We start from the raw sequence: 230,686 nt of genomic DNA on the forward strand, positions 1-230,686 counted from the left end.
AGCTCGGTAGCTCGGTAGCTCGGTAGCTCGGTAGCTCGGTAGCCTATCGCCCGTATTCCCCGCGATCGGGAGGAGACCAAGCCTAGTTCTTTAACCCCACATCATCGGCTTCTCGTCGTGTGACTCCGCTTTTTCTTGTCAAAGCAGGGGTTCGTGAAAACCACTTCACCTGTGCCTTTCGGCGTTGTTGGGGCTGATCTGTGGGTTAAAGGATCACCGCGCGAATGCCGTAAGAAATCACGCCGATCACTGAGAGCCCAAGACACCAGAGCAAAATGAACCAGCCGATCCGCTTGGCAAAGGGCAGGGGGCTGTCTCCCTCTTGCCTTTCAGGCTTGTGGTTTGACCCGGCCATTAGTGATAGCCCTCCGTGGATTTTGTTTTGCCGCGAAAGACCCAATACGCATAGGCGGTGTACGCGAGGATCATGGGGATCAAGACAACGGCACCGACCAGCAGGAATTTCAAACTGCTGTCAGGTGCTGCAGCCTCCCAAATGGAGATCCGTTGAGGGACCACATAGGGGTATATGTTGATCCCCAATCCGATGTAGGTGACCAGAAAAAGGCCCAAGGTGGACAGGAAGCCCAGTGCATGGTGGTGGTCATAGCTGATGCCACGCCAAAGCAGATAAGTCAGGCCGACGACGGCCAAAGGCACAGGGACGGTGTAGAGCACAAAAGGCATGCTGAACCAAAGCTGAACTACCTCTGGATCAATAAAGGGCATCCAGATACTTACAACGACTATGAAAGCCAGCAGCAACAAGGCGCAGGGCCGCGCAACACGGCGGAAATGCTCTTGGGCAGCACCTTCAAGTTTCATGATTAGCCACGTTGCCCCCAATAGAGCATAGCCTGAGACCAGCGCGAAACCTGTCATGATGCTGAAGGGCGTGAGCCAGTCAAACCAGCCTCCCGCATAAGCCCGGCCTTCAATGTTGATCCCTTGCACCAATGCGCCAAGCGCAACACCTTGGCAGAATGCGGCGACCAGAGATCCAATAAAGAACGAGAAATCCCAATACGGCCGGCGCTTTTTGCTTGCCTTGAAGCGATATTCGAACGCGACACCTCTGAATACCAACCCAATGAGCATCAAAATGATTGGCATGTATAGCGCGGGCATGATCGTGGCATAGGCGAGCGGAAACACAGCAAAAAGCCCGCCGCCCCCCAATATCAGCCAGGTTTCATTACCATCCCAGACTGGCGCAACCGTGTTCATCATCAAACTGCGCTCGTCTTCATCGGTTGTTGTGGGATACAGGATCCCGATACCCAGATCGAACCCATCAAGACATACGTATGCGAAGATGGCGATGGCAATCAGGAAGCCCCAAATGAGCGGATAATCGAGGTCCATCAGTCTTTCTCCACGGTGTCCGGTGTGAGCGCTGGGGCGGGCGTGATGCCTGCCGTGCGGGTCGGAATGCCCGTGTCAGGTCCACTGACAGCGTGGGGCGGCTTGTACATGGATTTGAGAATGTAGGCGACACCAACACCGAACACGATGAAATACACAACTATAAACACGGTGAGCGAGGTGGCGACCGCCGGCGCATCAATGGGCGATACGGAGTCTTCTGTCCGCAGCAGGCCGTAAACAGTGTAAGGCTGGCGTCCGACCTCAGTGGTAATCCATCCGGCCAACACGGCAATGAAACCTGAGGGCCCCATGAGAAGAACTGATCGCTTGAGCCACAAGTTGTCATAGAGTGTGCCGCGATAGCGGTTCCACAAGCTCCAGAACCCGATCAACGTCATCAACACACCAATGCCGACCATCACTCGGAAGGACCAGAATACGATGGTGGCATTGGGCCAATCCTCGCGTGGGAATTCCTTGAGGCCAGGCACTGCGCCGGTCAGCGAGTGCGTGAGAATGATGCTGGACAAATACGGGATTTCGATCTTGTAGAGGGTCTCGGCCTTTTCCATGTCGGGCCATCCAAACAGGATTAACGGCGACGGGCTCTGAGTTTCAAAATGCCCCTCCATGGCAGCGATTTTGGCAGGTTGGTGTTCCAGTGTGTTCAAACCGTGCAAGTCACCGGCAAACATTTGAACTGGGGCTATGAAAGCAATCAACCAGAGTGCCATGGAGAACATGGTTCGGGCGGCCGCGTTCGTTCGGTCCCGCAGGATGTGAAAGGCGCCTACGGCGCCAACCACAAACGCCGTGGTCAAATAAGCGGCAAGCATCATGTGCACGAACCGATAGGGGAACGACGGGTTGAAGATGATCTCCCACCAGTCCTCCGGAATGAACTGGCCAGCTTCATTGATGCTGAACCCCGCCGGCGTTTGCATCCAGCTGTTAACAGAAAGAATCCAGAAGCCTGACAGTGCTGTGCCGAATGCAACGATAACCGTTGCAAGAAAATGCAGGTGTTTGCCCACTCGGTTCATGCCAAACAGCATGATCCCCAAAAAACCGGCTTCAAGAAAAAAGGCGGTAAGCACTTCGTATCCAATGACGGGACCAAGAACGGGACCGGTTTTATCGGAAAAGACCGCCCAGTTGGTGCCAAACTGGTAGGTCATCACCACTCCGGAGACGACGCCCATGCCGAATGCAATGGCAAATATCGTGAGCCAGTACTTGAAGAGTTGCAGGTAGACCTCGCGTTTGGTCCATAACCACAGCCCTTCCAGAACGGCCAGATAACTGGCGAGCCCAATGGAGAACGCCGGGAAGATGATGTGAAAGGACACAGTGAACGCGAACTGAAATCGCGCAAGATCTACGGCAGAAAAGTCCATCGGTCACCTGGTACGCTGGCAGTTACTACCCTAAAGGGTGCGAGCTTGCGGATCGAAGTCAAGTCATTGGAGACGCTAGGTCACAATTGCCGCTGGTTTTAATGTGTTCCAGTTACGAAAGTCTTAGCCGGTCAGGCAGCAATCTGTCCGTCCAGCACCTATCCGAACCGTGTCGCACCGGGATGAGAGGGCTGGATGTAGAAAAACAGAAGCACCAACACGCCGATGAGCGGTACAAAATGGAGAAGGAGCCACCATCCAGTGCGGTCAATATCGTGAAGGCGGCGTACAGAGACGGCAAGTCCGGGTATTAGCAGGAACAAGCCCACGAGGGCCGAAATAGGCTGCATTTCAATGGTGGCTGGGTCCGGCAGGCCAAAAAGCGGCGCAATCACCACCATGTCGACGATCTGGGCAACAATCATCGCAAGGATCACGAACAGCGTCCACCACCAGAACTCCGGGCGGCCAGCGCGTCCCTGAAAGTCGGTGTATTTGCTCAGGCAAGTGCGAATGGCATCAGAAAAAGTCATGGCAACACAGGTCCTGTTTCCGTTAGGAGAACTATGCCGCCATCGAAGCCTTCGTGGAACCCGTAGTTTGATGCCTATGATTTTTTTGATTAATGCTCGGCGCAACTGCGGATGGGTGAGCGGGGTATAGTGGTATAACCCGGTTTTTGCGCGGTTGGGCAAGCGGTGCAACTGCCACAGGTGACCTTGTGTACTTGTCCCAGACTTTCCAGCCGGTCCAGCATGGCCTGTGCAAAATCTTCCGCGACCCCCAAGGCAGCGGCGACATCCGTGGATGTCGCGTAGCCTGTTTTTGCAATTGTCTTCTTGACGTCACCGAGCATGGTTTATCCTACCGACGCTGCCAGGCGCACCTCTTTTGTATCCTGACGGGCTACATGTTTTACCGCGATAATCACGATCCCGATCAGCGAGACAAGTCCGAATGTCCAGACTAAGGAACTTAACGGATGCTGAGCGAAGGTGCCCAACTGGTAGGTCAAGGTGGCACCGGAGTATGCCAGAAGGCTCGTCCAGCCGACGGCAAAAAGTGTCCAATTGCGTCCGATTTCCCGCCAAATAGCTGCAACCGCTGCGGCACATGGCATGTAAAGCAGCACAGCTACCATGAAGGCGAAGGCACCAATCTTGCCATCGAAGTGAGCGCGCAGTGCGGCAAAGACGGACGCGTCCACATCCTGTGACTCTGCGGCAATCTGTTCGTTTGAAAGGTCACCGACACTGATTCCCAGCGGATCAAGCGCAGCTCCCCCCAGCTCCATCAGGCCGCCAGTCAGCGCCGCAACAGACCCTGTCAAGGCTTCCATCGGGGCGGGCGCGGCAGCTTCTTCAGATGGCTCCAGATATAACGCCTGCAATGTACCCACCAACGCTTCCTTGGCGAATATGCCCGTTACCAAGCCAACGGTCGCTTGCCAGTTGTCTTCGGTAATTCCCATGGGGCTGAGAACGGGCGTTACGGTTTTTGAGGTCACGGCGAGCACGGAACGCCCGTTGCTTTCGTTGCCGATAGTGCCATCAAAGCTGAGCGTGTTGAGCAGTGCCAGTACGGCTACCATCATCACGATGACGCGGCCGGCGCTGGTAATGAACATGGACAAGCGAGACCAGACGATCCGGCCGTATGATCTCAATTCCGGCACCTGATAGGTAGGCAGTTCGATGGCAAGAGCCGTGCGCTCTCCAGGGAAAACGGTATAGCTCAACATCCAGCCGGTAAAAATCGCAACGCCAATGCCAAGCAGATAGAGCAGGAACACAATGTTCTGGCCGCTTTCGGCGAAAAAGGCCGCCGCAAAAAGGGCATAGACTGGCAGCCTTGCACCACAAGACATGAACGGCGTCATCATGGCCGTCATGATGCGCTCACGCCTGTTTTCAAGGCTGCGTGTCGCGATCACGGCAGGAACAGTGCAGCCAAAACCGAGGATCATTGGCAAAAACGCTTTTCCCGGCAGTCCCAACTTCCGCATCAGTCGGTCCATCACTACCGCTGCACGAGCCATGTAGCCGCTCTGCTCAAGAAATACCTGGCACATGAACAGCAATCCAACCACTGGAATGAAGGTCATTACAGTCTGGATGCCGCCGCCTACGGACAAGAGGATGGTTTCCAGAAGCCCCCCGCCAAGGCCCGCGCTTTCCAGGGCCAGCGCTGGGGTCTGCACGAACAAGGCATCGCCCAATCCGTCGAAAAAGTCGATGAAAGGCCCGGAGAAACTGATGGCGATGAAGAACATGGCGTACATGACACCCATGAACACGGGCAGGCCCAACCAAGAGGAAAGCGCCACGGTGTCCAACTTGTCCGAAACATGCCGAACCGCTTCCGGATTCGGCAGCGCAATGACTTTACCCAGTTCATAGGCCCGTGTGTAATAGGCATCCGCGATGTCGAAATTGATCGGATTGCCGGTTTCCGCCTCATAACCAGCAATGATTTCCTCAGCAACACCGAGAATTCGGCTGCTTACAACGGTGCTGGCAAGTTTGTCGCCCTCCAGCAATCGGTAGGCCAGGGCACGGGCGCGACGCGGGCGGATATCTTCCCCCGTATTGATGGCCTGTTCCAACCGGGCCACACAAGCGTCTATTGCGGGCAGAGTGACGGCAGGGTCCTTGAGGCAAACCTTTGGCACAGCGCTGGATGCCAACAGGTCCATTAACGCCTCGCGGCCTTCGCCTGTGTTGGCCGAGACAGCGACAACTGGAATACCCAATTCGGCGGAAAGACGGTTGGCAGCCTGTGCAACATCGCCGGGCTCCCACATGTCTGCCTTGGTAATCACGCCAACGGTCGGTAAGCCGTAATGCAGCCCCTGCAAAAGGATGGATAACGCTCTTTCCGGGCTGAGCGGATCAATCGTGACGACTAGCGTATGAGCGGGATTTTGCAGCAGTACATCCCGCGTAATCGTTTCATCAACACGCTCTGTATGCGCACTGGCCAGACAAGCTACGCCGGGCAAGTCGACAATATCGAAATCCTGTCCGCAGTGCTGGACAACCCCACTTTTCTTGTCGACGGTTACGCCTGGCCAATTGCCGATGGTCTGGTGATGACCGGTCATCAAGTTGAACAAGGAGCTTTTGCCGGAGTTGGCCGTGCCCAGGAGCAAAACCCCTCTGGCTCCGTCGGGCACCTCAACCGTTTTTGAATCGTGGCATCCCATGATCAAGCCACCTCCACAGTGATCGTGCGTGCAAGGTCAACTCCCAGCGCCACCCGGTTTGCCCCACTGGCAATGACGCGTGGCTGGTTTTTGTTGCCGCGCAAGACGGTCAACTGCTGGTTTTCAGTCAAGCCAAGGCTGCGTAAGTGCACTGCATCCATGCGCGTTCGTCCAAGGCGAACTATCCGCAAGGGGTGGTTCAAGGGCGCTTCGTGGAGCGGGCCGCTTTGTGGTTGCTCACCAGAAGAAATCGGGTTGTGATGTCGTGCGTCATAATCCGGCGCCAAGGCATCATGATCTTGCCTTTGCATGGAGGGGTCTCCGGAAATTGGGGTTTGCAGGCTTTTTCCTCAATGGAGTGCTAATGCGACCCATTCGCATTGATAATTGTCAAAATGAGTAGCTTGTCGCAAAGATAAAACCCTTATAAATCAATATATTAGAATAATTATAAACTAATGGTGAGCTTACAGAACCAGATCAAGTGCTTGTAGTTGAACGGTTACTGCGTCTGCGTCGGTTTGCAGACGGGTCCATGATACAAGACCGGGGTCCATATCATTTTGCCGGGATACAACATCTGCCGTGGCGTCCGAGGCATCGTTGCGCCGCTCTGTCACGCGAGTCGATTTTATATCTTGCGGTGCCTCCAGCCAAAGTCCAGAGAACGAGGCGTCTGTGCTTCGGGCAATGTCTTCCAGTGCCTGACGCTCCGAAGGATCTGCAAAAACACCATCCACAACAACAGAGTGGCCCGTTTGAAGTACCGTTTTGGCTTTGGTCAGAACCTGATCATACACGGCGTTTGAAACTTCCTTGGTATAAGTTTCAGCGGGTGCGCGCTCGGTCTCGTTCAGACCAAGAAGAAGCTTCCGTTCCACATCCGTGCGTAAATGGATAGCTCCCGGCAGCCGCCCAATGAACGGCGCCAGTCCGCGCGCTATGGTGGTTTTGCCGGTTCCTGAAAATCCACCCACGCCGATGACCTGTGGCTGAACAGGCTCAAGCGCTTCACATGCGATACGAAAATAGCGCTGCGCTTGTGCTTCACTCCGCGCTTTTTCCGAGCCTTGTTTGTGCAGGCTGGCAGAAGCTGCAATTTTGGCCCGGATGGACGCGCGCATCATCATGAAGAACGGCAGACAGGTCAGCGCTTCCAGATCATAAGGATCATGGGTCGCAACCAGATAGCGGTTGAGAACCCGATTAGCAGCTCGCATTTCGTCGTGCTCCCACAGATCCAACAGCAGGTAGGCTAGGTCGTAGAGGATATCGCCCGTGGCGATGATGTCATCAAACTCCACGGCGTCGAATAATTTGGGCTTGTTGTCGATCAACACGATATTGGAAAGGTGCGCATCTCCATGAGTCAGTCGGATGTATCCTTTCTCGCCCCGAGCGCGCAGGAATGGTGCAATGCGTGAGTGCTCTTTCTCCGCCCGTTCTGAAAGGTCTTTTGCCAGTTCTTTCGGAAAGAAGGCAGGAAACTCCTCAAATGCCGAGCGATTCTGCTCCACATAATTGCGCAGGTCTGCGATCCAACGTTCGTGATCGGAAGGCTTCGCCGCCTTGTGCGCTGTCGCCATGAGGCGAGCCAGTTCTTCAGCCAACGGGTCATTTATTCCCTGGTGATCACAGATTTGATCGAGGCCCAGTTCCTCATCAAACCGCACCATGTGAACGGCCCATTCTTCGGGTGTACCCTGGCCGTTCAGCGTGAGCTGGCCATCCTCCTCGCGCGTCAAGGGAACGACGCCCAGATAGATTTCCGGCGCATACTGGCGGTTCAGCTCCACTTCCCGCTGACAGGCGTGCTCTCGCTTATCCAAGGTGGAATAGTCGAGGAAAGGAAACTTGACCGCCCGCTTCATCTTGTAGGCGTGTTCACCAGCGAGGAAAACAACATTTGCGTGGGTATCAATGCGTTTGACATCTGAAACGCCATGCGTTTCCGGCTTTTCCATAAGAGAAAATGCTTCGCTCTGGTCATGGACAGTATGGGGATCGGACATAATCTCTACGCTTTCCGGCTTGTTTTGGAGACACTTTCGCGGAACACGCGCACCATAACACTGCCGAGGCAGCTACAACCACTACCACAAAGGCGGGTTGATCCGGGATTCTCGCGAGCAAAAGAGGGGCGTATCATTCCGGTATGGAATGAAGCCACAACAGCTTTCGGGTTTTCAAGACCCCGCAACATGGATAGCTTGCCGCATATGACTGCACAAACAGGCTGGGAGCAAGGCATGCAGACCAAGAAAAGAACGGGTGGCCAACTCATCGTGGACGCGCTGGAGATCCAGGGTGCGGAACGGGTATTCTGTGTGCCTGGCGAGAGCTATCTTGCCGTTCTGGATGGTTTGCATGATGCGACAATTCCCGTCACTGTTTGCCGACAGGAAGGCGGGGCAGCCATGATGGCGGAAGCCTACGGGAAGATGACCGGCAAACCCGGTGTATGCATGGTAACGCGGGGGCCCGGAGCAACCAATGCGGCCGCCGGCGTCCACGTAGCCCAGCAGGATGCAACCCCGTTGATCCTCTTCGTCGGCCAAATCGAGACGCGCATGCGCGAACGTGATGCCTTTCAGGAAGTGAACTACCGACAGATGTTTGGCTCCATGGCGAAATGGGTTGCGGAAATTGATCACGCGGATCGGGTGCCTGAGTTCGTATCTCGCGCCTTTCATGTAGCGACATCGGGACGTCCCGGCCCCGTGGTTCTCGCCTTGCCGGAAGACATGTTGGTTGAGGAGGTCATCGCGCCCCAAGCTCCCAAGGCTCAAATGGTGGAAAGCTATCCCTCGCCTCAGCAAATGGCGGAATTGCAAACACTGCTGGCCGCCGCGCATAAACCGATGGTCATTCTTGGTGGCTCGCGCTGGACCAAAGAGGCGAGAGACGATTTCACTGTCTTTGCCGAGCGGTTCAAACTGCCGGTGGCGTGCGCGTTCCGGCGACAGATGCTCTTCGACCACATGCATCCAAACTATGCCGGGGATGTGGGTATTGGTATCAACCCCAAACTAAAGGCGCGCCTTGAAGAGGCGGATCTCCTTTTGGTGGTGGGAGATATCCTCTCAGAGATGGCGAGCCAGTCTTACACATTGCTGGACATTCCCGTACCGCGCCAGAAACTGGTGCATGTGCATCCAGGCCCTGAAGAACTGGGGCGTGTTTATGCGCCGACCTTGGCAATCAATGCGTCGCCAGTTGCGTTCTCGAGTATGGCGGCAGCGCTTGAGCCCACCCGAAATACCCCATGGGCTGAGCACACCGACGCGGCCCATCTGGATTATCTGGAATGGTCCGGGGCACGGCCGGAAGTACCCGGCATGCTGCAAATGGCGCATGTCGTTGACTGGCTTGAACACAATCTGCCTGAGGACGCCATTATCGCCAACGGTGCAGGTAACTACGCCACATGGGTTCACCGCTTCCATCGGTTTCGAGAGTTTGGAACACAGTTGGCCCCAACCTCCGGGTCCATGGGGTATGGGCTGCCGGCGGCTATCGCGGGCAAGCTGAAGCATCCGGACCGAATGGTCCTTTGCTTTGCCGGTGATGGCTGTCTGCAGATGACCCTTCAGGAACTGGGGACGGCTGCTCAGGAAAATGCCGCCATCATCGTGCTCGTGATTGATAACGGTATTTACGGCACCATTCGTATGCATCAGGAACGCGAGTATCCGGGTCGGGTCAGCGCGACGACCTTGAAAAACCCTGCCTTCGTCGAGTTGGCGAGTGCCTATGGGTTCCACAGCGAGCCGGTACGCACGGCGGAGGAGTTCGGACCAGCCTTCAACAGGGCCGTAGACAGCGGAAAACCCGCGCTGTTGCACCTTCATTTGGACCCTGAAGCCATCACACCAACCCGCTCGTTGAGTGACATTCGTGCAGCCAGTCAGGGCTGACGGCTCTTAGAGCGAGTTTTCGCCATTGGTATCCAGGGTGACGATGGTCAGAGAATCGTCATCAACGGATCGTTTGATGTTGAAGCCCAAACTCCGGCACATCTCCAGCATGGTCGAGTTCTCACGCAGAACTTCGCCCTTGATGACATCAATCCCATCAGCCTTGGCATACCGGATCATTAGTCGCATCAACAACCATCCCAGCCCTTGGCCCTTCATGCGAGATTGGACCATGACGGCATACTCGCCCTCGGTGTGGTCGGGGTTCGAGTGAATGCGCACCACGCCCAGCATTTCACCGGTATCGGGTCGAAAGGCGCCAAACGCCATGGCGCGGGCATAGTCCAATTGAACCAAGCGGGCGAGAAATGGCTGATTGAATTCCTTGACCGGTGAGAAGAACCGCAGGCGCATGTCTTCTTGCGTGACATGTTTGAAGAATTCGAGAAGCGCCCCTTGGTCTTCCGGTCGCAAGGGCCGAATGAAAATGGGCGAGCCGTCTTTCAGGTTGTCACGCAACTCCCATTCCTTGGGGTAGGGTGTGATCGCCATGCGTGAAGCGCCCTGCCGACCTGGTCGCATGTCCGGCGGTGCGACGGCTACGCGCGCATCCAGCGCAATCAAACCGTCGGCGTCGGCGACGACGGGGTTCAAGTCCATCTCCCTGATTTCGGGAAAATCGATGGCTATCTGAGAGAGTTTCACTAAAAGTCGCGCGATTTCGTCCAGCGCCGCTGGTGGACGGTTTCTAAAGCCCTTAAGCAGTCGAGCTGTTTCTGTCCGCTCAACCTGCGCGCGGGCCAGATTCATGTCCAATGGAGCAAGGTCGATTGCCCGATCGCCAATGATCTCAACCGATGTTCCGCCTTTACCGAATACCACCGCAGGGCCAAACACCGGGTCGTCGGCAAGGCCCGCATACAGCTCCACACCGTTTTGCCGGACGATCATGGGTTGTATTTCAATGCCGGTTATAGCCGCATCGGGGTGCTGCTCCTTCAGGCGTGCCAGCATCATGTCGGCCGCTTTGCGAACAGCATCGCCAGATTCCAGTCCCAACACAACACCGCCGACATCCGATTTGAAGATCAGGTCCGGGCTGGAAATCTTCAGAGCCACTTGGGCATGTGTTTTGAGGAAGTCTTCTGCGGCAATGACAGCTTCATTGATGTTGGCGGCCAGGTGCAAAGGCACCTGCGGAATGGCGTAGGCCCTGAGCAAATCGCGCGTTTGAAGCGGGGTGAGCCACTTCTGCTTTTCCAAAAGCGCACCCTGCACTGACTGTCGGGCCAGACGTACATTGGGTGTGAAATCGGCCGCAATGCTTTCAGGCGCGGCCATGAGTAGCTCTTTCACCTCACGATAGCGCACAAGATGCATGAAGCTGGTAATCGCTTCTGTCGGGCTGGCGTAGCATGGAATCTTGGCTTCATCGAGCGCTGCGCGCGGCAGGTTGTGTCCGCAGGCGAGAGTGGCAATCAACGCGCGTTTTTTACCATATCCTTGCAGGTGAGCCTTACCTGCCTTGGCAATGCTTTCTGCAATTTCGGTGTATTGTGTAAATGCAGTTGGAGCTGCAATGGCAAGCACACCATCACAGTTCTTGTCGGCAAGCAGGGTCTCAACGCCGGCTTTGAAATCTTCCGGGCTGGCGTTCTCGCGTAAAACGACAGGGTTGTTGGCGTCCGCATCGACACGAACAAGCTCCTTCAGCCTGTCCCGACTTTCTGCGTCCAACTCAGCCAGAATGCCTCCGGCACGAAACAAACGGTCCGCCGCCACGGTTGCCAGACTGCGGCCATTCGCGATGATGGAGAGACGCTTGCCTTCCGGTGGCTTTACGCGGGTAATCGTTTCAACGGCTTCGAACATTTCGCCGATGTCGTCCACGCGCAGGACACCCGCGCGCTGCAATGCCGCATCATAAACCGCGTCTTGTGTGGCCAGCCGTCCGGCATGGGTTTGTCCGGTACTTACGCGGTCGCGACTTGCGCCCGAACGTAATACGATTACCGGCTTGGAGCGAGCCGCCGCGCGCGCGGCCGACAAAAACTTGCGCGGGTTTTCAATGGTTTCGAAGTGAACCAAGATGGCGCGTGTGCGATAGTCCTGCGCGAACCAATCGAGGAGATCCGAGACATCAACGTCTAGACGGCGACCCAACGAGGCTACGCCGGAAAACCCAATGGCGCTGGACCTCGCCCATGCCATCGTGGCGTTGAATATCGTGCCAGAGCGCGAAATCAAGGCTAGCTCGCCCTTGAGTGGCGCGTCTGGGGTCAAAAGAGCCCCGAAACCGGCATGCGGCGCAGCCATTCCCAAGCTGCCCGGGCCAAGAATGCGGAGGTTGAAAGGTTTGGCCGCATCCAGCACTCGCTGAAGGTCCTGAGGCTCCCAGTCGTCGAAGCCGCCAGATGGAAACAAGGCGCCACGTGCGCCGCGCGCTCCTGCGGCGGACACCACGTCTGCCGCGCTCTCCTTGTCGCCCATGTAGACGATCAAATCCACATCGTGAGACAGCTCGGGAACAGACTTGGCGGTTCTTATTCGGTCTGATGGTAGCTCGGAAAGCGGCTGCGAAGGTATCCCAACCGTTGTGAGCGGGCCTGTGAAACCGCTGTCCACGATGCTTTTCAGCATCTTTTCGACCATGACGTCGGGCGTCTTGTGGGTTCCGATAACGGCGACGGCTTTGGGCCAGAAGAGGCTCTCAAGATTGCGGATCGTCATTGGCAGGTCCCCAACTGCTTGGTCAAATCAAAATGATGCACGCAGGGAGAGCCAGCGTGCATCAGTCATGGAATCGATCAGGCAGACAAGACCGATTAGTGAGCCATGATGACTGGTACGGTCATGCTGCCAAGGATGTCGCGTGTTGCGCCACCGAGGATGTACTCGCGGAACCGGCTCGTGCCATAGCCGCCCATGACGACAAGTTCTACATTCTGTTCAGAGACGTAGTTCAACAGGGCGTCGGAGACAGCAACCTGCGGGTTGGAAATGATCTGCACGTTCACTTCGATATCGTGGCGAGCAAGGTAGGTTGCGATGTCGGCACCCGGTTCGCCGGCAAATTCCTGACCCTTGTCCACGATGACGACGGTAACGTCCTTGGCCTTTTCCAGCATCGGCATGGCGGCATGAACTGCACGGGCACAGGTCGCACTGCCGTCCCAGGCAATCATGACGTGTTGTGGGTCGAAATCTCCCTTGGAGATGTATGGAACGACCATCACGGGAACGCCCGTATCGAACAGCAATGCTTCGATGATCAGTTCACGCATGGGCTCGGGATCGTCCGGATTATCCTGTCCAACCACGACCATGTCCGTCAGGCGGGCTTGACGCAGGACGGGATCCAGAGAGCCTCCGGTAACCATTTCTTCAGTGCGGGTTTCGCCGCTGATGCCAGCCAGTTTGACATATTCTTCATACTTGGCGAGAGACTTCTTGGCCGCTGCAACGGCTTGGTCATGCGCCATCTGCAAGAAATCGGCAGGCATTGGAGCTGCAATGAAGCCCGGCACAATCGGCTCGAAAGCAAGTGCAAGACCCGTTGCGTGAGCGCCTTCTCGGGCGGCCAATGCGACACCGACCTTGGAAGCCGGCTGCTCACCATTCAGATCCGTGACGATGATGATGTCCTTGATTGCCATTTGCTTTATCTCCCTGCCTGTTTCGGGCGGTACTGCTTTGTGGGGACTAACCCGACAGTACTTATACTAGAAACTGCCGCTTGCGGCATCCTTGATGCGCGTCAAATGGCACGTTTTATGATCTCCCTGAGAAACAACAGTTTCCCACGGGAAACATATATCAGCAATATCAAATAGGCGCGAATACATGCCAAGGTGGTGGAATTACGTGGACTGATTCCGTTGGCGCGCCATGTTCCCCAGTGATCCTTGAATTCATTGGGAAATGTAGAAAGAAAGAACCCTACGTTATCCTATTAAACCTTTGGGTGAAGCGGTTTATTTTTCTCTCCTATGTGTTAAAAATAAGCATCATTACGAATAGGGGAGACCCGTATGCTTGGGAGAGAGCTGCGTGCGGGTGGCTATAACATGGGAGCGAAATTCAATGACACTTCTCAAGAGTACCACCGCAGTTCTTGCGTTGACGCTGGGCGCGTCCTTTACTGCAGAAGCCTTTGCAGCTGACCTTACGTGGAATGTGTCGCTATGGGGCAAGCGCCGCGCATTTACAGAGCATATTGAAAAGCTCGCTCAAGAGGTTGCGGAACGTACCGATGGTCGTTTTGAAATAAAGTTGCATTACGGTGGTGCGCTGTCCAAATCTCGCGAGAACCTGGACGGCATTGCGATTGGGGCCTTCGAGATGGCCCAGTTCTGTGCCTCATATCATGCAGACAAAAACCCGACCTTGACCGTTACCGAACTGCCGTTCCTCGGTGTTCCGGATCTGGAAACGCAGATCAAGGTGGACTTGGCGCTCTATGAACATCCGGCGGTGCAAAAAGACCTCGCGCGTTGGAATGCAAAACCGATCATGTCCTCGCCCATGCCGCAATACAATTTCCTTGGCAGCGGTGATGCCCCGCAGACAGTCACTGATTTTGAGGGCATGCGTGTGCGGGCGCTGGGCGGTATCGGCAGCGCCATGGAGATTGTCGGGGCCGTGCCAACCTCCGTAACCGCAGCAGAAGCTTATCAGGCACTTGATTCCGGAACGGTAAAGGCGGTGTCTTTTGCACCACACGCCCATCTCGCTTTCAATACCATTGAAGCGGGCAACTGGTGGACCACCAACCTGAACCCGGGCACCGTGCATTGCCCTGTGGTGGTGAACACGGATGCCTACGAGATGTTGCCAGAGGAGTTCCGTGTTGCGCTTGACGAGTCCATCGAACCCGCTTTGCAGCACTATCTGGAAACCTACGCTGCCGTCTACGACAAGTTCTACCCAACTCTGGAAGAAAACGGTGTAGAGCAAATCACCTTTACGGATGAGGAACTGGCCAACTTCAAGAACAAAGCCGCTCAGCCGGTTTGGGATGCCTGGTTGGCTGATATGGAGTCCAAAGGGGTTCCTGGCGAAGAACTGCTGCAGCTCGTTCAGACCAAGATGTCTGAGTAACGACTGTCACATCCACGTTGGGGCCCCACCGTCTTTGGCGGCGGGGCCCCTTTGCATTCGGGTGCTTTTCGCGGGCGGTCGCACCCAACTCTGACGGGTAGCCAACACATGACACCATTAGACACCAATGCCACGAACGGCGAGGACCGCAGATATCTGCAGTTCACCGGCGTACTCGGGCGCGTTGAGAACCTGTTCAACCTGATTGCGGCAACCAGCATCCTGCTATTGATGCTACTGGCTGTTGCGCAGGTCGTTGGACGCAATCTCTTGAACCAACCGGTCCCAGGGTTCATTGACTTTACAGAACAAGCGATGGCGGTCTTCGCCTTCATGGGGGTGGCCTACTGCCAACGCGTTGGAGGACACATCCGAATGGAACTTTTGCTCGGCCGCTTCACCGGGAGGGGGCTCTGGATTGTAGAGTTCTTGGGTGTTCTCCTGATTCTGTTTGTAGTTTCCATCCTGATCTTTGGTGCCTACATGCACTTCGACCGTTCATGGACCCTTGGCGACAGTACCATTGATGTGGGTCTGCCCACTTGGCCGTCAAAACTCATCGTGCCGGTAGCTTTGAGCGTGTTGTGGCTGCGTCTATGCCTGCAGTTGTACGGGTATGGCCGCATGATAGCTGATCCCACCAGGCCCTTGTTGGACTTGCCGCATATTCACAATGCCGCAGAACATGCCCAAGCAGAAATCGAGGAAGCCTTTCTTGAAGAACATCAGGAAGGAGCCGCGCGATGACGCCGTTTGATGTTGGCCTGATCATGACAGGCGTCCTTTTGATTCTTGTGGTCTTTGGGGTGCGTGTGGCATTTGCCGCCGCTTTCGTCGGCATTGTAGGGATGATCGCCATCTTCTCAATGCGCATGGGGTTTGAGCGCGGTTTCATAGTGGCGCTCAAGATGGCCGGGACCATTCCTCATTCCAAGTCCGTCACCTATGCTCTGTCAGTGCTCCCCACGTTTATTCTGATTGGTTTTCTTGCTTACTATGCAGGCCTGACAAAACACCTGTTTGAAGCGTCAAAACGTTGGTTGGGCTGGCTTCCGGGCGGGATGGCCATTGGTACTGTTTTCGCCACCGCGGGCTTTGCGGCCGTCTCAGGGGCGTCGACTGCAACCTCAGCCGTATTTGCCCGAGTTGCGATCCCGGAAATGTTGGATGCAGGTTATTCACCTCGCCTTTCTGCAGCCGTGGTCGCGGCTGGTGGAACATTGGCCTCGCTTATTCCTCCCTCCGCCATTCTCGTGATCTACGCCATTCTGGTTGAGGAATCAGTTGGCAAATTGCTTATGGCTGGGTTTCTGCCGGGGGTCGTGTCAGTCCTGATCTACGGCATCATCATCTATGTCATGGCCAAGTGGCAGGGTGGAGCACCCGCCATCAAGGGGTTCACCTGGGGACAACGGTTCCGTGCCGTGCCGGGCACCTTGCCCATAATTGGCGTGATCGCGATCATTTTTTCCAGTCTGTATTTCGGCTTTGCCACTCCTACCGAGGCCGGGTCGTTGGGGGCATTTGTGGTCCTTCTCACAGCCTTTTACAGGGGCATGCGCACGAAGCAGCTGTTTCAGGCACTACACGAGACAGCCAAGCTCACCGTGATGATTTTCACCCTGATCTGGGGTGTCTTGGTCTATGTGCGTTTTCTCGGATTTGCTGGCCTGCCGGACGCCTTCAAGGATTTCATCGTCAGTCTTGATTTTGCTCCGATTTTGATCGTGCTGTGTATTCTGTTGGGATACGCCGTCCTTGGCATGTTCATGGATGCGATCGGCATGTTGGTGCTCACACTGCCAGTTGTGTTTCCGGCTATTATTGCGCTGAATGGCGGGGCAGATGTCGCCGCGGCGGACAGTGCCCTTGGCATGTCGGGAGCTGCCTGTGCAATCTGGTTCGGTATTATTGTTGTCAAGATGGCGGAGCTCTGTCTGATTACGCCGCCCATTGGTCTTAACTGCTTCGTCGTGTCAGGTGTGCGTCCAGATATTCCGGTTCAGGAGGTGTTTCGCGGCTGTCTGCCGTTTTTCGTGGCCGACGTTGTTACCGTTGGAGTGCTGGTTGCTTTTCCGGCAATCATTACAATTCTTCCGTCACTCATGTGAGACGATACGGCGTGACCGATGAAAAAAGAGGCGCAAACGGTCGTTTGCGCCTCTCTCTGTGTCAGGGTAGTGTCTGGCTCAGAACAAGCTGCCCTGAGCGTCATTCTGTGTTTTCTTCTTGGTTCTGACAGCTTTTTTCTTTGCTGGTGGTTCGGCCGTTTCTTGCAAGCCGGAAGAGGACGTCTCCGCGCGTGTTTCCGTTGGTGTAGGCTCGGCCGGAACTGGTGTGTCGCCCGCTGTTGCGATAACAGTTCCACCTTTCATTTCCAGATGCAATGTCTGTCCCTGACTGATGGCCGAGGCATGGCCAATCGGGGCCATCTCATCGTCCCGTACGACGGCATAACCACGTTCGATCACGCGCTTGTAGCTGAGAGAACTTAAAAGCTGGCTTACGCTGTCCAATTGCATGCGCTGACGGCGAATATGATTGGTGTAGGCCTGTTGCTTCCGGTTGCGCATGGATTCCAGGCGCTCTTTGCTGAACGCCATCTGTCGCGACAATGTGATTGGGCTCAGGCCGCGGGCGGCCGTCGTCAGTTTCGTTCGGTGGCTCTGGGTGTTCATGCGCAACCCGTATTCCAAACGACCTGCGCTCATATCGAAACGTTGCCGAGGCAAAGCCAGCAAATCGCGCGGAGCCGGCAGCGATGCAGCTGCTGCGCGCAGTTCCGTCTTGCGGCCTTGCAGGAACCTAAGAAGTCCCGTGGAAAGCCGCCGGGACAGATCGTCAGTCAGGGCGACAAGTTCGGCCTTTACGGGCACAACAAACTCGGCGGCACCCGTCGGGGTTGGTGCTCGCATGTCAGCTGCCAGATCAATCAGTGTCCAGTCTGTTTCATGACCGACAGCAGAGACCAACGGAATGTCTGAGGCCGCTGCGGCTCGAACGGCTTCTTCATCGTTGAAGCCCCACAAATCCTCAAGACTGCCACCGCCGCGCGCCACGATCAGGACATCTGGTTTGGGAATGGGGCCGGTTTTCGGCAAGGCATTGAAGCCCCGGATCCCGTTCGCGACCTCTGCACCGCAAGTCTCTCCCTGAACGCGGACCGGCCAGACCACGACGTGGAGTGGAAACCGATCTGTTATGCGATGCAGGATGTCGCGGATGACAGCGCCGGTTGGGGATGTGACTACGCCGACAACCCTCGGCATGCGCGGCAATTGCTTTTTGGCTGCTGGATCAAACAGCCCTTCCGTACCCAGCTTCTTTTTGCGCTCCTCCAACAGGGCCATCAATGCCCCGGCGCCGGCAGGCTCCATGGACTCAATGACCATCTGGTATTTGGATTGCCCTGGAAAGGTGGTGATCTTGCCAGTGGCAATCACCTCAAGGCCTTGTTCTGGCTGGACTTTCAAGCGGGATGCGTTGCCTCTCCAGATAACGCCGGCCAGAACCGACCGGTCATCCTTCAGGTCAAGATAAATGTGACCAGACCCCGGCTTGCTGACCCTCCCCAGCTCGCCGCGCACTCGTACATAATCGAAAGCGTCTTCGACGGTGCGCTTGATCGCGTTGGAGACTTCGGAAACGGAGAACTCGGCAACGTTGGATTGATCGGCCAAAATGCACCCACTCTCAACAATCGTAAAAACTCCCTGTTTCTATAGGCCATTCGCCGCTCACCACCAAGTCCCAGATCAGACTGTTCGCATGAAAACAGTAGAAACGAGGGGCTCACTCTGTTGTTTCTCGCCAAAATTTCGTAGACCGGAACACACCAGAGGTGACAGGACATTCCAATGCCGCGTTCAGAATTCCGCATGCAGCGACTGCATCTAGATCAGCCAATTGAAGCCGGAACGGCCATTGCCGCCGACAGGGCGCAAGCCAACTATCTGCTCAATGTCTTGCGGATGAAGGAGGGCGCGCAGATTTTGGTGTTTAACGGGCGCGACGGTGAGTGGCGGGCTCATGTGGTGCCAACCGGTCGAAAATCGTGTGATCTGGTCGTTGGTGAACAGGTGCGCCCTCAAAGCCCGGCACCAGACTTTGATTATATTTTTGCCCCGCTCAAATTGGGTCGTCTGGACTACATGGTGCAAAAGGCCGTGGAAATGGGCGCCGGGCGCTTGCGACCAGTCCTGACCCAACACACGCAGAATCCCAAGTTGAACCTGCAGCGCATGCAGGCAAATGTTATTGAAGCCTGCGAACAGTGCGGCGTTCTGCATATCCCGCAGGTTTTGGAGCCAACAAAGCTGGCTGATATGATTGGTCGCTGGATGGTTGAAGACGGCGCGCGCGCTTTGATATTCTGTGATGAAGGCGAAGAAACCCAAAACCCGCTGCCAGCACTGGACAACGTCCCGCAAGGCCCGTTGGCGATCCTGATCGGTCCTGAAGGTGGGTTCGCAGAGGAGGAACGCGCGCTTTTACGTGACAAGAGCTTCGTGTATCCCATGCCTTTGGGGCCCAGAGTGTTACGGGCCGATACGGCTGCGGTGGCGGCTATGGCGGTTGTTCAGGCCAAATTGGGCGACTGGCACTAGCGGGATGAGTTGGGATTTTGCTTGATGGCAATCAGAAACCGGAAACACGATGCCTCTGAAGCCTACTGGCGCTTGCCCATCACGTGGGTACTGGCCGGTGCCTTCGGTTTTTTGATGATTGCTGTCGCCGGAACCATGCTGTTTTTCGTAACGGCGACCGCTGAGCGCCAGACGGGGCGCATGATGCGGGAGATCGGCGATCTGATAATGGATCGCAGCCTTGAAATTGTTGAAGAGTTTTTCGCTCAAGAAGAAAAAGTGGGTCTGATCGTCGCCGATATCATGTCGGACCCGCAGATCATGAGCGCGCCAGCGAGTTTGCAAAACCACCTCTCTGATATTCTGTCGCGGCAAACAGCTATTGATCGGCTCACCTATACCTACCCGGATGGACTGCAGGTCATGGTGCATTTGGCCGAAGGTGAGGCATTCAACAGTATTGAGCAAACAGAACCGCCGCAGCTGCCTGAGGGAGCAGGGCATGAGAGCCGCTTCTGGCATCCTCCTTATTTTGATGAAGAACTCCAGGCTACCTACATGCGGTTGGTTATTTATATCCAGCCGGAGGATCAAGCCGGTCATTCCCGAATTACGGTCGACTACCCCGTGCGCCAATTGGAAGACCTGTTGGAACGGATGGTTTGGCGCACCGGTCAACAGCCGTTTGTTTTGTTCAACAACACCATGGTTCTCGCCAGCACCGAGCCGTTGTTTGATGAAATCCCGCATACGGCCGAAAAGCCCGTGCCTCGCATTGAGGATATGACGGGAACATCCCTTGCACACATTTGGGACTACACTGAAAATTCTTTCAGATTGCCAGTCGAGTTTGGTGCCCATGTGGATGTGACCGCACAAGGGCCGGTTCTCTTTATCTATGCACCTTTGAAACGACACAGCCAGCTTCCGCTTCAGGTCGGCAGCTACATGTCGGCGGCTGACTTTGGCCAGCCCATGACCATATTGAATCGGGTTGCGTTTCTCGCGCTTGGGGTGTTGTTGGTTGGTCTTGTGGCTATTGTCTTCATCGGGCGAGCAATCGGCCGTCCGATCCGGGCGCTATCTCGAAAGGCGCTGGAGATTCAGGATCTCGACATAGAAGGGGCACCCCGTTTGCCCCGCTCCCACCTGAAAGAGTTGGATGAAACAAATGCCAGCTTTAATGGAGCGATTGGCGCGTTGGAGGCCTTCTCGCGCTATGTGCCCAAAGCTCTGGTGAAGGTGTTGTTGAAGAGAGATTTCTTGGGGCTGAAAAATACCGAGCTTCGACAACTGACCATAATGTTCACGGATATCGCGGGCTTCACCACAGTTGCTTCGAAATTGTCCGCAGAAGAAACAACTCAGCTACTGAATAAGCATTTTGAAGAAATGTCCCAATGCATTGTTGCGACAGGGGGAACCATCGACAAATACCTTGGCGATGGGGTGATGGCTTTCTGGGGCGCGCCGGAAGAAGCGCTGGATCATGTGGACCGCGCCGTGAAGGCAGTTGAACTGATTCATCAAAAGGAACTGTCGCATGCCAATGAGCATGATGAGGGCCAAAGACTGCGCATTCGCATTGGCGTTCACACAGGTACTGTCGTCGTTGGCAATATTGGCTCAACGGAGCGTATGGACTACACGGTTATTGGCGATGCCGTGAACGTGGCCTCTCGTCTTCAGGAGTTGGGCAAGGAAGTGGATAGCAACGCCACCGTCATCGCGCTGGCCAGCGAAGAAACCGTGCGTCAGATGTCTGCCCAATACCCTCGAAATCTCGTGGGCGCCTTTGAGCTTCGGGGCCGTGAGCAGCCCGTGAATGTTTACCGAATACTCTAAGTGTTGTGCTGTAGTGTTTGGCATGACGGCGCGCATAAAGTCTCAATGACGCTGCGTTGTCTTTCATGCCAGACTACTGTGAAAGGTGCTTAGGGAGGCGTTTATGGCCAAGCAACATGGGCCGAACCTGTTTTTTCCCGGTGATGATGCGGTTTCCGGTCAGTTCAGGCAACTGATGGGCCAATACATGGATCAGTTGAACGCCTATCAAACTCAATCCCAGGCAACGCCCCCGGCCGGGTATCCCGGTCCCGAGGAACTCCAACGACTTGGCCAGCACATGTTGGCAATAATGCAGATATGGGAGGGACAGCAACGTTTGGCAGGCAAGGGGCTGCCTCTTACCTATGATGAGGTCAGAGATTTCTGGTATGATGCAGTGCGCATCGTGCCGGACTGGGCGTGGCAAATGGGCCCCGTTTCCTCCCTGTTGTTTTTGGGAAATGTTACCAAGGAGCATTTGCCGGAGGAGCCGCGCCGTGCTCTGGAGGCATTCCTTCGAGGCTTTGCTCGCGGGCGCCCTTCGCCAGCCATGTCGAGTTTTTTGGCATTTAACCCCTTTTTGCAGTCTCAGCAGGCGTTTTGGAAGAGTTTTATGTCGTGAAGCGTGGCAGCGGTGCCGAAATAACTCACGGCCCTGATTGCGAGCGAGGCGTGATCGACATATAAGACCCCAAAGGGTGGCAACGGCATGTTGCCGAGTGAGCCCTTGCGGGTGTTAGCCTTCTGGGAGGGGCATGTTATGGCAACTTTGGATCTGGATCAGCTACGAACTCTCGTTGCAATCGTCGATACTGGCAGTTTTACCCGTGCTGCGGAAAAGGTGCACAAGACCCAGTCAGCTGTATCCATGCAGATGCGACGTCTGGAAGACAAGCTTGGCCGCGACATCTTTACCAAGGATGGCCGCCAGTCAAAACTCACTGAAGATGGTGAGAGGCTGCTCCACCATGCCCGCCGCATGTTGAAGCTGAATGACGACACGCTTGCCATGTTTGATGAAAGCGAGGTCTCCGGCGTGGTGCGCATTGGTACGCCTGATGACTACGCGGATCGGTTTCTTCCAATGATTATGGCGCGGTTCTCTCGGTCTTACCCTGGTGCTGAGGTGTCTGTTACCTGCGCGCCAACCCCGAACCTGCGCGAAGCCTTGGCTGCTGATGATCTGGACATCGCAATTGTGACCCACGTGATGCAATATCGTCAGGCGTCTGATGAGATCATTCGGCGTGAGCCGTTGATGTGGGTGGCCTCAGAGCAACACTGTGCGGAGCAAGAGACGCCACTGCCACTGGCCCTTGGTCGGCCAAAATGCGACTGGCGTCAGGCTGCGCTCAATGCGCTGGACAAACAGTCGCGGTCCTATCGCATTCTGTATACCAGTTGGAACTCTACGGCAGTTTCTGCTGCGGTGCTTTCAGGTCTTGCGGTCTCGGTTCTGCCGGAATCGGCGGTGCGACCAGGTATGCGTATTCTGAGTGAAGCGGAGGGGTTTCCGTCCCTTCCAACTTGTGAAATCGCGTTGATCCGCAACCCTCAGGCATCAGCGAAGGTGACGAACGCGCTGGCGGAGCACATCAAGCTGTCCCTGAACAATCTCAGCGCCACACATTTGGCGGCAGAGTAACAAAAAAGCTGGTTTCGAATGAAACCAGCTTCATGCCATTTCATTTGTCTTGGGTGTCGCGCCAGCTTAGTTGTCGTTGCCTCGGCGCATTTCATGCAGCCGTTCTACATATCGTTCGTTGGCGCGGCACGTAAGATACCAGGAAGGATCAATGCCTTCATGGGTTGCAAGAGCCCCATCAATGTCTTCACGGGTAAGGCCGATGTCCTCCAACATGCGGTCTTCCTGAAGTGCAAGCTGCGCAATCGCGCGACGGTTGCGATACGCCCGGACCTGATCCGCGAGGAAGTGGTACAGACCCAGCAGCGTGCCTTTCAATGTGAGGGGTTCAAAGGTACCAGCATTGGCCCGATTGGGGTTGCGGTACTCGTTCGGAGTTGGGAAAGCATATGTCATAAGGTCACTCTCCACGTGATCTGCACAGCCATTAGATAGTTGGAAATACTGATATTTCCTGACGAAGTTTCCTTCTGACTGATATATTGCTATGCCCTTCCAATTCTACAATTGAATGTTTCTGATGGAATTAGATAAGATTCGTTGAAGTGTTTCATCGTTGAACAGGGTAACAGGCAAGCCATGGCAATTTCGCTTGATATCGACCAACTTCGTACATTTGTGGCCATTGCAGAGCTTGGTAGTTTCCGCTCGGCAGGAGAGGCGGTCCACAAGACCCAATCTGCAGTCTCCATGCAAATGAAGAAGCTTGAGGAACGGCTGAATCTCAAGCTTTTCACCAAGACCGGACGTAGCCTGTTACTCTCTGAAGATGGGCGAAGAGTGCTGGAATATGCCCGAAGAATGGTCGCGCTGAACGATGAAACAGTCGATGCGCTAAGTATTTCCCATATGACGGGCCGCATCAGATTAGGGTTACCAGATGATTATGCAGAGCGATTATTGCCGTTGGTAATTGCGACGTTCAGCCGCATCAATCCGTCAATAAACATTGAGGTGACCTGCGAAAGCAGCATCACAATCGGGGAAAGAATTAAACAAGATCAACTAGATATAGGGATTGTTACGGATGGCGACTGTACAATGATTCCCGGCCAGATCGTGCGCCGCGAGCCGTTGCACTGGGTTACCGCAGCCGATAACGGCTTGGGGCATGTCCGTCCGGTGCGATTGGCTGTAGGGCCGGTGACCAGTTCATGGCGGAGAGAAGCCGTCAAGGCGCTGGATGCCGCCAATATCCCGCATATTGTTACCTACACCAGCGCAAGCGCAGCGGCATTGTCCGGTGCAGTCATGGCTGGATTCGCCGTCGCAGTGCTGCCGGAAAGTGCTATCCGCAAAGGTCTGCGACCCATTGGTGAACAGGAAGGCTTGCCGCCACTACCTCCGTGCAGCATCACGATGGTCCGGTCGGCCGGAGCACGGGAACCGATTCATGATGCATTGTGCAGTCACATCATGACAGCGGTTGGCAATTTGTCTCCAGGGACAGATCCAGTCTCACGGGCGTGATTTGCGGCGCTTGCCCAACACGATGATATTGCCAGCGAGCACACATACAAGCCCAAGCAAGGCGTCAAAACCCCACGTGAACCCTTCCATGACCGTTGAGACCGTCAATGCCACCAATGGGAACATGACAGTGGCATAACCGGCTCTTGCAGAGCCGACACGCCCAAGCAAGGTGAGATAGGAACCAAAGGCGACAACTGAAGCTATGATTGCCAGATACAGCAGGCTGCTCAAATAGGTCGGGGTCCACAGGATCTGGAAGGACCGGCCCATGAGAAGCGCTTCAGCACCCAAAAATAGTGCCCCGTAAACCATACCCCAAGCGCTGGCGGAAATAACAGAAACAGAGCGTTTCTGCAGACGGGAAGAGAGCATGTTCCCGCCGCAGAAACTTAGTGTGCCAGTGATGCAGAGCACCAGGCCAAGAAAGGCGCCTTCGTCCATCCCACCCTGGATGATCTGTGGTCTGAACATCAGTGCAACACCTGCAAACCCGGTGAGGGCGCCGAGCAGCGTGCGCCGGCTGGCCTTTTCGCCAAACAGCAGAAACGCGAGCATGATGTTGAACACTGAGGTCAGGGAGAAGACCACAGATAGGAGGCCTGATGGGATGTAGAAGGCGCCATAGTAGAATGTCAGAAAGTTCGTCGAGAAGATGAGCAAGCCCATCAACGCAAATCCGGCGTGGTGACGCAAACTGAAGCGAAGCGGATGACGACCGATAACCGCCCAGCCGAACATGCACAATGCGGCCATGACGAAGCGCCAGAACAATGATACTTCTGGTGCTACGCCTGCTTGCATTTTAATGGCATACCAGCTGAAGCCCCACGCAAACACGCAGGCTCCATACAGCATAAGGTCAACTGCCTTGATTGCCGGTTCTGCGGCAGTCAATGGAGACAACGCTTGCGTGTTTGATTCAGACATGGCCACCACCGGATGATTTGCGATGGGGTATATATCACCTAAAAATAATGTTCACTCAAACGAATAAATATTATCCCATCAATCAAATATTGTGATTGATCTCGTTGTGAGCCGATGGATGCCAAACAGGCTCATATCCCGCTTTGAGAACCCGCAGAATGCAGGGCGGTGTAATGAGTTCCAGATTGGAGCCGTCAGGTACTGGTACTTCGCAATAACCGTCGAAATTCCACCTCAACCAATTGCGGGGCCCTTTGGCAAGCAGTTGGCTCTCTGAGCCGCTGTGTTGACTGACGATGGTTCCCTCGGGCAAATCTTCCGGAGCATCTGTCATGGGATGCGTGATGCCGCGCTCGCTATGCAGGATCGCATCCATTTCATTGGCGGGCATCTCCGAGGGGCTCCAAAGGGAAGACGTCCCCATTCCCTGGGTGAATAAACGAGCAAATGTGCGTGCTTTGGATCGCTGGCACTCGAAACACGGACGGTGCCCTGCAGCCAGTGCAGTGACTTCGTCCAGAAAGAACAGCTCGGTATAGCTGTGCCCCCAAACTGAACGGTGGCGGTTCTTGAAATCAAGCTGGCAACAGATCCACCGTTTTGATGGTGGCGCGGGGCGTAGCAGCTTTTTTGTCTCCGGGTCATGGTGTCGCCCGCCCCGGTTGCCCATAAACAAACCCTTTTGAGGAACAGCAAATAGTTCGCCAGTCGGGGCCACACGATTTTGCAGCGGCATGAAAACGTCTCCCGTGCGCTGTGCCCGGGAGGAGCCTTGCACCTTACCCGAGAATGACCAAGCCCAAAGCTGGTAGCATAAGGAATATGACAAGCAGATAAACGACGATCCAGAGGCGCTTGCCGTCTGTGGCCTGTGCCAGAGTTTCGGCCATGGATACCGGTAGGTAGCGCAGAAATGGCACGGCAAAAACGATCAAAACGCCGAGAACGTTGTAGAACAAATGAATGAATGCCAGTTCAAAAGCGGTGTTCCGAGCGCCCGTTACGGCAAAGGCAGCTAGAATCGCGGTAATACACGTGCCAATATTGGCACCGAGCGTGAACGGATAAATCTGGCGTGTTGTCAACGCGCCCGAACCCACCAGCGGTACGACGAGTGAGGTGGTGGTTGACGAGGATTGGGTGATCAAGGTGGCCACAAACCCCGAAGCAATGCCAGATGCAGGGCCACTGTGCAGTGCTGTCTCGGCAATGCGCTTCGAGGAGCCTACCAACAGGGCCCGCAAAAGCTTCTTCACGAAGTGAATGCAAAATACGATAAGCCCAAGGCCAATACCTACCTGTGCGATACCAGCTCCGGGCGTCGGCAGATGGGCGACGCCGTTAGATATCTCGGTAATGAACGGCGCTGTTGCGCTACTGATGAAGTTATAGGTTTGTGATAGGTCGTGGTTGACGATATCCGCTGGCGGCATGAGCGTGCTCAAAGTGGCGGCCATGTTTTGAAACAAACCAAATGCCAGTTCGAGCGGCAGAAAGATGGCCAGACACAGCAGATTAAAGCAATCGTGCACTGAAGCTGCTGAAAAAGCGCGACGCAATTCTTCGCGATCAGGAGCAAACCCCAACGCGACCACGCTGTTGGTCACGGTGGTACCGACATTCGCCCCCATGACAATCGGAATTGCGATATGGAGGGGGAGGCCACCAGCGACGAACCCGACGAGTATGGATGTTGTTACGGAGGAGCTTTGAACCAATGCTGTGGCGAGAATGCCGACGCATACACCCATGACTGGGTGAGTGGCGGCGGCGATCAGGCTTCGAGCCTCATCAGCATAAAGCAGGCGAAACCCGCTCTCCAACAATCCGACAGCGCATAAGAGGAAATAGACCAGAAACAGCACGGACACCCAGTTAAGCAAACTGATGCCAAGTGCCGAGTGGCTATCATCATCTTTGAATGAGTCGAGTTTACTCACTGAGTTCTTTCCGCAAGGGCCCAAACAACTCTTTCTTGCGTCACGCAAGCAATCAAGAGATGCCGTTGAAACCGTATCATGCAACCACCTCCTCAGCATAGGCAAAAACTTTGCTTGCTAAGGGGCCAGAGTTTGTTTTCGGGCTTTGCCCTCAATACTTTTTCCGTTCTTCTTAAGTCGCACCTATTGCCTACCAATGGTCAGGCTGTCAACAATCGGTTCGGTGATTCATCAGGATTAGGGGTAACTCAGCCACAGGTTGGGAATAAAAAAGGACAATTGGGAAAGATGAATTTGATGAAAGGTCTCGTCGCAGCGGCGACCGTATTCATGGCCGTTGGCGCGCACGCCGTTGCAGCGGACGAACTGCCGGATCTGCAGGGCAGGACGGTTGTTGCGGTGACTGAAAACGCTTACGCACCTTTGAATTTCGCTGACCCGAAGACGGGAGAAGGTATTGGTTGGGAGTATGACGCGTTTAATGAAATTGCGAAGCGGCTGAACATGAATCTGGAATGGCGCCTCTCATCTTGGGACACGATGATTGAGGCTGTACGGCAAGGTCAGTTCGACGTTGGCATGGATGGCATCACCATCAACGAGGAGCGCAAGAAACGAGTCGATTTTTCCGATCCATACATGAGATCGGAGATGTTCATGCTGGTGCGCGCCGATGAAAATCGATTCTCTGACGCAGCGACATTTGCAGAGCAGGAAGATCTTCTCGTGGGGGCTCAGCCGGGCACGACAAACTTTTACACAGCCGTTTATGAAGTGTTGGACGGAGACGAAAACAATCAGCGCATTCGACTGTTCGAAACCTTCGGCGCATCGGTGATGGCGCTGAGGTCTGCGGATGTGGATACGGTGCTCATGGACGCAACGTCAGCCCGCGGTTACATGGGTGCATCCCCCGACAGCTTCAAAGTCGTTGGCGGACCACTGGGCTCTGAAGACTTCGGTTTCATTTTTACTCCGGGCTCTGATCTGGTGGCGCCGGTCAACGCTGCAATCGCCAGCATGCGGGAAGATGGGACGCTTGAGGCATTGAACAGGAAGTGGTTTTACGAGTACAACGCAAGCCATTGATCCCATCGGCTCAATGAGCCGGTCACCTTGATTAAATAGGGCAGCGCGGTCGTTTCGGCGGCGCTGCTTTCGTGAGGCCCTTCCGGACCAGTAAATGAATCAAGCCAAGAAACGCGAATTGCCCCTCTGGCTGCTGGCTGCAGCGTTATGTGCCATCCTGTTCATGTGGTTTATTGCAACCAGTGGTCAGTATACGCAGATCTTGAACACGCTTTCGCGGGGTATTGGGGTTACTCTGTTTGTAACTCTGATTGCGTTCACACTCGCTTGTTTGCTGGGATTGGCAGTTGCAACGGCACGCGGTTCGAAACATCGGGCCTTGCGAGAAATCGCGACGTTTTACACCGAGATCGTGCGCGGCGTGCCCATCTTGGTGCTGTTGTTCTACATTGCTTTCGTCGGTGCGCCTCAACTCGTCAGTGCCTATAACTTCGTTTTGTCGCCTCTGATCGAACTCGGCTGGATTGAAACGCTGCTGGTGCGTGATCTTTCCATGACGTGGCGGGCGGTGATTGCCCTGACTATTGGGTACTCGGCCTTCATATCCGAAATTTTCCGAGCTGGTATTGAAAGCGTTTCGACGGGCCAGGTAGAGGCCGCGCGCTCCTTGGGACTCTCTCGGTGGCAAACCTTTCGGTTTATCGTCTGGCCTCAGGCACTCAAAAACATTCTTCCGCCGTTGGGGAATGATTTCGTCGCCATGATCAAGGACAGTGCTTTGGTGTCCGTGCTCGGCGTTCAGGACATCACCCAGCTTGGCAAGATCTACTCGTCTTCCACCTTCCAGTTTTTCGAGACCTACAATGTAGTCGCCTACTTGTACCTCACCATGACGGTATCCCTGTCGCTTTTGGTCCGTGCATTGGAATACAGGCTGAAACGCAGTGATGAGCACTCCGATGTGTGAGGGCTGTTAGTAAAAAAGAAAGCCCGACGAAACGCCGGGCTTTGGACTTGATGATTTAGAGGCTCTCTCAAAGTGTAAGAGACTTTCCTGCGCAGCGCAGGTCTTCGCAAGCTTCCCCAAGCCGCTCAATGATGCCTTGCTCGCCAGCGCGCAACCATTTGCGTGGATCATAGATCTTTTTGTAGGGCGTGCCGTCTTCCGGATCAATCTGGTGCTTGAACGCCGTCGCATTGTTTTGAACGTAGGCGCCAACAGGCGCGGAGAATGCGAACTGGGTGTCCGTGTCGATGTTCATTTTGAACACCCCGTAGTTCAGGCTTTCGGCAATCTTGTCCTTGTCGGACCCTGAACCGCCGTGGAACACGAGAGCGAGCGGGTTATCCGGAAGCTTGTGGGTTTCAGCCACCAGCTTCTGGCTTTCACGAAGGATTTCCGGCCGCAACTTGACGTTACCCGGCTTGTAAACACCATGCACGTTACCGAACGATGCGGCGACGGAGAAGTGGCCGATGTCTTTCAATCGCTCATAGGCTTGCAGCACGTCTTCGGGCTGGGTGTAAAGCTTTGGATTGTCTGCGCCGATGTCTTCGTCCGAACCGATGCCATCCTCTTCGCCGCCGGTCACGCCCAGTTCGATTTCAAGGCTCATTTCAAGGGGAGCCATCAATTTCAATAGGCGTTCGCTTTCCGCCAGATTGTCCTCGATACTCTCTTCAGAAAGGTCCAGCATGTGAGAAGAGAACAGTGGTTTACCATGTTCCTTGTAGAATGCCTTGCCATGCGTGATCAGAGCTTCGAGCCATGGGACCAGCTTGCGATTGGCGTGGTCCGTATGGAGGACAACGGCTACCCCGTAGTGCTCTGCCAGCAGGTGAACATGACGGGCTGCGGAAACAGCGCCCAGGACCTTGGCCTGGAAACTGTCCTCCATGCCTTGTCCTGCAAAGAACTGTGCGCCTCCATTGGATAGCTGAATGATGATGTCGGATTTGTTCTTCGCAGCGGCTTCCAGAACGGCATTGACGGAATTGGTACCAACGACGTTGACGGCGGGCAATGCATACTTGCCTTCACGACAAGCATCGATGAGTTTCTTGTAGTCCTCGCCGAACACGACACCGGGCTTGAGCGTTCCCATGACTTAATGGCTCCCGAAATTGGCTGTGATGATCAACATAAGAACAAGCTGATAATGCCTGTATAAACAAATGATACGGCTGTTGCCGTGTGGGGCGTACCCTAATGGTAGTAAACAACCGTAGCAACTGAATCGAGCCTTCGTTCAGCCCATGCTAATCGATTTTGTTGAGGTTATCTTGCTGAAAAATCAGGGGTGGCGTGGTCACAATCCCTCTCACTCCGCCGGGATGCGCAGACGGTTGCCATCCGGTGCAGACAGCTGATTTCAAGAACGGATCGCGCCAATTGGAGCGGTCGAGAAGCGGCCTGCAAGCACCTCGGCAATGTGGCGAAGTTCAACGCCGGACCCCAAGTTCTTCAGCGGTTTGGCGAGGCTGAGCAAAAGCCCCAAGTCCTCGGATACGACAAGTCCTGCGCCCGATTTGTGAATGCGGTTTGCAAGGCCCGTCAGATGGTTAGAAGTTGCCGCCCTTTTGGAGTGCGGCTCCATGATGTCCGTTGGATCGGGAAAGTCGACGATGTGCACCCCTGACATCTTATCGAGCAGACGACGGCCAGTGGTATCGGAGCCAAAAAGGGAAGGTTTCGACTGAGCAGATAGATACGCCAGAGTACCTGCACTTTGAGCCTTTGCTGCGTTCCAACGGCATTCATCCCATAGGAAATCCGTGAGTGTCAGGATTTTCTGGTGTGTCGCTTTTGGACTGGCCTTCAAGGCACCCGAACAAGTTGGCGATAGTGTTACGATCGTATCAAAGCCATCAAAACAAGCGAGTGCTTCAGACGCCATCGTGATCGCTGCATCCGGCTCATCGGCTTGAAGGGCAGTAAAGCCGCAGCAGGTCTGATTGCGCGGCATCCGGACGTCACACCCAGCTTCTTCGAGAAGATCCATAGCTGCTTGGATCACTGCAGGGCGGAATGTCTCTGCAAGGCAGGTGGTAAACAGACCGATCGTGGGCGCATGTACTGCCGTCATGACGCGCGGCTCACCTCTCATTGCATCTATCAAGCACGCCTTACCATAGCAGCGAGAGCGGGCGAAGTACTCAAACGAGGAGATACAAGGGGCGTCCACCGCCCCTTGAACGGCGATCGTTTACTTCTTGGTGCCGTCTTCGTTGAACTGGCCAAGATATGCGATGATGTCCGCAATCTCCTGATCCTTGCGCAAACCGGCGAACGCCATGCGTCCCCGAGGGATGACGTCGCGGGGTTTGCGCAGATAGGCTGTCAGAGTTTCTTCATCCCAAACGCGGCCCTCTTCCTTGCCTTCCAGCAAAGATTTCGAATAGCGGTAGTCGTTGACATGGCCCCACTCGGCACCAACAACCCCGTTCAGTGCAGGCCCAACTTTATTGCGGGCGTCCTCACCAACTGCGTGGCAAGCTTGGCATTTTCGAAATACGCGCTCGCCTTTTTCCGGGTCGCCGTCCGCGAACGCGCTTGTTGCAACAAATGCGAGGCTCAGCGATAGCAGAGCTCCTGAAATAGCTTTCATATGGACTCGTCTCCCTCAATTGTGGGCGATCGTGCTCACCCGGTCCATGAAACCTCAAGCTTCAAAAACAAAAGGCACCGCCACTTTCACGGTAAGAGGTAATGAATGGATTACGACATGTTGTCGCAGTTTGGAATCTCTCCAGATGTTTACGTCCTTTTGGGCGGGGGATTGTCAATTTGTTCCAGATCTCGATCCCAGTAAGGTGAAGGTCCATAGGTGATCGAAAGAAAATCAATGAACGCTCTGAGTTTGGCGGGCATGAGGGCACGTGAAGGATACACCGCCTGCAATGCTATCCGTCGTGAGGCTCGATATTCGGGTAGGACCGGTACCAGAAGCCCAGTTCGCAATTCTTCCCCTACATCCCAAGTGGATCGCAGAGCCACCCCTATGCCTGCAAGCACTGCTTCTCGAACCACCTCGCTTGAATTGGTCGCCAAGGGACCTTTGGCTCGGATCGACTCTTCTCCCTCAGGGCCTTCCAGCCGCCACAGATCCTGCTGGTCGGCGGCCAAGCACGTGTGGCGGCTTTGAAGATCAGCGAGGGATCTCACAGGCCCATGCACCGCGAGATAACTCGGTGCAGCACAAAGAACCCTGTGAATGGGCGCAAGACGCTTGGCGACCATACTGGAATCCTCAAGCTGACCGATGCGAATCGCAACGTCATATCCTTGCCCGACAATATCGACGAACGTGTCCGACAGATCGAGTTGCAGGGAGACTTCAGGATAGCGGCGCATAAACGTGGGCAGATGGGGCGCAATGTGCATTCGGCCAAATGATGTTGGCGCAGACACCCGCAACCTGCCGCGAACGGCAGAGGAGGTTCTAGAGACGAAAGCTTCTGCTTCCTCAATGGAGGCGAGAATAGCGACAACCCGCTCGTAGTAGCCTTTCCCCGCTTCGGTCAAAGCGATTTGGCGTGTGGTACGTTGCAAAAGCAAAGTTCCAAGCCTTGCTTCCAGCTTGCTCAGCTTTTTTGAAATGACCGCAGGCGACAGGCCAAGCTCCCGCGCTGCGGCTGACATTCCACCACTTGTTACCACTTGAGCGAAGATCTCCATTTCGGAGATGGGGCTCATTTTGTCTTTCCGGGAAACAGTCATTCAACATTTTTTCTATTTTGACAGCCATTGTTTTCTGACACATTTACGGGAAACTACCAAGGCCGAGCGCTTAAGAAATTGGCCCTCGGCTTTTTGGGACAGGCGCATTGGGAGGATGCTCATGTCAGGTATTGCCATGCCTAAACCTTCACAGGAACTACTGCGCAACAAAGCGCAAATCGTGAAGGACCTGCAGAGGATCATTTCCGGTGAGGGGGTGATTTGTGAAGAAATTGAGCTTCGGCCTTATGAAACGGATGCATTGACGGCCTATCGTCAAATCCCGCTAGCCGTTGTCCTACCGGAAACCGTGGAGCAGGTCTCGCAGATCCTCAAATACTGCTATGCAAATGAAGTAAAGGTGGTGCCTCGCGGGGCTGGAACTTCATTGTCCGGTGGCGCCTTGCCATTGGCGGACAGTGTGCTCATGTCCATGATGAAATTCAATCAGATACTGGATATTGATCTGCCAAATCGAGCGGTAGTGGTTCAGCCGGGCGTTACCAATCTTGGCATCACGCATGCGGTACAGCACGAAGGCTTCTATTACGCACCGGATCCATCCTCTCAGATTGCGTGTTCAATCGGAGGGAATATCGCAGAAAACTCCGGTGGGGTGCATTCACTCAAGTATGGGCTGACTACAAACAACGTGCTGGGCCTTGAGATGGTGCTGATGTCGGGCGAGGTGATCCGACTTGGTGGCAAACATCTGGACGCGGAGGGTTACGACTTTCTCGCCCTGCTTGCGGGCTCTGAGGGGCTCTTGGGTGTGGTAACCGAGGTAACGGTGCGTGTTCTTCAAAAGCCAGAGACCGCGCGTGCGGCGTTAATTGGCTTTCCGAGTTCTGAACAAGCGGGCCAGTGTGTGGCCGACATTATTGGCGCTGGTATCATTCCGGGTGGCATGGAGCTAATGGACAAACTGGCCATTGATGCCGCTGAAGACTTTGTTCATGCAGGTTATCCGCTTGATGTAGAGGCGCTCATGATTGTGGAGCTAGACGGCCCTGAGGCGGAAGTCGATCGCCTGCTTCAGGAAGTGTCATCGCTAGCGACCCAAAACAATTCGACTTATTTGCGTGTGTCGGAAACCGAGGACGAGCGCAACACCTTTTGGGCCGGTCGCAAAGCGGCCTTTCCGGCAGTAGGACGGATCTCACCAGACTATTTGTGCATGGACGGTACTATTCCCCGCAAGGCTTTGCCGCAGGTGCTGAAGCGCATGCAGGTTTTGGGAGAAAAGCATGGCCTGCGTTGTGCCAATGTCTTCCATGCTGGGGATGGCAACTTGCATCCGCTCATACTGTATGACGCGAATAACCCTGGAGAACTGGAGGCAGCTGAGGCATTTGGCGCGGATATCCTGCGCCTTTGTGTTGAGGTTGGTGGAGTTTTGACCGGTGAGCACGGTGTGGGGATCGAAAAACGGGATCTTATGCCGGAGATGTTTTCCGAAACGGATCTGAAACAGCAACAGCGCGTAAAATGCGCTTTTGATGAGAAGCATCTGCTGAACCCGGGAAAGGTCTTTCCGGTTTTGCATCGTTGTGCGGAACTGGGCCGAATGCACGTGCACAAGGGACAACTGCCGTTCCCTAACATCCCCAGGTTTTGAGCGGGGAGGATTCGGTAGGGGTTCATGAAATGCAGATTTTGGGAGATCGGGCATGGCACAAAGCTTTCGGCCGCGTGATACGGCTGAGCTTGTAGAGGTAGTGAAGTGGGCCGCTGCAGAACAGCAACCGCTTGAAGTTATCGGCAATGGAAGCAAGAGAGCGCTGGGCCGGCCAATGCAGGTGGCCAATACTTTGGCGCTGGACCACCTGACCGGTGTGGTCGACTATGAACCTGCTGAGTTGGTTTTGACGGCCAGAGCCGGCACACCTTTGGCGGAAATTCAGGCGCTTTTGCAGGATAATGGTCAGGAATTGGCATTTGAGCCCATGGACTACGGTCCTGTATTGGGCGAGGAGCTGGGCCGAGCGACATTTGGAGGCACCCTTTCTGCCAATGTGTCCGGGCCTCGCCGGATCAAGGCGGGGGCTGCGCGGGACCATGTTCTTGGATTAGAAGCTGTTTCAGGTAGAGGGGAGCTATTTCGCGCAGGCGGTCGGGTCGTCAAGAATGTTACCGGTTACGATTTGGCGCGCGCTTTCTGTGCCTCATGGGGCACATTGGCCGTCGCCTCCACGATTACTGTGAAAGTGGCACCCAAGGCTACGACTGAGAAGACGGTGTGCCTTTTCGGACTTCAAGGTGTGGAGGCAACTGGGGCCATGTCGGCGGCGTTGGGCTCTTCAGCGGAAGTATCCGGTGCCGCTCATGTTCCAGAAAAACTCGCCGCTCTTCAGTCGGGCAATTGGGGCGGGGGACGGTCTGCAACCCTGTTGCGGCTTGAAGGCATTGAGGAATCTATTGATTATCGGGTAGGCATCTTGCGGCGAGTTCTTGAACTCGCTGGAACTGTTGAAATCATGGATGCCGCCGCCTCGTTCTCAGTGTGGCAATCCATTCGTAACCTGACCGTTTTTCCTCACAATTTGGGCGCTTTGTGGCGGGTGTCCGTAGCCCCAACGGCGGCAGATGATGTGATAGCCAGCCTGCCTGAAGGCTGTCTGGTCATGCAAGACTGGGGTGGGGGGCTGCTTTGGATAGCAGACCCAGATGACCAGCGTGATGGCACGTCGTTAAGGGCGGCAATCGCCTCTGCGGGAGGCGGGCACGCAACTTTGGTCAAGGCTCCTGAAAACGTTCGTAACACCATAGACGTTTTTCACCCGCAGGAACCGGGGCTGTCATTGCTCACGAAGCGCCTCAAGTCCCAGTTCGACCCGCATGGGATTCTCAATCCCGGTCGCATGTACAAGGGGGTGTAACCAGTGCAAACCAACTTCACGCCCGAACAACTCCAAGATCCTGCTGTTGCGAACTCAGAGCAGATCCTGCGCAAGTGTGTGCATTGCGGTTTCTGTACAGCGACCTGTCCCACCTTTACCTTGCTGGGAGATGAGCTCGACAGCCCGCGTGGTCGTATTTATCTGATCAAGGAGATGTTGGAAAATGATCGTCCCGCGGATGCGCGAACGGTTAAGCATATTGATCGATGCTTGTCATGTCTGGCTTGTATGACAACCTGTCCTTCGGGCGTGAATTACATGCACTTGGTGGATCACGCACGGACGCACATCGAAAAGACGTACAAACGGCCTTTCCATGACAGGGTGCTCAGGTCCGTTCTTGCCAACATTCTGCCGTATCCCGCGCGCTTCAGGTGGGCCCTTCGTGCGGCGAGGGTGTCCAAGCCATTCGCCGGTTTATTTCGCAAGTTGGGGGGACCTTTTGGCAGGCTGGGTGCCATGCTTGACTTGGCACCCTCTGGAAGCCTTCTCCCCTCCCGATTGGGCCCAGGGCAACACTATCCAGAGCTGGAGAGTAAAAAGGGCAGGGTGGTATTGCTCAAGGGCTGTGCCCAACCGGTGATGAAACCTTCCATCAATGAAGCGACGGTGCGGCTTCTAACACGTCTGGGCTATGAAGTGGCAAGCGCCCCGGATGAAGGGTGCTGTGGTGCACTGGTGCACCATATGGGCCGTGAGGACGACGCGCTGGATAGTGCACGGCGCAATGTTGATGCGTGGATCAAGCAGCACGAACGGGAACCACTGGAGGCGATCGTCATCACGGCCTCTGGATGTGGCACCACGATTAAGGACTATGGGTTTATGCTGCGCAACGATCCACAGTACAAGGAAAAGGCGGCCATGATTTCCAGCTTGGCGGTCGACATCACGGAGTTCCTCTCGAAAGTAGAGTTGGGACTTCCACGCAAATCGGTTCGCGCCACTGTTGCCTATCATTCTGCGTGCTCCATGCAGCATGGCCAGAAAATAACGAGCCAACCCAAGCAATTGCTCACGCAGGCGGGCTTTAAAGTAAAGGATGTACCAGAGGGACATCTGTGTTGTGGGTCGGCTGGCACCTACAACATCATGCAGCCGCAAATTGCGGAGAAACTGAAAGAACGCAAACTTGCCAACATCAGCCGCACGAGACCCGATTTGATTGCAACGGGGAATATTGGTTGTATTACACAGTTGAGTACAGGCGCCGATGTTCCGGTGGTGCACACGGTGGAGCTGTTGGACTGGGTTTATGGCGGCCCCATGCCGAATGGATGTGATAGCACTCTTGCGTGATGGGGATAGGGAGCCTAGATCCCCAAGAAGTAAGAATAAAACAAGATCAGGAGGTCGGGTGCCATGTCAGCGGCAGGAAAAAGCACAGCTGTCGTGAGCCTGGGAATTTCGTGCCAAAGTGCTCGTCAAATACGCACGCATACCGAGCTGATCTCCAGCCTGCTTGGCGAACCTGTCGAGCACACTTCTCATTTCTTCGATGGGTTGGTCACACCACCATTGGGGCTTGCAAAGCTGTTGGATGACGGATTTCCCCTGTTTTCTCGAGAAAGCCTCGAAGACGGACCGGGTCATCCTACGTGGCAGCCCTACGGAATTCGGTTTTTGCATCATTTTCGCGGTGAAGACGGCGTTGCCGATATCGATGCGTACTTCGACAATGAGGTTTCGAGGTTTACTTACCTGCGTCGCCGGTTCCTGCAACTTCGAGATGCTGAGAACTTGCTCTTTGTCATTTCGAACTCTCAGAACAATTTGGATGAAGTTGCGCAGGAAACGGCGATGGAAACCATTGAGTTTGACCAGGGGCAACTGGAAACGCTCAAAGGCAGTCTGGCCCGATTTTTCGGTCGGCACTGGCCGCTTGTGGTCGTAACGCATGAAGAGCGGGTGCAAGATGTGTCTCATGACGCGCTTCACATCTTGCAGCCTGATTCAACAGAATGGACTGGAGACAAGCAGCAATGGGCTGATGTCTTTCGCCGCCACCTCACTCTGCATGAGAGCGCGCGGTTCGTTTGAAAGATCTGCCTCGACAGAAGTCGGCTAACGTACAACCACTTTGGCGCCAACAGGAACACGGGCATAGAGGTCCATGACATCTTCATTGCGCATACGGATGCACCCTGAAGATACCGCTTGCCCGATGGTCCATGGCTCGTTTGAACCGTGGATTCTATAGAGAGTTGAACCGAGATAAAGGGCACGCGCGCCAAGTGGGTTTTTGGGTCCACCCGGGACGTAACGAGGAAGGTCTGGTCTGCGCTGCAGCATCGCTTCCGGTGGGCGCCAATCGGGCCATTCTCTTTTCCGTGTCACTTTGTGGGTGCCAGCCCATTCGAAGCCCGGTCGCCCAACACCCACTCCATAACGCCGCGCCTTCTTGCCTGGTAGAACGTGGTACAGGTAACGGGCGTTTGTATCGATGATGATCGTGCCCGGCCGCTCATGGCCGGCGTAATTTACCGTTGTTGGGAGGAATTGCTCCGGGATCCGTCTGGTTTGATGGTTTTTGAAGTTAGGCGTAGTTGCGGGCGCGCTGTGAGGCTGTGGAGAGCGTGACCGCAACACCCTCCGATGTTGTGGGGCAATTTGCATTTCCCACGGATCAGAAAGGTTCGGACTCAACACAGGTGGCGGCGCAGAAGCGCGTGGTGTGAAGTCGGCTAGAGCTGAGGCGCTTGGGGTTAGTACCCAAAGAACAGCGACACATAGATAGCGTGATGCGCGTTGAAAACGGCCCATGGAGTAATCCCCGATTGCAGCAAGTGAATTGACCGTAATAACCACTAAGAAATAACTGGTTAAGAGCACAAGCTGCCGTTCGGGTCATCTCTGTTTTGGTAAATGAAGTCTTAATGCTACAAAATTGAAGTTTTCTTGAATAAAACCTGTACTTGTTATATGAGCGACGCAAACGAGCCGTAATGCACCCGATGGACGGCGAGCAATATGGGTGCGCATTCTTCTGGGAAATCAATTCTTAAGGGACGTCTGTTTAGCTTTCGGAAAATCTGACGATTCGAGATCGATGTCTTTTTATGTTTGAAACGTGAGTTGCAGGGTGATGTGGCGTCCCGCAATTCTAAGGCATCAATACCGGATGATCGTGCGGCCCAAGTTAGAGGTTTGGAGTGGCAATGGTAGTTGCAAAGCGAGCATTTCGCGCTGAGGTCCATTTTGATCGCACTCGTGTGGCGATTGAAGAGGATGGCTGCGAGGATAGTTTGCGGCACCGCGAAGTAATGCGCGAGCTGGCGGAGTTGAAGTCGCTGGTAAAGCCGCAGCCGGACGCAAGCTCGATTTCGGAGCAATTGACAAATGCCCTGCGCGAAGAGTTGGGCGAAGCAGCGAAGCTCAAGGTGGAACTGGACGCGATCTATGATGCAATCGCTAAAACCAAGACAGAGTTGGCCGCGTTACATCGCAAAGCAGCGCAAACCGAACCGGTTGGCAGTCATGTTGCCAACGAGCTGGATGCCATCGTAAAGGGCACTGAGGGCGCGACCGAGCAAATTCTGGGATCTGCCGAACATATTGATGAAGTCGCAGGCAGCCTTGGGGATGTCGTTCCGCCGGCTCAGCAGGCTATGGTTACCGATATTCAGGATCGCGTCATTTCCATTTTTGAAGCCTGTAACTTCCAGGATTTGACGGGCCAGCGCATCACCAAAGTGGTGGCGACCCTGTCCTTCGTCGAAGAGCGCATCATCAAGATGATGGAAATCTGGGGCGGCCTGGAAAGCTTCAAGGATGTGGCTGTGCCGGAGGATCCGCCGAAGGATGAAAACGAAGCGCTGCTTCACGGGCCTGCGCTTGAGGGCGAGCCCGGTGTTGTGACGCAGGATGACATTGACGCCTTGTTCTCTTAAGTGGCCTGAATAAAGGTCTGCCGAATGCTCCACCGAAAAAGCCTTCCGACGGATTTTCGGTGGAGTTTTTTGTAGCTATGGTTGAACAAATAGAGAACGGAGAGCGCGATGACCGAAACACCGGCAAAAGGTCTGCTGCAGGGAAAAGATGGATCATGCACATGCTGGTGGCATGGCGGGGATCCTTTCTATAAACGCTATCACGATGAAGAATGGGGGCGCCCCGTTTTTTCCGATCACCGACTTTTTGAGAAAATCTGTCTTGAGGGTTTTCAGGCCGGTTTGTCATGGTTGACGATTTTGCGAAAGCGCGAGAACTTTCGCGCAGCATTTGCAAGCTTCGACTTTGACCGGATCGCGCGGTTTGATGAGGCAGACGTAGAGCGTCTGGTGCAGGATGCAGGCATCATTCGCCATCGCGGAAAGATCAACTCCACCATCAACAATGCAAAAAGGGCACAAGAACTGAGAGAGGAATTCGGTTCGCTTGCAAAATATTTCTGGTCTTGGGAACCAGCCCCCGAAGAGCGTCCTCTAAAAGCCGACTATGACAGCCTCGCCCCGCTCGGTAAGACTCAGACCTCTACCAATCTCTCAAAGGACCTGAAGAAGCGCGGGTGGACCTTTGTCGGACCGACGACTGTTTATGCCTTTATGCAAGCCATGGGGATGGTGAACGACCATCTGGAGGGCTGCACTTTCCGAGAGGTTGTTGAAGCTGAGCGCGCTCAGGCGAAGCGCCCATGATGTTGCACGGTACGGCGTGCTCCGCCGCCCACTTCAAATCCGCAGCAGGCGGCGTCAGCCCTATGATCCTGTGACCCGATGTTTGAGGGGATCAAAAAGCGGGTTGTCTGTTGTGAACACATAATCCAGACCGGCTACGCTCACCAATGGGGCGCCTCTCGCCCGCAACCAGTTTGCACACTCCGCCACCGCCTTCGAGGGGCAATGCAGGATCAGCACGGACTCTGAAGGGGTGCCGAATGGAGCAGTGCAGCCGAACTTGGTTGCGGCTTCTGATGCGATCTCTGCAGGCGCCCGAACGGAACACCGAACTTCCTTCAACTTGTGGGCTTCGTCTTGTGCAGCGATCTGGTCCAGAATCTGCCGGGCCACATCAAGGTTCTTTTCTGACCAGTCGGCCGTCAGGGAAGCCACCAGATGGGCTTGCGATTTCATCATCACCCCATCATCCGGAACCTTCAACGCATTGGCTTCCAGCGTCGAGCCTGTGGAGGTGATGTCCACGATCATCTCTGCAGCCCCGGCTGCAGGTGCTCCCTCGGTCGCCCCGGCGCTTTCGACAATGCGATAATCCAGAATGCCGTGACTTGCGAAGAATTGCCGGGTTATGTTGACGTACTTTGTCGCGATGCGCATCCGTGTTCCATGACGAGCGCGAAAGTCCGAAGCCACATCCGCCAGATCGGTCATTGATGTTACATCGATCCATGCTTTCGGCACGGCAATCACCACATCTGCATGACCAAAGCCCAGCGGCGTCACGATGTGGGTCTTCTCTTCTGGCCGATCAATGTTCTCACGCACAAGATCGGTTCCGGTCACGCCGAAGTGGACGGTACCGGCCGCAATTTCTCGGGCAATTTCAGAAGCGGAAAGGAAAGCTATTTCCAAACCGTCAATACCTTTGATGTTGCCACGATAGTTGCGGTCGCCGCCGGGCCGTTCGATCTTGAGGCCGGCTTTGGCGAAGAAATCCTGCGTTTTTTCCTGAAGGCGCCCTTTTGAGGGCAGCGCAACGATCAAATTCTCACTCATCGGTTTTGCCCTCTATCAAATGCGGTCGAGCCAGGTTGTAAAGCCGATGGCAGGCACGGGCTTGGGCGCGCCCAGCAGTTCAACCAGCTTGTCATAACGACCACCGCCCATGAATTGCCCAAGGTGCTCGGTTCGCTTCGTGTGCATTTCAAAAACAAAACCGGTGTAATAGTCGAGACGCCGACCAAAGTCGCCGGAGTATTCCAGCTGCGAGATATCGATGCCGCGTTCGGCCATGAGCTCTGTGCGTTTGGCGAGCCGTTGGATGGAAGTGTCCAGTTCAAGCCCTGTCTCTCTGGCAAAAGCATGCAGTGTTTCAACCGCCCGATCGGGCGGAGGGCCGGATATATCCAGATATGCTTTCAGTCGTCCCAAGGCGTCTTTATCAACACCGGGTCCAGAGCGAAGGGCTGCCTGTTCCATGAAACGCTCGGCAATTTCGTGAGCACTACGGCCGCCCACGGCGGAAACACCGGCAATGGAAAGCAGGTCCTCAACAACCGCGACAGCTGCCTCTGGGTCTTTGCCTTCCATGGCGGCCAGCAGTCCAAGTTTGCCTTCCGGAGCGCCATCGCTGCCACTCATACGCTCAATCACTGCATTCAAATTCGGGCGTGTACCAAAAACATCGCGCAATCGGCGTTGCCAGACCTTAGGGATCTCGAGAGCTTTCAAAACGGCGACAAAAAGCCCTTCGTCGCCAATGCGAACGCGATAGTCTTCAACATTCAGAAGGTCTGCCGCTTCCAATGCGAGGCTCAACATATCGGCATCGGCCTGCTCCTCATCGGAACGGCCAATGGATTCGACACCTGCCTGCAGGGTCTCGCCAATTGTGCCAGCACGTTGGCGAAACACGGGCCCGGCATAGGAAAATGCTGCGATGCGATCGGGGGCGCCGCCTTGCAGATAATGTCGTGCTACAGGAATTGTGAAATCGGGCCGCAAGCATAGTTCATGACCATCCTCACCATGGGTAAGAAACAGGCGTCGACGAAGGTCTTCGCCCACCAGATCAAGAAACGTTTCCGCAGGTTGCAGAATTGGTGGAGTCACCGTTTCATAGCCTGTGGATGTAAACAGACGGCTCAAGGCCGCAATGCGTGCATCGCCCGAAGTCATGTGCTCAGCTCTCGCGTTCTTTCTGTCGGTCTTGTTCCTGAGACTTCAATAGTTTCAGGACTTCCTCGACAAGGTTTTCCGTCTTGACAGCAAACTGTGCCGGACGGCTTTCGCGCCATGTCTTGTTGTCTTCAATCTCTTCGGAAAGCCGTTTGCCTTCGATGAGATCCTTGATCTGAATCTCACCAGCTTCACGTTCTTGAGAGCCTTGAATGATGGCGCAAGGGGAGTTGCGTTTGTCGGCATATTGTAGCTGCTTGCCAAACTGTTTCGGATTCCCTTGGAACATTTCGGACCGAATGCCGGCAGTGCGCAGTTCCTGTACCATGCGCATGTAGTGCGAAAGGCTCTCCGTATCCCGATCCATTACGCAGACAACGACCGGGCCGAGGATTTCTTCATCACCCAGTTTTCCCAGTACCTTGAGTGCGGCCATCAGGCGGGAAACGCCCACCGAAAACCCGGTGGAAGGTACTGGTTGGCTCATGAACCTGGAGACGAGGCCGTCATAGCGACCGCCGCCGCCAACGGAGCCGAAGCGAACTGGGTTGCCTTTTTCGTCTTTGACTTCAAAGGTCAGTTCAGCTTCATAAACTGGGCCGGTGTAGTATTCGAGCCCGCGTACAACGGAAGGGTCAATCAATACCCGGCCATCAGAATATCCGGCGGCGTCAAACAACGCTGCCATGGTAGCCAGTTCTTCAACCCCTTCAGCACCCACGGTGCTGTCCACAATAAGCTTGCGCAGATTATCAATGGTACCGGCTGCTGTTTCCGCGCCTGCCTCTACAAACGCCAAAACGACATCTGCGGCCTTGTCATCAAGGCCAGCGCCTTTCGTGAAATCGCCGCTATCGTCTTTTCGTCCTTCACCCAGAAGGAGACGCACGCCCTCGACACCAAGGCGATCCAGCTTGTCGACGGCACGAAGGACAGTCAGTCGGCGTTCAGCGTGTTCATCGCCTGCAAGACCTATGACTTCCATCACGCCATCAAGAACCTTGCGGTTGTTGACGCGGATCACGTAGTCGCCACGTGCAATGCCAAGACGCTCCATTGTATCCGAAGCCATCATGCAGATTTCGGCATCAGCAGAAACGGACGGTGCGCCAATCGTGTCTGCATCAAATTGCATGAACTGGCGGAAGCGACCTGGTCCCGGCTTTTCGTTGCGGAACACATACCCGGCACGATAGCTGCGGTAGGGTTTGGGCAGGTGGTCAAAGTTTTCGGCGACATGGCGGGCAAGGGGCGCGGTCAAATCATACCGCAGGCTCATCCATTGCTCATCGTCATCTTGAAGCGAGAAAACACCGGCATTTGGGCGGTCCTGGTCAGGTAGGAACTTACCCAAGGCATCCGTATACTCGAACTGAGGGGTTTCAACAGGTTCGAAGCCATATAGCTCGTAGGTGTCCTTGATCACCTTGAGCATGCGATCCATTGCCAGAAGCTCAGAAGGCCCCCGGTCCACAAAGCCACGGGGCAAACGTGCCTTCAGCTTTGCGCTTTTCTTCTTTGCCATGAGGGTTACTCATCCCTAAGAACTGTGCGGACTGATGTATGGCTATAATAAAGCCATTCGTTGAATGTCTCCTAGACCATACAGGTACCAAGGGCAAGGCGGGAGCACGGGTGAATCCCGAGTGATTTTATTAAACAGTGCTTGCATTATCGATATTTGTGGCTACCGTCCCGCTCGAAAACGAGGGCAGCGCCTTCTCGGCGTTGGCGATTCCCAAGTGGAGTGAACACGTGTCTGACACGAGCCCAGACGCACTATGCGAGAATGCAGACGCAACGGATGCCAAGTCCGGTCCCGAACTGTCGATCGTCCTGCCCACCTTTAACGAGAGAGAAAATGTTCCTCTTGTGGTGGAAGCTTTGCGGAAGTGCCTTGAAGGTGTCAATTGGGAGGTGATTGTTGTCGATGACAACTCCCCAGACGGCACGGCGGAATGCGCCAAGACAATCGGTCAAGTTGATCCGCGGGTAAGGGTGATCCGCCGCATTGGTCGCCGTGGTCTGTCTGGTGCCTGTATCGAAGGCATGTTGGCCTCTTCCGCGAAATATGTCGCTGTGATGGATGCCGATCTGCAACATGATGAAAACCTGTTGCCACGTATGCTGCAGGATCTGCGAAGTCAGGACTATGACATCGTGATTGCTTCACGCCACGTTGAGGGTGGGGAAGTAGGGAATGGCCTCTCTGCGGTTCGCGAGTGGGGGTCGAACTTGGCAAATTCACTTGCTCGGCGTTTCTTGCAGGTTGACCTTTCCGATCCGATGAGCGGCTTCTTCATGCTGCGCCGAGATGCCTTCGAAGATTTGGCCCCGTCTTTGTCAGCGCAGGGCTTCAAGATCATGCTGGACATTGTAGCTACTGCCAAAGGCTCGTTGCGCATCAAGGAGCTGCCGTTTGTTTTTCGGGAGCGTCTTCATGGAGAGAGCAAGTTGGATACGCTTGTCACCATGGACTATCTTGGCCTCCTGTTGGCCAAACTCTTTCATGACAGGCTGTCGATCCGCTTTCTCATGTTTTCCTTTGTTGGTGCGACAGGGGTGATTGTTCATCTGGCTGTTCTTAAAACGTTGTTGGCAACAGGGCTGGCGCAGTTCAGCGCAGCGCAGTTGGTGGCGACCTTTGTTGCAATGACGTCCAACTTTTTTCTGAACAACAGGCTGACTTACAGAGACCGGCGGCTCAAAGGGTCTGCCTGGGTCCGGGGTTTGTTCACTTTCTATCTGGTGTGTAGTTTTGGTGTTCTTGCCAATGTGGGCGTGGCAGAGCTGATTTACGCTCAACAGCCGCTGTGGTGGTTGGCGGGAGCTGCAGGCGCATTGATGGGTGCTGTTTGGAACTACGTAGCGAGCAAGACGCTTACATGGCGCCAATCATAACGCTTGATTTTGCTGGAATCGACAAGCAGGAGGGGTTGTGTGAATGATCGTGCAGCAGTGCCTTGGTATTTGCAGCCGGTTAATCTGGCGCTTTTTGTTATTGTCTTGACGGTCGTTCGTTTGTCTGTGGCTGGTTCAATCGGCCTTGTGGAAGATGAAGCTTACTACCGTCTATGGGGACTTTATCCTGCGCTTGGTTACTATGATCATCCCCCCATGGTTGGTTGGTGGATCTGGCTGGGGCAGGCAATATTCGGTGATAATCCGCTGGGGCTGCGTTTTGTGGGCGTCATCAGTGCAGCGGCGGGCTCGTTATTCTTGTGGCGAACGGCTTTTGTCCTGTTTGATATGCGGGTTGCGGGCTGGTCCGTTTTGTTCCTCAATGTCACGCTTCTGGTTGGCGTCGGGGCGCTGATTGCAACGCCCGATGCACCCTCCGTGTTGTTCTGGGGCTTGGCGCTTTGGTCCTTGGCGGAACTGAACCGTTCTCAGAATCCGAATTGGTGGTTGTTGGTCGGGGTTTTTGCGGGCTTCGGGTTGCTATCCAAGTATTCGGTCTTCTTTCTGGGTGCAGGAATTCTTCTCTGGCTTTTATGGGTTCCCCAGAACCGGCGGTACTTTCTTGCCTGGCAGCTTTGGGTTGGCGGTGCTCTGGCCCTATTGGTGTTTTCGCCAGTACTTTGGTGGAATGCCGACAACGAATGGATTTCGTTCACCAAGCAATTTGGGCGCGTTGTTGCAACGCACTACACGCTGAAATACATCGGTGAATATGTTGGTGCCGTCGCCGGCTTGTTGAACCCACTTGTGTTCATTCTGGCGCTTGTGGGGGCAGTCGTGCTCATCAAGAAGACATGGGCGCGAGAACCTGCGGCTAGCCTGTTGGTCACAACAATATTGCCGTTTCTGGTTTATCTGACCTTGCATTCGCTTCACTCTCGAGTTCAGGGCAACTGGCCCGCACCGATCTATCCAACCTTGGCTATATTCGCGGCCTATACGGTATCCTTGCCACAAGTGGCCATCCTCAATTCGTGGCGTGGCAAAGTGGCTGCAGCGGCTGTCGCGCTGGGTGTGTTTGCTGCCGGATTTGTGTATTTGCACGCGCTGTCGCCGGTTGTAGAAGGCCTTGCCCGCAAGGATCCTACCCATCAGTTGCGTTATTGGTCGGAAATTGGAGAGAAGGTTGCCGCGCTTACAGATGATGAGACCGCCACATGGGTTCTTACAACCAGCTACGGTATGACAGGGCAACTGAGCAATGCCCTTAAAAGGCAAAGGATTGGTGTGTATCAGGTCAACGAACGACTGCGTTACAAGATGATGCCGCCGCAGGTTCAACAGCCCGCTGGAAACACCATGCTTTACGTCGTTGAAGAACGGCGCGATCAGGCAGATCGGTTTCGCTCGCAGTTTAACCGTGTGGAGTTGATCACCGAGATACCGCGCCTTTCGGGAAACAGTCGCATCGAGGGTATCCGCGTCTATAAGTTGAGTGACCCGGTGGCTGGCAGTGCTATTTTGTCGCAGTCTCCCAAAACCGAGTAATTTAATCCTTATAACCTTGCGTTATCTTTTGCCTGCGTTTTAATTGGTACTCGTGATGTCAGATGAGTCCTCTTGGGCTAGGGCCAATGAAACGCATTCTGCTAACGAATCTGGAGTTCGGTACGAGCTTTGGGGTGGACCGGGCGATCTGCGACTTGATCATTGCAGGTCGACTATCTGCTGTTGGCTGTGTTGTGACCGGGCCCTTATGGGAAAAAGAGTTCTATCAACTGCGTGATGTCGTTGCCTGGGCCGAGCAAGATACCAAGGTTGGCGTAACACTGACTTTACGACGGGGATATGCCCCGCTAACCCCTTTGGGGGCTTCGGCCTTTGGTCAGTCCTATCCATCCATGTCCTGGTATTACTTGCGCGCGCCTTTCAATCTCCTGCCTGATGAGGTCCTGGAGGCGGAAATCGCTGCACAAATTGAGCTTTTTCAGCAGATTTATCTCAGAGCGCCAGCGTTTGTTGCTGTTGAAGGTGACCTCATCCGTTTTGCAGCGGTCGCTCAACGGGTTGTCAATGTGGTTTCGCTTATGCGCGCACCTCGTCCAGCCATTGTTGGGCCGTCAGGCGAATATCACAGCGGCTCGTCTCTTGAGAAAGCGGCTGCCAAGGCTGGGCTTCAGACAATTTATGCCGGTCCCACCCTGCCAGAGGGCGGGGATGAAACCGATCTTCGCGAGTTCTTTTGGCATGGTTTGGATGTACCGCACGAGAGTTCCATGGTGTTCTGCCAGCCGGGATATCCGGAGAAGGAACCTTCAATCAAGCCTTTGAAAGAGCAGAATGCCCGTGAACGTCAATTGCGTTTCCTCAATAGTGAAGAGTTTCCTTATCTCTTGAGCGAAAAAGATATCTTCTTGTTTTGATTGTCGATTTTCGTTTTTCACTGTTCAGTGAGTTTTCACGATGAAATTGACTTCAGGCGTTTTGAAAGTGCGTCGCACTACTTGACGCTTTCAATGTGAAGCACGAATATCCTCACCTACAGTGACACCCGTCACTCGGTTTTGCTTACCTAATTTTGCCACAAGTCGCGGTTAGATCGATCTGTGCATCCATGCGGGCGAATACTCCTGATTTCCGAGGGCGGCTGTCCTTTTGCTGGGCGACACGGGACACGACGACACATGCAAGAATTTATAGAGCTTTTAAAGACAAGCCCTGCGCTGAGTGTGCTGCCGGAAACATTTGCGGATGAGCTTTCAAACATTGCCCAGCCTGTCAAACTGAAATCCGGTGGTGTCCTGTTTGAAGCCGGTGATCCGGGTGACGGATGCTATGCCTTGATTGAGGGGACCCTTAAGGTTTCTGTCCTGTCGGTTGACGGCAGCGAACAATTGTTGGCTGTTCTGGGACCGGGAAGCATGGTGGGCGAGGTCTCTTTGTTGGATGATCGCCCCCGTTCAGCGACAGTCACTGCATTGAAGGACTGCAAGCTGGCTTTCATTCCCAAAACCGCATTCTATCGCTTTGCCGACAGTAATCCGGTCGTTTACCGGCACATGCTGTCCATCGTGGCAGGTCGGCTGCGCACGACCAATGATGCATTGGTTGCACGTTCGTTTCTTCCATTAACCGGGCGGGTGGCCCAAACTCTGCTCCAACTGGCTGAAACCTTTGGGAAAGACCTGGAGGATGGACGAATTCTCATCCACTACAAGCTCAGTCAGGCAGAAATCGCCAATATGGCCGGTGGGGCGCGTGAAAATGTATCTCGTGTTCTGAATACCTGGAAACGAGAAGGTCTGATCAGCCGGATCTCCGGTTACTATGCGTTGGAAAAACCCTCTGTATTGCGGGCACAAGCTAAACTTTAGTACGTAAACTCTCTATGATGCGCTGCACAATAATAGTACTATAGTAGTACATGTTGGTTGCTAATAAAAAACATAGAGAGTGATCGCTATGCAAAAAGAACTCTACGACATCCGTCCCTTGGCGGAACGGAGCCCTGTGCATTCTTCGTTAACCCACGCGCATGTGGATGCGTTGGTGGATGAATTGGCTGCATCTGTAGAAAAAGACGAGCGCCTGCGCGCGGCGTTGACGCGTGTTACTGGAGGTGACTGGTCCGACCACGTTCATCGTGCCCGCCAGTTTTGGCGCTCCGCGCTTCTTAAAACGCAGGAGTACACGGGACGCCCTGTGCGTCTGTTCGCTGATAATGCCGAAGCATTCGAGCCGGACCTGGTGGATCGGTACTTGAGCCTGTTTCATGCTGCCTGTGCGGCAACGCTTCCTAACTCAGCCCACGTCGCTGTGGTCAAGCAGGCCAATTCTGTTGCGGATAGTTTGAGTCTGGCTATGTTTGGGGGCTCCAAAACCCTCGCGGCTTGACCCGAAGTGGTCAAAATGCCGCGTTACAGCCCTGAGGATCCGCAGACTCATGACTGAACTTGCAACTGAAGCGACAGAAGACGCCCCTTTGGGTGAGCTAACAACACGCACGATGGCCATGCCGGCCGATACCAACGCGGCCGGTGACATTTTTGGCGGCTGGGTCGTGTCCCAAATGGATATCGCTGGCGGCATTTGCGCCGGGCAGTTTGCCCAGCAGCGTGTGGTTACGGTCGCCATCGACTCTATGACCTTCATCAGGCCTGTAAAGGTGGGAGATGTGCTGTGCGTCTACACGAAGGTGACCAAGGTAGGGCGGTCTTCCATGGACGTTCACATCGAGGCATGGGCGTTGCGTCATCGCTTCGGTTACCGTGAGCGTGTCACCAGCGCCAAGTTCGTCTTCGTCGCAGTGGATGACGATGGGCATTCATGCGAAATCGCAGAGGAATATCGAAAGGCCTTCGTAGAAGGAAGCTGAGATATCCGAAGGATGGGCATGGCTACCCTTTGTGGGTAGCCAGACACAATGGCTTGCGGCGAAACCTTTGTCGCAAAGCATCGTATTCCCGTGGGCGGCGATGGGCCGCGTCCAAAAACAGTCCCTCATCAATTGCGGTGGTGCAGCCGCCAGCCCACAAGCTTAAAAGCATGCCATACCTGTCTGAGCGCTCATCTTGAGAAAGGCGTGGGCATGAGGCTGCCTGAGCAGGCTTTGGCAAGCGACACTGAATGCCTTTATGCAAGACCAGACAGTCCAGCAGATAGGCTGCGGTGAATTCTTCGCACAGGTGAGCAACTGCTTCACACAAGGCTGGTGGAACGTGATCATGGACGCGTGTTTTCCATGGGTTCCGGGGTTGTCGTTTCAGTTCCAACAAAAAATCCTCCGTCGGTTTCCCGAGGAGGACTGGCGCATAATCCATAGTAACACCGCTTGGTTGCCGAACATCCAGAAAAACCTGATGTCAGCCACATCCCTAAATGCGGAAACCACCTTGCCCGGTTGGCAGGTTGGCGAGGGCGCCAGCCCTTCTCTTGATGATGTTTCTCCTATGCCATTAATAGATGGAGAAATCAACCGTCAAAGGGCGGTTTCCTGTTCCAATGAATAGCGACAGTGCCATCTCCAAGGACACTAGCAATCAATGGCTAGTGTTGAATTAAAACTGGGCGCTTTAGGGGCGTTTTCCCCTCGTACAGCTAACAAGGAGCTAACCACCCACAGATTCTGCCGGTGCGATCGTACCTTGATCTTTTGGCGAAGCTCCATATTTCCGCTGGTAACACGGATGACTTAGGGAGAATGCAATGGCTCGCCACACGCAGTGTCTGATCGCTGGCTCTATCCTGGTGAATCTCGGCACCGTCCTGCCGGGGCAAGCCAAATTGCCCGAGTTGGCATTCCAGCAAACGCCCAGCCCACAAATTCTAGCGCCAGACCAACGTGCATTACAGCGTGCTGAAGGCATTTTGAATCACATCCGCATACCGGACGGATTTGAGATCAGCGTGTTTGCATTGGTGCCCAATGCACGCCACATGGCAGTCAGTCCCTCAGGGCGGACACTGATTGTCGGCACGCGCTGGGAGGATGTGTGGGAGATCTCCCTTGATGGCGATCTTGAACAAGTTCAGGACGTGCAGCGATTTGCACCGGGAATCACGTTTGATATTCCAAATGGTCCCTGCTTTGCGCCGGATGGTGATCTTTACATTTCTGAACGCAATCGAATTCTCGTCTTTCCGGAATATGAAAGGGCGGTGCAAGATGGAGAGGTGCGGGCTTACGAGTTTGTTCCTCAAGACGACCTGATCCCGGTATCAGAGGAGTCTGGTGTTCACACGGCGCGGGTTTGCCGTATTGGCCCGGACAACAAGTTCTATGTCTCACTAGGCCAGCCTTACAATGTTTCTCCGCCCGCCAAGCAGGCTCTTTACGAAGAAACCGGAATTGGCGGGATTGTCCGCTTCGATCGGGACGGTACAAATCGCGAGGTCTATACATATGGCCTGCGCAATGCGGTCGGAATGGATTTCAATCCAGCCAACAATGAGTTGTGGTTCACCGACAATCAGGTGGACGGCATGGGCGACGATATCCCGCCGGGTGAGCTCAACCGTCAGACAGCACCCGGTCAGAATTTCGGCTTTCCCTGGTACGGGGGTGGGGATACGCGAACGATACCCTACAAAAACGCAGAGGTGCCTGCCTTGCTGGTGTTTCCTGAAGTTGAGATGGATGCTCACGCAGCGGATCTGGGTATGACCTTTTATCGCGGGAGTGCATTTCCTGAGGCTTATCAAGGCGGCATTTTCAACGCGCAACGCGGCTCATGGGATCGGACAGAACCAATTGGCGCGCGTGTCATGTTCACGTCTGTAGCCGATGATGGAAGTGCGGCTGAAACAAGTGTATTTGCAGATGGGTGGATTGCAGAGGATGGAAGCTATCGCGGGCGCCCTGTCGACGTGGCCGAATTGCCAGATGGTTCGTTACTGGTGTCGGATGACACTGCGGACGTTCTCTACCGCATCACCTATGACAACTCGCATTGACCCGGAAGTGGATGAGGCGGCCTTGTGATGGCCGCCTCCCGGAGGCTAAAGGTCACTGACCTTGATGGTCAGTTTGCCAGTGTTGCTGCCGTCAAACAGCCTGTTGATTGCGACAGGTGCGTTCTCAAGGCCCTCGACGATATCAAGTCGATATTTCAATTGGCCCTTGCCAAGATACTCGCCAACCTTTCCAAGAATTTCTCCGAAGCGATGCCAATGGTCTGTCATCACGAAGCCCTTCATTGTGAGCCGCTTCTTGATCATCGCTGAAAGCTCCGGCCCGGCCGGTACAGAGGTTGCGTTGTAGGTCGAAATCAAACCACATACGGCAATCTTTCCGTGGGCCTTCATGTTGTTCAAAGCTGCCTGCAATGGCGCGCCGCCCACGTTTTCAAAATGCAGGTCCAGTCCTTCCGGTGCAAAGGCGCGTAGTCCGGCATCCAGATCATCGCTCTTGTAGTTCAGCGCCGCATCGAACCCAAGTTCGTCAGTCAGCCAGCGGCATTTTTCGGGTGTTCCTGCAATGCCAACCACTCGCAGGCCATCAGCTTTCGCCATTTGCCCAACCAGAGAGCCTACCGAACCTGCCGCGCCGGTGACGCACAGGGTCTGGCCTGCTTGTGGGTCTAGAATCTCCTTGTACCCGTGATAGGCGGTCGCTCCCGCAAGCCCCAGCACACCCATGTAGGCATCCATTGGCACGGTTTGTGGCACAACATTGACTTCATCCGGTTGAACATCTGCGTATTGTGTCCAGCCCAAGAAGCCGGAGACCCAGTCGCCTTCTTTCAGCTTGTCGGTCTTGCTCTGTTCCACAACGCCGGTGGCAATGCCGCGCATGGTGCTACCGAGTGGGATCGGTGGCACATAGCTGTTCTCATCCGCGCTCATCCAGCCGCGCATGGCGGGATCCAGCGATAGATAAACCACCCGGATGCGAGCCTTGCCTTCTTCGAGGGGACCCAGAGTTTCTTCTCGTTTTTCGAAATCGGTTGCTTTGATATCGCCAACGGGACGTTGTGCCAAAAGAATGCGCAGGTTTTGCATCTTACCCTCTTGCTAGTGTCTAAGCGTCCACCTTGCCACTTGCATAAATTCGCATCTATAGTTCATTTTGAAAGAACAATTTGCAGAAAGTGCAATCAAGTGAAGTCCACCCGCCTTCAGTGTTTTCTCAAAGTAGCAGACTTGGGCAGCTTTTCCGCGGCCGCCGAAGCGCTCAATTTGCAGCCTTCCTCGGTAACAAGGCATGTCACGGCTTTGGAAGAGGAAATGGGGGCGCGCTTTTTTCATCGGTCTCGCAAGCGGGTTGCTTTGACGGAAGCGGGTGGACTCTTCGCCCCCTTTGCGCGGCGCATTCTGGAAGAAGAGCGAGAGGCGCGAAGCGCCATCAGCGGTTTGCAGACCATGCCCTCCGGGTTGTTGACGATCAGCTGTACCCGCGCATTTGGCGAGTATTGGCTTGCCGCCAAGCTGCCTGACTTTCTGGAAAGTTATCCTCATATCACGGTATCGATTCGATTTGACGACCGGATTGTTGATCTAGGTGAGGAAGGGGTAGATCTGGCGATCCGCATCGGCGCTTTGGAAGACAGTGATCTGATTGCCCTCAGGATATTGGACAACGACTTTCGCCTCGTAGCTGCGCCAGAGTATCTGGATCGCCATTCATGGCCGTTGACGCTGGAAATGCTGCCCCAGCATCACTGGGTTGGTCTTGCCACGCGGCGGTGGTCCAATTTGCGGGTGCTTGGTCATGATGCGATTTTGCCTGCGAAGTCCCAGCGGGTGGAAGTGAACACCCCTTCTGCGGTACACCAACTGGTTCGCAATGGGGCAGGCTTGACCGTACTGCCGACGTGGATGGTGGCGGACGATATCGCGTCTGGCCGGTTGGTCGTGTTGTTTGAGGATCATAAGTTTTCGCCCTATCTCAGCGATGATAGTGCTGTCTACGCTGTGTATCAGGAACGCCGCTTCATGCCGCCCAAACTGCGAGCCTTTCTCGACTTTCTACGTACAGAAGCAGCTTCTGCTGTCTGACTATTTGATACCTTTGAAGGCATCGTCTCCCCAAAGTCGCTCAATACGAGCATCCCGGCCGCACCGGAAGCGATAGAAATTGTACTTCAGCGGGCTCTTTTTGTAGTAGTCCTGATGATAGTCTTCAGCAGGGTAGAAAGTGGCCGCGCGTTCGATGGGGGTGACAATGGGTGCGCCCGCCTTACCAGAGGCATTGAGGGCCTTCTTGGACGCTTCTGCAGCCCGGGCCTGAGCACTACTTGTTGCGTAAATGGCTGTCGTGTAACTGAAACCACGATCACAGAACTGCCCGCCCGCATCCGTCGGGTCAACGCTGTGCCAGAACACCTCCAGAAGCTTGTCGTAGCTTACCTTGTCCGAGTCATAAGTAATCTGAACTGCTTCGCGGTGGCCCGTACCACCTGCAGACACCTGCTGATAGGTCGGATTTTTCACTGTTCCACCTATGTAACCCGAGGTCGTGTCCAAAACCCCAGGGACTTTGTCAAAGTCCGATTCAACACACCAGAAACACCCGCCTGCAAAAATGGCGGTGCTTGATGCTGTCGCAGGCCCGCTCCAGGAGACGAAGAAGCTGCCAATCAATGCTGCCATGAAAAAGAATTTGCGCATGGGTACAGTGGGACTCCCGATATTGTTTGTCTGATGAGCTGAAGGTAGAGCTTCATTGCAGCTTCGCCTAAACACCTGCATTCACAAATGGGTGACATGCTTCAAGTCTGACCAGTCGTCACAGCCAGAGCCTTTCCGCGTCACTCTCCAAAGCGCACTTGTCTCATTGGGCACCCGAGGTGCCCCGCAAGGGAAAGAGGAGAGAGCTGGGCATGCCCGTTCAAAACAACGCCAGCCTGCAAATCATAAACCAGAACAACATTGGCTTTGGTACCATAAGGCTGCAACAAGAAGCCTATGCAAGCAACTATCGCTACAATCTCAACTTCGCGGCGGGCCAGTTGCCGAGCATCTACCTGGGGCAAGATCCAGCCATCTCCAATGACTCGGTGCGGTTGAGGCCGCTTCATGCTCATGGGTTTCTGGCAACTACGGGCGCGACGCGCCTGTATTTTGCGGTCGCAGGCTTGCCTATGGAAAATCCTCATAACGCATTGACGACGCGACTCGAGCATGTCGTTGGCCCCATATACAAGAGCCGCTATTATGTCTTTGTCAGACTTGGCGTAACGCGAAGCGACTTCAATCAAGCCATAACTGATCTAATCAATGACTCCCGCCATATGACGACGGCTCAGTTGCAAGCGGCAAACGCGGCAAAAAACGTTCGTGAACCAACACATACGGTCTATGTCAACCAGGGCGACCTTTCAGGAACGTTTTGGGGCTTCAAACATGCAGGTTGGGAGCACAGCTTTTTTGGTTCCAACGTGAACAATCTTTATCGCCCGTTGAACCTCATGGACTTTCCCATTCAAGGGGGGGAGGTAGGAACAGCACAAGGTGTAGGAAATCAGTATCGAGCGAGCCTGGATCTCATTCCGCGGGACCGACGACGAGTGCATTCGGGGCATTCGCTGATCGACGGGAATGGACTTCAAGCTTACTATGCAGCCCAGCCGGACCCATCCGGTGTAAACATCATCACAGGCCAGCAATTGTGGGACCGCCTGTTCCGCCTTGGCCAATATCGCCAATTTTTCGGTGCCGAGACGAACGGGGTGCAGATACAGCAGCGCGAGATCCTGCCGGGTGGTCAGGTGTTTCCGCAAAGCCTGTTTCGGTATTTCCCAACCTACAACAATAATCGGCCGGTCCCGCAGATTCTGGCGCGCCAGCGAGAATACATCTGCCGTCTCATCGCTGGCTTCGTCAACAATTGACGCCAAGCTTGACACAAACAAAAAGGGCGCCCCGAGGAACGCCCTTTCGTTATTCGGCTTGAGCCGGGGATGAGCTTAGAAGCCCATGCCACCCATGCCGCCCATGCCACCCATGTCGCCACCCATTGGTGCAGCAGCTTCCTTCTTTGGAAGTTCGCCGACCATGGCTTCAGTGGTGATGAGCAGACCGGAAACAGAGGCTGCATCCTGCAGAGCTGTACGAACGACCTTGGTTGGGTCGATGATGCCAGCTTCAACCATGTTGACGTACTCTTCGGTCTGAGCGTTGAAGCCGTAGTCGCCGTTGGAGTTCTCGAGAACCTTGCCAACAACGATGGAGCCTTCAACACCAGCATTCTCTGCAATCTGACGGATTGGAGATTCAAGAGCGCGCAGAACGATCTTGATACCAGCCATGATGTCCGGATTGTCAGAGCTGAGCTTGGCAACAGCTTCCTTGGCGCGCAGCAGAGCAGTGCCACCACCCGGTACGATGCCTTCTTCGACAGCAGCGCGAGTTGCGTTCAGAGCGTCGTCGATGCGGTCTTTCTTTTCCTTCACTTCGATTTCAGTTGCACCGCCAACGCGGATCACTGCAACACCACCAGCGAGCTTGGCAAGACGTTCCTGCAGCTTCTCACGGTCGTAGTCGGAGGAAGTTTCTTCGATCTGTGCCTTGATCTGAGCAACGCGTGCTTCGATGTCAGCCGTGTTGCCAGCACCATCAACGATCGTGGTGTCGTCCTTGGTGATGTTGACCTTTTCGGCGGTGCCGAGCATGTCGATCGTCACGTTCTCGAGCTTGATGCCGAGGTCTTCGGAGATCACGGTGCCACCGGTCAGGATTGCGATGTCTTCAAGCATTGCCTTACGACGATCGCCAAAGCCTGGAGCCTTTACAGCAGCAATCTTCAGGCCGCCGCGCAGCTTGTTGACAACCAGAGTTGCCAGAGCTTCGCCTTCAACGTCTTCTGCAATGATCAGCAGCGGACGCGAGGACTGAACAGCGCTTTCCAGAATTGGAAGCAGAGGCTGAAGGTTGGAGAGCTTCTTTTCGTGCAGAAGGATGAGTGGCTTTTCCAGATCCGCAACCATCTTTTCAGCGTTGGTTACGAAGTATGGAGACAGGTAGCCACGGTCGAACTGCATGCCTTCAACGACTTCCAGCTCGGTTTCCAGCGACTTGGCTTCTTCAACGGTGATAACGCCTTCGTTGCCAACGCGCTGCATTGCTTCGGCAATGTCCTTGCCAACCTGCTCGTCGCCGTTTGCAGAGATCGTACCAACCTGAGCAACTTCGTCAGATGTGGAGATCTTCTTGGAGCGAGCGGTCAGGTCTGCAACCGCAGCAGCAGCAGCCATGTCGACGCCGCGCTTCAGGTCCATCGGGTTCATGCCGGCAGCAACAGCCTTGGCACCTTCCTTGACGATGGACTGAGCCAGAACGGTTGCAGTTGTTGTACCGTCACCAGCTACGTCGTTGGTCTTGGAAGCAACTTCACGCACCATCTGTGCGCCCATGTTCTCGAACTTGTCTTCGAGTTCGATTTCCTTGGCAACCGAAACACCGTCCTTGGTGATGCGTGGAGCGCCAAAGGACTTGTCGAGAACAACGTTACGGCCCTTGGGACCAAGCGTTACCTTTACAGCGTTTGCGAGGATGTCAACGCCCTGCATCATGCGATCACGGGCATCGGAACCAAACTTGACTTCTTTTGCAGCCATAAGTCTTGTCTCACTTTCAATTCTTTTAGGTTGAAGGGATCGAAGGGTCGTATGTAGGCTTGCTTAGCCGACGACGCCCATGATGTCGGATTCCTTCATGATCAGGACGTCTTCGCCGTCGATCTTGACTTCAGTACCAGACCACTTGCCGAACAGAACGCGATCGCCAACCTTGACGTCCAGAGCGATCAGTTCACCGTTGTCCTTACGGGAGCCGGCGCCAACAGCGAGGATTTCGCCTTCCTGTGGCTTTTCCTTGGCGGTGTCTGGGATGATGATGCCACCAGCTGTCTTTTCTTCAGACTCGAGGCGACGAACGACTACGCGGTCGTGTAGCGGACGAAACTTCATATTGGTTCTTCCTCTCATGCGGGGCGTCCCTTTTAGGCAACGCCGGAACGCGATTGTTAAAACTTCTTGAGAGTTGGTGGAGCAGAGCCCCACAGATGTTAGCACTCCCATAGGCAGAGTGCTAACAGCCAAAGCGGATGTAGTTTTCGGTCCTGAAACTGTCAAGGAGACTTGTCGAAATTTTTTTGGTTTGTTGGTCGCAAGTCTCGTTTGGCTTGGTAGAGAATGGGCGGAACAATGCCTTCCAAACATGACAAAACCGTGATGCATCACGTGAAATGGATGCGCTCACGGTTTTTTGTGAGAGGGGGCGTTCCCCACTAGTTCTTTTGGCCCGCCATTGTGAATGGCAGTTCAAAACTTCCGGTTTTGTCCGAGTTCAAGTCGTTGATTCGAACTTGCAGGACATAGTCACCCTGCTGCAGGCCCTGCAAGCCGAACTGAAGTGAGGTCTGGAACTCGTGCACCCGGCGGCGGCTTGCGTTTTCCAACTGTGCGAAGTTGGTGCGCGAGGCCAGTATTTGCCCCGTCATGTTTCGCAGTTCAAAATCTACGCTCAGGTTGATGATGTATCGGCCGTCGTCTTCACGAAAAGCATAGCCCACTGGCTCGGTGTAAACATAAATGGGCTGATCGGGTTGGAAATTCGCCGACGCAACCGGGGTGTAATCTCCATACCCGTTCGCTGGGGCCTGCGCGAAAGTCGCTGTCGTAAAGCCAAGTGGAGCTGTGTCCCACGCGTCTTGTAGCGCAGCGCGTGCCTCAACGATTGCTTGCGGAGGTTGGACGATGCCTTCTTCTGCAAATGCAGGTGATGTTGTTAGTACCGCCGCGCTCATCGCTGCGGTCATGGTCACAACTGTCGTCCAATTCTTGAATGCTACCAGTTCCCGTGGCATTTCTAGCCCCCTTAAAACCAACGGTGTTGGTTTTTAATAGTCTTGGGCGCTGCATATACCCGTTAAACCTAGGTAACACAATAACCTAGGTCATTTTGGCAGATACGTGGAAATAAGGTGGTTAACAAGCTTGCCGCTCAGCCCAGGATTGCTTTTTGCGATATATGGTTGAAGGGCTGATCTCTAACGCGGCAGCGGCCTGAGCAATGTTACCCTCAAAAACCGCGAGCGCATTCTCAATGATACGTTTTTCTTGGGTCCAGAGTGGCTCTACCGAGGAAAACCTTTCGGACAAGCTGTAACCTTGTTCATAATTGTCGTTTCCCAGCGACAGGCCACAGGTATCGGGTTGCAAGGAAGATGGCAGCATGTCGGGTGTAACAGCCAAACCATCATGCAATATGGTGATTTGACGGATCGTGTTTTCAAGCTCCCTTACGTTACCAGGCCAAGTGTAGTCGCGCAAAACCCGTTCGGCCGCAGGGCTAAAGCCTTTGAAACGCTTGTTTTCGCTTGTCGAGAACCGCTGTAGGAAGGTTTCCGCCAGTTCAATGACGTCCCCGTTTCGGTCGCGAAGTGGGGGCAGGTGGATTGGCAAGACATGAAGACGATAGAAAAGGTCTTCACGCAGGCGACCCGCTTGCACTTCCACCAATGGGTTGCGATTGGACGCACAGACTATACGGACGTCGGCTTCGCGCTGGACAGTTTCACCCACGCGCTGGAAAGTGCCTTTTTGCATGAACCTCAGCAATTTTCCCTGCAACTTGAGGTCAAGCTCACCAATTTCATCGAGGAAAAGAGTTCCATTGTCGGCGAGTTCTATCGCGCCTTTTCGAACATCCTCTGCGCCCGTGAAAGCCCCTCGTCCGTGGCCAAACAACTCACTATCGAGCAGATCGTCCGGAATCGCTGCGCAGTTGATGCTGGTAAATGGACGGGGCTTCCTTTTGGACCTATCATGCAAGGTCTGCGCGCAGAGTTCTTTTCCAGTGCCAGCCTCACCTGTAATGAACACGGGTGCTGCTGATCCCGCCATTTTGGAAATTTGATCGTACACGCCCTGCATGGCCGGACAAGACCCGAGAAATGGCTCCACCTGTCCGCGTTTCGCGGCTGGTTTTGCCTTGGGCTGGGCTTTGGTGGCATGGCGTGAAGGAGCTGGCTTGCGGCGGCGTGCTGGAAGCAGCGCTGCAAGTTTTTGTTTCAGCGTTTCCTCTGTGAAGGGGCGTGCCAGAAAGTCATGAGCGCCGGCACTCATGGAGCTGATTGCACGCGAAAGGGAGCCTTGGCTGCTCATGGCCAGCAAAATGGCTTCAGGGCACACAAGCGGTATCTCGCCCAAAACATCTTCGCCGCCAAGTGCTTCCAGGTCCACAACAATCACATCCGCAGATGCCGCTGTAAGCTGGGCGAGCAAATCTGACTTGTTCTGAAACAGAAGAGGCTTTTCTGTAATGAATCCTGTGGTCTGAAGGTGGGAAGCCACCTCAGAAGCACTTGCCAGGTCTCGGTCCAGCACACATGCGGAACAGTCACTCAAGCCACTTGTGTTGCTACCCATGTCCCGGAAAACCTCCATGCTGGGGCGTAGTCCTGCCGATTTGTATCTCTTGCTTGCGGTGAGTTTGTGCAATCAGGGTAAACAAAATGTTGCCAGCATGTGGCTAGAGTCCTGTTTTACCTGAAAAACTGACGACGGACTGCTTGCTTGTCCGGGATGAGAGGATACAAGTGCGGATAGGCGTAACGCTAACGCTCACAGGGGCGGTACATCTGCGTATACTCGCCGCCGCCACCAAGGCCGACTTCAAGTTCTGTCAGCGCAACAAACAAGCGTTGAGTGAAGGCTGTCTTTCCCAACTGCTGACTGAGGATGCATTGGGGATGCGCGAAAATTTCGGGCTCGCTGGCGCGTAGTGCCGAAATCAACTGGTCCACTTCATCCATTTCTTCTTTGCCGGCTGCGGCCAAAATCTTGACAAGCCAGCCCAAAGGATAGCTCTGCGGGCGCAAGCGCAAGGACGTGATATAGGCTTCATCCGTGTGCCCTCGTGCATAGTAGGCAAGGGCGAGCAGGGCATCGAACCTGTCTGGATAGGTAATGCTGGGAATACTGATGGAGTTCAGCACCTCAATGGCTTCATCCCACTCATTCATGATCAGAAGCTGCTGGCCATAGTCCGAAAGAACGGTGGGGTCGAACTGGTTCAACTGCAATGCGTTTTGCCCCCGCACGCGCGCTTCTTCCAACTCGCCCTGTGCAAGAGCATGCAACATTTGGGTGGATTGATACTGAGAGGTCAACTTGCTGGCTGGCTGAATGCGCTCAATCAGACGGTCAGCCTGTGCGATCAATGCGGTCTTGTCCTGTGCATTGCCATCAAGGATTGCCTGCAGCAGCATGATATTGGCGGAGGCCAGCAGGGCTGGGTCGAACTCAGGAAAGTCACGGGTAATCTTGCTCAGGCAGTCCTGAATATCCTGAATCTCGGAGGCATAGGCAAAGCGGTTTGCGACAACGAACTCGGCATCAACAACACAGCTTCTCCCGCGATAGGGTGTCAAGCTGTAAGCACTTGAGTTGCGCCCCACCTGAGGGCGCAGGATGTCGGGGCTCATCATTGCTTGAACGGCAGAACGCACCAATTGTGAACGGGTTCGCCATGGTGAAATGGCGATGGAGCCTTTCGAGTTGAAGCGCCGTCGAACATACGGGATGCTGCTGCCCAACTCGTCTACGCGAAACGAAAGGGCTGTCGTGCCGTTGAGCGCATAATACAGTGCGCCTGAAATTACCTTGGCCTCATCCGCGTCAGGACTGGCGGCTTCTTCAGCCAGTGGCATGCGTTGCACGGTTGAGCGCAGCAGACTGCTGATCTCCAGTGCGGATTCAACCATTTCTGTGCGATCCGAGCCGGCTGCAATGTCCTGAACAAAAAACTGGGGTAGTGAAATCGCACCGGGTGTGAACGTGATCGTTTCCTGAGACTCGCCTGAGATATAATCAATCAATGCTTGTCCGGGTTGGCTCAGGACACTGAGCAATCCGATCGTTGCCACCACCAGAACGCTAAGGCCAATAGCGAGCATGGTTCGCTGGCGATGGAGGCGCTGCTGTTTGCGCAGAAGGTATTCAATGCCGTCGCCGCTGCGCCCCTGCTTGCCTCTGGAGGAAGAGTCTCTGGAGCTGCTTCCCCCGAGTTCATCTGAGACAAATCGGCGTATAAACTTTGGTTCATATGTGCCGACAGGCATGACGATCTGTAGAGGGTCATCCTCACCACTGCCGTTGTAGTATTCTTCCAACCGCTTCCGTAGCCGCGATGCCTCTACACGTACGATCGGATCATTTGTCGGGTTGAATGAGGAGGGACGACCCAAAGCCGTGGTCGCTATGGTATAGCCCTTGATCAGATGGGCTTCTCCATTGAGTTTGGCTTCAACGATAAACCTGAGAAATTGTCGGAGCTGGCTGACGGAGTTGAACTCAGCACTGCCAAGAATGCGCTCAAGCGCCGCTTGCACCTCCTGTTCCGAGATCTCGGCAGGAGCATCGGCAAGTGCATTCTTCTGCGTCACCTCGTCAATGTCCGCAGTACTGTTGCTTTGGTTCATCCACACAGCCTGTTGTCTTTATTTTGCTGTAGCGATGTATGCGCGATGAGACGCACGGTCACAATAGGTGCACACTACAATTCTTATGTTGAGTTCATACAGTAAATTAAGATTTCCGTAAAACTACGGAAAATTCATGATCGGCAGACCACGAAGTTTCCACTGTTTCTCTTATTTTCGTTAAGTTTTCCGAGGTTGCGGGGGACAACATGGGTTTTCCCCCCAATTAACTGGTAGGGGAATCGAACCAGCCTATCAAATGCTGCAAAATCCCGCAGTATTGGGCACGATTCGGCGCAGGGTATTAAGATTATCGAATGAGCAGGGCAGCGACACTTTTTATCTTCGCATGTATGACGATTGTAGCCATTTCCTGCGGTCTGGTCATGATGGTGCAGTTTCAGCGGCCTTTCGGCGAAGCGGCGTCCGTTGCGTTGGCGTTGATGTGTACCATGATGGTCATCCATTTGGTCATGACGCGAACCCAGGAAAAGAGTGAATTTTCTGAAAGTGTCGAGCGTCTCGAGGACCGTTTGTCAGAGATTGATGACGACGTGGTCAACCTTGAAGGACGCATGAGCGGCATGGAAACAAACTTGCCACAACGCACGCGGCAAGAGATTGACCCTGTCTTTGCGGAAGTTGAAGTGATTGGATCGCTGGTCAAGCAAATGGCAGAGGCGATGGCAGACATGGAGACGCGGCTTGATGACCAGTCGGCCAAGACCATCGCTTTGACCCATTCGGTCAACGCCCAGCAAGCTTTGCCCTCGAGCCAAGGTCAGATACCGGCATCCAATCAGGCAGCGGTGGGATATACGCCGGATCACAATCCATCCGATGCAATGGGAACTATGCGGCACCCCCACGCATCACATAACGTAACTAGTCCTGAGCCTGAAGTCACAACCCAACCACAAGCGGCGCCACGCCGACCTGATCCGCGTATGCCGCGCCCGGACGCTGCATTGGCGGCTGAAATCAGTGCTGCACTGGATGCGGGCAGGGTGGATTTGTATCTGCAGCCGATCGTTACCCTGCCGCAGCGCCGCGTACGCTACTATGAGGCCCTCAGCCGGTTGCGCCGGTTGGATGGTGAGACACTGGAGCCAGTGGAATTCATTGCAGAGGCCGAGCGCACAGGGCAGATGCCGGCCATTGACAACCTTTTGTTGTTCCGTTCGTTGCAGATCCTCAAGCGCCTGTCCTCCCGAAATAGGGAAGCGGGCTTGTTCTGCAACCTTTCCCCTTCAACGCTGGTGGACGAGGATTTCTTTCCCGGATTTCTGGAATTCGTGCGTGCCAACGAAACCTATGCGGATCTGCTGATTTTCGAGTTCACCCAAGCACATGTGGCCGCCATGGGGTTGCTGGAACATGAAAGCCTTGCTGCCCTGGCAGATTTGGGGTTCCGGTTCTCCGTGGATCAAATCACGGATTTGCGCATGGACTTCCGGGGACTTGCTGACAAGGGGTTCCGTTTTGCCAAGCTGAACGCCGCACGTTTGCTGCAGCAGGATGAGACGCTTGCTCACGGAAATATCCATCCCGCGGATTTCGGAAGCCTACTCCAGCGATATGGTATTGAGCTGATTTCGGATCACGTTGAAGCGGAAACACAGGTGACCGAGCTTCTTGATCTGGATATTCGCTGCGCTCAGGGCTATCTGTTCTCGCCGCCGCGGCCAGTAAGAGCTGACATTCTGCAAGGCGCACCTAATCCGCGGCCCATCAAACGTGCTCAGGCCGGATAATCTGGGAAGATTACCCGGCCCGTAGTTTTCATCATCTTGCTGAGATTTGAGAGGCCTACTGTATTGGGTCCGTCTGCTCGGCGCCAAACGGTCCCACAGTGATCACAGAGGGTTCAACGCCCGACAGTAGATTTTGTGCCGCAGCCTTCACCCCCTCCAATGTCACATTCTCAATCAGATCATTGCGTTCGTTGATGTAATCAATGCCCAGATTCGCGTTCTGAATGCCCACCAACTGGTTGGCAATGGAACTGGAGCTATCGAAACTCAGCGCGTATGAGCCGGTCAGGTATGCTTTGGCTTCCTGCAGCTCTTTCGGGCTGGGACCTTCTTTTGTAAGCCGTTTGATCTGATCAGTGATGATCTCAACCGCTTCGGGTGCCTTTTCGCCTGCGGTTCCCGTATAGCCCATCCAGAGCGCTGTGTGATCTCGTGGTACAAGATACGAGCCTACGGAGTACGCCAAGCCGCGCTCTTCCCGCACTTCGTTGTAAAGCCAGGAGGAGAACGTGCCGCCGCCAAGAATGTGGTTGGCTACGAATGCCTCCATAAACTGAGGATCATCCCGCTTCAAACCGGGCATGGCGAACTGAATCGAAGTTTGCGGTGTGTCGAAAGGCAGGTGCTTGACGACGCCCGTGGCAGGTTCAACCTCCTCAATTTGGGTCAGGCTGCCTGCTTCTGGCAACTCACCAAACACCTTGTCGAGGAGAGGGGATAGGTCCTCAGCGCTGATGGCCCCGACAACACCGATCTTCAACCCATCGCGAGCGAAAATCTTTGTGTGCTGTGCTTCCAGGTCCGCGCTGGTCAGGTTTGAAACGCTCTCAACCGTGCCAGAGCGCGGCCAGCCATAGGGGTGTTCCGGAAACAGCTCCTTCGTGAAAGCCAGAGCCGCAACGGAATCCGGCCGTTTGAGCGCGCGCTCAATACCGGCTATGGTTTTGGCTTTCATGCGTTCCAATGGTTGAGCGTCAAAACGCGGATCTGTGAGTGCCAACTTCAAAAGGTCGGTGGTTTCGTCCTTGTTGGCGCTCAGCGTCTTGAAGGAGCCGTAGAAATTATCTCGACCTGCACTAAAGGAAAGGCTCATCGTCAAGTCTTCCAGCTTTTGCTGAAAGGCTTGTGAATCAAGCTCGCCCGCTCCCTCATCCAGCATGATGCTCAACAGCGAAGTGACGCCGAGCTTGTCAGCCGGGTCTTGGGTTGTGCCACCCTCAAATGAGAACTCCATGGCCACGATCGGTACTGTATAGTCTTCAACCAACCATGCCTCGATGCCACCGGGACTTTCGACGCGCTGGATTTCAATGGCACTGGCTGGCGTAATGGAGAGGCCGCACAAGGCGAGACCGCCGACGACGAAGCCCATCACCTTCCGGTTCAGAGATGGCCATTTTGATGCAACTTGAATGTACATGGGATCTCCGGACTATTGAGTTACAGGGGTGGCTGCGGCGGTTTGTTCAGCCGGTAGCAAATAGGACTTCACTGAGGAGCCGTCGAGGTACTTAGCGGCAACGCGCTGCACGTCCTCGGGCGTAACCGCAGCAATCAACTGGGGCCAGCTTTGCACCTGTTCCACCGTGGACCCTGTTGTCAGTGCACTTCCAAAGATCCGCGCCATGGTGCTTTGGTCATCTTGAGCATAGATGGTGGACGCGAGCATGGACCGCTGGCTGCGAGCCACTTCATCGGCACTGACGCCGTTGGTTATGACATCCTGAACGATACGTTGGATTTCATCTTCCAGCTTATTCAGGTTCTGAGGCTCCTTCGGAACGCCGTAGATCTTGAACTCTCCCGAATCCAGAGCCGTAGAGCGGTACCAGCTGCCAACCTCGGTTGCCAATTGGTCCTGCACGGCAAGTTGCTTGTAAAGACGGCTGTTGGTGCCACCGCCGAGTACATCGGCCAGCACGTCCAGAGCTGCCGCATCCCCGTCCGTATCCGTATTGTAGCTGGGGACCAGCCAGCCTTGCTGCAGGGTGGGCTGTGCGACCTGTGGATCGCTGAGTGTCACCTTCTGAATGCCGGGAAGGGATTGAGCTTGGGACCGGATCCGTTCACCGGGCTCGGCTCGGCGTTCAACCTGACCATACGTGCGCTCAGCCAACTCCATCACGTGATCAGGTGTCACGTCACCTGCCACAACCAATACTGCGTTGTTGGGCGTGTAGTATCGATTGTAGAAGCCGATGGCATCATCCTTGTCCAATTGCCGGATTTCATTTTCCCATCCGATTACCGGTATCCCATAGGGATGATTGGGAAACATCATGTGATCAACGGTTTCGGACAGACGAGCCCCCGGATTGCGATCAACCCGTTGGGCGCGCTCTTGAAGAACCACGTCGCGCTCCGGGATGATCTGCGCATCCGTAAGCACCAGGTTTTCCATACGGTCCGCCTCAAACGACATCATGGTTTCCAGGTGCTCTTTCGCCACTTGCTGGAAGTAGGCGGTGTAATCTTGAGAAGTAAAGGCATTCTCACGGCCACCGACAGATGAAACCATGGCTGAGAACTCACCCTCAGGGTGATTTGTTGTGCCCTTGAACATCAAATGCTCGAGGAAGTGGGCGATGCCGGATTGCCCCGCAGGCTCATCTGCTGCGCCCACTTTGTACCAAACCATATGGGTCACCACGGGCGCACGGTGATCAGGGATCACAACAACCTTCAGCCCATTTTCCAGCTCGCCTTCAAAAACCTCACCACCGATGCGAATGTCGCTCATGGCGCTCGCATCCAACAGCTGAACGGGCTCTGCCGACGCCGGCATGGCTAATCCAAATGACAGGATGAGGAGGGCAGCGGCTCTTTTCACTTTTGATATGCCAACCACAAACAATCTCCTTCAATGTTGCTGCAAACTCAGTGCATGCCATGGATATAAGGTGAAACGCAGGCCACGGCCCGTGAATTTTTCGTAATCTAGGAGGCGACCGCTTTCAAAATGGTGAGAACGGAACAAAAAAGGGCGCTGAGTTACCCCCAGCGCCCGAAACTTTGTGAAAACCTCTCAAGGGTATGAGCTGGTTAGTCGTACTGGCTCATATCAATCGGCTTGCCGGCCTCAATGGCTTCCTGCTCCCGGCGGGCACGGATTTCATCGCCCTTGTTCACCTCGGGGGCTTTGACTTCAAAACCTGCAACCGGCGTGCTGTAGGTCAGCGGCGGTTCGGTCAGGTATCGACGTTGCGGCTTGCATTGCTCAGGGTTCTTGATGCAGAAGTCAGTCGTCTCTGCCACTTTCTCACCCTTTGCAGCCCGGTACCGTGCTTGCAGCTCTTTGAGTTCATCGGGTGACAAGCGGTCTCCATCCAATAGCTCGCGTTCCCGGCGCTCCGCCTCATAGTCGCGTTCGCGGCGTTCACGCCGTTCGCCATATTGCTCGCGCAGCGCCCGGTGGCCTTCGAGTTGTTCCGCGGTCAGGCGGTCACCCGGCTCGACTTTGTAAAACTCGCGCAGTTTGGCGATTTCGGCTGCGCGCCGATCTTCCGGCCAGTTTTCAGCCTTGGCCGTCAAGTCGCCTTCCTCCGGATTTGGAAGTTTTTCGACATCAGGCGGCATCACCAAAGATCCGCGCTCTGTATATTCTATGGGCTCCACACTGCCGCTCGTGCCAATGAGCAGCCGTTGAACCGCGCCGCTCAATCCTGCCTCTGGATCTTCGGTGCCGTCGCTGAAATTGTCAGCGCTCATGCAGCCAGCCAGTCCCAGCCCGATGGCGCACAGAACAGAGGTTCGCAAGATAAATTTCGTGGTTCGGTTCTGCACTTTAAAAATCCTTGATTGCAGCAACAGGGCCCATCTGCTCATGCACGCCAGCTCCCAAGCGTGCGATCAGCGTGACAAAAGGCATGCACCATCCACTTGCATGACGTCAAGCTTAGACTGAGTAAAAGCGCTTGCCTGTTTGCCCCTACCGTTCATTTATAGCAGCTTTTGCGGCAGCATTAGGGCCCGTCTTTTCTAGAGTTCCCAGAAAAAAAGCTGTCGTAAATCAGACCAATGGCACCCATCACGATGAACACATCGGCCAAGTTGAATACATACCACGAAAAGTTGCCGACGTGGAAATGCACATAATCCACCACCTTTCCATAGTAGACCCGGTCAATGCCATTTCCCAAAGCACCGGCAAGGATCAATCCCAAACAGATGGACAGCAGCCTGTCCTTGGTGCGCACGCCCCAAATCCAGATGAAAACGGAGGCTGCAATCGTAAACAACGCCAGCGCCCACCGCCCGAACGGCGAGTCCATCTGGAACAGGCCATAAGAAACGCCGCGATTCCAGACAAGGATAATGTCAATGAAGGGGAGAAGGTGAATGGGTGGGTTTTCCGCCATACGGTAAATGTGCACCACCCAGATTTTGGCGGCCTGATCAAGGATCAGGCCGACACTGGCGAGCCAAGCGATTAAGGAGCTGTAGCGCCCCCAGAAAAACCGTTGTGTCAGGGTTCCATCCCTCAAGGCTTGAAGGAATGACGCGGCTTAGGCCGCGCCTTCCAGTTCGCGCATGGCCTGAGCATCGCGCAAGGTCAACTCAGGATAATCCGCATCTGTTCCAACCTCCGGCAGGATCTTCCAGCAGCGAGCACACTTTTTGCCCTCTGCCAGACCCGGCACCACTGCAACATCGGCCACGTCTTCAAGACGGAAGGCTTCTGCGCTGGTCGGTTCGCTGGAGAGTGTCAACTGAGATGTAATGGAGATCTCGGCCATATCCAGCCCCTCAAGAGCCGCAAGCAGCTCCGGATCAGTCACATGGACCACGGGGTGAGCTTCCAGAGAGGCACCAATCCGCTTCTCGCGGCGTTCCACTTCCAGCGCGCCAGTGATCACACGGCGTACTTTGCGCACCTTCACCCACTTTGCCGCAAGGGTGTCATTGCGCCATTCCGCTGGGACTTGCGGGAACTGTTCCAGATGGATCGAGCCGACGTCTTCGCCATAACGGTGGGTCCAGCATTCCTCCGTCGTGAACGGAAGGATTGGGGCCATCCAGGTCACCAGATGACGGAACAGCTGCTCTATGACATAGAGCGAAGCCTTGCGTTTGACGGATGACAGCGGGTCACAATACAGCGCATCCTTGCGAACATCGAAATAGAACGCGGACAGTTCAACAGTCATGAAGTTGAACAGCACCGAGAACACGCGCTTGAAGTCAAAAGCGTGGTAGCTGTCTCGCACCAGCTTGTCCAACTCGGCCAATCGGTGCAGCATCAGCTGCTCCAACTCCGGCATGTCGGCGACGGCGACTTCGTCACCTTTGTAGTGCGCCAGAGAGCCGAGCATGAAACGAAGCGTGTTGCGCAGTTTCCGATAGGAATCCACATTGGTCTTGATGATGGACGGACCGATACGCTGGTCTTCGGCATAGTCAACCGATCCCACCCACAAGCGCAGAATATCTGCGCCGTATTGCTTGATCACGTCCTGCGGTGCCACCGTGTTGCCAAGCGACTTGGACATTTTGCGCCCATGCTCATCCATGGTGAAACCATGGGTCAGAACCGCATCATAAGGGGCGTGGCCGCGCGTGCCGCAACTCTCCAGCAGCGATGAGTGGAACCAGCCGCGGTGCTGGTCGGTGCCTTCCAGATACAGCACGTAGTCTTCACCGCCGAGGCCCTTGCGGTTCGGGTTCAGGTCTTCCCGGGGCTCCATGCAGAAGGCATGGGTTGATCCTGAATCGAACCAGACGTCGAGAATGTCATCCACCTTCTCGAAATCATCAGAGCTATAGTCGTTCCCAAGGAAGCGCTCCTTGGCGTCCTCGGCAAACCAGGCGTCGGCACCTTCTTCGCGGAATGCGGCGCTGATACGGGCATTGACCGTTTCATCCTGCAGGATTTCGCCTGTCGCCTTGTTCACGAAAATCGTGATTGGAACACCCCAGGCGCGTTGACGCGAAAGGACCCAATCGGGACGGCTCTCGATCATGTTGTGAATGCGGTGTTGGCCGCTGACCGGCACAAATCGTGTTTCCGCAATGGCCTTGAGAGCCCGGGCCCGCAGAGTGTCGCCTTCACCTTCCAGTTCCTTGTCCATGTAGACAAACCACTGGGGGGTGTTGCGGAAGATCAACGGAGCCTTGGAGCGCCACGAGTGCGGATAGGAGTGTTTTACTTTGCCGCGTGCAATCAGAGCGCCAACTTCAAGCAGTTTGTCGATGACTGCCTTGTTGGTGGTACCTTCACCGCCCTTGCGGTTCAGGATGTAGTGGCCCTCAAACAACGGCACATGCGGGTAGTAAGAGCCATCCTCCTGTACGGTGAGTGGAACTTGTTCCGTACCAGCCTTTGCAAACGTTGCCCGGTTTTCCAGGAACATCTGGAAGTCGTCCGCACCATGACCCGGAGCGGTATGAACAAAGCCCGTACCTGCGTCATCAGTAACGTGGTCACCGGCCAGCATCGGCACGTAGAAGTCGAAGTAACCATCGGCGCCTTCTGCACCACGGAACGGGTGGCCGCAGAATTCGATCTTGGAGGGATCAACATCTGCAACGCGCTCGAAAGCTTCAACTCGAGCCGCCTTGAACACGTCTGCCGCCAGATTGTCGGCCAGAACAAGCTCTTCTCCGACTTTTGCCCAGTTGTCTTGCGGAGCCTCGGTCACCTTGTAAAGGCCATAGGAGATGGAGTGGGAGAACGAGACAGCGCGGTTGGCCGGGATCGTCCACGGAGTCGTGGTCCAGATCACCACGTTTTTGCCAACAAGGCTGTCGTCGCCGGTCAAAACCGGGAATTTTACCCAGATCGTGTGGGATTCGTGATCCTGGTACTCCACTTCGGCTTCGGCCAGAGCTGTCTTCTCAACAACCGACCACATGACTGGCTTGGAGCCGCGGTACAGCTGTCCGGACATGGCGAACTTCATCAGTTCCTCGGCAATGATCGCCTCGCTGTCGAAGTTCATCGTCAGGTATGGGTTGTCCCAGTCGCCCTCGATGCCCAACCGCTTGAACTCGTCGCGCTGTACATCGATCCACTTGGCTGCAAAATCGCGGCATTCCTTACGAAACTCGTTGACCGGGATTGCATCCTTGTTTTTGCCCTTTTTGCGATACTGCTCTTCGATTTTCCATTCGATCGGCAGTCCGTGGCAGTCCCATCCCGGTACATAATTGGAATCGTATCCCTGCATCTGCATGGCACGGGTCACGATATCCTTGAGCACCTTGTTCAGGGCGTGGCCGATGTGGATGTTGCCATTGGCATAGGGAGGTCCATCATGCAGGATAAACTTGGGTTTGCCCGCAGCCTGCTGACGCATTACACGATAAAGGTCCTGATCTTCCCAACGTTTCAGGATCTTGGGCTCGTTCTTTGGCAGGCCCGCCCGCATGGGAAAATCGGTTTTTGGCAGATTGAGCGTTTCGGAATAATCGCGGCTCACGGTCTCGGTCATCTTAATAGATCCGCAGTTCTGGGCTCTTGGCCCTCTGTATTCTGGAGATTAAGCGCAAAAATGCGCTGTAAATGCGTTCGTGGGGCCGCACGCGTTTCGGCGCAGGCCTTGTCTTCCCGGTCCTTCTGGGCGCGTCAGTGTGCGCAGCCACGGAAGGCCGGGCCAATAATTCGAAATGCGGCTCCAATATGTATAGCTAGACAGGAACTCATCAGATTTACCAGTTCACGCAACATAAGCAGTGCATTTAGCAGCGATTTCGGCAGGAATAAAGGCCTGTCTTCAGGCTTGCCCTCATTTCCTCTCAGCGAAACTCATCGGCTCATCCAGGAAACCTCAAGTCACACGCGTGTGCTTGTGGCTATTGCGTAGCGCGTTGAGCTTTGGCCACCTTGCGTTCGCGGTATGCGATGTAAATGCCACCTCCTGCTATCAAGGCCACACCAATCCACACGGATGACTCAGGGATGTCGCCAAACACCAGGTACCCGATCAACGTGGCACTGATTATTTCGGTGTAGTTCAATGGTGCAAGGGCTGACGCGGGCGCGCGCTCAAAGGCCATGACAACCAAACCGTGGGACACAAGAGAAATGGCGGCAACAAGAAGGAACAGAGGCATCACGTCCATCGGCGGTGTGGTCCAGGCCGCTGGTGCAAAATCGAGAAGAGACGCGATCAATACCAGCGGTCCCAGCAAGACGATGCCTGACAGGCCAACGGTAAACTGCGTTCCCAAAAGGCTTGTGGATCCTGAAAGCTTGCGGGTGAACATCAGGTAGGTCGCAAAGGAAGTTGCGGCGCAAAGCGGGAGCAGCGAGTAGAGCCCCAACGCATTGGTTCCGGGTCGAATGATGATCAATGCACCCACCATGCCAATTGCAACGGCAGACCAGCGCCGTATTCCCACTTGTTCTTTCAGGAAGACTGCGGAAAAAACCGTGAGGATCATGGGTTGCACAAAAAAGATCGCGATCGCATCGGCCAGCGGCATGTATTTGACAGCGCTAAAGAAAAACAGTGATGCGATTGCCAGACAGCTGCCGCGGATCAGCTGCAGGCGGTTCATCTCACGCACAATCGAGCCGACACTGCGGCCAAAGCACAGGCCCAGACCCAAGGCAAACAGGCTTTGCAGGGCAAAGCGGACAAAGGCGACCTGTACCGGAGAAACATAGTCTGCCAGATACTTCGCGGTAGCGTCCATCGCCGGCAGAATGGACATGCCCGCCATCATCAACAGAATGCCGGAGAGTACGTTGGCGTTCGGAGCGCCACTATCAGGAGTGGAACGGGACATGGTTTCTAACAGTGCAATGGAGTGACAGGCGTCGGCCAGCGACGAAGCGATACCTGTGGCTTGCCCAAGTTGCGCGCCGAATGCAAGCCTTTTAACCCGGTTCGTCACATGCGGTCTTAACAACCGTAATGCTGCAAGCAGTTCACGCTCAGGGAGGGCTGATCTTGTTGGCGCGGGCTGCGATCCGCTCTCTGTGAGCCAGATAGATACCGCTGGCCGCCAGAATGCCCACGCCCAGCCAGACGGCGGTATCGGGAATCTCGTTGAAGAAAAAGAACCCGATCAGGGTTGCTGAAATGATCTCTACATAACTGAGTGGCGCAAGAAGGGAGGCGGAGGCTCGCTCGAACGCCATGATCAAAAGGCCTTGGCCCGCCAGGGCGAACGCGGCCAGGAACACAAGGAAAAACGAGGGAACGAGCCAGCTATCGGGCCGGGCTTCAAGAACGGGTGGTTCCCCAAGGCCGAGAACCATCATCACAAGAAGAGCCGGGACCATGACTATTGTTCCGGTCAGGCCGATGGCCAACTGCGCCCCCAAAACGGAGGCTTGTCCGGAGAGCTTGCGCGTCATCATGAGATACAAGGCAAAAGCGGTTGCCGCGCCCACTGGCAACAACGCATAGATGCCGAAAATGCCAGATCCCGGACGGACGATTACCAGCACTCCGATAAATCCGAATAAAACGGCGGCCCAGCGGCGCGGCCCTACGTCCTCTTTCAAGACCACGGCGCTCAGGCCAGTCAAGATCATGGGCTGAATGAAAAAGATGGCGATAACGTCGGTCAGCGGCAGGTATTTGAAGGCCACAATGAATTGCAATGAGGCCAGTACCAGAAAACTGGCGCGAAAAATCTGCACAGGGGTCAGCTCACGCCACAGGTTTGACAGGCGAATGCCTTTGGCAAAGGCAATGACCACCACCATCGCTGTTTGAACGCCGAACCGAAATACCGCGATCATGAGCGGTGAGAAGTAGTCCGAGAGGTACTTCACCACACCGTCCGACCCGGAGAGCAGGAACAGGCCGCAACAGAAAAACAACACGCCTTGAAGTCCAGGGCTGAATAACCCGGTTTGTGCAGGCGCTGAACGCTTGATCGCCATCCGAAGTGTCCTTTGACGGGCGCGGAGGGGCGCACCTACATTTGAGGTAGAGTGGTATCCAGATCAGAAAGCGGACGCAGTGATGCGATCATGGCCCGCGCTTCTGCGCTATCTTGGTCCATTTGGGCAATCAATGCGTTAACACCGTCGAACTTCATTTCAGGGCGAATGAAGCCAACGAAGTAGACCGTTAGCATCTTGTCATAGAGGTCGCCCGCAAAGTCGAAAACATGCACTTCCAGTAACGGCGCGCCATCGTCAAAGGTCGGGCGCCGCCCAAACGATGCCACCGCAGGGTGAACCTCACCCTCGATCTTGACCTGAACGGCATACACGCCATGCCGCAGCTCCGCGTTGGGTGCCAGTGCGAGATTGGCAGTTGGATATCCTAGATCCCGTCCCCGCTTCTCGCCGTGCTGTACCTTGGCCTCGGTGAAATAGCGGTAGCCCAAAAGCGCATTTGCCAGCGCAATGTCGCCTGTTGCCAGCGCGGCGCGCACCCGAGAAGAGGAAATGACTTCACGATTCTCGTCTTCTTGTGGGTCGACAATGCGCACGCTGAAGCCATGGGTGTCGCCCGCCTCCTTCAAGAACTGCGGGGTGCCTTGGCGCGCTTTGCCGAAATGGAAATCATAGCCGGTGATGCTCTCGCTGATCGCCATGGTATCGATCAGGATATCGCGGACAAACGCCTCGGCGGACAGGCCGGCAAATTCTTTCGTAAAGGGAAGTTCAAGCAAGCCATCGAAGCCAAGCGCTTTCAGTATTTCTGCTTTGGCATGACTTGGGGTTAGTCTGAAAACTGGTTCAGAAGGCTTGAAGAACGTGCGCGGATGCGGTTCGAATGTCATTACCAGCGCAGGTACACCGCGGCGCGCGGCTTCATCCAGTGCATACTGCAGCACGGAGCGATGGCCACGATGAACGCCGTCGAAATTTCCTATCGCAACAACCCCGCCCTTCAGCCCCTCCGGAAACGAGGCGAGGTCGGTAATATGATGAAACGGTTTCGTAGAGGCTGGCGCAGCGTGCATAAAAACAGTCCCAGATTAAGGCCATGAGTGATGGCGACACTTGCCGGTTTGCAGTGTTTACGTCAAGCGTCACCAAAAGCCAATGTTGTTGGCAACGGAAGTACGCGCCACGCCAGAGACAGGTTTAGTGCCCTTCAAGCTTTTCCGGGGCGTCCTCTGCCAATGGTACTTTCACCAGCGCTTCCCCTTCGAGGACGATCGTATCACCCACGGTGCAGGTGCAAGTGAGTCGGGCCCGGTGCCCTTTTTCGATCAGTTCGGCGACTGTCACGACCACATGAATTTCGTCTCCGATGTGGACAGGGGCCTTAAAATTTAGAGTTTGAGATAAATAAATAGCACCTGGGCCCGGAAGTCGGGTGCCAAGTATGGCTGAGATAAGGCTCGCGGTATAAAGACCGTGAGCGATCGGCGTCTTGAACGGCGTTTTGGCAGCAAAATGCTGAGAAAGATGAATGGGATTGCGATCACCCGAAAGCTCTGCAAAGCCGATAATGTCTTGAGCCTTAACGGTTTTTACCAGCTCTTCGGACATGCCGACATACAGGTCCTCGTAGGATAGGGCGCGTAGATGAAGCATGCTGTATCCTCTGAAGTCTGAGGGGGAGAAGGAAAAATGGTGCAATGCAGCATGGCGAGTGTACGCACCCTGTTAATAAACTGCAATTGCTTTAATTCGCTGAACAGCTGCAATTGTAATATTAACCTAACCTTCAGAGGCGGGTGATAGTTCACGAGTGAGCAGGTCAACGGACCCATCCCGCAAACTACGTAGACCGGGTGGGTGCTGCGCCGTTGACTGGCCTAAGGAATTGCGTGGGGCAAGCAGGCCCAGCTGACAACATGGAGATGTACATGGCACTTGATCTTCAGATGCCAATTCTGGTTGTTGATGATTACAAGACCATGATTCGGATCATCCGGAATTTGCTGAAGCAGCTCGGCTTCAGCGACATTGATGATGCGGCGGATGGAGCTGAAGCATTTGAGAAAATGAAACAGCGTCGGTACGGCCTGGTTATTTCTGACTGGAATATGGAACCGGTAACGGGCTACGAGTTGCTGAAACAGGTGCGTCAAGATGCGAACCTGAGCAAGACGCCATTCATCATGGTGACGGCAGAATCCAAAACGGAAAACGTGATCGCGGCCAAAAAGGCTGGCGTGAACAACTACATTGTGAAGCCGTTTAATGCGCAGACGCTAAAAGGCAAAATCGAAGCCGTGTTTGCGGAATAAGACTGGCGAACGCGTCCTGTCTCGAGAAAATGGAGGTCACGCGCCAGCGATATGGCGTGGTTTATGCGTGACCTGACCGTGAGGCATAGGGATCAACCCAAGGAAAGGCCCCTCCGGGATCGCTGCGATCTTACGGAAACAGGTGAGGTGTGTCTGTCCATTGTCTGTGCTGCCCATGAAGGAACCCATCAATGGCCATCAAGAAAGCCGATGTGAAAAATGTAATCGCATTCCTTGAAGAGAACCGGACCCGCAATACGGAAGTCACGTTGAATGACGTGATCAAGTTGGCGGAGGTCATGGCCAGTTCCATCAGGGATCTGGTGCACAGTACAAGTCCATCCATCACCGATGAATTTTCAGCCATCAGCTTTGAAATCAAGCGGATGAAGGATGAGATCGGGCGACTTCGTGTTTCAGACATGAAGCACAATCGCATTCCGGAAGCCGGCCGTGAACTGGATGCCATCGTCACCTCCACGGAAGAAGCCACCAATACAATCATGGAGTCGGCTGAAGCCATCATGGCGGCCGATACCTCTGATGCCGAAGCCTATCAGGCGGAAGTCACCAAGCAGGTGATGGAGATTTTTGAGGCCTGTGCGTTTCAGGATATTACCGGCCAACGCATCTCAAAGGTTGTGAATACGCTGAACTTCATCGATCAGCGCGTATCCAAGTTCATTGAAGAAATGCGGCTCGCGCAGGAACAGGAAGAGCATCAGCATGAAGAAACGCCCGAAGAGCGCCGCGCGCGGGAACTGATTCTGCATGGCCCGCAGCACAATGGCGAAGGGGTGTCGCAAGATGACATCGATGCCTTGTTGAACGGGGATGACAAGGGAGGCGACAGCGGCTCAAGTCAGGATGATATTGATAAGCTTTTCCCGTAAAAGCGCCGGAGCGGGCCCGTAGCCCGCTTCCTTTTTGGGGTGGTAACGCGTGTGTTTTACCAAACAAGACGATTGATTGCTGCCTTTGCGTGAAGCCCGTTTTCCGACAAGAGATTAGTTACATCTTCGGCTGTCGGGTGTTCGCCGAGAGCTTCAGCATGAATGCCCTGCGTGACAAACAGGCAATCAATCTGTTGCCCGTTCGCACCCTTCACGTCAGTTGGCATGCCATCCCCGATGGCCAGAATTCGGCTGCTGTCCAGCGCCCGGTCACATTTGCCAGCAAGGCGCGCAACCGCCAGATCATAGATGGGGGCATGGGGTTTGCCCATGATGATCGCATTGCCGCCCATCTCGCCGTAAAGCTTGGCCAAGGCGCCTGCGCACCACACCAGCTTGTCGCCTTGTTCGGCAACAACATCCGGGTTGGCGCACAACAGCGGTACGCCGCGCCCAATCAGTGGCTCAAACAGAGGACGATAGTCTTCGGGCGTTTCGCTGCGTCGATCGAAAAGACTGGTGCAAAGCACCAGTTCAGCATCCTCAGCCTCGGTAAATTTAAGCCCCAGATCCATATAGGAGCTGGCATTGTCTTCACGGCCCACATGGTAAATCGCCCGTGGCTGCGTGTCCCGCAGGTGTTGGCGGACCACATCGCCAGAGGTCGTGATGTCATCCCAAGCGCTATCAGGGATTCCCATGGCACGTAGATGGTCGGCAATAAAGGTGTTGGGGCGAGGGGCATTGGTAAGCAATACCACTCGGCCGCCTTTCTGCTCGCGATAGCGCGTCAGTGCGTCAACCACACCGCGCCGTGGGCGCTGTCCGTTGTGAAGAACGCCCCAGACGTCGCAAAGAACGCCGTCGTAATCTTCACAGATCTCAGAGAAACCGTTAATCAGAGGAATGGGGGACATGCGCACGCTCCTGCTTCAGAGCCTGAAGGGTCTGGTGATGAGTGTCAGTTTGGTCTGCTTTTGGGTCTTGCCCCGTGCTAAACCGTTTTAGCTCAGCAGGCATCGGGTAGCCGACCGCTGCGGTAAAGTCCAGCCCGGTTTTCATTTAGACGTCAGTTCATGGAGGCGGAATGGCCGTCAAACAGCTCAGTGATACGGTGATTAACAAGATCGCGGCCGGTGAAGTCATCGAGCGTCCGGCAAGCGTCATCAAAGAGCTGGTCGAAAACGCCGTAGACGCTGGCGCGACCCGCATAGAGGTGGTCACGGCGGCTGGCGGCAAGAGCATGATGCGCGTTACCGACAATGGCTTGGGCATGACACAACAGGACCTTACGTTGGCTGTGCAGCGTCATTGCACATCCAAACTGATGGATGATGACTTGTTGTTGATCCGCACGATGGGCTTTCGCGGCGAGGCGCTGCCGTCGATTGGGTCTGTAGCGCGGTTGGAAATCTCAACCCGCCATCAAAGCGAGCCGCATGGATGGAAGATTGACGTCAATGGCGGTGTGAATTCTGACGTTGTGCCCGCTGCCCTGAATCAAGGGACACGGGTAGAGGTCAAGGACCTGTTCTTTTCCGTACCGGCGCGGCTGAAGTTTTTGAAAACGGATCGTGCAGAGACCATGGCCATCAACGAGGTGGTCAAACGCATCGCTCTGGCCAACCCCGGCATCCGTTTTTCCATGGCAGGTCCCGATCGCCGCGATACCGAATATCCGGCCTGTACGGGCGACAATGCCCATCTGGCCCGGATTGGGCAGATACTTGGCGTGGACTTTACAAAAAACGCGCTGGAAATCGATGCGGAACGGGAAGGGGTGCGTTTGTCCGGTTTTGCAGGCCTGCCCACGTTTCACAGGGCCAATGCGCAAAGCCAGTTCTTCTTTGTGAACGGGCGTCCGGTTCGCGACAAGCTCCTTCTTGGCGCGTTGAGGGCTGGATATGCGGATGTTTTGGCCCGCGATCGTCATCCGGTTGTTGTGCTGAACGTGGCGCTCGACCCTCAACATGTCGATGTCAACGTGCACCCGGCAAAGGCCGACGTGCGCTTTCGTGACGGTCAGTTGGTCCGAGGCTTGATTGTTGGGGCGTTGCGCCATGCTTTTTTGGCTTCGGGCCATCGGGCATCTACGGCTAACACGCAGGCGACGGTGCAGGCCATGCGCCCGGTTGGCGAGGGGGGCTCCGGCGGTTCGGCGGCGCCATTCCGCACCCACAGCGGTGCCAGCACATATCGCCCGCCACGTGAGGAATATGCGCCGCGTGATTATGCATGGCAGCAATCTGATTTTCGGCCTGAAGCTGGCAGCTCCAATGAAACACATGGACCGGCTGGTCAAACACCGTTTTTCAGCGGTACTGAGCACTCTGCTCCAGTTGCACCTTCAGGCGTCGCCGAAGCGCAAGCGCCTTTTGAGAGCTTGGAACAACCCTCTGCTGACGCTCGTGCATTCGCCGAGGGCGTGCCTGACGATCGTGAGGCTTTCCCATTGGGAGCGCCACGCGCGCAAGTCCATGAAACCTATATCATCTCACAGACCCGGGATGGGCTCGTGATCGTCGACCAGCATGCGGCCCACGAGCGATTGGTTTATGAACGGCTGAAAGCCGAGCTGGCCAGCCAGAAGGTGCCGACGCAGCTGTTGTTGATCCCGGAAGTTGTCGAACTGCCTGAGGACGAAGTGGGGCTTTTGGAAGAACGCGCGGCTGAGTTGGAGGAAGTCGGGTTGGTGTTGGAGCGCTTCGGGCCCGGCGCAATTGCGGTTCGGGAGACACCTGCCATGCTCAAGCGTCTCAATATCAAGGCCTTGATCAAGGATTTGGCAGATGATTTCGCTGAATGGGAAACCTCCTCCCGGCTGCGTGAAAAGTTGGATCATGTCGCCGCAACTATGGCCTGCCACGGATCTGTGCGGGCAGGGCGTCGCATGAGGCCTGAGGAGATGGACGCGCTGCTGAGGGAAATGGAAGTGACACCCAAGTCGGGCCAGTGCAATCACGGTCGTCCTACCTGGATTGAGTTGAAGCTGAGCGACATTGAGCGCCTCTTCGGGCGTTCGTAACCAGGCATTTCCGACTGCAAGGGATCCCTGTCCGGAGCAGTGCCGTGGTGCGAGTTTGCGGTGCATTAGGCGGTGCTCTGCGGGTATATGATGATTGAGCGCACTACTATAATCGCGGCTTCAGACGTTTTTTACTGTGCTTGGTTGGGCCTGCCGAATAGGCAACGGTATTCCGGTGTGCCCTGCTGTTGTTTGCGGTTCCTTCGTGCTGTTCATCAGTGTGAGAAGAACCAGCGATGAGTGCTGGGTTGCACACGAAAGAACAGGTTTTAGGTGAGGCTGTGGTTGGTGCGACCCGGGACGGTTAAGAGCCCTGCCTGTGCTTGCAATTCCAGAAAGGTGAGCGACAAGTGCCTGTTGCATCTGTAACACTTTCTTGCTCGGCGTTGGCCGGCTGGTAGGAATACAGAGGTTGCTGCATTCGTGCTACCCATGGAGTGGAAAACTGGCTGGCGCTGGTTGTATTGGCGCAGGTCGTGTTAATTGACCCTGATCCCTGATCCCTGATCCCTGATCCCTGATCCCTGATCCCTGATCCCTGATCCCTGATCCCTGATCCCGGTCAATTCTTCATTCAAAAGACTGATGTTTACAGCAAGGCGTGCAGGTGGCTTTGCGTGTGTTGTCGAATAAGCGGACCCTTAAACGTTTTCAGCCGCGCAGGGTGACTGCGCGGCTGATGGGTTCTGCTAAGTGGCCTCAGAAGTCCCGCTGAACTCGGATGAGAACAGTGATGATGTCATTGTCACTTGGCGTGGTGAGCGTGGACCCACCGGGAGATACCGCGTTATCAAAGGAGATGTTGCGGTAACCCAGTTCCGTACCAATCTCGAAGCCGCTGACCGGCGTCCAACCGACTTTTGCGTTCAAGTCGAACTGATCAAAGTCGTAGAAGTTCTTGTTGTCAGCTTCGGCGTAAGACAGCTGAAGTGCTGAGTTGAACTCAGGTGTCCACTCGGTGTAGAAACCACCGGCGATGGACCAACCTTCAGAGGTACCGGACTGATTGCGCGTAGATTCTCCGACAAGTCCTGTCGGGAAGATATCTGTTGCATCAAAGACGGTTGCGCCCCAGTCACTGTGGATGTAGCCGAGAGCCCCGTTGGCGTATCCGCCCTGCAAGGCGAAGAAGGTTCCGCTCAAGAAGTTGCTGAAGTCAAGTTCAACACCGGCGCCGATAGCCCATCCCACTTCTCCGCTTGCGACGGAGGACAGGTACCGAACTTCCTGAACCGCACCCATCAACTGAGCGCTACCCCAGCCCTGGTCCACACGAATGTTACCAACAATGTTGGGCCAACGGTGTCCGCCGTATCCTTGGCTGTATGCAGGACCGCCAGCAGGCTGTGGATACAGGTAGGAGCCAACGTACAGGCCTTGCTGACGGAACGAACGGTCTTCAAAGGCCAATGATGCCGAGAAGCCGTTTCCGAAGTCTGCCGTGTAACCGGCAACCCATGGGTTGTCATCGGAATAGGCAACCGTCGTGATGGCACCGTAGGCATAACCGGTCCAGAAGTCGTAGAACGACTTGGCCTTACCAACGGTGAGGCCGCCAAACTGAACGAAGGCGTAATCCAGCGTCAGCGAAGTCCCACCGGCAGAGCCGAATGATCCTACGTTATTGTCATTGCTTGGCCGGTCAACAACCGTTGAGGGCCTTGCATTGCTGTTGGCGCTGAACGTTGGTGTATCCACGGTGGCAAACATGTCGATGTAAGCGCGCAACAGGCCGTATTCGGTCTGCGTACGAGCATCCATCCGCAAGTAACCACGAGCGCGGGTCGATGTGTCGTTCAGGGTGCGGCGGTCCCAGTTGTTGGGGGCATCACCAAAGTCATTCCAACGGTATTCAGCACGGACACGACCCCGGATCCGCAAGCAGGTTTCAGTGCCGGGAATGAAGAAGTAACCGTCGCCGTATGCGTCACAGATCTGGACGTAATCTACGGGCTCCGGGGCGACGGGAAGATCCGCCGCATAAGCGGGGACTGCACCCATAGCGAGTGCTGCTGCAGTAAGTGTAAGTTTGCGCATTTTCGACTCCTGGTTTGGGTCCTTACCCACTCCTTTTACTAGGTAAAAATCACGTTATACTTGTCTCAATAAAATATAAGAGCAAGCAAACTCTGTTTTTATTGTGATACGCGAATTCCCTGTGCCAATTGATTGCACCTGATCTCTTAATCATCAATAACTCGATTAAAAATAACGCAGGGTAAGTAATCGTCAGTGGGGAGCTGTTTCATTCCTGCAACGGTTTTCCATCAAAACTGTCAGAACTACATAATATGATAGAGTGGGTGCCTCCTGAATTACTTTAACTATCTGTTATTAAAGAGATTCGTGGGTGATGGCGCAGAGACTGATATAAGTGGTGGGAGTCGACGAGTAAGGGGTATTGGACGCCTTCAGGGACGAATCAAGAGACTTGGAAGTCGCCGATTGCTGATTTGTTGTTTATGGTAAAAAATATCAAACATAAAGTAATGGAAAGTAATGATTGAGTTTGGTTTGTGATCATTTCGGTGTGGGGCGTCGGGCTGGGCGCATCGTGAGGTGCTTGCCGCTCGCGTGGTGACCTGCACTTCCGTTCAGTATCAACGGCGGTATGGATTCATTGTGAGAAAGCCGGGGGCGGGGGAGTTTTGAGCTGCGCTGCACCGCGTGCGCGATCTCGCGCCCTGTGTGCGTGTCCAGATGCAATGTGCGTCCGGATGCGTTCGTGCGTTCGTTCGTTTGAAAGAAACCGTGAAGATGGGCGTTCAGTTCCGCGCTATGGCGTTTGGTATACCTTCAAGGGCGCGGAAAGTGACCGAAAACGGTCTAGAAGCCTGCGATCTTCTGGTGAGCAGATCCCGGTCCAACGGCAAAGTGGTGGCTGAGGTTAGAAATCACGTTGAACGCGGATCATCCAGGTCATGATGTCCTGATCGCGAGGACGCGAAATTGGTTGCGGCCCGCCGGGTGCTGTTGCGTTGTTGAAGTCCAGATGGCGATAACCGACCTCGGTGCCGATCTCAACGTTGTTCACTGGCGTCCAGATCGCGGTGGCAAGAACATCTGTTTGCTGCACATCCCAAAAGAGTTTGTTGTCCGCTTCAGCATAAGATGCTTCAAAGACGGTGCTAAAAGTTCCACTCCAGTACTTTTGCAAACTGCCAACCACCGACCACGCTTCACCCGTACCACTGCCGCGCCGTGGGGCGCTGCCGCCACCGGTTGGAAATACGGTACTGGCATCATAAACCGTCGCGCCCCAATCGCTGTGCGCATAGGCCAGTGCCCCATACGCGTAGGTAGACTGCAGAGCGAACCGAGCATCACCCATGAAGGGCAAGTTCAGCTTCACACCACCGCCAATGGCAAATCCCACATCGCCGTCAGGTAGCGATGACAGATATCTGACATCATGCAGGGCACCCATGATCTGGGCGCTTCCCCAACTGCCATCAAAGCGCAGATTTCCCACAACATCGGGCCAACGCTGGCCAGCATATTCCTGACTATAGGACGGATCCAGATTGAGATAAGGCCCGACAAACAGCCCTTGTTGGCGATAGGCCCGATCCTCGAAGGAAAGTGAGGCCGAGATGCCTTGCGACAGGGGCAGGGTGTAGGCAGCGACCCATGGCTTGACATCCGAATACGCTGTCGCAGTTACAGCGCCAAAGGCGTAGCCGGTGAAGAAATCATAAAACGACTGCGTCTTTCCCGCAGTCAAACCGCCAAATTGCACGAAAGCATAGTCCAGCCCCAAACTGGTGCGCCCGGCAGGGTCAAAACTACCTTGCTGGTTGTCATCGGATGGGCGGTCAACCACTGTTCCTGTTGTTTCCGAAAAGCTCGGCGTATCCACGGTAGCAAAGAGATCGATATAGGCACGCAACAAGCCATATTCGGTCTGCGTGCGAGCATCCAGCCGAGCATACCCACGGGCGCGCATGGTGGTCGCGTTTTGTGTCCGTCTGTCCCATGCATTGGGCTCATCACCGAAGTTGTCCCAGCGCAACTCTGTCCGAACGCGCCCCTCCACCCGAAGACACGTATCAGTACCCGGCAATACAAAAAAGCCTTCGCCAAATGCATTGCAAATCTGCACATATTCTGCAGGTGCCGTTTCGGGCAAATCCGCGGCCGTCCCGTAGGAGACGGGGAGGGTGAGAGAAAGGACGCTGATCGCAAAACGACGCATCAGGGCGCCTCCCGGTTCACGCACGCACACTACCACAGACCACCCACAGCAATGCACTGGGTGCTCATGATAGGATGCTAGTTATTTGAGTTTCGATGACTCCATGAATAGGGACAAATACGCTTTCTATCAGTAGTTTAGATACATTTACCACAGTTGTTGCTGTTAATTGTCAGTTGTTTCGATGTGATATTGGGGAGATTGTCAATTAATATGGATATAAATAATCAATTTATAAATGAGGGATACTTGATCTTGTTTCGCCTGTTGCCGCGTCCGGTCATGAATCACTGCGTATAATCAACCTCTAGCTTTTCGGGCGGAGGTTGATGAGGCGCACCGTCACAAAGGCTTTGAAGCGGCGTTCTGCGTTGGCAGCATGGTGTTTAAGCAATTGCCCGGCTGGCCCGGGCTCGTTGGCCGGGGTGACCGCAGAGGGAGAGGGAATGCTGTCATCCTCACGCTCGCTGGACTATCTGGAATCGCAACCCCATCAGCGGCACTATAAAGCGGCACAGCGTTTGTGAGGCCCGCCAGACTGGGCTCCCCACGCGTGTCATCCCGGACAAGCGCAGCGCAGATCCGGGATCCAGCAGGCACTACGGCGTGCTGTGGTTTTCAAGGTTGATGCTAAGTGTTTCCCTGCGGCGCTGGATCCCGCGTCAAGCGCGGGATGACGGCTGCAAAAAAAGGTGCGAGGCTGTGAGCTAATGAAACCGACGCCCCTTTCCACCCCACCACTGTCATGCCGGCCCCCGAACCGACATCCAGAGTCACTAAGCCCGGCGGGTGCGGCAGAGGTCCGGCCGGACCCCGGCTCGTTGGCCGGGGTGACGGTGTTAGGGTTTAGAACCGGTTAGCCAATGGAACGGACGCGCCTATTCTCCCCACGCGTGTCATCCCGGACAAGCGCAGTGCCGATCCGGGATCCAGCAGGCACTACGGCGTGCTGTGGTTTCCAAGGTTGATGCTAAGTGTTTCCCTGCGGCTCTGGATCCCGCGTCAAGCGCGGGATGACAGCCTGCAATGAAGCACGAGGCTGTAAGCGAGTGAAACCCGTGCGACTATCCTACCCAACATTGTCATACCGGCCCCCGAGCCGGTATCCAGCCTGACAGGCGCTCCACCTCCGCACCGTCGTCATGCCGGACATCGATCCGGCATCCAGAGCCACAAAGCTCGACGGGTGCGGCAGAGGCCCATCTGGACCCCGGCTCGTTGGCCGGGGTGACAGCAGAGTGAGAGGAGATGTTGCGATTGTTACAAGAGCGGGCGTACCAGCGGCGTTCAAGGCTGTGTGCGGCGGCATTGCAGATCAGGATACGCCCTGATAGCCTTGACAGGGCTATCCAGTGTAACGCAGGAGGGCGATTTGGCTATCGCCTTGTTTGCGCTGATCAACCAGCTCACATCCCTGCGGAACCATGAGCGCAGCGCGGGCATCTTCTTCCCAAACGATCACGGCGCCGGATGAAAGCCATCCACCGTCAATCGCGCTGGCCAATGCCGCTTCTCCCAACTCCTTGAGGTAGGGAGGATCCATGAACACCAGTGAAAACGGCTCCATGGTGCCCACGACCCCCAGTGCTGTCGCATCGCGGCGCAAAATCTTGGTGGCGCCCATCAGACCGGTCGCTTCGATGTTGCTGCGGATCAACCCGCGCCCTTCCACACCCATTTCAACAAAGGTGCAGTAACGCGCGCCCCGGCTCATGGCTTCAATGCCAAGGGCGCCGGTACCGGCAAAAAGATCCAGCACCCGTGCATCATGAACCGGATTGTTGTCTCCGTGCACGAGAATGTTGAACAGCGTTTCTCTCAACCGGTCTGATGTCGGACGGGTATCCTGAGACTTGGGTGTGGCCAGAGCAGTGCCACGAAAACGTCCCCCAACAATGCGCACGTCTTACTTTCTCCCTCTGGGTGACGAAGGCTTGAAACCGCCGGGCTTGCGACCGCGTGGGCCTCTGCCGGTATCGCCGCGGCCCTCGCTGGATCCGCGTCCCGGCCCCTTGTTACCCAAGGGCTTGCCGCCGGGCTTGCTGCTGGGTTTGCCAGGGCCACGACCCCGCCGCGGGGCCGGCGCTTCCCGATCCTCACGGGCTTCGGCGGCTTTTCGCGCAACGGGGCTCAAGGTATCAAAGCCGCCGCGCTGCGCCCGCACACCTGTTCGGCGGATATCCGGCTTCTTGGCCTCTGAAGCCGGGCGCGGTGCGTCGTCCTTCGGGCGGACATACTCTGCCTCGCTGCCATCAGCAGACCATACGCGCATAGGCTTTGTTGGCCGCCCCTCACCTTGGTCATCCCGACCTGAGCGGGACGGGGCGCCACGCCCTGCGCCGCGTTCGTTGCGATCATACCGGGTGGGCGCTGCGCGGTCCTGTCCGCGCGAAATGCCCTTGCGGGCACCAAATGGATGGCCGCGTTCATCAGAATCCTGCCCGCGATCCTTGTCACGACTTGCCGTGTCTGGCGTGGCGTGCACGGTGGCACGCCGGTCGTCCTTGCGCTTCTTCTGCTTGGCCAGTAGCGCTTCGGCTTCCTTGGCAGTCATCCAACCGCCACCTGCGCGCCCCTTGTTGGCGTTCTTTTTCTTTTTGTCCGCCTCCTGCTTGGGGGCGGGCTGATGCAGGATTGGCGCATCAAAATCCAGTTCGGCCTGCTCAACCAGACGTTCGCCCAGCTGGTCGCGCAACACGCGTCCACGAATTTCCCGCAATTCCCCTTCGCCCAAGTCGCCAAGCTGGAACGGACCGAAGGAAATCCGGATCAATCTGTTCACCGACAGACCGAGATGCTCGAGAATTTTCTTGACCTCGCGGTTCTTGCCTTCGCGCAGGCCGATGGTCAGCCAGACGTTGTCCTTGCGAACGGTGTCCAGCGTCGCTTCAATCGCGCCGTAAAGAACGCCGTCAATGGCGACACCGTCCTTGATGGCATCCAACTGTTCCTGAGTGACCTTGCCAAAGGCGCGCACACGGTAGCGGCGCAGCCAGCCGGTGGTTGGCAGTTCGATCACCCGCGACAGCCCACCATCGTTGGTCAGCAGCAAAAGGCCTTCCGTGTTGATGTCCAGACGGCCCACGGTAACAACGCGCGGCATGTCATTGGGAAGCACATCAAAAATGGTCTTCCGCCCCTCGGGATCATTGTTGGTGGTCACGGTCCCTCTTGGTTTGTGGAACAGCCACAAACGGGTGCGCTCGCGCTGGGGCAAAGGCTCGCCATCCACCACGATCTTGTCCTTGGGGGTTACGGTGAAGGCTGGCGTGGTCAATACGGTGCCGTTGACGACCACCCGTCCGGCCTCAATCCAGGTTTCCGCTTCGCGGCGCGAACACAGCCCGGCCCGAGCCATGGTTTTTGCAATGCGTTCGCCGGACAAGACGGCTTGCGGTGCCGCGTTGCCGCTTGCTGCCGGTTTATCCGCCTTTTTCGTCCTGGTGTCTTTTCCGGGTTTGCCGGTTTTTGCTGCTCGCGGTCCCTTCACAGGGGCGTTTTTGGCAGTTTTACGTTTGGCTTTGTCGTCGGTTTTGTCAAAGCGCTTGGTCATCAGTCGGGCCTGTCTTGAATTGGGGGCCTGTACGGCCGGGTCGGGCGGCGCTGACAACAGCACGTGGCGCCTCAAAGCGCGCAAATAGCCCGACGTTGGATAATAGTTGACGCGTCATAGCAGACACAAGGAATAAGGCAACTCCTTGCAGTCCGCACAAGAGCTTTTTTGGCAAAAAATGCACGGGGGTAAGCATGGCTGCAACAGCTGCGACAGATGACAGCAGGGCCCGGGCGCGCTAGCTTCTGGCGCATGACGTCAACACTCCACAACTCCGGCTTCATGGATCAGGCATTGCAAGAGGCGCGCCTTGCACAGCAACGCGGTGAAGTGCCCATTGGGTGTGTGGTCGTGAAAGAGGCACAAGTGGTTGCCCGCGCCGGCAACCGGACACTGGAACTGAACGACCCGACCGCACATGCGGAAATTCTGGCCATTCGGCAGGCGGGTGCGGTTTTGGGGTCCCAACGTCTGGATACCTGCGATCTTTATGTGACGCTGGAGCCGTGCACCATGTGCGCTGGCGCAATTTCCTTCGCCCGCATTCGGCGGCTGTACTACGGCGCAGCGGACGAAAAAGGCGGCGGCATAGAACACGGTGCGCGGTTTTTTTCTCAAGCCACCTGCCATCATGCACCAGAGGTCTATGGCGGTCTTGCGGAGCGGGATTGTCAGCACTTGCTGCGCGCGTTTTTTCAACAACGGCGCTGAAGAACTGTTTCAACCCGGTCGTCAATTGGTCGAAAATCGTGATGAGTGCTCGGTTGAGTTTACGGGTGGGTGCGTTACCATTGCTTCTTGGCAATAGTTGACGGCTTGCGGCGCGGATGCGCTGTGCCCTGTCAAGCAGAACGAGGTAGACATGCTGAAACTGATCGTGACGCTGCGCGCCGATGACCCCAAGAAGTGGATGGAAAATCACGAAAACCGTGTTGAAAGCCTGAAGCACGTTGCAACGGATGTGTGCAGCTATATGGACCCGGCCGGTTCGGGCCACGTCGGGCTGACCATGACGGTAACCGACCAGACGGCATTGAACGAGGTTCTGATGTCGGACGAGACCATTCAGCGGATGCGAAATCATGGTGGCGCCGGCGAGCCAAAATTCCTCGTCAGCGTATAGGGCGTGCCATTAAAGCTGCCCCGGTACCTTCAGTCGGCGTTGGCCCATCCTCCAGCATGGTTCAGCCATGCTGGCGGGCTGCCGGGTTGTCCGGTCGCTCCCCCTTGTGGGCAATGTGGCGCCCCCCTTGCGTGATTTTCTCCTCGATCACCAGCTCAAGCTTGCGCTTGACGTCCTCGCGCACCGGCGCGCTGGCACTCAAAATTTCGTCGGTCTTCAGAAAATCCAGTACCTGAAACCGCTCAATGTCCGGGCGCACGAGAATATCCGGATGTCGGCGCTTCAACTTGCCCAGCGTGATCGACTGCATGAGGATCTGCATGGCGCCGAACATGGACTCGGTGCCTTTGGGGAGTTTGCGATCGTCTCGCCGCGTGGGTCGGCCCACCACATCCACCGCGATCAGGATGTCGCAGGTATCCGGCAAAACATCAAACGGTAGCGGATTGACGACGCCACCATCAATCAGGACGCGATCCTCCCATTCCACGGGTCGGAACACGTAGGGGATGGCGATGGAGGCGGCAACGGCCTGCATGGCGGGGCCGGCGCGCAGGATCAACTCGCTGGAATTGTAGTAGTCCGCCGTGATCACAGACATGGGAATTGGACAGTCTTCCAAGCGATCGGGCAAGGCGCCTTCTGTGAAAATTTCCAGTACTTTCATGGAGTTGAACTGCATCAGGCCAGTGCCGGAAAACATTTCCGACAATTTCTTGGGGCGCAGCGCCCACAGCTTGGACATCAACGCGTTGCGTTCACCGAAGACACGTTGCACCAAGTCGATAATGTCATTGCCGCTCATGCCACTGGCATAGCCTGTGCCAATCAGCGCGCCGATCGATGTTCCTGCGACGGCACACGGCTGAATGCCAAGGTCGTCAAGGGCTTGCAGAACCGGAATATGGGAGAGTCCACGCGCACCACCGCCGCCAAGAGCTACTCCGATGCGAGGTTGAGACATGCCGAGATCCGATCCGTTGCTGTACTGGTCACTGAGTGCGGCCACCATAAGCAACTCAGCTCCTGCTGCCAAATTGATTGTGCATTTGTGGCACCAAAGATGCGGGTTCCGTGACATTTTCCATCGCGCTCGCCATGGCCTCGCAAACTGGCCTGTGATAGGCCGAACACCTCCCGGATTTGCGGGCAAGGCAGACTTCCCGTTTCAAACCGGTTTGCTATTAAGCTCCGGATAGGACCGTTTTCATGAACTACTTTGATAGCCCTTTTGAAGGCAAGCCGCTCGACGAACAGGTGACCAATCGCAATATCAAGGTTGGCCGCTACAGCTATTATTCGGGGTATTATCACGGGCACAGCTTTGATGATTGCGCCCGCTATCTGGCGCCGGACAGAGACGATGTCGATCAGTTGATTATCGGAAGTTTCTGTTCCATTGGTTCCGGTGCCGTCTTCATGATGGCTGGCAATCAAGGCCATCGCACCGATTGGATCAGCACATTCCCGTTCTTCTACCAACAAGACCCCGCGTTCGAAGGAGCACAGGACGGATTCCGGCGCGCCGGCGATACAGTGCTGGGAAATGATGTGTGGGTTGGATCCGAGGCCATGATCATGCCCGGTGTGACCATTGGCGACGGCGCCGTCATCGCGAGCCGTGCGGTCGTCACAAAGGACGTGCAGGCATACCAGATCGTCGGATCCAACCCGGCAAAGCCTATTGGTTTCAGATTCAGTGCCCCCGAAATCGCGCAGTTGCTGGAGATGCAGTGGTGGAACTGGCCTGATGAGCACCTGAAAGAGTGCATGCCGTTGTTTTCAAGCTCAGACGTCAACGCGCTGCACCAGTATTGGCAAGCACACATCAAGAGCTGAACAGCCGCAAAGCCGGAACGACATCGGTGGGGTGGAAAGGGGCACGGGTTCCACTGGCTCACAGCCTCGTGCTTCATTGCAGGCTGTCATCCCGCGCTTGACGCGGGATCCAGAGCCGCAGGGAAACACTTAGCATCAACCTTGAAAACCACAGCACGCCGTAGTGCCTGCTGGATCCCGGATCTGCGCTACGCTTGTCCGGGATGACAGGCGTGGGGAGAATAGGCGCGTCCGTTCCATTGGCTAACCGGTTCTACACCCTAACACCGTCACCCCGGCCAACGAGCCGGGGTCCAGCCGGACCTCTGCCGCACCCGCCGGGCTTAGTGACTCTGGATGCCGGATCAAGGTCCGGCATGACAGTGGTGGGAGGGGAGCGCCTGTCATGTTGGATACCGGCTCGGGGGCCGGGATGACGCTGGCAGGGAGGCCAGTCTGGCGGGCCTCATAAACGTTGTGCTGCTTTATAGTGCCGCTGAGGGGGCTGCGATTCCAGATAATCCAGCGGGCGTGAGGATGACAGCATTCCCTCTCACTCTGCAGTCACCCCGGCCAACGAGCCGGGGTCCAGTCGGGCCTTTGCTATACCCGCCGGGCTTTGGGACTATGGATGCCGGATCGATGTCCGGCATGACGACGGTGCGGAGGTGGAGCGCCTGTCATGTTGGATACCGGCTCGGGGGCCGGTATGACAATGCTGGTTAGGATAGTCGCACGGGTTTCACTCGCTCACAGCCTCGTGCTTCATTGCAGGCTGTCATCCCGCGCTTGACGCGGGATCCAGAGCCGCAGGGAAACACTTAGCATCAACCTTGAAAACCACCGCACGCCGTAGTGCCTGCTGGATCCCGGATCGGCGCTGCGCTTGTCCGGGATGACAGGCGTGGGGAGGAGAGGGCGGTGGGTTTCTCCAAATTCGGGAAGTGTTATCCCTGCTGCTCGCGTTCAATGGCGCGCCAGCCAATGTCGGTACGATTGAAGCCTTTTGGCCAGTCAATCTTCTTGATGGCAGCGTAGGCCTTGGCCTGGGCGTCGGATACGGTCTTGCCGCGGGCGGTCACGTTCAAAACCCGCCCGCCTGCTGCGGTCAGAGCGCCATCCACGAGCTTGGTGCCCGCATGGAAAATCTCCACGTCCGGATCCTCAGCCGCAGCCGCCACTCCCTTGATCACCGTGCCGCGCTCATAGCTGCCGGGATATCCATTGGCGGCCATGACCACGGTGACGGCCGGTTCGTCCGTCCATTCGGTTTCCAGATCATCAAGAATACCTTCAGAACATGCAAGCAGTGCGGGCAGGACATCGCTCTTCAGGCGCATCATCAGCACCTGACATTCCGGATCGCCGAAACGCACATTGTACTCAATCAGTTTGGGGCCATCAGAGGTGATCATCAGGCCCGCGTAGAGAACGCCCTTGAAGGGGCAACCCTGATCCTTCATGTCCTTGATGGTCGGCTTGATGATCTGCGTCATGACACGCTCTACCATTTCTTCGGTCATGACCGGAGCAGGCGAATAAGCGCCCATGCCGCCCGTGTTGGGGCCTGTGTCATTGTCAAAGGCGCGCTTGTGATCCTGGGCTGTCGCCAGTGGCAGGGCATTCTCGCCATCGGACAAGACGAAGAAACTCGCCTCTTCGCCTTCCAGAAACTCCTCAATCACAACCTCGGCGCCAGCGGCCCCAAAGGTGCCGTCAAAGCACTCATCAATGGCCCTCAATGCCTCTGCCTCGGTTTGGGCAATGGTAACGCCTTTGCCTGCGGCCAGCCCATCGGCCTTGATCACAATCGGGGCGCCCTGTGTCTTCACGTAGCTCTTGGCAGCCTCGGCAGTGTCGAACCGACCATAAGCAGCGGTCGGAACGCCAGCGCGCATGCACATTTCCTTTGTGAACGCCTTGGAGCCTTCCAGACGCGCGGCCGCCTGAGACGGCCCAAAGGTGCGGATGTTGGCCGCTTCCAGCGTATCAGCCAGCCCGTCGACCAACGGGACTTCCGGCCCCACGACGACAAAGCTGATGGCGTTCTCCTCGCAAAAATCAACCACGGCGTCGTGATCGCTGACGTCCAGCGTGACATTCTGTGCCAGTTCTTCCGTGCCCGCATTGCCGGGTGCAACGAAGAGCCTGTTCAAAACCGGGGATTTGGCCAAAGCCCAGGCCAGAGCATGTTCACGGCCGCCAGAGCCGATGAGAAGAACGTTCATGGTGGTGTAACCCTGAATTTTGAGTGGGGGACAGGCGCGGTCCCGATCCGTCTTTGTCTGGAGGAGCCTCTAGCATGACTGCTGAGCTGCGTAAACGAAACAAAGGGGAGGACTCTGTAAAATGCCGCGTATTTCCTACCAAGCGCAGTCCGTGACGCCGTTCAACCAGAGCCTATTCCTGACCTATGTAAAAGAACAGGTTGCTTTGGGGCAGCTGGCGCTCACGGATGCGGATATGGCACTGCTGCGCATTTTGCTGGTGGATGCCTCTGAGGGGCAGGCATGGGTGCTGACGGAAAACGGTGTGCCCTGCGGCTTTGCAGTCTGCGGTTTTTTGCTCTCCGTGGCGGCCGGAGGGCGGATCGCCGTATTCGATTTTCTCCATGTGCCAAACGGCCTTGCGAGCCCATTGGCCTGGGTGACCCTGCTGGCGCGCATCGAAGATGACCTGAGAACCCTCGACATTCATCAGATGGTGGTGGACGTTCAAACGCAGGAACATGCAAAAAAAACGGCCCTAATTGAGCGTGCGTTCTTGACCTTGACACCTGTGACCATGAAAAAGTCTCTCACGGTTGATGACCAGCAGGGAGATCTTGAATGATCAGCTTTCTCAGGACCAAGGACACAGGCCCGGTTGCCGATGCGGTCAAACGTCATTGGGTTGATACGGTGTTGCCAGCACCGGTGCGGCCTTATGCGCGTCTGGCCCGCTGGGAACGCCCCATCGGCTGGTGGTTGCTGTTATGGCCCTGTTGGTGGTCGCTGGCCATGGCAACAGCCCATGTCGAGGCCTCCATGATCAACCTTTGGTATCTGGTGTTGTTCTGGGTTGGCGCGGTGGCCATGCGCGGCGCGGGCTGTACCTACAATGATCTTGTGGACCGCGATATCGACGACAAGGTTGAACGAACCCGCTCGCGCCCTATTCCCGCCGGGCAGGTGACACCACGTCAGGCGCTGGGCTTTCTTGTGATTCAGGCGCTGGTCGGGTTGTTGGTACTGGTGCAGTTCAACATCTTCACCATCCTGTTGGGCCTGGCCTCGCTGGCTGTGGTGGCCTTGTACCCCTTCATGAAACGGGTAACCAATTGGCCTCAACTGTTTCTCGGGCTTGCGTTTTCGTGGGGAGCGCTGGTGGGCTGGGCGGCAACCACGGGCTCGTTGTCAATGGCGCCGGTGTTCTTGTATCTGGGCGGCATTTTGTGGACCATCGGCTATGACACGATTTACGCCCATCAGGACAAAGAGGATGATGCCATTGTCGGTGTTCACTCCACGGCCCGCCTGTTTGGAGAAAAAACCCGGCTTGCATTGGTGATCCTGTATGGCGGCGCCACGCTGTTGTTTGCGACTGCTGTCTTTTTTGCCGGGCTCAGCTGGCCGGCCTATGCAGGGGTGGCCGCTGGTGCGGTGCACCTTGGGTGGCAAATGAAGAAGCTGGATATAGACAACCCCGACGAGTGCCTGAGGTTGTTCAAATCCAATGCTCAGTACGGGTGGCTGCTGTTTGCCGGCATGCTCTTGAGCATCTGGGTGTGAACGACGCCCCGGATCGTCTGCTGTCAGGATACATCACAGGCTGGGAGAGGCGCGATCGGTTTCATGAGCGCGCCATTGCCCGGCTCTCGTGCGACTAGAAAACGGGGGCGATGACGGGTCGGGCCATGTTTCTTGCGCCGCGCGCAAGGGGTGGTCATCCAAAGCCGTTGCGGTGCGTTGGCGACACGGCTCAGCCCGGTATCTGCATCGGCCATCAACAGCGGAAGAGCCAGAGCCTTCGCCCAGAGTTGCCATTCCGCGACGATGTCGGTCAGATCATCGGCATCCAGCAGAGGAATGCAAAGGCCATTTCTGCGGTGACGCAGTTCAAGCCGCATGCGTGGCAGATCCGAGTTGACGGGCCGTATGACAACCGCGATCCCGTCAAAATCAGAGGTCGCATATTGGCGTCGCACCCGAACAGGGCCAACCATTTCCACGGTTTGCACCTGGTCGCGATCCAACACGACACCTATTTCAGTCTGAGACCGCGCGCCGCTCTGAAACGGTGCGACAGTGGCTTTGAATGTGATGGGAAGCCGGCCGGGGTTCGATACGGTGATGAACCCCGGCGCCTTGGCTTCCATGGAAGTTTGGTGACGCCCCACGACACTACCCTGTTTGATGCGCCCGTCTGTTTATTTGTTATGCGGGCTGGTTATGACCCTGAGTTTAGGGGGAGGGCGTCGGCATCTGCTTAAGAAACACGGTTAAATTTCCGTGTTTTTAAAGAGGGTTAGCAAATGGTGACCACAATGGGGCAGACTGGGAATCCGGCGTGGGTTCCCTTATGGGTCGCGCATATGGGGGCGGGCACGACGAAATATTGTTCTCCCGCGCTTGCTCGTGCCCCGATTGCATCCTAAACACCAAGGAGAAGAGATGGAGGCCGAAGACTGATGACCGACGTAAAAGCCAAATCGCAATTGGAAGAGCATGCCCTGCGTCTTGTTGAGGCGGCACAGAAAGCCGGCGCAGACGCCGCCGATGCTGTGGCGGTAACCGGATCTGCACTGGGCGTGCAAGTGCGTGAAGGCAAGGTCGAGGCAACGGATCGGTCCGAGGGGGAAGACTTCACCCTGCGGGTTTTTCTGGGCAAACAAGTGGCAAGTGTTTCCACAAATGCACTGGAATCGCCGGAAAGCCTGGCTGAAAGAGCAGTTGCCATGGCCCGGGTCGTTCCGGAAGATCCGTTTGCTGGCCTTGCCGAACCTGAGCGGCTTTTAAAAGACATTCCCAGTCTCGACCTGAAAGATCCTCGCGACGTTACCGTGGATGAGTTGACACAACTGGCCCTCGAAGCGGAAGCGGCCGGACTGGCCGTGGACGGTGTGACCAAGTCCGGCGGCGCAGGTGCCGGCTGGGGTACGTCGGGGCTGGTTTTGGCCACCAGTCATGGCTTCCTCGGGGCTTATGAACGCTCCCGCACCAGTTTTTCCATGACGGCAGTGGCTGGTGACGGCACGGCCATGGAGCGGGATTACGAGTTTGATTCCCGGACCTATTGGGAGGAGCTGTCAGCTGCGGAAGACGTGGGACGGCTGGCCGGGCAACGCGCCGTGCGCCGCCTGAATCCACGCAAGGTCAGTACAACGCAGGTCCCGGTCATTTACGAGCCTCGCACCGCTCGCTCTCTGCTGGGGCATTTTGCCGGGGCTATCAATGGCGCCAGCATTGCCCGTGGCACCAGCTTCCTGAAGAACTTCATGGACAAGCAGGTGTTTGCCCGCGGCATCACGATTACCGATGATCCCCACAAACCGCGTGGCGGGGCCACAATGCCGTTCGATGCAGAGGGCGCCGGCGCCGAGTTGCTGACATTGATCGAGGATGGGGTGTTGCAGACGTGGCTGCTTGATGGTGCTGCTGCCCGTGAACTGGGTCTGACCCCCAATGGGCGTGCGCGTCGGTCCGGCTCGACAACATCGCCGGGTGCAACCAACCTGACCTTGCAGCCGGGCTCGACAACACCGGAAGAGATGATGAAAGACATCGGCACTGGTTTGTTGGTGACGGATCTGATTGGCCACGGTGCCAATGGCATCACCGGGGATTATTCCCGTGGGGCCTCTGGTTTCTGGATTGAAAATGGTGAACTGGCCTATCCGGTCAGCGAAATCACCATCGCCGGCAATATGAAAGACATGTTCCTGAACCTGACACCGGCCAGTGATCTGGACGATCGCTACGCCGTTGCAACGCCCTCCGTACGGGTGGAAGGACTGACGATTGCAGGAAGCTGATAGGGAAAACATCGCGGATCTGGACCTTTTGGTGGATGCGGCCAAGGAAGGGGGGCAGATCGCTCTCTCGTATTTTGGCAACAATCCGCGCACCTGGATGAAGGAAGGCGACAGCCCGGTATCCGTGGCGGATATCGAGGTGGACGAATTTCTCGCCGACACATTGCGCCGGGCCCGCCCTGAGTACGGCTGGCTCTCCGAGGAAACCGAGGATGACCTCAGCCGGCTTGACAACGCCCGGATTTTTGTCGTGGACCCCATAGATGGCACGCGCGCGTTTCTGGAAGGACGCACGGAATGGTGTCTGTCATTGGCTGTGGTGGAGAACCAGCGGCCCGCTGCGGGCGTGATCTATTGCCCGGTGCGCGATGAAATGTTCACCGCTGTTATTGGGCAGGGGGCGTTTTTGAATGGCGAACGCATAACGGTTGGCGAACTGGACACCCTCAACGGGGCCAATGTGGCGGGACCGAAGACACTGCTGGACTCGCAGGAGGCCAAAGCATCCGGGCTGGTGTACGCGCCTTATATCCGATCTCTGGCCTACAGATTCGCCATGGTTGCGGCTGGACGGCTGGATGCCGGCATGGCGCGAGCTAGAGCCCGCGATTGGGACCTTGCGGCAGCTGATGTTCTCCTTGCGGAAGCTGGTGGACAGCTGGTGGATATGCACGGAAATCGGCTTCTCTACAACAAATCAACCACAAAACATCCGGCTCTGCTGGCGTCTGCGCGTGGACTGTTTAATAAGCTTCAGGTAATGGCTACTACCTATGAGTAGCCACGCTTATTTTCATGTCTAACCGCGCAAATTGGGTGTTGGAGAAAACAATGTCTGAGCAAGAAAATTCGAAACAACTGCTGCATCTCGTCTTTGGGGGCGAGCTGGACGATCCCAGTACGTTGCATTTCCGCGACCTCGAAGATCTGGATCTGGTCGGCATTTACCCGAATTACGCAGAGGCGCACAAGGTCTGGAAAGCCAAGGCGCAGAGCACGGTCGACAATGCGCACATGCGTTATTTCATCGTCCACATGCACCGTTTGCTTGATCCGGAAAACGAGGGTAAATAGGCGCCGGCTTCACGGGGAAGTCGACGAGCTCTTATGAATGGACAGAAATGCTGAAGAAGTTGGGCCGCCACCCCATTGTTCTAAAGGTACTCGGCAATGCGTTGGCCTATTATTTGTGGCTGGTGCGCAGAACAAGCACACTTACCATGGAGCCAGCCAACTTCTATGAGGAATACGCTTCCGAACAGCCTTTCGTTCTCGCCATGTGGCATGGCCAGCACTTTATGGTGCCGTTTGCGCGGCCCAAAGACTGGCCATGCAGTGTCATGATCTCTCGCAGCAATGACGGGGAGATCAACGCCATTGCCGCTTCCAAGCTTGGGATTGGCCTTATCCGTGCTTCCGGCTCTCAGCGCCAAGACCAGATCGCCAAACGCGGCGGTGTGCGTGGTTTTGTAGCTGCCTTGCGCGCCCTCAAACAGGGCACCACCATGGGGATGACCGCAGATGTGCCAAAGGGCCCTGCGAGAAAAGCGGGCATGGGTATTGTTCAGCTTGCAAAACACTCCGGTCGCCCGCTGCTTCCCATTGCTATTGCAACCAGCCGACACTACGATTTTAACAGCTGGGACAAAGCCAGCCTGAACCTGCCTTTCAGCAAGATCGGTCTGGTTTTTGGTGAGCCCATTCCAGTACCAGAAGATGCCAGTGAGGCTGATCTGGAAATGTACCGCCTGAAACTGGAAAACGCCATGAACGAGGTCACTGACAAAGCCTATGCCATCGCCAAGGGATGATAAGCCTAGGATGGCGTCGGCCCTGCTGACGGCCTTCCGAACGGTCGGTGTGACCGCAACTCCGTTCTTGAGGTTCTTCCATCAACGGCGCGTGCGCGCCGGCAAGGAGGATCCGGCACGGCGCGGGGAGCGCTTCGGCATTGCCTCTCAACCGCGCCCTGCGGGCAAACTCGTCTGGATTCATGCGGCGAGTGTCGGGGAGGCCAACGCCGTGTTGCCGGTCGTCAAGGCCATGCTTGATGGCGGCCTTTCCGTTGTGCTGACAACCGGAACCCTGACTTCCGCACAGGTGGTCGCCCAAGTGCAACTTGAGGGCTTGATCCACCAGTTCGTGCCCTATGACACTTTGCCCAACATGCGCCGCTTCCTGAGCCACTGGCAGCCGGACCTCGCCATTACGGTGGAATCCGAGATCTGGCCGGTGATGATATCAGAGCTGAAACAGCGCGGCATACCGTTGGCCGTGATCAATGGGCGCATGTCGGAAACTTCGTTTCGCAATTGGCAACGCGCGGGCAACCTGTCCAAGGCCGTGTTCGGTGCCGTGGATCTGGTCGTTGCCCAGTCTGCTGAGGATGCACGTCGTTTTGAAGCGCTGGGCGCTGGCGCCACATGCAATTCAGGCAACATCAAGTTTGATGGTCAGCCCCTGTCCTATGATGCGGCGGTGGTGGCAGCGTTGCAGCAAGAGATTGGGGAGCGCCCGGTCTGGTTGGCGGCAAGTACACACCCCGGCGAGGAAACCCAGATTCTGGAGACCCACCAATTGCTGGGCCCGCGGTTTCCCGATTTGCTCACGATCATTGTGCCACGCCACCCCAAACGCGGAGACCTGATTGCGCAGGAGGTTAAGGGGTTTGGCATGAGCGTTGCAAAGCGTTCAACGGGTGATCCCATCACAACACAGACCCAAGTCTATCTGGCGGACACCCTTGGGGAACTCGGGGTGTTCTACAAGCTGTGCCCCATTGTATTCATGGGCGGCTCGCTGGTGCCGATCGGTGGACATAACCTGCTGGAGCCGGCGCAGATGCATTGTGCTATTTTATCTGGCGGAAAAACGACCAACTTTGCGGCAGTCTATCGCCAATTCAATCGCGAGGGTGGGGCTTTGAAAGTGGCCAATCCTGCTGCCTTGGCTGAGGCCGTTGAGCGGTTGTTGACACATCCGGATGAGGCAGATGCCCTGGCCCTGAAGGCGCAGGAGTTGGTCGCGGCCGGTGCAGGGGCGCTGGATCAAACCTTGAAGGCGCTGGCGCCTATCCTGCCTGAGGCGGTGTCCGGAAAGGCCCGTGAACAATCAACGGGTGAGGTATAAGAAGTGCCTCGTAAATCCCCGGGTTTTTGGTGGTCACCCACCCTGACGTGGCAATCCATTGCGTTGGCCCCTGCTGGGGCCATTTACGGCCTTGTTGCAGGAACGCGCATGAAACAGGCCCCGCGCTACACCGCGGCAGTGCCCGTGATCTGCATTGGCAACTTCACGGTTGGTGGATCGGGCAAGACCCCATTTGCCTTGGCTCTTGCCAAGCTGTTGCGCCAAGCTGGCTACAAGCCTGCGTTTTTGCTGCGTGGTTATGGCGGGGCGGCCAAGGGGCCTGTGGCCGTCGAGCCGGCCCTACATCGGGCCGAGGATGTGGGTGATGAAGCCTTGCTGCTGGTGCGCAGCGCGCCGACCTTCGTGAGTGCGGATCGGGTGAAGGGGGCTCAGCTGATTGAGCGTTCCGGGGCTGATGTCATTTTGATGGATGACGGCTTTCAAAATCCATCCCTTTACAAGGATATAAGTCTGGTCGTGGTGGATGCGGCAACCGGGTTTGGCAACAACCAGTGTTTGCCCGCAGGCCCCTTGCGGGCACCTGTAGCAACACAAATCGGTCATGCCGACCTGATGATCCTCGTGGGGGAGGGGGCTGGCGAGAAGAAGGCCTTGCGCAGTGCAGCCCGGCGCGGTCTGGAAGTGATCCGGGCTCGTATCACAGCCCAATACCCGGACAGCGTGGATGGGGAAAAGGTGGTTGCATTTGCCGGCATCGGACGGCCACAGAAGGTCTTTGACACCCTTCAGACGGTTGGCGCAGAACTGGTGGAGACCCTGGAGTTTCCAGACCATCACGCCTATACGGAAGAGGATGCGGAATACATCTTGAGCCTGGTGGAAGGGAAGGACCTATTGCCTGTCACCACGTCCAAGGACTTCGTTCGTATCAAGGGAAGTGCTCAGCCCCAACTGGCGCGGTTGGCCTCAAAAACAGCGGTTCTGGACGTGGAAATGAAACTCGGCGATCCGGACCGTCTCATGGCCGTTTTGACCAAGAGACTGCAGGATCGCCGGTATTCTCGCCCCTGAGTGCAAGCCGATATCGGTGGAGGTCAGGCTTCGCGACCGGATTCCTCGTAGCGCTTGTTGGCTGCAATTACGTCCACATAGGCCTCCTGACGGGACACGCTCCAATACTTGAGCTCATCCAGAGGAATGACTTCTCCAGTGACGGCGCAGCGCACGAAATCGCCAGCGGACAGGATTTGAAAGTCGCCGTCCAGATAGCGAATTTTGGCTTCGTTGGGAACGCGGGGGGTATCCATTCTGTTCATCATCATCGCAATAGTTCCTGTTTAAGCGCTAAATAACGTGGCTGCCTGCAAAAAGCCAGCCCTAGCGATTTCGCAGGGGCTGGCCAGCCTCAAGGGCGGCACCTGTCATGTCTGGTGCCGCGCTGGCGGGCGCGTTCTGGTGTTGGTGGCGTTCCTTGAGTTTGCCGAGTGTGCGCCAACAGATGATTTGTGCCGCCACAGCAAACAGAACTCCACCAATGGCCTGACCTGCAAGCACGCCATTGGCGCCATAAAGTGCACCGCCAACCCAAGTAAAGGGAATGGTGCCCAGCGTTGCGCGCCCCCAGTTGAATAGCGTGGAGTAAAGCGGGTAGCCCAGATTGTTGAAGGCTGCATTGGTGACAAACAAGGCCGCGTTGAACAGGAAGCCGGCTGCGGCGAAGGTGCAGAAGAACGCCAGCAAGCTGCGGCTGTCGCCCGAGGCATTGAAGAAGTCCGCCAAAGGCTCCTGCATCAGGTACAACAAGAACCAGGCCAGAAGTGAATAGGTCACAACGAACTTGAGGGCATCGCGCAATGCCTGGCCAAGCCGATCGAACAGGCCGGCGCCAAGGTTCTGACCCAGAATGGGGCCAACCGCGCCCGAAAGTGCGAACAATGCGCCAAAAGCAACGGGAATGACCCGGCCAACAATGGCCCAACCGGCCACTGCTCCATCACCATAGGCGGAAATCTCGTAGGTAACCCAGGCGTTGCCAACGGGGGTAGCCACGTTGGTCAGAACGGCGGGAAGGGCGACCGCCATCAATGCTTTCAAATCTGGACGCAGGTAAGCCATTTCCGGTAGGGCCAGAAGGTGGTGGTACCGCGTGATGGCCCAAAAGCCGACCAGCACCATGAAGACCCGTGAAGCAACGGAAACGATAGCGGCGCCCGTCAGCCCCATGTCCAGCACGAAGATGAAGATCGGATCGAAAACCGCGATGACAACACCGCCGAGCAGGGTCAGATACATGGCCCGCTTGGCATCTCCCACGGCACGCAACAACGCCGACAATGCCATGCTCAAACACAAGAGCGGCATGGAGGGAATGACGATCTGCAAATACCACAGCGCGAATTCGTAGGTGTCACCACGCGCCCCAAGGGCGGCGACGATGTCCCCCAGAAAAGGGTAGGCGAGAGATACGATAGCCGCGGAAATGGCAAAGGCTGCCATCAACGATGTGCCCGCCATGCGCCGCGCACCATCCAGATCTTCTGCGCCCAGACGCCGGGATACGTTGGCGCTGGTGGCAATCGACAAACCTATGCCGACAGCTGTGTTGAAGAATACGATCGTCCCGGCATAACCAATCGCCGCTGCCAGTTCGGCTATGCCGAGCTGAGAGATGTAAAAGAGATTGGCAAAATCAACGATAAAGATCGCAACCAGCCCAATGGAGCCAGTGGATGTCATCACGAGAACGTGGCGCATCGTTGAGCCACGGGTGAATTTGGCCGGCTGCCGTGCCGCCGGACGGGGGGAGGTCATGGGTGCTGTCAGTTCTTGTTTTGTTGTAGTGGCAGCGGCGTATCCGCCGACAATGTTTCTATTACGCGGCATTCTTCAATGCGCCCATCACAGCGGTGGTCCAGCATGCGGGTCAGTTCCGAGCGCAACAGTTCCAGCCGTTTGATCTTGGCTTCCACTTCGGCCAGGTGGGCAGCGGCAATCTTGTCAGCGTCCTTGCACACGGCCTCCGGATGCTTGCTGAGTTCCATCAGCTCGGAAATCATCTCCAGCGAAAAACCAAGATCGCGACCATGGCGAATGAAGGCCAGTCGCCGAAGGTGCTCTTCGGTATAGCGCCGCTGGCCGCCTTCCGTCCGGGGCGGGGCGGGCAGCAGACCGCGCTGTTCATAAAAGCGAATGGTCTGGACCTTGGTGCCGGTGCACTGGGCCAAAGCCCCTATGGAATAGTCCTGTGCCATGGCGAGCCTCATAAAACTACAATGACTGGAGGGTTATGTGGCTCGCATTAAAAGTGTTTTCAAGCACAAATCAAGGATGATTGCTTTCCCGAGGACGCGCTTCGGCTTCTGAACGTTCCTGTTCTTCCCGTGGCGTCCGCTGGTGAAGCATCTCTGCCCCGGCATAAGTGCCGCCTTCCAGTTGAAGTTGCAGACGTTCTTCATCGCGCGCACGCACATCGGCCTCGATCTCGGAAATCCGATCTTGAGGCAATCCAAGAAACGACAGAGCTGCCCGACCAAACACGAGACTGCTCTCGAACGTCTCGCGAATCTGGAAATCCACGCCCAGTCGATGCAGATCAAGCGCATGGGCGCGGTCCGTCGCCCGGCAGTAGATCGCGGCATTGGGAAACTCGGCGCGGATCTGCTTTACAGCCTGACGCATGATCTGGTCATTCTCGATGCAAAGGGCAATAAGCGTCGCCGTGTCTCCACCTGCTGCTTTGAGGACGTCAAGTCGTGTGGCGTCTCCGTAGTAAATGCTGTAGCCCAACTTGCGGGCATAGTTGATGCGATCGGGTCGGTTGTCCAGCGCGGTAATCGAGATGCCTTCGGAGGTCAGCATTTGCGAGACCATCATCCCGAAACGGCCGAAACCTACAATCAACACACTTGGATGGGCCGTACCAAAGCCCTCGATCTGCTCGGCAGGAACACCGGCCTTTTTCAAGCGCCGGGCCAGAAAATCAAGTCCAAGACCGGCAAGCGGTGTCAGCAACATGGACAGGATCACGATGGCCGTGAGGATATTGTTGGTATCACTGGGCAAGATTGCGCTGCCCGAGGCGGCGGCAAACAGCACGAAGGCAAACTCACCCCCTTGAGGCAGGGTCACGGCAATACGCAGTGCATCGGAGTTGGAGGAGCCGAATGCACGGGCGAGCCCCCAGATGATGCTCCCTTTCAGGATCATCAGAGCCAGAACACCCACGGCGACAATCAACCAGTTGGCGGCGATGATGTCCAGCTGCAGGGCCATGCCGACTGCGATGAAAAACAGCCCCATCAACAATGAGCGGAAGGGCTCGATGTCTGCTTCAAGAGTGTGGCGGAAGCTTGATTCAGCCAGCATGACACCGGAGAGAAACGCGCCCAACGCCATGGACAGCCCAACAAGCTGCATCAAGCCGGCGCTGCCAAGGGCAACAAGCAGAGCTGCCGCCAACATGACCTCGCGCGCCCGGCTGCTGGCCAGGAAACTGAAGATCGGTGAAAGCAGGAAACGACCGACAATGACGACGAGGGCCACCGCCCCCACCAGCATGGCCACTTCAATGGCGACGTCTGTATAGGATTGCTGTCCCATCTTGGGTGTCAGAAGCGAGACCATGGATAGCAACGGCACAATGGACATGTCCTGAAACAGCAAGATGCCGAATGCGCGCTGGCCGTAAGGCGCGCTCAGTTGCCCGCGCTCCTGCAGGATTTGAATGGCGAATGCCGTTGAGGACAGGGCCAGACCAAAGCCGGCCACCAGCGCCACATTGGTAGGCTGCCCCAAAAGCCAGAAGATCGCGCAGAGCACCACGCCGGTTATGATGACCTGCGCGGACCCAAGGCCAAAGATGTCCCGTTTCATTTTCCAGAGGCGGGCGGGCTCAAGTTCGAGCCCTATGACAAATAAGAGGAGTACAACCCCCAGTTCCGCAAAAGTGAGGATCTGTTGAGGCTCCTCAAAAAACTTCAGGCCGAAGGGGCCGATGATAACCCCGGCCACAAGATAACCCACCACAGACCCCAGACCGATACGCTTGGCAAGGGGGACCGCCACCACGGCGGCAGAGAGAAACATGATGGTCTCGACGAAAAAGGGCGGGACATGGGGGGCGGCCATGAAAAGATTGTTCCTGATTTTTGACGGTTAATGGGGGCGTCTTGGCATAATCTCCTCGAAGGATAGCGATAATTACTCAACGAGCAATTACAGAATATACCCAAATTGGGCAGGACGGCTCAGGCCGGCCCGACAAGCTGTTGCAGGTGCCGGTCGTCAGATCAGGAAGGTGAGCACTCTCAGTGATCGAGCAGGTTGTGGTCCGTCAAGACGCGCTTCAGGCCTTTGAAATCCTCAAAAAGGTGTGTCTTGAGGCCTGCTTTCTGTGCACCTTCAATATTCGTTAGCTTATCGTCAACGAAAAGTGTGGCGTGGGTAGGGTAACCGTAGCGTTCGCACAGATCGCGAAAAATTTGTGGATCAGGTTTGCGGCGTCCAAACTCGGCCGAAACGTGAATGTTTTCTCCAAATATCTCGACAAGCTCCGGCGCACAGATCTCCAAGCCTTGCTTGTATAGCATGTTGTTGTTGGTAAGTACCGCTGCCTCAACGGTTTCCGCAACCATGTTGGCCAGCGCCAATACGTGCGGACTGGGCCGCATCATGGAACGGCGAACCCGAAAAAAGTCATGGGCAGCCAGTGGCGAGCCGAGCCGCGCGGAAAACCCGGCGAGGTAGGCCTCTGCCGTGTCCGGGGTGCCGGCATCGGCGTCGTCATCAAACCCACTGCCCCAGATCGCGGCTTCCACTTCCTCGGCAGGGCGACCGGCCAGACGGGCAAAAGCCTCCACCCGCCCTTTCTCGTCGAAGTCATAGAGGACGCCGTCCTGATCGACAATGACAAACTCAATCGCGTTAGACATCATAGGTCAGTTCCGTTTGGCTGGAGCCGAGGGGGATCAGGTCGCCGTGCCACCCACTGTCATGGCGTTGATACGCATGGAGGGTTGCCCCACGCCAACCGGGACGCCCTGACCTGCCTTGCCGCAAGTACCAATTCCCGGATCCAGTTTCATGTCGTTGCCGATCATGGAAACACGGGTCAAGGCATCCGGTCCATTGCCAATCAGCATGGCACCCTTGATGGGCGCTCCGACTTTGCCGTTCTCGATCTTGTAGGCTTCAGTGCAAGAAAACACGAACTTGCCGGAGGTGATATCCACCTGCCCGCCGCCAAAGGAGACGGCGTAAATCCCGTCTTTGACGCTCTCGATGATTTCTTGCGGATCCTTATCACCATTCTCCATGACAGTATTCGTCATGCGTGGCATGGGCTGATGCTCAAAGGACTCCCGGCGACCGTTTCCGGTTGGTGTCATGCCCATCAGGCGTGCGTTTTGCCGGTCCTGCATGTAGCCCACAAGGATACCATCTTCAATCAGCGGGGTGCGATTGGTCGGCGTGCCTTCATCATCCACGGACAAGGAGCCGCGGCGCTTTGCAATCGTCCCGTCATCCACGATGGTGACGCCCTTGGCGGCTACGCGTTCCCCCATCAAACCCGCAAAAGCCGAGGTCTTTTTCCGGTTGAAGTCGCCTTCAAGGCCATGACCGACCGCTTCGTGCAACAAAATACCGGGCCAGCCGTTGCCGAGAACCACATCAAACGTGCCTGCTGGGGCCGGAATGGCCTCAAGGTTGACAAGAGCCTGCCTCAAGGCTTCGTCGACGGCCTGCTGCCAGCTCGTTTCCGCGACGAACTCGCCGAAACCTTCTCGGCCGCCAAGGCCAAAACTGCCCGATTCCTGACGATCGCCGGACCCGGCGACAATCGAAACGTTGAAACGCACCAGCGGACGCACATCTCTGACCCGATAGCCATCGGCGCGCAGGATGTCGACCGTTTTCCAGTTGCCGACGATGGAGACGGTTACCTGCTTGACCCTTGGGTCTTTGGCGCGGGCATAGGCATCCACCTTCTGAAGCAGCTGAACCTTTTCTTCAAAGCTTGGTGAACCAATAGGGTTCTCGTCCGTGTAAAGCTTTTGATTGGTGCGTGCCGGGCCGTCGGCATAGGTGCCGCTGTACCCGTCCTGTACGGATTTGACCGCATCACTGGCGCGCTTGAGGGCAGCCTCGGAGATTTCACCGGAATGCGCATAGCCGGTTGCTTCGCCAGCAACAGCTCGTAGACCAAAACCGTGCGAACTGTCAAAACTGGTGGATTTCAAGCGGCCATTATCAAAAACCAAGCCCTCACTCTGCGTGTATTCCAGATAAAGCTCGCCGTCGTCAGCGCTGGCCAGCGCCGTCTTGGTGAGGGCAATAGCCTGCTCTTCACTCAAGTCCGCATTGGCTAACAGGTCGATACGATGCTCACTCATGGAATACTCCTCAACGTACAGGTGGCAGGCGACAGGCCTTGAATGCCCTTGGTAAGATAAGGGCGGCTGACCGGTGGTCCAGAGGGGTAGGGATGCACCTTTCGCATCGGGAATGCAAGCCGCAACAAGGTGTGTCCAGAAGGGAGGTCCTCAAACCCGCCACATCTGGTGGGTTTTGATGGGGCAGAGCTAGCGGTGCGCGGTCTTCATTGGCGGCTTTGGCAAGCCTCATAAAAATGGCCGCCTCAAAGGACGGCCGTTTTTTCAGCTAAGGCATGTATCGCGGGTAATGATCAGGGCAGCGCCTTGAAACCCTCGGAAAAGCCTTTGAGGGAAATGGGAATGCCAATGCCTTCTTCCGGTGTCTGGAAGATGATGAAAGTCGCCAGCCCACCCTTCTGAAGCTTGCTGATCAGTTCGCTGCCAAGCATGACCTCTGCAACACAGCCGTTTGGCAGGCAGCGCACGAATGCGGCGCGCCCGATGTCTTCATCATCAATGCGAAGTCCCAGGCCTGAGGGCAGAAGTACGCCCAGGGGCGCCAAAACCCGAAGGATGCTGCCCTGCTTGTCTGCAGTGTTCAGCACAATCACGGTAAGGCCGACATTTTCACGATCTTCGGCCGTGACATTCTGGATAAGGGCACATTGTTCGCTTTCGGCGCCGGGCGGCATGTCACATCGCAACTGCCAGTCATCATAGACCGCTTTGACATCTCCCTGTGCGATGGCGGCTCCGGACAGACCCATCGTAACGACAGCCGCGACGGTCGCGGCGATTAGCCCTCTAACAAAGCGGTGCAGGCAATTCAAAGCTCATCCTCCGATACCGGTGCAATGCGCGCACCCCTTGCGGTGCACGAATCGAAATTCTTAAAGTCAGACCCCTGCTGCGAAAACTGACGATACTGCGGGAACGTATAGCACCAACCAAAGGATAATGACATCAATCGGGCACGGGATATCCAAAAATAGCTTTATTACCGTGGTTTTCGCTGTCCCTGCCTGCCCTATAGTAATAAGTATGTAGGTGAAAACTCATAGGAAAGCTTGCGGTGTTCAAGCTGTTATGATTTGTCTCTCTGCATTGATATTTATCAAAAGTACGTGTGGCAAAACGTCGCTGAGACGTACGTGCAATCGCGTATTTTAGCATGGTAAGCTAAAGTGTCGCATCGTAAGGCTGCTTGGGAAGGTCGGCCTCACACGCCCCTACCGTAAGGGGAGTAAGCGCGATGCGCAACAGGTTTCAAGCTGTTCGGCAGCTGTTGAGGGATAGGGAGCACAGGACGTGACGAAGCTTTTCAAGCGTCATCTTTCAAAGTCGGTCGGCGCGGCGCTGGGCATGGCGACCGCCGGCTTTGCTGGAGCGGCCATGGCAGCGCAACCGGAGCCTTGGCAGATGGGTATGCAGGCTGCGGCAACTTCCGTGATGGATGATGTGCGCTGGTTCAACGATTTCACCCTGATCATCGTGTCGGCAATCACGTTGTTCGTTTTGGGGCTCATCATCTATTGCGTGGTGCGGTTCAACAAGCGAGCCAATCCGACCGCGTCCCGCACCTCTCACAACACCATGATCGAGGTTGTGTGGACCGTGGTGCCAATCCTCATTCTCGTTGTGATCTCGGTTCCTTCGTTCCGCCTGCTGTTCAAGCAGCTCGACGTGCCGGAATACGAGATGACCGTGAAGGCGACTGGCTACCAGTGGTATTGGGGTTACGAGTACATGGATGAGGGGATGGAGGATGTTTACTTCGATTCCATCATGCTGACCGATGAGCAGCGCCGGGAGCGCATGCAGGCCATGGGCCTGACAGAGCGCGACGTGCCGCGCCTGCTTGCCGCTGACTACAATATGGTGGTGCCGGAAGACACGAATGTGCGTGTCTTGGTAACGGCAGCGGACGTCATCCACTCGTTCGCAATGCCGGCCTTTGGCGTGAAGATTGACGCGGTTCCGGGGCGCCTGAACGAGACATGGTTCAACGCCCGCGAACCGGGCATGTACTACGGTCAGTGTTCTGAGCTGTGTGGCAAGGACCACGCATTCATGCCGATCGCCATTCAGGTGGTGACTGCGGAGCAGTACGCGGCATGGTCCGAGGCGGCCAAGACTGATCTCGATGAAGCCAACACGATGCTTGCATCCATGATTGAGGAAGAAAAGCGCAAGACCGCGATGGTTGACGACGCCACCGAACTGGCAGTCGCGGCGCGGTAACACCAGCGCACATATGGACGGGGTGGCCAGACCGAAACGGACGGGTTGGCCCGTGCCACCCCAGAAATTACGAGGGAGCACGACTATGGCTGCGTACGGCGCGCAATCACATGATCATCCGACAGGATGGACGCGGTGGGTCTATTCCACCAACCATAAGGACATTGGTATCCTGTACCTGATCTTTGCCATCATGGCGGGCATTGTTGGGGGAGCTCTGTCCGTCGGCATTCGTCTGGAACTTCAGGATCCGGGCATGCAGTACTTCACAGACCCGCACATGTTCAACGTGTTCACCACGTCGCATGCGTTGATCATGATCTTCTTCATGGTCATGCCGGCATTGATTGGCGGGTTTGCCAACTACTTCGTGCCCATCATGATCGGGGCGCCGGACATGGCTTTCCCGCGGATGAACAACATCTCGTTCTGGCTGTTGCCGCCGGCCTTCATCCTGCTGTTGATGTCGCTGTTCGTGCCTGGACCTCCGGGGGCAAACGGCGTGGGTGGCGGCTGGACGATCTATCCGCCGCTGTCTACTTCCGGCCAGCCGGGGCCTGCAATGGACTTTGCCATTCTGGCGCTGCACGTGGCAGGGATCTCCTCCATTCTGGGTGCGATCAACTTCATCACCACCATCTTCAACATGCGTGCGCCGGGCATGACCTTGCACAAGATGCCGCTGTTCGTCTGGTCGGTGCTTGTTACGGTGTTCCTGCTGTTGTTGTCGCTGCCCGTTTTGGCTGGCGCCATTACCATGCTTTTGACTGACCGCAATTTCGGCACGACGTTCTTCGAGCCGGCTGGCGGCGGAGACCCGATCCTGTTCCAGCATCTGTTCTGGTTCTTCGGTCACCCGGAAGTTTACATCCTGATCTTGCCGGCCTTCGGTATCGTGTCGCACATTGTATCCACGTTCTCGAACAAGCCCGTGTTCGGCTATATCGGTATGGCTTATGCCATGGTGGCAATTGGCGTCGTCGGCTTTGTGGTCTGGGCGCACCACATGTTCACCGTGGGGCTGTCCGTCGATACGCAGGCTTACTTCCTGTTCGCGACCATGGTGATTGCCGTACCAACTGGCATCAAGATCTTCTCGTGGATTGCGACCATGTGGGGCGGATCCATCGAGTTCCGTACGCCCATGGTATGGGCCATTGGCTTCATCTTCCTGTTCACCATTGGCGGCGTGACCGGGGTGCAGTTGGCGAACGCCGGTCTCGACCGTGCCCTGCATGACACCTATTACGTTGTGGCGCACTTCCATTACGTGCTGTCGCTGGGTGCCGTGTTCGCCATCTTTGCTGGCTGGTACTACTGGTTCCCGAAGATCTCGGGCTACATGTACAACGAGTTCATCGGCAAGCTGCATTTCTGGGTGACGTTTGTTGGCGTAAACCTCGTATTTTTCCCGCAGCACTTCTTGGGTCTTGCAGGGATGCCGCGCCGCTATGCGGACTACCCGGACGCGTACCATGGCTGGAACTTCGTATCGTCCATTGGCTCGTACATCTCGGCATTTGCAGTATTCATCTTCCTTTTCGGCGTGCTCGAAGCCTTCATGAAGAAGCGCAGCGCCACGGACAATCCGTGGGGTGCTGGTGCCAAGACGCTGGAATGGACGCTGTCCTCGCCGCCGCCGTTCCACCAGTTCGAGACGCTGCCGAAGATCAAGTAAGACGCATCTCGCATGACAGATACCCCGGGGCTGGCCGAGCCCCGGGCATTGAAAAAAGGGGGAGACGGGTCATCCGCGTATGATCCGTATATGAGGGCCGGACAGAAACAGGTCCCGAACGAGAACAAGAGGTGAGTGCATGACGCTCCTGGAGCAGACACAAACGATCCGTGAAGACACCAGCGCAAGCGTTGGCGGGATGGGCTCCGTCGGTGACTATGTTGCGTTGCTGAAACCCCGCGTCATGTCGCTGGTTATTTTCACTGCTTTGGTGGGTATGGTCCTTGCTCCAGCCTCGCAACACCCCGTGCTTGCCGCCATCTCGCTGCTGTGTATCGCAATCGGTGCAGGTGCCTCTGGCGCCCTGAACATGTGGTGGGATGCAGACATAGATCGCATCATGTCCCGAACCCGTAATCGACCTATCCCCGCTGGCAAGATCACGCCGTCAGAGGCATTGGCGTTTGGCGCCACGCTCTCCGGTGGGTCTGTGTTGGTCTTGGGATTGGTTGCCAATTGGGTGGCAGCGGGCCTGTTGGCGTTCACAATCTTTTTTTACGTGGTGATTTATACCATGTGGCTGAAGCGCACGACGCCTCAAAACATCGTCATCGGTGGCGCAGCGGGCGCATTGCCCCCAGTGGTCGGGTGGGCCGCCATGTCGGGTACCGTGAGCGTGGAAAGTATCGCGCTGTTCATGATTACCTTCACGTGGACGCCGCCGCATTTCTGGGCATTGGCACTGGTGAAGAACGGTGACTACAAGGATGCGGGCATTCCGATGATGCCGGTGGTTGCGGGCGAAACCGCAACCCGTCATCAGATCCTTCTTTACTCGGTTATCCTGCTGCCGGTTGGCATGGCTCCGTACTTTTTGGGTTACGCAACGCTTTGGTATGGCGTGGCCGCCGGTCTGATGGGCGCTGCCTTCCTCTACTACGCGGCGCGCGTCTGGCAGCATCGGGAAGGCGAGCTTGCCCGCAAGGCGGCTCTGTCCCTCTTCAAATTCTCGTTGCTTTACCTGGCCGGCCTTTTTGCCTGGTTGCTGGGTGAGAACGTGGTCGCAGGAGTGCTTTGAACATGGCAAGCAAGACGGACACCACCGAACACACTCTGAGTGCTGATCAGCAAAAGAAACGGCGCGGGCGGTCCATCGCCCTTGCAGTGGCATTGGCGGCTTTGGTCGCGATCTTTTACGCGGTGACCATCATCAAGCTTGGTCCCGGCGTAATGGATCGACCCTTGTAAGGGAGTGGAGGGACCGAATACATCATGACGCACCACGATCAGACCAAAGCTCAAAACCGGCGGAACGGGAAAGTGGCCCTGATCTGTGTCGGCATCTTTGCCGGCATGGTGGGAATGGCCTATGCAGCGGTCCCGCTTTACGATCTGTTTTGCCGAGTGACAGGTTATGGTGGCACCACCCAGCGCGCCGATGCGGGCAGCCAAACCATTCTTGATCGTGAAATCATAGTGCGGTTCGACGCGAACACCTCCTCGGGCCTGCCGTGGGACTTTGAAGCGGAAACCCGCACGGTTCGTGTCAAACTCGGCCAGATGGCCGAGGTGTTTTACAAGGCGGAAAACCTGTCTGGGCACCAGACAGTGGGAACCTCCACTTTTAATGTGACGCCTGCCGAGATGGGGGGCTACTTCAACAAGATCGATTGTTTCTGCTTTACCGAGCAACCTTTGGTGGCCGGTGAGAGCGTTGACATGCCTGTTCTTTTCTTCATTGACCCGGCCATGGACGAGGATGACCGGCTCGACAAGGTCAAAGAAGTCACGCTGTCGTACACGTTCTTTCCGGTGAAGGAAAAGCAGAGTGATGAAACCGCTTCCGTTGTGACGGACGAGGGCACACAACGCGGAGCGAAGCTATAGAGCGCTCCACGACAAGGAGGGATGCGCGTGGTGAATACTGGGGAGCATAGGAATGGCTGAAGCTCATAGCAAAGACCATGATTATCATATTATAGAACCGAGTCCGTGGCCGTTTATCGCTTCAGTGGGAACGCTCATTCTGGCTATTGGCGCCATTGGTTACATGCGCATGGCCAACAACGACAGCGTGGGGTTCTTTCCCTATATTGCTGAAGACGGGTCGCCATCCTACGCCATTGACTTGACGGGATGGGGACTGTTCGTCATTGGCTTGGCGATTGTGCTGTACACCATGTTCATGTGGTGGCGTGATACGGTGCGCGAGTCGCATGCGGGCCATCACACGCGGGTGGTGTCGCTTCACCTGCGGTATGGCATGATCCTGTTCATTGTGTCAGAGGTCATGTTCTTCGTGGCCTGGTTCTGGGCGTTCTTCGATGCCTCGCTGTTCTTCGCCGAACCGGCGCAATATGCACGCGTGGAGCACACCGGGGGTGTTTGGCCGCCGCAGGGCATTGAGACCTTTGATCCGTGGCATTTGCCGCTGCTCAACACCTTGATCCTTCTTCTGTCCGGTACCACTGTGACATGGGCGCACCACGCCTTGTTGCATGAAGACCGCGAAGGCTTGAAGTGGGGTTTGGTGGCAACGGTCACGCTGGGCTTGCTGTTCACGATCCTTCAGGCTTACGAGTACAGCCATGCGGCCTTTGGTTTTGCCGACAACATTTATGGAGCCACCTTCTACATGGCGACCGGGTTCCACGGCTTTCATGTGATTGTCGGGACCATTTTTCTGGCTGTTTGTTTGCTGCGGGCCGGTGCGGGTCATTTTTCGTCCAAGAAGCATTTCGGCTTCGAAGCCGCGGCCTGGTATTGGCACTTCGTGGACGTTGTGTGGCTGTTCCTGTTCGCCTCCATCTACATCTGGGGTGGATGAGCCCTATGTAATTTCAGATAGAAAGGGCGGCGCAGCCGCCCTTTTTTGTTGTAAGGTCAGCTTCAGACCGTGTTGACGCGTTAGGAAAGCCACGGAGGAAACAAATGGGAGAGCGCAACCCGTCTCGATCCGAGGCGCGGCATGCAGTGCCGAACCCAGTTGCAACAGGCTTGCGGGGGCGTTGTCCACGTTGCGGACAAGGGCCGTTGTTCGCCGGTTTTCTGAAGGTTCGCGATCACTGTGAGACCTGCGATCTTTCGTTTGCCTCCGCAGATTCCGGCGATGGTCCGGCGGTTTTTGTGATCATGTTTATCGGCATGATCGTTGTTGGCCTCATGCTGCTGGTTGAGATGAATTTTCAGCCTCCGGTGTGGGTGCACATGGCGCTCTGGATACCGCTGACCATTGCTTTGGCACTGGGCCTTCTCAGACCGTTGAAGGGCCTGTTGATCGTTTGGCAGTACACGCACCGGGCGGCGGAGGGTAAACTGGATGAAGATTAAATGGCCATGGAAGAAGACCGGCCCTGATCCGGCAGAGGAAACCGATCTTGACGTGAGCGATCTGGAGTTCTGGCCCCCCGACGAGGCGGAAGCCGAAGCAGCAGAGCCGCCCTCCGAAAAGGTGAAGCCATTTTGGCGTCAGTATCTTTGGTTGACGTTGTTCACGTTGATTTCCTTTGGCTTCCTGCTGTCGCTGGGGTTCTGGCAGTTGGAGCGACTGGAATGGAAAGAAGCCCTGATTGCCCGCGCCACGGAACGGGTGAAAGAAGCCCCCCTGCCGGCCCCTGGACCCGCAGCGTGGCCGGAGCTTTCGTCTGATGTGATCGATTATATGCCCGTTACCTTGACCGGTCGGTTCATTCTTGGCGAACTCTACTATTTCGACACACTCAACAAACCTCGAGGGCCCTATGGCGGGCAGGGATATTTTGTATACGCTCCGTTTGCTACTGAAGAAGGTTGGATTGTCCTCGTAAATCGCGGATTTGTCCCCATTGACCGCAAGGAGCAATCGACGCGGCTTGGTTCGGCCCCGCCCAAGGAGAGGCTGGAGTTGACTGGGTTGGCGCGCCGGGCGGAAACCCCCAGTTTCGTGTCACCCAGTGCCAACCACGAGACCGGCGAATGGTTCGTTCGCGAGCCGGACAAGATGGCCGAAGCCTTGGGTCTGGATCCGGAACGTACGGCTCCATACACCATTGATGTGAATGAGCGCACTGCAACCGCTGGCGACTTGCCGCAGCCGGGCGAAACCCGGCTCAGCTTCCGCAACAACCACCTGCAATATGCATTTACTTGGTTTGGGTTGGCGGCAACGCTGATCGCAGTCTATATCGCTTTCCGCATCAGCATGTGGCGCAAGGGACGCAAGGGAGAGACGGTGGATCCGGATGAAGAGGACGACCTTGATCTTGTGCCACCTCCAGACGTTCATGATCGCCCGAGCCGGGATCCGAAGAAGCAACTTGAGGCCGAGTTTCAAAACATCAAGAACCGGCGTTCGCGAAAATAGCCGTGTTAGCAAGGATGGCTGGGGCTAGCCTCTTGGGCTGGCCTCTAAGGAAGGCGTAGCCCAAGGAGAGACCGAGCCTCTCCCTGGTGATTGGCCTGTATGAGGCCCGTCAAATCAGAGCAGTTCCAGAACGGCTTCTGCAGTAGAAACGGTCGCATCGCCCGGCGAGTCTTCCACATTCAGCGCAGAAACGACACCGTCTTTTACGATCATGGCGTAACGCTGTGAGCGCACGCCCATGCCAAAGCCGGAGGCGTCCAGCTCCATGCCGATCGCCTTGGTGAAATCGGCGCTACCATCCGCAAGGAACACGATATCGTTGCCTGCGCCCGTCTGTTTGGCCCAAGCGTCCATCACGAACACGTCATTCACCGCTACAACGGCAATCTGATCTACGCCGTTTGCCTTCAAGGCAGCTGCGTTTTTCTGAAAGCTGGGCAGGTGGTTCATGTGGCAAGTGGGCGTAAAGGCTCCCGGTACTGCGAAAAGAACAACCGTCTTGCCGTCAAAAATCTCGCTTACGGTCAGGTTTTTAGGCCCGTCTTCGCCCGGTGTCTTGAAGGTGGCATCCGGTAGTTTATCGCCAACTTTAATGGTCATGGGTCCTGTCTCCAATCGGAACGTGGCTTGCGTTGCGACCTTTGGGGCCGCGCGCCCCGCGCGGCTCACCCGCGCGGGGAAAGACTATACTGTAAGATGTGGGGCCATGTGCCGACCACTTTCCCTAGACCTAGGATATTAACGTATAATCGCAAGCGTTTGAGCCGGGGTCAGGACTTTTTTTTCACTTCGTCCGGAAGGGGTATGTGGGTTTTGTGTTCAACAGAACCATTGGGCGTAACCAGCGTCAGGGTCAGATCCAATCCGTCTTGGCTGCGGGGGAAGCCGGTCAAAGGCAAGTGCCAATGCGCGGTGTTCTGGTCCATCTCAACTAGCTCCGGAACGCCGTTGTAAGAACCAGCGGGGCCTTCAACGAACAGGTCAACGGCATCCTGAGGTGCAGATACTGCGGCAGCGATTGCCAGCACTGGCTTGGCCTCGCCTTCTACGATTTCAACCTTGGAAAAGGGGCCTGCCTCGTCCGTGGTGCGAGCTGGCAGGCTCGCAAAGGCGGAGTTGATGATCGCATCGGCGTCCGGATCAGCGGCCCCTGTACGCGGCAGGACAAGGGAAAGCTGCTGCTCTGCGGGAATACAGATGTGCTGACACACGCCGAAGCTCACGGTCATGTTGACTACTGCGGTTCGGTTTGCACTTTCTCGTTGCAATACCAATGGCAAGACCACTCGGTCTTTGTAAACCAGAGAGGTAGAAAAACCATCGCTGTAGCGCTTTGGGGCCGGAAACAGCAACTCCGCATCCGCCAGATTGGTTGATCCGGAAAATGTCGCTTCCGTTGGAATGCCCGCTTCGCCCGGATACCGCCAATAGGTATGCCATCCCGGCTCCAGCTTGAACTCCAGCCCCGCCTTGTAGGTCCCGTCGGGCTCGGCGGTACTGGCACGGATCAGGCGCACGGCGCCGCCCTCCATACGCTGCCATTCCGTGCCGATCGCAAGATCGGCAACAGCGGGAGAAGATAAGGAGACGGCCAGTATGGCCATGAGGGAAAAGGCAGTTTTCACTTTCATACAGTCCGTTTACAGAACCCGCCGCTTGCTTGCCAATGACAAACATCTCACTTGGGTCAAATCTTCGCGAGCTATTGTTAGTAGTGAGGTACAACAGCAATGATATTCTGGATATTGGACAAACAACCGGTAAAAATTCCAAGTCCAAGATTGAAAAGGTGACGCAATAGGGTAGGCTTCGAAAGGACACGCGCCCAGTATGGTAGGGAGTAGGTTTTGTCATGCCGTCAGAAGATAACACCAGTTACATGGACGGACAGTTTCTGATCGCGATGCCTTCCATGGAAGATGGACGGTTCGCGCATTCAGTCATCTACCTGTGCGCGCATTCCGATGAAGGGGCGATGGGGATTGTCCTCAATCAGCCAGCCAACAACATCACCTTTGAAGAACTGCTCAGTCAGCTGGAAATTTTGCCGGAAGGCGATGATATCTTGCTGCCTTCAGACCTGCGCGACATGCAGGTGCATCGTGGCGGGCCGGTGGAAACCGGGCGCGGGTTTGTTCTGCATTCCGATGATTTTTATATCGAAAATTCCAGTTTGCCGATTCAGGAAGGCGTTTGCCTGACGGCAACGGTGGAAATTCTGCGTGCCCTTGCTGAAGGCCGCGGGCCCAAGCAAGCCATGCTCGCTCTAGGTTATGCGGGTTGGGCGCCGGGTCAGCTGGAGGCGGAAATCCACGCCAATGGCTGGCTCACCTGCAAAGCGGAGCCATCTCTGATTTTTGATGTGGACTCGGATGCCAAGTGGCGCACAGCCTTGGGGCTTATGGGGATAGATCCCGGCATGTTGTCCAGCGAGGCAGGTCACGCCTGACCCTCACAAACGTATCTGCAGCTGTTCAGTGGTGCCGGTTTCACATTGTGGATGACAGACGCTGTTTGGCTTGTGTTCATGGGTGCATCCGCCATCGAAACCTGCTATTCCCGTCTTTCGGCAAAACTACAGTCTCGGGCACGCCAGCGCGCTTGCCCGAGATGGTTGCTGTCGCTACGGTGCACACCCTTGGAAGGGTAAGAGCGCCCGAGATATCTGGTCGTAAAGGATTGTAAGTGGTGAGATACGTAAGTACGCGCGGTGAAGCTCCTGAACTGAACTTTTCCGAGGTCTTGCTCACAGGGTTGGCGCGTGATGGCGGGTTATATGTCCCAGCCCAATGGCCGCAGTTTTCGGCAGAAAAGATCGCCAGCCTTGCGGGAAAACCCTACATCCACGTTGCTTATGAAGTGATTGCGCCATTCGTTGGAGATGCCATTGCCGAGGCCGACCTCAAGAAGATGATTGAGGCAGCCTACGCGACCTTTGCCCACGAAGCGGTGACGCCTCTGGTACAGACCGGACCGAATACTTTCGTCCTGGAACTGTTCCACGGCACGACCCTGGCTTTCAAGGACGTAGCCATGCAGTTGCTGGGTCGCTTGATGGATCACGTGCTGACAGAGCAGGACAAGCGGGCCACCATTGTCGGCGCTACTTCGGGCGATACAGGTGGTGCCGCCATTGATGCCTTCCGCGGTCGGGAGCGCACCGATGTTTACATTCTTTTCCCGAATGGCCGGGTTTCTACCGTACAACGTCGCCAGATGACGACTGTTTCGGATGAAAACATCCACGCTTTGGCTCTGAACGGCAATTTTGATGATTGTCAGGCAATCCTGAAGGACTTGTTCAACGACTTCTCGTTCCGTGAAAACGTGTCCTTGGCGGGTGTGAACTCCATCAACTGGGCCCGTATAGTGGCGCAGATCGTTTACTATTTCACAGCCGCCACTGCGCTGGGCGCGCCTCATCGCAAGGTGTCCTTCACGGTGCCAACGGGCAACTTCGGCGATATATTCGCCGGGTACGTTGCCAAGAAGATGGGACTGCCAATTGACAAGCTCGTTATTGCGACCAACAGCAATGACATCTTGGCGCGCACGCTGGAAACCGGCCGCTACGAGACGCGCGGTGTGGTCCCAACCACGTCGCCTTCCATGGACATTCAGGTGTCTTCCAATTTCGAGCGCTTGTTGTTTGAAGCCTCCGGTCGTGACGGGGCGCAAATTCGTCGTTACATGGGTGGGCTGAAGCAGTCCGGTGGTTTTGCATTGGAAGAGAGCGTTCTGACAGCCGTACGCCGTGAGTTCGCCGCTGGGCGCGCCTCGGAAATCGAGGTAGCTGCGACCATCAAGCATACGCTGGACCAGTCGGCCTATCTGTTGGACCCCCATACCGCGACCGGCGTGCATGTGGCCAAGGCTCATACCACGGACAGCGTGCCCATGGTCGTGCTGGCCACGGCGCATCCCGCGAAGTTCCCGGATGCCGTCAAAGACGCGAGCGGACGCTATCCTGAGCTGCCAGCTCATTTGAGCGATCTTTATGATCGGGAAGAGAACTATACGGTACTCGCCGCGCAAACGGATGCTGTGCAGGATCAGGTATTGCTGACCGCGCGCGCCGTGAATGCGAAGGTGTAAGATGCCAGTAAAATGTACTCGTCTTGAAAACGGCCTGACCGTTCTTACCGACACCATGCCCCACCTCAAGACAGCGGCTCTCGGTGTCTGGGTGAAGACCGGGGCGCGCAGCGAAGAGGCAGTTGAAAACGGCCTTACGCACCTGCTGGAGCATATGGCGTTCAAGGGAACCAAGAACCGCTCTGCTCTTGATATTGCTGAGGAAATAGAGGCCGTTGGCGGCGATGTCAACGCGTCGACGAGTGTTGAGCACACAAACTACTACCTTCGTATGTTGGCGGAGGATGTGCCCCTCGGAATTGATATTCTCGCCGATATTCTTCAGCACTCGGTCATCGATATGGATGAGCTGACCCGCGAAAAGCAGGTGATCCTTCAAGAGATTGGCGCCGCACTGGATGCCCCAGAAGACCAGGCGTTTGACCAACTGCTGGAGACCGCATGGCCAGCGCAGTCGCTCGGGCGCCCGATACTTGGCACGCCGGAGACGGTGCGCAGCTTCCAGCCGGATACGATCCGGGCCTATATGGCAAAGCATTATACGGCCTCAAACATGGTTTTGGCCGCATCCGGGCAGGTTGATCACGAGGCCGTCGTTGCTCTTGCCATCGAAAAGTTCTCGTCGTTGAGAACAGAGCCCGCAGTGGCTCATGAACCGGCGAAATATGTCGGCGGCGAATGCTTCATCAAGCGCGAGTTGCAGGAAGTCCAGATCGTTCTCGGGTTTGAGGGATGTTCCTTCCACGATGAAGATTATTATGCCGTTCAGATTCTTGCCTCGGTACTGGGTGGTGGAATGTCGTCGCGGCTTTTTCAGGAGATCCGTGAGAAACGAGGCCTGTGTTACTCGATCTATTCCTTCCACTGGGCGTTCGAAGACAGTGGGCTGTTTGCCATTCATTCGGCGACAAGCGCCGAGCACGCCGGCAGTCTGATGGATGTTCTGATGGAGCAACTCAACATAGCTGTGACCGAGTTGCAGGAAAAAGAGCTGGATCGGGCCAAGGCTCAAACACGTGCCGGATTGATGATGGCGCTGGAAAGCCCGGCGGCGCGCGCGTCTCAGATGGCACGCCAAACCCTGATCTATGGTCGCACAATTGATCCTGAGGAGTTGCGCAGGCGCGTCGATGCCGTCACTCTGGCAGACGTGCAGCGCGTTGCAGGGCGCATTTTCCATGGAGGCAAGCCGACACTGGTACATGTCGGACCAGAGTCGGACATGCCGTCACTGGCCACAGTGGAGGGTAAACTGAACGAGGCACGGACCGTCTTGGCCAAATAACGCGGCCGAATGAAACAGGGGAGGCATGACCTTGGATGTCATGTTCTTTCGCTTCTCGGGGGGCGAGGAGCAGCCGACACTGACCACCAGAGAGGTCGTCATGCGACCTCCGGTATTCAGTGATTATGAAGCCTGGTGTCAGGTGCGGCTGGAAAGTCGAGAGTTTTTGCAGCCGTGGGAGCCGACGTGGCCGCCCACGGACTTGCTGCGTACGGCTTTCAAAGCGCGAATTCGCCGCTATGCCAAGGACCGGCGGGAAGGTACTGGCTACACGTTTTTTCTGTTTCACCGCGAAACCGGTGCCTTGCTCGGGGGCATCACCTTGTCAAACGTTCGTCGCGGCGTGACGCAATCCGCAACGCTGGGGTACTGGATGGGCGTCAACAGCGCTGGCAAGGGGCTCATGCGCCAATCGGTTTCGCGTTTGTTGTTGTTTGTCTTCGAGGATCTGAAACTCCACCGGGTCGAGGCTGCTTGCTTGCCGCACAACACGGCCTCCATTAACCTGCTCAAACGGGTTGGCTTTCGCGAGGAGGGGTACGCCCGTCGGTATCTCTACATAAATGGTCAGTGGCAGGATCATATTCTCTTCGCAATCCTGAAAGATGACGTTGAGTATTCTGACACATTTTCGCCGCAAAACGAGCGGGATGGGGATAACAGGCGATAGCTTGGCAGGTTGGACGTGAAACAAAAGCCATGCCGCGATAAATAAACGGGCATAGAGTGGGGCTGTTTATTTTGGGGCATTCATTGGGGCAACTTGTACGGAGTAATGCGGTGCGCGAGTTTATTACGCGATTTTTGGTTGTGGTCTGTACGCTCATTGCTCTGAGCGGGGCACGTGCATTCGCGTTGGAGGCCGTCGTCGTGCCCCAGGACGTGGATGCTCTCGACCTGACCAACGTAATCGACATCTACACCCAGCAGGCCTCAAGCGTGCAGGTTTCCACGGCCCCCGGAACCGACGGCATCGTGCGGCGGATCGAAGTGCGCTCCACCGATGACAAGGCGTCGTACTGGGGTGTTTTCGCCCTGTCCAACCCCGGTGATGAACAGCTCGACCGCCTGCTTGTGGCACCGAACTACAAGATGGTGAACGCTGGCGTGCTGCGCCCTGATCTGGGAGCTCAGCGCATTACTTCCGTAACACCCAGTCAGGGCATTCCGCCGGAGCGCGAGGAAAGCGCTGAAGCGGACGTGTTTCGGATCACGCTTGATCCGGGTGCTGTCGTCACCTTCGTGGCGGAAATGCACACACAAAAGCTGCCGGAACTGCGCCTCTGGAAGCCGGAGGCGTATAAAGACAGCATCAATGCCTATTCTCTGTACCGAGGCATTGTGCTTGGCATTGCCGGTCTTCTGGCACTGTTCCTGACCATTCTGTTTGTGGTGAAGGGAACGGTTCTGTTTCCCGCTACCGCAGCAATGGCGTGGGCTGTCATGGCCTATCTTTTCATTGATTTTGGCTTCTGGAACCTGGTCTTTGGCCGGACTTTCATGCAGGTGCAGCTTTACCGCTCGTTCGCCGAAATCAGTTTGACTGCCGCCCTTCTGGTTTTCCTTTATGCGTACCTGAACCTCAATCGCTGGAATATTCACTACAGCCATTTGGCTCTGTCTACGTTGGTGATTGGCGTTGGCTTGTTCGGACTGGCGTTCTGGGATCCGACCATCGCTGCCGGTTTTTCACGCATTCTGTTTAGCGTTATTGCCTTTGCCGGGTTTGCGTTGATCATACTGCTGGCCTTCCAAGGGTACGAACGCGCCATCATGCTTGTGCCGACATGGTTCCTGTTGTTGGTGTGGATGCTGGGCGCATGGGCGACCTCTGTTGGCGCATTGAACAATGATCTGGCCCAGCCTGCGTTGTCCGGCGGCCTTGTGTTGATTGTCTTGCTCATCGGCTTCACAGTCATGCAGCACGCCTTTGCGGGTGGTTCGCTCAATGACGGGATGGTTACCGATATGGAGCGCAAGTCGCTCGCCCTGACGGGCTCCGGTGACATCATCTGGGATTGGGACGTCGATCGCGACCGGATTTACACCAGCCCCGAGTTGAAAGAGACCCTCGGGCTGCACCCTCAAGCGCTTGATGGTCCTGCCCGTGAGTGGTTGGATTATCTGCACCCGCAGGACCGGGATTTGTTCCGAGGCACGCTGGATGCGGTGATCGATCAGCGCCGGGGCAAGGTCAACCAGATTTTCCGTCTACGCGGTCTTGATGGGCATTACCGCTGGTTCCGCCTGAGAGGCCGGCCTGTGGTGGGGTCGGATGGTGAAGTGGTTCGCTGTGTCGGCACGTTGTTCGATGTGACCTCGCAGAAGATGGCGGAAGAGCGCCTGATGCACGACGCCGTTCACGACAACCTGACCGGATTGCCGAACCGGGAACTGTTCATGGACCGCGTGAATGCCGCTATCGCCCGCTATCGTGCCGAGGGAACCGGCTGTCCAACTCTGGTGCTGCTGGATCTTGACCGCTTCAAGCAAGTGAATGACAGCATTGGCCAGGCCGCAGGCGACTCCATGCTGTTGACTGCCGCTCGGCGGTTGTCACGCCAGATGAAACCGCAGGATTCTCTGGCCCGCATTACCGCAGATACCTTTGCCATTCTGATCGTGTCGGAACAGGAAGCAGAGAGCATTGCAGCATTTTGTGAGGAAGTCCGCACAATCTTGCGTACGCCCGTGAAGTTTGGCGAACGCGAAGTGTTCCTGACTGCGTCCATTGGTACTGCGATCTTTGAAGGTGAAAACGAACGTGCAGCCGATCTCATGCGCGATGCCGAAATCGCCTTGAACCACGCCAAGCGACTGGGCGGGGACCGGGTGGAAGTGTTCCGTCCCACACTGCGGCCAATCGCTCAAAACACCCTGGCACTCGACAACGACCTGCGCACGGCCCTCCAAAAAGACCAGATCAAGGTATTTTTCCAGCCGATCATTCGGCTCTCGGACAAATCCATCGCCGGTTTTGAGGCCTTGGCCCGTTGGGAGCATCCCTCAAAGGGGTTGATCTCTCCGGCAGACTTCATTCCGATTGCGGAGGAAACCGGCCTCATCAACGAGCTTGGTCTCACCATTCTGGATCGGGCTGCCGTTCAGTTGGCGCAATGGCAACGCCAGTTCAAGCATTCCGTACCGCTGTTCGTGTCGGTGAACATTTCTTCACGCCAACTGCTCAAGCATGACTTGATCAATGATGTGAAAGCGGTTCTTTCACGCACAGCGTTGACGCCGGGGTCCTTGAAACTGGAATTGACTGAATCCCTCGTCATGCAGAATCCGGAGTTCTCCGTTCGTGTGCTGGAACGCCTGCGCGGATTGGGGGCAGGCTTGTCACTGGATGATTTTGGCACCGGCTACTCGTCGCTGAGTTACCTGCAACGCTTCCAGTTTGACACGATCAAGATTGACCAGTCATTTGTCCAACCCAACGGCAACAGCGCCCGTCCTGTTATCCTGCGCTCAATCATCGCTCTCGGACATGACCTGGGCATGGAAGTTGTCGCAGAAGGGGCGGAAACCGAGTCCGACTCGCTCGAGCTCTATCAGATGGGCTGCGAGTACGCACAGGGCTACCTCTACGGCCAGCCCATGACGGCTGCTGATGCCGGCAAGCTGCTCACGGAGCAGCATCGCCATACAGCATGAGGTGAATCGGTATCCTGAGGTGTGGATGGCTTGAGGGCTGAAACGGCCCTCACCAACCGGACGAGACGATGTCTGGAAACACTCTGGATTAGCGGGATCGAGCCGTTCTGCTCAAAGCATCAGTGGATGCCGATGCGAGATCACATAGCCGTAATTACTGGCACTGTTGTGCGACCAATGGAAATCTCCAGAGGGGTACCGCCATATGGCTCGCCGTCGATCTGGACAGCGGCGGGGCGGTAGGATTCGATGTATGCCTGCTTGGTCTTGATGATCTGAACGTCCTTGGCCTTGTGCAATGTACCCATCCACAAACGCAGCCCATAACGGATCAAAGCGAGGGGGTTGTCCTTGGCCAGCAGAACAAGCGTCAGTCCGTCCTCAAGAACAGAGCCTTCGGTAAACAAGCCGTAGCGGCCGCCATAATGCTTGCCATTGGCCGCGATGACCATTCTGCATTCGGTTGTGGTTGTATCGGCCTTGACGCGAAAGATGCAGCGCCGCCGCGTCCACGCCAACCGAAACGCGGTGTGAATGTACGCAATCTTGCCCAGTTTGCGTTTCAGTCTCAGCGGGAGCAGGTGTACGACTTCCGCATCAAAACCAGTGGACGCCATGATGTAAAAGGGCCGCCCGTTTGCAAGGCCATGATGAAGCGCCCGCGGCTTGCCGGTTGCAAGAAGGTTCGCAAGGGCTTGGGGATCGCGTGGGATGTCGAGTTCGCTGGCCAGAACATTGGCAGTGCCGAATGGGATGATTGCCAGTGCGGGTTTGAAAGCTCGTTCCTGCAAGGCCTGTGCAGCTTCGTTGATGGAGCCGTCTCCCCCGGCCACTGCCACGATGTCCACATCAAGGTCAGGGTGCGCGCAAGTCTCCGCAATCTCTCCCACATGCTTGGTCAGACGCAATTCGACCGAGCTGCCCACAGTTTCCAACCGAGTGACAATCTCCGACAGTGTTTCCTCACGAAAGTGGCTGGCGGTGGGATTGGCAATAATCAGAATGCGGCGGGTAAACTGAGAAGGGGCGTCGGTCCTTTCTTGCGCTTCAGGCGTGGGAAGCGGACCTGTCATCACTCGTGATCCTTGGATGTTGTCGATTTTTTGCCTTGATAAGGCTTCATGCCTTCGCGTGCAAGGGCATCAGCCCTCTCATTTTCCTCGTGGCCGGCGTGCCCCTTGATCCAGTGCCAGGTCACGTCATGCATTTTGGTGGCAGCATCCAGCGCCTGCCACAGATCCGAGTTCTTGACGGGGGAGTTTGAAGCGGTACGCCAACCCTTGCGCTTCCAGTTGTGCATCCACTGCGTAATGCCATTCTTTACATAGGAGCTGTCGGTATAGACATCAATGGCAACCGGTCGCTTAAGCGCATTGAGTGCGTTGATGGCTGCCTGCAATTCCATGCGGTTGTTGGTGGTGCCGGGCTCGCCGCCACACAGTTCTTTTTCATGTTCACCAAAGCGCAACAACACGCCCCATCCTCCGGGGCCGGGATTGCCCGAGCAGGCGCCATCGGTCCACGCCTGAACGCGTGTTTCCCCGCTCATAGGTCCAACCCGTAGGTTTCGGCGGACGTCACATCCCGATGAAAGCGCAGCTTGCGCAGGTATTCCATTGGGTCCTTGGGCACCACCAGCGCGCCTTCCGGGACGCTCAACCAATCATAAAGCCGGGTTAGCAGAAAGCGCAGCGCCGCACCGCGACACAACAGGGGCAGGCAGTCGAACTCTGCAGATGTGAAGGGGCGAATGCGGCGATAGCCATCAAGCATGGCCCGCGCCTTCGTGACGTTGAACGCGCCATCAGGTTCAAAACACCAGGCATTCAGGCAGATTGCTACATCATAAGCAAACGCGTCCGTGCAGGCGAAATAGAAGTCGATCAAGCCGGACAGCTTCTGACCGAGAAAAAACACGTTGTCGGGAAACAGATCGGCGTGGATCACGCCTGTTGGCAGGTTTGCAGGCCACTTGGCTGTTAGGTCGTCAAGCTCCAGCGTGAGTTCTTCTGCCAGGCCCGCCATAACCTCATGGGCGCGGTCACGCGTTGCGTCCAGAAGAGGCTGCCACCCATCGACGGAAAGGGCATTAGGCCGCACCATGTCAAAATCGCTGCCCGCAACATGCATTTCCGCCATGCCTCGGCCCAGTTCCGCGCAATGCTCAATGCGCGGTCGGCGCACCCACATGCCTTCAAGAAAGGTCACCATGGCCGCGGGGCGTCCCGCCAACTCGCCCAGCATTTCGCCGTTTCCGCGGTCGAGGGGCGTCGGGCAGTTCAACCCCTTTTGGGAGAGATGCTGCATCAGGTTCAGAAAAAAGGGCAGGTCATCCCGGTTCACGCGTTTTTCGTAGAGCGTGAGAATGAAGTTTCCGCCTGTCGTGTGCACGAGAAAGTTGGAATTTTCGACGCCTTCGGCAATGCCTTTATAGGAGAGCAATTCTCCGACATTGTAAGGCGAAATAAATTCCGCCAGCTCCTCATCGGAAACTTCGGTATAAACGGCCATCAGTTACTCTGCAGCAGCGCCCATGTCGCGCAATTCGCGGGGCAGGTTAAAAGCAATGTCTTCGCGCGCTGTTGTAACCGTTTCCACCGTAACTTCAAAATGCTGGCGGAAGGCATCAACAATTTCCTCAACGAGCACTTCTGGGGCCGATGCGCCCGCCGAGATGCCGAGGGTTTGAATCCCGTCAAAATCCGCCCAATCAATTTCGTGCGCCCGTTGTAGCAAGACCGCCTTCTTGCAGCCCGAGCGTTCCGCAACCTCTCGAAGGCGTTGGGAGTTGGACGAGTTGGGCGCTCCGACCACAATCACCGCATCGCTGTGCGGCGCCACGTCCTTGACCGCTTCCTGACGGTTAGTCGTTGCGTAGCAGATGTCATCCTTGTGTGGCTCGGCGATATCAGGGAACCGCTCCTTGAGAATGCGCACGATCTCTGTCGTGTCGTCAACAGATAGCGTTGTTTGCGATATCCAGGCCAACTGCTTGTCCGTTTTGGGTTCGTAGGCGCGGGCATCTTCTGCTGTTTCAATCAACGTTACGGCCCCTGCGGGCAACTGACCCATGGTGCCGATCACCTCAGGGTGACCCGCATGGCCTATGAGCAGGATCTCACGCTCGCGCTTGTTATGGATCATGGCTTCCTTGTGTACCTTGGAAACCAGAGGGCAGGTCGCATCCAGATAAAACAGGTTCTGCTGTTCGGCCGCTTCCGGAACGGACTTTGGTACGCCGTGGGCCGAAAAGATCACGGGGCGGTCCTTGACCGGGATCTCGTCCAGCTCCTCTACGAAGATTGCCCCCTTGTTGCGCAAGGATTCCACAACAAACTTGTTATGTACAATCTCGTGGCGGACGTAGACCGGCGCGCCGTACTTGCGCAGAGCCAGCTCAACAATCTGGATAGCCCGGTCCACACCGGCACAAAAACCACGTGGAGCGCACAAAAGGATCTTCAAAGAAGGTTTGGTTGCTGCGTTGCCGTGCATGAGCCCGCCCTGATCATCAGAAATGAAGTGTTTTGACGAATATGTCATTCACGCCCGCCAGTGCAAGGGGAAACCGGTCCCATCGGCACACAGGATGCCCCTTGCGCCTTGAAAATCGTCGGGTTCTGAGCGGCAAAGCGTGCATCCCCCGTGCAAACCGCGATACACCCTGCTATAGAAACGGTTGTTTTCGGACACGTATTTGGGATTCGCATGGTGGAAAGGGCGTTTACCGTGGATTTTTTGAGCACTGTGAAAACCGTTTCTTTGGTCGCTGTATTGGGGCTCGGACTGACGGCCTGCGGCATGATGGGCGGCGGCGACGAGTTGGAAACGACGGCCCAAGCCCCCACGCAGAAAAATGAAAACGTTCCCGACGTGGATTTTTCCGTGTTCAACGTTTCAAGCTTTTGCCCAAGACTTGAGCCTCTGAATGGCACCACGATCATCCGGTCCTATCAACGCGGCAAGCAGGATGATCCCAAAGGTTTACGCTATCAGGCAACCTTGGTGAAATGGGCACGCACCTGTTCCGATGCTCAAGCGCAGGCCTCCATGAAACTGGGTCTGGCTGGGCGCGTGACGCCGGGACCGGCTTGGAAGGGTGGGGAAGTGATCTTGCCGATCCGGGTCGCGATCGTCACAACCGATGAGGACGAAAAAACCGTTTATTCCAACCTGTTCAAGGTGCCTGTAACTTTGGGGGAAGGCTCACCCAGTGAAGGTTGGGCTTTGGTCGAAGAAGGCATAACCTTACCCGACGAACCCGGTTACAAAGTGATTTTTGGATTCGACGAGCGTTAAAAAACACGTTACAGAGATATCAGGATTCCGGTGAACTACTTAAGGCGAGCCGGGATTCTGAGCACTGGTCGTGACGTGTGCTGCGCGTCATCAAGGGCTCGGCCCGAACAGGTTTTGGGTACACCACCAGTCTAAGCGGGAGAGATCGCCACCCGGGCGTCCGGGGCTCAGGCGACGCCGAAGGAGCAACCGCCCCGGAAACTCTCAGGCTGAAGGACCGCTTGGTAAGCAGCACTCTGGAAAGCAGGCACACTGAGTTGAATCAGGGGGTGCCTCACCGAAGGAGTAATCGGGTTCATCATCGATGATTGACCCGGGAAATCTCTCAGGTTGTCGGGACAGAGGGGGCACATGCGAACTTTTCAACAGAAAGGTTTGCCAGTGTGTGCGCTCTGACAACCGAGGATGACCATGGGTGATCAAACAACAGACCTTCTGAAAACGCCGCTCTACGATCTGCACGAGGAACTCGGGGCCAAGATCGTTCCCTTCGCTGGCTATGCCATGCCAGTGCAGTACCCTCTGGGCATCATGAAGGAACACTTGCACACACGTGCGGCAGCCGGGCTGTTCGATGTCTCCCACATGGGCCAGGCTGTTCTCAAAGGGCCCGATCACGAAACCACCTCAGCCTTTCTGGAGACCCTCGTCCCCTCCAACATGAAAGAGCTGAAGCCGGGCAAGCAGCGCTACACAGTCCTGCTGAACCGCGATGGCGGCATTCTCGATGACTTGATGGTCGCCCGTCCGGCGGAAGCGGACCGTGAAGGGGACTTGATGCTGGTGGTCAATGCCGCTCGCAAGGCAGTAGACTACGAGTATATCCGCTCCCATCTGCCGGACGGCATCACGCTGGAGACCTTTGAAGACCGCGCGCTTCTGGCCTTGCAGGGGCCCAAGGCAGCCGAGGTCATGGCGCGTTTTGCACCAGACGCTGCCGATCTGGCCTTCATGTCGGTTGCAACTCTTTTGTTCAAGGACACGGAAGTTCACGTCTCTCGGTCCGGCTACACGGGTGAAGATGGATACGAGATCTCGGCACCGGCTGACAAGGCTGAGCTGATTGCACGCACGCTGCTTGCCGAAGAAGAGGTCGAAGCCATTGGGCTTGGAGCGCGCGACAGTCTGCGCCTCGAAGCGGGATTGTGCCTGTACGGGCATGACATTGATGAAACGACGTCGCCGGTAGAAGCCGATATTACGTTCTGCATGCAAAAGCGGCGCAAGGAAGCCGGGGACTTCCCGGGTGGCCAACGCATTTTGAAGGAACTGGCGGAAGGTCCGGCCCGCAAGCGGGTGGCGTTGAAGATTGAAGGGCGCGCGCCTGCTCGGGAAGGCGCACAGATCAGGATTCCGGGTGGGGACGAGACCTTGGGTGAGGTCACATCCGGTGGGTTTGCCCCGACACTGGGCGCGCCAATTGCCATGGGATATGTCCCCGCACAATTCAGCGAGGTTGGCACCTCATTGGCGTTGGTTGTCCGTGGCAAGGAAATACCGGCCACAGTGACAGCCGCACCGTTTGTGCCGCAGCGCTACTACAGAAAACCGAAATAACGCCGGGCCCGACAAAACGGCACGGCACTCGATTGATGTGATCCAGACTAGAGGAATGAACTAAGATGAGCACCTATTTTTCTGAGGACCATGAATGGCTCAAGGTTGATGGCGATGTCGCAACCATAGGCATCACAAACTACGCGCAGGCGCAGCTGGGCGATGTTGTGTTTGTCGAGCTTCCTGAAAACGGCAAGACCTTGTCCAAAGGCGACGAAGCGGCGGTTGTAGAATCCGTGAAGGCTGCCAGTGAGGTGTATGTACCCGTTGACGGTGAAGTGGTCGAAGGCAACGAGGCCCTCGTGGAAGAGCCGGCCAAGGTCAACGAAGACCCGGAAAACAGCGCCTGGTTCTTCAAGTTGAAGCTTTCCGACAAGAGCCAGTTGGATGGCTTGATGGATGAGGCCGCCTACAAGGCGTACGTGGACACCCTATAATTCGGTTGTGAGTGAAGCGGCTGCCGGCTGAAGGGCCGGCTCACCGGCACATCACCAGTTACCTTGGAAGAGAGGGTCTATGCGGTATCTCCCGCTTTCGGATAATGATCGTGCAGATATGCTGGCGCAGATTGGCGTCGGATCCATTGATGAACTGTTTGCGGACATTCCAGAAGCCGCCCGGCTTGAAGAATTGGAAAGCTTGCCGCGTCGCAAAAGCGAACTGTCGGTTGAACGGCACCTGAACGCTCTGGCAGCCAAGAACATGACGGCGGGATCTGTGCCGTTTTTCGTCGGCGCAGGCGCTTACAAGCATCATGTTCCGTCAACAGTGGACCATCTGATTCAGCGCTCCGAGTTTCTGACAAGTTACACGCCATATCAGCCTGAGATTACACAGGGAACGCTTCAGGCGTTGTTCGAGTTTCAGACGCAGGTCGCCGAGCTGACAGGCATGGATGTGGCCAACGCCTCCATGTATGACGGTTCAACGGCAACCGCCGAAGCTGTCTTGATGGCTCACCGGGTTACGAAGCGGAAAAAGGCCGTCTTGTCCGGTGGCCTGCATCCGCAGTACCGGGAAGTGGTTGAAAGCACCAGTCGCCAGTTGCCGGGCGGACAGGTTGTTTCCTTGCCGGCTGATCCCATGGGCACTGAGGACATTCTCGACCAGATTGATGATGAAACGTCCTGTGTGGTGGTGCAGTCGCCATCATTTTACGGTCAACTCATTGATCTCAAACCCATTGCGGAAAAGGCCCATGAGCACAAGGCGCTGCTGATTGCCGTTTTCACCGAGGTGGTCTCGCTCGGTCTCGTGGAAAGCCCTGGTGCACAGGGCGCTGATATCGTGGTGGGTGAAGGGCAGTCTCTGGGCAACCCACTCACATTTGGCGGGCCGTACGTTGGACTGTTCGCCACCCGACAGAAATATGTGCGCAACATGCCGGGTCGTGTTTGTGGGGAAACCGTTGATGCTGAAGGCAAACGCGGCTTCGTGCTGACACTCTCAACCCGCGAGCAGCACATCCGCCGAGACAAGGCCACCTCCAACATCTGCACGAACTCCGGTTTGTGTTGCTTGGCATTTTCCATTCACATGACCCTTTTGGGTAGCACTGGCCTGAAGCGGCTTGCCCGGATCAACCACGCCAACGCCATCAAATTGGCCGATGCGCTGGCGGCGATTGATGGCGTGGAAGTGCTCAACAAGGCGTTCTTCAATGAGTTCACCATCAAGGTGAAGGCGAATGCCAACGATGTCGTCGAAGCGCTTGCAGTCAACGGGGTGCTGGGCGGTGTACCCGTCTCTCGCCTCGAACCGGACAATCCGGATCTTGACAGTCTCATCACGGTGGCCGCCACCGAGGTGAATACGGATGAAGACCGTGCAGCCTTTGTTGAGGCCCTAACGGAGGTTCTGGGATGAGTCATTTCTCGGAGATCTTGCGGCCGTTGGCCAATGATCTCGCCGTGAAACTCATCACTGGCAAGGATGCGCTACCAGTAAGGTTGGCCGAAGTGCTGCACGAGACGGTGTTTCATTCCAACTGGAATGAACTGGGTCCGGCTGGCTCCGATACGTATGAGCGGGTCGCCGAGCTGTTGGAGCTGGACTACGCCGATCGCTCTGTGGAACTGGCCGCGCGCATTGCACAACTGGACGAGATGAAACTGAACGCTCTTGTGGCTCTGACGGTCGATGCGTTGTTTGACGTTGTCGATGATTTCGCAAGACGCGACCAAGTGGGTGAGGAATTGCCATGAGCATGAACACACAAGGCCGCCCGACCGCACCGGGCACAGCGGACGCCCCCGTACATACCACGTTCACGGGCAACAAGGCGCTGAACATGGAAGAGCCGTTGATCTTCGAGATCGGCCGCACAGACATTTGTGGCGTTGACCTGGATGAACCGGAAAAGGTCGAGTTGCGGCTTGGCGGGCATGAACGCCTGAGCTCTCTGGAACTGCCGGCACTGTCTGAACCGGAAACCATGCGCCATTATGTGCGTATGTCGCGCAACAACTACGCCATTGATAGCGGCTTGTATCCGCTTGGCTCCTGCACCATGAAGCACAATCCGCGTTTGAACGAGAAGATGGCTCGGGTTCCGGGGTTTGCCGATATTCACCCGCTTCAGCCGGTCTCGACCGTACCCGGCGCGTTTGAGCTGATTGCAGAACTTGCCGACTGGCTGATGAAACTGACTGGAACAACAGCAGTTGCCATGAGCCCGAAAGCCGGCGCACACGGCGAACAATGCGGCATGATGGCCATCAAGAAGGCCATTATGGAAAAGGGCGAAGACCGGTCTATCGTGTTGGTGCCAGAAAGTGCACATGGCACCAATCCGGCAACAGCTGCATTGCTTGGCTTCAAGGTTGTGTCCATTCCCGCTCGTGACAACGGCACCGTGGATCCCGCGGCAGTGATCGAAAAGATCAGGGAAAATGACGGCAAGGTTGCCGCATTGATGCTCACCAACCCGAACACCTGCGGCTTGTTTGAACCGGACATCATCGCCATTGCCGACGCTATTCATGAAGCCGGCGCCTATTTTTATTGTGATGGCGCAAACTTCAACGCCATCGTGGGCAAGGCCAAACCGGGTGATCTGGGTGTTGATGCCATGCACATCAACCTTCACAAGACGTTCTCGACCCCCCATGGCGGGGGTGGCCCCGGTTCTGGTCCAGTTGTCTTGTCCGATCGACTGGCAGCTTACGCGCCGCTTCCCTTTATCCGGCAGGGTGATGGTGAACTGGAAGTGGTGGAAACAACCAGCCAACTTGATGAGGGCGAAAAGCCTTTCGGCCGCATGACGGCGTTTCATGGTCAGATGGGCATGTTTGTACGGGCGCTCAGCTACATGCTTTCCCACGGTTCTGACGGCCTGAAGCAAGCCTCGGAAGACGCGGTGCTCAATGCGAACTATGTCCGTGTCGGCCTTCAGGATTTGATGACTTTGCCCTATGGCGAGCACCCATGCATGCACGAGGTCTTGTTTGACGATAGCTTCCTGAAGGATACCGGCGTAACCACGCTCGACTTCGCCAAGGCGATGATCGATGAAGGCTATCATCCGATGACGATGTACTTCCCGTTGGTCGTTCACGGCGCCATGCTTATCGAGCCAACCGAGTCAGAGAGCCGGGCATCCCTGGATCTGTTTGTTGCGACCCTGCGCGATCTTGTGATGAGCGCCCAGCAAGGGGACACTCAACGCTTTGAAGGGGCTCCGTACCTGGCGCCGCGCCGCCGTCTGGATGAAACACAAGCCGCTCGAAAGCCGATCCTGAAATGGACGCCGCCATCACCGACAGATGTCGAACCGAAAGCGGCAGCAGAATAAAACCTGAAACCTCGGGGCTTGGTCTCCGGGGTTTTTTCGTGGGGCATCAGCGCGGCAAGCGGGTGTTTCGCAGGAAAGGGGCGCACCTCCACCTGTTTTGAAGGATGTTCCTCGCCCCCGCTCCACGTAACACTGGATCGTGTCAACGGGGGAGGTGGCATGAGACAGGCACCCAAATGGCGACGCAGTATTCCCACATCCCGGCAACTTCGTTTCGCTGTGCAATCGCATCTGGCAAGTCGGTGGCCTTCGGTCGGGCAGGCCTTCAACTTTTTCCCTGCAGAAGCAACCCGGCAGGATCTTGAGCGCTCGCTCACACTGCGCTGGGTCGAAGAAAGTCACTGCTCACTACCAGATGATCGTACCGCGTTTCTGGAAGCATTCGGTGCATTGGAACAGGCACGCTATCCATTGCCGATCACGCAAAAAGGACGTGCGGAAATAAGTGTCTATCGGCTTGGACGGTGTTATGTATTGGGGCACAGCGGTGCCACAATACTGATACACAAGGGATTGCAACTCCAAAGCCTGGCTCACAACACCGCCAAGTTCAAACGCCTTCGAACACGCTCCATACAAGGCACTTGTATCAACAGACTGGGAATGCGCCGGGGGCATCGCCATTACTACCACTTCATGATGGACGGGTTGTTCCCCCTTATCAGGGCTTTGGAGAAACTGGGTACATGGTTTCCAAAGGTGACCTTGCTGGTGCGTCCGGATCTGGCCCCATTCCAACGCGCTGCTTATGCTCGGCTGCTCGCCATGTTTCCCCATGTTCAATTGGAAACGGTTGCTGACGATGAGCGCATTCACTGCGACGAGCTTTTACATATCGATGAGGCAATGAACTGCGAGTATCGTGCGCCGGCCAGTGAACAGGCAATCGAAACCTTGAGCGGATTTTTCAATACGGCCTATGACTTGCCATCAACCGGTGCGCCGCGGCGATGGCTCTACCTGTCTCGCGCCGATGCCAAGATCCGCCATATTCTGAACGAAGCGGAAATCATTCAGCATTTGAAGCCGTTTGGTTTTGAGGTGATTTGCCCCGGAAAAATGTCCCATCAGGACCAGATCAGGGTCTTTGCGGAAGCGCAATTGATTGTGGGAAGCCATGGGGCGGCCTTGTCCAACCTAGTCTTCACGCAACCCGGACAGGCACATGTAGTTGAGTTGTTCGCATCGGACTATGTGCAGAGTGCTTACATGTGGCTCGCAACTCTGAAAGGTCAGCGCTACACGCCGATCCTGTGTGGGCCCAGCCAGACCCACCAACATTTTGATGTGCCAGAAGTCGCTATTTCCCGATTGATGGGAGTGGTGCAAAGAAAGGTCGATTCACAACAGGTGCCAGCTGGGTAGCATCAGGTGGTCGGCGCTCTTGTTGGCGGCTTTGAACCATTGAGCCGGCGCAACCACCCTCTTGGTGGGATTGGGGTTTAAAAACGCAGCCCACCAACTGAAGGAACTGTTGGCCATGATGGTGTGAGAGCACTGAGCCATCAAAACGAGATCTTCATGGTCTTTGCGGTCTGGGTCCGGCGACACGATAGTCACGTTTGACGTGTTGCTGAAAAAGCCTGCGGCCCAATTCGGGTCGTCAGAAAAGACGAAATAGTGAGCGCTGGGCACAACCTCATCCATAAACTGTTTTGCTTTTTGGTAGTAGGCGGGGCTACACAGGCCGTAGTTGGCTAGGTTCTGTGGCTTCAAGTAGTCGCCGCGCCTGATATGGATCGCAATAGATGGCTCAGCATTGATACGTGACAGCAGGGCCTGCCGTGAAAGAGACAGGGGCCTTTTCAAACTCAGTTCCTTGCGCAGCGTGTTTTGAATGCTGAGCGGCACGAGTGCGCGTTGCCAATAACCGTCGAGATAACTGTTGGCGGAAATCCTGGGCATATCAGGCGTGCGGGCGAAGTCTTTTTCATGGACGCATCTGCTTTTGTAGAAGGGGTAGACCTTGCGCAGCAATTGGGCTGTGTTTCCAAACTCGCGCGCCGGCCACAAAACCCGGGCACAATCTGCGAGGTTGGCCAAGCCGCCAACGCAGTTGAAGTGGCCAAGGACAAACTCCCGGTCGTGGTGCCGGTCGTAATCTGTCACATCAAACAGCAGCGCGCTGCCGGTCTCAAGCGCCGCCTTGCGGCCCATGGCGTATTGGAACAACTGATTGCCGACGCCACCTCGCAGGCGCAAGATGATGCACGCTCTCGGTTTGTGGCGCGGCCGCGCCGGGCGCGGATCCACCGTTGTAGCCATAAGCTCCTCCCTGCCTGGTCGCAGGATAGGCGTTTCGAATTCTCCCGTCCTCCGCCGGAAGGGTCTAGAGAAATATCGGGGCCGTTTATAAACGGAGCCAGTTTGGGGGGAGCAAAGCTTCTTCATCGAGGGTGCCGTCCAAGAACCAGACGCGTGGTGCAATCACGATCTTGCGCGACGAGCGATTGAGGAAAGCGCCCCACCAACTGAAGGAGCTGTTGGCTGTAATAGCGTGTGTGCAGGCGGCCATCAGCAAGATGTCTTCATGATCTCGCCCATCCCCAAGAGGCGGTACGATTTGCACATGGCGGTTGCCCGCAAAATGGCGCTGGGCCCATTCCGGATCATCAGTGAAAACGAAAAAGGTATTCACTCCATGACGGCTGCGCAGCAAATCCATGGCCTCCCGATAGTACTCAGGCGAACAGGTGCCAAAGCGGGCTTGATGCTCGGTAAGCAGATAATCACCCCGGCGGATGTGAACTGCGGCACAGGGGCCCGAACGGATGGAGCGCAACAGGTGTCGGCGCTGCGGTGCCATGTCACCAGTCAGCCGCAGGTCTTGCCTCAAGGTGGCACCAAGGGCCTCCGCTGCGTACCGGTTCTGAAAAAAGCCGCTCAGATGATGGGGGCGCTGTGGCCTGAGGGATGGGGCAGTGTCTGGCAACGTCTCGACCGAAAAACGGTCTGCGTATCGGGGCAGAAAACGGCAACACAAACGAAACTTGTGCCCCCGCGCTTTCGAAGCTGGCCAAAGACAGTGATTCAAATCACGGGGTGACGCAGCGCGGGCGGCACACATGAAGAAAGGGAGAATGTTCGGGCAAGCCAGCTTGTCTTTCGGGTCTTGATAATAAAGCAGGTTGGCCCCAAGCCGAAGGGCAGCCAGCCGCCCGGCAGCGTATTGGAACAATTGATTGCCAGCGCGGCCCTGCAAGTGAAGCACAAGGCGCGGTGCGTGTGGTTCCGGGCGTGGTGCCGTGCTTGTGCCCGTGGAAAGCGGCGCCAATGCCATGATCGTCATCCTCCCTTTGTCAGCCAGACGGTAAGCTGCGGTTGGTGGGCTGTCCGCCCGCGCAATCAAGGGGAGGCATCGCGTCTACGTATGGCTGCGTAGCGTAATGTGCTGCAACACAATTTCATTTGTCCAAATCCGCGCCGCGCACTAGGTTGCCCCTTGGGAGCCGGGAAGCAAGAAAAGGATAATCGACACATGATCGATGTGATCATTTGGGATTGCGATGGCTGCCTGATTGACAGCGAGCATCTGTCTGCCCAAGCCGAAGCTGAATGCCTGCGCGAAGTAGGGCTGGAGATTGATGCTCAGGGCGTCATCGATCGATTTACGGGCATGATGGGCCGTGATCTGTTTGTCGTACTGGAAAAGGAACTGGGCCGGGATGTGTCCGGCCACCCAGCCTTTGGCCAGCTTTATGAGCGCGTTTTCGAGATTTTCGAGCGCGAGTTGCAGCCTGTGACCGGAATTCACGAAGCGCTGGCTGCACTCGACCCTGTGCCGATGGCCGTTGCGTCAGGTGCATCGCATCGTCACCTGAAGTTTGGGTTGTCCCATACCGGTCTATACGATCGGTTCGAGGGGCGCATTGTCTCGGCGCAGGATGTCCCGCGCGGCAAACCTGCACCGGATGTGTTCCTGCGCGCTGCTGAAATCATGAATGTGGATCCTGCCCGTTGCCTTGTCATTGAGGACAGCCCGCGCGGCATGCAAGGGGCCCACGCTGCTGGCATGAAAAGCTTTGGTTTTACGGGCGCAACACATGGCGGTGCCAGGCTGCACAAGCAGCTTGAAGCAGAGAATCCGGCACTCATCTTTGATGACATGAGCCAGTTGCCGGGTCTTTTTACTAAATTTATTCAATAGGTTAAGCGAATGAGGGTAGCGGCGAACCTAAAGTCTATTGACTTTTCCTGAAATTCGTCGCTATCTCTTGCCCATGAGCAAGATGCAGTCGATCCTCAGCACGGTTTATTATTACGCAAGCCACATATCTGCGGCTTGTGTTCGCCCGTGCTCATGACAAAAAGCATCAACTGAACATCAAAGCCGCCGCCAGGCGGCTTGTTCATTTTTGGGCCCCTGTGCGGCAACAGGAGACCTGAAAATGACTATTCATGCAACTATCGATACCACACGCAATTTCCGCCCCAAATCGGAAGCACTCGCGCTTCTCATAGAGCGCGGGTTCCTGCACCAATGTACGGATCTGGAGGCATTGGATGCCAAGCTTGTGGAAGGGCGTGTCACTGCCTACGCTGGCTTTGACGCCACTGCTGATAGCCTCCATGTGGGGCATCTGTTGCCGCTCATGGCCATGCGGTGGTTGCAGAAGCTGGATCACAAGCCAATTCTGTTGATTGGGGGTGGTACCACCCGCATCGGTGATCCCAGTTTCCGCACAGAAAGCCGCCCCATGCTGGATGATGCCGCGATTGAGCGCAACTTGCGCGGCATTCGTGACACGGTTGAGCGCCTCTTTGATCTTTCAGAGGGGGAGGGGCGCATGGTCAATAACGCCGAATGGTTGGATGAGTTCCGCTTTCTTGAGTTCCTCAGAGACTTCGGGACCCACTTCACCGTGAACCGGATGATGACTTTCGACAGTGTACGCTCTCGGCTGGATGCTCAACAACCGCTGTCCGTGTTGGAGTTCTGCTACATGATGCTGCAAGCGGTTGATTTTGTAGAGCTGAACAAACGCTTTGACTGCACCCTTCAGATTGGTGGCTCTGATCAGTGGGGCAACATCGTCAATGGGGTTGATCTGGGTCGCCGCTCGGGCAACCAGCTGTTTGGCTTCACTTTGCCACTGCTGACCACTGCCTCGGGTGCCAAAATGGGAAAAACAGCCGACGGAGCGGTTTGGCTCAACCCCAGCCGCCTGTCCAGTTTCGACTTCTGGCAGTTCTGGCGTAACACGGCAGATGCTGATGTTGTGCGCTTCCTCAAGCTGTTTACCGATTTGCCGCTCTCCGAAATTGATCGGTTGGCTCGTCTGGAGGGGCAAGAGGTCAACGAAGCCAAGAAAATTCTGGCCACGCAAGTCACCAGCATTGTTCACGGGCCGGAGGCCGCTCGCGCTGCGATGGAGCAGGGTGAGGCTTTGTTTTCTGGCAAGGAGGATGGCACACAGCCAACCCATGTCTTGTCCGCAGACCTGCTGGATGGATCCTTGGGGCTTCTTTCATTGCTGGTGAGGCTCGGCTTTGCTGGGTCCAACAGCGAGGCTCGCCGTCTTGTTCAGGGCAACAGCGTGCGCGTTAACGGGGAGTTGGAAACTGATGATCGACGCCAGCTTACCCGCAACGATACGCGGGAGGATCGCACTCTTTCCATCGCCGTAGGGCGCAAACGCAAGGCCCTTGTTCAGTTTGGGTAGACGCGTGTGCCAATTTTGACACCAGCCACAACGTCATCCCCGCTTTCAAGCGGGGATGACGTTGCAAGGGCACAAGTACGGGCGCTGTTCTTCAATCAAACAAAGCTGTTAATGAACTGAAGCACGGCGGCCCGCTGGTTATTGGCATTACCTTCGAACCAGGCCAACGGCAGATACTCTGCATTGGTGCACAAAGGGATCTGGGGTCCGGCTGCCGGTGGCACCGTAAACACGGCATTTTGAGCATTGACGCCAAGGTTCATCAGGTGTTGGAACAAACCCGGGTAGGTGTTGTTGTAGTAGGCGATCACTTCCTCCTTGCGGATCAGGTAGTGTCCCCAGTGTGATCGTTCCGGGTGTCCGGGGGAGAAGTCGCGGATCCTGATGGGAAGCCCTTCAGTGGGGTGGTGCGGGCCTTGTGCATCCTGAAAGTGCAGATAAATGCCGCTGGGCATGCGATCCACAATGCCGCCGAATACGGTTGCGCGGTTCAGGAGCTCCATCCATTCAAGGATTTCGTCCCGTGTGTTGCCGGGTGCAAAGCTGAAGGCCGGCGCGGCTTGCCCGGCAGCTTGCGCGAAAAAGGAGATATGACGCGCGGGTCTGTCGAACATGCCAAATCCCGAGCGATGCAGCGGTCTGAGGCGTAGGAAATTGCCCGCATTGTTCATGAAATAGAGGGACGGCATCTGATCGTTGGCAACTTCATTGGTATCAGTCAGCCGAACTGTGCCGAAGATGATGTTGTCCTGATGGATGAGGGGAACCGGTGTTTGCATGGCGCTGTACTCTCCGTATTGTTTCCAGATGAGCAGGCGTGTCGCTAGGAGGACAGGCCGTTGATGAAACTCTTGATGGTGTCGAACTGCGTGGATTGATCAATGAAACTCGCCTCAGGGAAGTATTCCTGATTGGAGCGAACCCTGATTTTCACATCGCCTTGGCTTGCCCATTGATAAGTGAAGGATTGCTCTTTCGTTCCTAAAGCCAAAAGCTTGTCCAGCATGCCGGGGTAGGTGTCATTGTAAAACTTGGTGACGGCATCTTTGCTGATAAGGGCGTGTCCCTTGTGGTGAACGGAAGAGCGCGTTGTAAAATCGCGTAAAATGACAGAGCAGAGGTTGTTCTGGGTACTGGGCGCACTGAACCAGGTGGTGCCGGAGAAAGGTCCATCCGTGATGTAAAACAGGTTCAAGCCCGTTGGGGCGCTGGGCTTGGCGTTGACTTGAGAAACCGGCAGGTTTTGCAACGTTGCTTGGATGCCCGCTTTTGTGTCTCCCAACTCGCATTGGTATACAATATTGCTGGATTGCCCGTACGCGGCTTCAATATAAATGAACCGGCTGGGGCGCTCGATAATGCAGAAGCCGCTTCGGTGAAAGGGGCGCAGACGTACGAACTGGTTGGTGTCGCTCATGAAGTAGAGACTGGGGAGTTGTCTGTCGGCATACCCGCTGTCAGTCAGTCTGATGCTGCCGAACAGCAGGTTATCCTGCGAAATCACGGGGATTGGGGTCGGATTTGACATTGCACGGCTTTCCTCGCTGGCGGTGTGTTTTCATCCTTTTGGGCGCAAAGGACCCTCGCACGCCTGCTACAGCCAGATTGGTTCAATGCTGGGCAGGGAGTATGCGATACTGTGGTGAAAGCGAAGACGCGCTCGGCTGATCTGCGTGAAAACGGGGTAATGGGCGCAGCGGCGGCGACAGGAAGCCTTTGGTGGGCTCAGCGCAAAAAAAAGCCTCGCTTCCCGGAAAAAGAAGCGAGGCAAGGCGATATGGTCAAGGTATAACCTTGTATCAGCGCGGCATGTTGGACCGCACGATATCTCTAAGGGCATCAACCGGCTCAAGGGACTTGCCGCGCTTGATGTGCCAGAACGTCCAGCCATTACAGGCTTGCTGGCCTTGAACAAGCGCCCCCACCTTGTGGATCGAGCCCGAATGCTCGCCGCAAATCAGCGAACCATCGGCTCGAACGGTGGCCTTGTAGCGTCCCCGTGCATCCTGAAGCTCCGTTCCGGGCTTCAAGAGACCGGCTTCCAGCAGGTTGCCAAATGGCACACGCGGTTGTGCCCGCTTGCCCTTGGTCATCTGCAAGAAGTCATCGTTGGCCGGTGTTACCCGATCGATGCGTTCGGATGCCGCCTTGATGTAGGCATCCTCACGCTCGACGCCGACGAAATGCCGTCCCAGTTTCTTGGCCACGGCACCTGTGGTGCCGGTGCCGAAGAAGGGATCAAGGATCACATCGCCCTGGTTCGAAGTGGAGAGCAATACGCGATACAGGAGGCTCTCCGGCTTCTGGGTCGGGTGGACCTTGTCACCGTTTTCGTCTTTGAGGCGTTCGTGACCCGTGCAGAGCGGCAGAACCCAGTCCGACCGCATCTGGACGTCGTCGTTGAACGTCTTCATGGCGTCATAATTGAATGTCGGCTTCGCATCTTGCGAAGGTGTGGCCCAGATCAGAGTCTCGTGGGCATTGGTAAACCGCTTGCCTCGGAAGTTGGGCATGGGGTTTGTTTTCAGCCACACGACGTCGTTGTTGATCCAGTAGCCGAGATCCTGAAGGATGGCTCCGACCCGGAAAATGTTGTGATAGGACCCAATAACCCAGAGCGAGCCATTCGGTTTCAGCACACGTTTGACGGCCATGAGCCAAGCCCGCGTAAAGGCATCGTAAGCCTGAAAGCTTGCGAACTGGTCCCAATGATCGTCACAGGCGTCCACCTTGGATTGGTCTGGCCGATGAAGATCTCCGCCAAGCTGAAGGTTGTAGGGTGGATCAGCAAACACCAGGTCTACGGAGTTCGCGGGCAGCTTCTCTAGGGCAGCCACGCAGTCTCCCTTGATGATCGTGTCTAGCCAATCCGGCTTTGTGGATGTGTGGGGTGCCGCTAGGGACACCCCGGTACGCTGTACTCTCATTGCGACGCATTACCTCACGCAAATGTCGAGGCTTATGGTTACCGGATATGGTAAACCGGAGGTAAACGTCCGAATTCTTTTATTTTAATAGAATCAACGGTTTATTTAGATTTGCGAAGACGCGTTATTAAGTTAAGGGCGGTTAACGAATAGCCTCGGCATACCTTGGGTCAAAAGTTTCCGATTGCTTAAGTTGCACGGTGTCAGCTCGCAATTTGCAGGCCTTGCGATCTGCAATTTTTTTTCCGCTTCGTCCAACACGGTAAATATAAACAAGCCATCGCCGGGTAAAAATGCAAATCACCTCCCAAATCAGGTGCTTTTGTCGAGAGGTGATTTGCTTTTGCGAATAGGGCGCGACTTAGGGAAGATCCATGCAATTGGCATAGAATGTGGTAGTTGCGGGCCAATCGGAGAAAACGCCCTCAACGCCCACATCCTGCGCCAGAACATCCAGCACTTGATAGATGGCTGCGTCGCTCGTCACCGCGTCGCGAATGCTCTGGTAGTACCACCCACCGCCATTGTTGAGTGGGCCCGAGCGTTCCAGCGACCAGGCGATCAGTTTAAGGCCAGCCTTTTTGGCCTCCATGGCGTAGGCTGAGGGAACAATCTCACCATCTTGGAGCGTGACCAGCACCCAGAGCGGAGGTGCCAGGTAGTTGACACCCATGCCCTTCAACTCAGCCAGGGTGGGCTTAAAGGTCTCGGGTTTCATCGGATCAAGGTTATCCCGGCCGTAGCGGCCCTCCAGATAAACGGCCTGTTTGCCGAACTCTGGTTCCGCTTTGATCCAGTAAAGGACATCGGCAAGATTAAAGGATTGAGGGAAGACATTTTCCGGGGCAATGCCTGCGGCTTTGTATTCATTGATGAGTTGTTGCGCATAGTCTTCCTGGGTGAAGCCATCAAAGGGCATTTCTACCGCGGGGGCCTTGAGTTCGGGGGTGAACTTCACGCCTTTGTTTTTGAAGTGCGCCAGAAACTCCTTGTGAGATAGCACCGTTCCTCGGTTTGAGGCGTATAGCGTTGTGCGCCAATCGGCCGTGCCTTTCACATAGGCTTCGGCTGTGGTGGCCGTCGGGTCTGCACCGTCCATCTTGCCCCTAAGACTTTTGAACTCGGCAAGCGAAAGCTCGGAAGTGCGGCATTCCGCGTTTGCCTTGCTATCGCCGCTGGCTGCTGAGAAGGGGGTAATACAGGTATCCGCCAGCGCTGTTGCAAGAATATTGGTTGTGGTTGCCAGGTCATTTTGAGAATGACGGCACACAAGCGCTTTATCCTTGGTGAAGGTGACATCGCACTCCTGTATACCCGCTCCCATGCGGTGTGCTGCCAGATAACCTTCAAGCGTGTGCTCGGGAAACTGCAATGGGGCCCCGCGATGCGCGATGGAGAACAGGCGCGGAGTCATTTGTTGGCCGATACAGGCCTCCAGCTTTGTTTTCAGCGCGCCTTCTGGCAACAGGTCCACCAAAAAGGCGGGGCGCGGTCCAAGGTCTACTGCGTGTGCTGAGATGCAGGTCCAGAGCAATCCCCCTGCGGCGGCACCTAGAAGCTTCAAGGCCATCGACATTATCCCCATCTGTAGTTGTGTGATGCGTAAAACTACTCTCCTAGCTGAGCGATGTGACAGCAAGTTAAAAAGGCCCTACCGTCATTGGCAGGGCTTTTTTGGAAGCAATCAAGGCGGAGTGTCGTGCAAGTGCGCGTCACGCATCCGGGCAGGCACGCGACCATACCGACCGCGGCAACAGGTGAACGCCGTTTTCTGCCCTTTCACCTTCACCCAGAATATGGCCGATCCCCTCAGCCAGAATGGCGAGGGTCAGATCAAAGGCATTGAGGCTGTCCCCTTCGCCAGCCGTCAGGTTCGCCATGGCCCCACCTGCAAACAGATGCACATGTGCGCCAGAGGCGAGGCGGTATCGGGTGACAAACGGGACGGGTTCTTCTGAAGGGCAGCCGCCGAACACGCTGAGGTCAATCTCATCGATCTTGTGACCGGAATTGAGAATGAAGCAGCCGTCTTTTAGCTTTGCAATCACGTCTCCGGGCAGCACGTGATGCGCGCCAGTCCCGGTGACAATGACATCGGCATGGGGTGCAAGTTCCTCCACTGTGCCTGTTTGCCATCCATCATATCGAGCCTGAAGCAGCCGGGCGGGATCGACTTCCGCAACTATCACGGTGCCACCATAGGCCCTTGCGCTTGCGGCCAGCCCTTGGCCAACCGTGCCGTAGCCCACCACCAGAACCCGCTTTTCGTGAAGGCTGACCAAGGTTGCGTTATAGAACGCATGCCAAGTTGTCAGGCCCACCATATGGCGGTTGTGCAAGCCTTCCTTCACCGGAACATCGTCCCAGTTGAAAATCGGCCAAGGCGGGAGCTTGCCCTGCAAACGGTTGATGCCAGAGCCCGTCGCCTCAAGGCCGGCTTTGACCTCAGGAAACGCGAGGCCGTTAGCGATCAGATAGTGGGTGTAGTCCGACCCCATTTCACTGAAGTGGGTTGGGCCCCACTCAAGGCCGCCTGCAATGGCCGACTGCCAGTCCGCATCGCTCATGCCTTCGCCCGCTTCGACCTGCGCTCCGGCCTTGCGCATGCCTTCCACCACATCATCGCGTACCGTCGTCGGATTGCATGTGGTGATGTAAAGCTCTGCTCCTTTGCGGGCGAGCCCTTTCACAAGGGGGAGGGTCTTGATGTCCAAATGCATGCTCATTGCAAGGCGAACACTGGCGAGGTCTGGCAACGCCTCAAGCGAACGGCGGGTGCGTGGCATGTGCTGCTCTACCCACTCGATGGGAAATCTGGATTTTGGCATGACGGAATTTCAACGTTTGATGTGAAGGGGACAGCGCAGTAGGTATCGCACTACGTATTTGAACGAGAAGTATTTCTCGCGAGCGCGTTTGTCCAGAAGCAAAAGCATGGCGCTGGGCTTCCTGGTTCACATGGTTCAAAACCCAACTGCGGACCACAGCGAGCGTGACGTCTTTTCGGGGCAGGCGAAATAGCTTCATCCAAAGCCTGCATAAGTTCGCCTGAAAACGCTCAAAGAAAAGATGCAGTCTAACAGGTTAGCTAAAGCTGTAAATCGAACTCGATGCATGCAGTGCGCTCTGTGATATCCCCCTGAGCGCTCTTTGAGCGGCACAGAATTGATCAGAACCTGGCGATAGCTGTGAAAAATATCACAGTGCATTAAAAAAATTTCAGAAACGCTAGGTAATTGTCTTGACGTTGTCATTGACCTAAGGCAGACATAGAGCGACACGAAATAGGAGAAAACAACGTGTCGACTATATCCGGTAGCGACGTACAGATGGAAAACCGTTCCATCTTGATGCCCGATCCCAAACCTTCCCGCCAATTCAACGATGCTGACAGCGCCGTCAACTATCTCATAGAGTTGTTCGACGAGAGCACAGCTTTCTTGCGCAGACAGTTCGAGAAAATCGCTCAAGGCGATACGCCGGAGGGTCGCGTTCGCGCCTTTTATCCCGAGTTGCGCTTCGAAATGGCCATTCACACCCGAACCGATGGCCGTTTGTCCTACGGTTTCGTTGCCGGGCCGGGGAAATACAGCACCACGATCACGCGTCCGGACCTGTTTCGCTCTTATCTGCGGCAGCAGATCGAGTTGTTGCTTAGCAACCATGAAGAGCCCGTGGAGATAGGGTACAGTGAGACCCCCATCCCGCTGCACTTTGCGTTCTATGATGGCGCTCACGTTGAAGGGGCATTTGCAGCCAAGCCTGAAGTAACCCTTCGCGACATCTTTGATGTGCCGGACTTGGCGGTTATGGATGATGCCATTGCCAACGGCACCTTTGACGCAGGGGAGACGCCACAGCCACTGGCGCCCTTCACGGCACCGCGGGTTGATTACAGCTTGCACCGACTGCAGCACTACACAGCCACAGCGCCCAAGCATTTCCAGAACTTCGTTCTTTTCACGAACTATCAGTTCTATATTGACGGCTTCGCCCAAATGGCGCGCGAGTTGGTCAAGGATCCGAACAGCGACTACGTCGCGTTTGTGGAACCGGGCGATCTGATGACCCTGTCAGGGGAAACAGAGCCGTCTTCCGGCGAGCCTCTGGGCCGGCTCCCTCAGATGCCAGCTTATCATCTGGTGCGCGAGGATAACTCGGGTATCACCATGGTGAATATTGGGGTAGGGCCTTCCAACGCTAAAACCATTACTGATCATATCGCGGTACTGAGGCCTCATGCCTGGTTGATGCTTGGTCACTGTGCGGGGCTGCGCAACAGCCAGCAACTTGGTGACTATGTGTTGGCTCATGGTTATGTGCGTGAAGACAAGGTGCTGGATGCAGACCTGCCTACATGGGTGCCGATCCCACCTTTGGCAGAGGTTCAGGTTGCTCTCGAGCAAGCAGTTGAAAATGTAACCGGCTATGAAGGGTTCGAGCTGAAGCGAGTGATGCGGACCGGAACGGTTGCCTCCATTGACAACCGAAACTGGGAACTGCGCGACCATCGCGAGCCGGTCCAACGGTTTTCTCAGTCCCGTGCCATCGCGCTGGACATGGAATCCGCGACGATTGCGGCCAATGGTTTCCGCTTCCGCGTTCCCTACGGTACGCTCCTGTGTGTTTCCGACAAGCCGCTCCACGGCGAACTGAAACTTCCGGGCATGGCTACAGATTTTTATCGCCGGCAGGTTTCCCAGCATCTGGAGATCGGCATTCAGACCATGGAAATCCTGCGCAAGATGCCGCTTGAGCGTCTGCATTCCCGCAAACTTCGCAGTTTCGCTGAGACAGCTTTCCAGTAACGCGCCGCCTCTTGGCGCGGCAGACAAACCTGATGAAACCTCGCGGGAGTTCAGTTTCCCGCGAGGTTTGTTTTTTATAGCTCAAGGTAGATGACTGGTCCGGTGCTGCGTGAATAGGGCCCATTTTTGAACGCGGTACCCCTATAAACTCGGGAGTTTGCCTTGAATCGTCGCAGGTTTCTCAAGACAGCGGGCGCATTGGCTGGCGCAGGCATCGCCGCCGCACCGCTCGCCGCCCCCGCTCAGACACAAAATCGCCGTCAGGTCAGTATGGTGACGTGCTGGCCGCGTACGCTCTCAGGTTTTTCCGAGGCCGCAACTCGAATTGCGGAGCGGATCAACGCGGCATCTGATGGTCGTTTCGACGTCACCGTATATGCGGCGGGCGAGTTGGTGCCTGCATTCGAGGCCTTTGACGCGGTTGCCTCCGGCGCGGCTGAGCTCTACCACGCCAGCGATGACTATTGGAATGGCACCCACATGGCCTACAGCTTCTTTGGCGGGGCCCCGGCGGGCATGACACATCAAGAGTATGCCGCCTGGATCAACTGGGGTGGCGGACAGGAGCTGTGGGACGAGGTCGCCGATCAGTTCGAGATCAAGCCCTTTATGGCAGGGCACACGGCGCACACGATAGGCGGTTGGTTCACCCGGTCCATTGAGAGTCTGAATGACCTGCGGGGTTTCAAGATGATGCTTCCCGGCATGGCCGGTGAAGTGCTTCGGCGTATGGGCGGCATTGCCATCACAATACCGGCCAATGAAATCCGTACCGCATTGAAGTCGGGTGGTTTGGATGGCGCGGACTGGGCAGGGCCTTGGGCCGGCATGTCTCTTGGTCTGCACGAAGTCAGCAAATACTGCGCCTATCCTGGATTCAACGGCGCTGGCATAGCTTGCTCCATGGGGGTGAACCAGCGGTTTTGGCGCACGCTGACCGCCGAGGATCAAATGATCTTCAAGGCTGCAGCGGCCGCCGAAAATGACATGATGGCTTCTCAGTTCAACTGGCAGAACAGCGTGGCGCTCAAAACGCTTCGGGACGACAAGAGCTTTCCCGTCAAGCAACTGCCCAAAGATGTCCAGGATGCGTTCGTCACGGCGGCAGAAGATGTCATGATGACCCATGCAGCACGGGATCCGCTCGCTGAGCGCGTCTACGACAGTTACATCAAGGCGCGGGCCCAACTGGCTGATCTGTCCCGCGTTACCCATGAACCGTTCACGGCGCTACGCAATCGAGCTGACGCCTCTTGAAACAACCTCCCCCCCCCAAGGGAACTCGGACCAGAAGTGTACCCCTTTGGCTGTCAGGCCAAAGGGGTCTTGAGCACCTTGCGCATGACCGTCGGCAAGGCTTCTCCCTCCAAAGTCTCAGGAACAGACCACCAGTAGCCTTCCGGCAGGGGAAATGCTGCATCTACCTGTGTGTGCCAGACCGCAAGTTCCAGATGAAAATGTGTGAACGTGTGCTTCACGGTTGAGGGCGCCAAAGACCAGTCGGCTTTTACTGGCGCTTGTCCCAGATCATCTTGTTTCATGTCTTCTGACCATTGGGAAGTTGGGGGTTCGCTCATGCCCGCCAGAAGGCCCTTGTCCGGGCGGCGTCTCAATGCAATAGCACCATCTTCCCGCGCGATCACGAAAGCCATGCCCTTTCGTGTGGGCTTGACTCTCTTCGGCGCTTTGCGTGGCAGCGATTCATGGATGCCCTGTTTGCGGCCTTCACATAGGTCAACCCACGGACAAATCGTGCATGCTGGTGACCGCGGTGTACACACTGTTGCGCCCAGATCCATGACAGCCTGAGCGAAGTCTCCGGGTCTTTCATGGGGGGTTAAAGCCGCCATATGAGACTTAATCACAGGTTTTGCACCGGGCAATCTATCAGTTATTGCACGCAGCCGGCTAATGACGCGTTCCACATTTCCGTCAACGACAGCCGCGTGCTGGTTGAAGGCAATTGAAGAAATCGCGGCAGCCGTGTAAGGTCCAATTCCGGGAAGTTGCTGTAATTTATGTTCTTCTTCAGGAAAACGCCCATTATAGTCACGTAAAACGATTTTTGCGCAGCGATGAAGATTACGTGCGCGGGAATAATATCCAAGGCCTGCCCATGCTTTGAGCACTTCTTCTTCTTCAGCCTCCGCGAGATTTTCTAGTCGCGGCCATAGATCTGTAAACTTTATAAAATAGGTTTTGACCGTGGCAACAGTGGTCTGTTGCAACATGATTTCCGATAGCCAGACGTGGTAAGGGTTTGGTTTTGCACCGGAAAGTTCCGGATTTGGCGGGGTGCGCCATGGCAGAGTACGGAAATTTCTGTCATACCAGTGAAGTAGTGCTGTAGTTGCTTGCATGAGTTGATAAGGACTCTTGTAAGTTTGTCCCGCGGATTATCAGGGAACCCTTGGTAATTTGAGGTACCGCGAAAGTTAGGGCTGAATTAGAACTAATAGGATCAATAGGACACATCAGTGCCTTATTTCCATGGCGTGGTTTTAAATTATGAAGACAGCTGCACAGGTCAAGCACTCCGGTAAAGATGGGCGCCAGCTCGGCGAGCTGATTGGCGCAACCATGCATCCGGTAGCGCGAAAACGGGGCTTTGCAACCTCTGAGTTGCTCAGCGCTTGGCCAGAACTGGTGGGCGAAAGGTACGTGGATCGTGTCCAGCCCGGTCAGTTGATATGGCCCCGTAGAAAAACTGCGGACGGGGAACCGGTTCTCGAACCGGCGACGTTGTTGGTCTATGCCGATGCACCCTCTGCCTTGCTTCTCACGCACGAGCTGCCCCAGCTGCGTGAACGCATCAATGCGTTCTTTGGTTGGAAGGCCGTAGATCGCATTCGCATCATGCAGCGCACGTTGGCCCGAAAGCCAAAAGCGAAGACGCCCAAGCGCCGTGAGTTGTCTGAGGACGAGAAGAAAAAGATCAAGCAACAGGTGGAACGCGTCGAAAATTCGCGCCTTCAGCAAGCGCTTGAGAAATTGGGGCAACAAATCGCCTCCCGCGTTGACGACGAGTAGGCTCGTCGTTCGTGCGGCCGGTCAGCCGCCGTGCTGCCAGCCTGCCTGACTTGCCTGCGCCCGCAGGGCTCAAGTCCGCAAAATCAATCCAGTTTTCAGTATAAATCAGGCCAGATGTTATTGGGCGAGGGCGTGGCTCAACACCAGATCAGCGCCTTGCGCGGTGTAGCCTAGCAACAGGTCCGGCCGTTCCATCAGCAGGTAGGCTGTGGTTTGTGTTTCATCACCATGAAGTTCAATGCTGCTACCACTGATGCTCCAGTAACTCGCTTGAGCCAGATCCTCATTCTGGCACCCGGAGGATGTTAACTTGCCGCCGAAAACACCTGCGCCCAAGGTACGCAGCACCTGGCTTTGTTCCGACTGTGGGCTGGAGAAGGTAAGGGTGCACGTCCCTGAAGGCGTTCCGTCGCCTTCGCTCACATCCCAGCGCATGGCTGTCAGGGCGTCAAGGTCGGTTGCTCCGGCATAAGCTTGTGGGGTGAAATCCGGCAGTGCTGCTTCGGCGGTCTGCTGGTCCTCGACGGCCGGGGCGGTTGCAACAGGTTCGACTAGCTCTTCTTTCATCGATGCCTGACATCCAGCGAGCCCAAGTGCCACGAGCACAACAGTAGATATCCGAACCATGCGGCCTGCCTCTATGGTTAACAGTTGGTATATGAAGTCACCCTGTCTTCTAAATGCCTGACTCTTGATACAAAAGTAAAGGTCCCGGCGGGGATATGCCCACAACCATGGTCCCACTTCGGGACAATTCCGGGCGAAATAAGGGCAGTCGGAACCGCGAAAAAGAAAGCAAGCGGTCTGGGCGCGATGCTTCGTCGCAGTCGAGGCTCACGTTTTTGACGCGAAAGTCATTTAAGCAACGCGCCACATGGCTTAGGGAAGGGGCGAAAGACAGGTTCCCTGCCGTCGAAAGAGTTTTGTGACACAAAGGATGCCAGAGTTGACATACAGCCGCAGAGATTTCCTCAAGACAACCGTTGCCGCTGCCATTGTGGGCGCCACCTTTGCCCTTGCGCCCCGTTTGGCGTTGGCTGAAGAGACCTTTGATCCGGCGGAAGTGGCGAAGCCCGGCCCGTTGGGGGACGTGGTGTATGGGTCGGAAGAGGCCCCGGTTACCATGGTCGAGTACTCCTCGTTGACCTGCGGCCATTGTGCAGCCTTCAAGACGCGGGTGTTTCCTGAGTTGAAGGAAAAGTACATCGACACGGGCAAGGTGCGCTACATCATGCGTGAGTTTCCGCTTGATGCGGTCGCCACTGCCGGTTTCATGATGGGACGCGCGCTGCCGGAAGACCGGTATCCAGAGTATTTGACGTTCATGTTTGAAACTCAGAAGGATTGGGCGTTCAACGAGAAGCCTTATAGCGCTCTGCTGAAGATTGGACGCCAGATGGGCCTTACCAAGGAGGCGGTAGACGCGGCTATAACCAATCAGACGCTTCTGGAAGGCCTGACCCAGACCCGAGACCGCGCCCATGAGGAATTCGGTGTCAGCGGCACACCAAGCTTCTTCGTCAATGGGGAAAAGGTTGTCGGCTACCGCGAGCTGAGCGAATGGGACGAGATTCTGGGCAAGCACCTCTAAGCGGCACTCTCCGTTAGATCTGTAGGGTGAACGTGTTCACGGGAGCGTGATCAGGTGTGTGTGGAGCACGCTGGCATCATGCTTCATGTGAACACATTTACACGGTTCGGTTGACGCTGATTAACCGTGCTGCCATTCATACCTACACAATTAAACGGATACAGGACCGACGACGTGACACTGACCAGAAGAGAGCTACTGGAACGCACCACACTTGCTGCTGCCGCAGGAGCGGTGCTGATCGCCTCTGGCCCCGCTGCCTTTGCCCAGTCCGTGGACATGGACGAGTTGATGAAACCCGGCCCGTTGGGCGACAAGGCGCTGGGTCAGGAAGATGCCCCTGTCACGGTCGTTGAATACGCCTCCATGACCTGTGGCCATTGCGCCAACTTCCATCGCCAGACCTACAAGGAGTTCAAGGAAAAATACATCGACACTGGCAAGGTGCGCATGATCTTCCGCGAGTTCCCGTTGGACACGGTTGCAGCTGCGGCTTCGATGCTTGCGCGCTGCGCGCCGGAGGATAAGTATTTCGATGTGGTTTCGCTGATGTTCGAGCAGCAGAGGAACTGGGCGTTCACGGATAATCCTTATAACGCCCTGTTGAATATGGGTAAGCAGATCGGCTTTACAGAAGATGAAGTCAAAGCTTGCTTGACGAATCAGGAAATTCTGGACGGAGTGACCGCAAGCCGGGATCACGCTTCCAAAGCGCTCTCTGTGGATTCGACACCAACCTTCTTTATTAATGGCGAAAAAGTGAGCGGGGCGCTCTCCATTGAAGAGATCAGCGAATACGTGGAAAAGCACCTGTAAGGGGCACGACAGGAATGTCGGAAGCCTTCAGGGGCTGTCACGTATCAAGCTGATAGACATGACGAGGCGCGGAGCATGAAGTTTGAAAAGCTCCGCGTTTTGGGGTTCAAGTCCTTTGTGGACCCCATGGAGTTCGTTATTGAAGAGGGTCTCACCGGTGTTGTGGGACCCAATGGCTGCGGAAAATCAAATCTTGTCGAAGCGCTGCGCTGGGTGATGGGAGAAAACTCCTACAAAAGCATGCGCGCTTCCGGGATGGATGATGTGATTTTTTCCGGCAGTCTCAACCGTCCCGCCCGAAACACCGCTGAAGTCACGCTTTTTCTGGACAATGAAGATCGCCGTGCGCCAACAGGGTACAACGACTCCGATAAGCTGGAGGTGACCCGTCGCATCGAGCGTGAGGCTGGCTCGGTGTACAAGATCAATGGCAAGGACGCCCGCGCACGTGACGTGCAGCTGCTGTTTGCTGATGCCTCCACCGGTGCGCGGTCTCCAGCCATGGTGCGCCAAGGGCAGATCGGTGAGCTTATCTCTGCCAAGCCGACGTCTCGGCGCAAGATCCTGGAGGAAGCGGCCGGTATATCCGGACTTCACAGCCGTCGCCACGAAGCTGAAATCCGCCTGCGAGCTGCCGAAAGCAACCTTGAGCGGCTCGAGGATGTTCTCACTCAAATTGAAGCGCAATTGGAAGGCCTGAAGCGGCAGGCCCGGCAGGCCTCGCGCTATCGCAATCTGTCCTGGGATATACGGCGAACGGAAGCGACCATTTTCTACTTGCGTTGGAAAGAAGCCAGCGCCGCGTTGCAAGATGCTCAAAAGCAATATGCGGAAGCGGAATACGGGCTGACCGATATCGCCGGCCTTCAGGCGCGCACCGCCAAGGAGCAGGCCATCGCGGCTCATGAAGTGCCCAAATTGCGCGAGAAGGCAGCGGAAGTTGGGGCGGCGCTTCAGCGCATTGTTATTGCGCGCAATCAATTGGATGCGGAAGACCGGCGAGTACGGGAGCGCCTTGCTGATCTGAATGAACGCATTCGCCAGCTTGATCAGGATATCGAGCGCGAGAACCAGCTTACCACCGAAAACGCGGAACGGCTCGAGGCACTTGCTGAAGAAGAGCAGCTCCTCATGGAAGAGAATGAAAGCGTGGAGGAGCGCGCCGAGGCGGCGCAAGGGCGGGCGGATGAAGCTGCGGAGCTGGTGGCATCTCTGGAAGCAGATCACAGCGAAAAGACCCGCGCCCATGCAGGCTTGGTGGCCAAACAGCAGCAGTTGGAACGTACGGTAGCCGATGCCCGCGCCCGCTTGGTTCGGCAGAAAGACCAGTTGGGCGAGTTGCAGGCCAGTCTTGCCGTCATTAACGAAGAAATTGCCTCTGCGACCGAAGTTGCTGAACAACGCGAGATGTTGGAACTGGCGCAGGAAGAGTTGGCAGAAGCCGAAGAGGCGGCTGCGGAACTGGATGCAGCGGTACAAGAGGCGCGGGCGCGTGATGAATCACTGCGTCCCCCATTGGCCGATGCAAAGGCGGCGGTGACACGCCTAGAAACCGAAAGCCAGACCCTCGAAAAAATTCTGAGTCATTCGGTATCTGGAGACTGGCCGCCAGCGGTTGATTCCATGCAAGCAGCCAAGGGCTTTGAGAAGGCGCTCGGGGCGGCGCTTGGGGAAGATCTCGAGTTGCCGTTGGATGAAGCAGCACCAGCCCATTGGGGCGGGGCGGAGCGTGATTTTGATGACCCGACCCTTCCCGCGGGGTGCGAGCCCTTGTCTCGCTATGTGGAAGCGCCGCAAAAGCTGGTGCGCCGCTTGGATCAGATCGGATTGGTGGAAGGTGATGCTGGTCCCTCGGTGGCGCGTCAACTCAAGGTTGGCCAGCGTCTTGTATCCCGCGATGGTGATTTGTGGCGCTGGGACGGGGTTCGTGTGGCTGCGGAAGCGCCGACACCTGCTGCCCAGCGGCTCGAGCAGAAGAACCGCCTCAGGGAATTGGAAGGCGAGATCGAGGCTGCCCGTGAGCGCGCATTGGAAGCGCAAGCTTTGCTGGATGAGGCGACCCAGCGCCTGCGTACTCTGATTGCGCAGGAGCAGGACGCCAAGCAGAAAGCGCGGACCTGCCAAACGGCTGTTGCGCAGGCCAGAGATCAGGTCGTGGCAGCGGAGCGGGCTCACGCGCAACTGACCATGCGCCGGGAAGCGTTGCAGTCACAGGTCTCTCAAGCAACTGAAGCGGTTGAAGAGTTGCAAGAGGCTCTGGAAGAAGCCGAGATGCAACTGGAGGAGCTGCCGGCCGGCGACGATCTGTCGGAAGAATTGGCGCATCTGTCCGCTCAATTGGCCGAGGCGCGAACCGCACAGTCAAATGCAAGAGCCAATGTGGAAAGCATTCGGCGCGAAGCGGATATGCGCAAGAGGCGGCTGGAGGCCATTCACCGCGAGCGGCACAGCTGGCAGCAACGCGCCGAAGGTGCAGACAAGCAAATCGGCACGCTGCGTCAAAGACGGACCGAAAGCGAAGAAGAACGTCTGGAGCTTTTGGAAAGCCCTGCCGAGATTGAAGAAAAACGCTTGGATCTAACCCGTGAGATGGCTTCCGCGGAGGAGCGCAAGCGGATCGCGGATGATGCGCTGGTGGAGGCTGAGAAGGTTCTTGCCGAGGCAGACCGCAAGGCCAAGGAGGCCATGGAAGGGCTGTCCGGTGCACGAGAACGCAAAATCCGCGCTGAAGAGCGATTGGAAGCGGCTCGGGAACGCAAGCGGGAAACCGAAAACCGCATTGATGAGACATTGGAGATATCCGTTGGTGAGCTACCCGAGGTTGCGGGTCTCAAGGAAGGTGCACCCTTGCCCGACCCGGTATCCACGGAAAAAAGACTCGAACGCCTCAAGGCGGAGCGGGAGCGTTTGGGGGGTGTGAACCTGCGCGCAGAAGAAGAAATGCGCGAGGTGGAGGAACGCCGCGACACTTTGGTTGTGGAACGTGATGACCTGATTGAAGCCATCAAACGCTTGCGCGGGGGCATTTCAAACCTGAATCGAGAGGCACGCGAGCGCCTTTTGAAAGCATTCGACATTGTAAATGATCACTTCCAGCGCTTGTTCACCCACCTGTTTGGTGGCGGTACGGCCGAGCTCAAACTGGTTGATTCCGATGACCCGCTGGACGCTGGTCTGGAGATCCTGGCCCGGCCTCCGGGCAAGAAGCCGCAAACCATGACCTTGCTCTCCGGCGGTGAGCAGGCTTTGACCGCCATGGCGCTGATTTTCGCGGTTTTCCTCACGAATCCAGCACCGATTTGTGTACTGGATGAGGTCGATGCCCCGCTGGATGACGCCAATGTGGAGCGCTACTGTACCCTCCTGGAAGACATGGTTCAGAACACTGAAACACGGTTTGTCGTGATTACACACAACCCCATTACCATGGCGCGTGTGGATCGCTTGTTCGGGGTGACCATGGCTGAACGAGGTGTTTCGCAACTGGTTTCAGTAGATCTTCAGACGGCTGAAAGTTTTCGTGAAATTGAATGAGTCTGCGTAAAACAACGTAAAACTCGCAGGATGCCGTAAGCATTCTCTGTTAATTTCCCTAAAAATTCCTTTGATATCAGATAGTTGATGCATTTTCGTAGTATCTTGACACAGCACGGGGCGCCGACTATGGTTCCGGCGACTTTTGGGAGTCGATGGTTTTTCTGCTGCATAAACTAAAGGGATGATCGTGTGATGGCTTCAGACGACCCGAAGCAGCCCGAGGAAAACCAGGCTGCTTCTGACAGTCACCTGACTGAGCGACTAGAGCGACTTGGCAAAACTCTGGAACAACACCGGGATGGCGAATCCAAGGATTCACCCAAGGCAAGTTCAGGAGCAATGTCTGGGGCTGCTCAAGCTTTCAAACTGTCCTCAGAGTTCGTTGCTGGCGTGCTCGTAGGTGCTGGACTAGGTTGGATGGCGGATACGTGGCTCGGTACCAAGCCTTGGGGGCTTATTGTGCTCTTGATGCTTGGCTTCGGTGCGGGGATTTTGAATTTGTTGCGGGCGCTGGGGAAAGTTGCGGAGCCTGAAAGACGTTTGAACTCCCGTAAGAAGAAGCAGGACTAACATCCGAAACGCGCTGCGGCGCTAAATTTGGGCACTTCAGGGGACAAAACCTGTGGCTGGACAATCAAGCAACGGAATCGATCCGATCCACCAGTTTCATATCAATAAGATTTTTGATTTGAACATTGCTGGAATGGACTTCTCCTTTACCAACGTCTCCTTGTTCATGGTGGTGACCATTGCAGCGGCGACGCTGTTCCTGGTTCTTTCAACCAGTGGACGGGGACTGGTGCCAAGCCGCATGCAGCTCATGGCGGAAATGTCATATGAGTTTGTTGCCGCCACCTTGCGAGGCGCAGCGGGCAACGAAGGCATGCGGTTTTTCCCGCTGGTATTCACCCTCTTCATGTTCGTCTTCACAGCCAACATGATCGGGATGGTTCCATTCTTCTACACAGTTACCAGTCAGATTATTGTGACCTTCGCTCTGGCGATGCTCGTTATTCTGACGGTCACCATATACGGTTTTTTCAAGCACGGATCTGGCTTCCTTAAGCTGTTCGTGCCAAGCGGCGTACCGGCCTATATTGTGCCATTGGTAACCGCGATTGAATTAATCTCGTTCCTTTCCCGTCCTGTCAGCCTCTCTGTTCGTTTGTTTGCGAACATGCTGGCCGGTCACATCACACTGAAGGTGTTTGCAGGCTTCGTAGTTATGCTCACCGGTGCAGGTGCCATCGGCATCGGCGCTGCAGTGCTGCCACTCCTGCTCACGATCGCCATCACGGCACTTGAGTTCCTGGTAGCCTTCCTTCAGGCCTACGTCTTTACCGTCCTTACCTGCATGTATCTGGCAGATGCGCTCCACCCGAGCCACTAACAGAACCTGCAGTTCCCGGGTTGTCTAACCCAAAATCAAAACGTCACAGACGACGAAATTTGCTAGTTTTAGGAGCACGTGTCATGGAAGCAGAAGCTGCAAAATATATCGGTGCTGGTATCGCTTGCCTCGGAATGGGCGGCGCAGCTCTCGGCCTCGGCAACATCTTCGGTAACTTTCTATCTGGCGCCCTGCGCAACCCGTCCGCTGCTGACGGTCAGTTCGGCCGCCTCATCCTCGGCTTTGCTGTGACAGAAGCACTCGGCATCTTCTCGCTTCTGGTCGCTCTTCTTCTGCTCTTCGCTGTATAAGCGACAGACTTTAGATCCAGACGTGTTACCGTTTCGGCGATGTCCTTCGGGGCATCGCCGTATTCAAGGTAAACCGTCCTTAGAGCGTTTACGGAGAAGGTGATGTCGAATACCCAAGGCGAACACACTACTGGAACCTTGGTTGCTACTGAGGCGCACGGAGGCGAAGCTAACTTTCCTCCCTTCGACAGTACGACCTATCCCTCTCAGCTGTTGTGGTTGGCGCTTACCTTTGGCGTGTTCTACTGGATCATGTCCAAAGTTGTAATCCCACGGATCAGCGGAATCCTGGAAGACCGTCGCGACCGTATCGCGGGCGATATGGCGGAAGCGGCACGTCTCAAGCAGGAAACCGATGATGCCATCGCGGCCTATGAAAAGGCTCTCGCGGATGCGCGCAAGAAGGCCAATTCCATGGCTCAGGACGCGCGTGACCGGCTGAAAGCAGAAACAGAAGCAGCTCGCAACGCTGCTGAAGAAAAGCTTTCGGTCCAGCTCACAGAAGCCGAACAGCGCATTTCCAAGATCAAGCAGGAAAGCCTTGCTGAAGTTGGAGAAATCGCTGCCGACACCGCAGGTGATGTGGTCAAGGCATTGATCGGCGGTCGGGCTCCGGCGAAAGCCACCGTGACCAAAGCCGTCGAAAATGCGATGAAGTAAGGAGATCAGGTATGTTCAGTGATACCATTTGGGCATTTGTCGGCCTCATCCTCTTCTTCGCATTGCTGCAGTGGCTGAAGGTGCCGTCAAAGATCGGCGGTGCTTTGGACAAGCAGACGGACAACATCAAGAGCGAACTTGATGAAGCCCGTAAGCTGCGCGAGGAAGCTCAGCACCTGCTCGCTGAGTACCAGCGCAAGCGCACGGAAGCAGAGGCCGAGGCGGAACAAATTGTCGCCGACGCCAAGGAAGAAGCCGAGCGCTTGGCTGTTGAAGCCGACGCAGCGCTTCAGGAAATGATTTCCCGTCGCACCAAGGCGGCTGAAGCAAAGATTGCGCAGGCAGAAGCCAATGCAATCGCCGAAGTCAAGGCACGTGCTGCGGAAGTCGCTGTTGAAGCAGCGGAAGAAATCATTGCCTCCAGCATGACCAACGACGAAACTCGTGGGAAGGTCCTGTCTGAAAGCATCAAGCAGGTATCCGGTCGGTTGAACTAGGTAAGCCTAGGCAACGCCAAAGAATTTGCTCGAAAGGCTCCCCGCAATGCGCGTGGAGCCTTTTTTGTTGCCCGATCAATTGCCAAGCGGTCACGCCAGTCTTTAAGAGGATGTGTTTTCCAGCAAGACACGGATCGGTCGAAACGAGCGCCGGTGGTAGGGACTTGGTCCCAGCTCCAAAAGGGCGGCTTGATGGTCTTTGGTGCCATAGCCCTTGTGCTTTGCAAAGCCGTAGCCGGGACACTGTTTGTCCAGCTTGACCATCAGCCGATCACGCAACACCTTGGCAACAATTGATGCCGCTGCGATGGCAAGACAACGCCCATCGCCTTTGATGACCGCTTCGCCTTCAAAGGGAAGACCCGGCGGTACATCGCGTCCGTCGAAGAAAGCCTTTCGGACCGGCACGTCCAGCGATGTGGCAACGTTTGTCATGCCGGCAAGCGTTGCCGCCCTAATATTCAGCCGATCAATGGTCCGCGCAGATTGCACACAGACACTCACATGTGCCTTCGCGCAGATTTCGGTGAAAAGCTCTTCCCGCCGCATTGCGCTTAGCTTTTTGGAGTCATTGAGACCCTCTGGCAGATTGTCGTAATCAAGAACAGCAGCGGCAATCACCACCGGTCCGGCCCAAGGGCCGCGTCCTGCCTCATCAACGCCTGCAAAGGCGCCGCCAAGCTGATCCACGAGCTTTCGCTCCTGTGTGGCATCGGGCGCTTCGGCAAAAGGGGTGGTGAAAAGGGTATCTGAGTAGGGCATGATGCGTTTGTGCCTCGCCTTTCGAAGAAGTGCAAGATTGTTCTGGGCGGGGGTAGAGCGGCCTAGAACAGCGACAGTTGAACGCCTCCCTTTTGCGGTGGTACAAAGTGCTCGGTGGACAACTTGCCTCCTCTGGTGGAAAGCTCCAGCCGGCGGCATGCAAGCTGAAACCGGCGAGACAATTGGTCCGCATAAGGCCCGTCACCACGAAACCGGCGGTTCCACTGCGGGTCATAGTCCTTGCCTCCGCGCATGGATCGCATCAGCGACAGCACATGACGATAGCGCCCCGGCGCCTCGCGCAGCAGCCAATCCTTGAAGAGCTCACTCACCTCCCGTGGCATGCGCAGCAAGATATAGGTTGCTGCGGACGCGCCAGCGTCTTTGGCGTGGGTCAGGATGCCCTCCAGCTCATGATCGGTAAGGCCGGGGATAACCGGTGCCACCATCACACCGGTCGGCACTCCTGCTGCGGCGAGAGCTTCTATGGCCTTGAAGCGGTTGGCGGGTGTGGACGCACGTGGTTCCATGGACCGGGCAAGGTGGCGATCCTCCGTGGTAACAGACAAACGCACAGACACCAGATTGCGCGCCGCCATGCGTGCCAGAATATCCTTGTCGCGTAGGATCAAGGCCGATTTGGTAATGATCGAGACAGGGTGGCCGCACCGCTCCAGAACTTCAAGAATTTGACGCATCAATTGATGGGTGCGCTCGATGGGTTGATACGGATCTGTGTTGGTGCCCATGGCGATGGGCTTGGGTTTGTAGGAGGGCTTGGAAAGGTCGCGCTCCAGCACTTCGGCGGCGTTGCCCTTGGCATAAAGACGTGTCTCGAAATCAAGCCCCGGTGACAAGCCCATGTAAGCGTGGCTTGGTCGTGCAAAACAATAGGTGCACCCATGCTCGCAGCCCCGATACGGGTTGATGGAACGGTCGAAGGGCAGGTCAGGGGAAGTGTTGCGCGTAATGATGCTGCGGCTGACTTCGTTCTGGCATTGGGTCGTCAGCGGCGGCAACTCTTCCAGAAGGCCCCAACCGTCATCCTCCAGTTGCCGCTGTTCGCGTTCAAAACGGGCTTCCGGATTGGAGGCAGCGCCCCGACCGCTAACCAGATTCGCCGGAAACGGCGCGCTTGCGGCGGTTTGTTCGCTGTGAGTGTGGACTGGAGGAACGGCTTTGCCCATCTGATGTGCACCTTGGTGAGAACATAAAGGGAACATCACTCATTCCCTGCGAAAATTCAAGTGGGTTCTTTTCAGTGGGGCGGCGGTTGGTCTAAAACTCCTGAATGCTCAGTGTGATCGTAACAACCCTTAACAGTGAACAGGCATTGCTGCACTCGTTCTCCTCGCTTGTGCCGGCCACGGCCGAAGGAATCGTGCGGGACGTATTGGTGATCGATCGCGGGTCGACGGACGCAACCCGCACGCTGGCAGATGCCGCCGGTGCCAATTGGGTTTCGAGCGCGGACGCCGAACCCAACATTGTGGAACTGGCACTCGATCACACCCACCGCGGCGAGTGGTTGCTGTTCATTCGCCCGGATGTGATGCTGGAAAGTGGGTGGCATAACGAGGCCATGGCGTTTATTGAACGCTGCCAACGGGCCGGCTCAGATCATCAACTTGCAGTGCTGCGCTATCAAAGTGATGATTTCGGGCTGAAAGTGCGGGCAACGGAAAAGCTTGTCAATTTCGCAGCCCAAACCATCGGCCTGACCCATCCATGCCAAGGATTGCTGGCCTCTCGGGCATCACTTGCCCGCCATGGAAAGCGGCGGGCCAAACTGTCGGCTACTACACCTGCGCAGATCCTGCGCGCTCTTCGCGCCGGGCGTCCCACGACCCTGCGATCCGCTGCAATTCGCATTGCATCCCCACAAGCCTAGCGCTTTTCGGGTATCTCCTCGCGTAAGATTGCGAATTATGGTTGCATCCCCACCGCAAAGGCATACCTAATACGGCATCAGTAAAATTCCGGCATTGGGGGGATGCATGGACCTTTTGCGCCAGGTGGATGCGTATTGTGAGCGCACCGATTTCTCGTTCTGGTCAGAGCCGTTGAACGCCATAACCAATCTTGCGTTCATTCTGGCGGCACTGGCCGCGTTCATGCTGTGGCGTAAAGCCGGACGAAAGGACGCCGGTGCGCTGGTGCTGATCCTTCTCATGGCGACAATCGGCGTGGGGTCGTTCCTGTTTCACACCTATGCGACCATCTGGGCTATGCTGCTGGATGTCATACCCATCATGATTTTCATGCTGGTGTATTTCTATCTGGCAACGCGGGCGTATCTGGCAGCAGGTCGGTTGCAGGCGGTGGTAGCTACACTGGGTTTTCTTGGTGTGTTGCTCGGCGCCCCTCAGTTCATAGAACCGATCTTCGGCTCATCGGGAGGCTATGTTCCTGCCTTGCTGGCCATGTGGGGCTTTGCCGCCATCTTGATGCGCAAGGACCCCGAAACCGCCAGGGCGCTGGCCATCGCCGGAGCCGTTTTTACCCTTTCTTTGGCATTCCGTATGATGGACGAGCCGATCTGCTCCCATATCGCATTGGGGACGCATTTCTTGTGGCATATCTTCAATTCCATCGTTTTGTTTGTTCTCACGCGCGCTTTTATTCGCTTTAAGGCACGTACCATTGCTTAAGGTGAGTAACGTATGCGCGCCGCAGGTCCCCGAAGATCGCCGGATGGATGGCCAGCCGGCTCTGGCCCCTGCGACACCCGACCGACACTAACTCAAGAAGACCGACATGACCGACCAAACCAACACCGCCAAGAGTGATCTGGATCAGAACGCGCTCGACTATCACCAGTATCCGCGTCCGGGAAAACTGGAAATTCAGGCCACCAAGCCCCTCGGCAACCAGCGCGATTTGGCTCTGGCGTATTCTCCCGGTGTGGCGGCACCCTGTCTGGATATCGCCCGCAACCCGGACAAGTCGGCCGATTACACAGGGCGCGGCAATCTGGTGGCGGTCATTTCCAACGGAACGGCCGTGCTGGGTTTGGGCGCCATCGGGCCGTTGGCCTCCAAGCCGGTCATGGAGGGAAAGGCGGTTCTCTTCAAGAAGTTCGCCGGTATTGATGTTTTCGACATTGAGGTGGATGAAACCGATGTAGACCGTTTCGTGGACTCTGTCGCGGTTCTGGAGCCCACGTTTGGCGGCATCAATCTGGAAGACATCAAGGCGCCGGAGTGCTTTCGCATCGAAAGCCGCTTGCGCGAACGCATGAACATCCCCGTCTTTCACGATGACCAGCACGGCACCGCCATCATTGTGGCCGCTGCGGTGCGCAATGGTCTGGAGCTGGCGGGCAAGAAGGTGGAAGACGCCAAGATCGTCGCGTCCGGCGCGGGGGCGGCGGCTCTGGCCTGTCTCAACCTGTTGGTATCATTGGGCGCCAAGCGCGAAAATATCTGGATCACGGATATCGAGGGTGTGGTGTATGAAGGCCGTGAGGCGCTGATGGATGAGTGGAAAGCGCCGTTCGCCCAGAAGACCGACAAGCGTACGCTCAATGAGGTCATCGGCGATGCAGATGTTTTTCTTGGCCTGTCGGCGGCCGGTGTGCTCAAGCCTGATATGGTCGCCAAAATGGCGCCGCGGCCTTTGATCATGGCGCTGGCCAACCCGGTGCCGGAGATCATGCCCGAAGAGGCACTCAAGGTGCGTGACGATGTTGTCATGTGCACAGGCCGTTCCGACTATCCCAACCAGGTCAACAACGTTTTGTGTTTTCCCTACATGTTCCGCGGCGCGCTGGATGTGGGGGCCACCACCATCAACGAGGAAATGAAGCTGGCTGCCGTTGAGGCCATTGCAGCATTGGCCCGGGAAGAACCGACCGATGTGGTCGCAAGAGCCTATGGGGGCGTAACACGGACCTTTGGTCCCAACTATCTCATTCCGTCGCCGTTCGACAATCGCCTGATCCTGCGCATCGCGCCCGCTGTCGCGCGGGCCGCCATGAAATCCGGTGTCGCCCAACGTCCCATCGAGGACTTCGATACCTACATGGACAAGCTTAACCGGTTTGTCTTCCGCTCTGGTTTGGTGATGAAGCCAATCATCCAGCAAGCCAAGCTGGACAGGAAACGCGTGATTTATGCGGACGGGGAAGATGAACGTGTGCTGCGCGCGGCTCAGGTCGTTCTGGAAGAAGAGCTTGCAACGCCAATTCTCATTGGCCGTCCGTCCGTCTTGGCCAAGCGCTGCGAGCGGTTCGGCTTGAAAATTCGCCCCGGTGCGGATTTCGAGTACATCAATCCCGAGGATGACCCGCGCTACCGGGATTACGTGGATACGCTGTTTGCTCTTGTCGGCCGTCGCGGTGTAACGCCGGAAGCCGCCCGTACACTTGTGCGCACCAACACGACGGTGATTGCGGCCTTGGCCGTGTATCGGGGCGAAGCCGATGCCATGATCACGGGCTTGGAAGGGCGTTTTGACAAGCATCTGCGCGACATCTCCAACATTCTGGGTCGCAAGAAGGGGGTTGCGGATTTCTCCACCCTGTCCCTTCTTCTCAATAGCAAGGGCGCGTTTTTTCTGGCCGACACCTATGTCTCCGAGTGTCCCTGTTCCGAGGAAATCGCCCAGATCACCAAGGCGGCAGCCCAACAGATCCGGCGTTTTGGCATCACGCCGCGTGGCGCGCTGTTGTCTCACTCCAATTTCGGATCAAAAGACACCGGCACCGCCCGCAAGATGCGCGAGGCCTTGGAAATTCTGTGGCGTGACTGCCCGGAGATGGAGGTCGAAGGCGAAATGCACGGCGATGCCGCCCTGCGTGAGGAGGTGTTGAAACGCTACATGCCCCATTCGCGCCTCACCGGGCCTGCAAACCTTCTGGTATTCCCGACGCTGGATGCCGCCAACATTGCACTGAACCTCATCAAGGCCATGACGGATGCGTTGCATGTGGGGCCAATTCTGCTGGGCCCTTCCAAGCCAGCTCACATCATCACCCCGTCCATCACCTCCCGTGGCATCGTCAACATGACTGCACTATCGGCCGTGGATGCGCAGTCCCTTGATGCAGAGTTCTAGCCACGCAAGTGCAAGTGATTCTCAACGAGAGTGAAGGCGTCCGCACAGCGCATGGGGAAGGGGCTCTTGGCCGTTGGCGAAAGAGACCTTCGCCGCGGTGTTTCGCCGCGTCCGCACAGGCAGGTAGGCACCGCACCACAGGAAACGGTGGACTAGGTGTTACTGCGGTATTGCGTTATCGTGGGACCGCATGGTCATAAGGCGCAGCTTCCGGTTTGCGCTGGAAGCAAGTAGAGGCGCATCGCGTTATCACTACGCCGGATGAGGGGGCACCCGAAGATCCCGGCGGAAAGGAGCCGATGCCGAAGAGACCCGGATGGCGATCCCGGTCTCTGGGGCTGCATTGAACAAGTGCAGCACTGCCATAGGAATTCCCCGTCTGCGCGGGGGTAACAATGACTATGGAGCGCTACTGAGGTAGGAGAGCCGCCATTTGCTGGCTCCCATCCGCGACCACCGTCGTATTCAGAAGCCTCCATCGTTTTGACAAAAGAAGTAACAAACGATGGCATTGATAAGCTACGCCGACTCGGCACTGTCCATTCTTCCACCTCTCGTCGCGATTTCGCTTGCAATCGTTACCCGTAAGGTCCTTCTGTCTCTTGGGGTTGGTATCCTCATCGGCATCATGATGCTCACCGGCTTTTCGTTGTCCGGTACTGTTTCGGAGGTGATGACCCGAGTAACCGGCCTCGTCTGGGATGGCGAGAGCCTTCAATCCTGGAACCTGAATACCATTGGCTTTTTGCTGAGCATGGGCATTTTGATGGCGCTGATTTCGGTCAGCGGGGGCACGCGTGCACTGGCCCAGTGGGCCCGTGGCCGGATCAAGAGCGCACGTGATGCCAAGTTGATGACCATCATGTTGGGCCTCGTCATCTTCATTGACGACTATTTCAACGCCCTTCTGGTGGGCAACGTTTCTCGTCCTGTGACCGATCATCACCGCGTGTCTCGTGAGAAGCTGGCCTATTGTATCGACACCACCTCTGCACCGGTTTGCGTCGTGTCGCCCATCTCCACATGGGGCGCTTACATCATGTCGCTGTTGGCTGGCATTTTGGTCACCTATGAAGTTACTGGCGAAAGCGCCCTGTCGGCCTTCGTCACCATGATCCCGTTCAACTACTATGCGTTGGTCGCCTTTTCCTTGCTGATCTGCGTTGCAGTCATGCGGCTGGACTTTGGTCCCATGGCGACAGCTGAAGAACGCGCGCAACGCGGCGATCTGTGGGATGCGGGCAAGGGCGTGCCTCCGGGTGAGGAAGTCGGCCTGCCAGAAGCCAAGGGCGGTCACTTTCTGAATTTTGCTGCACCGGTGGTTCTCTTGGTGTTGCTGGTCACAAGCCTCATGCTGTACTCCGGCGCTGCGGCCCTGGCCGAAAGCGGCACTGCCTTCACGCTCATTGGGGCGCTGGAAAACGCGGACGGCTCATGGGCCATGGTTACCTCTGGCGTCATTACGACAGCATTGACCGCTGTTGTGATGCTGGGGCAGGGCGTTGCACCGTCGCTGCTGGGCAAGGCATTCATCAAGGGCGTTCAGTCCATGTTGCCAGCCGTATACATCTTGTTGATGGCTTGGACCATCGCCGGCGTCATTTCCGACATCGAAACCGGCAAGTATCTGGCAGGTCTGGCTGATGGCGTCCTCTCGCCCGCGTTTGTTCCGGTAATCGTGTTCTTGTTGGCGGCAGCCGCCGCTTTCTCCACGGGAACGAGTTACGGCACCTTTGCCATCATGTTGCCGATTGCAGCCAACATGGCCATCAGTCTGGAACCGGCCATCCTCATGCCATCCATGGCGGCGGTTTTGGCGGGCGGTGTGTTTGGTGATCATTGCTCGCCAATCTCGGACACCACCATTTTGTCGTCCACGGGGTCTGGCTGCCACCATATCGATCACGTTGCAACCCAGTTGCCATACGCGCTGCTGGCCGCGCTTATCAGCGCATGCAGCTACATCATGCTGGGTCTGACGGAGTCGCTCTGGCTGGGGTTGGCCACGGCTGCTCTGGGTCTCGTCATCGCAGTATTTGTGCTGCGCGCCGTATCACGCTCGGCAGATCAGGAGAGCGCAGCCACGTCCTGAGGGGGCAGGCACTCGCGAACAAGCTAATCTTGGAAATGGCAGGGGCACGCTCGGCGGCGCCCCTGCCTTTTTGTGTGGTATGAAGCGCAGCTCTATCGATAACCTGATCCATCGGAGCAGTCGATCGGGTTGCATGTAAGTTCCCTTTACGGCACCCTTTGCTCAGCCATGTGTAAGGGGAGGGAACCATGGATACCATTCACTCGAAAGGGCGGCGCATTGACCGCCTGTTATCTGAATATGGCGAAAGCCATCAGAACGGTCACAACAAGCTCATTCACTGGGTTTGCGTGCCCGTGATTGTCTGGACAGTAACGGCGCTACTGTGGAGCCTGCCGGTGCCGGACGCCTTTGCCGCCATACCTTATCTGAACTGGTGCAGCTTGGTGCTCGCCGCAGCGGTGATTTACTATTTCACGTTGTCCTTCACGCTTGCGCTAGGCATGGCCGTCATTGCCGTGCTCTGTCTCTGGATAAACGCCAGCTACGGCTTCAGCCTGCCGCTGTGGCAAACAGCGCTCATCGTCTTCGTGGTTGCATGGATTGGACAGTTCATCGGCCACAAGATAGAGGGCAAGAAGCCATCCTTCTTCAAGGATGTTCAGTTTCTTCTCATTGGCCCTGCATGGCTGTTGCACTTCCTCTACAGGAAGGTTGGCATCCCTTACTAGGGATCTCCCGGCAGCTCCTGCGGAAGGGCGGCCGTTGTGCAAAACGCCTCGCTAGCATGGAAAAGAAAAGGCCCGCAGCGGAAAAACGCGCGGGCCTTGTTGTCATTGTGGTGTCTATCAGGCTTAGCCGGAGATCTTGGAGAAGTCAGCAACCTGATGCATGGCGGTGCGGATTTGAGAAAGAATGCGCAGACGGTTCTGGCGCACGTCTGCATCTTCGGCGTTCACGTGAATATCTTCAAAGAACGCATCCACAGGACCGCGCAACTTGGCAAGTTCCGCCATGGCGCCGGTGTAGTCCTCGGCCTCCATCAGGGGGCGTAGCTCGCGCTTGGCAGTGGCAATGGCTCCGGTCAGGTCCAGCTCGGCCTTTTCCGAAAGCAGGGCGTCGGAAGGTTCGCCATCCACCGGCGCGCCATCCTTCTTTTCTTCGGCACGCAAGATGTTGGCTGCACGCTTGTAACCGGCCAAGAGGTTCACCCCGTCTTCGGAGCCCAGCAACTCGCCCAGTGCTGCTGTACGCTTCACCATCAGGGCGATGTCATCCTGATCGCCCAGAGCAAATACCGCATCGATCAGATCGTAGCGCACGCCTTTGTCTTTCAGCACAACCTTCAGGCGGTCTGCGAAGAAGGACATGAGGTCATCAATCAGGCCGCTTTCCAGCGGTGTTTCCGGCACCTTGTCGGAGATCGTATCCAGAACCGTGTCTGCTGCCTTGGAAACCAGTGCAAAGATGTCCTTCACCACACTGCCGCCGGTTTCGCCCTTGCCGATGAAAGGCAGGTCTTTCAACGCGCCTTCGCCGCGCGCGGCTGCGATATCGGCGAGATTGCGCCGCAGGCTTTGCACCAACACGGCCCGTAGAGGCAGGCGCAGGTCGTTGTCCAGGATCAGGCGGATCACACCCAGCGCTGCACGGCGCAGGGCATAGGGGTCCTTGGAGCCGGTCGGCTTTTCATCAATGGCCCAGAACCCCGTGAGGATGTCCAGCTTGTCAGCCAGCGCCACGGCGATGGAAACCGGCCCGTTTGGCACATCGTCAGATGCGCCCGCCGGCTTGTAGTGGTCCTCAATGGCTTGTGCCACATCGCCATCTTCACCTTGAGCCTGTGCATAATAGCGGCCCATCAGGCCCTGCAACTCAGGGAATTCATAGACCATCTGAGACACAAGGTCGGCCTTGGCCAGCTTGGCAGCGCGGCGGGCCTTGTCTACATCTGCGCCTACAATTGGGACAATCTCTGCAGCAAGGCATTCCAGACGCTGGGTGCGCGCGGCAACGGTGCCCAGCTTTTCGTGGAACACGATGTCGTCCAGCTTGGCGATGTTGCTTTCCAGCTTGGTTTTCAGGTCCGTATCCCAGAAGAACTTGGCATCAGACAAACGGGCCCGCACCACTTTCTCGTTACCCGCGATGATCTTCTTGCCACCATCGCTGGCCTCGATATTGGTGGTCAGGGCAAACTTGTTGGACAGCTTGCCAGAGGCCGGATCACGCAGAACGAAGTTTTTCTGGTTCACCTTGATGGTGAGCTGAACCGCTTCATCCGGAATCTCCAGAAACTCTTCTTCAAAGGAACCGACCAAAACGGTCGGCCATTCGTTCAGTCCTGCAACTTCTTCCAGCAGCCCATCATCTTCCACCAGCTCAAGACCAAGCGCAGTGGCTGCGTTCTTGGCATCATGCAGGATCATGGCTTTGCGTCGGTCCGTATCCAGCACCACCTTGTGCGCTTCCAGTTTGCTTTGGTAGTCCTCAAGACGGCGCACTTCGAATGGCTCTGGCGCCATGAACCGGTGACCGCGGGTCATCTTGCCGGACTTGATGCCCTCCACTTCGAACGGGATAACTTCCGGCTCTTCCGTTTCCGGGCCGAACGTACATACGATGGAATGCAGCGGGCGCACCCACTTCAAGCTTCCGGTGCCCCAGCGCTGAGACTTGGGCCAAGGGAAATTGCGGATGATGCCCGGCATCACGTCCGCCACGATGTCAGTGGTATCGCGGCCCGGTTTTTCAATCACCGCCACATAGAACTCGCCCTTCTTCGGGTCGCTCTGGATCTCGGCGTCGTCAATGGAGTCGAGCCCGGCACCGCGCAGGAACCCTTGAACCGCTTTTTCTGGCGCGCCAACGCGCGGGCCCTTGCGTTCTTCGCGGGTCGCCTTGGAGCCTGTGGGCAGGCCGGCAACCTGCAGCGCCAGACGGCGCGGGGTTACAAAGGCTTTGGCACCTTCATAGGTCAGGCCAGCGTCGACAAGGGCGTTGGTCACCAGAGATTTCAGATCTTCAGCGGCGCGTCGCTGCATGCGGGCAGGGATTTCCTCGCTGAAGAGTTCGAGGAGAAGATCGGGCATCGGAAATTTACGCCTTTAACTGATCGCAAAATTGCAAAACTTGTTGGGCTAGTGCCTAGCAACGATCGGTGAAAAAGTCACCCCTTAGCCGTGTTTTACCGGTGAGATTCACCTCTCAAATGGCGTTGCGAAATCCTCCAAGCGGACAAAGCAGGGGAGACTGTCGTCGAGAAACAGGGTTGTCTGCCTGTAATGTTAGGATTCTAAGTAGGGATACGGGCCTTGCTGGCTGCTTGTTTGGGGGAGAATGATCATGTCCAGTTTCACGGAACCACTCGATATTCGGGTTCTGCAGCGCGAAAAGAATGGCGCCGGCATGTATCAGTTGCTGTGCGCTTTCAGTTATCATTTGGGCAGCAAGCGCGGGACGCGATATGTGCGTGTGCCCATGGGCTTTACGACGGATCTGGCGTCGGTGCCACGCTTGTTCCGTTGGTTGATTTCGCCCGGCGGACTGCACGCCAAGGCGGCAGTGGTGCATGATTATCTTTATGAGCGCGGTGTGATTTTCGGACCAGACGGTGAGGAAAAGCCCACCCGCAGGCATGCTGATGATATCTTTCTTGAGGCGATGGAGGTGTTGCAGGTTCCGTATGTCCGTCGCCATGTGATGTATGCGGCCGTGCGTGTGTTCGGCGGACCATTGTTTGACTGACCCCTGGCCGATGGAGGGGTGGCTGCATCAGCCACCATAAAGCACGACATCGGGCACGAAAAACTGGTCCAGCCCCAGCCGCACTGTGGTCTCATCGCCATTTCGGACTGCCGATTGTTCTTCGCCGTCATTGATGGGGTCAAAGGCATCGCCACGGGTGAATTCCCCGTTTTCGAAATATAAACCCCGCGTTTTCAGGTCCGGTTTTGTCACCACAACGGTTGCTGTTCCGCCGCCTCGTCGAATGACGCCAAACGGGCAGGCGTCGGTCTTGGTGGTATTGCCAAGTCGGCAGCGCAATATGCCAGTGGCATGAAACAGCGTATTGGGCACATAAGCATCGTAGGGCGGTGGCGTGGGCACTGTTGTCTGCGCCAAGTGGTTCAGCGGTTTGGGATCATCAATGCGAACATCGAGGGTATAAGGCGCTGTCTCCCCGCGCCGGGCGGCGCTACGCATCATGTATACGCGCAGGTGATAGTCGCCGCTTTCGGCCAGAAAGCCCTCGTAGGTATCGCCGGAAATAGACCCGATAAAGGTTGCCACATCCTCTTGGCTTGGCGGAATCACGTTGAAATAGGTTGCGCGGTGCGGTGTCTGAAGTGTTGCCTTCATCACCTGTCCAGCGCGCACATTCACCAGATAGTCGGTGGTTTCATATCCGCTGATTTCTCCGGAAACCGTGCCGCTGCTCGCGCCTGCCTCAAACGAGAGGCGCTCACTCTTGATCTCGCGGGCCTGTGCGCTTCCGGCCAACACCATCAGGCCGCACAAGGCACCTGCGGCATAGCGGGTCGAGACGGGAGATAGTCGGGCCATGGGATATCTATCCTCTTGGTGGTACGCCAGCGTTTTGAACGCTATGAAGTCATCTTCCGCCTCCATTGTGCCGGAGTCGGGGCAGCCACTTTGAAAATCAACGCTTTGCGTTAATCGTGATCACGCGTCGCGCCGATTTCTTCAAGCTTGTGGCGTAATGACATTTCATCCAGCGAGGAGATGGGCAGATTGAGATAGAGCGAAATCCGGTTATTGAGCATCCGGTAAGCGTCACTGTACGCCAGCCGCCGTTCCGCCTCGGTGCCCTCGGCGGCCTTGGGGTCGGGAATGCCCCAGTGAATGGTCATGGGTGCGCCGGGCCAAACAGGACATGTTTCGCCTGCTGCCCTGTCACAAACTGTGAAGATGAAGTCCATTTGCGGCGCGTCCGGCGTGGCAAATTCGTCCCAGCTCTTGCTGTGCAGGCCGGTTGTGGGGATATCCAGACGTTCCAGCAATTCCAGGGCCATGGGGTGGGGGGCTGAGGCCGGGTGGCTCCCGCCTGAATAAGCATGGAAGCGTCCGCGCCCGCTGGCGTTCAAAATGGCCTCTGCCATGATGGACCGAGCCGCGTTATGATTGCACAGAAACAGAACGTTGTAGTCGTGCTCGCTCATTTGATGGAACCTCCGGTCAGCCCGTTTTGCCAGCGCACCGGCTTGGGCTTTTCTGCGGTTTCTTGTTGTTTTTCAATTCGCAGGGTCTGGCAAGCGCGTCCCATCAGGATGACGGCTAGGCACGCGCCCGCCAGTTTCGAAGCTGATCATATGCCAATTTGGGGCAAGGGCACCAGCACTGTTCGTCATCTGCCGTTGCCAGAGCTTTAACTTGGCTGGGCACTTGGTTTCCCAATGGTGCCTGCGCCTCGCCGGGAAGCGCGATAGGCTGCGGTGTAAAGCACAAGGCCAGCAAGGCCGGAAACCACCAGTGCGGACAGCATCAGGTCATAACCGCCTGCTCCCCAAAGGAGCGAGCCAAGGTAGGGTGCTGAGGCTGAGCCGATCAGATACGGCATGGCCAGCGCGCCTGACTTGGAGCCAATGTTTTTGCCGCCCAGAATGGCCCGCGTGGTCAGCGGTCTCGTAATGCTTGTGGTGCCATAAGCGCCGCCAAACAGGAGCACAAATCCGACCAAAAGCCATGGCGCACCAGCGGAGATCAGCAACAGCACAATCGCCGCGCACATGAACAAGAACGCCCCGCTCACCACTGCGTTCAACGAAAGGTGCCGCTCAAACATCATGATGATGATCCGCCCAGTCACCTGCATGGGCCCAATCAGCGAAGCGATCAAAATGGCAAACTCGGCGGAGACGCCCTTACCGTCCAGGATCGGCAGCAGGTGGTGCAAGGTTGCCCCGTGCAGCACCGCGCCCAACGAAAAGCCGATGGCTAGAAACCAGAAGACAGAGCCTTTCAGGAAGTCATAGGTGCCCGTCGCCGCTTCCTGCGCATGCGCCTCGACTTCTTCCATGCCTTCTGCCTCCAGCATGTGCGTCCCCAGCCACAACAGCGGCGCGACAACGAAGATGACCAGCCCCGCAGCAAACAGCACCGCGCTTTCCCAGCCATAGGCCTCGGAAACGGCATACATCACCGGAAAGCAAAGGGTGCTGGCAAAACCTGCAGCCAGCGTAATGGAGATGATGCCCTTCTTGGCGTTCATGCCCCGTGCCCGGTTCAAAATGGCGAAGCAGGGCTCGTAGAGGCAGCCCGCCATGGCAACGCCCATCACCGCCCACGCCCCATAGAACTGCCAAAGGGTGGTCACCTGTGCCAGCGCTAACAGGCCCATGCCACCCAGCACCGCAGACCCGCCCATCATCTGGGTGCCGTAGCCCCGGTCGATCACACGGCCAGCCAGCGGAGAAAACACCGCGGAAATCAGGAGGGCCAGCGTGATGGCGCCGGTCAGGTCCGCCTTGCTCCAGCCAAAGGCGCGCTCCCAGCGCAAGATCAACGCCGGAAAGGTGTAGAAGAGCCCGGCCCAGCCAAGGGTCTGGCCAATGGCGAGCAAGATGATGGCTCGGTCTTTCAGCATGGGGAGTTGTCTTGTCGTTTTCATCAGATCAGCACAGCAAGGGGCACGCCGCTCTTTGGGGGAGCGGAAACAAGCCTTTGGTTTTTTGAAGAGAAAGTGCCGGTCAGGAGACCGGCATCATCATTTGGAAAAGGATCCCGGAGAGGATGGCACCAAACACGCCAAGGCCGAGATAAACGCCGAAAACATGCGGCTTGACCAGCGACCAGACCGCCGCCATGGCCGGGATGGAGCTCACGGCACCTGCCACCAGAAAGGCCAGCGCGGCCCCCGCGCTCATGCCCTGTTCCATCAGGCCCGCCAGCAGCGCCGGGGCCACATAGCTGTTCAGGTAGGCCGGCATACCCACAAGTGCAGCCGTGGCAATGGGCACAATGCCATCTCCGCCCACAACGCTGGCAATCAACTGGGCCGGAACGTAGGTCACCAGCATGGCTTCCAGCGCATAGGCCAGCGCCAACCACTTCAACAGGAACCAACCGTTGCTGGCAAACTCAGAGCGGAAGGCGGTGCGGCGGCTTTCTTCACCCCAGAACGCCCATGCCGGACGGCCATCAAAGGGTGAGGGGCCACAGCCACAGCTTGATGTAGACGCCTTGCGCAAGGGGGCAGCAAACGCGCCGTGCTTCATCAGGGCCTTCACGGCAAACCCGCCGAACAGCCCCAGCGCCACAGCAGACACAGCCTTGGCAATGGCAAACGGCCAGCCCAGTGCCGCCGCCGTAATCAAAAGCGTCGGCGGGTCAATCAGCGGCGAAGACAGCCAAAACGCCATGACGGCAGAGAGCGGCGCGCCGAGGGCAAGAAGGCCCGCGATGAAAGGGATCACTTCGCAAGAGCAAAACGGGGCCAGCCCGCCAAAGGCGGCCGCCAGCAGGATCATGCGTGTTTCGTGTCCCTTGAAGGCATTGGCAATCATCGCCTCAGCACCTGCTGCCTTCAGATAGGCAATCAGCAGCACGGCAAAAACGATAAAGGGCAGGGTATTGAGAAGGGCATTGGCCGCAAACAGGGCGGTTTCGCCCAGTCGCGCAGGGTCCAGCAGCGCAACGCCCGCGAAGATGAGCACAATCACCGTGATGGGCGACTGCAACACCTTGAGGCGTGCGGTCCAGTGTGGGCGCGCTGGCGTGCAGCAGCTTGTTGCTTCAGTCATCGTTCACCGCCTTGGGCCGCACATCCGCACAGCATTCGCTCAAGATGAAGTTCGCAAGCCGGTTCAGATGGTCAAAAGCTGCCGTGTTGATAACAGAGCGGCCCGCCTTCTGCTGCGAAATCAACCTCGCGTCCCCCATCGTCTTCAGGTGATGCGCAAGGGTCGACGGCGCAATGCCCGTCTTCTCCTGAATTTCGCTCACGGTCATGCCACGGTTACCTGCACGCACAAGCGCGCGCAGCACTTGAAGCCGCGCTTCCGATCCCATGGCGGCAAAGCCCGCTGCTGCTTGATCCCATTCCATGCCGGCTCCTTACGATTCGATAAAACTAGTTTTATAGTTTTGTCGCTCATGGAGCAATCAGTTTCTTGCTGCAGTTTGTGAATTGCGCTCTTTGACTACCTCCCCCCTGCAGGAAACAGTTAGAGAAAAAAGCACAGGCGCAGCAAGGACTGCACCTGTGCTTTCAACAGCGCTTGGTTGAATGCGCGAAAACGGGTTATCGGATCATGGCTCGATGGATACGCGCGAGCCGTCCCATTTCAACAGCCGCACATCTGGACGGGCGGTTCGGGAGCTATCCTCGCCACCAACCAACAGCAAGCCACCGTCAACATCTACGGCACCGCCATAGGCGAAACCTTCACCCAAAGACCCGATTTCCACCCAACCATTGTGGATGCGACCAAAAATCTGCGGCACCCACCGCTTGGCAAGCCCATTATGGGCGAACCATTGTCCGGCATAGGCATTGGCGCGCGCGCCCTTGAAGTTTGCGCCACCGGCAACCACGGGGCCGCCTTCCGTGTAGCCAGCATAGGCGCCGGCAAGGCCCTCCTGAAGATCCTCACCCAGCGGGGTTGGAACTTGAGCCACTTCCCGCCACACTGCGGTCTTCCCGGAAAGATCGATCTCTTTTACTTGGGGCGTACGCAGTCCTGGCTTGATCTCACCGTTGACCAACAAGAACCGCTCGCCCTCAAGAGGGATCGCAGCCGCTCCAGTGTTGGGAAGGTAGGGCGTTTCGCCCATATCGCCCCACGTGACCGTCTGAGGATCGAACACCAGCACCTTGGTGTTCCAGCGGTATGCCTCAGGCGCCATGCCCATGTAATCGTCGACGATCTTCTGCCACTTCTCAGGCTCAGCTTCCTTGTCTGTTCCAAGAACATCCGCAAGGTAGGTATCAAAGAGTTGTTTGTTGTACCCGCCAGTTATGGCGATCCGGCCATCGCTCAAGGTTAACGCCGTGGCGCCCAGAAGGCCGGCAGGTGTGGTTGTCTCCATTTTCTGCCATGTGCCTTCGGCTGTATCGAAGGCATGTACAGCCTCGAAAATGATGGGGGAAGCGGCTTCCTCGTTCGCCTTTCCAGACCCGCTGAACACATAGATTTTGTCTCCGGAGCTTGCAAAAGCAGCGCCAGATGGCGCAGGGCCGGGGAAGCCGGCCAGTTCCTGCCAGCCAGCGCCTTTATTGCCAAGATCCAGCGCATAAAACGCAGTTCCCGCAGAGCCAAGACCGGCATAGACCACATCCCCCACTTTGGTGGTAATGCCGTTCTTCAATCCCACTGGCAGGTCGGGCCATTCCGCTGCATTGCATCCTGTCGCAAGGCCAACGCCAACAGCAAGGCCAACGGTTGTCATGAACTTATTCACGTGAACTCTCCCAAAATGAATCTGCTGCTCTCTCCCAAAGAGCGGACTCACATTAATTAAAAAATGTAAGCTCAATTATCTATAATACGATTCTTTTGATAATACCAAATAATAGTAATGGTAATACCAAAATGGGGCTGCAGTTGAAATGGGATAGCACCTGCACTCTGGCGCTGGTCAGGACCGCAATACGTCTGTCTCATCAGACCAAAAAAAAGCCGACCCAACAGGATCGGCTTAGAACGCTAAACAGGTGCTTAGGGCTCAGCCCTTGTAGCCAACGCCGCCCGCTTCGGTCTGCAAAAAGGCAGCACCACAAGCGCGGGAAAGTTCGCGTACGCGCAGGATGTAGCTCTGTCGCTCGGTCACGGAGATCACGCCGCGCGCATCCAGCAAGTTAAATACGTGAGAAGCCTTGATGGCTTGGTCGTAGGCAGGCAAAACCAGTTTGTAGATGCCATCGCCCGCTTCTTCCATGGCCTTCTGGCCTGCTTCCAGAAGACGCTTGCACTCGTCCTCATGGTCTTTGAAGTGGCGGAACAGCATTTCAGTGTCTGCATGCTCGAAGTTGTGACGCGAGTATTCCTGTTCAGCCTGTAGGAAGACATCGCCATAGGTCACTTTTTCATCGCCTTCACGGCCATTGAAGTTCAGATCATAAACGTTGTCGACGCCCTGAACATACATGGCCAAGCGCTCAAGGCCGTAGGTCAGCTCACCTGAGACGGGATGGCATTCAAAACCGGCTACCTGCTGGAAGTAGGTAAACTGGGAAACTTCCATGCCGTCACACCAGCACTCCCAGCCAAGGCCCCATGCACCAAGGGTTGGACTTTCCCAGTCGTCTTCCACGAAACGAACGTCATGAAGGTCAGTGTCGATGCCAATGGCCCGCAGAGAGTCCAGATACAGCTCCTGAAGGTTCTCCGGGGAGGGTTTCAAGATCACCTGAAACTGGTAGTAGTGTTGCAGGCGGTTTGGGTTTTCACCATACCGGCCATCAGTTGGGCGACGAGACGGTTGAATGTAGGCAGCTTTCCATGGGCGTGGGCCCAGAGAGCGCAGCGTTGTCGCCGGGTGAAATGTGCCCGCGCCAACTTCCATGTCGTAAGGCTGCAGAATAACGCAGCCCTTGTCCGCCCAGAACTGCTGCAAGGTAAGGAGCAGACCCTGAAAGGAGTTGGTTGGCTGCATGTGGGCAGGAACATCGTCGCGGGACATGTCTTGAGCTTCCTAATATCAACTTGAAATCGAGGCGCGCGCGGCGCGCGAAAACTGTTGGCAGGACTGGTGCCACGACAAAAGGCGAAGGTCAAGCGCCGCTCACCCCAACACGCAGATTATAGCGCATGCCGCTGAGCAAAAAAAAAACGCCGGACTGTTGGCCGGCGTTTGAACACACATCTGGTGCGCAGTTGTCTGCGCACCTTGATCTGAAGGAATGAGGACCGACCTGGCTCAGTCGAGCGGTCGATACTTACCCGTTACAGGGTCTTGAACCAGACGGGTATACGATGCATCCGGACGGGCCTTTCGTGCCTTGGCATACACCGGTTGCGCCATTGTTTCCTGTAGGCGTTCCATTTCCCGCTTCAGGGTTTTGTAGAGGAACACACCACCAGCAAACAGCGCAATGCCACCAAGAACTTCCGTCATCATCAAAGGCTCCTTATCGCGTGTGCGACCGTATACATTCCGTCACAACCCATAGCGCGCCCACAATGTTTTTTCTTCAATGGTAGAAAGGGTCGTCTCTGGCAGGTCGCTTACAGAACCAAGGTAGGGTGGAATGGCGCTTTGTGCAAGAAGCCGCCCGAATAATTTCCGCTTGCCGTCGATTAGCTTCAAGTCCGCGTCCTTGCCGTAGCGTTCCTTGACCACACTGCGCATGTCGTTGATGCCATCGACCAGACCAAGAGCCTGAGCCTTGGCACCGGTCCAGAACAGGCCGGAAAACAGGTCCGGGTCGTCTGCAAGTACGTCGCCGCGGCGGCTCTTCACCATGTCGATGAACACGTCATGGATTTCCTTCTGCAAGGACTTGAGATGCTCCACGTCATCCGTGTTTTCGGGCGCAAAGGGGTCCAGCGTGACCTTTTTCTCACCTGCTGTATAAACGCGGCGCTCAACCCCCAGCTTGTCAATGAGGCCGGTAAAGCCAAATCCTGCAGAGACTACGCCGATGGATCCAACAATGGAGGAGGGATCTACATAGATATCGTCCCCGGCCAGTGCGATCATGTAGCCGCCGGAGGCCGCCACATCTTCCACGAACACCAGAACGTCCTTCTCATGCTCTTCAGCCAGCGCGCGAATGCGCTTGAAGATGAGGTTGGATTGGACCGGCGACCCGCCGGGAGAGTTGATGGACAGGGCAACGGCAGGAGCCTCCTTCACCTTGAATGCCTTTTGCAGCGGCTCCGCCACGCTGGCAAGGGTCAGGCCGGGGCGCAGTGGAGACGAGATCCCTATTGCACCATGAAGCCGAACGACGGGGACAACTGGTTTTGTCTCACCCCATTTTCCCGGAAGAAGTTTGCGCAGCTTCTTGATCACGACGGCTCCTTTTAAAATCTCACTGTTTCTTTCAAACGAACGCGTTTGTAACGCATGATGCGTTCATGGCGCGATGCCCCATGGCATAAGTGGGCAAGACCTCGGCCTCTCGCAAGATGCTGACCAGCATTACCTCCATTTACATCGGAGCCCAGCGGGGCAGATCACAAGGACCAATCGGTAAAAGGGAATTACTGCTCAAAGCCGAGGGGATAAATGCGAGCTTGCAGGTATGATCCCGTCACAAATGTTGGGAGGGGTCTGCAGTGGGTTGGTTCAGCGACTGGTAGGCCGTTCGGACTGCCAGCATGTCCCGCCACACGAACCGCTTTTCAATCGGGTTGCGAAGCAGATAGGCCGGGTGATAGGTGGCAATCGCCTGGCGTTTCAGCTCGCGATACTCGTAGGATATCCAGCGCCCGCGCAGTTTGCGAATGCCATCACGCACGCCCGCCAGTGTCTGGGCGGAGGCCGCGCCAAGGAAGACCACAAGTTGCGGATTCACAAGCTCGATCTGCTTCTGGATGAACGGCCGGCAGATCTCTGTTTCCTGTGGTGTGGGCGTTCGGTTGCCCGGTGGGCGCCAGGGGACAACATTGGCAATGTAGACCTCATTGCGGCTCAAGCCGGCCGAATACATGATGCGGTCCAGCAACTGGCCCGAGCGCCCCACAAAGGGAACCCCTTGCAGGTCCTCATCCCGTCCCGGCGCTTCCCCGATCATCATGATGTTGGCCTGAGGGTTGCCATCGGCAAACACCAGATTTTTCGCCGTGTGCTTGAGGTTGCAACCATCAAACCTCAGGAGGATATCTCGCAGCTCTTCCAGGCTGCGCGCAGCATCCGCCGCATCCCGGGCGGCATTGATCGCCTTGTGATCGGGAACCACTGCAGAAACCTTGGGCTTGGCCTTTGTCGCATCGCCCCCATTTCCCCGTTTTGTCCGGTCCAGAATGGCTTTGGCGGCCGCGCGCGTATCAGCTTCACTCGCCGCCTCGCGAGCCGCCTGTACAGGGGCATAAATTCGCCCGCGTGGTTGCGTGGCAGGTGTATCCGGCGTTGCGTGGGCCTGTGCTTGCGCTGAACGACGGGCCTGCATTTGTGCTGACTGCTCAAAGCGGTCCACGGGTTCTTCGTCAATGGCGCAATCCACTCCCGCCCCAATCAGGAAGTCCAGATAGGCTTCAAGTACGAGAGGGTCGTTGGGGGATAAGGCGCTCATTCAGGTCGGCACTCGCAACAGCATTAACGGGTTGGTCTGCTCGGTTGGCTTTGCGCCACCCCTGCAGATTTGTCAAACACGCTGGCACTCTAGCGGGTTCCGGCGCACAGGTCATGTGGGTGAAGGCGATTCAGCAAAAACCGCGCCAAACTCTGTTTACAATGTGGAGAACCCACCTAAGTGGTAAAACAGGAAAAGCTTTTCCTTGCGAAAACCGGCGCCGGACTGCTCCTTAAAACGCATTGCAGCAAATATTTTTCTCAATTACACCCATAGGAAATGTTTGCATAGAAACACTTAATTCGGGCGCGCTGCAGAACATACTGTGGTTGAACAAGGGGCATTGGCAGCCCAGAGGGAGATGATAATGGCGGATGCACTGCCAGAACGCGAATCGATGGAGTTTGACGTTGTAATCGTTGGCGCCGGCCCGGCAGGGTTGTCTGCTGCGATCCGTCTCAAGCAACTTGCCAATGAAAAGGGCGAGGATATCAGCGTCGTTGTTTTGGAAAAGGGGTCTGAGGTCGGCGCGCATATCTTATCTGGAGCGGTGATTGATCCGGTCGGGTTGGACAAACTTGTCCCCGATTGGCGACAGGATGATACCGCGCCTATCAAGACCGAAGTAAAGGAAGACCACTTCCTGGCCCTCGGGCCTGCAGGGTCCATCCGCATTCCCAATTTCCTGATGCCAAAGTTGATGAACAATCACGGCAACTACATCGTTTCACTTGGAAACGTGTGCCGGTGGCTTGCCGAAAAGGCCGAGGCGCTGGGCGTGGAAATCTACCCCGGATTTGCCGCTGCCGAAGTGCTTTACAACGATGAAGGCAAGGTCATTGGGGTTGCCACAGGCGACATGGGCGTGGCCCGTGATGGGAGCCACAAGGATTCCTACATGCGCGGCATGGCTTTGCTGGGCAAGTACGTGCTCATTGGCGAAGGTGTCCGCGGTTCTCTGGCCAAGGAACTGATCGAAAAGTTCGATTTGGATCGCGATAGCGATCATCCCAAGTTCGGCATTGGCATCAAGGAGCTTTGGGAGGTAGACCCCAAAAAGCACAAGCCTGGTTTGGTTCAACACACATTGGGCTGGCCGTTGGACAACAAGACCGGAGGCGGTTCGTTCCTCTACCACCTGGAGGACAATCAGGTCGCCGTCGGGTTCGTGGTTCACCTGAACTATCAAAATCCCTACTTGTCCCCGTTCGAAGAGTTCCAGCGGTTCAAGACCCATCTGGCCGTTCGCGACACGTTTGAGGGCGGCAAGCGCATTTCCTACGGGGCGCGCGCCATTACGGAAGGGGGATATCAGTCGGTTCCCAAGCTTTCGTTCCCGGGTGGGCTGCTCATGGGCTGTTCAGCTGGCTTTGTAAACGTGCCGCGCATCAAGGGCTCGCATAACGCCATGCTGTCCGGCATGCTGGCCGGGGATATTGTTTTTGATGCGTTGGAAAAGGGGGAAGCGCAGACCGAACTGACGGCCTTTGATACCGCATGGCGCGAAAGCGAAATCGGGCAGGACTTGAAAAAGGTGCGCAACGTCAAGCCGCTTCTGTCCCGGTTCGGAACAGTGTTCGGCATGGCGCTTTCCGGTCTCGACATGTGGACCAACGAGCTGATGGGCTTTTCTCTTTTTGGAACGCTCAAACATGGCAAGTCTGATGCCGCCAGCCTGAAACCGGCCATGGACTGCAAGAAGATTCAGTACCCTAAACCGGACGGCAAGATCTCTTTCGACAAGTTGTCTTCAGTGTTCCTGTCCAACACCAATCACGAGGAGGATCAGCCGATCCACCTCAAGGTTCGGGACGAAGCGCTGCAAAAGGCTTCTGAGCATGATGTGTATGCCGGTCCTTCGAACCGCTATTGTCCGGCCGGTGTCTATGAATGGGTGGAAGAAGGCGAGGACGCACCGCGCTTTCAGATCAACGCCCAGAACTGTGTTCACTGCAAGACCTGTGACATCAAGGATCCGAACGGCAACATCACCTGGACAGTTCCCGAGGGAACCGGTGGGCCGAACTATCCAAATATGTAAAACGCAATTAATCGAAGTATCTCAACGAAAAGCCCTCGCCATGTGCGGGGGCTTTGTTTTTGCGGTCAGATGGCTAGGGCCTGACTGCTGGAGTTTGGTCTCCCGACCCTCTCAATTGTCTCGGACCAGACCTGAAGAAAGGGGAACAACTTCAAGCTCATCAACTCTACCTACGGGTGTTTGCGTCCTATTACCATCTTGTAATTGAACCGGATTGTGTGACTCTGGGACAGGAAGGCTCGGGGGAGAATAAGATGGATTTCTGGTCACGCGTGGGCGCTGTATTGCTTGCCCTTATGGTGTTGCTGTTCGCCGTCAATACGGGCCAAGCTGGCGACGTGCCGCGACGATTGGTACTCGGAACCGAATTCTACTACCCACCAGGAGAAAGCAAGTCCCAAGGTGTTGAGCAAGCATTGGATCGCATGTTTGGTGATGGGGACTACAAGGTTCCCGTACCGCCAGAGGTGGCTGCTTTCGGGTTTGAGGTGGGTGGTTCTCATTTGCTGACACGGGGCAAGACGTTGTTCGCCCAATGGCCTTATCTGGTCTTGCAAGACGGCCAACCGATTGCCGTAACAAACGACCGGCAGGCGGGATTGACGCAGACTGAGTTCCCTGACGAGAAAACTTTAAGACCCATACCGCAGATTGGCGCTATTTCTATGCAGCGTACAAAAAACGGACTGATGCTCATCGGTACACAGGAGCGCGGCCGGGGAAAAGTGACGGATGACGGCGCCAAGGGCTTCGCCATTGACGTTACCTCCACGACCGTGATTCCGGGCCGAGAAGGTGGATGCTTTCGAACGCGCATGGGGCAGGAGACCTGGGTCTATTTTGACGGAACTTCTGAACCCTTTCACAAGACAAAACAGAATAACTTCGTTTCAGATCAGGTGTTTTGTCTCAGCGTTGCACAGACCAAACCGGTGGATGGCATGAATGTGCACCTCATCAAGGTCGAAGCGAATGGCCACTGGGCGCTATCCGATGATGGAACAGCCAAGTCCAAAGAGCGCACCCGGCAAACCGCGTATGCGCTTGGATTCAGTCCGCTGACATCCCCCAGATCCAGTGGCGGTGATTTTATTGTGGCGCAGGCGGACTTGGAGTGGCGCGATCAACAGGCACTGGAGCGGGTAGATGGGTTCGCAGCCGCTGTCGAACATTCTATCCTTGAGAACAAGTGGTCTCTTGCGCGGGATCAGATCATCAGCCTGAACGATTATCTGGCGGATTTGAAACGTCGCGGAGTTCAATGGTCCTGGCGCCGAACACCTACACAGGCTGGTGTGGATCGGTACAACAAACTGGTGAAAGCCACAAAGGTTTACCGCTTCAGCTTTATGGAGGTTCAGAACCGATTGGCGGATGTTCAGTCCCAGCTCCACGTTTTGAGGCATGATTTTTCAACGGATGTACTGAAAACAATGCTGAGGAGCACGGTGAACTGGCTCAACGTTGTGCCTACAGATCCGTTGGATGGGCTTGCGGAATATTCAGATCTGGCCGGCGTATTGGCACTGCCCAAGACACTGATGTCCTGGAAAGAAGAAGCGGCTACTGACGGTAGTCTGCTTGCTAGTCAGGTAAAGGCAATACGGCATTTCGAAAAGCTGGAAAAGGCGTTGCAAGCCCGGCAAGACCACATCATTGCAGCGCGAAAAGCGCTGTTCGAGCGCATCAAGGAAACGCAGGCCGAGCGCGCCTTGACGCTGGATGAGTTGTTGTCCAGACCATAACGGGAGGAGGATCATGTTTAAGAACACATTGATGGCACTGGCTGTCGCAGTTGGCCTTGGTACAGGTGTCGAGGCGCAGGCCCAGTTCTTGCCGCAAGGCTACAGCTTTTCGGTAGATGATTACGGTCTTCAGCTCAGGTTCAAGGGCCGCACCGTGTTCGAAGCAGGGCGGGAGCCATGGGATCCGGTATTTGGTGTGCAAGGCCCGGAGGATCTGACACAGAACGGTCAGCCGAACCTGGCAATTCTGGAGCGCACGGCGCGTAGTCGCGCCAAATTCACTCTACTGGAACTGACCGATGATGGCGTAAAGGTGCTGTTCGAGGTCGACGCTCGGCCTGAGGCTTTGGAAGTCTTTCGCAATTTGACACCTAAAATGGCGCAGGATTTGGCGGCTGGCAGTGGCCCACGGCCCGACGATGGTCTGATGCCGTTCCCCCAGGATATTGGGCGCGAAAGTGCGAAGATAACGCGGCCGGAGCCGAAAGCTGCGGACCAGGAAGCCTTGCCCTTGAGCAACGGGCATTGGGCCTATGAGCCGGGTAGCTGGGACGAGGGATTTGCGGCCAAACTGGGCTGGAAGGATCCGGATCTGTCACCAAACACGTTTACGTTCATCAAGTTTCGGTGCCCGGACAATGGAGACGATATCTGGGTTGAACCCATGATGATGCATGAAACCCAGGAGGAAGTGCCAGATCAATTGGTGTTTGAAATGGATGGTGATCCGTTCAAACTGCGCCTTCAGTGGCAGTACGATGATGGCATGGCCGCATGGGTTGGCATGGGTTTTGTCCCAACAGACACCCAGCTGTTCGCAAAGATGCAGGCAGCTCGTCAGATTGTCATGCGCTATGGTGACTATGATCCGTATGAACTGACCGGCGGGGCTGCTGATCCTGAGCAGGAGATGGCCATTGAGATGTTTGCAACGCGTTGCATTCGTTAAAAAAAGCGGCACCTGCTGAGGTGCCGCTCATAACTCTTAACTTCAGGTTCCGGCGATCTTTATGTCCAGCCCAAGATCCAAGACAGGGGCGGAGTGGGTGATCCAGCCGGTGGAGACCAGATCAACGCCGCTTTCGGCAATGGCTTGGACTGTATCGAGATTGATGCCCCCCGAAGCTTCAAGGATTGCTTGCCCACTGTTAAGTGCGACCGCTTCTTGAAGCCGTTCCGGGCCCATGTTGTCCAACATGATTACATCGGGTTTTGCCGTTAGGGCCTCTTTCATTTGCTCCAGAGTATCCACTTCCACCTCGATGCGCACGAGATGACCGGCAAAAGCGCGGGCGCGTTCGATTGCCGTGACCACGTCGCCGGCAACGGCAATATGATTGTCCTTGATCAGAATGGCATCATCCAGACCGAAACGGTGATTGGCCCCACCGCCGCACCGGACGGCGTATTTCTCAAAGGCACGCAGACCGGGCGTCGTCTTGCGAGTGCAGACCACCTTACAGGACGTATGTTCGATTTTACGCGCGAACTGCCTGGTTGCTGTGGCAATGCCGGACAGGTGGCCCAGAAAGTTCAAGGCAACGCGTTCGGCTGAAAGCAAGGCACGTGCAGGGCCTTCGATGGTTGCGACCACTGACCCGGGCTGAACCTCCGTGCCATCATCCTCCAGAACATCAATCTGAAAGTCTGGATCGCTCTGGCAAAACGCGCTGATGACCAAGTCAATTCCGGCAATTACGCCGGACTGTCGCGCAACGAGAGATGCCCTGGCTTGCGCGTCTTCCGGGATTGTTGCCTGACTGGTGATATCTCCAGCACGGCCCAGATCCTCCAGAAGAGCGGCCTTTACAGCCTGATCAACCAGAAGCCGTGGCAATTCGGGGAGGGGCTGTGTCATACGTTCGTTTCCTCTTTCAACGCAGCACGCCCGATATCGCTTTCCATGGCATCATTCGCCAGCGTCTGGATCTGGTTGTACTTCACAAAGGAACGGCGTTCCCACGCCTTGGACTTTTCCGGGAAGTCGGAGCGGAAATGGCCACCGCGGCTTTCTTCGCGCATCAGGGCCGAACCTGAGATGATCTTGGCCGCTACAACCATGTTGCGGATGGAGCTGCGGTGACACTTTTCTTCGGCCTTGTTCAACAGGGCAAGCGCCATTGTCAGCCCCTCTGCATTGCGCTCGACACCGACGTGCTGTGTCATAACGCGGCGAACAAGCTCAACCACGGCTCGCTCCTGCGGGTTACGCTTGGAGGCTTGATCCTCACGGTCGTCGATCTGTTCCCAATGATGAAGGCGTGGGTGAGGCATCAACCCCTGAATATCCTCGGCAATACGCGCGGCGAATACGACAGCTTCGAGCAGCGAGTTCGAGGCGAGACGATTGGCACCGTGCGCCCCGGTCCCGGCCACTTCACCTGCAACCCAGAGGCCGTCAACGGATGTTCTGCCGGAGGCATCTGCCATTACCCCGCCCATATGATAGTGAGCAGCAGGGCACACGGGTATCGGTTGAGTAACCGGATCAAGCCCCGCGGCTTGACAGGCTTCGTACACCGTCGGGAAATGTTCTGGGAATCTGGCGCCGATGGCTTCGCGGCAATCCATGTATACCTTGCCGCCGCCCATGATTTCGCGATGGATCGCACGTGCAACAACATCTCGCGGAGCCAACTCCATTTGAGGGTGCTGGCCTTCCATGATACGGCGACCTTCCGCGTCAACGAGCTTGGCACCTTCCCCGCGTAAGGCCTCACTGGCCAGAGGCGCCGGATCCAGATCCACATTGAGGGCCGTTGGGTGGAACTGAACGAACTCCGCATCCGCCACATACGCGCCAGCCAGAGCCGCCATTGCCAGGCCGTGTCCGTTGGCTTCTCGTGGATTGGTGGTGACATCAAACAAGTGCCCCACGCCGCCAGAGGCAAGGACAACAGCGCGTGCCGGGATGGTGATACGCTGAGTGCCACCACGACGCCGTGCTGTAATGCCGACCACATATCGACCTTCGGTCAGAAGCTCGCTACCGATGTAGCCTTCGATAACACGAATGGATGGGGTGTTGTGCGCTGCGGCCAGCAGCGCTTCCATGATGGATTTGCCAGCCATGTCCCCACGGACACGAACCACGCGATTAGCCGTGTGGGCCGCTTCTCGGGATAGCTCCAGCTTGCCAGCAAGATCCTTGTCAAACGGCACGCCGTAAGACAACAGATCGTGAATCCGATCCGCAGCTTCCGCTGTCATACCTCGAACAATGGCTTCTTCACATATCCCATCGCCAGCTGCGATGGTGTCTCGGGCATGTTCTTCTGCCGTGTCGCCTTCGGCTACCGCCGCTGCTATGCCGCCTTGTGCCCAAGCCGACGACGCGCCGCCACCGATGGGGGCGTTCGTGACGATGGTAACCGGCCTCGGGGCCAGTTTGAGGGCGCAAAACAAACCGGCAAGCCCCCCTCCGAGAATGACGACATCATCTACGCCGTTTAATGAAAGGGCAGGCGCAAGCGAGGAGGCAACTTGGGTCATGGCTGTTCAACTGTCGATTTCAAATGGAATTGGCGGGACGGGCCGACCAAAGGAACGGCAAGCCACCCGCGATTGAGGGCGGCTTACCATTTTATCAGAGTGGAATCTAGTTCTTGAGATTGATCATCCGTTCCACAGAGACGCGGGCGCGGGCGGCAATATCTTCATCCACCACAACCTCTCCGCTCAGATCAACCAGTGTGTCCAGGATCTTGGTGAGCGTGATGCGCTTCATGTGAGGACATAGGTTGCAAGGCCGAATGTATTCAACCTCCGGAGTGGCGTTGGCCACGTTATCGGCCATCGAGCACTCGGTGATCATCATCACCTTTTCCGGACGGTTGTCTTTCACCCAGTTGATCATGTGCGCAGTGGAGCCGGCAAAATCGGCTTCATCCACCACTTCCGGCGGGCATTCTGGGTGCGCGATGATCTTCACACCCGGCTCGATTGCACGGTAATCCCGCAACTCTTGCGCTGTAAACTGTTCGTGAACCTCACAGGACCCTGCCCACGTCAGCACTTCAACGTCGGTTTGACGACCAACATTTGCGGCAAGGTATTGATCCGGGACCAGTAGCACCTTGTCTGTACCCATCGCCTCAACCACCTGAACAGCGTTGGAGGATGTACAGCAGATGTCGCACTCGGCCTTCACATCTGCCGATGTATTCACATAGGTGATGATCGGGACCCCTGGATTAGCCTCGCGCAAACGACGGACGTCTTCGCCGGTGATCGACTCAGCCAGCGAACATCCCGCGTTCATGTCTGGGATCAGCACTGTTTTTTCGGGGCTCAGAATTTTTGAAGTCTCCGCCATGAAGTGAACACCGCACTGCACAATGATTTCGGCCTCGGTTTTGGCGGCTTCCTTGGCGAGTTGCAAACTGTCGCCCACAATATCTGCGACGCCGTGGAAGATGTCGGGCGTCATGTAGTTGTGGGCCAGAATGACCGCGTTGCGCTCTTTCTTGAGCTTGTTGATGGCATGCACCAGAGGCGCCAGCGCAGCCCACTCGATTTCCGGGATGAAATCCTTGACCTTCTCGTAGATCGGTGCTGTTTCCCGGGCCACTTCTTCCGTGTAGGCCAGCGACGGGCGCGGAACCTTGCCAAATTTCTCAAGGGCCGTTAGCTGGTGATCCGGCGTGTGTGTCTGTACGCGTGCCGCGTTAGCAGAGGCTGTCATACGCTTTTCCCTTCCGGTTCTGACCGGTCGATCAAACTTATACTCAATCTGAGTATAAGGAGGTCACTAAAAAATGCGGCACTGCCGCCATCCTTATGCTCAACTTGATCATAACATATACGCAGTGATGCTGTGTTGCCAAGGGGAAGATTCAAAAAAGCTGGTTTTGTTGGATCCGAATTTGTAACTATATGATCTCTAAATGGTATATCACCAGCCGTGAGCTATCGATTGCTGAGAACCCGCAAGTAGAGGGATCGAATTGGCTGTGCAAGTGCCTGTAAATGCACCCAGAAGCCCTTTGAAAGGATGATGGTCGCACCCGATTCCAACCCGTAATCCAGGAAAGATCGTAGGGCGTGCCAGACAATCCAAGTAGTTCCCACGGTCTTGTCGCCAAGGTGCCGATTTGCCACCGTGGCCTCCCCATAGACTCAACTCGGAGCATACCTCATGGATGCCTTCAAAGCTTATGTCATCACCAAAGACGAAGACGCCAAAAAGCCGAACCCGGCAGAATGGCGCGACATCACACTTGACGAATTGTCTCCAGGCGACACCGTGGTGCGTGTGACACATTCAACGGTCAACTATAAGGACGGTCTTGCTTTTGCAGGAAATCCGGGCGTGTTGCGCAAGTTCCCAATGGTGCCGGGTATTGATGTGATCGGCGAGGTCGTCTCCTGTGAAAGCGATCGTTTTCAACCAGGCGATCAGATCATCATGAACGGTTTTGGTGTGGGAGAGGTCCATACCGGCGCTTATGCCAAATACGCCCGCTTGAAAAGCGAATGGCTCATTAAGCGGCCCGATGGATTGTCACCGGAACACGCTGCCGCGATTGGTACCGCTGGCTATACCGCCATGCTTTGTGTCATGGCACTGGAGCGCTATGGACTGACACCCGAGAAGGGCCCCGTCGCTGTTTCAGGTGCAGCCGGTGGTGTTGGGTCGGTAGCCGTCAGTATCCTGGCCAAACTTGGATACGAGGTCATCGCGTCAACAGGCCGCCAATCAGAAGCTGACTTTTTGAAGAACCTTGGTGCGTCTGAGGTGATCGACCGCGCAGAACTTTCTGAGCCGGGACGCCCGTTCGGAAAGGAAAGCTGGGCCGGCGCCATTGATGTGGCTGGCAGTCATACGCTGGCCAACTTGTTGGCACGCACAAAATACGGCGGAGCTGTCGCGTCCTGTGGGTTGGCACAGGGCATGGATCTGCCGGCAACGGTAATGCCATTCATTCTGCGTGGTGTTGCGCTGTTGGGTGTCGACTCTGTAATGGCGCCGCTTGAACGCCGCGAAGAAGCCTATCGGCGTCTGGCCGAGGATCTTGAGATGAGCAAGCTCGATGCTCTGTCCTCAACGATCAAGATTTCGGAAGTGCCTGAAAAGGCGGCTGATATCTTGAAAGGAAAAGTCCGCGGTCGATTGATTGTTGACTATTCCGAGCTATAGGTTTCAAGCCTGAAAAAAGTGGCTGGATCAACTCCAGCCACCACCGTAGGTCTTGTAGAAAATGTGCTTGCCGATCCGGTTGAGGCGTTTCATCGTACCAGCCCAACGGGGACGCACATAGGTAGCGTGATAGTGGGTCGAAGCATCAACCTCTGACAGGTTCACCTTACCTTCAACCGCTTTGGCGGCGATCTCTTGGGCCTGTGTCCATGCGCGACCTTTTTGAACGCGTTCCGGAATGCCGTCACAGGCAAAGGAAAATTGGCACGCATTGCGCATGTGGCGGTTTTGATAGACCACCTTGCAGATTGTGTTCGGGTAGGCTGGGTTCTTCACGCGGTTCAGCACAACTTGTGCTACAGCTTCCTGCCCCTTGTAAGGCTCGCCTCGGGCTTCGAAATAGATGGCTTCAGCCAGACAAAGTTGTTCCCGAGAGGACTGGGCGCTCTTGGGTAGAGGTGCCTTGTACCACCAGTGCGGGTCGGTTTTGGCTAGTTCAGCCAATTCGTCTTCACTCAAGCTGGTCTTGCCGGCAACCGAAGCTTCTCCGCCCAGCAATGCATCAAAGGGCGCCTTGACGTCGTCCAGATTGGAGGGCGCATAAGCTGAAGCAAGGGACAGGCCGGCGGCAGCGTTAGCCCGTGCAACCGCCATTTCGGTGAGGTCCAAAGGTTGGCCATCTTGGGTGTTCTCCGCCATCATGGTCGACGATGCGGCATCCGGCAGATGGCGTGTTGAAACGAACGCGACCTGGGGTAGGGTCGTGCGTTCGGCTGAGGTCAGGAGACTTGTGAGGGCGAAAACAGATCCGGCGCTGGCTTGCAATGGTTGTCTGGCTGGGGCCATGGCAAAGCCGCGATCACCCTTGGCAGATCGGTTGACACGTTGGCCACGGATGAAGTCCGGTGCGCCTTTGTTGGCAAGGACAGAGGCAAGTTCAGGTATGTGGGTGCGTGGTGTCGCCCCATTTCCATTGTCAAGAACGTAGTCGGAGGCCTTTGTGTTGGGAACGTCAGCGCCAACCAAGGTGGGTTCGACCAGCGTTGCGTGGTTGGCTGTTTCAATAGCGCGCATCCAGCGGGGTGTTTGATTTTCCGCGGACATCACGAGCTCAAGCACATCCTGTTGTGCAACTGTCACGGTCATACCGCAGTAAACGAGCGCTGTGAAAGCAACGAGCTTCAGCTTTCTGCTCATACGACCGCGCTTTGTTCTGACAGACGAGTGTATTCGGCCCGACATACGCACTTACTCCAACAAAATTCGCGCGGGGAAACTTGTCCCTGATCACGCCGGACGCCAAAAACAACGCGGCACCCGAACCCCTTTCCTTGCAGGCTAGGAAATATTCCCCCATTAACCTTGATAGGAGGTTAAAGCCGGAAAAAACCGCAGAATGCGGCCCGACACCTGTCAAGTTTCACGGAAACAGGGTTAATTTAGAGGCGCTTATGGAAAATCGTTTTTACACGGAAAAGCGTTGCTTCGGCTGTATGGTGCTGTCAGGCCTAGTGTCGACCGACCCGCAAACCGAGTGTTGGGCGTTCTGTCAGGATGTCGCGTCGGAACTGATAAAGGGCCGCGGGGCGTCCCCCCGTTGCAGTTGAGAGCCGACCTGTCGGCTCCACTAGGTGAGCCCCTTCGACCAATCGACGAAAATTCTGTTTGTGCAGGTGTTGACCTGAAATGGCCTCAACAGTCCGCTGCAGGTCTGTCAGTGTGAACTCGGGGGGCATCAACTCGAATACCACCGGACGATATTTCAACTTGGCGCGCAGGCGGGACAGGGCTGTTGCCAGAATCCGCCGATGATCGAACGTCATGCTCTCTCCGAGCATAGGCAGGGCTGTTTCGCGCTGGGCCTCTGGTCGTCCGTCTCGCCGGGCTTCGTAGACCAACCCGGCACCGTACATCATCTCGTAGCGATCAAGCGCGCGCTCCTCGTCCCAGACACCGCAACCGGTGCCAAAACTGAGCTGGAACCGATCACGACGGCTGATCGTGGTGGAAGGTGCATCGCGCACGGTAGGGTCATCACAATAGGTCTGCAGAAGAGGCAGGAGCGTGTCGTCCAGAAGGCCCGGTTTACCGCTTCGCCAGTCTTCCCAGGGAAAGAAGTCATACCAGGAGCGCCAACGCGCGCCCTGCTGTTTGAGGATTTCATCGGATTCTGGCGTTTGCCGCGTTAGCGCCAGATATCCAACAGACACCACATGTGGTTTGGATTCCGGCGTGGTCATATGCCGACCACGATCACCGAATGTGTAAAGCTGTTCTACGTGACCCAGCTTGAGCGCCGTCTGCATTTCCACGAAGGAGCGCAGGCCGATTTCGAAGGTGCGGTGCTCAAGTGGATTGAACGGACCATACGGAAGACCATGATCGCCATTTCTGTCCGCGTGCGGAACGGTCAGAACGTATGGCGTTGACTTATCAACGGACACAATCACGGCGTTCAGGTCAATTTCGATCATCACGCCTGACTGGCTCATTGAAATCCTCTCAGCTGGGGGGGAGGATGAAGGGAAAGCGAAACGGTGTGCCTTCGAATGCATCGGCCCCCCGCCCGATGCGTGCAATAGCATCAATCATTCGGCCGTCTCGTTCAAGCAGCGCATCTGCGTACTTCACCAGAAGTGGGTTCGGCGTTGCGCTCGGGGCGGCTGTGCGCAAGGCGTTGGCGAGTTCGGCTTCGCAGCCAGCGCCGGAACGCGAGCAGGCGATGATGAAAGCGGCGGCTGTCGACCGGCTGATTCCAGCCCAGCAATGAATCAGGATCGGCCGCGTCTTGTGAATGCTCTGTGCGAAGGAAAGAATTTCAGAAACATGCTCCGGAGCCGGGGCGACGTAGCCCTCTCGTGGCTCAGGGATATCGTGAAACCGCAGTGAAAGGTGAGGCACGGCCTGAAGGTCGTCTGGGCGCGCGAACTCAGTGCTGGGCGAGGTAAGACTGATCAGGCCACCGAACTGATCTGATCGTGCCACATCCTCCAGTTTGGACAGGGGCGATACATACAACATGACGGAAGCCTCCTAAAGAATACGAAGTCCTTCAGTGGCTAGATGGAGCTGTGAGTTGATCTCTTCAAATCGCTGCAGGAACTGGCGTTGGGCGGCACCGGTTTGCAGGGGTGGCATGGCGGCCCGCACTTGCTCCAGTTGAGCTTCTTTCAAACCACGTGGACGGCCAAAGATCTTGCGCGCTTCCTTTTCCTCAAAACCGGCCAGTTCAATAGCCTCAAAATAAGCACAGATGATATCTGCCTTTTTTGCGAGCTTGCTGACATAAACGGGCAAATGAGCGGGCAATCCGAAACTGATGTGAATTGCCTCGTGAAGGCGTTCTTCCACCTGCCGGTAGTTTCCCCCCATCACGGTTTTGAACGGCGAGATCATGTCGCCGATCACATACTCAGGCGCATCATGCAGCAACACTGCCAAACGCCACTTGGCGGGCAGGTCCGACTTCAGCATCCCGGCGATTTCTTCAACGATCACGGAATGCTGAGCGACGGAAAAAGCGTTGTCGCCCAATGTTTGACCGTTCCACCGGGCAACTCGGGCAAGGCCATGGGCAATGTCGCTCAACTCAATGTCAAAGGGCGAGGGATCCAGCAGATTCAGCCGACGTCCCGAGAGCATGCGTTGCCAGGCACGGGGCGGGATGTCGGGTCTGTCAGCGGGCATTGGATCTCCTGAATGCAGAAAAAGGTTCAAGTTTTAGTCGGGCCAGCCAAAGGTCGCCCACACAGGAAGTGACACTCGAAGCGTCGCGTCCTCCGCTGTGATCGGGTCGCCCGCATCAAGAGCTTGTTTGGCGCGGTCAAGACGCAAAAGAGCAAGGCCGTTTTGACCGGCAGAACTTCCCATACTGCCAACTACCTTACCCGAGGCGGTTACTTCTGTGCCAGATGGGGGCAAAGATGTATCACCTTGAATCACAACAATTCTCTTGCGCGCGGTACCCCGGTGTTTCATTCGAGACACCACTTCTTGGCCCACGAAACACCCCTTGTCAAAGGCAACGCCATTCAAGCTGTCCATGTTGACGTCATGGGGGAAGGTGTCTCCCAACGGGAAATCCAGAATGCTTTCGGGTACGCCAAGACAGATGCGGTGCTGGTGCCAGTCCGCTTCACTCGCCAAGGCTCCCTCAAGAGCTGCGGGCTTTTGGGCTTTGGAGAATATGCAACGCCCGCCAAGCGAGGCAAGGCGGGGATCCGTCACAAAGCCGTCGGGGAGCGACGTGCCCCATGCCACAGCAACACTGTGGCTTTCAGTGCAGTCTTCAATAGTGACCTTTGAGCGTAGCTTGTAGAAACTGAGTCGCTTGATCAGGCCCTTAACCTCTGCTTTGGGTGCATCAATGAAGAAGCCCCCATTGGGTGCTGCGAAGATCAAAAAGTCCCAGAGAATCTTGCCTTGTGGGGTCAACAGGGCTCCAAACGAAGGATGCTCCGCCGTTAAAGTGTCCACATGGCAGGTGACAAGATTTTGAAGAAAGTGTTCCGCTTCCTCCCCGTAGACGTGCACGACCCCTCGTGATTCAAGAATTGCCACACCAGCTTGCATCGTCCACCTCCGTAAACCCGGTTTCGTCCACTTGGCTTGCACTTAACTCGGAACGGTTCGCAAGTCCAAGAGTCGTTTTCCAATATGGGGGGCGAATGGGAAAAATAAACACGTTTGGTAGACGCGCGTTGCTTGGGGCAGCCGATAGTTGTGTGTCACCAAATTGTCGTTGGTTTATCATAGACAGACGCTCAGTAAGATTTAGGCAACGCATGGGAGAAATGTTGTGTCATCCCCCCTCAAGCAGTCAAAGCAACGATTGAATTCGGCGGTCCATCGCTCACGTGCATCCACATGGGACGGTATATTGGAACGTCTATTCACATTTGCTTTCAAGGGGATGGTCTATCCGCAGATCTGGGAAGATCCGGAGGTCGACATCAAGGCTCTTAACTTGGCGCCCGGATCCCGTCTCATCACGATTGCTTCAGGTGGCTGCAATGTCATGTCGTATTTGACGACGGATCCCAAAGAAATTGTGGCGTTGGATCTCAACCGCGCCCATGTAGCTCTCAATCGCTTGAAGTTGGCGGCGGTGCGGAACCTGCCGGATTACCAGTCGTTCTATCGATTCTTTGGTGCAGCGGATGAAAAGTCCAACATACAGCTCTATGAGCGTTTCTTGAAAAACAACATCGACCCAACTACACGCGATTATTGGGAAGGGCGCGATCTGACAGCGTGGGGCCGTAAACGCATCACGCTGTTTTCTCGAGATCTCTACCATCATGGAATGCTTGGGTATTTCATTGGCGCAGGACATCTGGTCGCCCGCCTTTATGGCGTCGATCTTAAGCAGTTGGCCAGAGCCAAAACATTGGATGAACAACGCAGCTACTTTGACAAGACATTGGCTCCATTGTTCGATAAACGCCTTGTGCGCTGGGCCACTTCCAAGAAGATGTCGTTGTACGGACTTGGGATCCCGCCCGCTCAGTACGAAGCTTTGGCCTCCGCAGGCGATGGCAACATGGCCGTTGTTCTGAAACAGCGATTGGAACGGCTCGCCTGTGGGTTTCCAATGAGCGAAAACTATTTTGCTTGGCAAGCCTTCAATCGTGGCTATGCCGAAGAGGGCAGCAGCGTGTCTCCGCGCAGCCCCGCCGGGCCATTGCCGCCGTATCTTCAGGAACAGCACTATGAAACAATCCGTGCGCGTGCTGATCGCGTGAAGGTTTTAAACCGGTCGTTCACGGAATATCTGTCCAGTGATGCCGGCGAAGGATTTGATGGATATGTTCTTTTGGATGCTCAGGACTGGATGACCGACCAGCAACTCAATGACTTGTGGTGGGGTATCACCCAAAGTGCCAAGCCGGGAGCGCGAGTCATTTTCCGCACGGCGGCGGAGCCTTCTGTTCTTCCGGGACGCGTTGCCGATGGGATTCTGGATCAGTGGTTCTATCATGAGGAGGAAAGCCACCAGTTGAACCTGCAGGATCGTTCTTCCATTTATGGTGGTTTCCATATCTATCAGTTCAAGGGGGCTGACCAGTGAGTGAAGCCCATACCTCCTCAGCCTTGATGGACGATATCTATCGCTATCAGCGACACATTTATGATCTCAGCCGCAAATACTACCTGTTGGGGCGTGACCAGCTTTTGAGGGAAATATCTTTAACCTCTGGGGAGACCCTGCTGGAGATGGGATGCGGTACGGGACGCAATCTGATCAAGGCTGCGCGGCTTTACCCAGAAACCAAACTCTATGGCATCGATCTCTCTGAGGAGATGCTCGCAACCGCGCGCAAGTCCATTGCCCGTGCGGGATTGCAAGACCGGATCACTCTGGCAAAAGCGGATGCCACACGGGTTGATGCCCAGGCATTATTTGGATGCAGTGACTTCGATCATGTGATGTTTTCCTACAGCCTGTCGATGATTCCACCATGGAATGCGGCGCTGGATCAAGGCGCTATGCTGTTGGCTCCCAAAGGCCAATTGCATCTGGTGGACTTTGGACAGCAAGAACACCTTCCGGTCTTGTTCCGGCGTGTGCTGCTGAAATGGCTGGCCGCCTTCCACGTAGAGCCGCGGGTGGGGATGGATGCCCACCTCCAGCATTTGGCCCAGCAATACTCGCGGACGGTACGTTTTCGCTCGCTTTATCGTGGCTATGCGGTGATAGGCTCGCTGGCGTAATCATTCGCCGGCGATGAAGTACATGACCGTACCGTCCTTCGCGATGCCAAGACGATAAAAAGTCCAAGCGCCGTAGTCCTTCATGTAGTCGTAGTCACCAGCCGTGATCACACGATACATTTCTGTCTTTTGCGCATTGGTCAGTTGATCGAGCGGGTAGTGGGCGAAGTAGGGCCAAATGTACGTTTCATGCTCCGTGCCCGGCTGCCAGCGCAAGTATCCTGCATCCAGAATATCGGCAAGAATAGCCAGGACTTCCAAACCCTCACCATCCCCAGAAGAGGATTTCAGGAAGCTTGTAATGTCGGTAACCGTGTCGTTGGAAAGAGTGGGTGGAACCTGTTGTCCTTTCAACAAATCCCCCAGCCTTTCCACGGAGCCAGCTCGAATGGCAGCGATCAGCGCATTTCGCGTCCCCTGAACGGCAGCCGGTAATGCGGTTACATCCTTGTAAACAGGTGGTAAGCCACTGGCACTGCCGATTGGGGGCGGTGTCGGGCTTGTCTCGGCTGGCGGTGTTTGGGAAATGTCTTGGGCAGGAGATGGTTTGGTGATGCGGATGGTCTCTGTCTGAACCACCGCGCCATGCGCTGAAAGAGGGATCAGACTGGCGATCATCGCCGTGATCAGTACGGACTTGAACAAGAATAATCTCCAAAGGTGGTGTTGCCCCACCCGCAGACTACACGAAATTGTTTATCTGTAACGGCTTGGTATCGGGTGTATGTGCGCTATACACAGGGGCGCAGCGAAAGCCGGGCACTATCACAAAACCGGAATGAGACCCTGCTATCTCTGGGTCAAACAGGGAATCATGGAAGTTTGTTTGAATTGAAATACCTTTTGGGCGGTGTGATGATTGGCTTGGCGACCTCCGCGCCGGTCGGGCCTGTCAATATTATGGTCATCAGCCGCTCACTGCATTTTGGTTTCCTGTCGGGGGTGATGGCAGGGGCAGGCGCTGTTGTCGCGGATACGCTGTTTGCACTGATAGCGGCCTTTGGCGTTACAACAATATCCGATTTTTTATCGCACCATCTTGGCGCCATCCAGTTGATTGGCGGGCTTTTGCTTTTGGGGTTTGGTGTGCATGTGTTTCGCGCTCATCCCCATTTGGAAGTGGCTAGTGAAGGGCGGAGTCGTTTGGTGCACGGCTTTCTGGCTGCCCTCGCTATGACCATCACGAACCCCGGTACAATCTTTGGCTTTCTCGCACTGTTTGGCGCGCTCGGTCACTTGGCACCAAGGACTGGAGATTATCTGGGAGCTGCAGCGCTGGTTGTCGGGGTGTTTTGCGGGGCGTTGGGCTGGTGGGCCTCCGCTTCGGCGGTGATCGCGCGGTTTCGCAGCAAGATCACCGATACCTGGTTGACCTGGATCAACCGTGGGGCGGGGACGGTGCTCTTTGGCCTCGGCACCGTCATCCTCATCCGCTCCCTTTGGATATCAGGAAGCCTGCACTGATCTAGTGCAGGTTCCTGTCGAGAGAATAATCGCCGCGCGCCACACGCGTCGGAATTTCCTCCGCAAATTTCGTCACAGCTTCCTCGCCAAACATGGATACAAGATCCATCATGGCTGTAAACAAAGCTGCGTGCGCCATGGCTGCAGAGTCGATGCCGTGCGACAAACCCTCTTCCCATGCCTCGTGGATGAACCCCAATGCCAAGCGCCGGATGTCAGCGTCACTGACTTCCACCTCCTCGACCTCTTCGTCCATCGCGATATCAAGGGTTTGATCTTTGATCATTCCGCCCCGCCGTTTTTGTGTTGCCTTTTGTGCGCGCAGCCATGCTCTTACTGCAAATCAGTGCCGAGTCAGCCGCGCTACAACAGGAACCTAACACGTCGGGTCGCCAAGAAAACCGAACTGTAAAAGAATACTTAAGATCATCCAAAGCTTCGAAAATTTATGGTTAACACGCGCTTTGGAAAGAGTTATCCAAAATCCCTGCAGTTTTTACCTGTGGAAAATAGGGGTAAGTCGGAAAAGCACTAATCGCGGCTGTATTTAGCGGTGACTTCACGCGTAATCTTGGAACCTTGTGCCGCGTAACGACGTGAAGCTGCTTCAGCTGACGGTGTACAGCGTTGGTAAACTGAAGCGAATCCTCGATACCCCTGATTGAAGCGCTCCACGAACCGTCGACGCCGTAGTTCATTCGTTACTTCTGCTGCAAGCAGTGCCTGCATCCGTCCGCTCCACTCTTCCGGTTCATCGTGCCCACACAAGGGGCGCAAGTAATGCAGTGCTCCCAAGATCTCTGCGAGCCGCATAAGTTCTGCTTCGTAAGGTGGTGCGTTAATCTCGGGAGGGGCAGGTTGGGTGGTTTCTCCCTCTTGTCCCGCAGCCGAAATTGGAAGCTGGACAGCCAGACAAAGCGCAATCGCAACAGCTGCAGATGTCTGCTTTAATGAACTGACCAAAACAACCTCCCACGCAACCCATGCGCAACTGCACGATTTTACAGTGTGCCTGCACAGTTGACCAACGCCAAACCTTGAAATCCACGGTGAAAACCCGTCGGAGATCCTAGAATGCGGGGAACCAACGAAGATCGGGTTAATTTGCGCGCAGCAAGTCTGCGAGACTTGGTTCCATGTCTCCGGCAAGGGGCAGCGTCAACGCTTGTTCAAGCGCGACCCAACGAGCATCGGCAGCATCGCTTAACGCAGATACAGGCGCCCGAGCGAGGGGCGCCAAAAAGACATGGATCTCGTAGGCAGGCGTGTCGGTTCCATCCAGGGGACGACTGATCCGCCATAGGTTGAGCCTGCCGATGCGCAGGCCGGTTTCCTCCTCCAACTCACGCCGCGCGGCGGCCTCGGGTGTTTCATGAGGTTCTACCTTGCCCCCCGGAAATGCCCAGAGACCTTGAGAAGGAGGGGAGGCCCGCTGAACAAGCAGCACTTCCTTGTCCGGCGTGATGCAACAAACGCTGGCGGCTCGTTTCATGGCAAGAAAGCCTTTCCGGTCTCAGGAGAAAAGGGCGTCCACGTCCGCCTGGGTCGCGTCTTCAAGCGCTTCGGCATCGTCAGGAATGTGTCCATGGATAATACCGCTGGCCTGCGTAATCAACGGACGAATAAACGTTGTCGCGCGATGCTGGATCTCGTGCAGAATCTCCGGTGACAAGGCCTCTGCGTTTTCAATGAGGGCTTGCAGGGACAAGACTTCAGCATCAATCAAGGCAACGGTTTGGTTCAAAGCATCCCGCAGATCGGTTGGGCTGCAGTCGAATGCCTTGATTGCCAAGCGTTTCTCGGAGAAGTTGGATTGCTCGAAATGCTGAATATAATCGCACGGTTGCCAGATTAACACATCACCCGCACAGTCTGGCAGGTCAGGCATCATTTCCAGCAGCATCACCACTTCGTTGAAGTGATTGAGATAGTCTGTTGCCAAGCCTGTCGAAGGGTTGATATTCGCACGCTCGAGATTCTCTGGTGACATCTCGCCCTGTCCCAATTCCTCGCTGTGCGCTTCCATCAAGTCCTCCGACCTTGTAAACATATCCTAGCGTCTTTACAGGGTAAGTCGTTGCAAAATTACTAAAACACGACACAAAGTGAGTTGGAATGTGCGGTCGGTACACACTTACGGCATCCCCAGAGGAAGTTCGCGAACTGTTTTCCTACATCGAGCAGCCGAATTTTCCACCCCGTTACAATATCGCGCCAACCCAACCCGTTGCACTCGTCAAGAATGAACATGGCCAACGCCACTTTGCACTCGCCCGATGGGGGTTGGTGCCTGCATGGGTCAAGGATCCCGCCAGTTTTACTCTGCTCATCAATGCGAGAGCGGAAACGGTTTTGGAAAAGCCGTCGTTCAAGGTCGCCATGCGCCATCGTCGCTGCATCATTCCCGCCACGGGGTTCTACGAGTGGCAACGCACGGTATCGCCGAAGCAGCCCTACTATATTGAAGCTCAAGATGGGGTGCCGCTGGCGTTTGCGGGGCTTTGGGAAACCTGGTCCCATCCTGAGGGCGGTGAAATCGACACTGCGGCCATGATAACGGTAGCTGCTAATGGCGACATGGCACCGATCCATCACCGCATGCCCGCTCTCTTGCATCCAGACCAGTTTGACGATTGGCTGGATACGGGCTCTGTCATGGCACGTGAGGCAGTTTCATTCTTGAAACCTGCGCCGGACGGGGTCTTGCGTTTCACGCCAGTGTCGACACGGGTCAACAGCGCCGATCACGATGACCCGGACCTGATCCGCGAAACTGATCCGATCGCCAAGACCCAATCCGGTAACCTGACCAAAGCCGGTCGCAAGCCGACAAAATCGCGAAAAAGCAGCGGCCCGGGCAAGGCATCGAAAGACGACGATCAGCTCGATCTGTTTTAATGGAATAACGACATGCGCGGGCGTTGGCGTCAATCCGCCCGCGCAAACGATCTAAAGAACTCGTCCCGGATTAAGCAGCCCCTTGGGGTCCAGTGTCTGTTTGATGGCGCGCATCATCGCCATCTCAACCGGGCTCTTAACTCCCGGCAACAAGTCGCGCTTCAATACCCCTATGCCGTGTTCGGCAGAGATGGAGCCACCATATTTGGCCACAATGCCATGCACCACCTCGTTCACGGCATCCCATTGTGCAAGGAAGGCCTGCTTGTCTACACCGACAGGTTGGCTGATGTTGAAGTGGATGTTGCCATCTCCCATGTGGCCAAACGGGACAGGACGACAGCCAGGTACGAACGCCTCGACGGCGGCTATCGCCTCATCAAGGAAGGCAGGAACCTCTACCACGGGGACCGAAACATCATGCTTGATAGAGCCGCCTTCGCACTTTTGCACTTCTGACATGCCATGCCGGAGCCGCCAAAAGTCATCAGCCTGCGTTGTGCTTTGCGCCAAAACGGCATCATTCAGCAGTTCCTCTTCAAATGCTTCTTCGAAGATCGCCTCCGTCAGGCTTGCCAGGTCAATGTCCTTGGAGCCGCACGACAGCTCCAGAAGAACATACCATGGGTGTTCTTCAGACATGGGATAGCGCGCATTCCCTTGATGCTTGACGCTGAATTGCATGCCGACTTGCGGCAATAACTCGAAACCTGTGACCATGTGGCCCGCATGTTTCTGTGCAACAGAGAGAAGCGAGAGGGCTTGGTGGGGCGAATCTAATCCGCACAAAGCAACTTCCACGGCGCTGGGCTTCGTAAAAAGACGTAGAGTGGCGGCTGTAATGATCCCCAGAGTGCCTTCCGAACCGATAAATAATTGTTTCAAATCGTAACCGGTATTGTCCTTGCGAAGGGTGCGAAGTCCCTCCCACACATCACCATTTGCAAGCACAACTTCCAGCCCCAGAACCAGCTCTCTGGTGTTGCCATAGGACAGGACTGCGGTGCCGCCGGCGTTGGTGGCTATATTGCCCCCGATCTGGCATGAGCCCTGTGCTCCAAGCGTCAGTGGGAAGATGAGATCATGCTCTTCGGCGCGTTCATGAATGGTCTGCAAGATGGTGCCTGCTTCCACGGTCATGGTGCGCCCCAACGGGTCTACGCTGCGTATCTTGTTGAGCCTCGAAAGGCTTAAAACCACTTCACTTTCGCCGTTTTTGGGGATCTGGCCGCCAACCAAACCCGTGTTGCCACCTTGTGGGACAATGGCCACATCGTGGGCGTCGGCAAGCTTCATACAGGCTGCGACTTCAGCGGTTGAACCGGGCCGAAGGACCATGGGCGTGCTGCCTTTGAAACGGTCTCTCCACTCAACAAGATAAGGCGCCTGATCGGCCGCCTCGGTGAGAACATGGGCCTCTCCCAGTACCTCTTGAAAAGCACGGATTAGACTCTCTGGTGTCATGGTATTGTCGCCGTGTTAGGGATTGATCGTAGTCAGGCTATCAGATAAGCGCTGCTCCGAAGGCGTCCAGGGCTGTTGGAACAATCGTATCGATGGCTTGAAGCTGGCGTAACAGTATGCAATAGCAAATTCAAACTGCTTGATAGGTCAAGTGTTATTCATCAGGAGAAGAATATGGCAGAAGCGCGAGGATTGATGGACGGTAAGCGCGGCCTGATCATGGGGCTTGCAAATAACCGATCGATCGCTTGGGGAATTGCCAAGGCATTGCGCGAAGCTGGTGCTGAACTCGCCTTGACGTATCAGGGCGACTCGCTGAAACGCCGTGTGGAGCCGCTCGCAGAGCAGCTGGATGCGTATGTAGTTGGTAACTGCGATGTCACGGACGATGCGTCCGTCGATCAGGTTTTCAAGAACCTTGAAGAAAAATGGGGCAAGATCGACTTCCTCGTTCATGCGATTGCCTTTTCGGACAAGGACGAACTGACTGGCCGGTTCTTGGACACCAGCTCCGAGAACTTCCGCAAGACCATGGACATCTCGGTGTATTCTTTGGTCAAGGTCACTCAGCGCGCAGAAAAGCTGATGAGTGATGGTGGCTCCGTGCTGACGCTGACTTACTACGGTGCTGAAAAGGTCATGCCAAATTACAACGTAATGGGTGTTGCCAAAGCAGCGTTGGAGTCCAGCGTAAAGTATCTGGCTGTGGATTTGGGCCCGAAAAAGATCCGGGTCAATGCTTTGTCCGCAGGGCCGATCAAGACCCTTGCCGCGTCCGGCATCGGTGACCTGCGCTATATCATGAAGTGGAACGAGTACAACTCGCCACTGCGTAGCAATGTTACAATCGAAGAAGTTGGCACTTCGGCGGTTTACTTGTTGTCCGACTACAGCAAGGCGGTTACCGGTGAAACGCACCATGTTGACTGCGGCTATCACGTGGTCGGCATGAAGGCCGTGGATGCGCCAGACATCGCGACCGTGATGAAAGACTGAGCGAACTGTAGTTACCTGCAGGATTTTGGGGTGCCCATGAGGCGCCCCTTTTTTGTGGGTACAGCGAATGCTTGTCACTGGCGCGAGAGGTCTTACCAACAGCAAAGCCGGTCATACACTTGTCGAAGCTTTGCCTCACAGTATAGAACTCGTCCGATCCCCATAGATAACCAAACCTGAATGCAGACATACTCATGGAACAACCGACGCGCCTTGCGCACCTCGCCCCATCGCCGATTATTTTCATTCGTCACGGCCAGACGGATTGGAATGCGGAAGGACGCATGCAGGGCCAGCAGGACATCCCCATCAACGAGACGGGTCGCGAACAGGCTCAACGCAATGGGCGTGAGTTGAAGTCGCTTCTTGCGCAAGAGGACTGGAAGGCGATCGATTTTCAGTTTCTGTCCTCTCCTATGGCGCGCACGCGCGAGACGATGGAACTGGTTCGCGCTGAGCTTGGTCTTGAGCCGACGGACTATGGTCTGGATGATCGCCTGAAGGAGATCACTTTTGGGTCGATGGAGGGCAAGACCATTCCGGAAATCAAGGCGGTGAATCCGGAACTGGCAGAGGCGCGAAAGGCTGACAAGTGGGGCTTTGTGCCGCCGGAAGGGGAAAGTTACAAGATGCTGTCGGCGCGCATCGAGGGGTGGCTGATGACGCGATCCCGGCCGATGGTTATCGTCTCCCACGGTGGTGTTTTGCGCGTTTTGCGCGGTATGTTGATGGGATTTGATGCATCCGAGATACCCAGTCTTGATGTGCCTCAGGATCAGTTCTGGATTTGGCGCAGCCTCGACGAAAGTTGGGTGTAAAGGCAGATGGATATCGTCGAATTCGCTCCGGAACACATGGAGCACCTGCTTGATATCTGGTTAAAAGCCTCTGTTCAGGCGCATGACTTCATTCCCTCGAGCTTTTGGGAGGGTATGTTGCCGGCGATGCAGGATACCTATCTTCCTGCTGCCCGCACATGGGTTGCGCTCGACAACGGCCAGCCGCAAGGGTTTGTCAGTCTTGTCGAGGATAATCTGGCGGCATTGTTCGTAAGCCCGGATCAGCAGGGAAAGGGAATTGGCCGCCTGTTGATGAGCCGTGCCAAGGCGCAGAGCAAGCGTTTGCAATTGACCGTCTACAAGGAAAATGTCAGCGCCTACGGGTTCTATTTGGCGCAGGGCTTTTCGGTTCTCAACGAGCAGAGTGATCCGCACACCGGGCATCCGGAGCTTCTTATGGAGTGGGTCGGCGACTAGTGGCTCTTCTTGAGAAAAACCTGAGAAACGCGCGCAGCCGGCGCAATTGACCCCATACGCGAACAGACTTACAACCGGTTTCCAGTGTTGACCTCGTGCGCAATCAGCGCACCATGAATGTCGGAACGATATGTCCCACAATACCTTTGGTTCCCTCTTCCGTTTCACTACCTGGGGCGAAAGCCACGGGCCGGCCCTTGGCTGTGTGATTGACGGATGTCCGCCGCTCCTGCCGATTTCCGAACAGGAAATTCAGTCCTATTTGGATCGACGCAAACCAGGGCAGTCCAAATACACGACACAGCGGCGTGAGCCTGATCAGGTCAAGATCCTGTCTGGCACGATGACGGATGAAGAGGGTGTTCTGCGCACCACAGGGACACCCATTTCTTTGATGATCGAAAACACCGATCAGCGTTCCAAGGACTACTCCGAGATCAAGGAGCGCTACCGCCCCGGTCATGCCGACTACACCTACGATGCCAAGTATGGCATTCGAGACTATCGTGGCGGGGGGCGATCCTCAGCGCGCGAAACGGCGGCGCGTGTTGCTGCCGGGGCGGTTGCGCGTCTTGTCGTTCCAGACATCTCCATCCGTGCGGCACTGGTCCAGATGGGGCCCCACAAAATCAACCGGGAAAACTGGGACTGGGCTGAGGTCGACAATAATCCTTTCTTCTGCCCGGACAAGGAAGCTGCGACGTTCTATGCCGACTATCTGGATGATTTACGTAAATCCGGTTCATCGGTTGGGGCCGTTATTGAAGTTGTCGCTGAAGGTGTGCCGGTCGGTCTGGGTGCGCCGGTCTATGGCAAGTTGGATCAGGATATTGCATCGGCCATGATGTCTATCAATGCGGTCAAGGGCGTTGAGATTGGGAATGGCTTCGAAGCAGCCGCGCTTACCGGCGAAGAGAATGCCGACGAAATGCGCATCGGAAGTGATGGGCAGCCGCACTTCCTGTCCAATCATGCGGGCGGCGTATTGGGTGGCATTTCCAGTGGTGCGCCAGTGATAGCTCGTTTTGCTGTCAAGCCGACCTCTTCCATTCTGACACCGCGCAAATCTGTGACGCGAAGCGGTGAAGAGGTCGATGTCATGACAAAGGGGCGCCATGACCCCTGCGTTGGTATTCGGGCGGTTCCTGTGGGGGAGGCGATGATGGCATGCGTTCTGGCAGATCACTTCCTTCGACACCGCGGCCAGGTCGGCGGTAAATAGCCTCTGAAACAACAAGTGCTTCGCGAGGCCGCCTCATGAGGGCGGCCTTTTGCGTCTAATGGGCTAGTAATCATGGGTCCCGCCTGCCAAAATTCCCCTTGATTTTTAACGGCGCAGCCTTCAGTTTTCAGTATGACTGAAATTATCCGCTTCTTTTTGTGGAGCTGAACGGTGGAGTGCTCATGAGACTGGACAAGTGGCTTGCTCAAAAGTCAGAGAGCCGGAGCGCATTTGCGCGCCGGGCTGGGCTGTCGCCAGCGTCTGTCACGGCTCTGTGTAACGATCCAGCCGTTTGGGTCTCACGCGAGATGGCTCAGAAAATTGCCGAAGCAACCGGTGGGGAAGTCACCCCCAACGATTTCTTGGGCCTCAAGGAAACCAGGGAGTATGCTGTGTCCCAGACCCGCGTCGCCGAAGCTCTTCGAGCCTTCGAAAATGGAGAAATGGTCGTCGTTACGGACGATGATGATCGGGAAAATGAAGGCGATCTGATTGTTGCCGCGAGCAAGGTCACGCCTGAGCAAATGGCGTTCATCATTCGCCATACATCCGGCATTGTGTGCGCGCCAATGACTCGTGAAACGGCGGGTCGTCTCCGACTTGACCCAATGGTCAGCAACAATGATGCGCCATTGGCGACGGCGTTCACGGTCTCGGTAGATTATGCGCCCGGCTTGACAACAGGCATTTCGGCGGAAGAGCGGTGCGCGACGGTGCGCGGGTTGGCCAACCCGAATGCGGGTGCGGCTGATTTCGTCCGTCCGGGTCACGTATTTCCGTTGATCGCAAAGGAAGGGGGCGTCTTGATCCGGTCCGGCCATACGGAAGCCGCAGTGGATCTTTGTCGCTTGACCGGATTGCCTGAGGTTGGTGTCATCAGCGAGTTGGTCAATGATGATGGCACGGTCAAACGGGGTGAGGCTGTTGCTGAATTCGCTGAAGAGCATGGGCTGAAGATGGTCTCGGTGGCGGACCTTATTGCCTGGCGGCAGCGAAACGAGTCTTTTGTCGAGCGGGGCGAGGAACAACGCATCGAAACGCCATTTGGGGCCGCAACCGCCATTTCCTTTTCGACGCCATTTGACAAGATGGACCACCTTGCCATCATTTTCGGTGATATTCGGGACGGTCGTGGTGTCCCTGTGCGGCTTCAACGCGAAGCCGTGGTGGATGATGTATTCGGCACAAGCAAATCCCTTAGCAACGTAATGAAGGACTTTGCCGAACGCGGACGGGGCGTTATCGTATACCTTCGCGAAGGTGGTGTCGGCGTTGCACAGCAGTCCCAGCGCGCTCGCGAAGGGCTTGAGGCTGCGGAAGTGGAGCAGCACCAATCGGCTCAGTCTCGTGAGCGTGGATGGCGCGAGATCGGTCTTGGTGCTCAGATCCTGAAGGATCTGGGTGTTACCTCAATCCGGGTTTTGGCAAGCCGTGAACGCCACTATATCGGGCTGGAAGGGTTCGGTATTGAAATTGAAACAACGGAGATCGCCGGATAATCGCCGGCACTCCCTTTTTTTCGGAGTTGGACAGCCGTTGGCCCAGCCTCACCACTTGGACCCTTGGGACGAAAGCAGCCAGGCTAGACCAGAGCCCTTTGCAACAGGATATGCAAAGGGTGCCGGTGAGGGGATCGTCTATGGCGGGGCTGCGGTGGCGGTTGGAGCGCTCGTGTTTGCGCTTGTTGGCTATCCGGTCGCCTTGGGAGTGGCCTTGGTGGCCGGGGCACTCGCAGCCTGGTTCTACCCCACTGTCACGCGCGAGCCTCAAGTCGGGGCCAGAGAGGATGGCCTGTTCGTCGACGGTATCGGATTTCTTGATTGGTCGGCGGTCAGTGCCTTGACACTTCACTCAACGGCTGTGCGTTCCATCATGTTGACCAAACTTGTCATTCAACTGAATACGGATATGGACAAGGCCGTGGCCAAGCCGCAAAGGCAGCCGTTCTGGCGGTCCTTGATGATGCGGAACTGGCGTTTGAAGAAAGATGCTGAGGGCCATCCCACCGTGGTTGTAGATTTGCACACCCTTCGAATGCCGCCGGAGCAGATTCTCTCCCGTTTACGTCAGTTTCGCTCGGTCTGAAGTGACCCGTCTGCAACACTGTGATATTTTTGTGGTTGCTAACCCCATTTTGCCACCTTCTCGGTTTATCTTGGAAATGTGGGGAGGGTCTGTTAAAAATACTGCCTTACGCTGCGGTATGCAGGCCCATAACAATGGTGATATCACGATGCACACGACGCAGATGAATACGGTGCCGGACCACCAAAGATTTGTCTCCCTGGAAAAAGACTGGGGGGATGACGATAGGTTCCTTCTAGATTTTGCCGGTCAATCTGGAACCAGTGCACTCCAAATCGCATGTGGCACGGGAGCGCTCTCGCACGCCCTCAGTCAGGCAGGTGTGGAAGTGGTCGGCGTGGATCGCAATCCACGCAAGATCGCCAAGGCAATCCGCCGAACACGGGCGGTGACGTGGGTAGGGGCGGATGCCCGAACAATCCGACTTAACCGATCGTTTGATACGGTCGTGATTAGCGGAAACGCCTTCCACGCCTTTACAACTGATACTGATCAGGTTCTTCTTCTCCAAACGGTCGCCGCGCACTTGAAAAGCGGCGGCCGTTTTGCTTTCGGCCTGCTCAATCCTTCAGCCAAACCATGGGAAGCATGGCCAGCTGTGGAGCGGCCGATGCGGGTGCGTAGCGCTGACGGCGAAGATGTTGCCTTCTGGCAGGATTTTGATGGGCCCGATCCAACTGGACTTGTGCGTATGAAAACGCATTACGATAGCCGGGGCGAGAAGTGTTCCATGAACAAGGAACGCCGCTTTGTGCCAAAGGCTCATTTGATGGACTTGTTCCGTGCCGTCGATTTGCAGCCCGCTGCATGGTATGGCGACTGGGATGGCTCCGAGGCCTCCGAAAAAAGTCCATATATTATCGTGACTGGTCGGAAGCTTTAGGCTGAAATGCCTTCTATGATTGTGAGCGTGCTGTCGGCATGGGCATGGCGCAACGCCTTGACTGGTGCGTATTCAGGCGAGTTTACAAACGCTTCTGCGGCCTCCATCGACGGAAACTCGATTATGACAAGTCGGGTGGGCGTCCAGAGTTCTGTCTCCACCGCCTTCATCTTGCCGCCGCGCGCGCGATAGACACCGCCATAACTTTCGGCAATCCGTTTGGCTTGTGCCTTATAGTCTTCGTAGGCTTCAGGATCTTTAATCCGTGTATCGGCGATCACATACGCTGTCATGATTGTTCCCTCTGTTCTTGCGGTGGTCCGCCACTATAGGTCGCTAGTCCTGTCATTCTTCATTAGCTTTTTGGCGTAGCGCGGTCTGGTTCGCATCAAAATTCGGCGAAACCGTCCTCGGCTGCGGTCTTCCAGCCACACGATGGAACGGTTGAGAGGGGCTGAGGTGCGCCGCCAGCCTCGTAGAAGCCGCGCTGCACCCCGACTGGTCGCAATCAGGATCACAACGCCAAACGCAAGCAGGGGAAGGCCGGTAGGTATAGGGAGCCAGACTGTCAGCAGCCCAAGAATGATGCAGACCGCCGCGCCAAGCCAATAAAACCACTTAATCACGTCACGAATCCAAAAAAGAACGGAGAGGTGACGTTAAGGGCCAGGTGTGACTCTCGTTTTACACCCTCAGTGTTTTCCTTAGGTTTCTGCAAACATCCTGAATCGATTGATACGCGAGACAAACGCCAGATCCGTTTCCTCCAGGCTCAAACCGACCTCGGCAAACAGCGCCTCCAGATCCTCATTCACATAGCTGCTAAAATACGGCTCATGAAACAATACGGGGAACGCCTCCAGCGAGCCGTCGTAAGAGGATCGGTCGCCTTTCAGCAGGCTGTCCATGAAAATGAATGTCCCCCCCGGCTTGAGTATTCGAGCGATTTCCCTTGCTACTTGGCGGCGGGCCTTGGGGGGCAGTTCGTGAAACAGATAGACGCAGCTGACAAGGTCCACGCTGTCGTCAGCAAAGGGCAGGTTTTCGGCATTGGCGCACAAATAGCTTGAGCGGCCAGTCTGGCTGCGTTCGCGCGCCACCTGAAGATAATCCAGAGACAGATCAATACCCGTGCCACGTAAACCCGGAAATGCGGAGAGCGCCGGATTGAGTAACCCTCCCGTGCCGCAGGCAACATCAACATAGGCTAGGCGACGCCGATCAGCGCCGGCAATGGCTTTTGCCATTTGGGCTAGGGCCAGACGCCGCATCACGGCTGTGGTTCCCTTGAAAAGGACATCCACCTGAAAGTCATAGATCCGTGCGGAATCTTCGCTCAACCATCCGTCGGTCTGAAAGTGAAAGTTCTGTTGGTAGTATCTTGGTAGCGCTCTGCGTTCGCGGCCAACTTCCTGATGTTGGCCTTGAGCTCGTCGCTTGGCTACCTTCGGAACATCCTCCAGAAAGCGCTGGCCAGTGTTCAACAGCTCTTTCAGGTTGCGGTAGGGACCTCGGCGCATCGGGTAGAGACCGGCTTCCATATTCCGAAAATCCCGGTCAAACAAATCGCGAATATCCGCATACATCTCTTGGCGAGAGGGAAACGGTCCTTTGGGTCGTTCCTTGCCATCCGGAGCCACAGGATAGCGCCGGGCGATGCGGCCCATCGCCCTTTCGTAGAGCGCGTAGAAAGCCACCCTCATGCCTTGTTCCATCCAGTAGGTTGATCGACGAGCCAGACGAAACGGGGAAGGGCGGTCCATGAAACTATCTCCTCAGGAAGGTCGCTCCAACAATGCAACAACCTCAATATGGGGCGAGAACAGGAACTGGTCCACTGGAACAACCTTCGTGAGGGTGTATCCGCCGTCCAACAAGGCTCGCAGGTCTCTGGCCAGAGTTGCCGGATTGCATGACACGGCTACGATGCGGGTAACACTGGATCGAGCGAGTTCCTCAGCCTGAGCCAAAGCCCCGGCCCGCGGCGGATCAAACACAACCGCATCATACCCGTTGCCGAAGTTGTCCAGTTCCTTGGTGGTCAGGGGGCGGCGGAACAGATCACGCCGTTCACTTGAGACTTCCTTGAGACCCTTGGCATGGCGACGGGCTGCATCCAGGGCGGCAAGAGCGGCGCTATCACTCTCCACGGCATGCACGGATGCTGTGCGCGCCAATCGAAAGGTAAATGTGCCCGCACCTGCGAACAGATCGGCGACTTTTGGCGCAGGACCGATGCCCTCGATCACCAACGCCGCCATCTCGTTTTCCGCATGCTGGGTTGCTTGCAAGAAACCGCCTGAGGGAATGGAAACCCGCGCCCCGCCCATGTCGAGATATGGTGGCCGCAACTCCAGAATGGTTTCCGCATCTGCCGTCAGTCGCGCATACCCGTTCTCCATTGCAGCCTGAGACAGCGTCAGGAAGTGCTTGTCCAACGAGCGGCCAAGCCCCTTGATGGCAACATCAAGCCCTTCAAGTGTGGCGGTAACCGTCAGCTTGAGATCGCCGCGTCTGGGCATGACTTCCGATGCCAGACGTCGCAATCCCGGCATTGCCGCCACGATTTCCGGAACAAGTACGGGGCATTCTTCCACATCCACCAGACGTTTCGACTTGGCTTCATGGTATCCCAAGAGGATCTTGTGTCCCGCACGAGTAGCGGTAAAAACCGCCCGCCGACGCGTTGCGGGCGCGCATGTCAGAGGCTGGTCTACCGTTGTTTCAATGCCTCTTGCCTTCAATGCATCCACAACAACAGTGCGCTTGAAGTCAAGATAGGCGCCCGGTGCCATGTGTTGAAGGGTACAGCCGCCACAGACTGCCGCGTGCTTGCAAATGGGCGTAATGCGATCCTTGCTTGGAGTCTCAATATTCACGAGCGCTGCACGATCACCCGCACGTTTGGCCGTCACCGTTTCGCCGGGAAGCGCGCCTGCAATGAAAACAGAACCAGCCCCGGTTTCTGCCACGCCGTCTCCTTTGTGAGCCAGGCGATCTATGTGGAAACGTTCGACAGACGAGGTAGTCATGAAGCTTGCTTTCTTGAGAGTGACGCGACAGGTACCGGGAATGAAACCTGATGACGGCGTTTAACCGTCTTTCCGGGCAGCAAGCAAGTACTCTCGGTTGCCATCTCCGCCCAGAATGGGGGATGGTATCATACCCAGCACCCGCCAACTTTCTTGCTGGGCGAACCACTGCCGCAATTCCTCGGCAACTGCAAGTCCAACATCGTGGCTAACAATACCTCCCTTTCCGATGCGATCACGGCCAGCTTCGAATTGCGGCTTCACCAGAAAAACGCCCACTGCACCGGAACGTGCCAGATGGAGCGCGGGCGGCAATGCCAACTGAAGTGAGATGAAACTGATGTCACTGACAATAAAGGTGGGGCTCAAGTCCTCCAGATCGGCGAGGGTCAGCGTGCGGGCATTGACGCCATCTCGGCGATTGACACGCGGATCCGCGGCGATCTTTGGGTGCAACTGGTCATGGCCCACATCAATGGCGTGCACTCGCTCGGCGCCGTGTTCAAGCAGTACCTGAGTGAAACCACCGGTCGACGCACCGAGATCAAGACAGACCTGTCCTTTTGGAGACAACTCGAAGATCTTGAGAGCCTCTTTCAACTTGAGTGCTGCGCGGGAGACGTATGTCTGTGCGGGATCATTGATGACTACAAGGCACCCCTCCGCCACATTCTGAGAGGGCTTTTTGGCTGGAATCCCGTCAACTTCCACAGTGCCGCGCAAAACGGCATCGCGGGCCCGTGCCCGGGAGTCAAATTGGCCTCGCTCCACCAGATATTGGTCTAGGCGCATAACTGGGACATACCTTTGGTTGAATTTGGTTCAGTGCAATTTACACATCAATGCCTGTTTTTCCTACTGCAACTTCAGGGAAAGGCTAGGGCAACCCTGCTGCCAGACTTTCAATTTCTGTGAATCATGAGACAAGGCAAAGGAAACCAACGGGAGAGCATCCCGTTGGTTCTGCTTCAACAAAGGCTTGCGAGGGTGGGTTCCAAAGGCAAGCCGGCTTTCTAAGCCGCATTTGCGCTGATGAGATCGCGAATCTTTTGCAGCGCTGCGTCGTGGGTTTCTCCATAGCTGATGGTGCCCACGAACTGGTGATCTGCAGTCATCATGTAAACACCGGCCGTATGATCCATGGTGTAGTCACCGTCATCCAATTCTACACGACGGGCATAGACACGGTAGGCCTTGATGACGTCCTGAATTTGCTCCGGTGTGCCTGTCAGTGGCGTGATGCGATCATCGAATGCGGCCACGTAGTCTGACATGACATCCGGTGTGTCGCGCTCAGGATCGACGCTGACGAACGCATAGTTCAGTTTGTCAGCATCATCTCCAAGAGCCTCTATCCATCCCTGCATCTCGAACAGGGTAGTGGGGCATACATCCGGACAATAGGTGAACCCAAAGAACATCAGCGTTGGTTTGCCCTTCAAGTCCTCCCGGGTCACTGTCTCTCCCTTGCCGTTCACAAGCGTGAAGGGGCCGCCAATCGATGCAACAGGTGCCAGCGGAATTCCCTCTTGTGAGCGCCACGAGGTGTAGGAAACGGCAGCCACCGCAATCACCAGCAACACAACGGCTGCCCATGCGGCATATCGGATCATACGAGCGGTGGTCATGTTTGGCGCTCCTTAATGCTTGCTGTGACTCATCGTCGATTTGGCGCCCATTTCATGGACTGGCATGGTGACATCAACCGGACCGCCCGGCTCGAATGTCAGCGTAACGCGAACGCTTTCACCTGCCACGAACGGATCCTTCAGCCCCATGAACATGACATGGTAGCCACCGGGTTTCAGTTCCACTGTTTCGCCCGCGGGAATGGTCAGGCCATCCGTGAGCTCGCGCATTTTCATGATGCCATCCGTCACAGCCATCTCGTGGATTTCTGTTCGCTCGGCAACATCAGATTGGCCCGCAATCAACCGGGCGTCCTGATTGCCTGTATTGGTAATCGTCAGAAAACCGCCTCCTGCACGGGCCCGGGGTGGTGTGGCGCGGGTCCAAGCCTTTTCAAGGGTAAGATCGCCGAGTTGAATCGGATCGGCAGCTGCCATTGAAAGCGGCAGGGTGGAAAGCGCAATGGCTGTGAAAACAGTCTTGAAGGTCAACATGGCACGTCCTTTTGTCGATTGATGATTTGAATACGTCAAAGCTCAATCGAGTAGGGTGGTGCTCTTATGTTGGGGCCTTCGCTGTTCGCATGGGCTGTTGCAACAAGGGGTGCCGGACGCAGGATGCCTGTCACGGACATCTCGTTTGCGCCGAGCGATGGAACTGATGGAGGCGTGGCGGTTAGTTTCGAGACTGCGTTCTGGGCGCACAAGATTCCGCAGTGGCACAGGTGAGCTGCAGTCTCATCATCAGAAACAGGTGCTTTGGTGCTGTAGCCGGAGGGTGCGCACAGATGGCCAAGTCCTGCTACAGCACTATCGGAAACCGTAAGAATGCCCAGCGACAACAGCAGGATTCGCGCTGTGAGCGCTAAGCCGGCCAAAATGGCAACCGGGCGGCTCTCAAGGCGCAAACACTGCAGGAATGTCGAAGTAACTCTCATGAATCGGATGTAAGCAATTCCCGCTAGGTCTGTCTATCCTCATTCTGGTCTACAACCTGATAATCCTGCTCTTCCGGATTGTGGAAGTCCTGAACAAAGTATTCAGGTTCCTCTTCGCCGTCCGTATCCAGATCCATGGCTTCGTCCGCCGCCAATGCATCCTCACCCTCGTAGGCAGGGAATTCTTCCGGCGCAATCACGTTTGGTGCCTCCGGATCCAACGGTTCGGGGGTCATGGTGGCACCCACATTGGCTGTAGAGGTGAGTTCGAAGTCGGTCTTTTCTTCGTCTTCCACAGCAGGACGAATAATCAGACGGCTGACGACATACGCTGCAAGGCCAGCCTCAACGATTGCCACCCACATGAACAGTCCCGCTGGGCCTGCTGTTCCCATGAACCACGAAGCTGCAATAGGGCCAACAATAGAGCCGCTGCCGAACGCCATCAAAATGCCTGAGGAGGTTTGAACATACTCATCAGCATTCGAGTGGTCGAAAGCATGGGCTGCAATCACGGCGTATATCGGCTGGGTCGTCATGCCCAACAGCACGAACACGGCAAGCGCGGTGTAAAACGCCGGTGCTTCAAGCGCAAACAACAGTCCTGCTATCAACGCGGATGATGCCGTCAGGCCCAGCATGACATAACGCCGATCCATGCGGTCGGACAAGCGTCCAATAGGCCACTGTGCAATGGCTCCGCCCAAAACGATCGCGGCGGCGATATAGGCAATCTGGCTCGTTGTGAATGACGTTTGCGCACCATACAACGGCACCAGCGTCCATAGAGACGAATTTGCCAGACCAATCAGCAAACAACCGATCAATGCGATTGCCGAGGTGTTGTAGAGCTTGATGGGGTTGAAGCTCACCATCGCCAACGGTGCCGGCTGCGTGGCATTGGTCATGGCCACCGGAACCACCGCCATGCTGACCAGTACCGAGGCAATCGCAAACGGGGCAAAGCTGGAAATATCAAAGGTGATCAAGCTCAGCTGACCGACGATGACCGCAAGGAACGTCAACACAACGTAGATCGACATGACGGCGCCGCGGTTCTCGTTACTGGAGCGCTCATTGAGCCAGCTCTCCACCACAAGGTTCATGCCGGCGAAGCAGAAACCGGTCAGGCAGCGAAAAATGAACCACGATACCGGATCGACGATGAGTGGGTGCATCAATGCTGCCGCCGACATGATCGACACGAGTGCCGTAAAAGCTCGAATGTGACCAGCGCGGGTGATGAAGTGATGTGAGAAGAAGCAGGCAATTACATAGCCGATATAGAACGACGATGAAATCAGACCGATTGCAAAGCCGCTGAAGGACGCCAGTTCGGCGCGTAGCGGAATGACCGTGGAGCTGAGGCCATGCCCAGCCAGAATGAGCACCACTGAAATGAGCAGGGCGCCGATGGGAACCAGCAATTGAGCCATAAAAAACCCTCTTCCGGTATGGATGGGGGATCAGCGTGACGCAGTGATCAGAAAATTCATTCTAGGAGACACGAACCTTATCAAGAGGCAATACCCCACCTCTTGATATCGAGTTCGTCAGGCGAGTTGTGCCGAGAATTCTTCAGCTTTGCCCAAAGCTTCGAAAACCCGGTGCATGATGCCGGTCGCAGTCAGCCCCGCATCAGAATACATGACCTCTGGTTTGTTATGATCTTGATAGCTGTCGGGTAGGGTCATGCAACGCACCTTCAAACCGTGATCCAATAGCCCGGTATTCGCCAGCGTGTGCATGACGTGACTGCCGAAACCGCCGACTGATCCTTCTTCAACGGTAACGAGCACATCGTGATTCATGGCCAACTGGCGCAGCAAGTCCTGGTCCAGCGGTTTTGCAAATCGCGCATCTGCTACCGTTGTGCTCAGCCCAGCGGTGTCGAGGCTCTCGGCTGCTTCCAGGCATTCGCTCAACCGCGCACCGAAGGACAAAAGAGCAATACGGTTGCCTTCCTTGACAATGCGCCCGCGCCCGATCTCAAGAAGTTCGCCCCGCTCTGGCATTTCCATGCCAATGCCTTCGCCGCGTGGGTAGCGGAATGAAATCGGTCCCTCGTCATAGGCCGCAGCCGTGGCCACCATATGCTTGAGTTCTGCCTCGTTGCTGGCGGCCATCACAACGAAGCCGGGCAGGCAGCTCAGATAGGCCGTGTCAAAGGATCCCGCGTGGGTAGCGCCATCTGCGCCAACCAGACCCGCGCGATCAATCGGGAAGCGAACGGGCAACTTTTGGATCGCAACATCATGGACGACTTGGTCATAGGCGCGCTGCAGGAACGTGGAATAGATCGCACAAAACGGCTTGTATCCCTCTGTCGCCAAGCCGGCTGCAAAGGTAACAGCATGCTGTTCGGCAATACCCACATCGAAGGTGCGCTTGGGATAGGCTTCGCCAAACAGGTCCATACCTGTGCCGTCCGGCATGGCTGCGGTAATGCCGACGATTTTTTCGTCGTCAGCTGCTTCCTGTATCAGGCTTTCGGCAAACACCTTGGTGTAGCTCGGCGCATTGGCCTTGGGCTTGGATTGTTTACCGGTTACCACGTCGAATTTCGCCACAGCATGGTACTTGTTGCTGGCCGTTTCGGCTGGCAGGTAGCCCTTGCCCTTTTGGGTGACGGCGTGAATAAGGATCGGCCCTTCCTGCGCATCGCGCACGTTCTTCAGAATAGGCAGAAGGTGATCCAGATTGTGCCCATCCACGGGCCCTACATAGTAAAAGCCCAGTTCTTCAAACAGAGTGCCACCCGTCCAGAACCCCCGAGCATATTCTTCGGCTCGAGCTGCTTTTTCTTGCAAGGTTTTGGGCAGGGCCTTGGCCACGCTTTTGGCAGCGTCGCGGAAGGACTTGTAGGTTTTACCCGAAACCAGTCGGGCCAGAGAGGCTGACAAGGCACCCGTGGGCGGTGCGATCGACATGTCGTTGTCGTTCAAGATAACGATTAACCGGCTTTTCAGAGCACCCGCGTTGTTCATGGCCTCATAGGCCATGCCGGCCGACATGGCCCCATCGCCAATAACTGCGATGACATTGTTGGTTTCTTCTGAAAGGTCTCGCGCAACCGCCATGCCAAGGCCCGCCGAAATGGAGGTGGACGAATGGCCTGCACCGAATGGGTCGTAGGGGCTTTCCGATCGCTTTGTGAAACCCGACAGACCACCAGCTTGCCGCAGTGTGCGAATTCGATCCCGCCGCCCGGTCAGGATTTTGTGTGGATAGCACTGGTGGCCCACATCCCAAATCAAACGATCCCGGGGGGTGTCAAAAACATAATGAAGCGCAAGCGTCAGCTCTACTACCCCTAACCCGGCACCCAGGTGCCCTCCGGTTACCGAGACCGCGTCGATCAACTCCGCACGCAATTCCTCCGCAAGATCCTTCAGTTTTTCTTCAGGTATATCTTTGAGGTCTGCGGGGCTGGAAATGCTATCGAGCAGAGGGAATTTCATTCTTGTCACCAGTTTGAGTCTTATTTGACGCCCGTCTTTGACCCTCACGCTTACAACAGACGTTGAGGGCGCGCAATTCATAGATAGGGAGCGAAGACTGGATTAGCCACGACTTGGCGAAAATGCCGTCAATCTCGGCAAACTACGTAAAAATTATGGAGATCTATCGGAAATTGCTCAATCCTCACCCCAGGGGGTGATGCATTCTGTCGTAAAACCGCTTATCCAAGGTGCCGTGGTCGATGGGGCCACGTGCACAGTGATCGACTTAGGGCCGTGTGAAAACGCGGCCCTCTTTTTTTGTCCCGATGCTGGCTCGGTCGTGTTCTCAATTTCCCGCCATATTCAACCAGCGCCCGACATTCTCACTATAGTTGAAAATAATAGGGCCTTTCCATGATTAAATTATGAATAAAAACCAATATGGTTGAATCGTAGTAAGTTATATCTGAAAGAGCAGAAAACTCCTCGTAGTTCCAAGCAACTAAACTTGCCTGATTATTTTTGGAGTATGGATCTTCTTGGAGAATGGCCGGTGGAAATTCTTGTAGAGAATCGATTCTCAGCAGGAAGTGACGTTAAGGGTATGTGGAATCAAAAAACCCGCCGAAGCGGGTTCCAGATTTCAGAATAGGAAACTGATTAGTCGCCCAAAGGTTCCACGCCGGTTGGGTTGCCGGTGGTATCCAGCTGGATCTTTTCTACCTTTGCTTCAGCGGCCTTCAAAAGACTGTCGCAATGTTTGCGCAAGGCTTCGCCGCGCGAGTAAAGCTCAATGCTTTTTTCCAATGGCACATTGCCCTGTTCTAGGTCGCGCACAATGGTCTCTAGTTGGGCAAGGGCAGATTCAAAGGACAATGACTCGATTGTGGCCTGCTCGGTTTCGCCTGTCGTCACGTGGTTTCTTCCCGCTTCGCATGGTTTGCTATTCGGAACCGATGATCGCGTGATCACCTATTGGTTCATGAGTGTCATTACATGCGCGGCCACGGACCGCGCAAGACCCTCAAGATCGTATCCACCTTCGAGCAGAGACACAACGCGTCGGTTACATCGTTTGTCCGCAATCTCCATCAGGGCTTGAGTTGCCCACGCGAAATCCACTTCCTTGAGACGTAGCCCGCCCAAAGGATCGCGGTGGTGCGCATCAAAACCGGCGGAAATGACAATAAGGTCGGGATCAAAGGATCGGATCCGGGGCAGAATGACCGAGTTCATGGCATCGCGGAACTCATCCCCGCCCATACCTTCCACAAGTGGTGCATTGACTATCGTGTCGTGTTCGCCGCGTTCGTTCTTGTGTCCTGTCCCCGGGTACAGGGGCATTTGGTGCGTGGATGTATACATAACGGTCGGGTCGTCCCAGAAGATCTCTTGGGTGCCGTTTCCGTGATGCACGTCGAAATCCATGATTGCCACCCGGTCCGCGCCATGCACTTCCTGAGCGTGGCGGGCCGCAACGGCAGCGTTGTTGAAGTAGCAAAAACCCATTGCACGCTGGCGCTCTGCATGGTGCCCCGGTGGGCGCAATGCGCAAAATGCATTCACGACACGACCGGACATGACTTCATCAACAGCTTGGCATGACGCGCCAACGCCGCGCATGGCTGCGTCCCACGTTCCCGGCGACATGGTCGTATCATGGTCCACATGCACCAATCCTTCATCTGGGCGCATGCGGTGGAGTTGGTTGATATAGGCAGGTGGGTGTACTCGCGCGGCATCCACGAAACGCCCCACGGCAGCACGATCGCGCTCAAGGGTATGGAAGCGTTCATTTTCGAGAATACGATCAATGGCCCGGAGACGGTCAGGTCGCTCGGGGTGCCCCAACGGCGTCAAGTGTTCGAGAAAGCTCGGGTGATGTAGATAAAGTGTAGACAACAGTTCGGTCCAGCAAGAGCGCTAAGTATTGTTCCTAGAAGCACACGAGCGCCATCTGGATGTCAACTCTCAAACCGCCCGCACAGCGGCGCGCTATACCAATTGCCGATAGCTAGCTGATGGAAAATCGATTTTTCAGCCCAAGAAAGTGCCGGGGCGCGTAATACGCACGCCGCCCCGGTGAAGGTGCGAGCGCATCGTCGCGCTCGTGGGGGAGGTCCGCAGCATCGCTTACATCATAGTATAGAATAGTAGACTGAGAGGCTTTACTTGAAAACCTTACGTTGGGGTCACTGCATGATAATTGGATGATATTGAAGTAAATCTACGTAATTTGCTGATATGTGTTGCGCAATTGCCATAAAAAATCGATTTTCTTCACACCTCATCAACGCAGGTATGCCAGCTCCTCGATCAACAAGGTCGTCCGGTTGTTAGGTCAGCGCGGTGCCGCAGCGCGCAGGAGCCTGTCATTGATGGCTTCGCCAAGGCCTGTTGCAGGTATTGGAGCAACGGCAATTCCGACTTGAGTAGCTTTGTCCGCTTGCCTCAAGGCAATGAACAAGTTGCTTGCAGCTTCGCGCAGGTTTCCTTCCGCGCTGAGATTGAAGCGTTGGCTGGCTTTCTCGGCCCCTGCGGGTAGGGCTGTGCCTAGTGTAATCAGGGCCTCGCCTTGATGGACCTCGGTCACATTAAGGCGCACGGAGCTGCAAGGGGCGTAATGAGAGCTCATCATGCCGGGAGCGGCAGGGGCGCTGTCATTGGTACCCGCGCTCACCAATCGGGTGTTTAGAACGGCTTCAATCTCTTCGCGGGCGATGCCGCCGGGCCGAAGCAATGTCGGCTGGTCACCCACCAGAGAAATGATGGTGGATTCAACACCTACCGAAGTTGGGCCGGTATCAATGAGAAAGGCGAGATGCGGTTCCAGGTCATGAGCGACATCATCAGCTGTGGTGCCGCTGATGCGACCAGACAGATTTGCGCTTGGGGCGGCCAATGGTTTGCCGGTGGCTTCCGCTAGTGCTTGCATGAAGGGAGCGTTGGGAACACGAATGGCAATGGTCTCAAGTCCGGCCGTCGCGAGTTGGCTGACGGTTGAGCTCCCGGCTCTTGGTAATACAAGTGTCAACGGTCCGGGCCAAAAGGCGTCGGCAAGTCGTTCTGCATCCGCTGTGAAGATGCCGTGGCGTCTGGCAGCCTCAAGTGACTCCACATGCGATATGAGAGGGTTGAACTGTGGCCTTCCTTTCGCCTCATAGATGCGGGCACAGGCCTGCCCATTAGTCGCATCTGCTGCCAGTCCGTAAACGGTTTCTGTTGGAACTGCGACCAGCTCACCGGCCTCGATTGCCCGACAAACCCGAGCAAATCTCTCGTCTTTTTTGAAGTCCGTATCTTGGGCTGCTAGCTGCCAGCGTTCCATGGGGGTGTCCGTAGTTCGACCAATGTAGGAGTGTTTCTGCCGTAGCGTTAAGCTTGACGCATAGGTCAGGCGTACTAATGTCCGGTGCAACACGATTTATCTGCGGCGTTTTGGGGGGCAAATCGCTTTTCGTCAAGCCGCTGTTCGGGAGGATGACAAAATGTATCGTGCGCCGATCAATGAAATTGCCTTCACACTGAAGGAAGTCGCAGGTTTGAAGCAACTGCAGGGGTTGCCGGGGAATGAAGAACTCTCGGAGGATCTTGTTGACGCAATCCTTTCTGAAGCGGCCAAGTTTGCAGAGGAAGAGATTGCTCCGTTGAACCGAAAGGGAGACTTGCAACCTGCTCAGCTGGTTGATGGTGCGGTTAAGACAACGCCAGGCTGGAAGGAATGCTACACCAACTGGTATCAGGGTGGTTGGAATTCTCTTACCGGGTCACCAGAGTTTGGCGGTCAGGGCTTGCCGAACATGTTGCATGTGGCCGTGATGGAAATGTGGAATTCCGGCAATATGGCTTTCACCCTAGGTCCGACATTGACCATCGGTGCCGTGGAAGCGCTTGAAAAACACGGATCCGAGTATCTTCAGTCGACGTTCCTGCCCAAGCTGGTCTCCGGAGAATGGACGGGCACCATGAACCTGACCGAGCCGCAGGCCGGTTCTGATCTCAGTGCTTTGCGCACACGGGCCGAACCGCAGCCCGATGGCACCTACAAGATTTTTGGTCAGAAGATTTACATCACCTACGGCGATCACGACATGACCGACAACATCGTTCATCTCGTGTTGGCGCGCCTGCCCGATGCACCTGCGGGCACTCGCGGCATTTCACTGTTCGTTGTGCCGAAATATATGGTGAATGCCGATGGCTCCATCGGAGCTCAGAACGACGTGCGCGTTGCTGGGGTCGAGCACAAGCTGGGCATCCATGGGTCGCCGACCTGTACCATGGTGTATGGCGATGAAGGTGGCGCAATCGGCTATCTAGTGGGCGAGGAAAACCGAGGTCTGGCCTGCATGTTCACCATGATGAACAATGCTCGGCTGGCCGTTGGTGTTCAAGGTGTCGGCATTGCCGAGTTGGCCTTCCAGCAGGCGTTGGCTTATGCCTTGGAACGCAAGCAAGGAAAAGCGCCCGGTGCGCAGGACGAGGGCATGAGCGCGATTGCTGCCCACCCGGATGTGAAGCGGATGCTGCTTTCCATGAAATCCAAGGCGCAGGTAGCCCGCGCGATTTGCTATGCCTGTGCTCATGCCTTGGACATGTCCAAGGCGGCACCTGATGAAGCCGGTCGCAAGTTCTGGACGGAGCGGGCTGGACTGCTGACCCCAATTGCCAAGGGATACTCGACTGACATTGGCGTGGATGTGGCGTCGATCGGCATTCAGGTGCATGGCGGTATGGGCTTTGTCGAAGAAACGGGCGCTGCTCAGCACCTGCGTGATGCCCGTATCGCGCCAATTTATGAGGGCACCAACGGCATTCAGGCTCTTGATCTGGTCATGCGCAAGCTGCCGTTGTCAGGTGGCGATCATGTCAAAGCGTTTATTGCTGAGCTGCGTGAGATCGCGGACCAGGTTGCTGCTGAAAACATGCCGGAGATGGGGAGCGCTGGCCGCAAATTGCGCGCGGCAGTAAACGATCTCGAGGAAGCAACTCTTTGGTTGTTGGAGGCTCAGGGCAATGGTCAGATTGCCGAAGCTCAGGCCGGGGCAACTCCTTACATGAAACTTGCCGGCCTGACGCTTGGCGGTGCCTTGCTTGCCAAGGGGGCGCTTGCTTCCAAGGCAGAAGATGAACTGACCCGCAAACGCCGGGTCCAGGTGGCGCGTGCCTTCGCCGAAACCGAGCTTGGTGAAACGGCGGGCTTGAAAGAAACAGTAACCGAGTCCAGTCAGGGCATCTTGTCCGTCGACATTGCCGAGTTTGCCTGAGCCGGGAGGGGCTTTCATGATTGAAGTCAAGATGGAAGGGGCGGTTCAGGTTATTCGGCTGAACCGCCCAGACAAGAAAAACGCCATCACCACGGAAATGTACAAGGACATTACCGAGGCTCTGAGCCGGGATGATGAGGCAATTGGGTGTAACCTGTTACTGGGTGTACCGGGCACGTTCTCCGCAGGCAATGACATTGGCGACTTCATGAAGTTCGCCATGGGCGGAGAGGTTGGCGGTTGGGTGGCCGAGTTTTTGAAGGTGCTTCCCAACCTCCCCAAGCCGACCATCGCCGGTGTGGATGGCCTCTCGGTCGGGGTTGGTGCGACCATGCTCATGCATTGCGACATGGTGGTAGCCTCCACTCAGGCAACATTTCAAACGCCCTTCGTCAATCTTGGGCTGGTACCGGAGGCGGGCTCCAGCATGTTGGCACCCATGATGATGGGGCGGGCACGGGCTTTTGAATTGCTGTGCCTGGGTGAGACATTCTCAGCTGAACGTGCAAGGGAAGCCGGGCTGGTCAACAAGGTTGTCGCTCCAGAAGAGTTGGAAGAGGAGGCGCTGGATTTGGCAACACGCATCGCCCGTATGCCATCTGAAGCGCTACACCTCTCCCGGACCCTGTTGCGGGGAGATCGCGGCCCGCTGGAAGAGCGCATCGCAGAAGAAATCCATCTGTTTGGTGAACGTCTCCGTTCCGACGAGGCCAAGCAGGCCTTTATCGCCTTCATGCAGAAAACCGGCTGACGACCCAAGGCACAAGACGCAATAGCCGAAACAAAAAGGGGAGGGCAGATCATGTCCCTTGCAGGGAAGACACTATTTATCACGGGCGCTTCACGCGGCATTGGGCTTGAAATTGGTTTGCGCGCCGCAAGAGATGGGGCGAATGTCGCAATAGCCGCCAAGACGGCCGACCCGCATCCCAGATTGGAAGGCACTATTTATACCGCTGCGGAGGCTATCGAAAAGGCAGGCGGCAAGGCGCTTCCTCTGGTGGTTGATGTGCGCGACGACGAGTCCGTGGCGCAAGCCATGGCCAAAACCGCAGAGACTTTTGGTGGGATCGATATTCTGGTCAACAACGCCAGCGCCATCAATCTGACGCCAGTTGAGGCCATCGACATGAAGCGCTTCGATCTCATGCATCAGATCAATACGCGCGGCACCTTGTTATGTTCCAAGCTGGCCATTCCCTATTTGAAGAACGCGCAGAACCCCCACATCCTGATGTTGTCGCCCCCGCTCGACATGCAGGAAAAGTGGTTCAAGAACCATACGGCCTACTCAATTGCCAAATACGGCATGAGCCTGGTGGTTCTGGGCCTGGCAGGTGAGTTGCGGCCCAAGGGAATCGCCGTCAATGCATTGTGGCCGCGCACCTCCATTGCGACGGCTGCGGTCAACAATCTGCTCGGGGGTGAGCAGATGATGCAGGCAAGTCGTAAGCCTGCCATTGTTGCAGATGCTGCCTACGAGATCTTCAATCGCCCCTCAAGGGAGTGCTCAGGCAACTTCTTTATTGATGACACGTTGCTGGCCGAAGCCGGTGTGACAGACTTCGATCAGTATCGGGTCAATCCGGAGGTTGACCTGTTCCAGGATTTCTTTGTCCCGGATGACAGCCCGGCGCCAGCTTCATTGAAAGCCGTTGGCAAAGGCTGAATACAAAAAGCCGGCTCGAAGCGAGCCGGCTTTTTGTCGGACCGTGAACTTGATGGGCAGGCGGTTAGTCGAACTCCGTCCCGCGCGCCTTGTAGGGGGCGACTTCCTTCCAGGCCCGCATCAAGGTGTTCAATTCGTCATCTTGACGCTCCGGCATTTTGATGCGCAGCGTTATGTACAAGTCACCACGCCCGCCTTCTTTTTTTGGCAGCCCCTTCTCGCGCAAGCGCATCACCTTGCCGCCATCCGCATATTCCGGAATGGTCAGGTTCACGGCACCGTCCAGTGTCGGAACCTTGATTTTGCTGCCAAGGACTGCTTCATAAAGGGCAATGGGAAGATCCATCCGCAGGTCATCGCCGTCCACGGTGAACAGCGGATGGCTCTGGAAGCGAATTTCCACCAGGGCGTCTCCAGCTTGCCCGCCAGGTTCACTGGCAAAGCCGAGACCCTTGAGACGGATCTTGTCCCCTTCGCGCGTGCCGGGCGGAATCTTCACCTCAACGGTTTTCTTGTTGGGTAACTTAACGCGCGTCTTGCCGGTTTTTACCAGTTCTTCGAGTGAAACACGCGTTACGATGCTGGCGTCTGCGCCGGGTTTGCTGCGCCGGGTCTGAGATTGGGATGCACCGGAAAAGTCACCGGCACCGGCCCCACCGCTCCATGCGCTGCGCCGGCGTCCGCCACCAAAACCGCCAAGGATGTCATTCAGGATGTCGTCAAAGCCGCCACCACCGCCGCGTGCTTCTTCAAAACGGAAACCGCGGGCACGTGGATCTGCGGACTCGTTGTAGCCATGGAAGCCTTCAAAGCCGCCGCTGTAGAAGCGCTGCTTGCCTTCGGCGTCAATCTCGCCTCGGTCATACTGGGCGCGTTTTTCCGCATCACCAAGGAGTTCGTAGGCCAGGTTTATTTCAGAGAACTTTTCCTGCGCCTTTGGATTATCCTTGTTCTGGTCCGGATGATACTTTTTGGCCAGCTTGCGGAATGCGCTTTTGATGTCGGCGGCACTGGCGTTTTTGTCTAGGCCGAGAACGGAATAGGGATCTCTCATATTATTCCATTAGAACACAGGGTTATTGGGTGCGCTATTGGAAGCGCCCCGAGGATTGCTGCAGGGTATTAGAGTACTAGTAGATGTAGGAAGCAATGCTTAGTTTCTCCAGAGGCCCGACGTCGCAAGGCAGTTAAGTCTTTCGCATGAAAGGCCGTCCTGCAAATTTGGCCCAAGAGCTATCACAATGTATCAGCCTTGTCCCCCGCTGGAGAACGGAGCCAGACGCACAATCTCCAGATTGTTCGTTCCATCAGGGCAGGTTCGTCCGTGATAAGCACGCACGCCGCCCACGGTATTGGCGCTGGTGATGAAATCTGCACACCCGTCCATGCCGGCATCATCAATCTGAAAAATGGATGTGATGGTGCCACTGTTGCCACTTTCGGGATTCGCCCACGGCAGTGGGCCATTTGCGTAGATGCCGCCACTCTTGTCCTGAAGGGCATAGGCGATTGTCCGGCTGATCAGATCGCGGTCACTCACCTCGATGCTGGCTTCATCTGTGGTTGCATCGGATTCGAGGCTTTCGGTCAGGTCTTTCGGCTCTTGGTATTCAGAGTTTCCAACCGAAAAAGACATTTGTGTGCAACCAGATACGACCCCGAGCATCAACAGGCACAGGCTGAACTGGCAAAGACGGCGCGCTGTGTTATAAGGTGACTCAGGCACTTGCATAGGACCCTTGGCCCTTTCTACAACGATAATCAGGTTAAATCCGTATTCACTGCACACTGCCCATAGTTGCGACACAACAACGGCGAGACCACAACGATGAGCGATGTAAACGAAAATCTCGAAAACATATTTACAAAAGGTTACCTTGACGAAGCAGACGCCCCCTACAAGCTGTTCGCAGAATGGCTGAAAGAGGCGGAAAAGAGCGAAGTCAACGACCCCAATGCCATGTCGGTTGCTACTGTCGACAAGGACGGCATGCCGAACGTGCGCATGGTCCTGTTGAAGGGAATCGATGACGAAGGCTTTGTCTTCTACACCAACTTTGAAAGCGCAAAGGGGCATGAGCTTCTCGAGCACCCGAAGGCAGCACTATGCTTCCATTGGAAGAGTCTGAGACGTCAGGTTCGAGTGCGCGGCAACGTCGTGCGTGTGTCCGAGGAAGAAGCGGATGCGTACTACAAGACCCGTCCACGTGGCAGCCGAATTGGCGCTTGGGCGTCGAAGCAATCGCGCCCGCTGGAAAGCCGCTTTGCACTGGAAAAGGAAGTGGCGCGCTACGCGGCAAAATATGCCATTGGCGACATCCCGCGGCCGGAACAGTGGTCCGGTTTCCGCATTGAGCCGGTGGAAATTGAGTTCTGGCACGACAGATCGTTCCGTCTTCACGATCGTTTCGTCTTCCGCCGTGCCTCGCTGAATGATGCGTGGGAAAAAGAGCGTCTTTATCCCTGATCCAAGAAAAAGGAGGCTGGCCCGCATTGTGGGGCGGCCTCCTGAACACTCAGATCAATCTGTCGGCAGGGGATACTCGAAGCTACGATCCTTGTAGGATGTATCTGGCTTCTTCTCCTTTGAGCAACAGCAGCTGCAGCTGGCTGCGTTGATGGCGTTGATGCCAACTGGCTTGTAATAAGCGTCCAGGTTGACTTCTTGAGGCTTCTTCTCAGCGAGTGCTTGGTGACTGTCCATTCTATCTGTCCCTTCGGGACTTTGCTGCGCGTGTAACGCCAAAAAACAGAGTGATGGTTGGCTACACAATTTCGTTTAATGGGCTCAGCCTGTAGGAATGCTTCCCAAATCAGGCATGAGTATGATGGACCGATTTGTATTAATAAAACACCGCGTGCTAATGCGGTGGTTATTGCTCGGTATATCTGGCCAAGTTATTCGAAACCAAACGACATTTGCTGCCTGATTTTAAAGTATGCAAGGAAATACAAGGCCTTAGAGCGTTCTGTGAAATATGAAAGCCGGCCCGTCTTGCCCTCGGATATGACTTAAGAAGTTTTACTAGTGGCAAAATAACGCGCTGTGTTGCATCACAAACACACGTGTATGACGGGAAAAAACTCCGATAAATTGCGTAGTGCCATCCACAAGTGTCAAGCCTCCGTTATCTTTAGCCGCTACACCACGCAAACCTCACACAAAAACATCAATTGCTTCAACGAAGGAAGCCCATTGTGACCATTAAAGCCGTTCTCTTTGACCGCGACGGAACACTGATTGATCTTGATAAGACTTGGGCACCGGCCTTCGTTTACATTCTTGAGCAACTGGCGCAAGGCGACCAGACGCTCGCGACCGAGTTGGGACGAGAGGCTGGATTCGACTATGCGACGGCAACGTTCCATCCCGATAGCTCTATCCGTGTGAACACGCCTGAGGTTTATTCGAGGCCATGGCTGGAACGCTTGGGACGTGTCGGTGACACGACGGTTCTGAAGGATATCGACCGGTGGTTGGGTGAAAAGGCGCTTGCCGCTGTTGCGCCGTTTGATGACACGCACCTCGTGCTTGAACACCTTCATGAACAGGGGCTGCCGATTGGTTTGGCGACCAATGGCACAGAAGTGTCTGCACAAAGGCAACTTGAAGCCCTGAACGTGAAACACCTGTTCACGTTCATCAGCGGTTACGATAGCGGTTTCGGCAGTAAGCCGGAGCCCGGCCAGTTGTTGGCTTTCGCCGAGCACTGTGGTTTGGCGCCCCATGAGGTGGCGATGGTGGGCGACAGCTTGCACGATCTTCATGCGGCAGAACGAGCTGGCATGCTACGTATCGGTATAACCACTGGTACCATGGGGTATGATGTTCTGGCACCGCACTCTGATGTGGTTTTGTCCGGCCTATCCGGTCTCATGGAAGTACTTGGGCTCAAGCCACTGGCAAAGACCGCCTGAGCACGTGGAGTATCTGGTGGTAACCCCCAAAACCTGCGCCTAATTAGTAAGTGTTGGTGACTAGACAGGTGGCCGGTTCGCTTGGCAAACTCGACCTCCACTAAAGGTAGGACTACCACATTGGGGGGAACCATGCTGGGTCTGATGCAGGACTGGCCGCTGCTTTGTACGAAGCTTCTTGATCATGCGGCACTGAATTATCCAAACCGTGAACTGGTGACACGCGCTGTTGAGGGAGATATCACTCGAATAAACTATGCGCAGCTGCGTCTGCGCTCCCTGCAGCTTGCCAAACGGTTGGAACAGGACGGCGTGAAGTTGGGAGATCGCGTCGCTACTCTGGCCTGGAACACCAGTCGCCATATCGAAGCTTGGTATGGTTTGATGGGGATTGGTGCTGTCTATCACACGGTGAACCCGCGGCTCTTTCCTGACCAGATTGCTTGGATCATCAATCATGCTGAAGACCGCATGATTTTTGTAGACCTCACCTTTGTGCCGATAGTCGAAGCCATCTGGCCTAAACTGGAGACTGTCGAGAAGGTCATTGTTCTGACCGATGACGCACACCTGCCGGAAACGGATCTGCCTGCTGTCGCTTATGAAACATATCTCGGTGAAGCGGACAGCGACTTCAAGTGGCAAGAGTTTGATGAAAACACAGCTGCGGGCCTTTGTTACACGTCAGGCACAACCGGCAATCCGAAAGGTGTCCTTTACTCGCATCGCTCCAATGTCTTGCATGCCATGGTAGCCAGTGTGCCTGACATGATGGGCATCGGAAGTCGGGACAAGATCATGCCTGTCGTTCCAATGTTCCATGCAAACGGCTGGGCGCTCCCCTTTATTGCTGCCCTGACCGGCGCCGGCATGGTCATGCCAGGTTCACGCATGGACGGGGAAGCGATTTGGGAACTGCTGGACGGCGAGAAGGTCACATTCACTGCGGCTGTGCCTACTGTCTGGTTGATGCTGCTTCAGTATCTGGAGCAAACCGGCAAGGAACTACCTTATCTGGAGCGTGTCGTGATTGGCGGGGCAGCATGTCCACGG

The 230,686-nt window shown here is 56.0% G+C and carries 213 protein-coding genes and 3 riboswitches (1 of these 216 cut by a window edge); of the genes, 101 read left to right on the forward strand and 112 right to left on the reverse strand.

Going from position 1 to position 230,686, the window contains the following annotated elements; translation table 11 throughout:
- Nucleotides 1-205: 205 nt before the first annotated feature.
- The 8 genes from G512_RS22660 to G512_RS0115130 form a co-directional block, all read right to left on the reverse strand.
- Entirely contained in the window at nt 206-355 is a 150-nt protein-coding gene (locus G512_RS22660) for a hypothetical protein (RefSeq protein ID WP_155943665.1), read from the reverse strand.
- A complete protein-coding gene (gene cydB, locus G512_RS0115100; protein WP_028482432.1) occupies nt 355-1,365 on the reverse strand; it encodes a cytochrome d ubiquinol oxidase subunit II in 1,011 nt (336 codons plus the stop codon). Before cydB ends, G512_RS22660 begins: the two co-directional genes overlap by 1 nt.
- Nucleotides 1,365-2,765 carry a cytochrome ubiquinol oxidase subunit I gene (locus G512_RS0115105; RefSeq protein WP_028482433.1) on the reverse strand — a complete coding sequence of 467 codons (1,401 nt, stop codon included), beginning with the start codon at nt 2,763-2,765 and terminating at the stop codon, nt 1,365-1,367. Before G512_RS0115105 ends, cydB begins: the two co-directional genes overlap by 1 nt.
- A gap of 158 nt (nt 2,766-2,923) precedes the next feature.
- Nucleotides 2,924-3,298, reverse strand: coding sequence for a DUF805 domain-containing protein (locus G512_RS0115110; protein ID WP_028482434.1), 375 nt, complete (start codon nt 3,296-3,298; stop codon nt 2,924-2,926).
- An 89-nt stretch (nt 3,299-3,387) separates the two neighbouring features.
- Nucleotides 3,388-3,621, reverse strand: coding sequence for a FeoC-like transcriptional regulator (locus G512_RS0115115; RefSeq protein WP_028482435.1), 234 nt, complete (start codon nt 3,619-3,621; stop codon nt 3,388-3,390).
- Nucleotides 3,622-3,624: 3 nt separating this feature from the next.
- Entirely contained in the window at nt 3,625-5,970 is a 2,346-nt protein-coding gene (gene feoB / locus G512_RS0115120; RefSeq protein WP_051269426.1) for a ferrous iron transport protein B, read from the reverse strand.
- Between the two features lie 2 nt (nt 5,971-5,972).
- Nucleotides 5,973-6,281: a FeoA family protein gene (locus G512_RS0115125; RefSeq protein ID WP_081657506.1), complete on the reverse strand. Its 309-nt coding sequence runs from the start codon at nt 6,279-6,281 to the stop codon at nt 5,973-5,975.
- A 156-nt stretch (nt 6,282-6,437) separates the two neighbouring features.
- Nucleotides 6,438-7,982 (reverse strand): bifunctional aminoglycoside phosphotransferase/ATP-binding protein, encoded by a 1,545-nt coding sequence (locus tag G512_RS0115130; RefSeq protein WP_028482438.1) that lies wholly within the window; start codon nt 7,980-7,982, stop codon nt 6,438-6,440.
- A 207-nt stretch (nt 7,983-8,189) separates the two neighbouring features.
- Between G512_RS0115130 and G512_RS0115135 the strand changes: the two genes are divergently transcribed.
- Complete coding sequence (locus G512_RS0115135; RefSeq protein WP_228130522.1) at nt 8,190-9,887, forward strand: thiamine pyrophosphate-binding protein; 1,698 nt, start codon at nt 8,190-8,192, stop codon at nt 9,885-9,887.
- 6 nt (nt 9,888-9,893) lie between these two features.
- On the opposite strand, the gene G512_RS0115140 is transcribed toward G512_RS0115135, so the two are convergent.
- Together G512_RS0115140 and G512_RS0115145 are read right to left on the reverse strand one after the other, a co-directional pair.
- Nucleotides 9,894-12,617, reverse strand: coding sequence for a bifunctional acetate--CoA ligase family protein/GNAT family N-acetyltransferase (locus G512_RS0115140; RefSeq protein ID WP_028482440.1), 2,724 nt, complete (start codon nt 12,615-12,617; stop codon nt 9,894-9,896).
- Nucleotides 12,618-12,712: 95 nt separating this feature from the next.
- A complete protein-coding gene (locus G512_RS0115145; RefSeq protein ID WP_028482441.1) occupies nt 12,713-13,543 on the reverse strand; it encodes a universal stress protein in 831 nt (276 codons plus the stop codon).
- 427 nt (nt 13,544-13,970) lie between these two features.
- On the opposite strand from G512_RS0115145, the gene G512_RS0115150 reads away from it, so the two are divergent.
- The 3 genes from G512_RS0115150 to G512_RS0115160 all read left to right on the forward strand — a co-directional run bounded on the left by G512_RS0115150 (nt 13,971) and on the right by G512_RS0115160 (nt 17,098).
- Complete coding sequence (locus G512_RS0115150) at nt 13,971-14,987, forward strand: C4-dicarboxylate TRAP transporter substrate-binding protein (RefSeq protein WP_028482442.1); 1,017 nt, start codon at nt 13,971-13,973, stop codon at nt 14,985-14,987.
- 108 nt (nt 14,988-15,095) lie between these two features.
- On the forward strand, nt 15,096-15,734 hold the full coding sequence (locus G512_RS0115155) for a TRAP transporter small permease subunit (RefSeq protein ID WP_028482443.1): 639 nt from the start codon (nt 15,096-15,098) through the stop codon (nt 15,732-15,734).
- A complete protein-coding gene (locus tag G512_RS0115160; RefSeq protein ID WP_028482444.1) occupies nt 15,731-17,098 on the forward strand; it encodes a TRAP transporter large permease in 1,368 nt (455 codons plus the stop codon). Before G512_RS0115155 ends, G512_RS0115160 begins: the two co-directional genes overlap by 4 nt.
- Before the next feature lie 78 nt (nt 17,099-17,176).
- Here G512_RS0115160 and xseA read toward each other — a convergent pair whose 3' ends face one another.
- On the reverse strand, nt 17,177-18,667 hold the full coding sequence (xseA, locus tag G512_RS0115165) for an exodeoxyribonuclease VII large subunit (protein ID WP_028482445.1): 1,491 nt from the start codon (nt 18,665-18,667) through the stop codon (nt 17,177-17,179).
- 177 nt (nt 18,668-18,844) lie between these two features.
- On the opposite strand from xseA, the gene G512_RS0115170 reads away from it, so the two are divergent.
- The 4 genes from G512_RS0115170 (at nt 18,845) to G512_RS0115185 (ending at nt 23,045) form a co-directional block, all read left to right on the forward strand.
- A complete protein-coding gene (locus G512_RS0115170) occupies nt 18,845-19,594 on the forward strand; it encodes a 16S rRNA (uracil(1498)-N(3))-methyltransferase (RefSeq protein ID WP_028482446.1) in 750 nt (249 codons plus the stop codon).
- A 24-nt stretch (nt 19,595-19,618) separates the two neighbouring features.
- On the forward strand, nt 19,619-21,418 hold the full coding sequence (locus tag G512_RS0115175; RefSeq protein WP_051269428.1) for an adenylate/guanylate cyclase domain-containing protein: 1,800 nt from the start codon (nt 19,619-19,621) through the stop codon (nt 21,416-21,418).
- A gap of 103 nt (nt 21,419-21,521) precedes the next feature.
- Entirely contained in the window at nt 21,522-22,022 is a 501-nt protein-coding gene (locus G512_RS0115180) for a hypothetical protein (RefSeq protein ID WP_028482448.1), read from the forward strand.
- A gap of 138 nt (nt 22,023-22,160) precedes the next feature.
- Entirely contained in the window at nt 22,161-23,045 is an 885-nt protein-coding gene (locus tag G512_RS0115185) for a LysR substrate-binding domain-containing protein (RefSeq protein ID WP_028482449.1), read from the forward strand.
- Nucleotides 23,046-23,111: 66 nt separating this feature from the next.
- Here the strand turns inward: G512_RS0115185 and G512_RS0115190 are convergent, their stop codons facing one another.
- Nucleotides 23,112-23,441, reverse strand: coding sequence for a DUF1127 domain-containing protein (locus tag G512_RS0115190; RefSeq protein WP_028482450.1), 330 nt, complete (start codon nt 23,439-23,441; stop codon nt 23,112-23,114).
- Between the two features lie 183 nt (nt 23,442-23,624).
- Here G512_RS0115190 and G512_RS0115195 point away from each other — a divergent pair, with 183 nt between their 5' ends.
- A complete protein-coding gene (locus G512_RS0115195) occupies nt 23,625-24,515 on the forward strand; it encodes a LysR substrate-binding domain-containing protein (RefSeq protein ID WP_028482451.1) in 891 nt (296 codons plus the stop codon).
- Here G512_RS0115195 and G512_RS0115200 read toward each other — a convergent pair.
- The 3 genes from G512_RS0115200 to G512_RS0115210 all read right to left on the reverse strand — a co-directional run bounded on the left by G512_RS0115200 (nt 24,504) and on the right by G512_RS0115210 (nt 27,385).
- Nucleotides 24,504-25,445: a DMT family transporter gene (locus G512_RS0115200; RefSeq protein WP_036489940.1), complete on the reverse strand. Its 942-nt coding sequence runs from the start codon at nt 25,443-25,445 to the stop codon at nt 24,504-24,506. The genes G512_RS0115195 and G512_RS0115200 overlap by 12 nt on opposite strands.
- A gap of 82 nt (nt 25,446-25,527) precedes the next feature.
- Entirely contained in the window at nt 25,528-26,181 is a 654-nt protein-coding gene (locus G512_RS0115205; protein WP_028482453.1) for a hypothetical protein, read from the reverse strand.
- A 43-nt stretch (nt 26,182-26,224) separates the two neighbouring features.
- Complete coding sequence (locus tag G512_RS0115210; RefSeq protein ID WP_028482454.1) at nt 26,225-27,385, reverse strand: Na/Pi symporter; 1,161 nt, start codon at nt 27,383-27,385, stop codon at nt 26,225-26,227.
- A 288-nt stretch (nt 27,386-27,673) separates the two neighbouring features.
- Here G512_RS0115210 and G512_RS0115215 point away from each other — a divergent pair, with 288 nt between their 5' ends.
- Both G512_RS0115215 and G512_RS0115220 read left to right on the forward strand, forming a co-directional pair.
- Nucleotides 27,674-28,474: a transporter substrate-binding domain-containing protein gene (locus G512_RS0115215; protein ID WP_028482455.1), complete on the forward strand. Its 801-nt coding sequence runs from the start codon at nt 27,674-27,676 to the stop codon at nt 28,472-28,474.
- Nucleotides 28,475-28,568: 94 nt separating this feature from the next.
- The gene (locus G512_RS0115220; RefSeq protein WP_028482456.1) at nt 28,569-29,381 is read left to right on the forward strand and encodes an amino acid ABC transporter permease; all 813 of its coding nucleotides are present in this window, start codon (nt 28,569-28,571) and stop codon (nt 29,379-29,381) included.
- Nucleotides 29,382-29,448: 67 nt separating this feature from the next.
- On the opposite strand, the gene fbaA is transcribed toward G512_RS0115220, so the two are convergent.
- The 4 genes from fbaA to G512_RS0115240 all read right to left on the reverse strand — a co-directional run bounded on the left by fbaA (nt 29,449) and on the right by G512_RS0115240 (nt 33,110).
- A complete protein-coding gene (gene fbaA, locus G512_RS0115225; RefSeq protein ID WP_028482457.1) occupies nt 29,449-30,519 on the reverse strand; it encodes a class II fructose-bisphosphate aldolase in 1,071 nt (356 codons plus the stop codon).
- Between the two features lie 267 nt (nt 30,520-30,786).
- The gene (locus G512_RS0115230; protein ID WP_028482458.1) at nt 30,787-31,500 is read right to left on the reverse strand and encodes a (Fe-S)-binding protein; all 714 of its coding nucleotides are present in this window, start codon (nt 31,498-31,500) and stop codon (nt 30,787-30,789) included.
- Between the two features lie 120 nt (nt 31,501-31,620).
- On the reverse strand, nt 31,621-32,022 hold the full coding sequence (locus G512_RS0115235) for a c-type cytochrome (RefSeq protein ID WP_028482459.1): 402 nt from the start codon (nt 32,020-32,022) through the stop codon (nt 31,621-31,623).
- 149 nt (nt 32,023-32,171) lie between these two features.
- Nucleotides 32,172-33,110, reverse strand: a complete 939-nt coding sequence (locus G512_RS0115240; protein WP_028482460.1) for a LysR family transcriptional regulator — start codon at nt 33,108-33,110, stop codon at nt 32,172-32,174.
- 145 nt (nt 33,111-33,255) lie between these two features.
- On the opposite strand from G512_RS0115240, the gene G512_RS0115245 reads away from it, so the two are divergent.
- The 4 genes from G512_RS0115245 to G512_RS0115260 all read left to right on the forward strand — a co-directional run bounded on the left by G512_RS0115245 (nt 33,256) and on the right by G512_RS0115260 (nt 38,074).
- Complete coding sequence (locus tag G512_RS0115245; RefSeq protein ID WP_028482461.1) at nt 33,256-34,752, forward strand: FAD-linked oxidase C-terminal domain-containing protein; 1,497 nt, start codon at nt 33,256-33,258, stop codon at nt 34,750-34,752.
- Between the two features lie 52 nt (nt 34,753-34,804).
- Nucleotides 34,805-36,013: a glycolate oxidase subunit GlcE gene (glcE, locus tag G512_RS0115250; protein ID WP_028482462.1), complete on the forward strand. Its 1,209-nt coding sequence runs from the start codon at nt 34,805-34,807 to the stop codon at nt 36,011-36,013.
- A gap of 3 nt (nt 36,014-36,016) precedes the next feature.
- A complete protein-coding gene (gene glcF / locus G512_RS0115255) occupies nt 36,017-37,333 on the forward strand; it encodes a glycolate oxidase subunit GlcF (RefSeq protein ID WP_028482463.1) in 1,317 nt (438 codons plus the stop codon).
- Nucleotides 37,334-37,396: 63 nt separating this feature from the next.
- Entirely contained in the window at nt 37,397-38,074 is a 678-nt protein-coding gene (locus G512_RS0115260) for a hypothetical protein (RefSeq protein WP_028482464.1), read from the forward strand.
- 24 nt (nt 38,075-38,098) lie between these two features.
- On the opposite strand, the gene G512_RS22480 is transcribed toward G512_RS0115260, so the two are convergent.
- Nucleotides 38,099-38,797 (reverse strand): L,D-transpeptidase, encoded by a 699-nt coding sequence (locus tag G512_RS22480; protein WP_028482465.1) that lies wholly within the window; start codon nt 38,795-38,797, stop codon nt 38,099-38,101.
- 395 nt (nt 38,798-39,192) lie between these two features.
- Between G512_RS22480 and G512_RS0115270 the strand changes: the two genes are divergently transcribed.
- Nucleotides 39,193-39,924, forward strand: a complete 732-nt coding sequence (locus G512_RS0115270) for a protein phosphatase CheZ (RefSeq protein WP_028482466.1) — start codon at nt 39,193-39,195, stop codon at nt 39,922-39,924.
- A 108-nt stretch (nt 39,925-40,032) separates the two neighbouring features.
- Entirely contained in the window at nt 40,033-40,671 is a 639-nt protein-coding gene (locus tag G512_RS0115275) for a DNA-3-methyladenine glycosylase I (protein WP_028482467.1), read from the forward strand.
- 60 nt (nt 40,672-40,731) lie between these two features.
- Here the strand turns inward: G512_RS0115275 and hisG are convergent, their stop codons facing one another.
- Genes hisG through hisS form a run of 3 tightly spaced genes read right to left on the reverse strand, consistent with a single transcriptional unit; the run spans nt 40,732 to nt 44,353 of the window.
- Nucleotides 40,732-41,706 (reverse strand): ATP phosphoribosyltransferase, encoded by a 975-nt coding sequence (gene hisG / locus G512_RS0115280; RefSeq protein ID WP_028482468.1) that lies wholly within the window; start codon nt 41,704-41,706, stop codon nt 40,732-40,734.
- 15 nt (nt 41,707-41,721) lie between these two features.
- On the reverse strand, nt 41,722-42,828 hold the full coding sequence (locus tag G512_RS0115285) for an ATP phosphoribosyltransferase regulatory subunit (RefSeq protein WP_028482469.1): 1,107 nt from the start codon (nt 42,826-42,828) through the stop codon (nt 41,722-41,724).
- Between the two features lie 4 nt (nt 42,829-42,832).
- Nucleotides 42,833-44,353: a histidine--tRNA ligase gene (gene hisS, locus G512_RS0115290; RefSeq protein ID WP_028482470.1), complete on the reverse strand. Its 1,521-nt coding sequence runs from the start codon at nt 44,351-44,353 to the stop codon at nt 42,833-42,835.
- Between the two features lie 230 nt (nt 44,354-44,583).
- Between hisS and G512_RS0115295 the strand changes: the two genes are divergently transcribed.
- The 6 genes from G512_RS0115295 (at nt 44,584) to G512_RS0115320 (ending at nt 50,104) form a co-directional block, all read left to right on the forward strand.
- On the forward strand, nt 44,584-45,729 hold the full coding sequence (locus tag G512_RS0115295) for a glycosyltransferase (protein ID WP_028482471.1): 1,146 nt from the start codon (nt 44,584-44,586) through the stop codon (nt 45,727-45,729).
- A 39-nt stretch (nt 45,730-45,768) separates the two neighbouring features.
- A complete protein-coding gene (locus tag G512_RS21380; protein WP_051269430.1) occupies nt 45,769-47,277 on the forward strand; it encodes a glycosyltransferase family 39 protein in 1,509 nt (502 codons plus the stop codon).
- A gap of 86 nt (nt 47,278-47,363) precedes the next feature.
- Nucleotides 47,364-48,152: a ChbG/HpnK family deacetylase gene (locus G512_RS0115305; RefSeq protein ID WP_208975033.1), complete on the forward strand. Its 789-nt coding sequence runs from the start codon at nt 47,364-47,366 to the stop codon at nt 48,150-48,152.
- Nucleotides 48,153-48,413: 261 nt separating this feature from the next.
- Nucleotides 48,414-49,103 carry a Crp/Fnr family transcriptional regulator gene (locus tag G512_RS0115310; protein WP_028482473.1) on the forward strand — a complete coding sequence of 230 codons (690 nt, stop codon included), beginning with the start codon at nt 48,414-48,416 and terminating at the stop codon, nt 49,101-49,103.
- A gap of 88 nt (nt 49,104-49,191) precedes the next feature.
- Nucleotides 49,192-49,623, forward strand: coding sequence for a globin family protein (locus G512_RS22230; protein WP_051269432.1), 432 nt, complete (start codon nt 49,192-49,194; stop codon nt 49,621-49,623).
- Between the two features lie 49 nt (nt 49,624-49,672).
- The gene (locus G512_RS0115320) at nt 49,673-50,104 is read left to right on the forward strand and encodes an acyl-CoA thioesterase (RefSeq protein ID WP_028482474.1); all 432 of its coding nucleotides are present in this window, start codon (nt 49,673-49,675) and stop codon (nt 50,102-50,104) included.
- A gap of 22 nt (nt 50,105-50,126) precedes the next feature.
- Here the strand turns inward: G512_RS0115320 and G512_RS0115325 are convergent, their stop codons facing one another.
- On the reverse strand, nt 50,127-50,501 hold the full coding sequence (locus tag G512_RS0115325; RefSeq protein WP_208975034.1) for a hypothetical protein: 375 nt from the start codon (nt 50,499-50,501) through the stop codon (nt 50,127-50,129).
- A 49-nt stretch (nt 50,502-50,550) separates the two neighbouring features.
- Nucleotides 50,551-50,673: riboswitch (SAM-I-IV-variant riboswitch) on the reverse strand.
- 261 nt (nt 50,674-50,934) lie between these two features.
- Between G512_RS0115325 and G512_RS0115330 the strand changes: the two genes are divergently transcribed.
- Nucleotides 50,935-52,182 carry a PQQ-dependent sugar dehydrogenase gene (locus G512_RS0115330; protein WP_028482476.1) on the forward strand — a complete coding sequence of 416 codons (1,248 nt, stop codon included), beginning with the start codon at nt 50,935-50,937 and terminating at the stop codon, nt 52,180-52,182.
- A gap of 45 nt (nt 52,183-52,227) precedes the next feature.
- Here G512_RS0115330 and G512_RS0115335 read toward each other — a convergent pair whose 3' ends face one another.
- Nucleotides 52,228-53,229: an NADP-dependent oxidoreductase gene (locus tag G512_RS0115335; protein WP_051269434.1), complete on the reverse strand. Its 1,002-nt coding sequence runs from the start codon at nt 53,227-53,229 to the stop codon at nt 52,228-52,230.
- A 99-nt stretch (nt 53,230-53,328) separates the two neighbouring features.
- Here G512_RS0115335 and G512_RS0115340 point away from each other — a divergent pair, with 99 nt between their 5' ends.
- Complete coding sequence (locus tag G512_RS0115340; protein WP_028482478.1) at nt 53,329-54,225, forward strand: LysR family transcriptional regulator; 897 nt, start codon at nt 53,329-53,331, stop codon at nt 54,223-54,225.
- Here the strand turns inward: G512_RS0115340 and msrA are convergent, their stop codons facing one another.
- Nucleotides 54,226-54,837, reverse strand: a complete 612-nt coding sequence (gene msrA, locus G512_RS0115345) for a peptide-methionine (S)-S-oxide reductase MsrA (RefSeq protein ID WP_036489872.1) — start codon at nt 54,835-54,837, stop codon at nt 54,226-54,228. It lies immediately after the preceding gene.
- A 212-nt stretch (nt 54,838-55,049) separates the two neighbouring features.
- Here msrA and G512_RS0115350 point away from each other — a divergent pair, with 212 nt between their 5' ends.
- Entirely contained in the window at nt 55,050-56,060 is a 1,011-nt protein-coding gene (locus G512_RS0115350; RefSeq protein WP_028482480.1) for a hypothetical protein, read from the forward strand.
- A 75-nt stretch (nt 56,061-56,135) separates the two neighbouring features.
- Here the strand turns inward: G512_RS0115350 and groL are convergent, their stop codons facing one another.
- The 5 genes from groL to G512_RS0115375 form a co-directional block, all read right to left on the reverse strand.
- The gene (gene groL, locus G512_RS0115355) at nt 56,136-57,785 is read right to left on the reverse strand and encodes a chaperonin GroEL (protein ID WP_028482481.1); all 1,650 of its coding nucleotides are present in this window, start codon (nt 57,783-57,785) and stop codon (nt 56,136-56,138) included.
- Nucleotides 57,786-57,848: 63 nt separating this feature from the next.
- Nucleotides 57,849-58,136, reverse strand: coding sequence for a co-chaperone GroES (gene groES, locus G512_RS0115360; RefSeq protein ID WP_028482482.1), 288 nt, complete (start codon nt 58,134-58,136; stop codon nt 57,849-57,851).
- A 320-nt stretch (nt 58,137-58,456) separates the two neighbouring features.
- Nucleotides 58,457-59,035 carry a hypothetical protein gene (locus G512_RS21390; protein WP_051269436.1) on the reverse strand — a complete coding sequence of 193 codons (579 nt, stop codon included), beginning with the start codon at nt 59,033-59,035 and terminating at the stop codon, nt 58,457-58,459.
- A 121-nt stretch (nt 59,036-59,156) separates the two neighbouring features.
- On the reverse strand, nt 59,157-60,599 hold the full coding sequence (locus tag G512_RS21395) for a sigma-54-dependent transcriptional regulator (RefSeq protein WP_073833419.1): 1,443 nt from the start codon (nt 60,597-60,599) through the stop codon (nt 59,157-59,159).
- A gap of 188 nt (nt 60,600-60,787) precedes the next feature.
- Nucleotides 60,788-62,653: a tetratricopeptide repeat protein gene (locus G512_RS0115375; RefSeq protein WP_028482483.1), complete on the reverse strand. Its 1,866-nt coding sequence runs from the start codon at nt 62,651-62,653 to the stop codon at nt 60,788-60,790.
- A gap of 317 nt (nt 62,654-62,970) precedes the next feature.
- On the opposite strand from G512_RS0115375, the gene G512_RS0115380 reads away from it, so the two are divergent.
- Nucleotides 62,971-64,407: an EAL domain-containing protein gene (locus G512_RS0115380; protein WP_028482484.1), complete on the forward strand. Its 1,437-nt coding sequence runs from the start codon at nt 62,971-62,973 to the stop codon at nt 64,405-64,407.
- A gap of 55 nt (nt 64,408-64,462) precedes the next feature.
- Here G512_RS0115380 and G512_RS0115385 read toward each other — a convergent pair whose 3' ends face one another.
- The 9 genes from G512_RS0115385 to G512_RS0115430 form a co-directional block, all read right to left on the reverse strand.
- Nucleotides 64,463-65,827: a M16 family metallopeptidase gene (locus G512_RS0115385; protein ID WP_028482485.1), complete on the reverse strand. Its 1,365-nt coding sequence runs from the start codon at nt 65,825-65,827 to the stop codon at nt 64,463-64,465.
- 12 nt (nt 65,828-65,839) lie between these two features.
- Nucleotides 65,840-67,192 (reverse strand): M16 family metallopeptidase, encoded by a 1,353-nt coding sequence (locus G512_RS21400; protein WP_051269517.1) that lies wholly within the window; start codon nt 67,190-67,192, stop codon nt 65,840-65,842.
- A gap of 257 nt (nt 67,193-67,449) precedes the next feature.
- Complete coding sequence (locus G512_RS0115395) at nt 67,450-68,232, reverse strand: hypothetical protein (protein WP_143181447.1); 783 nt, start codon at nt 68,230-68,232, stop codon at nt 67,450-67,452.
- Nucleotides 68,233-68,369: 137 nt separating this feature from the next.
- The gene (gene lspA, locus G512_RS0115405) at nt 68,370-68,891 is read right to left on the reverse strand and encodes a signal peptidase II (RefSeq protein ID WP_178378262.1); all 522 of its coding nucleotides are present in this window, start codon (nt 68,889-68,891) and stop codon (nt 68,370-68,372) included.
- A 21-nt stretch (nt 68,892-68,912) separates the two neighbouring features.
- The gene (gene ileS, locus G512_RS0115410; RefSeq protein WP_028482488.1) at nt 68,913-71,837 is read right to left on the reverse strand and encodes an isoleucine--tRNA ligase; all 2,925 of its coding nucleotides are present in this window, start codon (nt 71,835-71,837) and stop codon (nt 68,913-68,915) included.
- Between the two features lie 361 nt (nt 71,838-72,198).
- Complete coding sequence (locus G512_RS0115415; protein WP_208975035.1) at nt 72,199-73,245, reverse strand: DMT family transporter; 1,047 nt, start codon at nt 73,243-73,245, stop codon at nt 72,199-72,201.
- Nucleotides 73,246-73,285: 40 nt separating this feature from the next.
- Nucleotides 73,286-74,245 carry a DMT family transporter gene (locus G512_RS21405; protein ID WP_051269442.1) on the reverse strand — a complete coding sequence of 320 codons (960 nt, stop codon included), beginning with the start codon at nt 74,243-74,245 and terminating at the stop codon, nt 73,286-73,288.
- A 35-nt stretch (nt 74,246-74,280) separates the two neighbouring features.
- Nucleotides 74,281-75,279 carry a bifunctional riboflavin kinase/FAD synthetase gene (locus G512_RS0115425; protein WP_028482490.1) on the reverse strand — a complete coding sequence of 333 codons (999 nt, stop codon included), beginning with the start codon at nt 75,277-75,279 and terminating at the stop codon, nt 74,281-74,283.
- Between the two features lie 124 nt (nt 75,280-75,403).
- Nucleotides 75,404-75,859 carry a MaoC family dehydratase gene (locus G512_RS0115430; RefSeq protein WP_028482491.1) on the reverse strand — a complete coding sequence of 152 codons (456 nt, stop codon included), beginning with the start codon at nt 75,857-75,859 and terminating at the stop codon, nt 75,404-75,406.
- Between the two features lie 275 nt (nt 75,860-76,134).
- Between G512_RS0115430 and G512_RS0115435 the strand changes: the two genes are divergently transcribed.
- Nucleotides 76,135-76,518, forward strand: coding sequence for a response regulator (locus G512_RS0115435; RefSeq protein WP_028482492.1), 384 nt, complete (start codon nt 76,135-76,137; stop codon nt 76,516-76,518).
- A 191-nt stretch (nt 76,519-76,709) separates the two neighbouring features.
- Complete coding sequence (locus G512_RS0115440) at nt 76,710-77,411, forward strand: protein phosphatase CheZ (protein WP_208975036.1); 702 nt, start codon at nt 76,710-76,712, stop codon at nt 77,409-77,411.
- A gap of 56 nt (nt 77,412-77,467) precedes the next feature.
- Here G512_RS0115440 and G512_RS0115445 read toward each other — a convergent pair whose 3' ends face one another.
- Entirely contained in the window at nt 77,468-78,328 is an 861-nt protein-coding gene (locus G512_RS0115445; protein ID WP_036489873.1) for a TIGR01459 family HAD-type hydrolase, read from the reverse strand.
- Nucleotides 78,329-78,498: 170 nt separating this feature from the next.
- Here G512_RS0115445 and mutL point away from each other — a divergent pair, with 170 nt between their 5' ends.
- The gene (gene mutL / locus G512_RS0115450) at nt 78,499-80,436 is read left to right on the forward strand and encodes a DNA mismatch repair endonuclease MutL (RefSeq protein ID WP_028482495.1); all 1,938 of its coding nucleotides are present in this window, start codon (nt 78,499-78,501) and stop codon (nt 80,434-80,436) included.
- 699 nt (nt 80,437-81,135) lie between these two features.
- Here the strand turns inward: mutL and G512_RS0115455 are convergent.
- From G512_RS0115455 to G512_RS21410, 4 genes are all read right to left on the reverse strand, one after another.
- Nucleotides 81,136-82,473: a porin gene (locus tag G512_RS0115455; protein ID WP_028482496.1), complete on the reverse strand. Its 1,338-nt coding sequence runs from the start codon at nt 82,471-82,473 to the stop codon at nt 81,136-81,138.
- Between the two features lie 850 nt (nt 82,474-83,323).
- The gene (locus G512_RS0115460; protein ID WP_028482497.1) at nt 83,324-84,631 is read right to left on the reverse strand and encodes a porin; all 1,308 of its coding nucleotides are present in this window, start codon (nt 84,629-84,631) and stop codon (nt 83,324-83,326) included.
- 1,345 nt (nt 84,632-85,976) lie between these two features.
- Entirely contained in the window at nt 85,977-86,534 is a 558-nt protein-coding gene (gene rsmD, locus G512_RS0115465) for a 16S rRNA (guanine(966)-N(2))-methyltransferase RsmD (protein ID WP_028482498.1), read from the reverse strand.
- Nucleotides 86,535-86,537: 3 nt separating this feature from the next.
- The gene (locus G512_RS21410) at nt 86,538-88,184 is read right to left on the reverse strand and encodes a pseudouridine synthase (RefSeq protein ID WP_051269444.1); all 1,647 of its coding nucleotides are present in this window, start codon (nt 88,182-88,184) and stop codon (nt 86,538-86,540) included.
- Between the two features lie 252 nt (nt 88,185-88,436).
- Here G512_RS21410 and G512_RS0115475 point away from each other — a divergent pair, with 252 nt between their 5' ends.
- Nucleotides 88,437-88,895: a nucleoside deaminase gene (locus G512_RS0115475; protein WP_028482499.1), complete on the forward strand. Its 459-nt coding sequence runs from the start codon at nt 88,437-88,439 to the stop codon at nt 88,893-88,895.
- A gap of 151 nt (nt 88,896-89,046) precedes the next feature.
- Nucleotides 89,047-89,307 (forward strand): hypothetical protein, encoded by a 261-nt coding sequence (locus G512_RS0115480; RefSeq protein ID WP_028482500.1) that lies wholly within the window; start codon nt 89,047-89,049, stop codon nt 89,305-89,307.
- Nucleotides 89,308-89,368: 61 nt separating this feature from the next.
- On the opposite strand, the gene G512_RS21415 is transcribed toward G512_RS0115480, so the two are convergent.
- Nucleotides 89,369-90,319, reverse strand: a complete 951-nt coding sequence (locus tag G512_RS21415) for a patatin-like phospholipase family protein (RefSeq protein ID WP_073833402.1) — start codon at nt 90,317-90,319, stop codon at nt 89,369-89,371.
- A 197-nt stretch (nt 90,320-90,516) separates the two neighbouring features.
- On the opposite strand from G512_RS21415, the gene catB reads away from it, so the two are divergent.
- Nucleotides 90,517-91,146 (forward strand): type B chloramphenicol O-acetyltransferase, encoded by a 630-nt coding sequence (gene catB / locus G512_RS0115490; protein WP_028482501.1) that lies wholly within the window; start codon nt 90,517-90,519, stop codon nt 91,144-91,146.
- Nucleotides 91,147-92,072: 926 nt separating this feature from the next.
- On the opposite strand, the gene purD is transcribed toward catB, so the two are convergent.
- Complete coding sequence (gene purD / locus G512_RS0115495) at nt 92,073-93,353, reverse strand: phosphoribosylamine--glycine ligase (RefSeq protein WP_028482502.1); 1,281 nt, start codon at nt 93,351-93,353, stop codon at nt 92,073-92,075.
- Between the two features lie 121 nt (nt 93,354-93,474).
- Here purD and G512_RS0115500 point away from each other — a divergent pair, with 121 nt between their 5' ends.
- Both G512_RS0115500 and ubiA read left to right on the forward strand, forming a co-directional pair.
- A complete protein-coding gene (locus tag G512_RS0115500) occupies nt 93,475-93,957 on the forward strand; it encodes a GNAT family N-acetyltransferase (protein WP_028482503.1) in 483 nt (160 codons plus the stop codon).
- Nucleotides 93,954-94,895 carry a 4-hydroxybenzoate octaprenyltransferase gene (gene ubiA / locus G512_RS0115505; RefSeq protein ID WP_028482504.1) on the forward strand — a complete coding sequence of 314 codons (942 nt, stop codon included), beginning with the start codon at nt 93,954-93,956 and terminating at the stop codon, nt 94,893-94,895. Before G512_RS0115500 ends, ubiA begins: the two co-directional genes overlap by 4 nt.
- A 23-nt stretch (nt 94,896-94,918) precedes the next feature.
- Here the strand turns inward: ubiA and G512_RS22235 are convergent, their stop codons facing one another.
- On the reverse strand, nt 94,919-95,503 hold the full coding sequence (locus G512_RS22235) for a DUF6101 family protein (RefSeq protein ID WP_143181448.1): 585 nt from the start codon (nt 95,501-95,503) through the stop codon (nt 94,919-94,921).
- 291 nt (nt 95,504-95,794) lie between these two features.
- On the opposite strand from G512_RS22235, the gene G512_RS0115515 reads away from it, so the two are divergent.
- Genes G512_RS0115515 through lpxK form a run of 6 tightly spaced genes read left to right on the forward strand, consistent with a single transcriptional unit; the run spans nt 95,795 to nt 101,299 of the window.
- The gene (locus G512_RS0115515; RefSeq protein ID WP_028482505.1) at nt 95,795-97,138 is read left to right on the forward strand and encodes a TldD/PmbA family protein; all 1,344 of its coding nucleotides are present in this window, start codon (nt 95,795-95,797) and stop codon (nt 97,136-97,138) included.
- Nucleotides 97,125-97,919, forward strand: a complete 795-nt coding sequence (locus tag G512_RS0115520; RefSeq protein WP_028482506.1) for a 3'(2'),5'-bisphosphate nucleotidase CysQ — start codon at nt 97,125-97,127, stop codon at nt 97,917-97,919. The genes G512_RS0115515 and G512_RS0115520 overlap by 14 nt, the downstream gene beginning before the upstream one ends.
- 50 nt (nt 97,920-97,969) lie before the next feature.
- Nucleotides 97,970-98,212, forward strand: coding sequence for a DUF4170 domain-containing protein (locus G512_RS0115525; protein ID WP_028482507.1), 243 nt, complete (start codon nt 97,970-97,972; stop codon nt 98,210-98,212).
- 47 nt (nt 98,213-98,259) lie between these two features.
- On the forward strand, nt 98,260-98,949 hold the full coding sequence (locus tag G512_RS0115530) for a lysophospholipid acyltransferase family protein (protein WP_028482508.1): 690 nt from the start codon (nt 98,260-98,262) through the stop codon (nt 98,947-98,949).
- A gap of 10 nt (nt 98,950-98,959) precedes the next feature.
- Nucleotides 98,960-100,267, forward strand: a complete 1,308-nt coding sequence (locus G512_RS0115535; RefSeq protein ID WP_028482509.1) for a 3-deoxy-D-manno-octulosonic acid transferase — start codon at nt 98,960-98,962, stop codon at nt 100,265-100,267.
- Between the two features lie 3 nt (nt 100,268-100,270).
- Complete coding sequence (lpxK, locus tag G512_RS0115540; RefSeq protein ID WP_028482510.1) at nt 100,271-101,299, forward strand: tetraacyldisaccharide 4'-kinase; 1,029 nt, start codon at nt 100,271-100,273, stop codon at nt 101,297-101,299.
- Between the two features lie 23 nt (nt 101,300-101,322).
- On the opposite strand, the gene G512_RS0115545 is transcribed toward lpxK, so the two are convergent.
- The 7 genes from G512_RS0115545 to G512_RS0115575 form a co-directional block, all read right to left on the reverse strand.
- Nucleotides 101,323-101,547 (reverse strand): DUF2093 domain-containing protein, encoded by a 225-nt coding sequence (locus tag G512_RS0115545; RefSeq protein WP_036489961.1) that lies wholly within the window; start codon nt 101,545-101,547, stop codon nt 101,323-101,325.
- Between the two features lie 58 nt (nt 101,548-101,605).
- Nucleotides 101,606-103,111, reverse strand: coding sequence for an MATE family efflux transporter (locus G512_RS0115550; RefSeq protein ID WP_228130523.1), 1,506 nt, complete (start codon nt 103,109-103,111; stop codon nt 101,606-101,608).
- On the reverse strand, nt 103,048-103,479 hold the full coding sequence (locus tag G512_RS0115555) for a MerR family transcriptional regulator (RefSeq protein ID WP_028482513.1): 432 nt from the start codon (nt 103,477-103,479) through the stop codon (nt 103,048-103,050). Before G512_RS0115555 ends, G512_RS0115550 begins: the two co-directional genes overlap by 64 nt.
- Nucleotides 103,480-103,549: 70 nt before the next feature.
- Nucleotides 103,550-105,355: a monovalent cation:proton antiporter-2 (CPA2) family protein gene (locus G512_RS0115560; RefSeq protein WP_028482514.1), complete on the reverse strand. Its 1,806-nt coding sequence runs from the start codon at nt 105,353-105,355 to the stop codon at nt 103,550-103,552.
- Between the two features lie 179 nt (nt 105,356-105,534).
- Entirely contained in the window at nt 105,535-106,161 is a 627-nt protein-coding gene (locus tag G512_RS0115565) for an HAD-IA family hydrolase (protein WP_028482515.1), read from the reverse strand.
- 33 nt (nt 106,162-106,194) lie between these two features.
- Complete coding sequence (gene tldD / locus G512_RS0115570; protein ID WP_028482516.1) at nt 106,195-107,619, reverse strand: metalloprotease TldD; 1,425 nt, start codon at nt 107,617-107,619, stop codon at nt 106,195-106,197.
- 293 nt (nt 107,620-107,912) lie between these two features.
- Entirely contained in the window at nt 107,913-108,368 is a 456-nt protein-coding gene (locus G512_RS0115575) for an invasion associated locus B family protein (protein WP_081657509.1), read from the reverse strand.
- Between the two features lie 595 nt (nt 108,369-108,963).
- Between G512_RS0115575 and coxB the strand changes: the two genes are divergently transcribed.
- The 8 genes from coxB (at nt 108,964) to G512_RS21425 (ending at nt 115,862) form a co-directional block, all read left to right on the forward strand.
- The gene (gene coxB, locus G512_RS0115580; protein WP_051269519.1) at nt 108,964-109,842 is read left to right on the forward strand and encodes a cytochrome c oxidase subunit II; all 879 of its coding nucleotides are present in this window, start codon (nt 108,964-108,966) and stop codon (nt 109,840-109,842) included.
- Between the two features lie 85 nt (nt 109,843-109,927).
- Nucleotides 109,928-111,520, forward strand: a complete 1,593-nt coding sequence (ctaD, locus tag G512_RS0115585) for a cytochrome c oxidase subunit I (protein WP_028482519.1) — start codon at nt 109,928-109,930, stop codon at nt 111,518-111,520.
- A gap of 139 nt (nt 111,521-111,659) precedes the next feature.
- Nucleotides 111,660-112,598, forward strand: coding sequence for a heme o synthase (locus G512_RS0115595; RefSeq protein ID WP_028482520.1), 939 nt, complete (start codon nt 111,660-111,662; stop codon nt 112,596-112,598).
- A gap of 2 nt (nt 112,599-112,600) precedes the next feature.
- The gene (locus tag G512_RS22735) at nt 112,601-112,768 is read left to right on the forward strand and encodes a hypothetical protein (protein ID WP_169568626.1); all 168 of its coding nucleotides are present in this window, start codon (nt 112,601-112,603) and stop codon (nt 112,766-112,768) included.
- A gap of 24 nt (nt 112,769-112,792) precedes the next feature.
- Nucleotides 112,793-113,407 (forward strand): cytochrome c oxidase assembly protein, encoded by a 615-nt coding sequence (locus tag G512_RS0115605; RefSeq protein WP_028482521.1) that lies wholly within the window; start codon nt 112,793-112,795, stop codon nt 113,405-113,407.
- A 52-nt stretch (nt 113,408-113,459) separates the two neighbouring features.
- On the forward strand, nt 113,460-114,347 hold the full coding sequence (locus G512_RS0115610; protein ID WP_028482522.1) for a cytochrome c oxidase subunit 3: 888 nt from the start codon (nt 113,460-113,462) through the stop codon (nt 114,345-114,347).
- Between the two features lie 104 nt (nt 114,348-114,451).
- Nucleotides 114,452-114,850, forward strand: a complete 399-nt coding sequence (locus tag G512_RS0115615; RefSeq protein ID WP_028482523.1) for a DUF983 domain-containing protein — start codon at nt 114,452-114,454, stop codon at nt 114,848-114,850.
- Nucleotides 114,840-115,862, forward strand: a complete 1,023-nt coding sequence (locus G512_RS21425; RefSeq protein WP_051269450.1) for an SURF1 family protein — start codon at nt 114,840-114,842, stop codon at nt 115,860-115,862. Before G512_RS0115615 ends, G512_RS21425 begins: the two co-directional genes overlap by 11 nt.
- 114 nt (nt 115,863-115,976) lie before the next feature.
- Here the strand turns inward: G512_RS21425 and G512_RS0115625 are convergent, their stop codons facing one another.
- Complete coding sequence (locus tag G512_RS0115625) at nt 115,977-116,462, reverse strand: peroxiredoxin (protein WP_028482524.1); 486 nt, start codon at nt 116,460-116,462, stop codon at nt 115,977-115,979.
- 170 nt (nt 116,463-116,632) lie between these two features.
- Entirely contained in the window at nt 116,633-117,493 is an 861-nt protein-coding gene (locus G512_RS0115630) for a protein-disulfide reductase DsbD domain-containing protein (protein ID WP_208975038.1), read from the reverse strand.
- Nucleotides 117,494-117,714: 221 nt separating this feature from the next.
- Between G512_RS0115630 and G512_RS0115635 the strand changes: the two genes are divergently transcribed.
- The 5 genes from G512_RS0115635 (at nt 117,715) to G512_RS0115655 (ending at nt 124,899) form a co-directional block, all read left to right on the forward strand.
- Nucleotides 117,715-118,311, forward strand: a complete 597-nt coding sequence (locus tag G512_RS0115635) for a YqgE/AlgH family protein (protein ID WP_028482526.1) — start codon at nt 117,715-117,717, stop codon at nt 118,309-118,311.
- A 239-nt stretch (nt 118,312-118,550) separates the two neighbouring features.
- The gene (gene thrC / locus G512_RS0115640) at nt 118,551-119,957 is read left to right on the forward strand and encodes a threonine synthase (protein ID WP_028482527.1); all 1,407 of its coding nucleotides are present in this window, start codon (nt 118,551-118,553) and stop codon (nt 119,955-119,957) included.
- Between the two features lies 1 nt (nt 119,958).
- Nucleotides 119,959-121,242 (forward strand): M16 family metallopeptidase, encoded by a 1,284-nt coding sequence (locus G512_RS0115645; protein ID WP_028482528.1) that lies wholly within the window; start codon nt 119,959-119,961, stop codon nt 121,240-121,242.
- Nucleotides 121,243-121,267: 25 nt separating this feature from the next.
- Nucleotides 121,268-121,912 carry a GNAT family N-acetyltransferase gene (locus G512_RS0115650; protein WP_036489875.1) on the forward strand — a complete coding sequence of 215 codons (645 nt, stop codon included), beginning with the start codon at nt 121,268-121,270 and terminating at the stop codon, nt 121,910-121,912.
- A gap of 110 nt (nt 121,913-122,022) precedes the next feature.
- Nucleotides 122,023-124,899, forward strand: coding sequence for an EAL domain-containing protein (locus G512_RS0115655; protein WP_081657510.1), 2,877 nt, complete (start codon nt 122,023-122,025; stop codon nt 124,897-124,899).
- A 140-nt stretch (nt 124,900-125,039) separates the two neighbouring features.
- On the opposite strand, the gene G512_RS0115660 is transcribed toward G512_RS0115655, so the two are convergent.
- Genes G512_RS0115660 through ispH form a run of 4 tightly spaced genes read right to left on the reverse strand, consistent with a single transcriptional unit; the run spans nt 125,040 to nt 128,394 of the window.
- Nucleotides 125,040-125,972: a diacylglycerol/lipid kinase family protein gene (locus G512_RS0115660; protein ID WP_028482531.1), complete on the reverse strand. Its 933-nt coding sequence runs from the start codon at nt 125,970-125,972 to the stop codon at nt 125,040-125,042.
- Nucleotides 125,972-126,448: a ribonuclease HI gene (gene rnhA, locus G512_RS0115665; RefSeq protein ID WP_028482532.1), complete on the reverse strand. Its 477-nt coding sequence runs from the start codon at nt 126,446-126,448 to the stop codon at nt 125,972-125,974. Before rnhA ends, G512_RS0115660 begins: the two co-directional genes overlap by 1 nt.
- A complete protein-coding gene (locus tag G512_RS0115670) occupies nt 126,445-127,410 on the reverse strand; it encodes a homoserine kinase (protein WP_028482533.1) in 966 nt (321 codons plus the stop codon). The genes rnhA and G512_RS0115670 overlap by 4 nt, the downstream gene beginning before the upstream one ends.
- A gap of 3 nt (nt 127,411-127,413) precedes the next feature.
- On the reverse strand, nt 127,414-128,394 hold the full coding sequence (gene ispH / locus G512_RS0115675; protein ID WP_028482534.1) for a 4-hydroxy-3-methylbut-2-enyl diphosphate reductase: 981 nt from the start codon (nt 128,392-128,394) through the stop codon (nt 127,414-127,416).
- Between the two features lie 234 nt (nt 128,395-128,628).
- Between ispH and G512_RS0115680 the strand changes: the two genes are divergently transcribed.
- The 7 genes from G512_RS0115680 (at nt 128,629) to G512_RS0115710 (ending at nt 135,913) form a co-directional block, all read left to right on the forward strand.
- Nucleotides 128,629-129,198 (forward strand): hypothetical protein, encoded by a 570-nt coding sequence (locus G512_RS0115680; protein ID WP_028482535.1) that lies wholly within the window; start codon nt 128,629-128,631, stop codon nt 129,196-129,198.
- Nucleotides 129,199-129,324: 126 nt separating this feature from the next.
- Nucleotides 129,325-129,428, forward strand: a riboswitch (glycine riboswitch).
- Between the two features lie 181 nt (nt 129,429-129,609).
- Nucleotides 129,610-130,755 carry a glycine cleavage system aminomethyltransferase GcvT gene (gene gcvT / locus G512_RS0115685; RefSeq protein ID WP_028482536.1) on the forward strand — a complete coding sequence of 382 codons (1,146 nt, stop codon included), beginning with the start codon at nt 129,610-129,612 and terminating at the stop codon, nt 130,753-130,755.
- A gap of 65 nt (nt 130,756-130,820) precedes the next feature.
- The gene (gene gcvH, locus G512_RS0115690; RefSeq protein WP_028482537.1) at nt 130,821-131,192 is read left to right on the forward strand and encodes a glycine cleavage system protein GcvH; all 372 of its coding nucleotides are present in this window, start codon (nt 130,821-130,823) and stop codon (nt 131,190-131,192) included.
- A gap of 79 nt (nt 131,193-131,271) precedes the next feature.
- On the forward strand, nt 131,272-132,621 hold the full coding sequence (gcvPA, locus tag G512_RS0115695; protein ID WP_028482538.1) for an aminomethyl-transferring glycine dehydrogenase subunit GcvPA: 1,350 nt from the start codon (nt 131,272-131,274) through the stop codon (nt 132,619-132,621).
- The gene (locus G512_RS0115700) at nt 132,618-132,959 is read left to right on the forward strand and encodes a hypothetical protein (protein ID WP_028482539.1); all 342 of its coding nucleotides are present in this window, start codon (nt 132,618-132,620) and stop codon (nt 132,957-132,959) included. Before gcvPA ends, G512_RS0115700 begins: the two co-directional genes overlap by 4 nt.
- A complete protein-coding gene (gene gcvPB / locus G512_RS0115705) occupies nt 132,956-134,548 on the forward strand; it encodes an aminomethyl-transferring glycine dehydrogenase subunit GcvPB (RefSeq protein ID WP_028482540.1) in 1,593 nt (530 codons plus the stop codon). Before G512_RS0115700 ends, gcvPB begins: the two co-directional genes overlap by 4 nt.
- 159 nt (nt 134,549-134,707) lie before the next feature.
- On the forward strand, nt 134,708-135,913 hold the full coding sequence (locus tag G512_RS0115710) for a glycosyltransferase family 61 protein (RefSeq protein WP_036489877.1): 1,206 nt from the start codon (nt 134,708-134,710) through the stop codon (nt 135,911-135,913).
- Here G512_RS0115710 and G512_RS21430 read toward each other — a convergent pair.
- Nucleotides 135,890-136,813: an alpha-1,2-fucosyltransferase gene (locus tag G512_RS21430; protein WP_051269454.1), complete on the reverse strand. Its 924-nt coding sequence runs from the start codon at nt 136,811-136,813 to the stop codon at nt 135,890-135,892. The genes G512_RS0115710 and G512_RS21430 overlap by 24 nt on opposite strands.
- Before the next feature lie 85 nt (nt 136,814-136,898).
- Nucleotides 136,899-137,828, reverse strand: a complete 930-nt coding sequence (locus G512_RS22240; protein ID WP_162143389.1) for an alpha-1,2-fucosyltransferase — start codon at nt 137,826-137,828, stop codon at nt 136,899-136,901.
- Between the two features lie 198 nt (nt 137,829-138,026).
- Between G512_RS22240 and G512_RS0115725 the strand changes: the two genes are divergently transcribed.
- Both G512_RS0115725 and tyrS read left to right on the forward strand, forming a co-directional pair.
- The gene (locus tag G512_RS0115725) at nt 138,027-138,695 is read left to right on the forward strand and encodes an HAD family hydrolase (RefSeq protein ID WP_028482542.1); all 669 of its coding nucleotides are present in this window, start codon (nt 138,027-138,029) and stop codon (nt 138,693-138,695) included.
- 241 nt (nt 138,696-138,936) lie between these two features.
- On the forward strand, nt 138,937-140,211 hold the full coding sequence (gene tyrS / locus G512_RS0115735; RefSeq protein WP_036489878.1) for a tyrosine--tRNA ligase: 1,275 nt from the start codon (nt 138,937-138,939) through the stop codon (nt 140,209-140,211).
- Between the two features lie 95 nt (nt 140,212-140,306).
- Here the strand turns inward: tyrS and G512_RS0115740 are convergent, their stop codons facing one another.
- The 5 genes from G512_RS0115740 to G512_RS0115765 all read right to left on the reverse strand — a co-directional run bounded on the left by G512_RS0115740 (nt 140,307) and on the right by G512_RS0115765 (nt 145,966).
- The gene (locus G512_RS0115740) at nt 140,307-140,990 is read right to left on the reverse strand and encodes a hypothetical protein (protein ID WP_028482544.1); all 684 of its coding nucleotides are present in this window, start codon (nt 140,988-140,990) and stop codon (nt 140,307-140,309) included.
- 44 nt (nt 140,991-141,034) lie between these two features.
- The gene (locus G512_RS0115745) at nt 141,035-141,739 is read right to left on the reverse strand and encodes a hypothetical protein (protein ID WP_028482545.1); all 705 of its coding nucleotides are present in this window, start codon (nt 141,737-141,739) and stop codon (nt 141,035-141,037) included.
- 271 nt (nt 141,740-142,010) lie between these two features.
- Entirely contained in the window at nt 142,011-143,138 is a 1,128-nt protein-coding gene (locus tag G512_RS0115755; RefSeq protein WP_036489879.1) for a site-specific DNA-methyltransferase, read from the reverse strand.
- 361 nt (nt 143,139-143,499) lie between these two features.
- A complete protein-coding gene (locus G512_RS0115760; protein WP_143181449.1) occupies nt 143,500-144,708 on the reverse strand; it encodes a glycerophosphodiester phosphodiesterase family protein in 1,209 nt (402 codons plus the stop codon).
- 142 nt (nt 144,709-144,850) lie between these two features.
- Nucleotides 144,851-145,966, reverse strand: coding sequence for an adenosylhomocysteinase (locus G512_RS0115765; RefSeq protein WP_028482548.1), 1,116 nt, complete (start codon nt 145,964-145,966; stop codon nt 144,851-144,853).
- 501 nt (nt 145,967-146,467) lie between these two features.
- On the opposite strand from G512_RS0115765, the gene G512_RS0115770 reads away from it, so the two are divergent.
- The gene (locus G512_RS0115770; RefSeq protein WP_051269457.1) at nt 146,468-147,946 is read left to right on the forward strand and encodes an AMP nucleosidase; all 1,479 of its coding nucleotides are present in this window, start codon (nt 146,468-146,470) and stop codon (nt 147,944-147,946) included.
- Between the two features lie 162 nt (nt 147,947-148,108).
- Entirely contained in the window at nt 148,109-149,203 is a 1,095-nt protein-coding gene (locus tag G512_RS0115775; protein WP_028482550.1) for a TRAP transporter substrate-binding protein, read from the forward strand.
- 53 nt (nt 149,204-149,256) lie between these two features.
- On the opposite strand, the gene mutY is transcribed toward G512_RS0115775, so the two are convergent.
- Nucleotides 149,257-150,306 (reverse strand): A/G-specific adenine glycosylase, encoded by a 1,050-nt coding sequence (gene mutY / locus G512_RS0115780; RefSeq protein ID WP_028482551.1) that lies wholly within the window; start codon nt 150,304-150,306, stop codon nt 149,257-149,259.
- Nucleotides 150,307-150,454: 148 nt separating this feature from the next.
- Between mutY and G512_RS0115785 the strand changes: the two genes are divergently transcribed.
- The gene (locus tag G512_RS0115785; protein WP_028482552.1) at nt 150,455-150,976 is read left to right on the forward strand and encodes a DUF721 domain-containing protein; all 522 of its coding nucleotides are present in this window, start codon (nt 150,455-150,457) and stop codon (nt 150,974-150,976) included.
- Between the two features lie 117 nt (nt 150,977-151,093).
- Here the strand turns inward: G512_RS0115785 and G512_RS0115790 are convergent, their stop codons facing one another.
- Nucleotides 151,094-151,543, reverse strand: a complete 450-nt coding sequence (locus tag G512_RS0115790) for a hypothetical protein (RefSeq protein WP_028482553.1) — start codon at nt 151,541-151,543, stop codon at nt 151,094-151,096.
- Between the two features lie 370 nt (nt 151,544-151,913).
- On the opposite strand from G512_RS0115790, the gene G512_RS0115795 reads away from it, so the two are divergent.
- From G512_RS0115795 to G512_RS0115830, 8 genes are all read left to right on the forward strand, one after another.
- Nucleotides 151,914-152,567 (forward strand): thioredoxin domain-containing protein, encoded by a 654-nt coding sequence (locus tag G512_RS0115795; RefSeq protein WP_208975040.1) that lies wholly within the window; start codon nt 151,914-151,916, stop codon nt 152,565-152,567.
- Nucleotides 152,568-152,741: 174 nt separating this feature from the next.
- Nucleotides 152,742-153,383: a DsbA family protein gene (locus tag G512_RS0115800; RefSeq protein WP_028482555.1), complete on the forward strand. Its 642-nt coding sequence runs from the start codon at nt 152,742-152,744 to the stop codon at nt 153,381-153,383.
- A 75-nt stretch (nt 153,384-153,458) separates the two neighbouring features.
- Entirely contained in the window at nt 153,459-156,917 is a 3,459-nt protein-coding gene (locus G512_RS0115805; RefSeq protein WP_028482556.1) for a chromosome segregation SMC family protein, read from the forward strand.
- 195 nt (nt 156,918-157,112) lie between these two features.
- A complete protein-coding gene (locus G512_RS0115810) occupies nt 157,113-157,490 on the forward strand; it encodes an AtpZ/AtpI family protein (protein ID WP_028482557.1) in 378 nt (125 codons plus the stop codon).
- A gap of 52 nt (nt 157,491-157,542) precedes the next feature.
- Nucleotides 157,543-158,310, forward strand: a complete 768-nt coding sequence (locus tag G512_RS0115815) for a F0F1 ATP synthase subunit A (protein WP_028482558.1) — start codon at nt 157,543-157,545, stop codon at nt 158,308-158,310.
- Between the two features lie 83 nt (nt 158,311-158,393).
- A complete protein-coding gene (locus tag G512_RS0115820) occupies nt 158,394-158,621 on the forward strand; it encodes a F0F1 ATP synthase subunit C (protein ID WP_028482559.1) in 228 nt (75 codons plus the stop codon).
- A 102-nt stretch (nt 158,622-158,723) separates the two neighbouring features.
- Nucleotides 158,724-159,281 carry a F0F1 ATP synthase subunit B gene (locus G512_RS0115825; RefSeq protein ID WP_028482560.1) on the forward strand — a complete coding sequence of 186 codons (558 nt, stop codon included), beginning with the start codon at nt 158,724-158,726 and terminating at the stop codon, nt 159,279-159,281.
- Between the two features lie 11 nt (nt 159,282-159,292).
- Nucleotides 159,293-159,778: a F0F1 ATP synthase subunit B family protein gene (locus G512_RS0115830; protein WP_028482561.1), complete on the forward strand. Its 486-nt coding sequence runs from the start codon at nt 159,293-159,295 to the stop codon at nt 159,776-159,778.
- Nucleotides 159,779-159,880: 102 nt separating this feature from the next.
- On the opposite strand, the gene G512_RS0115835 is transcribed toward G512_RS0115830, so the two are convergent.
- Together G512_RS0115835 and G512_RS0115840 are read right to left on the reverse strand one after the other, a co-directional pair.
- Nucleotides 159,881-160,540, reverse strand: coding sequence for a ribonuclease HII (locus G512_RS0115835; RefSeq protein ID WP_028482562.1), 660 nt, complete (start codon nt 160,538-160,540; stop codon nt 159,881-159,883).
- Nucleotides 160,541-160,602: 62 nt separating this feature from the next.
- Nucleotides 160,603-161,727: a PA0069 family radical SAM protein gene (locus tag G512_RS0115840; protein ID WP_081657512.1), complete on the reverse strand. Its 1,125-nt coding sequence runs from the start codon at nt 161,725-161,727 to the stop codon at nt 160,603-160,605.
- Nucleotides 161,728-161,831: 104 nt separating this feature from the next.
- Here G512_RS0115840 and G512_RS21440 point away from each other — a divergent pair, with 104 nt between their 5' ends.
- From G512_RS21440 to G512_RS0115865, 5 genes are all read left to right on the forward strand, one after another.
- A complete protein-coding gene (locus G512_RS21440) occupies nt 161,832-162,431 on the forward strand; it encodes a glycosyltransferase family protein (RefSeq protein ID WP_051269459.1) in 600 nt (199 codons plus the stop codon).
- Between the two features lie 106 nt (nt 162,432-162,537).
- Complete coding sequence (locus G512_RS0115850) at nt 162,538-163,191, forward strand: ceramidase domain-containing protein (protein WP_028482564.1); 654 nt, start codon at nt 162,538-162,540, stop codon at nt 163,189-163,191.
- Nucleotides 163,192-163,297: 106 nt separating this feature from the next.
- Nucleotides 163,298-165,598, forward strand: a complete 2,301-nt coding sequence (locus tag G512_RS0115855) for an NADP-dependent malic enzyme (RefSeq protein WP_028482565.1) — start codon at nt 163,298-163,300, stop codon at nt 165,596-165,598.
- Between the two features lie 223 nt (nt 165,599-165,821).
- Nucleotides 165,822-166,018, forward strand: a riboswitch (Lysine riboswitch).
- 85 nt (nt 166,019-166,103) lie between these two features.
- Complete coding sequence (locus tag G512_RS0115860) at nt 166,104-167,690, forward strand: Na+/H+ antiporter NhaC family protein (protein ID WP_028482566.1); 1,587 nt, start codon at nt 166,104-166,106, stop codon at nt 167,688-167,690.
- A 188-nt stretch (nt 167,691-167,878) separates the two neighbouring features.
- The gene (locus G512_RS0115865) at nt 167,879-168,361 is read left to right on the forward strand and encodes an Mpo1 family 2-hydroxy fatty acid dioxygenase (RefSeq protein WP_028482567.1); all 483 of its coding nucleotides are present in this window, start codon (nt 167,879-167,881) and stop codon (nt 168,359-168,361) included.
- Between the two features lie 123 nt (nt 168,362-168,484).
- Here G512_RS0115865 and glyS read toward each other — a convergent pair whose 3' ends face one another.
- Nucleotides 168,485-170,722 carry a glycine--tRNA ligase subunit beta gene (gene glyS, locus G512_RS0115870; protein WP_028482568.1) on the reverse strand — a complete coding sequence of 746 codons (2,238 nt, stop codon included), beginning with the start codon at nt 170,720-170,722 and terminating at the stop codon, nt 168,485-168,487.
- 253 nt (nt 170,723-170,975) lie between these two features.
- Here glyS and G512_RS0115875 point away from each other — a divergent pair, with 253 nt between their 5' ends.
- Nucleotides 170,976-171,377 carry a DUF1353 domain-containing protein gene (locus G512_RS0115875; protein WP_028482569.1) on the forward strand — a complete coding sequence of 134 codons (402 nt, stop codon included), beginning with the start codon at nt 170,976-170,978 and terminating at the stop codon, nt 171,375-171,377.
- Between the two features lie 27 nt (nt 171,378-171,404).
- Here the strand turns inward: G512_RS0115875 and G512_RS22245 are convergent, their stop codons facing one another.
- The 10 genes from G512_RS22245 to G512_RS21455 form a co-directional block, all read right to left on the reverse strand.
- Nucleotides 171,405-172,196, reverse strand: a complete 792-nt coding sequence (locus tag G512_RS22245) for a hypothetical protein (RefSeq protein ID WP_143181450.1) — start codon at nt 172,194-172,196, stop codon at nt 171,405-171,407.
- A gap of 110 nt (nt 172,197-172,306) precedes the next feature.
- Entirely contained in the window at nt 172,307-172,813 is a 507-nt protein-coding gene (locus G512_RS0115885) for an arsenate reductase ArsC (protein WP_028482570.1), read from the reverse strand.
- 206 nt (nt 172,814-173,019) lie between these two features.
- Nucleotides 173,020-174,237, reverse strand: a complete 1,218-nt coding sequence (locus G512_RS21450; RefSeq protein ID WP_051269465.1) for an MFS transporter — start codon at nt 174,235-174,237, stop codon at nt 173,020-173,022.
- A 103-nt stretch (nt 174,238-174,340) separates the two neighbouring features.
- The gene (locus G512_RS0115900; RefSeq protein ID WP_028482571.1) at nt 174,341-175,393 is read right to left on the reverse strand and encodes a permease; all 1,053 of its coding nucleotides are present in this window, start codon (nt 175,391-175,393) and stop codon (nt 174,341-174,343) included.
- A complete protein-coding gene (locus G512_RS0115905) occupies nt 175,386-175,697 on the reverse strand; it encodes an ArsR/SmtB family transcription factor (protein WP_028482572.1) in 312 nt (103 codons plus the stop codon). The genes G512_RS0115900 and G512_RS0115905 overlap by 8 nt, the downstream gene beginning before the upstream one ends.
- Nucleotides 175,698-175,901: 204 nt before the next feature.
- A complete protein-coding gene (locus G512_RS0115910) occupies nt 175,902-177,053 on the reverse strand; it encodes an N-acetylneuraminate epimerase (RefSeq protein ID WP_235859971.1) in 1,152 nt (383 codons plus the stop codon).
- Nucleotides 177,054-177,317: 264 nt separating this feature from the next.
- Nucleotides 177,318-178,247: a glycine--tRNA ligase subunit alpha gene (locus G512_RS0115915; protein WP_036489980.1), complete on the reverse strand. Its 930-nt coding sequence runs from the start codon at nt 178,245-178,247 to the stop codon at nt 177,318-177,320.
- Nucleotides 178,248-178,511: 264 nt separating this feature from the next.
- On the reverse strand, nt 178,512-178,712 hold the full coding sequence (locus G512_RS0115925; protein ID WP_208975041.1) for a hypothetical protein: 201 nt from the start codon (nt 178,710-178,712) through the stop codon (nt 178,512-178,514).
- Between the two features lie 39 nt (nt 178,713-178,751).
- Entirely contained in the window at nt 178,752-179,609 is an 858-nt protein-coding gene (locus G512_RS0115930) for a S49 family peptidase (protein ID WP_028482576.1), read from the reverse strand.
- 241 nt (nt 179,610-179,850) lie between these two features.
- Nucleotides 179,851-180,831 carry a uracil-DNA glycosylase gene (locus tag G512_RS21455; protein WP_036489880.1) on the reverse strand — a complete coding sequence of 327 codons (981 nt, stop codon included), beginning with the start codon at nt 180,829-180,831 and terminating at the stop codon, nt 179,851-179,853.
- Nucleotides 180,832-181,198: 367 nt separating this feature from the next.
- On the opposite strand from G512_RS21455, the gene G512_RS0115940 reads away from it, so the two are divergent.
- From G512_RS0115940 to G512_RS0115950, 3 genes are all read left to right on the forward strand, one after another.
- On the forward strand, nt 181,199-182,872 hold the full coding sequence (locus tag G512_RS0115940) for an electron transfer flavoprotein-ubiquinone oxidoreductase (protein ID WP_143181451.1): 1,674 nt from the start codon (nt 181,199-181,201) through the stop codon (nt 182,870-182,872).
- 254 nt (nt 182,873-183,126) lie between these two features.
- Nucleotides 183,127-184,617 (forward strand): hypothetical protein, encoded by a 1,491-nt coding sequence (locus G512_RS0115945; RefSeq protein WP_028482578.1) that lies wholly within the window; start codon nt 183,127-183,129, stop codon nt 184,615-184,617.
- A gap of 13 nt (nt 184,618-184,630) precedes the next feature.
- On the forward strand, nt 184,631-185,566 hold the full coding sequence (locus G512_RS0115950; protein ID WP_028482579.1) for a hypothetical protein: 936 nt from the start codon (nt 184,631-184,633) through the stop codon (nt 185,564-185,566).
- A 42-nt stretch (nt 185,567-185,608) separates the two neighbouring features.
- Here G512_RS0115950 and nadC read toward each other — a convergent pair whose 3' ends face one another.
- From nadC to nadA, 3 genes are all read right to left on the reverse strand, one after another.
- Nucleotides 185,609-186,475, reverse strand: a complete 867-nt coding sequence (gene nadC / locus G512_RS0115955) for a carboxylating nicotinate-nucleotide diphosphorylase (RefSeq protein ID WP_028482580.1) — start codon at nt 186,473-186,475, stop codon at nt 185,609-185,611.
- On the reverse strand, nt 186,472-188,109 hold the full coding sequence (locus G512_RS0115960; protein WP_028482581.1) for an L-aspartate oxidase: 1,638 nt from the start codon (nt 188,107-188,109) through the stop codon (nt 186,472-186,474). Before G512_RS0115960 ends, nadC begins: the two co-directional genes overlap by 4 nt.
- A 106-nt stretch (nt 188,110-188,215) precedes the next feature.
- Entirely contained in the window at nt 188,216-189,301 is a 1,086-nt protein-coding gene (gene nadA, locus G512_RS0115965; protein ID WP_028482582.1) for a quinolinate synthase NadA, read from the reverse strand.
- Between the two features lie 453 nt (nt 189,302-189,754).
- On the opposite strand from nadA, the gene acuI reads away from it, so the two are divergent.
- Nucleotides 189,755-190,756 carry an acrylyl-CoA reductase (NADPH) gene (gene acuI, locus G512_RS0115970; RefSeq protein ID WP_028482583.1) on the forward strand — a complete coding sequence of 334 codons (1,002 nt, stop codon included), beginning with the start codon at nt 189,755-189,757 and terminating at the stop codon, nt 190,754-190,756.
- A gap of 27 nt (nt 190,757-190,783) precedes the next feature.
- Here acuI and G512_RS0115975 read toward each other — a convergent pair whose 3' ends face one another.
- From G512_RS0115975 to ygfZ, 5 genes are all read right to left on the reverse strand, one after another.
- Nucleotides 190,784-191,953 (reverse strand): cell wall hydrolase, encoded by a 1,170-nt coding sequence (locus G512_RS0115975; RefSeq protein ID WP_051269467.1) that lies wholly within the window; start codon nt 191,951-191,953, stop codon nt 190,784-190,786.
- A 311-nt stretch (nt 191,954-192,264) separates the two neighbouring features.
- A complete protein-coding gene (locus G512_RS0115980; protein WP_028482585.1) occupies nt 192,265-193,248 on the reverse strand; it encodes an NUDIX hydrolase in 984 nt (327 codons plus the stop codon).
- Between the two features lie 10 nt (nt 193,249-193,258).
- A complete protein-coding gene (locus G512_RS0115985; protein ID WP_028482586.1) occupies nt 193,259-193,777 on the reverse strand; it encodes a tyrosine phosphatase family protein in 519 nt (172 codons plus the stop codon).
- Nucleotides 193,778-193,789: 12 nt separating this feature from the next.
- Nucleotides 193,790-194,443 (reverse strand): YfbR-like 5'-deoxynucleotidase, encoded by a 654-nt coding sequence (locus tag G512_RS0115990; protein ID WP_036489883.1) that lies wholly within the window; start codon nt 194,441-194,443, stop codon nt 193,790-193,792.
- 33 nt (nt 194,444-194,476) lie between these two features.
- Complete coding sequence (ygfZ, locus tag G512_RS0115995; RefSeq protein ID WP_028482588.1) at nt 194,477-195,328, reverse strand: CAF17-like 4Fe-4S cluster assembly/insertion protein YgfZ; 852 nt, start codon at nt 195,326-195,328, stop codon at nt 194,477-194,479.
- 226 nt (nt 195,329-195,554) lie between these two features.
- On the opposite strand from ygfZ, the gene G512_RS0116000 reads away from it, so the two are divergent.
- Together G512_RS0116000 and G512_RS0116005 are read left to right on the forward strand one after the other, a co-directional pair.
- On the forward strand, nt 195,555-196,826 hold the full coding sequence (locus tag G512_RS0116000; RefSeq protein ID WP_028482589.1) for a DUF3419 family protein: 1,272 nt from the start codon (nt 195,555-195,557) through the stop codon (nt 196,824-196,826).
- Nucleotides 196,823-197,470 carry a class I SAM-dependent methyltransferase gene (locus tag G512_RS0116005; protein ID WP_028482590.1) on the forward strand — a complete coding sequence of 216 codons (648 nt, stop codon included), beginning with the start codon at nt 196,823-196,825 and terminating at the stop codon, nt 197,468-197,470. Before G512_RS0116000 ends, G512_RS0116005 begins: the two co-directional genes overlap by 4 nt.
- Here the strand turns inward: G512_RS0116005 and G512_RS0116010 are convergent, their stop codons facing one another.
- Nucleotides 197,471-198,115 carry a hypothetical protein gene (locus tag G512_RS0116010; RefSeq protein ID WP_028482591.1) on the reverse strand — a complete coding sequence of 215 codons (645 nt, stop codon included), beginning with the start codon at nt 198,113-198,115 and terminating at the stop codon, nt 197,471-197,473.
- 177 nt (nt 198,116-198,292) lie between these two features.
- Here G512_RS0116010 and G512_RS0116015 point away from each other — a divergent pair, with 177 nt between their 5' ends.
- On the forward strand, nt 198,293-198,934 hold the full coding sequence (locus tag G512_RS0116015) for a LysE family translocator (RefSeq protein WP_028482592.1): 642 nt from the start codon (nt 198,293-198,295) through the stop codon (nt 198,932-198,934).
- Between the two features lies 1 nt (nt 198,935).
- Here G512_RS0116015 and G512_RS0116020 read toward each other — a convergent pair whose 3' ends face one another.
- The 4 genes from G512_RS0116020 to G512_RS0116030 form a co-directional block, all read right to left on the reverse strand.
- Nucleotides 198,936-199,220, reverse strand: a complete 285-nt coding sequence (locus tag G512_RS0116020; protein WP_028482593.1) for a hypothetical protein — start codon at nt 199,218-199,220, stop codon at nt 198,936-198,938.
- Between the two features lie 245 nt (nt 199,221-199,465).
- Nucleotides 199,466-199,897 carry a TIGR02301 family protein gene (locus G512_RS22485; protein WP_102868379.1) on the reverse strand — a complete coding sequence of 144 codons (432 nt, stop codon included), beginning with the start codon at nt 199,895-199,897 and terminating at the stop codon, nt 199,466-199,468.
- A gap of 136 nt (nt 199,898-200,033) precedes the next feature.
- On the reverse strand, nt 200,034-200,426 hold the full coding sequence (locus tag G512_RS0116025) for an NUDIX hydrolase (RefSeq protein ID WP_028482594.1): 393 nt from the start codon (nt 200,424-200,426) through the stop codon (nt 200,034-200,036).
- Nucleotides 200,427-200,447: 21 nt separating this feature from the next.
- Complete coding sequence (locus tag G512_RS0116030) at nt 200,448-200,960, reverse strand: hypothetical protein (protein WP_028482595.1); 513 nt, start codon at nt 200,958-200,960, stop codon at nt 200,448-200,450.
- Between the two features lie 89 nt (nt 200,961-201,049).
- Between G512_RS0116030 and G512_RS0116035 the strand changes: the two genes are divergently transcribed.
- A complete protein-coding gene (locus G512_RS0116035; RefSeq protein WP_028482596.1) occupies nt 201,050-201,832 on the forward strand; it encodes an SOS response-associated peptidase in 783 nt (260 codons plus the stop codon).
- A 51-nt stretch (nt 201,833-201,883) separates the two neighbouring features.
- On the opposite strand, the gene G512_RS0116040 is transcribed toward G512_RS0116035, so the two are convergent.
- Nucleotides 201,884-203,296, reverse strand: a complete 1,413-nt coding sequence (locus G512_RS0116040; RefSeq protein ID WP_028482597.1) for an FAD-binding oxidoreductase — start codon at nt 203,294-203,296, stop codon at nt 201,884-201,886.
- 174 nt (nt 203,297-203,470) lie between these two features.
- Between G512_RS0116040 and fabI the strand changes: the two genes are divergently transcribed.
- The 7 genes from fabI (at nt 203,471) to G512_RS22250 (ending at nt 209,738) form a co-directional block, all read left to right on the forward strand.
- A complete protein-coding gene (gene fabI / locus G512_RS0116045; RefSeq protein ID WP_028482598.1) occupies nt 203,471-204,292 on the forward strand; it encodes an enoyl-ACP reductase FabI in 822 nt (273 codons plus the stop codon).
- 194 nt (nt 204,293-204,486) lie between these two features.
- The gene (locus G512_RS0116050) at nt 204,487-205,110 is read left to right on the forward strand and encodes a histidine phosphatase family protein (protein ID WP_028482599.1); all 624 of its coding nucleotides are present in this window, start codon (nt 204,487-204,489) and stop codon (nt 205,108-205,110) included.
- Between the two features lie 6 nt (nt 205,111-205,116).
- Entirely contained in the window at nt 205,117-205,548 is a 432-nt protein-coding gene (locus tag G512_RS0116055; RefSeq protein ID WP_028482600.1) for an N-acetyltransferase, read from the forward strand.
- 130 nt (nt 205,549-205,678) lie between these two features.
- Complete coding sequence (gene aroC / locus G512_RS0116060; RefSeq protein ID WP_028482601.1) at nt 205,679-206,770, forward strand: chorismate synthase; 1,092 nt, start codon at nt 205,679-205,681, stop codon at nt 206,768-206,770.
- Nucleotides 206,771-206,952: 182 nt separating this feature from the next.
- The gene (gene ribB / locus G512_RS0116065; protein WP_028482602.1) at nt 206,953-208,269 is read left to right on the forward strand and encodes a 3,4-dihydroxy-2-butanone-4-phosphate synthase; all 1,317 of its coding nucleotides are present in this window, start codon (nt 206,953-206,955) and stop codon (nt 208,267-208,269) included.
- 37 nt (nt 208,270-208,306) lie between these two features.
- Nucleotides 208,307-208,855: a hypothetical protein gene (locus G512_RS0116070; RefSeq protein WP_051269468.1), complete on the forward strand. Its 549-nt coding sequence runs from the start codon at nt 208,307-208,309 to the stop codon at nt 208,853-208,855.
- Between the two features lie 148 nt (nt 208,856-209,003).
- Nucleotides 209,004-209,738: a class I SAM-dependent methyltransferase gene (locus tag G512_RS22250; RefSeq protein ID WP_051269523.1), complete on the forward strand. Its 735-nt coding sequence runs from the start codon at nt 209,004-209,006 to the stop codon at nt 209,736-209,738.
- Here the strand turns inward: G512_RS22250 and G512_RS0116080 are convergent.
- The 12 genes from G512_RS0116080 to G512_RS0116135 all read right to left on the reverse strand — a co-directional run bounded on the left by G512_RS0116080 (nt 209,735) and on the right by G512_RS0116135 (nt 222,107).
- Nucleotides 209,735-210,031, reverse strand: coding sequence for a DUF1330 domain-containing protein (locus G512_RS0116080; protein WP_028482605.1), 297 nt, complete (start codon nt 210,029-210,031; stop codon nt 209,735-209,737). The genes G512_RS22250 and G512_RS0116080 overlap by 4 nt on opposite strands.
- A 411-nt stretch (nt 210,032-210,442) precedes the next feature.
- Nucleotides 210,443-211,501 carry a class I SAM-dependent methyltransferase gene (locus tag G512_RS21465; protein ID WP_036489886.1) on the reverse strand — a complete coding sequence of 353 codons (1,059 nt, stop codon included), beginning with the start codon at nt 211,499-211,501 and terminating at the stop codon, nt 210,443-210,445.
- A 12-nt stretch (nt 211,502-211,513) separates the two neighbouring features.
- The gene (locus G512_RS0116090) at nt 211,514-212,770 is read right to left on the reverse strand and encodes a class I SAM-dependent RNA methyltransferase (protein WP_028482606.1); all 1,257 of its coding nucleotides are present in this window, start codon (nt 212,768-212,770) and stop codon (nt 211,514-211,516) included.
- Between the two features lie 60 nt (nt 212,771-212,830).
- On the reverse strand, nt 212,831-213,562 hold the full coding sequence (locus G512_RS0116095) for a TlyA family RNA methyltransferase (RefSeq protein WP_028482607.1): 732 nt from the start codon (nt 213,560-213,562) through the stop codon (nt 212,831-212,833).
- Nucleotides 213,563-213,783: 221 nt separating this feature from the next.
- The gene (locus G512_RS0116100; protein ID WP_028482608.1) at nt 213,784-214,398 is read right to left on the reverse strand and encodes an SCO family protein; all 615 of its coding nucleotides are present in this window, start codon (nt 214,396-214,398) and stop codon (nt 213,784-213,786) included.
- A 12-nt stretch (nt 214,399-214,410) separates the two neighbouring features.
- Entirely contained in the window at nt 214,411-214,893 is a 483-nt protein-coding gene (locus G512_RS0116105; protein ID WP_028482609.1) for a copper chaperone PCu(A)C, read from the reverse strand.
- Nucleotides 214,894-214,928: 35 nt separating this feature from the next.
- A complete protein-coding gene (locus G512_RS0116110) occupies nt 214,929-215,336 on the reverse strand; it encodes a hypothetical protein (RefSeq protein WP_143181452.1) in 408 nt (135 codons plus the stop codon).
- Between the two features lie 23 nt (nt 215,337-215,359).
- Nucleotides 215,360-216,772, reverse strand: a complete 1,413-nt coding sequence (locus G512_RS21470; protein WP_073833407.1) for an MFS transporter — start codon at nt 216,770-216,772, stop codon at nt 215,360-215,362.
- A gap of 117 nt (nt 216,773-216,889) precedes the next feature.
- Nucleotides 216,890-218,797: a 1-deoxy-D-xylulose-5-phosphate synthase gene (gene dxs, locus G512_RS0116120; protein ID WP_081657514.1), complete on the reverse strand. Its 1,908-nt coding sequence runs from the start codon at nt 218,795-218,797 to the stop codon at nt 216,890-216,892.
- Nucleotides 218,798-219,439: 642 nt separating this feature from the next.
- Nucleotides 219,440-219,694 (reverse strand): exodeoxyribonuclease VII small subunit, encoded by a 255-nt coding sequence (locus G512_RS0116125; RefSeq protein ID WP_036489888.1) that lies wholly within the window; start codon nt 219,692-219,694, stop codon nt 219,440-219,442.
- A 57-nt stretch (nt 219,695-219,751) separates the two neighbouring features.
- Nucleotides 219,752-220,681 carry a histone deacetylase family protein gene (locus G512_RS0116130; protein WP_028482613.1) on the reverse strand — a complete coding sequence of 310 codons (930 nt, stop codon included), beginning with the start codon at nt 220,679-220,681 and terminating at the stop codon, nt 219,752-219,754.
- 439 nt (nt 220,682-221,120) lie between these two features.
- Nucleotides 221,121-222,107: an L-threonylcarbamoyladenylate synthase gene (locus G512_RS0116135; RefSeq protein WP_028482614.1), complete on the reverse strand. Its 987-nt coding sequence runs from the start codon at nt 222,105-222,107 to the stop codon at nt 221,121-221,123.
- 160 nt (nt 222,108-222,267) lie between these two features.
- Here G512_RS0116135 and G512_RS0116140 point away from each other — a divergent pair, with 160 nt between their 5' ends.
- The 3 genes from G512_RS0116140 to G512_RS0116150 are packed head-to-tail and all read left to right on the forward strand — an operon-like array spanning nt 222,268 to nt 225,715.
- On the forward strand, nt 222,268-224,046 hold the full coding sequence (locus tag G512_RS0116140) for an acyl-CoA dehydrogenase (protein ID WP_028482615.1): 1,779 nt from the start codon (nt 222,268-222,270) through the stop codon (nt 224,044-224,046).
- Nucleotides 224,047-224,062: 16 nt separating this feature from the next.
- Complete coding sequence (locus tag G512_RS0116145; RefSeq protein WP_028482616.1) at nt 224,063-224,797, forward strand: crotonase/enoyl-CoA hydratase family protein; 735 nt, start codon at nt 224,063-224,065, stop codon at nt 224,795-224,797.
- 51 nt (nt 224,798-224,848) lie between these two features.
- Nucleotides 224,849-225,715, forward strand: a complete 867-nt coding sequence (locus G512_RS0116150; RefSeq protein ID WP_028482617.1) for an SDR family oxidoreductase — start codon at nt 224,849-224,851, stop codon at nt 225,713-225,715.
- Nucleotides 225,716-225,779: 64 nt separating this feature from the next.
- Here G512_RS0116150 and G512_RS0116155 read toward each other — a convergent pair whose 3' ends face one another.
- Nucleotides 225,780-226,769 carry a DnaJ C-terminal domain-containing protein gene (locus G512_RS0116155; protein WP_028482618.1) on the reverse strand — a complete coding sequence of 330 codons (990 nt, stop codon included), beginning with the start codon at nt 226,767-226,769 and terminating at the stop codon, nt 225,780-225,782.
- Between the two features lie 192 nt (nt 226,770-226,961).
- The gene (locus tag G512_RS0116160) at nt 226,962-227,351 is read right to left on the reverse strand and encodes an RT0821/Lpp0805 family surface protein (RefSeq protein ID WP_051269470.1); all 390 of its coding nucleotides are present in this window, start codon (nt 227,349-227,351) and stop codon (nt 226,962-226,964) included.
- 192 nt (nt 227,352-227,543) lie between these two features.
- On the opposite strand from G512_RS0116160, the gene pdxH reads away from it, so the two are divergent.
- A complete protein-coding gene (gene pdxH, locus G512_RS0116165; protein ID WP_051269472.1) occupies nt 227,544-228,182 on the forward strand; it encodes a pyridoxamine 5'-phosphate oxidase in 639 nt (212 codons plus the stop codon).
- Nucleotides 228,183-228,236: 54 nt separating this feature from the next.
- Here pdxH and G512_RS0116170 read toward each other — a convergent pair whose 3' ends face one another.
- Nucleotides 228,237-228,419, reverse strand: a complete 183-nt coding sequence (locus G512_RS0116170) for a hypothetical protein (protein WP_028482621.1) — start codon at nt 228,417-228,419, stop codon at nt 228,237-228,239.
- Between the two features lie 494 nt (nt 228,420-228,913).
- On the opposite strand from G512_RS0116170, the gene G512_RS0116175 reads away from it, so the two are divergent.
- Both G512_RS0116175 and G512_RS0116180 read left to right on the forward strand, forming a co-directional pair.
- Nucleotides 228,914-229,633 carry an HAD family hydrolase gene (locus G512_RS0116175; RefSeq protein WP_028482622.1) on the forward strand — a complete coding sequence of 240 codons (720 nt, stop codon included), beginning with the start codon at nt 228,914-228,916 and terminating at the stop codon, nt 229,631-229,633.
- 132 nt (nt 229,634-229,765) lie between these two features.
- Nucleotides 229,766-230,686 carry the 5' portion of a long-chain-fatty-acid--CoA ligase gene (locus G512_RS0116180; RefSeq protein WP_028482623.1) on the forward strand. Its footprint extends 705 nt past the window's final position, so the window shows 921 of its 1,626 coding nt (coding positions 1-921); its start codon is at nt 229,766-229,768; its stop codon lies off the right edge, out of view.

Origin of the sequence: Pseudovibrio exalbescens DSM 16456, assembly GCF_000422785.1 — a bacterium.
Classification (GTDB): domain Bacteria; phylum Pseudomonadota; class Alphaproteobacteria; order Rhizobiales; family Stappiaceae; genus Pseudovibrio; species Pseudovibrio exalbescens.

Excerpts from the sequence above, each read along its gene's own strand:
- G512_RS22660 (WP_155943665.1), bottom strand. The coding sequence starts at position 355 with ATGGCCGGGTCAAACCACAAGCCTGAAAGGCAAGAGGGAGACAGCCCC.
- cydB (WP_028482432.1), bottom strand. The coding sequence starts at position 1,365 with ATGGACCTCGATTATCCGCTCATTTGGGGCTTCCTGATTGCCATCGCC.
- G512_RS0115105 (WP_028482433.1), bottom strand. The coding sequence starts at position 2,765 with ATGGACTTTTCTGCCGTAGATCTTGCGCGATTTCAGTTCGCGTTCACT.
- G512_RS0115110 (WP_028482434.1), bottom strand. The coding sequence starts at position 3,298 with ATGACTTTTTCTGATGCCATTCGCACTTGCCTGAGCAAATACACCGAC.
- G512_RS0115115 (WP_028482435.1), bottom strand. The coding sequence starts at position 3,621 with ATGCTCGGTGACGTCAAGAAGACAATTGCAAAAACAGGCTACGCGACA.
- feoB (WP_051269426.1), bottom strand. The coding sequence starts at position 5,970 with ATGGGATGCCACGATTCAAAAACGGTTGAGGTGCCCGACGGAGCCAGA.
- G512_RS0115125 (WP_081657506.1), bottom strand. The coding sequence starts at position 6,281 with ATGCAAAGGCAAGATCATGATGCCTTGGCGCCGGATTATGACGCACGA.
- G512_RS0115130 (WP_028482438.1), bottom strand. The coding sequence starts at position 7,982 with ATGTCCGATCCCCATACTGTCCATGACCAGAGCGAAGCATTTTCTCTT.
- G512_RS0115135 (WP_228130522.1), top strand. The coding sequence starts at position 8,190 with ATGACTGCACAAACAGGCTGGGAGCAAGGCATGCAGACCAAGAAAAGA.
- G512_RS0115140 (WP_028482440.1), bottom strand. The coding sequence starts at position 12,617 with ATGACGATCCGCAATCTTGAGAGCCTCTTCTGGCCCAAAGCCGTCGCC.
- G512_RS0115145 (WP_028482441.1), bottom strand. The coding sequence starts at position 13,543 with ATGGCAATCAAGGACATCATCATCGTCACGGATCTGAATGGTGAGCAG.
- G512_RS0115150 (WP_028482442.1), top strand. The coding sequence starts at position 13,971 with ATGACACTTCTCAAGAGTACCACCGCAGTTCTTGCGTTGACGCTGGGC.
- G512_RS0115155 (WP_028482443.1), top strand. The coding sequence starts at position 15,096 with ATGACACCATTAGACACCAATGCCACGAACGGCGAGGACCGCAGATAT.
- G512_RS0115160 (WP_028482444.1), top strand. The coding sequence starts at position 15,731 with ATGACGCCGTTTGATGTTGGCCTGATCATGACAGGCGTCCTTTTGATT.
- G512_RS0115170 (WP_028482446.1), top strand. The coding sequence starts at position 18,845 with ATGCCGCGTTCAGAATTCCGCATGCAGCGACTGCATCTAGATCAGCCA.
- G512_RS0115175 (WP_051269428.1), top strand. The coding sequence starts at position 19,619 with ATGGCAATCAGAAACCGGAAACACGATGCCTCTGAAGCCTACTGGCGC.
- G512_RS0115180 (WP_028482448.1), top strand. The coding sequence starts at position 21,522 with ATGGCCAAGCAACATGGGCCGAACCTGTTTTTTCCCGGTGATGATGCG.
- G512_RS0115185 (WP_028482449.1), top strand. The coding sequence starts at position 22,161 with ATGGCAACTTTGGATCTGGATCAGCTACGAACTCTCGTTGCAATCGTC.
- G512_RS0115190 (WP_028482450.1), bottom strand. The coding sequence starts at position 23,441 with ATGACATATGCTTTCCCAACTCCGAACGAGTACCGCAACCCCAATCGG.
- G512_RS0115195 (WP_028482451.1), top strand. The coding sequence starts at position 23,625 with ATGGCAATTTCGCTTGATATCGACCAACTTCGTACATTTGTGGCCATT.
- G512_RS0115200 (WP_036489940.1), bottom strand. The coding sequence starts at position 25,445 with ATGTCTGAATCAAACACGCAAGCGTTGTCTCCATTGACTGCCGCAGAA.
- G512_RS0115205 (WP_028482453.1), bottom strand. The coding sequence starts at position 26,181 with ATGCCGCTGCAAAATCGTGTGGCCCCGACTGGCGAACTATTTGCTGTT.
- G512_RS0115215 (WP_028482455.1), top strand. The coding sequence starts at position 27,674 with ATGAATTTGATGAAAGGTCTCGTCGCAGCGGCGACCGTATTCATGGCC.
- G512_RS0115220 (WP_028482456.1), top strand. The coding sequence starts at position 28,569 with ATGAATCAAGCCAAGAAACGCGAATTGCCCCTCTGGCTGCTGGCTGCA.
- fbaA (WP_028482457.1), bottom strand. The coding sequence starts at position 30,519 with ATGGGAACGCTCAAGCCCGGTGTCGTGTTCGGCGAGGACTACAAGAAA.
- G512_RS0115230 (WP_028482458.1), bottom strand. The coding sequence starts at position 31,500 with ATGACGGCAGTACATGCGCCCACGATCGGTCTGTTTACCACCTGCCTT.
- G512_RS0115235 (WP_028482459.1), bottom strand. The coding sequence starts at position 32,022 with ATGAAAGCTATTTCAGGAGCTCTGCTATCGCTGAGCCTCGCATTTGTT.
- G512_RS0115240 (WP_028482460.1), bottom strand. The coding sequence starts at position 33,110 with ATGAGCCCCATCTCCGAAATGGAGATCTTCGCTCAAGTGGTAACAAGT.
- G512_RS0115245 (WP_028482461.1), top strand. The coding sequence starts at position 33,256 with ATGTCAGGTATTGCCATGCCTAAACCTTCACAGGAACTACTGCGCAAC.
- glcE (WP_028482462.1), top strand. The coding sequence starts at position 34,805 with ATGGCACAAAGCTTTCGGCCGCGTGATACGGCTGAGCTTGTAGAGGTA.
- G512_RS0115260 (WP_028482464.1), top strand. The coding sequence starts at position 37,397 with ATGTCAGCGGCAGGAAAAAGCACAGCTGTCGTGAGCCTGGGAATTTCG.
- G512_RS22480 (WP_028482465.1), bottom strand. The coding sequence starts at position 38,797 with ATGGGCCGTTTTCAACGCGCATCACGCTATCTATGTGTCGCTGTTCTT.
- G512_RS0115270 (WP_028482466.1), top strand. The coding sequence starts at position 39,193 with ATGGTAGTTGCAAAGCGAGCATTTCGCGCTGAGGTCCATTTTGATCGC.
- G512_RS0115275 (WP_028482467.1), top strand. The coding sequence starts at position 40,033 with ATGACCGAAACACCGGCAAAAGGTCTGCTGCAGGGAAAAGATGGATCA.
- hisG (WP_028482468.1), bottom strand. The coding sequence starts at position 41,706 with ATGAGTGAGAATTTGATCGTTGCGCTGCCCTCAAAAGGGCGCCTTCAG.
- G512_RS0115285 (WP_028482469.1), bottom strand. The coding sequence starts at position 42,828 with ATGACTTCGGGCGATGCACGCATTGCGGCCTTGAGCCGTCTGTTTACA.
- hisS (WP_028482470.1), bottom strand. The coding sequence starts at position 44,353 with ATGGCAAAGAAGAAAAGCGCAAAGCTGAAGGCACGTTTGCCCCGTGGC.
- G512_RS0115305 (WP_208975033.1), top strand. The coding sequence starts at position 47,364 with ATGAAACGCATTCTGCTAACGAATCTGGAGTTCGGTACGAGCTTTGGG.
- G512_RS0115310 (WP_028482473.1), top strand. The coding sequence starts at position 48,414 with ATGCAAGAATTTATAGAGCTTTTAAAGACAAGCCCTGCGCTGAGTGTG.
- G512_RS22230 (WP_051269432.1), top strand. The coding sequence starts at position 49,192 with ATGCAAAAAGAACTCTACGACATCCGTCCCTTGGCGGAACGGAGCCCT.
- G512_RS0115320 (WP_028482474.1), top strand. The coding sequence starts at position 49,673 with ATGACTGAACTTGCAACTGAAGCGACAGAAGACGCCCCTTTGGGTGAG.
- G512_RS0115330 (WP_028482476.1), top strand. The coding sequence starts at position 50,935 with ATGGCTCGCCACACGCAGTGTCTGATCGCTGGCTCTATCCTGGTGAAT.
- G512_RS0115335 (WP_051269434.1), bottom strand. The coding sequence starts at position 53,229 with ATGCAAAACCTGCGCATTCTTTTGGCACAACGTCCCGTTGGCGATATC.
- msrA (WP_036489872.1), bottom strand. The coding sequence starts at position 54,837 with ATGCGCAAATTCTTTTTCATGGCAGCATTGATTGGCAGCTTCTTCGTC.
- G512_RS0115350 (WP_028482480.1), top strand. The coding sequence starts at position 55,050 with ATGCCCGTTCAAAACAACGCCAGCCTGCAAATCATAAACCAGAACAAC.
- groL (WP_028482481.1), bottom strand. The coding sequence starts at position 57,785 with ATGGCTGCAAAAGAAGTCAAGTTTGGTTCCGATGCCCGTGATCGCATG.
- groES (WP_028482482.1), bottom strand. The coding sequence starts at position 58,136 with ATGAAGTTTCGTCCGCTACACGACCGCGTAGTCGTTCGTCGCCTCGAG.
- G512_RS21390 (WP_051269436.1), bottom strand. The coding sequence starts at position 59,035 with ATGCCACGGGAACTGGTAGCATTCAAGAATTGGACGACAGTTGTGACC.
- G512_RS21395 (WP_073833419.1), bottom strand. The coding sequence starts at position 60,599 with ATGGGTAGCAACACAAGTGGCTTGAGTGACTGTTCCGCATGTGTGCTG.
- G512_RS0115375 (WP_028482483.1), bottom strand. The coding sequence starts at position 62,653 with ATGAACCAAAGCAACAGTACTGCGGACATTGACGAGGTGACGCAGAAG.
- G512_RS0115380 (WP_028482484.1), top strand. The coding sequence starts at position 62,971 with ATGAGCAGGGCAGCGACACTTTTTATCTTCGCATGTATGACGATTGTA.
- G512_RS0115385 (WP_028482485.1), bottom strand. The coding sequence starts at position 65,827 with ATGTACATTCAAGTTGCATCAAAATGGCCATCTCTGAACCGGAAGGTG.
- G512_RS21400 (WP_051269517.1), bottom strand. The coding sequence starts at position 67,192 with ATGCCGGCGTCGGCAGAGCCCGTTCAGCTGTTGGATGCGAGCGCCATG.
- G512_RS0115395 (WP_143181447.1), bottom strand. The coding sequence starts at position 68,232 with ATGAGCAGATGGGCCCTGTTGCTGCAATCAAGGATTTTTAAAGTGCAG.
- ileS (WP_028482488.1), bottom strand. The coding sequence starts at position 71,837 with ATGACCGAGACCGTGAGCCGCGATTATTCCGAAACGCTCAATCTGCCA.
- G512_RS21405 (WP_051269442.1), bottom strand. The coding sequence starts at position 74,245 with ATGGCGATCAAGCGTTCAGCGCCTGCACAAACCGGGTTATTCAGCCCT.
- G512_RS0115425 (WP_028482490.1), bottom strand. The coding sequence starts at position 75,279 with ATGCACGCTGCGCCAGCCTCTACGAAACCGTTTCATCATATTACCGAC.
- G512_RS0115430 (WP_028482491.1), bottom strand. The coding sequence starts at position 75,859 with ATGCTTCATCTACGCGCCCTATCCTACGAGGACCTGTATGTCGGCATG.
- G512_RS0115435 (WP_028482492.1), top strand. The coding sequence starts at position 76,135 with ATGGCACTTGATCTTCAGATGCCAATTCTGGTTGTTGATGATTACAAG.
- G512_RS0115440 (WP_208975036.1), top strand. The coding sequence starts at position 76,710 with ATGGCCATCAAGAAAGCCGATGTGAAAAATGTAATCGCATTCCTTGAA.
- G512_RS0115445 (WP_036489873.1), bottom strand. The coding sequence starts at position 78,328 with ATGTCCCCCATTCCTCTGATTAACGGTTTCTCTGAGATCTGTGAAGAT.
- mutL (WP_028482495.1), top strand. The coding sequence starts at position 78,499 with ATGGCCGTCAAACAGCTCAGTGATACGGTGATTAACAAGATCGCGGCC.
- G512_RS0115455 (WP_028482496.1), bottom strand. The coding sequence starts at position 82,473 with ATGCGCAAACTTACACTTACTGCAGCAGCACTCGCTATGGGTGCAGTC.
- G512_RS0115460 (WP_028482497.1), bottom strand. The coding sequence starts at position 84,631 with ATGCGTCGTTTTGCGATCAGCGTCCTTTCTCTCACCCTCCCCGTCTCC.
- G512_RS21410 (WP_051269444.1), bottom strand. The coding sequence starts at position 88,184 with ATGACCAAGCGCTTTGACAAAACCGACGACAAAGCCAAACGTAAAACT.
- G512_RS0115475 (WP_028482499.1), top strand. The coding sequence starts at position 88,437 with ATGACGTCAACACTCCACAACTCCGGCTTCATGGATCAGGCATTGCAA.
- G512_RS0115480 (WP_028482500.1), top strand. The coding sequence starts at position 89,047 with ATGCTGAAACTGATCGTGACGCTGCGCGCCGATGACCCCAAGAAGTGG.
- G512_RS21415 (WP_073833402.1), bottom strand. The coding sequence starts at position 90,319 with ATGGTGGCCGCACTCAGTGACCAGTACAGCAACGGATCGGATCTCGGC.
- catB (WP_028482501.1), top strand. The coding sequence starts at position 90,517 with ATGAACTACTTTGATAGCCCTTTTGAAGGCAAGCCGCTCGACGAACAG.
- purD (WP_028482502.1), bottom strand. The coding sequence starts at position 93,353 with ATGAACGTTCTTCTCATCGGCTCTGGCGGCCGTGAACATGCTCTGGCC.
- G512_RS0115500 (WP_028482503.1), top strand. The coding sequence starts at position 93,475 with ATGCCGCGTATTTCCTACCAAGCGCAGTCCGTGACGCCGTTCAACCAG.
- ubiA (WP_028482504.1), top strand. The coding sequence starts at position 93,954 with ATGATCAGCTTTCTCAGGACCAAGGACACAGGCCCGGTTGCCGATGCG.
- G512_RS0115515 (WP_028482505.1), top strand. The coding sequence starts at position 95,795 with ATGACCGACGTAAAAGCCAAATCGCAATTGGAAGAGCATGCCCTGCGT.
- G512_RS0115525 (WP_028482507.1), top strand. The coding sequence starts at position 97,970 with ATGTCTGAGCAAGAAAATTCGAAACAACTGCTGCATCTCGTCTTTGGG.
- G512_RS0115530 (WP_028482508.1), top strand. The coding sequence starts at position 98,260 with ATGCTGAAGAAGTTGGGCCGCCACCCCATTGTTCTAAAGGTACTCGGC.
- G512_RS0115535 (WP_028482509.1), top strand. The coding sequence starts at position 98,960 with ATGGCGTCGGCCCTGCTGACGGCCTTCCGAACGGTCGGTGTGACCGCA.
- G512_RS0115545 (WP_036489961.1), bottom strand. The coding sequence starts at position 101,547 with ATGATGAACAGAATGGATACCCCCCGCGTTCCCAACGAAGCCAAAATT.
- G512_RS0115550 (WP_228130523.1), bottom strand. The coding sequence starts at position 103,111 with ATGCCGCGTAATAGAAACATTGTCGGCGGATACGCCGCTGCCACTACA.
- G512_RS0115555 (WP_028482513.1), bottom strand. The coding sequence starts at position 103,479 with ATGGCACAGGACTATTCCATAGGGGCTTTGGCCCAGTGCACCGGCACC.
- G512_RS0115560 (WP_028482514.1), bottom strand. The coding sequence starts at position 105,355 with ATGGCCGCCCCCCATGTCCCGCCCTTTTTCGTCGAGACCATCATGTTT.
- G512_RS0115565 (WP_028482515.1), bottom strand. The coding sequence starts at position 106,161 with ATGATGTCTAACGCGATTGAGTTTGTCATTGTCGATCAGGACGGCGTC.
- tldD (WP_028482516.1), bottom strand. The coding sequence starts at position 107,619 with ATGAGTGAGCATCGTATCGACCTGTTAGCCAATGCGGACTTGAGTGAA.
- G512_RS0115575 (WP_081657509.1), bottom strand. The coding sequence starts at position 108,368 with ATGGGTCTGTCCGGAGCCGCCATCGCACAGGGAGATGTCAAAGCGGTC.
- coxB (WP_051269519.1), top strand. The coding sequence starts at position 108,964 with ATGGCGACCGCCGGCTTTGCTGGAGCGGCCATGGCAGCGCAACCGGAG.
- ctaD (WP_028482519.1), top strand. The coding sequence starts at position 109,928 with ATGGCTGCGTACGGCGCGCAATCACATGATCATCCGACAGGATGGACG.
- G512_RS0115595 (WP_028482520.1), top strand. The coding sequence starts at position 111,660 with ATGACGCTCCTGGAGCAGACACAAACGATCCGTGAAGACACCAGCGCA.
- G512_RS22735 (WP_169568626.1), top strand. The coding sequence starts at position 112,601 with ATGGCAAGCAAGACGGACACCACCGAACACACTCTGAGTGCTGATCAG.
- G512_RS0115605 (WP_028482521.1), top strand. The coding sequence starts at position 112,793 with ATGACGCACCACGATCAGACCAAAGCTCAAAACCGGCGGAACGGGAAA.
- G512_RS0115610 (WP_028482522.1), top strand. The coding sequence starts at position 113,460 with ATGGCTGAAGCTCATAGCAAAGACCATGATTATCATATTATAGAACCG.
- G512_RS0115615 (WP_028482523.1), top strand. The coding sequence starts at position 114,452 with ATGGGAGAGCGCAACCCGTCTCGATCCGAGGCGCGGCATGCAGTGCCG.
- G512_RS21425 (WP_051269450.1), top strand. The coding sequence starts at position 114,840 with ATGAAGATTAAATGGCCATGGAAGAAGACCGGCCCTGATCCGGCAGAG.
- G512_RS0115625 (WP_028482524.1), bottom strand. The coding sequence starts at position 116,462 with ATGACCATTAAAGTTGGCGATAAACTACCGGATGCCACCTTCAAGACA.
- G512_RS0115630 (WP_208975038.1), bottom strand. The coding sequence starts at position 117,493 with ATGAAAGTGAAAACTGCCTTTTCCCTCATGGCCATACTGGCCGTCTCC.
- G512_RS0115635 (WP_028482526.1), top strand. The coding sequence starts at position 117,715 with ATGCCGTCAGAAGATAACACCAGTTACATGGACGGACAGTTTCTGATC.
- G512_RS0115645 (WP_028482528.1), top strand. The coding sequence starts at position 119,959 with ATGCCAGTAAAATGTACTCGTCTTGAAAACGGCCTGACCGTTCTTACC.
- G512_RS0115650 (WP_036489875.1), top strand. The coding sequence starts at position 121,268 with ATGACCTTGGATGTCATGTTCTTTCGCTTCTCGGGGGGCGAGGAGCAG.
- G512_RS0115660 (WP_028482531.1), bottom strand. The coding sequence starts at position 125,972 with ATGACAGGTCCGCTTCCCACGCCTGAAGCGCAAGAAAGGACCGACGCC.
- rnhA (WP_028482532.1), bottom strand. The coding sequence starts at position 126,448 with ATGAGCGGGGAAACACGCGTTCAGGCGTGGACCGATGGCGCCTGCTCG.
- G512_RS0115670 (WP_028482533.1), bottom strand. The coding sequence starts at position 127,410 with ATGGCCGTTTATACCGAAGTTTCCGATGAGGAGCTGGCGGAATTTATT.
- ispH (WP_028482534.1), bottom strand. The coding sequence starts at position 128,394 with ATGCACGGCAACGCAGCAACCAAACCTTCTTTGAAGATCCTTTTGTGC.
- gcvT (WP_028482536.1), top strand. The coding sequence starts at position 129,610 with ATGGGTGATCAAACAACAGACCTTCTGAAAACGCCGCTCTACGATCTG.
- gcvH (WP_028482537.1), top strand. The coding sequence starts at position 130,821 with ATGAGCACCTATTTTTCTGAGGACCATGAATGGCTCAAGGTTGATGGC.
- gcvPA (WP_028482538.1), top strand. The coding sequence starts at position 131,272 with ATGCGGTATCTCCCGCTTTCGGATAATGATCGTGCAGATATGCTGGCG.
- G512_RS0115700 (WP_028482539.1), top strand. The coding sequence starts at position 132,618 with ATGAGTCATTTCTCGGAGATCTTGCGGCCGTTGGCCAATGATCTCGCC.
- gcvPB (WP_028482540.1), top strand. The coding sequence starts at position 132,956 with ATGAGCATGAACACACAAGGCCGCCCGACCGCACCGGGCACAGCGGAC.
- G512_RS0115710 (WP_036489877.1), top strand. The coding sequence starts at position 134,708 with ATGAGACAGGCACCCAAATGGCGACGCAGTATTCCCACATCCCGGCAA.
- G512_RS21430 (WP_051269454.1), bottom strand. The coding sequence starts at position 136,813 with ATGGCTACAACGGTGGATCCGCGCCCGGCGCGGCCGCGCCACAAACCG.
- G512_RS22240 (WP_162143389.1), bottom strand. The coding sequence starts at position 137,828 with ATGGCATTGGCGCCGCTTTCCACGGGCACAAGCACGGCACCACGCCCG.
- G512_RS0115725 (WP_028482542.1), top strand. The coding sequence starts at position 138,027 with ATGATCGATGTGATCATTTGGGATTGCGATGGCTGCCTGATTGACAGC.
- tyrS (WP_036489878.1), top strand. The coding sequence starts at position 138,937 with ATGACTATTCATGCAACTATCGATACCACACGCAATTTCCGCCCCAAA.
- G512_RS0115740 (WP_028482544.1), bottom strand. The coding sequence starts at position 140,990 with ATGCAAACACCGGTTCCCCTCATCCATCAGGACAACATCATCTTCGGC.
- G512_RS0115745 (WP_028482545.1), bottom strand. The coding sequence starts at position 141,739 with ATGTCAAATCCGACCCCAATCCCCGTGATTTCGCAGGATAACCTGCTG.
- G512_RS0115755 (WP_036489879.1), bottom strand. The coding sequence starts at position 143,138 with ATGAGAGTACAGCGTACCGGGGTGTCCCTAGCGGCACCCCACACATCC.
- G512_RS0115760 (WP_143181449.1), bottom strand. The coding sequence starts at position 144,708 with ATGGCCTTGAAGCTTCTAGGTGCCGCCGCAGGGGGATTGCTCTGGACC.
- G512_RS0115765 (WP_028482548.1), bottom strand. The coding sequence starts at position 145,966 with ATGCCAAAATCCAGATTTCCCATCGAGTGGGTAGAGCAGCACATGCCA.
- G512_RS0115770 (WP_051269457.1), top strand. The coding sequence starts at position 146,468 with ATGGAAAACCGTTCCATCTTGATGCCCGATCCCAAACCTTCCCGCCAA.
- mutY (WP_028482551.1), bottom strand. The coding sequence starts at position 150,306 with ATGCAAGCAACTACAGCACTACTTCACTGGTATGACAGAAATTTCCGT.
- G512_RS0115785 (WP_028482552.1), top strand. The coding sequence starts at position 150,455 with ATGAAGACAGCTGCACAGGTCAAGCACTCCGGTAAAGATGGGCGCCAG.
- G512_RS0115790 (WP_028482553.1), bottom strand. The coding sequence starts at position 151,543 with ATGAAAGAAGAGCTAGTCGAACCTGTTGCAACCGCCCCGGCCGTCGAG.
- G512_RS0115795 (WP_208975040.1), top strand. The coding sequence starts at position 151,914 with ATGCCAGAGTTGACATACAGCCGCAGAGATTTCCTCAAGACAACCGTT.
- G512_RS0115805 (WP_028482556.1), top strand. The coding sequence starts at position 153,459 with ATGAAGTTTGAAAAGCTCCGCGTTTTGGGGTTCAAGTCCTTTGTGGAC.
- G512_RS0115810 (WP_028482557.1), top strand. The coding sequence starts at position 157,113 with ATGGCTTCAGACGACCCGAAGCAGCCCGAGGAAAACCAGGCTGCTTCT.
- G512_RS0115820 (WP_028482559.1), top strand. The coding sequence starts at position 158,394 with ATGGAAGCAGAAGCTGCAAAATATATCGGTGCTGGTATCGCTTGCCTC.
- G512_RS0115825 (WP_028482560.1), top strand. The coding sequence starts at position 158,724 with ATGTCGAATACCCAAGGCGAACACACTACTGGAACCTTGGTTGCTACT.
- G512_RS0115830 (WP_028482561.1), top strand. The coding sequence starts at position 159,293 with ATGTTCAGTGATACCATTTGGGCATTTGTCGGCCTCATCCTCTTCTTC.
- G512_RS0115835 (WP_028482562.1), bottom strand. The coding sequence starts at position 160,540 with ATGCCCTACTCAGATACCCTTTTCACCACCCCTTTTGCCGAAGCGCCC.
- G512_RS0115840 (WP_081657512.1), bottom strand. The coding sequence starts at position 161,727 with ATGGGCAAAGCCGTTCCTCCAGTCCACACTCACAGCGAACAAACCGCC.
- G512_RS21440 (WP_051269459.1), top strand. The coding sequence starts at position 161,832 with ATGCTCAGTGTGATCGTAACAACCCTTAACAGTGAACAGGCATTGCTG.
- G512_RS0115850 (WP_028482564.1), top strand. The coding sequence starts at position 162,538 with ATGGACCTTTTGCGCCAGGTGGATGCGTATTGTGAGCGCACCGATTTC.
- G512_RS0115855 (WP_028482565.1), top strand. The coding sequence starts at position 163,298 with ATGACCGACCAAACCAACACCGCCAAGAGTGATCTGGATCAGAACGCG.
- G512_RS0115860 (WP_028482566.1), top strand. The coding sequence starts at position 166,104 with ATGGCATTGATAAGCTACGCCGACTCGGCACTGTCCATTCTTCCACCT.
- G512_RS0115865 (WP_028482567.1), top strand. The coding sequence starts at position 167,879 with ATGGATACCATTCACTCGAAAGGGCGGCGCATTGACCGCCTGTTATCT.
- glyS (WP_028482568.1), bottom strand. The coding sequence starts at position 170,722 with ATGCCCGATCTTCTCCTCGAACTCTTCAGCGAGGAAATCCCTGCCCGC.
- G512_RS0115875 (WP_028482569.1), top strand. The coding sequence starts at position 170,976 with ATGTCCAGTTTCACGGAACCACTCGATATTCGGGTTCTGCAGCGCGAA.
- G512_RS22245 (WP_143181450.1), bottom strand. The coding sequence starts at position 172,196 with ATGGCCCGACTATCTCCCGTCTCGACCCGCTATGCCGCAGGTGCCTTG.
- G512_RS0115885 (WP_028482570.1), bottom strand. The coding sequence starts at position 172,813 with ATGAGCGAGCACGACTACAACGTTCTGTTTCTGTGCAATCATAACGCG.
- G512_RS21450 (WP_051269465.1), bottom strand. The coding sequence starts at position 174,237 with ATGCTGAAAGACCGAGCCATCATCTTGCTCGCCATTGGCCAGACCCTT.
- G512_RS0115900 (WP_028482571.1), bottom strand. The coding sequence starts at position 175,393 with ATGACTGAAGCAACAAGCTGCTGCACGCCAGCGCGCCCACACTGGACC.
- G512_RS0115905 (WP_028482572.1), bottom strand. The coding sequence starts at position 175,697 with ATGGAATGGGATCAAGCAGCAGCGGGCTTTGCCGCCATGGGATCGGAA.
- G512_RS0115915 (WP_036489980.1), bottom strand. The coding sequence starts at position 178,247 with ATGCAGCCAACCAACTCCTTTCAGGGTCTGCTCCTTACCTTGCAGCAG.
- G512_RS0115925 (WP_208975041.1), bottom strand. The coding sequence starts at position 178,712 with ATGATGACGGAAGTTCTTGGTGGCATTGCGCTGTTTGCTGGTGGTGTG.
- G512_RS21455 (WP_036489880.1), bottom strand. The coding sequence starts at position 180,831 with ATGAGCGCCTTATCCCCCAACGACCCTCTCGTACTTGAAGCCTATCTG.
- G512_RS0115940 (WP_143181451.1), top strand. The coding sequence starts at position 181,199 with ATGGCGGATGCACTGCCAGAACGCGAATCGATGGAGTTTGACGTTGTA.
- G512_RS0115945 (WP_028482578.1), top strand. The coding sequence starts at position 183,127 with ATGGATTTCTGGTCACGCGTGGGCGCTGTATTGCTTGCCCTTATGGTG.
- G512_RS0115950 (WP_028482579.1), top strand. The coding sequence starts at position 184,631 with ATGTTTAAGAACACATTGATGGCACTGGCTGTCGCAGTTGGCCTTGGT.
- nadC (WP_028482580.1), bottom strand. The coding sequence starts at position 186,475 with ATGACACAGCCCCTCCCCGAATTGCCACGGCTTCTGGTTGATCAGGCT.
- G512_RS0115960 (WP_028482581.1), bottom strand. The coding sequence starts at position 188,109 with ATGACCCAAGTTGCCTCCTCGCTTGCGCCTGCCCTTTCATTAAACGGC.
- nadA (WP_028482582.1), bottom strand. The coding sequence starts at position 189,301 with ATGACAGCCTCTGCTAACGCGGCACGCGTACAGACACACACGCCGGAT.
- acuI (WP_028482583.1), top strand. The coding sequence starts at position 189,755 with ATGGATGCCTTCAAAGCTTATGTCATCACCAAAGACGAAGACGCCAAA.
- G512_RS0115975 (WP_051269467.1), bottom strand. The coding sequence starts at position 191,953 with ATGAGCAGAAAGCTGAAGCTCGTTGCTTTCACAGCGCTCGTTTACTGC.
- G512_RS0115980 (WP_028482585.1), bottom strand. The coding sequence starts at position 193,248 with ATGAGCCAGTCAGGCGTGATGATCGAAATTGACCTGAACGCCGTGATT.
- G512_RS0115985 (WP_028482586.1), bottom strand. The coding sequence starts at position 193,777 with ATGTTGTATGTATCGCCCCTGTCCAAACTGGAGGATGTGGCACGATCA.
- G512_RS0115990 (WP_036489883.1), bottom strand. The coding sequence starts at position 194,443 with ATGCCCGCTGACAGACCCGACATCCCGCCCCGTGCCTGGCAACGCATG.
- ygfZ (WP_028482588.1), bottom strand. The coding sequence starts at position 195,328 with ATGCAAGCTGGTGTGGCAATTCTTGAATCACGAGGGGTCGTGCACGTC.
- G512_RS0116020 (WP_028482593.1), bottom strand. The coding sequence starts at position 199,220 with ATGATCAAAGATCAAACCCTTGATATCGCGATGGACGAAGAGGTCGAG.
- G512_RS0116025 (WP_028482594.1), bottom strand. The coding sequence starts at position 200,426 with ATGAAACGAGCCGCCAGCGTTTGTTGCATCACGCCGGACAAGGAAGTG.
- G512_RS0116030 (WP_028482595.1), bottom strand. The coding sequence starts at position 200,960 with ATGGAAGCGCACAGCGAGGAATTGGGACAGGGCGAGATGTCACCAGAG.
- G512_RS0116035 (WP_028482596.1), top strand. The coding sequence starts at position 201,050 with ATGTGCGGTCGGTACACACTTACGGCATCCCCAGAGGAAGTTCGCGAA.
- G512_RS0116040 (WP_028482597.1), bottom strand. The coding sequence starts at position 203,296 with ATGACACCAGAGAGTCTAATCCGTGCTTTTCAAGAGGTACTGGGAGAG.
- fabI (WP_028482598.1), top strand. The coding sequence starts at position 203,471 with ATGGCAGAAGCGCGAGGATTGATGGACGGTAAGCGCGGCCTGATCATG.
- G512_RS0116050 (WP_028482599.1), top strand. The coding sequence starts at position 204,487 with ATGGAACAACCGACGCGCCTTGCGCACCTCGCCCCATCGCCGATTATT.
- G512_RS0116055 (WP_028482600.1), top strand. The coding sequence starts at position 205,117 with ATGGATATCGTCGAATTCGCTCCGGAACACATGGAGCACCTGCTTGAT.
- aroC (WP_028482601.1), top strand. The coding sequence starts at position 205,679 with ATGTCCCACAATACCTTTGGTTCCCTCTTCCGTTTCACTACCTGGGGC.
- ribB (WP_028482602.1), top strand. The coding sequence starts at position 206,953 with ATGAGACTGGACAAGTGGCTTGCTCAAAAGTCAGAGAGCCGGAGCGCA.
- G512_RS22250 (WP_051269523.1), top strand. The coding sequence starts at position 209,004 with ATGCACACGACGCAGATGAATACGGTGCCGGACCACCAAAGATTTGTC.
- G512_RS0116080 (WP_028482605.1), bottom strand. The coding sequence starts at position 210,031 with ATGACAGCGTATGTGATCGCCGATACACGGATTAAAGATCCTGAAGCC.
- G512_RS21465 (WP_036489886.1), bottom strand. The coding sequence starts at position 211,501 with ATGGACCGCCCTTCCCCGTTTCGTCTGGCTCGTCGATCAACCTACTGG.
- G512_RS0116090 (WP_028482606.1), bottom strand. The coding sequence starts at position 212,770 with ATGACTACCTCGTCTGTCGAACGTTTCCACATAGATCGCCTGGCTCAC.
- G512_RS0116095 (WP_028482607.1), bottom strand. The coding sequence starts at position 213,562 with ATGCGCCTAGACCAATATCTGGTGGAGCGAGGCCAATTTGACTCCCGG.
- G512_RS0116100 (WP_028482608.1), bottom strand. The coding sequence starts at position 214,398 with ATGACCACCGCTCGTATGATCCGATATGCCGCATGGGCAGCCGTTGTG.
- G512_RS0116105 (WP_028482609.1), bottom strand. The coding sequence starts at position 214,893 with ATGTTGACCTTCAAGACTGTTTTCACAGCCATTGCGCTTTCCACCCTG.
- G512_RS0116110 (WP_143181452.1), bottom strand. The coding sequence starts at position 215,336 with ATGAGAGTTACTTCGACATTCCTGCAGTGTTTGCGCCTTGAGAGCCGC.
- G512_RS21470 (WP_073833407.1), bottom strand. The coding sequence starts at position 216,772 with ATGGCTCAATTGCTGGTTCCCATCGGCGCCCTGCTCATTTCAGTGGTG.
- dxs (WP_081657514.1), bottom strand. The coding sequence starts at position 218,797 with ATGAAATTCCCTCTGCTCGATAGCATTTCCAGCCCCGCAGACCTCAAA.
- G512_RS0116135 (WP_028482614.1), bottom strand. The coding sequence starts at position 222,107 with ATGGAACGCTGGCAGCTAGCAGCCCAAGATACGGACTTCAAAAAAGAC.
- G512_RS0116140 (WP_028482615.1), top strand. The coding sequence starts at position 222,268 with ATGTATCGTGCGCCGATCAATGAAATTGCCTTCACACTGAAGGAAGTC.
- G512_RS0116145 (WP_028482616.1), top strand. The coding sequence starts at position 224,063 with ATGATTGAAGTCAAGATGGAAGGGGCGGTTCAGGTTATTCGGCTGAAC.
- G512_RS0116150 (WP_028482617.1), top strand. The coding sequence starts at position 224,849 with ATGTCCCTTGCAGGGAAGACACTATTTATCACGGGCGCTTCACGCGGC.
- G512_RS0116155 (WP_028482618.1), bottom strand. The coding sequence starts at position 226,769 with ATGAGAGATCCCTATTCCGTTCTCGGCCTAGACAAAAACGCCAGTGCC.
- G512_RS0116160 (WP_051269470.1), bottom strand. The coding sequence starts at position 227,351 with ATGTCTTTTTCGGTTGGAAACTCTGAATACCAAGAGCCGAAAGACCTG.
- pdxH (WP_051269472.1), top strand. The coding sequence starts at position 227,544 with ATGAGCGATGTAAACGAAAATCTCGAAAACATATTTACAAAAGGTTAC.
- G512_RS0116170 (WP_028482621.1), bottom strand. The coding sequence starts at position 228,419 with ATGGACAGTCACCAAGCACTCGCTGAGAAGAAGCCTCAAGAAGTCAAC.